Source organism: Marinobacter bohaiensis (assembly GCF_003258515.1).
GTDB classification, from domain to species: Bacteria; Pseudomonadota; Gammaproteobacteria; order Pseudomonadales; family Oleiphilaceae; genus Marinobacter_A; species Marinobacter_A bohaiensis.
Genome location: NZ_QGEH01000001.1, coordinates 455,443 through 678,838 on the forward strand (window position 1 = coordinate 455,443; position 223,396 = coordinate 678,838).

Annotated in this window: 216 protein-coding genes and 1 other RNA gene (1 of these 217 cut by a window edge); 78 read left to right on the forward strand and 139 right to left on the reverse strand. The window is 62.9% G+C overall.

All coding sequences use genetic code 11. The annotated features are described in order from the left end of the window. The first annotated feature begins 154 nt into the window (after nt 1–154). Together DKK67_RS01950 and DKK67_RS01955 are read left to right on the forward strand one after the other, a co-directional pair. Nucleotides 155–943 carry a sulfotransferase family 2 domain-containing protein gene (locus DKK67_RS01950; protein ID WP_162628719.1) on the forward strand — a complete coding sequence of 263 codons (789 nt, stop codon included), beginning with the start codon at nt 155–157 and terminating at the stop codon, nt 941–943. 71 nt (nt 944–1,014) lie between these two features. Then, nucleotides 1,015–1,788 (forward strand): substrate-binding periplasmic protein, encoded by a 774-nt coding sequence (locus DKK67_RS01955; RefSeq protein WP_111493877.1) that lies wholly within the window; start codon nt 1,015–1,017, stop codon nt 1,786–1,788. Between the two features lie 13 nt (nt 1,789–1,801). On the opposite strand, the gene DKK67_RS01960 is transcribed toward DKK67_RS01955, so the two are convergent. Further along, nucleotides 1,802–2,590, reverse strand: coding sequence for a PaaX family transcriptional regulator C-terminal domain-containing protein (locus tag DKK67_RS01960; protein ID WP_204355708.1), 789 nt, complete (start codon nt 2,588–2,590; stop codon nt 1,802–1,804). Nucleotides 2,591–2,973: 383 nt separating this feature from the next. Between DKK67_RS01960 and DKK67_RS01965 the strand changes: the two genes are divergently transcribed. From DKK67_RS01965 to DKK67_RS01975, 3 genes are all read left to right on the forward strand, one after another. After that, a complete protein-coding gene (locus tag DKK67_RS01965) occupies nt 2,974–4,698 on the forward strand; it encodes a hypothetical protein (protein WP_111493879.1) in 1,725 nt (574 codons plus the stop codon). An 80-nt stretch (nt 4,699–4,778) separates the two neighbouring features. After that, on the forward strand, nt 4,779–5,621 hold the full coding sequence (locus DKK67_RS01970) for a hypothetical protein (protein WP_111493881.1): 843 nt from the start codon (nt 4,779–4,781) through the stop codon (nt 5,619–5,621). Beyond that, complete coding sequence (locus DKK67_RS01975; RefSeq protein ID WP_111493883.1) at nt 5,618–7,036, forward strand: M48 family metalloprotease; 1,419 nt, start codon at nt 5,618–5,620, stop codon at nt 7,034–7,036. The genes DKK67_RS01970 and DKK67_RS01975 overlap by 4 nt, the downstream gene beginning before the upstream one ends. On the opposite strand, the gene DKK67_RS01980 is transcribed toward DKK67_RS01975, so the two are convergent. The 15 genes from DKK67_RS01980 to DKK67_RS02050 form a co-directional block, all read right to left on the reverse strand. Further along, nucleotides 7,023–8,072: a threonine aldolase family protein gene (locus DKK67_RS01980; protein WP_111493885.1), complete on the reverse strand. Its 1,050-nt coding sequence runs from the start codon at nt 8,070–8,072 to the stop codon at nt 7,023–7,025. The two genes, DKK67_RS01975 and DKK67_RS01980, sit on opposite strands and share 14 nt — an antisense overlap. A gap of 28 nt (nt 8,073–8,100) precedes the next feature. After that, a complete protein-coding gene (gene pepQ / locus DKK67_RS01985) occupies nt 8,101–9,396 on the reverse strand; it encodes a Xaa-Pro dipeptidase (RefSeq protein ID WP_111493887.1) in 1,296 nt (431 codons plus the stop codon). Then, nucleotides 9,389–10,303: a LysR family transcriptional regulator gene (locus tag DKK67_RS01990; protein WP_111493889.1), complete on the reverse strand. Its 915-nt coding sequence runs from the start codon at nt 10,301–10,303 to the stop codon at nt 9,389–9,391. The genes pepQ and DKK67_RS01990 overlap by 8 nt, the downstream gene beginning before the upstream one ends. Nucleotides 10,304–10,355: 52 nt before the next feature. Further along, nucleotides 10,356–11,375 (reverse strand): ABC transporter ATP-binding protein, encoded by a 1,020-nt coding sequence (locus tag DKK67_RS01995; RefSeq protein ID WP_111493891.1) that lies wholly within the window; start codon nt 11,373–11,375, stop codon nt 10,356–10,358. Beyond that, entirely contained in the window at nt 11,372–12,370 is a 999-nt protein-coding gene (locus DKK67_RS02000) for an ABC transporter ATP-binding protein (RefSeq protein WP_111493893.1), read from the reverse strand. The genes DKK67_RS01995 and DKK67_RS02000 overlap by 4 nt, the downstream gene beginning before the upstream one ends. 3 nt (nt 12,371–12,373) lie before the next feature. Next, nucleotides 12,374–13,312 carry an ABC transporter permease gene (locus tag DKK67_RS02005; protein WP_111493895.1) on the reverse strand — a complete coding sequence of 313 codons (939 nt, stop codon included), beginning with the start codon at nt 13,310–13,312 and terminating at the stop codon, nt 12,374–12,376. Next, nucleotides 13,309–14,358 carry an ABC transporter permease gene (locus DKK67_RS02010; protein WP_111493897.1) on the reverse strand — a complete coding sequence of 350 codons (1,050 nt, stop codon included), beginning with the start codon at nt 14,356–14,358 and terminating at the stop codon, nt 13,309–13,311. The genes DKK67_RS02005 and DKK67_RS02010 overlap by 4 nt, the downstream gene beginning before the upstream one ends. Nucleotides 14,359–14,507: 149 nt before the next feature. Further along, nucleotides 14,508–16,073 (reverse strand): ABC transporter substrate-binding protein, encoded by a 1,566-nt coding sequence (locus DKK67_RS02015; RefSeq protein WP_111493899.1) that lies wholly within the window; start codon nt 16,071–16,073, stop codon nt 14,508–14,510. Nucleotides 16,074–16,553: 480 nt separating this feature from the next. Further along, entirely contained in the window at nt 16,554–17,843 is a 1,290-nt protein-coding gene (locus tag DKK67_RS02020; protein ID WP_111493901.1) for a sensor histidine kinase, read from the reverse strand. Further along, complete coding sequence (locus DKK67_RS02025; protein WP_111493903.1) at nt 17,840–18,565, reverse strand: response regulator transcription factor; 726 nt, start codon at nt 18,563–18,565, stop codon at nt 17,840–17,842. Before DKK67_RS02025 ends, DKK67_RS02020 begins: the two co-directional genes overlap by 4 nt. Nucleotides 18,566–18,576: 11 nt before the next feature. Continuing rightward, complete coding sequence (locus tag DKK67_RS02030; RefSeq protein ID WP_111493905.1) at nt 18,577–20,046, reverse strand: ArnT family glycosyltransferase; 1,470 nt, start codon at nt 20,044–20,046, stop codon at nt 18,577–18,579. Next, on the reverse strand, nt 20,030–21,061 hold the full coding sequence (locus DKK67_RS02035; protein ID WP_111493907.1) for a glycosyltransferase family 2 protein: 1,032 nt from the start codon (nt 21,059–21,061) through the stop codon (nt 20,030–20,032). Before DKK67_RS02035 ends, DKK67_RS02030 begins: the two co-directional genes overlap by 17 nt. Further along, nucleotides 21,036–21,410: a GtrA family protein gene (locus DKK67_RS02040; RefSeq protein ID WP_228160489.1), complete on the reverse strand. Its 375-nt coding sequence runs from the start codon at nt 21,408–21,410 to the stop codon at nt 21,036–21,038. Before DKK67_RS02040 ends, DKK67_RS02035 begins: the two co-directional genes overlap by 26 nt. A 100-nt stretch (nt 21,411–21,510) precedes the next feature. Continuing rightward, nucleotides 21,511–23,511 carry an LTA synthase family protein gene (locus DKK67_RS02045; RefSeq protein WP_111493911.1) on the reverse strand — a complete coding sequence of 667 codons (2,001 nt, stop codon included), beginning with the start codon at nt 23,509–23,511 and terminating at the stop codon, nt 21,511–21,513. Nucleotides 23,512–23,661: 150 nt separating this feature from the next. Next, the gene (locus tag DKK67_RS02050) at nt 23,662–24,744 is read right to left on the reverse strand and encodes a PA0069 family radical SAM protein (protein WP_111493913.1); all 1,083 of its coding nucleotides are present in this window, start codon (nt 24,742–24,744) and stop codon (nt 23,662–23,664) included. 358 nt (nt 24,745–25,102) lie between these two features. On the opposite strand from DKK67_RS02050, the gene DKK67_RS02055 reads away from it, so the two are divergent. From DKK67_RS02055 to DKK67_RS21705, 5 genes are all read left to right on the forward strand, one after another. Next, entirely contained in the window at nt 25,103–26,698 is a 1,596-nt protein-coding gene (locus DKK67_RS02055) for an isocitrate lyase (protein WP_111493915.1), read from the forward strand. 434 nt (nt 26,699–27,132) lie between these two features. Continuing rightward, nucleotides 27,133–28,242, forward strand: coding sequence for a hypothetical protein (locus DKK67_RS02060; RefSeq protein ID WP_111493917.1), 1,110 nt, complete (start codon nt 27,133–27,135; stop codon nt 28,240–28,242). Between the two features lie 56 nt (nt 28,243–28,298). After that, nucleotides 28,299–28,649, forward strand: coding sequence for a hypothetical protein (locus DKK67_RS02065; protein WP_111493919.1), 351 nt, complete (start codon nt 28,299–28,301; stop codon nt 28,647–28,649). Between the two features lie 47 nt (nt 28,650–28,696). Then, a complete protein-coding gene (locus DKK67_RS02070; RefSeq protein ID WP_111493921.1) occupies nt 28,697–29,395 on the forward strand; it encodes a C39 family peptidase in 699 nt (232 codons plus the stop codon). Nucleotides 29,396–29,400: 5 nt separating this feature from the next. Then, entirely contained in the window at nt 29,401–30,057 is a 657-nt protein-coding gene (locus DKK67_RS21705) for a hypothetical protein (protein WP_204355709.1), read from the forward strand. A gap of 43 nt (nt 30,058–30,100) precedes the next feature. On the opposite strand, the gene DKK67_RS02080 is transcribed toward DKK67_RS21705, so the two are convergent. Both DKK67_RS02080 and DKK67_RS02085 read right to left on the reverse strand, forming a co-directional pair. Further along, nucleotides 30,101–31,189, reverse strand: a complete 1,089-nt coding sequence (locus DKK67_RS02080) for a transporter (protein ID WP_228160490.1) — start codon at nt 31,187–31,189, stop codon at nt 30,101–30,103. Beyond that, the gene (locus DKK67_RS02085) at nt 31,186–32,589 is read right to left on the reverse strand and encodes a sigma-54 dependent transcriptional regulator (protein ID WP_162628720.1); all 1,404 of its coding nucleotides are present in this window, start codon (nt 32,587–32,589) and stop codon (nt 31,186–31,188) included. The genes DKK67_RS02080 and DKK67_RS02085 overlap by 4 nt, the downstream gene beginning before the upstream one ends. Before the next feature lie 307 nt (nt 32,590–32,896). On the opposite strand from DKK67_RS02085, the gene DKK67_RS02090 reads away from it, so the two are divergent. The 3 genes from DKK67_RS02090 (at nt 32,897) to cadR (ending at nt 35,885) form a co-directional block, all read left to right on the forward strand. Then, nucleotides 32,897–34,861 carry a CASTOR/POLLUX-related putative ion channel gene (locus tag DKK67_RS02090; RefSeq protein ID WP_111493925.1) on the forward strand — a complete coding sequence of 655 codons (1,965 nt, stop codon included), beginning with the start codon at nt 32,897–32,899 and terminating at the stop codon, nt 34,859–34,861. Nucleotides 34,862–34,936: 75 nt separating this feature from the next. After that, entirely contained in the window at nt 34,937–35,407 is a 471-nt protein-coding gene (gene ybaK, locus DKK67_RS02095) for a Cys-tRNA(Pro) deacylase (RefSeq protein ID WP_111493927.1), read from the forward strand. A 22-nt stretch (nt 35,408–35,429) separates the two neighbouring features. Next, the gene (cadR, locus tag DKK67_RS02100) at nt 35,430–35,885 is read left to right on the forward strand and encodes a Cd(II)/Pb(II)-responsive transcriptional regulator (protein ID WP_111493929.1); all 456 of its coding nucleotides are present in this window, start codon (nt 35,430–35,432) and stop codon (nt 35,883–35,885) included. On the opposite strand, the gene DKK67_RS02105 is transcribed toward cadR, so the two are convergent. The 13 genes from DKK67_RS02105 to DKK67_RS02165 form a co-directional block, all read right to left on the reverse strand. Next, on the reverse strand, nt 35,870–36,517 hold the full coding sequence (locus tag DKK67_RS02105; RefSeq protein WP_111493931.1) for a cation transporter: 648 nt from the start codon (nt 36,515–36,517) through the stop codon (nt 35,870–35,872). The two genes, cadR and DKK67_RS02105, sit on opposite strands and share 16 nt — an antisense overlap. A 63-nt stretch (nt 36,518–36,580) precedes the next feature. Then, the gene (locus DKK67_RS02110) at nt 36,581–38,158 is read right to left on the reverse strand and encodes a cation:proton antiporter domain-containing protein (protein ID WP_111493933.1); all 1,578 of its coding nucleotides are present in this window, start codon (nt 38,156–38,158) and stop codon (nt 36,581–36,583) included. Between the two features lie 75 nt (nt 38,159–38,233). After that, nucleotides 38,234–39,013 carry a substrate-binding periplasmic protein gene (locus DKK67_RS02115; protein WP_162628721.1) on the reverse strand — a complete coding sequence of 260 codons (780 nt, stop codon included), beginning with the start codon at nt 39,011–39,013 and terminating at the stop codon, nt 38,234–38,236. 205 nt (nt 39,014–39,218) lie between these two features. Beyond that, nucleotides 39,219–40,511, reverse strand: a complete 1,293-nt coding sequence (purD, locus tag DKK67_RS02120; RefSeq protein ID WP_111493937.1) for a phosphoribosylamine--glycine ligase — start codon at nt 40,509–40,511, stop codon at nt 39,219–39,221. A gap of 31 nt (nt 40,512–40,542) precedes the next feature. After that, nucleotides 40,543–42,123: a bifunctional phosphoribosylaminoimidazolecarboxamide formyltransferase/IMP cyclohydrolase gene (purH, locus tag DKK67_RS02125; protein WP_111493939.1), complete on the reverse strand. Its 1,581-nt coding sequence runs from the start codon at nt 42,121–42,123 to the stop codon at nt 40,543–40,545. An 89-nt stretch (nt 42,124–42,212) separates the two neighbouring features. Next, a complete protein-coding gene (gene fis / locus DKK67_RS02130) occupies nt 42,213–42,530 on the reverse strand; it encodes a DNA-binding transcriptional regulator Fis (RefSeq protein WP_111493941.1) in 318 nt (105 codons plus the stop codon). Further along, on the reverse strand, nt 42,527–43,525 hold the full coding sequence (gene dusB / locus DKK67_RS02135) for a tRNA dihydrouridine synthase DusB (RefSeq protein ID WP_111493943.1): 999 nt from the start codon (nt 43,523–43,525) through the stop codon (nt 42,527–42,529). The genes fis and dusB overlap by 4 nt, the downstream gene beginning before the upstream one ends. A gap of 236 nt (nt 43,526–43,761) precedes the next feature. Further along, on the reverse strand, nt 43,762–45,063 hold the full coding sequence (locus DKK67_RS02140) for a DUF3426 domain-containing protein (protein WP_111493945.1): 1,302 nt from the start codon (nt 45,061–45,063) through the stop codon (nt 43,762–43,764). A 148-nt stretch (nt 45,064–45,211) separates the two neighbouring features. Next, nucleotides 45,212–46,108 carry a 50S ribosomal protein L11 methyltransferase gene (prmA, locus tag DKK67_RS02145; protein WP_111493948.1) on the reverse strand — a complete coding sequence of 299 codons (897 nt, stop codon included), beginning with the start codon at nt 46,106–46,108 and terminating at the stop codon, nt 45,212–45,214. A gap of 132 nt (nt 46,109–46,240) precedes the next feature. After that, entirely contained in the window at nt 46,241–47,581 is a 1,341-nt protein-coding gene (gene accC, locus DKK67_RS02150) for an acetyl-CoA carboxylase biotin carboxylase subunit (protein ID WP_204355790.1), read from the reverse strand. A gap of 23 nt (nt 47,582–47,604) precedes the next feature. Beyond that, nucleotides 47,605–48,066, reverse strand: coding sequence for an acetyl-CoA carboxylase biotin carboxyl carrier protein (gene accB / locus DKK67_RS02155; RefSeq protein ID WP_111493952.1), 462 nt, complete (start codon nt 48,064–48,066; stop codon nt 47,605–47,607). 41 nt (nt 48,067–48,107) lie between these two features. Next, complete coding sequence (aroQ, locus tag DKK67_RS02160; protein WP_111493954.1) at nt 48,108–48,548, reverse strand: type II 3-dehydroquinate dehydratase; 441 nt, start codon at nt 48,546–48,548, stop codon at nt 48,108–48,110. 262 nt (nt 48,549–48,810) lie between these two features. Beyond that, nucleotides 48,811–50,424: a diguanylate cyclase gene (locus DKK67_RS02165; RefSeq protein WP_111493956.1), complete on the reverse strand. Its 1,614-nt coding sequence runs from the start codon at nt 50,422–50,424 to the stop codon at nt 48,811–48,813. Nucleotides 50,425–50,695: 271 nt separating this feature from the next. Here DKK67_RS02165 and DKK67_RS02170 point away from each other — a divergent pair, with 271 nt between their 5' ends. Both DKK67_RS02170 and DKK67_RS02175 read left to right on the forward strand, forming a co-directional pair. Next, the gene (locus tag DKK67_RS02170) at nt 50,696–52,684 is read left to right on the forward strand and encodes a bifunctional diguanylate cyclase/phosphodiesterase (protein WP_111493958.1); all 1,989 of its coding nucleotides are present in this window, start codon (nt 50,696–50,698) and stop codon (nt 52,682–52,684) included. Nucleotides 52,685–52,901: 217 nt separating this feature from the next. Then, nucleotides 52,902–53,942 (forward strand): DUF2333 family protein, encoded by a 1,041-nt coding sequence (locus DKK67_RS02175; protein WP_111493960.1) that lies wholly within the window; start codon nt 52,902–52,904, stop codon nt 53,940–53,942. Between the two features lie 120 nt (nt 53,943–54,062). Here the strand turns inward: DKK67_RS02175 and ppa are convergent, their stop codons facing one another. After that, on the reverse strand, nt 54,063–54,593 hold the full coding sequence (gene ppa, locus DKK67_RS02180; RefSeq protein WP_111493962.1) for an inorganic diphosphatase: 531 nt from the start codon (nt 54,591–54,593) through the stop codon (nt 54,063–54,065). Between the two features lie 254 nt (nt 54,594–54,847). Here ppa and DKK67_RS02185 point away from each other — a divergent pair, with 254 nt between their 5' ends. Together DKK67_RS02185 and DKK67_RS02190 are read left to right on the forward strand one after the other, a co-directional pair. Next, entirely contained in the window at nt 54,848–55,171 is a 324-nt protein-coding gene (locus DKK67_RS02185; protein WP_111493964.1) for a DUF883 family protein, read from the forward strand. Between the two features lie 2 nt (nt 55,172–55,173). Next, nucleotides 55,174–55,674, forward strand: coding sequence for a hypothetical protein (locus DKK67_RS02190; RefSeq protein WP_111493966.1), 501 nt, complete (start codon nt 55,174–55,176; stop codon nt 55,672–55,674). 26 nt (nt 55,675–55,700) lie between these two features. Here DKK67_RS02190 and DKK67_RS02195 read toward each other — a convergent pair whose 3' ends face one another. Beyond that, nucleotides 55,701–56,843 (reverse strand): acyl-CoA dehydrogenase family protein, encoded by a 1,143-nt coding sequence (locus DKK67_RS02195; protein ID WP_111493968.1) that lies wholly within the window; start codon nt 56,841–56,843, stop codon nt 55,701–55,703. A gap of 298 nt (nt 56,844–57,141) precedes the next feature. Here DKK67_RS02195 and DKK67_RS02200 point away from each other — a divergent pair, with 298 nt between their 5' ends. Continuing rightward, entirely contained in the window at nt 57,142–58,563 is a 1,422-nt protein-coding gene (locus DKK67_RS02200; protein WP_111493970.1) for an acetyl-CoA carboxylase biotin carboxylase subunit, read from the forward strand. Nucleotides 58,564–58,577: 14 nt separating this feature from the next. Beyond that, nucleotides 58,578–60,380: a sodium-extruding oxaloacetate decarboxylase subunit alpha gene (gene oadA, locus DKK67_RS02205; protein ID WP_111493972.1), complete on the forward strand. Its 1,803-nt coding sequence runs from the start codon at nt 58,578–58,580 to the stop codon at nt 60,378–60,380. Nucleotides 60,381–60,565: 185 nt separating this feature from the next. On the opposite strand, the gene rpiA is transcribed toward oadA, so the two are convergent. Beyond that, nucleotides 60,566–61,237 carry a ribose-5-phosphate isomerase RpiA gene (gene rpiA / locus DKK67_RS02210; protein ID WP_111493974.1) on the reverse strand — a complete coding sequence of 224 codons (672 nt, stop codon included), beginning with the start codon at nt 61,235–61,237 and terminating at the stop codon, nt 60,566–60,568. Nucleotides 61,238–61,486: 249 nt separating this feature from the next. Here rpiA and ilvA point away from each other — a divergent pair, with 249 nt between their 5' ends. Continuing rightward, entirely contained in the window at nt 61,487–63,013 is a 1,527-nt protein-coding gene (ilvA, locus tag DKK67_RS02215) for a threonine ammonia-lyase, biosynthetic (RefSeq protein ID WP_111493976.1), read from the forward strand. A gap of 593 nt (nt 63,014–63,606) precedes the next feature. Here ilvA and DKK67_RS02220 read toward each other — a convergent pair. The 8 genes from DKK67_RS02220 to DKK67_RS02245 form a co-directional block, all read right to left on the reverse strand. Beyond that, on the reverse strand, nt 63,607–64,365 hold the full coding sequence (locus tag DKK67_RS02220; protein WP_111493978.1) for a 5-formyltetrahydrofolate cyclo-ligase: 759 nt from the start codon (nt 64,363–64,365) through the stop codon (nt 63,607–63,609). A gap of 208 nt (nt 64,366–64,573) precedes the next feature. Beyond that, entirely contained in the window at nt 64,574–65,359 is a 786-nt protein-coding gene (locus DKK67_RS21490) for a hypothetical protein (protein ID WP_162628722.1), read from the reverse strand. Between the two features lie 120 nt (nt 65,360–65,479). Continuing rightward, nucleotides 65,480–65,695: a DUF6538 domain-containing protein gene (locus DKK67_RS21980; protein ID WP_407657807.1), complete on the reverse strand. Its 216-nt coding sequence runs from the start codon at nt 65,693–65,695 to the stop codon at nt 65,480–65,482. A gap of 83 nt (nt 65,696–65,778) precedes the next feature. Then, nucleotides 65,779–65,960, reverse strand: a non-coding RNA gene (gene ssrS, locus DKK67_RS02225) — 6S RNA. Between the two features lie 80 nt (nt 65,961–66,040). Continuing rightward, on the reverse strand, nt 66,041–66,322 hold the full coding sequence (locus DKK67_RS02230) for a cell division protein ZapA (RefSeq protein ID WP_111493980.1): 282 nt from the start codon (nt 66,320–66,322) through the stop codon (nt 66,041–66,043). After that, nucleotides 66,322–66,528 (reverse strand): TIGR02449 family protein, encoded by a 207-nt coding sequence (locus DKK67_RS02235; RefSeq protein WP_111493982.1) that lies wholly within the window; start codon nt 66,526–66,528, stop codon nt 66,322–66,324. Before DKK67_RS02235 ends, DKK67_RS02230 begins: the two co-directional genes overlap by 1 nt. 143 nt (nt 66,529–66,671) lie before the next feature. Beyond that, a complete protein-coding gene (locus DKK67_RS02240) occupies nt 66,672–67,940 on the reverse strand; it encodes an ABC transporter permease (RefSeq protein ID WP_111493984.1) in 1,269 nt (422 codons plus the stop codon). Beyond that, nucleotides 67,937–68,635 (reverse strand): ATP-binding cassette domain-containing protein, encoded by a 699-nt coding sequence (locus DKK67_RS02245; RefSeq protein WP_111493986.1) that lies wholly within the window; start codon nt 68,633–68,635, stop codon nt 67,937–67,939. The genes DKK67_RS02240 and DKK67_RS02245 overlap by 4 nt, the downstream gene beginning before the upstream one ends. A gap of 72 nt (nt 68,636–68,707) precedes the next feature. On the opposite strand from DKK67_RS02245, the gene DKK67_RS02250 reads away from it, so the two are divergent. Then, the gene (locus DKK67_RS02250; RefSeq protein ID WP_111493988.1) at nt 68,708–69,211 is read left to right on the forward strand and encodes a DUF3299 domain-containing protein; all 504 of its coding nucleotides are present in this window, start codon (nt 68,708–68,710) and stop codon (nt 69,209–69,211) included. Between the two features lie 7 nt (nt 69,212–69,218). Here DKK67_RS02250 and DKK67_RS02255 read toward each other — a convergent pair whose 3' ends face one another. Beyond that, nucleotides 69,219–69,812, reverse strand: a complete 594-nt coding sequence (locus tag DKK67_RS02255) for a ZrgA family zinc uptake protein (protein WP_111493990.1) — start codon at nt 69,810–69,812, stop codon at nt 69,219–69,221. A 133-nt stretch (nt 69,813–69,945) separates the two neighbouring features. On the opposite strand from DKK67_RS02255, the gene DKK67_RS02260 reads away from it, so the two are divergent. The 4 genes from DKK67_RS02260 to DKK67_RS02275 are packed head-to-tail and all read left to right on the forward strand — an operon-like array spanning nt 69,946 to nt 74,363. After that, nucleotides 69,946–70,536 (forward strand): UPF0149 family protein, encoded by a 591-nt coding sequence (locus DKK67_RS02260; RefSeq protein ID WP_111493992.1) that lies wholly within the window; start codon nt 69,946–69,948, stop codon nt 70,534–70,536. Nucleotides 70,537–70,555: 19 nt separating this feature from the next. Continuing rightward, nucleotides 70,556–71,872: a Xaa-Pro aminopeptidase gene (gene pepP, locus DKK67_RS02265; RefSeq protein ID WP_111493994.1), complete on the forward strand. Its 1,317-nt coding sequence runs from the start codon at nt 70,556–70,558 to the stop codon at nt 71,870–71,872. A gap of 12 nt (nt 71,873–71,884) precedes the next feature. Continuing rightward, nucleotides 71,885–73,153 (forward strand): 2-octaprenyl-6-methoxyphenyl hydroxylase, encoded by a 1,269-nt coding sequence (gene ubiH / locus DKK67_RS02270; protein WP_111493996.1) that lies wholly within the window; start codon nt 71,885–71,887, stop codon nt 73,151–73,153. Further along, on the forward strand, nt 73,143–74,363 hold the full coding sequence (locus tag DKK67_RS02275; protein WP_111493998.1) for an FAD-dependent oxidoreductase: 1,221 nt from the start codon (nt 73,143–73,145) through the stop codon (nt 74,361–74,363). Before ubiH ends, DKK67_RS02275 begins: the two co-directional genes overlap by 11 nt. Nucleotides 74,364–74,631: 268 nt before the next feature. Here the strand turns inward: DKK67_RS02275 and DKK67_RS02280 are convergent, their stop codons facing one another. The 9 genes from DKK67_RS02280 to ubiE all read right to left on the reverse strand — a co-directional run bounded on the left by DKK67_RS02280 (nt 74,632) and on the right by ubiE (nt 80,906). Further along, nucleotides 74,632–75,354 carry a 16S rRNA (uracil(1498)-N(3))-methyltransferase gene (locus DKK67_RS02280; RefSeq protein WP_111494000.1) on the reverse strand — a complete coding sequence of 241 codons (723 nt, stop codon included), beginning with the start codon at nt 75,352–75,354 and terminating at the stop codon, nt 74,632–74,634. Beyond that, nucleotides 75,351–76,073, reverse strand: a complete 723-nt coding sequence (gene tatC / locus DKK67_RS02285; protein ID WP_228160598.1) for a twin-arginine translocase subunit TatC — start codon at nt 76,071–76,073, stop codon at nt 75,351–75,353. Before tatC ends, DKK67_RS02280 begins: the two co-directional genes overlap by 4 nt. A gap of 104 nt (nt 76,074–76,177) precedes the next feature. Continuing rightward, a complete protein-coding gene (gene tatB / locus DKK67_RS02290) occupies nt 76,178–76,618 on the reverse strand; it encodes a Sec-independent protein translocase protein TatB (RefSeq protein ID WP_111494004.1) in 441 nt (146 codons plus the stop codon). Nucleotides 76,619–76,629: 11 nt separating this feature from the next. Further along, nucleotides 76,630–76,857 carry a Sec-independent protein translocase subunit TatA gene (tatA, locus tag DKK67_RS02295; protein ID WP_111494006.1) on the reverse strand — a complete coding sequence of 76 codons (228 nt, stop codon included), beginning with the start codon at nt 76,855–76,857 and terminating at the stop codon, nt 76,630–76,632. Nucleotides 76,858–77,022: 165 nt separating this feature from the next. Further along, complete coding sequence (locus DKK67_RS02300) at nt 77,023–77,367, reverse strand: phosphoribosyl-ATP diphosphatase (RefSeq protein ID WP_111494008.1); 345 nt, start codon at nt 77,365–77,367, stop codon at nt 77,023–77,025. After that, nucleotides 77,364–77,795, reverse strand: coding sequence for a phosphoribosyl-AMP cyclohydrolase (gene hisI, locus DKK67_RS02305; protein ID WP_111494010.1), 432 nt, complete (start codon nt 77,793–77,795; stop codon nt 77,364–77,366). The genes DKK67_RS02300 and hisI overlap by 4 nt, the downstream gene beginning before the upstream one ends. Nucleotides 77,796–77,830: 35 nt before the next feature. Continuing rightward, entirely contained in the window at nt 77,831–79,471 is a 1,641-nt protein-coding gene (ubiB, locus tag DKK67_RS02310; RefSeq protein WP_111494012.1) for a ubiquinone biosynthesis regulatory protein kinase UbiB, read from the reverse strand. Beyond that, nucleotides 79,468–80,115, reverse strand: coding sequence for a ubiquinone biosynthesis accessory factor UbiJ (locus tag DKK67_RS02315; RefSeq protein WP_111494014.1), 648 nt, complete (start codon nt 80,113–80,115; stop codon nt 79,468–79,470). The genes ubiB and DKK67_RS02315 overlap by 4 nt, the downstream gene beginning before the upstream one ends. Then, on the reverse strand, nt 80,115–80,906 hold the full coding sequence (gene ubiE, locus DKK67_RS02320; protein WP_111494016.1) for a bifunctional demethylmenaquinone methyltransferase/2-methoxy-6-polyprenyl-1,4-benzoquinol methylase UbiE: 792 nt from the start codon (nt 80,904–80,906) through the stop codon (nt 80,115–80,117). Before ubiE ends, DKK67_RS02315 begins: the two co-directional genes overlap by 1 nt. Before the next feature lie 244 nt (nt 80,907–81,150). On the opposite strand from ubiE, the gene DKK67_RS02325 reads away from it, so the two are divergent. Further along, complete coding sequence (locus tag DKK67_RS02325; protein WP_111494018.1) at nt 81,151–81,432, forward strand: polyhydroxyalkanoic acid system family protein; 282 nt, start codon at nt 81,151–81,153, stop codon at nt 81,430–81,432. A 15-nt stretch (nt 81,433–81,447) separates the two neighbouring features. Here DKK67_RS02325 and DKK67_RS02330 read toward each other — a convergent pair whose 3' ends face one another. Then, nucleotides 81,448–82,377, reverse strand: a complete 930-nt coding sequence (locus DKK67_RS02330) for an alpha/beta hydrolase (protein ID WP_111494020.1) — start codon at nt 82,375–82,377, stop codon at nt 81,448–81,450. 585 nt (nt 82,378–82,962) lie between these two features. Here DKK67_RS02330 and DKK67_RS02335 point away from each other — a divergent pair. The 4 genes from DKK67_RS02335 to DKK67_RS02350 all read left to right on the forward strand — a co-directional run bounded on the left by DKK67_RS02335 (nt 82,963) and on the right by DKK67_RS02350 (nt 89,590). Next, nucleotides 82,963–84,279 carry a WS/DGAT domain-containing protein gene (locus tag DKK67_RS02335; RefSeq protein WP_322873900.1) on the forward strand — a complete coding sequence of 439 codons (1,317 nt, stop codon included), beginning with the start codon at nt 82,963–82,965 and terminating at the stop codon, nt 84,277–84,279. Nucleotides 84,280–84,524: 245 nt separating this feature from the next. After that, complete coding sequence (locus tag DKK67_RS02340; protein WP_111494024.1) at nt 84,525–85,616, forward strand: porin; 1,092 nt, start codon at nt 84,525–84,527, stop codon at nt 85,614–85,616. A 220-nt stretch (nt 85,617–85,836) separates the two neighbouring features. Next, nucleotides 85,837–87,000 carry a nitric oxide-sensing protein NosP gene (nosP, locus tag DKK67_RS02345; RefSeq protein WP_111494026.1) on the forward strand — a complete coding sequence of 388 codons (1,164 nt, stop codon included), beginning with the start codon at nt 85,837–85,839 and terminating at the stop codon, nt 86,998–87,000. Continuing rightward, nucleotides 86,972–89,590 (forward strand): hybrid sensor histidine kinase/response regulator, encoded by a 2,619-nt coding sequence (locus DKK67_RS02350; RefSeq protein ID WP_111494028.1) that lies wholly within the window; start codon nt 86,972–86,974, stop codon nt 89,588–89,590. Before nosP ends, DKK67_RS02350 begins: the two co-directional genes overlap by 29 nt. Nucleotides 89,591–89,609: 19 nt before the next feature. Here DKK67_RS02350 and DKK67_RS02355 read toward each other — a convergent pair whose 3' ends face one another. The 3 genes from DKK67_RS02355 to DKK67_RS02365 all read right to left on the reverse strand — a co-directional run bounded on the left by DKK67_RS02355 (nt 89,610) and on the right by DKK67_RS02365 (nt 91,472). Continuing rightward, a complete protein-coding gene (locus tag DKK67_RS02355) occupies nt 89,610–90,284 on the reverse strand; it encodes a response regulator transcription factor (RefSeq protein WP_111496730.1) in 675 nt (224 codons plus the stop codon). Nucleotides 90,285–90,405: 121 nt separating this feature from the next. After that, nucleotides 90,406–90,984, reverse strand: coding sequence for a rhodanese-like domain-containing protein (locus DKK67_RS02360; RefSeq protein WP_111494030.1), 579 nt, complete (start codon nt 90,982–90,984; stop codon nt 90,406–90,408). 221 nt (nt 90,985–91,205) lie between these two features. Further along, complete coding sequence (locus DKK67_RS02365; RefSeq protein WP_111494032.1) at nt 91,206–91,472, reverse strand: hypothetical protein; 267 nt, start codon at nt 91,470–91,472, stop codon at nt 91,206–91,208. A gap of 111 nt (nt 91,473–91,583) precedes the next feature. On the opposite strand from DKK67_RS02365, the gene DKK67_RS02370 reads away from it, so the two are divergent. Next, nucleotides 91,584–92,585, forward strand: a complete 1,002-nt coding sequence (locus DKK67_RS02370) for a Gfo/Idh/MocA family protein (protein ID WP_111494034.1) — start codon at nt 91,584–91,586, stop codon at nt 92,583–92,585. A gap of 31 nt (nt 92,586–92,616) precedes the next feature. On the opposite strand, the gene DKK67_RS02375 is transcribed toward DKK67_RS02370, so the two are convergent. Continuing rightward, a complete protein-coding gene (locus DKK67_RS02375) occupies nt 92,617–94,542 on the reverse strand; it encodes a methyl-accepting chemotaxis protein (protein WP_111494036.1) in 1,926 nt (641 codons plus the stop codon). Between the two features lie 132 nt (nt 94,543–94,674). Then, nucleotides 94,675–95,589 carry a choline sulfate utilization transcriptional regulator gene (locus DKK67_RS02380; protein ID WP_228160492.1) on the reverse strand — a complete coding sequence of 305 codons (915 nt, stop codon included), beginning with the start codon at nt 95,587–95,589 and terminating at the stop codon, nt 94,675–94,677. A gap of 145 nt (nt 95,590–95,734) precedes the next feature. Here DKK67_RS02380 and betC point away from each other — a divergent pair, with 145 nt between their 5' ends. After that, nucleotides 95,735–97,264 carry a choline-sulfatase gene (gene betC, locus DKK67_RS02385; RefSeq protein ID WP_111494038.1) on the forward strand — a complete coding sequence of 510 codons (1,530 nt, stop codon included), beginning with the start codon at nt 95,735–95,737 and terminating at the stop codon, nt 97,262–97,264. Nucleotides 97,265–97,389: 125 nt separating this feature from the next. Next, nucleotides 97,390–98,337, forward strand: a complete 948-nt coding sequence (gene choX, locus DKK67_RS02390) for a choline ABC transporter substrate-binding protein (RefSeq protein WP_111496732.1) — start codon at nt 97,390–97,392, stop codon at nt 98,335–98,337. Nucleotides 98,338–98,396: 59 nt separating this feature from the next. On the opposite strand, the gene DKK67_RS02395 is transcribed toward choX, so the two are convergent. The 6 genes from DKK67_RS02395 to DKK67_RS02420 all read right to left on the reverse strand — a co-directional run bounded on the left by DKK67_RS02395 (nt 98,397) and on the right by DKK67_RS02420 (nt 103,568). Further along, on the reverse strand, nt 98,397–98,909 hold the full coding sequence (locus DKK67_RS02395) for a porin family protein (RefSeq protein ID WP_111494040.1): 513 nt from the start codon (nt 98,907–98,909) through the stop codon (nt 98,397–98,399). 437 nt (nt 98,910–99,346) lie between these two features. After that, nucleotides 99,347–100,147 carry a hypothetical protein gene (locus DKK67_RS02400; RefSeq protein ID WP_111494042.1) on the reverse strand — a complete coding sequence of 267 codons (801 nt, stop codon included), beginning with the start codon at nt 100,145–100,147 and terminating at the stop codon, nt 99,347–99,349. A 67-nt stretch (nt 100,148–100,214) separates the two neighbouring features. Continuing rightward, a complete protein-coding gene (locus DKK67_RS02405; protein WP_111494044.1) occupies nt 100,215–100,913 on the reverse strand; it encodes a hypothetical protein in 699 nt (232 codons plus the stop codon). A gap of 49 nt (nt 100,914–100,962) precedes the next feature. Further along, the gene (locus DKK67_RS02410; protein ID WP_111494046.1) at nt 100,963–101,241 is read right to left on the reverse strand and encodes a hypothetical protein; all 279 of its coding nucleotides are present in this window, start codon (nt 101,239–101,241) and stop codon (nt 100,963–100,965) included. 58 nt (nt 101,242–101,299) lie between these two features. Beyond that, nucleotides 101,300–102,499 carry an AGE family epimerase/isomerase gene (locus tag DKK67_RS02415; RefSeq protein WP_111494048.1) on the reverse strand — a complete coding sequence of 400 codons (1,200 nt, stop codon included), beginning with the start codon at nt 102,497–102,499 and terminating at the stop codon, nt 101,300–101,302. Nucleotides 102,500–102,644: 145 nt separating this feature from the next. Further along, nucleotides 102,645–103,568, reverse strand: coding sequence for a LysR family transcriptional regulator (locus DKK67_RS02420; RefSeq protein WP_204355711.1), 924 nt, complete (start codon nt 103,566–103,568; stop codon nt 102,645–102,647). 106 nt (nt 103,569–103,674) lie between these two features. Here DKK67_RS02420 and DKK67_RS02425 point away from each other — a divergent pair, with 106 nt between their 5' ends. The 3 genes from DKK67_RS02425 to DKK67_RS02435 are packed head-to-tail and all read left to right on the forward strand — an operon-like array spanning nt 103,675 to nt 106,648. Continuing rightward, nucleotides 103,675–104,916, forward strand: a complete 1,242-nt coding sequence (locus DKK67_RS02425; RefSeq protein WP_111494050.1) for an argininosuccinate synthase-related protein — start codon at nt 103,675–103,677, stop codon at nt 104,914–104,916. 4 nt (nt 104,917–104,920) lie between these two features. Next, nucleotides 104,921–105,703, forward strand: a complete 783-nt coding sequence (locus DKK67_RS02430; RefSeq protein WP_111494052.1) for a 2OG-Fe dioxygenase family protein — start codon at nt 104,921–104,923, stop codon at nt 105,701–105,703. Between the two features lie 18 nt (nt 105,704–105,721). Beyond that, entirely contained in the window at nt 105,722–106,648 is a 927-nt protein-coding gene (locus tag DKK67_RS02435; RefSeq protein WP_111494054.1) for a DMT family transporter, read from the forward strand. 71 nt (nt 106,649–106,719) lie between these two features. Here the strand turns inward: DKK67_RS02435 and DKK67_RS02440 are convergent, their stop codons facing one another. Further along, nucleotides 106,720–107,673: a bile acid:sodium symporter family protein gene (locus DKK67_RS02440; protein WP_111494056.1), complete on the reverse strand. Its 954-nt coding sequence runs from the start codon at nt 107,671–107,673 to the stop codon at nt 106,720–106,722. A gap of 164 nt (nt 107,674–107,837) precedes the next feature. Further along, nucleotides 107,838–108,647, reverse strand: a complete 810-nt coding sequence (locus DKK67_RS02445; RefSeq protein WP_111494058.1) for a substrate-binding periplasmic protein — start codon at nt 108,645–108,647, stop codon at nt 107,838–107,840. A 184-nt stretch (nt 108,648–108,831) separates the two neighbouring features. Between DKK67_RS02445 and DKK67_RS02450 the strand changes: the two genes are divergently transcribed. Next, nucleotides 108,832–109,632, forward strand: a complete 801-nt coding sequence (locus DKK67_RS02450) for an SDR family oxidoreductase (protein ID WP_111496734.1) — start codon at nt 108,832–108,834, stop codon at nt 109,630–109,632. A gap of 13 nt (nt 109,633–109,645) precedes the next feature. Here the strand turns inward: DKK67_RS02450 and DKK67_RS02455 are convergent, their stop codons facing one another. The 3 genes from DKK67_RS02455 to DKK67_RS02465 are packed head-to-tail and all read right to left on the reverse strand — an operon-like array spanning nt 109,646 to nt 113,601. Beyond that, nucleotides 109,646–110,662, reverse strand: a complete 1,017-nt coding sequence (locus DKK67_RS02455; RefSeq protein WP_111494060.1) for a type I asparaginase — start codon at nt 110,660–110,662, stop codon at nt 109,646–109,648. Continuing rightward, nucleotides 110,659–112,074: an aspartate ammonia-lyase gene (locus DKK67_RS02460; protein WP_407657825.1), complete on the reverse strand. Its 1,416-nt coding sequence runs from the start codon at nt 112,072–112,074 to the stop codon at nt 110,659–110,661. Before DKK67_RS02460 ends, DKK67_RS02455 begins: the two co-directional genes overlap by 4 nt. Nucleotides 112,075–112,125: 51 nt before the next feature. Further along, nucleotides 112,126–113,601, reverse strand: a complete 1,476-nt coding sequence (locus DKK67_RS02465) for an alanine/glycine:cation symporter family protein (protein ID WP_111494064.1) — start codon at nt 113,599–113,601, stop codon at nt 112,126–112,128. A 194-nt stretch (nt 113,602–113,795) separates the two neighbouring features. Here DKK67_RS02465 and DKK67_RS02470 point away from each other — a divergent pair, with 194 nt between their 5' ends. Continuing rightward, complete coding sequence (locus DKK67_RS02470; protein WP_111494066.1) at nt 113,796–114,623, forward strand: helix-turn-helix domain-containing protein; 828 nt, start codon at nt 113,796–113,798, stop codon at nt 114,621–114,623. Between the two features lie 102 nt (nt 114,624–114,725). Further along, a complete protein-coding gene (locus DKK67_RS02475) occupies nt 114,726–115,577 on the forward strand; it encodes a hypothetical protein (protein ID WP_111494068.1) in 852 nt (283 codons plus the stop codon). 53 nt (nt 115,578–115,630) lie between these two features. Here the strand turns inward: DKK67_RS02475 and yghU are convergent, their stop codons facing one another. Further along, on the reverse strand, nt 115,631–116,515 hold the full coding sequence (gene yghU / locus DKK67_RS02480) for a glutathione-dependent disulfide-bond oxidoreductase (RefSeq protein WP_111494070.1): 885 nt from the start codon (nt 116,513–116,515) through the stop codon (nt 115,631–115,633). A gap of 105 nt (nt 116,516–116,620) precedes the next feature. Continuing rightward, on the reverse strand, nt 116,621–117,124 hold the full coding sequence (locus DKK67_RS02485) for a DUF1993 family protein (RefSeq protein WP_111494072.1): 504 nt from the start codon (nt 117,122–117,124) through the stop codon (nt 116,621–116,623). A 296-nt stretch (nt 117,125–117,420) separates the two neighbouring features. On the opposite strand from DKK67_RS02485, the gene DKK67_RS02490 reads away from it, so the two are divergent. Beyond that, nucleotides 117,421–118,869 (forward strand): helicase HerA-like domain-containing protein, encoded by a 1,449-nt coding sequence (locus DKK67_RS02490; RefSeq protein WP_111494074.1) that lies wholly within the window; start codon nt 117,421–117,423, stop codon nt 118,867–118,869. A 37-nt stretch (nt 118,870–118,906) separates the two neighbouring features. Here DKK67_RS02490 and gcvA read toward each other — a convergent pair whose 3' ends face one another. Further along, nucleotides 118,907–119,824 (reverse strand): transcriptional regulator GcvA, encoded by a 918-nt coding sequence (gene gcvA, locus DKK67_RS02495; RefSeq protein WP_111494076.1) that lies wholly within the window; start codon nt 119,822–119,824, stop codon nt 118,907–118,909. Nucleotides 119,825–119,953: 129 nt separating this feature from the next. On the opposite strand from gcvA, the gene DKK67_RS21495 reads away from it, so the two are divergent. From DKK67_RS21495 to DKK67_RS02505, 3 genes are all read left to right on the forward strand, one after another. Further along, nucleotides 119,954–120,127 carry an RSP_7527 family protein gene (locus tag DKK67_RS21495; RefSeq protein WP_162628723.1) on the forward strand — a complete coding sequence of 58 codons (174 nt, stop codon included), beginning with the start codon at nt 119,954–119,956 and terminating at the stop codon, nt 120,125–120,127. A 217-nt stretch (nt 120,128–120,344) separates the two neighbouring features. Next, nucleotides 120,345–120,521: a DUF2897 family protein gene (locus DKK67_RS02500; protein WP_111494078.1), complete on the forward strand. Its 177-nt coding sequence runs from the start codon at nt 120,345–120,347 to the stop codon at nt 120,519–120,521. Between the two features lie 346 nt (nt 120,522–120,867). Continuing rightward, nucleotides 120,868–121,407 (forward strand): hypothetical protein, encoded by a 540-nt coding sequence (locus DKK67_RS02505; RefSeq protein WP_111494080.1) that lies wholly within the window; start codon nt 120,868–120,870, stop codon nt 121,405–121,407. A gap of 105 nt (nt 121,408–121,512) precedes the next feature. Here the strand turns inward: DKK67_RS02505 and katG are convergent, their stop codons facing one another. Continuing rightward, nucleotides 121,513–123,735, reverse strand: coding sequence for a catalase/peroxidase HPI (gene katG / locus DKK67_RS02510; RefSeq protein ID WP_111494082.1), 2,223 nt, complete (start codon nt 123,733–123,735; stop codon nt 121,513–121,515). Nucleotides 123,736–124,294: 559 nt separating this feature from the next. On the opposite strand from katG, the gene DKK67_RS02515 reads away from it, so the two are divergent. After that, nucleotides 124,295–124,630, forward strand: a complete 336-nt coding sequence (locus DKK67_RS02515) for an ArsR/SmtB family transcription factor (protein WP_228160600.1) — start codon at nt 124,295–124,297, stop codon at nt 124,628–124,630. After that, complete coding sequence (locus DKK67_RS02520; protein ID WP_111494086.1) at nt 124,627–125,169, forward strand: SRPBCC family protein; 543 nt, start codon at nt 124,627–124,629, stop codon at nt 125,167–125,169. The genes DKK67_RS02515 and DKK67_RS02520 overlap by 4 nt, the downstream gene beginning before the upstream one ends. A 28-nt stretch (nt 125,170–125,197) precedes the next feature. Here the strand turns inward: DKK67_RS02520 and DKK67_RS02525 are convergent, their stop codons facing one another. The 3 genes from DKK67_RS02525 to DKK67_RS02535 all read right to left on the reverse strand — a co-directional run bounded on the left by DKK67_RS02525 (nt 125,198) and on the right by DKK67_RS02535 (nt 127,856). Continuing rightward, the gene (locus tag DKK67_RS02525; protein ID WP_111494088.1) at nt 125,198–126,061 is read right to left on the reverse strand and encodes an isocitrate lyase/PEP mutase family protein; all 864 of its coding nucleotides are present in this window, start codon (nt 126,059–126,061) and stop codon (nt 125,198–125,200) included. Nucleotides 126,062–126,499: 438 nt separating this feature from the next. After that, complete coding sequence (locus tag DKK67_RS02530) at nt 126,500–127,465, reverse strand: zinc-binding metallopeptidase family protein (protein ID WP_111494090.1); 966 nt, start codon at nt 127,463–127,465, stop codon at nt 126,500–126,502. Nucleotides 127,466–127,649: 184 nt separating this feature from the next. Continuing rightward, nucleotides 127,650–127,856 (reverse strand): cold-shock protein, encoded by a 207-nt coding sequence (locus tag DKK67_RS02535; protein ID WP_111494092.1) that lies wholly within the window; start codon nt 127,854–127,856, stop codon nt 127,650–127,652. A gap of 341 nt (nt 127,857–128,197) precedes the next feature. On the opposite strand from DKK67_RS02535, the gene DKK67_RS02540 reads away from it, so the two are divergent. After that, nucleotides 128,198–128,836, forward strand: a complete 639-nt coding sequence (locus DKK67_RS02540; protein WP_111494094.1) for a LysE family translocator — start codon at nt 128,198–128,200, stop codon at nt 128,834–128,836. A gap of 43 nt (nt 128,837–128,879) precedes the next feature. Here the strand turns inward: DKK67_RS02540 and DKK67_RS02545 are convergent, their stop codons facing one another. The 3 genes from DKK67_RS02545 to DKK67_RS02555 form a co-directional block, all read right to left on the reverse strand. Beyond that, entirely contained in the window at nt 128,880–130,184 is a 1,305-nt protein-coding gene (locus DKK67_RS02545; RefSeq protein ID WP_111494096.1) for a TRAP transporter large permease, read from the reverse strand. Then, on the reverse strand, nt 130,174–130,668 hold the full coding sequence (locus DKK67_RS02550; protein WP_111494098.1) for a TRAP transporter small permease: 495 nt from the start codon (nt 130,666–130,668) through the stop codon (nt 130,174–130,176). Before DKK67_RS02550 ends, DKK67_RS02545 begins: the two co-directional genes overlap by 11 nt. Nucleotides 130,669–130,735: 67 nt before the next feature. Further along, complete coding sequence (locus DKK67_RS02555; protein ID WP_111494100.1) at nt 130,736–131,746, reverse strand: DctP family TRAP transporter solute-binding subunit; 1,011 nt, start codon at nt 131,744–131,746, stop codon at nt 130,736–130,738. Between the two features lie 412 nt (nt 131,747–132,158). Here DKK67_RS02555 and DKK67_RS02560 point away from each other — a divergent pair, with 412 nt between their 5' ends. Together DKK67_RS02560 and DKK67_RS02565 are read left to right on the forward strand one after the other, a co-directional pair. Continuing rightward, nucleotides 132,159–133,445 (forward strand): MgtC/SapB family protein, encoded by a 1,287-nt coding sequence (locus tag DKK67_RS02560; protein ID WP_111494102.1) that lies wholly within the window; start codon nt 132,159–132,161, stop codon nt 133,443–133,445. Nucleotides 133,446–133,524: 79 nt separating this feature from the next. Next, complete coding sequence (locus tag DKK67_RS02565; protein WP_111494104.1) at nt 133,525–134,106, forward strand: MSMEG_1061 family FMN-dependent PPOX-type flavoprotein; 582 nt, start codon at nt 133,525–133,527, stop codon at nt 134,104–134,106. A 37-nt stretch (nt 134,107–134,143) separates the two neighbouring features. Here DKK67_RS02565 and DKK67_RS02570 read toward each other — a convergent pair whose 3' ends face one another. The 3 genes from DKK67_RS02570 to DKK67_RS02580 form a co-directional block, all read right to left on the reverse strand. Continuing rightward, nucleotides 134,144–134,932 (reverse strand): NPP1 family protein, encoded by a 789-nt coding sequence (locus DKK67_RS02570; protein ID WP_111494106.1) that lies wholly within the window; start codon nt 134,930–134,932, stop codon nt 134,144–134,146. A gap of 91 nt (nt 134,933–135,023) precedes the next feature. After that, complete coding sequence (locus DKK67_RS02575; RefSeq protein WP_111494108.1) at nt 135,024–135,374, reverse strand: hypothetical protein; 351 nt, start codon at nt 135,372–135,374, stop codon at nt 135,024–135,026. Nucleotides 135,375–135,416: 42 nt separating this feature from the next. Next, nucleotides 135,417–135,947 (reverse strand): GNAT family N-acetyltransferase, encoded by a 531-nt coding sequence (locus tag DKK67_RS02580; protein WP_162628724.1) that lies wholly within the window; start codon nt 135,945–135,947, stop codon nt 135,417–135,419. 303 nt (nt 135,948–136,250) lie between these two features. On the opposite strand from DKK67_RS02580, the gene DKK67_RS02585 reads away from it, so the two are divergent. Then, nucleotides 136,251–137,273 carry an alpha/beta fold hydrolase gene (locus DKK67_RS02585; protein WP_111494112.1) on the forward strand — a complete coding sequence of 341 codons (1,023 nt, stop codon included), beginning with the start codon at nt 136,251–136,253 and terminating at the stop codon, nt 137,271–137,273. 64 nt (nt 137,274–137,337) lie between these two features. Here DKK67_RS02585 and DKK67_RS02590 read toward each other — a convergent pair whose 3' ends face one another. From DKK67_RS02590 to DKK67_RS02600, 3 genes are all read right to left on the reverse strand, one after another. Continuing rightward, a complete protein-coding gene (locus DKK67_RS02590) occupies nt 137,338–137,967 on the reverse strand; it encodes a hypothetical protein (RefSeq protein WP_111494114.1) in 630 nt (209 codons plus the stop codon). Between the two features lie 137 nt (nt 137,968–138,104). After that, the gene (locus DKK67_RS02595) at nt 138,105–139,484 is read right to left on the reverse strand and encodes an aminotransferase family protein (protein WP_111494116.1); all 1,380 of its coding nucleotides are present in this window, start codon (nt 139,482–139,484) and stop codon (nt 138,105–138,107) included. 39 nt (nt 139,485–139,523) lie between these two features. Continuing rightward, a complete protein-coding gene (locus tag DKK67_RS02600) occupies nt 139,524–140,120 on the reverse strand; it encodes a hypothetical protein (RefSeq protein WP_111494118.1) in 597 nt (198 codons plus the stop codon). A 241-nt stretch (nt 140,121–140,361) separates the two neighbouring features. Here DKK67_RS02600 and DKK67_RS02605 point away from each other — a divergent pair, with 241 nt between their 5' ends. The 5 genes from DKK67_RS02605 to DKK67_RS02625 all read left to right on the forward strand — a co-directional run bounded on the left by DKK67_RS02605 (nt 140,362) and on the right by DKK67_RS02625 (nt 148,605). Beyond that, on the forward strand, nt 140,362–140,676 hold the full coding sequence (locus DKK67_RS02605; RefSeq protein ID WP_111494120.1) for a co-chaperone GroES: 315 nt from the start codon (nt 140,362–140,364) through the stop codon (nt 140,674–140,676). Then, a complete protein-coding gene (groL, locus tag DKK67_RS02610; RefSeq protein WP_111494122.1) occupies nt 140,673–142,307 on the forward strand; it encodes a chaperonin GroEL in 1,635 nt (544 codons plus the stop codon). The genes DKK67_RS02605 and groL overlap by 4 nt, the downstream gene beginning before the upstream one ends. Before the next feature lie 151 nt (nt 142,308–142,458). Further along, nucleotides 142,459–144,777 (forward strand): hypothetical protein, encoded by a 2,319-nt coding sequence (locus tag DKK67_RS02615; protein ID WP_111494124.1) that lies wholly within the window; start codon nt 142,459–142,461, stop codon nt 144,775–144,777. Nucleotides 144,778–144,805: 28 nt separating this feature from the next. After that, a complete protein-coding gene (locus tag DKK67_RS02620; protein ID WP_111494126.1) occupies nt 144,806–146,422 on the forward strand; it encodes a toxin-antitoxin system YwqK family antitoxin in 1,617 nt (538 codons plus the stop codon). A gap of 83 nt (nt 146,423–146,505) precedes the next feature. Then, nucleotides 146,506–148,605 (forward strand): WD40/YVTN/BNR-like repeat-containing protein, encoded by a 2,100-nt coding sequence (locus tag DKK67_RS02625; RefSeq protein ID WP_162628725.1) that lies wholly within the window; start codon nt 146,506–146,508, stop codon nt 148,603–148,605. A gap of 64 nt (nt 148,606–148,669) precedes the next feature. Here DKK67_RS02625 and DKK67_RS02630 read toward each other — a convergent pair whose 3' ends face one another. From DKK67_RS02630 to DKK67_RS02640, 3 genes are all read right to left on the reverse strand, one after another. Next, nucleotides 148,670–149,218, reverse strand: coding sequence for a TFIIB-type zinc ribbon-containing protein (locus tag DKK67_RS02630; RefSeq protein ID WP_111496735.1), 549 nt, complete (start codon nt 149,216–149,218; stop codon nt 148,670–148,672). A gap of 151 nt (nt 149,219–149,369) precedes the next feature. After that, nucleotides 149,370–149,750 (reverse strand): DUF2750 domain-containing protein, encoded by a 381-nt coding sequence (locus DKK67_RS02635; RefSeq protein WP_111494130.1) that lies wholly within the window; start codon nt 149,748–149,750, stop codon nt 149,370–149,372. A 72-nt stretch (nt 149,751–149,822) separates the two neighbouring features. Next, nucleotides 149,823–150,302, reverse strand: a complete 480-nt coding sequence (locus DKK67_RS02640; RefSeq protein WP_111494132.1) for a nucleoside deaminase — start codon at nt 150,300–150,302, stop codon at nt 149,823–149,825. Between the two features lie 407 nt (nt 150,303–150,709). Between DKK67_RS02640 and DKK67_RS02645 the strand changes: the two genes are divergently transcribed. The 3 genes from DKK67_RS02645 to DKK67_RS02655 all read left to right on the forward strand — a co-directional run bounded on the left by DKK67_RS02645 (nt 150,710) and on the right by DKK67_RS02655 (nt 153,899). Further along, complete coding sequence (locus tag DKK67_RS02645; protein WP_111494134.1) at nt 150,710–151,696, forward strand: ABC transporter substrate-binding protein; 987 nt, start codon at nt 150,710–150,712, stop codon at nt 151,694–151,696. A gap of 97 nt (nt 151,697–151,793) precedes the next feature. Then, the gene (locus DKK67_RS02650; protein WP_111494136.1) at nt 151,794–152,831 is read left to right on the forward strand and encodes an ABC transporter permease; all 1,038 of its coding nucleotides are present in this window, start codon (nt 151,794–151,796) and stop codon (nt 152,829–152,831) included. Nucleotides 152,832–152,843: 12 nt separating this feature from the next. After that, nucleotides 152,844–153,899 (forward strand): quaternary amine ABC transporter ATP-binding protein, encoded by a 1,056-nt coding sequence (locus DKK67_RS02655; protein ID WP_111494138.1) that lies wholly within the window; start codon nt 152,844–152,846, stop codon nt 153,897–153,899. Between the two features lie 48 nt (nt 153,900–153,947). On the opposite strand, the gene DKK67_RS02660 is transcribed toward DKK67_RS02655, so the two are convergent. The 5 genes from DKK67_RS02660 to DKK67_RS02680 all read right to left on the reverse strand — a co-directional run bounded on the left by DKK67_RS02660 (nt 153,948) and on the right by DKK67_RS02680 (nt 158,800). Next, nucleotides 153,948–154,733, reverse strand: coding sequence for a substrate-binding periplasmic protein (locus DKK67_RS02660; RefSeq protein WP_111494140.1), 786 nt, complete (start codon nt 154,731–154,733; stop codon nt 153,948–153,950). 118 nt (nt 154,734–154,851) lie between these two features. Next, on the reverse strand, nt 154,852–156,798 hold the full coding sequence (locus DKK67_RS02665) for a methyl-accepting chemotaxis protein (protein WP_111494142.1): 1,947 nt from the start codon (nt 156,796–156,798) through the stop codon (nt 154,852–154,854). A 244-nt stretch (nt 156,799–157,042) separates the two neighbouring features. Beyond that, nucleotides 157,043–157,951: a dienelactone hydrolase family protein gene (locus DKK67_RS02670; RefSeq protein WP_204355712.1), complete on the reverse strand. Its 909-nt coding sequence runs from the start codon at nt 157,949–157,951 to the stop codon at nt 157,043–157,045. 84 nt (nt 157,952–158,035) lie between these two features. Beyond that, complete coding sequence (locus DKK67_RS02675) at nt 158,036–158,389, reverse strand: VOC family protein (RefSeq protein WP_111494146.1); 354 nt, start codon at nt 158,387–158,389, stop codon at nt 158,036–158,038. 78 nt (nt 158,390–158,467) lie between these two features. Further along, a complete protein-coding gene (locus DKK67_RS02680) occupies nt 158,468–158,800 on the reverse strand; it encodes a YnfA family protein (protein WP_111494148.1) in 333 nt (110 codons plus the stop codon). Nucleotides 158,801–158,931: 131 nt separating this feature from the next. Between DKK67_RS02680 and DKK67_RS02685 the strand changes: the two genes are divergently transcribed. After that, nucleotides 158,932–159,327: a DUF1090 domain-containing protein gene (locus tag DKK67_RS02685; protein ID WP_162628726.1), complete on the forward strand. Its 396-nt coding sequence runs from the start codon at nt 158,932–158,934 to the stop codon at nt 159,325–159,327. 2 nt (nt 159,328–159,329) lie between these two features. Here the strand turns inward: DKK67_RS02685 and DKK67_RS02690 are convergent, their stop codons facing one another. The 5 genes from DKK67_RS02690 to DKK67_RS02710 all read right to left on the reverse strand — a co-directional run bounded on the left by DKK67_RS02690 (nt 159,330) and on the right by DKK67_RS02710 (nt 163,513). Continuing rightward, a complete protein-coding gene (locus DKK67_RS02690; protein ID WP_111494152.1) occupies nt 159,330–159,641 on the reverse strand; it encodes a hypothetical protein in 312 nt (103 codons plus the stop codon). 31 nt (nt 159,642–159,672) lie between these two features. Continuing rightward, on the reverse strand, nt 159,673–160,206 hold the full coding sequence (locus tag DKK67_RS02695; protein WP_111494154.1) for a response regulator transcription factor: 534 nt from the start codon (nt 160,204–160,206) through the stop codon (nt 159,673–159,675). Beyond that, nucleotides 160,207–161,454 (reverse strand): sensor histidine kinase, encoded by a 1,248-nt coding sequence (locus DKK67_RS02700; protein ID WP_111496736.1) that lies wholly within the window; start codon nt 161,452–161,454, stop codon nt 160,207–160,209. Between the two features lie 178 nt (nt 161,455–161,632). Continuing rightward, entirely contained in the window at nt 161,633–162,073 is a 441-nt protein-coding gene (locus DKK67_RS02705; RefSeq protein ID WP_111494156.1) for a copper chaperone PCu(A)C, read from the reverse strand. 141 nt (nt 162,074–162,214) lie between these two features. Next, nucleotides 162,215–163,513: an MFS transporter gene (locus DKK67_RS02710; protein WP_111494158.1), complete on the reverse strand. Its 1,299-nt coding sequence runs from the start codon at nt 163,511–163,513 to the stop codon at nt 162,215–162,217. Between the two features lie 424 nt (nt 163,514–163,937). On the opposite strand from DKK67_RS02710, the gene DKK67_RS02715 reads away from it, so the two are divergent. Further along, nucleotides 163,938–164,912 carry a porin gene (locus DKK67_RS02715; protein ID WP_228160493.1) on the forward strand — a complete coding sequence of 325 codons (975 nt, stop codon included), beginning with the start codon at nt 163,938–163,940 and terminating at the stop codon, nt 164,910–164,912. A 181-nt stretch (nt 164,913–165,093) separates the two neighbouring features. Continuing rightward, complete coding sequence (locus DKK67_RS02720) at nt 165,094–165,867, forward strand: oxidoreductase (RefSeq protein WP_204355713.1); 774 nt, start codon at nt 165,094–165,096, stop codon at nt 165,865–165,867. 84 nt (nt 165,868–165,951) lie between these two features. Here DKK67_RS02720 and DKK67_RS02725 read toward each other — a convergent pair whose 3' ends face one another. Then, a complete protein-coding gene (locus DKK67_RS02725) occupies nt 165,952–166,896 on the reverse strand; it encodes a homocysteine S-methyltransferase family protein (RefSeq protein ID WP_111494162.1) in 945 nt (314 codons plus the stop codon). A 662-nt stretch (nt 166,897–167,558) separates the two neighbouring features. On the opposite strand from DKK67_RS02725, the gene DKK67_RS02730 reads away from it, so the two are divergent. After that, a complete protein-coding gene (locus DKK67_RS02730) occupies nt 167,559–169,181 on the forward strand; it encodes an arylsulfatase (protein WP_111494164.1) in 1,623 nt (540 codons plus the stop codon). A 206-nt stretch (nt 169,182–169,387) separates the two neighbouring features. On the opposite strand, the gene DKK67_RS02735 is transcribed toward DKK67_RS02730, so the two are convergent. After that, nucleotides 169,388–170,221, reverse strand: a complete 834-nt coding sequence (locus DKK67_RS02735; protein WP_111494166.1) for an oxidoreductase — start codon at nt 170,219–170,221, stop codon at nt 169,388–169,390. Nucleotides 170,222–170,402: 181 nt separating this feature from the next. Between DKK67_RS02735 and DKK67_RS02740 the strand changes: the two genes are divergently transcribed. Further along, nucleotides 170,403–171,353, forward strand: coding sequence for an AraC family transcriptional regulator (locus DKK67_RS02740; RefSeq protein ID WP_111494168.1), 951 nt, complete (start codon nt 170,403–170,405; stop codon nt 171,351–171,353). Between the two features lie 37 nt (nt 171,354–171,390). Here DKK67_RS02740 and DKK67_RS02745 read toward each other — a convergent pair whose 3' ends face one another. The 5 genes from DKK67_RS02745 to DKK67_RS02765 form a co-directional block, all read right to left on the reverse strand. Further along, entirely contained in the window at nt 171,391–171,558 is a 168-nt protein-coding gene (locus tag DKK67_RS02745) for a DUF1289 domain-containing protein (RefSeq protein WP_111494170.1), read from the reverse strand. Then, the gene (locus tag DKK67_RS02750) at nt 171,559–171,924 is read right to left on the reverse strand and encodes a hypothetical protein (RefSeq protein ID WP_111494172.1); all 366 of its coding nucleotides are present in this window, start codon (nt 171,922–171,924) and stop codon (nt 171,559–171,561) included. Continuing rightward, nucleotides 171,921–172,628 carry an HAD-IA family hydrolase gene (locus DKK67_RS02755; protein WP_111494174.1) on the reverse strand — a complete coding sequence of 236 codons (708 nt, stop codon included), beginning with the start codon at nt 172,626–172,628 and terminating at the stop codon, nt 171,921–171,923. The genes DKK67_RS02750 and DKK67_RS02755 overlap by 4 nt, the downstream gene beginning before the upstream one ends. A 115-nt stretch (nt 172,629–172,743) precedes the next feature. Further along, nucleotides 172,744–173,433, reverse strand: a complete 690-nt coding sequence (locus DKK67_RS02760) for an aspartate/glutamate racemase family protein (RefSeq protein WP_111494176.1) — start codon at nt 173,431–173,433, stop codon at nt 172,744–172,746. Between the two features lie 169 nt (nt 173,434–173,602). After that, nucleotides 173,603–174,535 carry a LysR family transcriptional regulator gene (locus DKK67_RS02765; protein WP_111494178.1) on the reverse strand — a complete coding sequence of 311 codons (933 nt, stop codon included), beginning with the start codon at nt 174,533–174,535 and terminating at the stop codon, nt 173,603–173,605. Between the two features lie 119 nt (nt 174,536–174,654). Between DKK67_RS02765 and DKK67_RS02770 the strand changes: the two genes are divergently transcribed. After that, a complete protein-coding gene (locus DKK67_RS02770; RefSeq protein WP_111494180.1) occupies nt 174,655–175,692 on the forward strand; it encodes a zinc-binding alcohol dehydrogenase family protein in 1,038 nt (345 codons plus the stop codon). Nucleotides 175,693–175,744: 52 nt separating this feature from the next. Here DKK67_RS02770 and DKK67_RS02775 read toward each other — a convergent pair whose 3' ends face one another. Continuing rightward, nucleotides 175,745–176,830 (reverse strand): aldo/keto reductase, encoded by a 1,086-nt coding sequence (locus tag DKK67_RS02775; RefSeq protein ID WP_111496737.1) that lies wholly within the window; start codon nt 176,828–176,830, stop codon nt 175,745–175,747. Nucleotides 176,831–177,043: 213 nt separating this feature from the next. On the opposite strand from DKK67_RS02775, the gene DKK67_RS02780 reads away from it, so the two are divergent. After that, on the forward strand, nt 177,044–177,976 hold the full coding sequence (locus DKK67_RS02780; RefSeq protein WP_111494182.1) for an AraC family transcriptional regulator: 933 nt from the start codon (nt 177,044–177,046) through the stop codon (nt 177,974–177,976). A 47-nt stretch (nt 177,977–178,023) separates the two neighbouring features. Here DKK67_RS02780 and DKK67_RS02785 read toward each other — a convergent pair whose 3' ends face one another. The 10 genes from DKK67_RS02785 to DKK67_RS02830 are packed head-to-tail and all read right to left on the reverse strand — an operon-like array spanning nt 178,024 to nt 188,683. Next, on the reverse strand, nt 178,024–179,238 hold the full coding sequence (locus DKK67_RS02785; RefSeq protein ID WP_111494184.1) for a hypothetical protein: 1,215 nt from the start codon (nt 179,236–179,238) through the stop codon (nt 178,024–178,026). After that, nucleotides 179,235–180,524 carry an ATP-grasp domain-containing protein gene (locus DKK67_RS02790; RefSeq protein ID WP_111494186.1) on the reverse strand — a complete coding sequence of 430 codons (1,290 nt, stop codon included), beginning with the start codon at nt 180,522–180,524 and terminating at the stop codon, nt 179,235–179,237. Before DKK67_RS02790 ends, DKK67_RS02785 begins: the two co-directional genes overlap by 4 nt. After that, nucleotides 180,521–181,531 carry a KamA family radical SAM protein gene (locus DKK67_RS02795; protein ID WP_111494188.1) on the reverse strand — a complete coding sequence of 337 codons (1,011 nt, stop codon included), beginning with the start codon at nt 181,529–181,531 and terminating at the stop codon, nt 180,521–180,523. The genes DKK67_RS02790 and DKK67_RS02795 overlap by 4 nt, the downstream gene beginning before the upstream one ends. A gap of 1 nt (nt 181,532) precedes the next feature. Continuing rightward, entirely contained in the window at nt 181,533–182,552 is a 1,020-nt protein-coding gene (locus tag DKK67_RS02800; protein WP_111494190.1) for a C-terminal binding protein, read from the reverse strand. A 56-nt stretch (nt 182,553–182,608) separates the two neighbouring features. Further along, nucleotides 182,609–183,868 carry an ATP-grasp domain-containing protein gene (locus DKK67_RS02805; protein WP_111494192.1) on the reverse strand — a complete coding sequence of 420 codons (1,260 nt, stop codon included), beginning with the start codon at nt 183,866–183,868 and terminating at the stop codon, nt 182,609–182,611. After that, the gene (locus DKK67_RS02810; RefSeq protein ID WP_111494194.1) at nt 183,861–184,754 is read right to left on the reverse strand and encodes a TauD/TfdA dioxygenase family protein; all 894 of its coding nucleotides are present in this window, start codon (nt 184,752–184,754) and stop codon (nt 183,861–183,863) included. Before DKK67_RS02810 ends, DKK67_RS02805 begins: the two co-directional genes overlap by 8 nt. Continuing rightward, the gene (locus DKK67_RS02815; protein ID WP_111494196.1) at nt 184,751–185,776 is read right to left on the reverse strand and encodes an NAD(P)-binding domain-containing protein; all 1,026 of its coding nucleotides are present in this window, start codon (nt 185,774–185,776) and stop codon (nt 184,751–184,753) included. The genes DKK67_RS02810 and DKK67_RS02815 overlap by 4 nt, the downstream gene beginning before the upstream one ends. A gap of 19 nt (nt 185,777–185,795) precedes the next feature. Then, entirely contained in the window at nt 185,796–186,899 is a 1,104-nt protein-coding gene (locus tag DKK67_RS02820) for a pyridoxal phosphate-dependent aminotransferase (protein WP_111494198.1), read from the reverse strand. Between the two features lie 57 nt (nt 186,900–186,956). Further along, the gene (locus DKK67_RS02825) at nt 186,957–187,691 is read right to left on the reverse strand and encodes a TenA family transcriptional regulator (RefSeq protein WP_111494200.1); all 735 of its coding nucleotides are present in this window, start codon (nt 187,689–187,691) and stop codon (nt 186,957–186,959) included. After that, nucleotides 187,688–188,683 (reverse strand): DMT family transporter, encoded by a 996-nt coding sequence (locus tag DKK67_RS02830; protein WP_162628727.1) that lies wholly within the window; start codon nt 188,681–188,683, stop codon nt 187,688–187,690. The genes DKK67_RS02825 and DKK67_RS02830 overlap by 4 nt, the downstream gene beginning before the upstream one ends. A gap of 558 nt (nt 188,684–189,241) precedes the next feature. Between DKK67_RS02830 and DKK67_RS02835 the strand changes: the two genes are divergently transcribed. Further along, nucleotides 189,242–190,168: a glycerophosphodiester phosphodiesterase gene (locus DKK67_RS02835; protein WP_111494204.1), complete on the forward strand. Its 927-nt coding sequence runs from the start codon at nt 189,242–189,244 to the stop codon at nt 190,166–190,168. 67 nt (nt 190,169–190,235) lie between these two features. On the opposite strand, the gene oppF is transcribed toward DKK67_RS02835, so the two are convergent. From oppF to DKK67_RS02865, 6 genes are all read right to left on the reverse strand, one after another. Continuing rightward, nucleotides 190,236–191,213, reverse strand: a complete 978-nt coding sequence (gene oppF / locus DKK67_RS02840) for a murein tripeptide/oligopeptide ABC transporter ATP binding protein OppF (protein WP_111494206.1) — start codon at nt 191,211–191,213, stop codon at nt 190,236–190,238. After that, the gene (gene oppD / locus DKK67_RS02845) at nt 191,210–192,184 is read right to left on the reverse strand and encodes an oligopeptide ABC transporter ATP-binding protein OppD (protein WP_111494208.1); all 975 of its coding nucleotides are present in this window, start codon (nt 192,182–192,184) and stop codon (nt 191,210–191,212) included. Before oppD ends, oppF begins: the two co-directional genes overlap by 4 nt. Nucleotides 192,185–192,238: 54 nt before the next feature. After that, on the reverse strand, nt 192,239–193,159 hold the full coding sequence (gene oppC / locus DKK67_RS02850; protein ID WP_111494210.1) for an oligopeptide ABC transporter permease OppC: 921 nt from the start codon (nt 193,157–193,159) through the stop codon (nt 192,239–192,241). A 10-nt stretch (nt 193,160–193,169) separates the two neighbouring features. After that, entirely contained in the window at nt 193,170–194,090 is a 921-nt protein-coding gene (oppB, locus tag DKK67_RS02855; protein WP_111494212.1) for an oligopeptide ABC transporter permease OppB, read from the reverse strand. Between the two features lie 144 nt (nt 194,091–194,234). Next, on the reverse strand, nt 194,235–195,869 hold the full coding sequence (locus DKK67_RS02860; RefSeq protein WP_228160494.1) for a peptide ABC transporter substrate-binding protein: 1,635 nt from the start codon (nt 195,867–195,869) through the stop codon (nt 194,235–194,237). Between the two features lie 404 nt (nt 195,870–196,273). Further along, on the reverse strand, nt 196,274–197,722 hold the full coding sequence (locus DKK67_RS02865; protein WP_111494214.1) for an MFS transporter: 1,449 nt from the start codon (nt 197,720–197,722) through the stop codon (nt 196,274–196,276). A gap of 143 nt (nt 197,723–197,865) precedes the next feature. On the opposite strand from DKK67_RS02865, the gene DKK67_RS02870 reads away from it, so the two are divergent. Beyond that, the gene (locus DKK67_RS02870) at nt 197,866–198,804 is read left to right on the forward strand and encodes a LysR family transcriptional regulator (RefSeq protein ID WP_111494216.1); all 939 of its coding nucleotides are present in this window, start codon (nt 197,866–197,868) and stop codon (nt 198,802–198,804) included. 272 nt (nt 198,805–199,076) lie between these two features. Here DKK67_RS02870 and DKK67_RS02875 read toward each other — a convergent pair whose 3' ends face one another. Beyond that, entirely contained in the window at nt 199,077–200,033 is a 957-nt protein-coding gene (locus tag DKK67_RS02875; RefSeq protein WP_111494218.1) for an alpha/beta fold hydrolase, read from the reverse strand. A gap of 92 nt (nt 200,034–200,125) precedes the next feature. On the opposite strand from DKK67_RS02875, the gene DKK67_RS02880 reads away from it, so the two are divergent. Next, nucleotides 200,126–200,698, forward strand: a complete 573-nt coding sequence (locus DKK67_RS02880) for a CGNR zinc finger domain-containing protein (RefSeq protein ID WP_111494220.1) — start codon at nt 200,126–200,128, stop codon at nt 200,696–200,698. A gap of 67 nt (nt 200,699–200,765) precedes the next feature. Beyond that, nucleotides 200,766–201,662: a class A beta-lactamase gene (gene bla / locus DKK67_RS02885; RefSeq protein ID WP_111494222.1), complete on the forward strand. Its 897-nt coding sequence runs from the start codon at nt 200,766–200,768 to the stop codon at nt 201,660–201,662. Here bla and DKK67_RS02890 read toward each other — a convergent pair. The 7 genes from DKK67_RS02890 to DKK67_RS02920 all read right to left on the reverse strand — a co-directional run bounded on the left by DKK67_RS02890 (nt 201,647) and on the right by DKK67_RS02920 (nt 207,769). Further along, complete coding sequence (locus DKK67_RS02890; RefSeq protein ID WP_111494224.1) at nt 201,647–202,156, reverse strand: flavin reductase family protein; 510 nt, start codon at nt 202,154–202,156, stop codon at nt 201,647–201,649. The two genes, bla and DKK67_RS02890, sit on opposite strands and share 16 nt — an antisense overlap. A gap of 141 nt (nt 202,157–202,297) precedes the next feature. Next, nucleotides 202,298–203,332, reverse strand: coding sequence for a methionine synthase (locus DKK67_RS02895; RefSeq protein WP_111494226.1), 1,035 nt, complete (start codon nt 203,330–203,332; stop codon nt 202,298–202,300). A 28-nt stretch (nt 203,333–203,360) separates the two neighbouring features. Then, on the reverse strand, nt 203,361–204,338 hold the full coding sequence (locus DKK67_RS02900; RefSeq protein ID WP_111494228.1) for a DUF1852 domain-containing protein: 978 nt from the start codon (nt 204,336–204,338) through the stop codon (nt 203,361–203,363). 551 nt (nt 204,339–204,889) lie between these two features. Continuing rightward, nucleotides 204,890–205,246, reverse strand: a complete 357-nt coding sequence (locus tag DKK67_RS02905; protein WP_111494230.1) for a hypothetical protein — start codon at nt 205,244–205,246, stop codon at nt 204,890–204,892. Nucleotides 205,247–205,252: 6 nt separating this feature from the next. Next, entirely contained in the window at nt 205,253–205,648 is a 396-nt protein-coding gene (locus DKK67_RS02910; protein ID WP_111494232.1) for a tautomerase family protein, read from the reverse strand. Between the two features lie 82 nt (nt 205,649–205,730). Beyond that, a complete protein-coding gene (locus DKK67_RS02915) occupies nt 205,731–206,897 on the reverse strand; it encodes a YbfB/YjiJ family MFS transporter (RefSeq protein ID WP_228160495.1) in 1,167 nt (388 codons plus the stop codon). After that, the gene (locus DKK67_RS02920) at nt 206,894–207,769 is read right to left on the reverse strand and encodes a LysR family transcriptional regulator (RefSeq protein ID WP_111494234.1); all 876 of its coding nucleotides are present in this window, start codon (nt 207,767–207,769) and stop codon (nt 206,894–206,896) included. Before DKK67_RS02920 ends, DKK67_RS02915 begins: the two co-directional genes overlap by 4 nt. Before the next feature lie 90 nt (nt 207,770–207,859). Here DKK67_RS02920 and DKK67_RS02925 point away from each other — a divergent pair, with 90 nt between their 5' ends. From DKK67_RS02925 to DKK67_RS02935, 3 genes are all read left to right on the forward strand, one after another. Further along, nucleotides 207,860–208,924, forward strand: a complete 1,065-nt coding sequence (locus DKK67_RS02925) for an NAD(P)H-dependent flavin oxidoreductase (RefSeq protein WP_111494236.1) — start codon at nt 207,860–207,862, stop codon at nt 208,922–208,924. A gap of 186 nt (nt 208,925–209,110) precedes the next feature. Further along, nucleotides 209,111–209,668, forward strand: coding sequence for an NAD(P)H-dependent oxidoreductase (locus DKK67_RS02930; RefSeq protein ID WP_111494238.1), 558 nt, complete (start codon nt 209,111–209,113; stop codon nt 209,666–209,668). A 92-nt stretch (nt 209,669–209,760) separates the two neighbouring features. After that, a complete protein-coding gene (locus DKK67_RS02935; RefSeq protein WP_111496740.1) occupies nt 209,761–210,321 on the forward strand; it encodes a cysteine hydrolase family protein in 561 nt (186 codons plus the stop codon). A 110-nt stretch (nt 210,322–210,431) separates the two neighbouring features. On the opposite strand, the gene DKK67_RS02940 is transcribed toward DKK67_RS02935, so the two are convergent. Together DKK67_RS02940 and DKK67_RS02945 are read right to left on the reverse strand one after the other, a co-directional pair. Continuing rightward, a complete protein-coding gene (locus DKK67_RS02940; protein ID WP_111494240.1) occupies nt 210,432–211,361 on the reverse strand; it encodes a LysR family transcriptional regulator in 930 nt (309 codons plus the stop codon). 189 nt (nt 211,362–211,550) lie between these two features. Further along, nucleotides 211,551–211,907, reverse strand: a complete 357-nt coding sequence (locus DKK67_RS02945; RefSeq protein WP_111494242.1) for a winged helix-turn-helix transcriptional regulator — start codon at nt 211,905–211,907, stop codon at nt 211,551–211,553. A gap of 152 nt (nt 211,908–212,059) precedes the next feature. Here DKK67_RS02945 and DKK67_RS02950 point away from each other — a divergent pair, with 152 nt between their 5' ends. Beyond that, the gene (locus DKK67_RS02950) at nt 212,060–213,043 is read left to right on the forward strand and encodes an NADPH:quinone reductase (protein ID WP_111494244.1); all 984 of its coding nucleotides are present in this window, start codon (nt 212,060–212,062) and stop codon (nt 213,041–213,043) included. Between the two features lie 282 nt (nt 213,044–213,325). Further along, nucleotides 213,326–213,475 carry a hypothetical protein gene (locus DKK67_RS02955; RefSeq protein WP_204355714.1) on the forward strand — a complete coding sequence of 50 codons (150 nt, stop codon included), beginning with the start codon at nt 213,326–213,328 and terminating at the stop codon, nt 213,473–213,475. A gap of 144 nt (nt 213,476–213,619) precedes the next feature. On the opposite strand, the gene DKK67_RS02960 is transcribed toward DKK67_RS02955, so the two are convergent. After that, nucleotides 213,620–214,315 carry an SDR family NAD(P)-dependent oxidoreductase gene (locus DKK67_RS02960; RefSeq protein WP_111494246.1) on the reverse strand — a complete coding sequence of 232 codons (696 nt, stop codon included), beginning with the start codon at nt 214,313–214,315 and terminating at the stop codon, nt 213,620–213,622. A 152-nt stretch (nt 214,316–214,467) separates the two neighbouring features. Continuing rightward, complete coding sequence (locus tag DKK67_RS02965; RefSeq protein ID WP_204355715.1) at nt 214,468–214,905, reverse strand: hypothetical protein; 438 nt, start codon at nt 214,903–214,905, stop codon at nt 214,468–214,470. A 131-nt stretch (nt 214,906–215,036) separates the two neighbouring features. On the opposite strand from DKK67_RS02965, the gene DKK67_RS02970 reads away from it, so the two are divergent. Continuing rightward, nucleotides 215,037–215,957, forward strand: coding sequence for an AraC family transcriptional regulator (locus DKK67_RS02970; RefSeq protein ID WP_111494248.1), 921 nt, complete (start codon nt 215,037–215,039; stop codon nt 215,955–215,957). Nucleotides 215,958–216,057: 100 nt separating this feature from the next. Here the strand turns inward: DKK67_RS02970 and DKK67_RS02975 are convergent, their stop codons facing one another. Continuing rightward, on the reverse strand, nt 216,058–216,519 hold the full coding sequence (locus DKK67_RS02975) for a GFA family protein (protein WP_204355716.1): 462 nt from the start codon (nt 216,517–216,519) through the stop codon (nt 216,058–216,060). A gap of 136 nt (nt 216,520–216,655) precedes the next feature. Beyond that, on the reverse strand, nt 216,656–217,594 hold the full coding sequence (locus tag DKK67_RS02980) for a LysR family transcriptional regulator (protein ID WP_111494252.1): 939 nt from the start codon (nt 217,592–217,594) through the stop codon (nt 216,656–216,658). A 143-nt stretch (nt 217,595–217,737) separates the two neighbouring features. On the opposite strand from DKK67_RS02980, the gene DKK67_RS02985 reads away from it, so the two are divergent. Then, nucleotides 217,738–218,130 carry a RidA family protein gene (locus DKK67_RS02985; RefSeq protein ID WP_111494254.1) on the forward strand — a complete coding sequence of 131 codons (393 nt, stop codon included), beginning with the start codon at nt 217,738–217,740 and terminating at the stop codon, nt 218,128–218,130. 187 nt (nt 218,131–218,317) lie between these two features. On the opposite strand, the gene DKK67_RS02990 is transcribed toward DKK67_RS02985, so the two are convergent. Next, nucleotides 218,318–218,602: a hypothetical protein gene (locus DKK67_RS02990; protein WP_111494256.1), complete on the reverse strand. Its 285-nt coding sequence runs from the start codon at nt 218,600–218,602 to the stop codon at nt 218,318–218,320. 394 nt (nt 218,603–218,996) lie between these two features. On the opposite strand from DKK67_RS02990, the gene DKK67_RS02995 reads away from it, so the two are divergent. Together DKK67_RS02995 and DKK67_RS21985 are read left to right on the forward strand one after the other, a co-directional pair. After that, entirely contained in the window at nt 218,997–220,283 is a 1,287-nt protein-coding gene (locus DKK67_RS02995) for a PQQ-dependent sugar dehydrogenase (protein WP_111494258.1), read from the forward strand. Between the two features lie 83 nt (nt 220,284–220,366). Beyond that, nucleotides 220,367–220,654: a c-type cytochrome gene (locus tag DKK67_RS21985; protein ID WP_111494260.1), complete on the forward strand. Its 288-nt coding sequence runs from the start codon at nt 220,367–220,369 to the stop codon at nt 220,652–220,654. A gap of 261 nt (nt 220,655–220,915) precedes the next feature. On the opposite strand, the gene DKK67_RS03005 is transcribed toward DKK67_RS21985, so the two are convergent. Next, nucleotides 220,916–221,818: a LysR family transcriptional regulator gene (locus DKK67_RS03005; RefSeq protein WP_111494262.1), complete on the reverse strand. Its 903-nt coding sequence runs from the start codon at nt 221,816–221,818 to the stop codon at nt 220,916–220,918. A gap of 98 nt (nt 221,819–221,916) precedes the next feature. Between DKK67_RS03005 and DKK67_RS03010 the strand changes: the two genes are divergently transcribed. Further along, the gene (locus tag DKK67_RS03010; RefSeq protein WP_111494263.1) at nt 221,917–222,804 is read left to right on the forward strand and encodes an aldo/keto reductase family oxidoreductase; all 888 of its coding nucleotides are present in this window, start codon (nt 221,917–221,919) and stop codon (nt 222,802–222,804) included. Between the two features lie 581 nt (nt 222,805–223,385). On the opposite strand, the gene DKK67_RS03015 is transcribed toward DKK67_RS03010, so the two are convergent. Beyond that, nucleotides 223,386–223,396: the end of an ABC transporter permease gene (locus DKK67_RS03015; protein ID WP_111494264.1), read on the reverse strand. The gene runs 796 nt beyond the window's last position; 11 of the gene's 807 nt are visible here — the last part of the coding sequence; its start codon lies beyond the right edge, outside the window — the gene reads right to left on this strand; the stop codon is at nt 223,386–223,388.

Below are 223,396 nucleotides of genomic sequence, written 5' to 3' on the forward strand. Positions count from 1 at the left end.
GGCCGGCTGCTCACGTCGTCGCGACATGACGGCGGCGTCGCTCTGTCGCCAGTGGCCCCACTGTAAGTGCTCGCTCTCGGCGTTATCCTAATAACACCGGGACAGGAGGTCCTGGTCGTTACTTGAGGGACCCGCCGCATAGGGACATATGGCCATGAAGCACGACATCTGGGAAAAGCTGCCGCCGCAACTTTATCTTCAACTCAAACGCTGGGATTATCGGCTCAAGGAAAAGGGCGCGTTTGAAGCAGCACAGCGCCTGCGCCAGGACGAGTCGCCCCAGGGTTACTCGTTTCGGCCGTTCGACCGCCAGCGTGCGATTTTTGTGCAGGTTCCCCGTTGCGCCGGCATGGCGATCAGCCAGACCCTGTTCGGCAACCTGTCCGGCGGCCACACCACGCTGGAGCAGTACCTGAACATCTTCGAGCCGCGCTGCGTTGCGGAGTATTTCAAGTTCGCGTTCGTGCGCAATCCCTGGGACCGGCTGGTATCGATCTACGCGTCGTTGCGTGACGGCGGCGGCAGCGCGACGGACCGGCGCCTGTACGAGCAGGAACTGAAGCCGCATGGGGACTTCGAGACTTTCGTACGGCGCTGGCTGACGCGTCGCAACGTCCGCAAGTGGACGCCGTTCTGCCCGCAGTATCATTTCATGCTGGATCGGCGCGAAATGGTGAAGCTGGATTTCGTCGGCTTCGTGGAGAACATCGAGCAGGATTTCCGCCAGGTGGCGGCACGGCTCGGCGCAAGCGCTTCGCTGCCGATGCTCAACCGCGGAGAGACGGCGCATTACACGGAATTCTACACCCCCGAGACCCGGGATATCGTGGCGGAGGTGTATGCCGAGGACATTCGTCTGCTGGGGTACAGTTTCGACAATGAAAACCTGCCCCAGCAGATTGCCGGTCGTGACCAGGACCGGGTCTACACCCTGCGTTCCTAGATCACGGCTTGGGTCGTGCGATCGCAATTGCTGGTAAACTCGTGGCTTTTCGTCCCAGGGGTGAACGCCGTATGTTCAAGTTTTCGAGCGCCCGTTGCCTGATCCTCGCCCTTGTCGTGTGGGGGAGCGGTGGGACCGTGCGGGCCGAAGTGCTCGAACTGGTGACCGAACCCTGGCCGCCGCTGGTGGAGCAACGGGACGGCAAACCCGCCGGCCCCTTGTGGACGGTTGCCCGGGCCGTGCTGACACGGATGGGGTACGAGCCGCGCCTGCGTTTTGTTCCCTGGAAACGGGCGCTGGACCTGGTGGCCCGCAACGAGGCCGATGCCGTGCTGGGTGCGGGTATGACCGTCGAGCGCCGGCAGCTTTTCCTGTATCCCGCCGAACCCCTGGCCTACAGTGAGACCGTGCTGTTTTCCGATCGCCGCTCGTCACTGGTCTACGAGGATTTTGACAGTCTGGAGGGGCTGACCATCGGTCTGTCGGCCGGCTACTCCTACACCCGGGATGTCTGGTCTGCGCCCCAGTTCGAGCGTGAGGAAGTGCGGGATATCCGGGCCGGGCTGAACATGGTACTGCTGGGCCGGGTGGATGCCTTCATGGTCAATCGCGCCGTAGGCTGGCACGAAGCCCACCGTCTGGGCATTGCCGACCAGCTTTCGGCGTCGGTCAAGCCGATCAGCGAGGGGAGTGTCTACCTGATGTTCGCACCGACCACCGACCCGGAGCTGGTGCATGCCTTCGATCGCGCCATACGCAGGTTTCGCGGTTCAAAGGAATATGTGCGCCTGATGCGCGACTACGCGGCCCCTCATCCTGACGAGGCCAGCACACCCGATTCCTGAGGCGCGATCGCCGCTATTCGGAACTGACCCGGTAGAGTTGCCGCCAGATGGCATGACCGGTCCGGTCGAACTCGATCAGGGTGTCGACGAACCGCCGGCGGGCCCCAGTGTCGATCAACTCGTCCGGCAGCAGCGGGTCGAAGACGATGCGACGGATGGCCCGGTCGCCCAGCACGAAGGATTCCCGGGCCGCCGCTTCCGGCTCCAGCACGTCGGCCTGCTTGAGCCACTGATCCAGCTGCCGGGCGCCGTCGCGGTAGCCCTGCTCCAGGGCGTCCCGGTCCCAGAGGTTGCGGGCCTGACGGTCGCGCTCCTCGTCGAGATCGCAGAGTGCGAACACCGGCGCTTCCGACTCCAGCCCCAGGCGATACAGCCGTTCCCGGATCGCCGCGCCGCCGCCGGTCAGGTTGTCAGGGCGGACGAACAGGTCGCGGCTGAGTTCGCGGAAACCGTTGATTTCCAGGGCCCGTAACCGTCGGCGCGCGGCGGGTTTGTCGCTGCGGGGCAGGTTGCCGAGATGAACGCCGACCCAGTGCTGCGTCCAGGGCCGGATACGTTCCAGGGAGGCGCGCCAGCCCCGCACGTCGTCACTGAGCTTGTGGGCGCGATCGGTGAGCTGGTAGAGACCGCGTCCGCTGGACTCGATCAGTCCCTCTGAGCACAGGCGAGTAAGGGCGACCCGCGTGCTGTTGCTGGTCACACCGAACAGCTCGCAGATGTTGATGGCGATTCGAACCGGAAGGACATCGTCATCCATGGCCGTCATCAGGTTCATGATCAGACGCTGGGGCTTGGGTTTCACCGGATACTTCTCTCAATCCTTCCGCATGACAGGGCGCCGCCAACCGACGGTCTAGCCTGAAATGTTACCACGCTAACCAAAACACGGGCATTTCGCCGTTAGTGGAAGAGTGGCGGAATGAGACCCGGGTCGCGTCCTCCGCTTGGAATGAATCAAGTTGACAGGCTTGCGAGTGTCGCCTAACACTTCATGCAGTGCTGTTGCCTAATTGCTGTATCAGGTATCTCGTTTCCGGACTCTTGATTTTCACAGCAAGGATGCGGCGTCATGTACTCCTGCCTGTTTTCTTCATCAAAGTATCGATTCGTTGAACGCTCCGTGATGCCGTGCGAGGGCCCGTCCCGTACGACCGGATGCCGACCCGGATAGCGCCGGGAGTCTCTATGGCGAGACCATCAGCGTTCCGTTGGCTGACGCAGCGGGTTGGGGAGGTTTTTCCGGGCACACTCCTGGTGGCCTGCCTGGTGGTCATTGCCGCCCAGTTCCAGTTGCTCGACCGCATCCAGAATGTGACGCTGGGATTCGCCGCGGTGAGCCTTGAGCGCGCAGGTTGGCTGCCGGACGCCGAGTCGGGTTACGAAGACGCCGAAACGCCAAGACTGTACACGCTGGAAATTGATCAGCGGGCCTATGAGCGCGTTTTCAACCAGCAGTCGCCGCTCAGTCGCTATCATTTACGCGACTTGCTGCTTTCGCTGACCGATCCGGAAGGCGGGATCGGCGGGCAACTGGGCGTTCCCGGCGTCATCGCGATCGATCTCGACCTGTCGCCCAACCCCACTGATGATCCGTTTCGTCCCACGCCGGCCTGCGATCTGACCTGTACGCTCAAGGCCATTGCGCCGCGGGTGCCCACCGTGTTGTTGCTGCCCCAACCGGTCAGCACGGACATGGCTCTCGACCGAAAAATCGAGTGGGTGAACGAGCTGGCGGATGTCGACAACCTCTACTTCGGGCTGGCCAATCTCATTGTCGAAGATGGCGGCGTGTTGCACTACCTGGATACGCCGTCCAGCTTTGCCCACGCGATCTGTCAGGCGGTACACGATACCGGCGAGCCGGTGCGCTGCCGGTTTAGCGCGAGTGTCTGGCCCAGGCGCATTAATCAGGCCGCCGACACCGCTGGCGCGGCCTGTGCGTTTCTCGAGACGCAGCGTTCGCAGCTGGAGCAGCTGTTCGCCGTGCCTCGTTTCGGAACCTCCCATCCTCAGTGTTCGTCGCCAGACGCGTCGGTCGGCAAATTGCTGGACCGGATATTCCTCAATACCGCATCCGCTGTTTTCCTGTCCCGTGGCCGTCTGGAGCCGTACCTGGCGACGCTGAACTTCAGGCGCTTCGGCGAGCTGGATATGCCCACTCTCCGACTGGACGCCCGCGAGCCCGGAGGGGATTTCACCGTGACGCTCGATGGTCAGCCCGTCGATTCCGGCGTCACCGGCAAACCGATGGACGGCCAGCTACTCATGATCGGCAGCCGCTACGGCGTGACGGACGTGTTTCACATGATGGGGCGTGAAGTGCCCGGCAGCCGGGTTCACCTGGCGGCGTACCTGTCGATTCTGAAACCGGTGAGTGACCTGGCGCCACTCTGGGGCCTTTTGCTGGATCTGGTGCTGGGTGTCTTGATTGCCATCGGACTGGTTTTGATCAAGGAGCAGTATGTCCGGAGCCCCAATATTGTGTGGCTCGGTGCCAACCTGCTTGCCCCGTTGGTGGGCCTGGTTCTGTTTTGCCTGGTCGCCTACTGGATCCTGATATGTTGGAACGTTCTGGTTCATCCCGGGCCGATCGTTGCCGGCGTGATGCTGGACATCTATCTGGAACGTCTTGATCGCCCGCACCCCGCTTCGGTCGGGCCCGCCGGTAACCGGGGGCCGTCCCTATCGCCGAGGATGCAGTCGATGATGGCGAAAATCGGGGATGGCCGCATCGGCAAGCTCATGATTCGGGGCGACCAGGCGGCGATCAGGCCGTGGTGGCAGGACCGGGGCCGCGCTGTCTTGGACGCGGCATTGAACGCGAGAGCATCGGCACGACTGGATCGATGGGCGCGGCGCCTGTGTTACTGGCTGCTTGTCGGTTACGCCCTCTGGCTTATCGTTCAGTAGAGCTTCAGAAAATACCCATAATCCAAAACGACACGCACCGCTCGGCATGGAATGACTCACGATGACATGGAGATCACAGCATGAAATCGATAGTGACTCTGACGGGCCTGGTGCTCGCAGGTTTGGCCGCAGCGTCCTCGCAGGCGCTGGAGCTGGTGGTGATCGAAGGCTCTGTCGAGCTAACCGACCCGGATGCCGGCTGCGTTCGCAGCGCCGTTTTCGGTGACCGGATCGATACGGAGGACCCGCTCGCCGGTGCCAAGGGAGCACAGTGCGCGTCGGGTGCTTCAGACCCGCAGGTACGGGCCGTGGATACGCTGGCCATCCTGTGCGAACCGGGGGCGTCGGATGCGGAGAACTGCGTTGACCTTGCGGCCGGGGACAGCAAATCCCTGAGCGAATTGATGGCGGGTGAGGGCGATGTGCGCGGCTGGCTGTCCTATCTGGTGGCCTCGGTACGCGCCACGGCCTTTGGCGGCAAGCGTCTGGACAGCGGCGACAGGCTGGAATTCTTCCCGTCCGGCAGCGTGCTCAAACCCAAGCGGGAACTGGTGATCCGGCCCGACTACGAGCAGCACCGGCAATACAGCGATTTCACCCTGATATCCGAGAGCGGCGACACCCTCTACGAACAGCCGGTGATTGATGGCGCGGTTCGCGTGCCCGCCGAGCACTTCGAGTTCGAAACCGATTACGCCTGGACAGTCCGGGCCGACGGCCGCACCTACCAGGGCGAATTTGCCATCGCCTATGCGGAGGACCAGGCGCTGTTTCAGGAGGAGCTGCAGGCGGTGGAGGGCTACGAGACGCTGTCACCGCGGATGAAGGCCCTGCTGCAGGCCGCCAAGGCCCGGGAGTGGCAGTACAATTTCGACATGGAGCAGGCCGCGCGTCGCTACCTCGCTGACGGAGGCGCACGATGAAACGGACGATGCCATACCGCAGCCTTGGGCTGGCCGGTCTGTTGACCCTGGCCGGGCCTTTGCAGGCCGGGTTGTTCGACGATATCGGCAAGGCGCTGAAGGATGCGGGCGACACCATCACCGGCCAGTCGGGCGATAACGCCAACGCTGCCGATAACGCCGTAACGGCAAGGTCGGCGCCGGCGCAACCGCAGCCAGAGACCCCGTCACCCACGGATCGTCCGGAAGCGGTGGATACCGCCAGTCTGACCCGCCAGGCGCAGCAACTCCTGAATGCCCGCGGCTACAGCGCGGGCAGCGCGGATGGTATTTCCGGCGAGAACACGCGCCACGCCATCTGCCACTTCCAGGCGGTCAACGACATGACCCTGGACCCGCGAGCCACGCCGGCGCTGATCCAGGCCCTGCAGGCCTCGCCGCGATCCGGGCGGCCGCCGGAGTATGTCACGTTGTGGGAGCGGCAGTGCCAGATAGCCCACCTGAACAACCTCAACCAACTCACCGCGTCGGAATACAACAGCTATGAGGGGATGCTGACGGCGGACGACCGGCTTTGCCGCCACCTGGTGGCGCCGTTCGAGCTGCAAAGCAACTTCGATTTTGTGCGCCAGAGCGTTGGGGGTTATGTGTCGGGGTTGAGCGATGCCCTGCTGGCCGGGGATTCGGTGGACCCGGCCAACGCGATCGACCTCGACGAGGCCAGGGAGAGCGCCAAGAAAGCCAACTGGCTGCCGCTGGATGTGGAGCTGGCCTATGGCGAACGTCTGCATGAGGAACGCCTGGCGCAATCCGGTCTGATCCTCAGTCGCGACAACAAGCGGCGCCGGGTGCGGTCACTCTACGAGCAGGCCGACGCCGTGCTGGAGCAGGTGCTGGCGGGCATCGACCAGGAGCAGCCCTATACCTTCCAGCTGTTCCTGGTGGATGACGAAAGCGTCAACGCCGAAGCGCTGCCGGGGGGCTACCTGTACGTTAACAGTGGGGTTTTCGACACCAACCACGCGGACCTGATCATCGGCCATGAGGTGGCCCACGTGGTGCAGCGCCATACCACCCGGGAATTGCAGGCGCGACTGGTGGACGTGGTGGAGACCACGGACGATCTCCAGAGCCTGCTATCGGCCGAAGGGAAACCCTCCGAGGCGGTCGTGGAGAAACTGCTGATCCTGCGCGGTGCCATCGCCGGTTACTCGCAGAACCAGGAGCTACAGGCGGATGCCTGCTCGGTGCGCATGGCGGTATCCGGCCATGCGGTTGGCGAAGCGGCGATCGACGCCTACGTCGACGAACTGTCGTCCGGCAAAAGCAGCCTGCGCCGGCCCATGTCCACCCATCCGGCCTATCCGGACCGGCGTGAGCGAATGCTGGACGTGGTGCAGGATGCCGGGCAGGGGGCGAGCATCAGTCAGAACTGACGCCGGCCGCGATGGCCAGGCCAATGTCCCTTACCAGGGCATCGACGCGGTCCAGGGTGCTGGACCAGGAGCAGACGAAGCGCGCCGCGCCGCCGATGAAGGTGTAGAAGTGCCAGCCCTTGTCGCGCAGGGCCGTCTGCACCGATTGCGGCAGGTCCACGAATACGGCGTTGGCCTGGCGCGGGAAGCACAGTTCGATGCCTTCCAGTTGCTGTAGGCCGGCCTCCAATCGGGCGGCGCAGGCGTTGGCGTGGGCGGCGTTCTTCAGCCAGGCGTCGTTCTCCAGTAGCCCGCACCAGGGCGCGGAGATGAAGCGCATCTTGGAGGCCAACTGCCCGGCCTGCTTGCAGCGCCACTCGAAGTCCTCCGCCAGCTGGCGGTTGAAGAAGAGAATGGCTTCACCGACGGCCAGGCCGTTCTTGGTGCCCGAGAAACACAGCACGTCGACGCCGGACTTCCAGGTGATCTCGGCCGGTGTGGCGTCGAGCGCGGCGACGGCGTTGGCGAAGCGGGCGCCGTCCATGTGGATGCGCAGGCCGTAGCGGTCCGCCACTTCGCGGATCGCTTTCAGTTCCTCGATGCTGTAGAGCGTGCCCACCTCGGTGGACTGGGTGAGGGTAATGACCCGCGGCTTGGGGTAGTGAATGTCCGTACGCCGAGTCACCATCCGCTCTATGCTCTCGGGCGTCAGCTTGCCGTTGGGGCCGTCGCCCACCAGCAGTTTGGAGCCGTTGGAGGCGTACTCCGGGCCGCCGCACTCGTCGGTTTCCACGTGCGCCAGTTCGTGGCAGATCACACTGTGGAACGACTGGCACATGGCCGCCAGGCTCAGGGAATTGGCCGCCGTGCCGTTGAATACGAAGAACACCTCGCAGTCCGACTCGAACGTCTCGCGCAGGCGGTCCGCCGCCATCTGCGTCCACGGGTCCTCGCCGTAGGCGCTGGCGTCGCGCTCGTTGGCGCGGGCCATGTAGTCCATGGCTTCGGGGCAGATACCGGCGTAGTTATCACTGGCGAACTGTTCGTGGTGCGGCATGGTGGCTCCTTGTCGATCCTCGTTCGAATCAGACGGGCAGGTGGGTTCGGGTCAGGTTGCGCGCGCCGGCTTCCGTGACCAGCACGTTGTCCTCGATGCGGATACCGCCGCAGCCCTTGAGCTCGTCAATCAGGGTGCGGTTGAGGTACTGGCCGTCGGGGCCGTCGAGTACCGGTTCCAGCAACGAGGGAATGAAGTACAGGCCCGGCTCGATGGTGACCACCATGCCCGGCTTGAGGCAGTGAGTCAGACGCAGGGCGGGGTGGTCTTCGGGGGACGGACGCGGCTTGCCGGCGACGTCGTGCACCTGGATGCCCAGGAAATGCCCCAGCCCGTGCGGGAAGAAGGCGCGGGTAATGCCGCGCTCAACGATGGCGTTGTCGTCCAGGGTGTGGACCAGCTCGCTGGCCTTGAGCAGGGCGGCGATCCCCTGGTGGCAGCGCCGGTGCAGTTCCATGTAGTCCACGCCGGGCGCCACCGCCTCACACAGCCGTTTCTGCAGGGATTCCAGCCCGCCGATCAGCGCCTGGAAGCGGTTTTCCCCGGGGGCGGCGGTGGTGCGGGTGATGTCCGAGCAGTAGCCGCGATAGCGCACGCCGGCGTCGATCAGCAGGCTACGTGGGCGCGCCGGCGAGCGGGTGTCGTAATACTGGTAGTGCAGGATGCCGGCGTGATCGTTCAGACCGATGATGCTGTGGTACGGCGCCAGGGCTTCGCGCTGGCCGGTGGCCCGCTGGTAGGCCAGGTTGATCTCGAACTCGCTGGCGCCGGCGAGGAAAGCCTCGCGGGCGGCCTCGTGCCCCTTTGCCGCGATGGCGTTAGCGTGATCGATGCACGCGACTTCGTAGGGCGTCTTGGCGACGCGCAGGTTGTCCAGCGCAGACAGCAGGGTGGCCGGGTTGAGGTCGCCTTTTACATCGCTCACCTGGGCTGGGTCACCGATGACGGCCAGACGTTCGGGGTAGTCGATGTCCGGCGCCTCCGGGCCCGGCTGGCCGGTCACGTCGATGCGCTGGGTCCAGGGCGCGTCGGGGATGCTGGCGGTGGCGTGCCAGAAATCCACCGGCGTGTGCAGGAACAGCCGGGCTCCGCCGTCCTTGTCCACCAGCAGCCAGCTGTGCTCGGTGCCGGCCAGGCCGGTCCAGTGCAGGAAATGGCCGTAACCGTGGTGATGGTGGGCCTGGTCGTCGGCATAACGCATCGGTGCAGCGCCCGAGCCGATCAGGATTGCGTCGTAACCGTGCTGGTTGAGGATGTCGGCGTAGGCGGCCTGCAGGTGCTCGATGTGTTCGAGTTGCAGGGCGTCGATGCGGGAGTCAGACATATTGGTTGACCAGTTCATTCCAGAGAGTGAGTGTGTCTTCCGAGCGCGGCTGGCGCAGTCGGATCAGCCGGATATCCACAAACACGTCCCAGCGCTCGTCACCGGCGCGGACCAGTTGGCCAAAGTGTTCGCTTTTCTCGCCCATCCGGTAGGGCAGCCAGCCCATTCCAAAGCCCTGCTTGAGCAGCGCCTTGACGCTGGCGGAATGGCTGTTTTCGTTCAGTGGCAGCAGATGTGCCTGGGGCTGGGTGCGCGCCAGGTGCGCCAGGATGGCGGATTTCAGGAAGCCGCGTGCGTGGTAGGCGATCACGGGCACCGGTTGTTCCTGGGTGCCGGGCAGTGAAAACCGCGGTTCGCCGTTGTCCTGGCTGATCGTGAACGGCGTGACCCGTTCCTGTTCCAGGGTCAGCCATTCGTAACGGTCGGCGTTCAGCCGCGAACGCCAGGGCAGGTCCTCATGCCAGTAGCAGAGCACCATGTCCACGTCGCCGTTGTCCAGCGCGTCGAGGAAGTCCTCGCCCACCCAGTTGGTGGATTTGAGGTTGATCTCGATGCGGTCGCGCATGCCGGTGCGTTCCACCCACCCGGAGAAAAAGTGGGAGAACAGCCCCTGGGTCGAACCCACACTGATCCGCGTGGCGGCGTCGGCCTCCAGCGACGTGATCCGCTCGCGGGTGTCGCGCACATCCCGGGTGATGCGTTCGCACATCTCCAGGAACACCTGACCCGCCGGCGTCAGCGACAGCGGCAGGGTCTGGCGGTTGATCAGCGTGGAGCCCATCGCTTCTTCAAGCAGCTTGATGCGCCGGCTGAACGTGGGCTGGCTGACGTGCTGCATTTCCGCCGCGCGGGAAAAATGCTGCGTCCGGGCCAGCGCCATAAAGTCTTCTAACCAGCGTACTTCCATGCCAGGGTTACCTGCGTCTAAGTGTTCGCGTCGCGATTTCGGCTAATCCACACTATAGACGGCCTTCCTCGACGGCATGGCAAGCCACCTGACTGCCGGCGTCTGAGACGATCAGCTTGGGCACCTCGGTCTTGCAGCGGTCGTTGGCGTACGGACAGCGACCGTGGAACACACAGCCCGACGGCAGGTTGACCGGCGTCGACACCTCGCCGTGCAGGCGGATGTGATTCGGACGATCGTCCTCTAGCCGCGGTATCGCCGACAGCAACGCCTGGGTATACGGATGGCGCGGGCTGTCGAACAGCGTCTTGGTATCGGCCAGTTCGCACACCGTGCCCAGGTACATCACGGCCACCCGGGTACCGAAGTGTTCCACCACCGACAGGTCGTGGGTGATGAACAGGTACGTCAGGCCGCGGTCTTCCTGGGCGTCCATCAGCAGGTTCAGTACCTGCGCCTGGATGGACACGTCCAGCGCCGAAATCGGCTCATCGGCGACGATGAACTCCGGATCCACCGCCAGGGCCCGGGCGATGGCGATGCGCTGGCGCTGGCCGCCGGAAAACTCGTGGCCGAAGCGCTTGCCCCAGTCCGGGTCGATGCCCACCGAGTGCATGACCTCATGCACCTTGTCGCGAATCGTGTCTTTCGACCAGTCCGGATGGTGGAACCGGATCGGCTCCTCCAGGGTCTGCTGGATCGTCATGCGCGGATTCAGCGACGCGTAAGGATTCTGGAAGATCATCTGCATCTTGCGGCGATAGGGCAATACGTCCTTACCGTCGAGATCGTCGATGCGCTGGCCGTCGTAGTGGATCTCGCCGCCGCTCGGCGACAGCAGACCCATCACGGTGCGGGCCACGGTGGACTTGCCGCAGCCGGATTCGCCCACCACGCACAGGGCTTCGCCCTTCTGCACGTCGAGGTTGACGCCGTTGATGGCGTGGACGAATTCCTGGTGCCGCTCGAAGCGGCCGTTGCGGAAGCGCAACTGCTCCAGGAAGTTGCCGGACAGGTCGAAGCGTTTCTCCAGATCCCGGATTTCGACGAGGGGCTTGGCCTCGGCATTCATGAGCTCATCTCCCGCTGTTGTTTCTCTTCTTCGATCAGCTTGCGCACTTCATGGCAGGCCACATCGACGTTGCCGGAGGTGACATAGTCCGGCATTTCCTGCTTGCACAGATCGGTGGCGAACTGGCAGCGCGGATGGAACGGACACCCGGTGGGTATCCGGTTCAGCGAGGGCATGGCGCCCGGGATCTGGTACAGGCGACGCCCCGGTTCGCCCATTTGCGGCAGGGCGTTGATCAGCCCCTGGGTGTAGGGGTGCTGGGCGTCGTTGATGATTTCCTTGGTCGGTCCCTGTTCGATGATGCGACCGGCGTACATGACCAGCATGCGCTGGGTCACCTGGGACACCACGCCCAGGTCGTGGGTGATCAGCATCAGGGCCACGTTGCGCTGCTCGCACAGCTCCAGCAGCAGGGCCATGATTTCCGCCTGGATGGTCACGTCCAGCGCCGTGGTGGGCTCGTCGGCAATGATGATCTCCGGGTCCAGCAGCAGGGCGATGGCGATGATCACCCGTTGGCGCATGCCGCCGGACAGCTCGTGCGGATACTGGTCCAGGCGCTTGTCCGGGGACGGGATCTGAACCTGCTTGAGGCGGTCCAGGGCGATCTGGCGCGCTTCCCGGGTGCTGATGCGGCGGTGCGCCTTGAGCGCCTCCACCATCTGGGTGCCGATGCTGAGCACCGGGTTCAGGGTCATCATCGGGTCCTGGAAAATCATGGCGATGCGATGGCCGCGGATCTTGCGCAGTTCGCGCTCGCTCATGGTCGCCAGGTTCCGGCCTTCGAACAGGATCTCGCCGCCGGCGATGTAGCCGGGGCGGGCAATCAGGTTGAGGATGGAGAAGGCCGCGACGGATTTACCGGCGCCGGATTCCCCCACCAGGCCCAGCCGCTCGCCCTTGTCCAGGGAGAAGCTGATCTTGCGCAGGGCCTTGAGGTCGCCGCCACGCACCGCGAAGCGGACATCGAGATTCTTAACTTCCAGCAGTGCCATGGTTTACCCCTTGTACAGTCTCGGGTTCATCACATCACGCAGCCAGTCACCCAACAGGTTGATGACCAGCACGAGGACCACCAGCACCAGGCCGGGAATCAGCGTGATCCACCAGGAACCGCTCTGGATGTAATCGAAGCCGGATTTGATCAGCGAACCCAGCGACGGCTGGGTTTCCGGCATGCCCAGGCCGAGGAACGACAGCGCCGCCTCGGAGATGATCGCGTTGGCGATCTGCACCGTCGAGATGACGAAGATCGGCGACAGGGTGTTGGGCAGGATGTGCCGGAACATGATGCGGTTGGTGCGGAAACCCATCACCTTGGCCGCGTCCACGTATTCCTTTTTCTTCTCGGCCAGCACCGAGGCGCGCACGGTGCGGGCGATCTGCGGCCATTCCGCCAGACCGATGATCAGGATCAGCATGTAGATGGCGATCTCGCCGAACATCAGGTTGCCGAAGCTGGCCTTGAACACGGCACCAACGATGATGGCGACCATCAGGGTGGAGAACGATAGCTGCACGTCGGCGATGCGCATCAGGATGGAGTCGACCTTGCCGCCCAGGTAGCCGGCCAGCAGGCCGAACAGGATGCCCAGGGCTGCCTGCAGGATCACGGCGCCGAAGCCGATCAGCAGGGACACGCGGGTGCCGTACAGGATCGTTGAGAGCAGGTCGCGGCCCTGGGAGTCGGTGCCCACCGGGAACGCCGGGTCGCTGCCGTCGAGCCAGGCGGGCGGCAGCTCCGAGTTCATGATGTTGATGGTGGCCAGATCGTAGGGATCGTGCGGGGCCAGCAGCGGCGCCAGGAACGCGGCGGCGGCGATCAGCACGAACACGATGAAACTGACGATAGCGATCTTGTCGCGCTTGAAGCTGTACCAGAGGAAGGATTCCCGGAACCGGCTCCAGCGGGATGCGTTTGCGGTTGCTGTGGTCATGCCTTCTTACCTGTCAGTTTTACGGTCGGGTTCACCAGGCCGTAGACCAGGTCAACCACGGTGTTGGTGATGACGAAGACCAGGCCCACCACCATCAGGTAAGCGACGATCAGCGGGATGTCGCTGCGGGTGATGGCCTCCAGGAACATCAGGCCCACGCCCGGCCACTGGAACACGGTCTCGGTGAGGATGGTGTAGGCCACCATGATGCCGATCTGCACCCCGCCGACGGTAATGACCGGCAGCATGGTGTTCTTAAGGGCGTGCAGGAAATTGATTCGGCGCGGCGAAACGCCCTTGGCCTGGGCGTAGCGGATGTAGTCGCTCTGCAGCACTTCCATCATCTCGGCGCGGATCAGGCGGATGAACAGCGGCAGCATGATCGACGCCAGCGACACCGCCGGCAGCAGCAGGTGCAGCAGCCCCGTGCCGGAGAAGAAGTTGGATTCCCAGGTGCCGAACAGGTGCGTCAGTTCGTCACCGCGGCCGTAGGACGGCATGCCGCCGTCGGTGGAGAAGAAGTCGTTGAGCCATTGCCCCCAGCCGGTGTCCGACGGAAACCAGGTCACCGTCACGCCGATGGAGAACAGCTGGATCAGCACGATGGCCGTGAGGAAGACCGGGATGGAAATCCCGACGGTACTCACGCCCATAAAGAATTTCGACAGCCAGGCCCGTGGGCGTATGGCGGCGTAGACCCCGATGGGGACCGACAGGAAGGCGATCATCAGGCTGGCGGCGATGACCAGCTCCAGCGTCGCCGGCAGGTGCTCCAGGATCACGTCGAGGGTGGGTTTCCCGTAGAAATAGGACGTGCCCAGGTCGCCCTGGACCGCGTTGGTCGCGAAACGGACGTACTGCACCAGGAAAGGATCGTTCAGGCCCAGATCCTCGCGGAGCTGTTCCCGCTCGGCGTCGGATACGGACTGCCCGACCATCTGTCGGAGCGGATCGCCGAGGCCATCCTGGATGGCGAAGCTGATCACGCTGATCACGAACATGACCAGGAGGGCCTGGCCAATTCGTTGCACCAAAAAAGCTAACATGGGGTCACACCGAAAGCTGGCTTGGATCGCGTCGGGCTTGTGGCCCTTGGCGTTCCGGGTTACTTGGGGGTATTTCTTGTTTACGAATACAAAAACCGGGCCCTGGAGGCATCTGCCGCCAAAGGCCCGGCTTCCGTGTCAGGCCCCGCTTATTCGACGACCAGGTCGCCGATGTAGGGGAAGTTCATCACGTTGAGGATCGGCTCGATCTTCACGTTGGACTTCGAGGCCCAGGCCAGATCCTGCCAGTGCAGCGGGACGAAAGCGGCGTCGTCGTACAGCCCCTGCTCGACCTTCTGCAGCAGCGCGGCGCGCTTGTCCAGATCGGTCTCGACGTTGGCCTGGTCAACCAGCTTGTCCAGCTCCGGGTTGCAGTAGTTGCCGGCGTTGTACTGGCCGTTGCCGCTGTCGGCGTCCGGACACATGGTCAGGAACTCGTAGAAGTTGGCGGAGTCCTCGGTGTCCGCGTGCCAACCGATCATCATCATGTCGGCGGCGCGGTTGTCGAACTCGGGCCAGTACTGTGCTTTGGGCAGCGTCTTGAGATCCACCTTGATGTTGATGCGCGCCAGCATGGCCGCAACCGCCTGGGCGATCTTGTCGTCGTTCACGTAGCGGTTGTTCGGCGCCATCATGGTGATGGTGAAGCCGTCTTCGTAACCGGCTTCCTTCATCAGCTCCTTGGCCTTGGCCACGTCGAAGCGCGGCTTGAGGCTGTCCACGTGGCCCTGGTAGCCGGTCGGAGACAGCTGGGCGGCCGGGGTGGCGAAGCCTTTCATGATCTTGGCGGCGATGCCTTCCTGGTTGACGGCGTAAGCGATGGCCTGACGCACGCGCTTGTCCTTGAAGGCTTCAACGCGCTCCTGGTTCATCTGGAACGTGATGATGCGGGTGCCGCTCATGGTGACCAGATCGGTCTTCGGATCACGCTTGATGCGCTCCAGATCGGTCGGCGGCACCGGTGCGATGAAGTCCACACCGCCGGACAGCAGGGCGGAAACGCGGGTGTTGTTTTCCTTGATCGGGGTCAGGGTGATGTGACCCACGTTACCCGGGGACTCGGTATCCCAGTAGTCGTCGAAACGGTCAAACTCGACCTTCACGCCCTGCTGGCGGGAGGTGACGACGTAGGGGCCGGTGCCGGACTGGTTGCGCGAGGCGAAAGTGCTGCCCTGCTTGGAAATCGCGCTCTTGTCGTTGCCGTTATCGTCTTCGCCGGTGTAGAACGCCTTGTCCATCGGGAAGATGTAGGTGGCGGCGTTGAGCAGCAGCGGGTAAGGCTTGTTGGTGACCAGATCGAAGGTGGTGTCATCAACGATCTTCAGCTCGCTGAACGGCTTGAAGATGGCCTTGAAGTCCTGGCTCTTCTTGAGACGGTCGAAGGTGAACTTCACGTCTTCACTGGTGAGGGTGTTGCCGGAATGGAACTTGACGCCTTCGCGCAGGTGGAAGCGCATGGTGCGGTCGTCGATGCGTTCCCAGCTCTTGGCCAGGCGAGGTTCGAATTCCAGGTCCTTGGTCCAGCGGATCAGCGGGTCGAAGGTCATATGCGACAGCTGCAGAATGCCGCCGGAAAGCTGCTCGTGGATGTCCAGCGTCACCGGGTCGGCGTCATAGGCCAGCTTCAGTTCCTTGTCGGCCTCCGCGGCGGAGCCCGCCATCGGTGCGCCGGCCAGAGCAAGGCAGCTCACACAGGCTGTGAGGAGTCGTTTCATAGCGTAGCGTTTCCTGTCGGTCTTTTTTCTGGGAGTTTATTGGTTTTTTCTTGGGAGCTTTTGGGAGCTCCTTGATGCTATCTGCGCCGTACCATCTGCGGTTAATACGGATGGCAGTGGCTGTAGAAAGTAGTGACTGGTCGGGCAGTGAGCAATCGAAAAAACGACATGCGCTTATTCGCGGGGTGAATGAACCGAATGGAGTCAATCCGGGGATTGTCGGACAGAATTATTAAATTTATTTAAAAACAGAGGATTAGGGATGTTTCTGGCAGGCTGAAACCAGCGCGGTGCGCTATGGCGAGGCGAGGGTGCACCAGGTCGATTCGCAGCAAATGGTAATGTTTTCGTGATTTTTACCGTCCTGATCGCGCTTCTTTTGTGAGAATGAATCGCATTTGGGGTGATGTGGCGGTCAGTCCAGGGGCTGCACCGGTATCGGATCAAGCGTCTCGCCGCCGTGCAGGTCCTGGACGCGGTTCATTTGCGAGCGGGAGTGAGTTGATCCGCGCCGAAGTGGACGTCCATGGTGGTGCCGCCCGGGCCGGATCCGACGATGTCGAGCTGCCAGTCCTGGCGTTCACAGATGAGTTGGACCAGCAACAGGCCAAAGTTACTCTCCTGCATGCGTCGCTCTCGTCTGGAAATATTGTTTTCCAGACGTTCGCTGACGTCTCTGGGCAGGCCCCGGCCGTAGTCCGTGATGCGCAGTCCATCGGCGAGCAGCTCGATATCCACCGGGCCGCGTGTGTGCTTGAGGGCATTTTGCAGGAGGTTACGGATAAGCATGCGCAACAGCGGAGGGTCGGTCATCAGCGTCTGATCGCCGGCGGCATCGAAACGCAGGCGGTCCGGTTGGTCCGACTGGCTGTTTTCCAGGTCCGCCATGGTGTCCCGGGTGATCCGGGCGAGACTGACCGGTTCCGGCTCATCGCTGTCGACGTGACCGCGCGCCAGCTTGAGCAGGACGTTGACGTCGGCCTGCATGTCGTTGGCCGCCCGTCGGATACGGGCCAGCGTGCGCTGGTCCGCTTCGGACAGGGCGTTGCGCTTCTCGATGATTTCCAGCGCGCCGCTCATCACGGCCAGGGGCGTACGCAATTCGTGACTGGCCAGCTTGACGAACGACTTCTCCCGGTCGACGAAGGCCTCCAGGGCATCGAGGAAGCGGTTGAAAGCCCCGGCGATATCGGCGAACTCCGTGTCCTGGTATTCGGTTTCCAGCCGCCGCATGGTCTTGGCCGGTTCCGTGGCCTGGATCTGTTGCGTCAGCTTGCGCAGTGGATGGACCAGCCGGCGGGCACTGAGACGGGACAGCACGAATCCGATCAGCGCCATACCCAGCAGCACGCCCAGGACGGTGAGCTGCGACAGCAACTCCTGGCCTTCCATGATGGAAATGTCCTGTGACAGGTAGAGGTGGCCCGGCGGGTTATCGACCGGCTCCACCAGAACCAGGTAGGTGGCCTCGGTCAGCTCCAGCTCACCGGAATAGGGTGCCGGCTTTCCTTTGAGATAGTCCGGCAGCGCGTCTTCCGGGGCGCCGGCCGGCAGGAAAATCGCCTTCAGGCGCGCTGTGTCCCATTGCTGCACCGAATTGCCCTGGATATGTTTGCGGAAATAGGCCTGCTCCTCGGTCAGTTCCAGACTGAGGATGGTGTCTTCCATGTCTTCATAGAAGACTTCGATGGCACCGATGGACAGCAGGGCCGTGACCAGACTAACGGCAAACAGGTTTCGGAAGAGGCGTGTCGCCAGCGAACGTCTCACGGCGCGGACGGCTCCTCGGCGTCGGGTGGCACGATCCGGTAACCTCGGCCGTAGACCGTCTTGACCAGGGCGTGGCCCAGTGTGCCCTGGAGGGTACGGCGCAGGGAATAGATATGGGTACGCAGGGTGTGACCGTCGCTCTCAGCGGCCGCCTCGCCCCAGATGGCATCGCTCAGGGCGTCATGGCTGAGGAAGTTGGGATAGGCCCGGATCAGCAACTCGAACAGGCGCGCGGGGATACCGGTCAGCTCGGCCCGCTGCCCATGTAACTCCACCGTCAGGGTGCCTGGATCAAAGCGCACCGGTCCGGCGCCAAGCCCGGGCTTGCGAGCGGTGAAACGCCGATGCAGGGCGTCGATGCGCAGCTGCAGTTCGCGCAGCTCGAACGGTTTGACCAGATAGTCATCGGCACCATCCTCGAACCCCTGTTCCTTGTCGGCCAGCGCCCCCCGGGCGGTCATCATGATGATCGGGGTGGCGCACTGCAGGTCACGGCGGATGCGGCGGCAGATCTCGAAGCCGGAGACGCCCGGTAGCATCAGGTCGAGCACCACCACGTCGTACTCGTTGGTCGACAGCAGGTGGAGGGCGGTGAGACCGTCGGCGGCGAAGTCCAGGTCGTAGCGCTCGTCGCCGAGAAACTCGAACAGATTCTCGGCGAGATCGATCTGATCCTCGACGATCAGCAATCGCAGGCTGGGCGTGGCAGTGGGTGATGACATGGTGCTTCCGATCAGCTCTTACGGGCCGTTGCGTTGCCGGGCAAGGACAACAGAACGTAGCGTTGACTGGCGCCCCGGACCGGACGGGCGGTCGGGAACCTGGCGGTGAATAACGCTTGTTCATCCCTGGGCACCGCGACCAGGTAGCGCGCGTAGCCCCGATTCTGTCGCATTCGCGTCAGCCCTGCCAGTGTGGTTTCCCGAGCCAGACCGCGGCTGTAGTAGCGCGCGGAGAAGGGCACCTCGTCCAGATAGAGCAGCGCGCTGTCCCCGGGCCGCTTGATCTCTGTATAGACGCGTACCAGCGGTCTCTCGGTTTTCAGATGCTCTACCAACGCGGGGCTGGCCAGGGCCACGACCGCGATGAGCGCCGGCACGGTAGCGGTCAGTGCCCGGGCCCCGGGTCGCCAGCGGCTTTTGCGGTCGGCCAGCCTGGGGGCAAGCTCCCGAGCCAGCAGGATGGCCGAAAACGGCAGCGCGGGCAGAACATAGGTCCACAGGGTGTTACCGGCCAGCGTGAAGAAAACCATCGGCGCCAGGGTGGCCAGCCACAGGAACCGGACCGGTGGCTGGGCCCGTTTGCGCGTGCGGCCGCCGTCACGCCAGAGGCGGAAGCCGTAACTGGCCATCAGGCCCAGTGTCAGCAATCCCCAGGGAAACGACGCCCAGAGCCAGAACACCCAGATCATGCCCTTGGGCTGGTCGTGGGCGGAGCCGTAGAGATCGCCGGTCCAGCCCGGATCGATAAAGCGACGGAAGTGCTCGCCGACGATGAAGTAGTCCAGGAACCCCGGGGTTTTCAGCTCCGCCAGGATATACCAGGGCAGCGTCAGCGCGGCGGTGAGTAAGGTGCCGGTGAACCAGGGGAAAGCGCGAAGCCGAGCGCGCCACTGGCCCTGCAGCAACAGCCAGCCGCCGATCGGCAGTCCGGTCAGCACCAGTGCCAGTGGGCCCTTCGCCAACAGGCCGATAGCCAAGCCCAGAAAGAAAAACCAGCGCCAGATCCGCTCCTGTCCCTGGTTGACCAGGGCGAAGCTGACCAGGCTCAGCGTGGTGCCCAGGGTCAGGAACGGGTCGGTCATGACGGCGCCGGCGCTGACATAGCTCAGCGCCATGGATGCGAGGATCAGGACCGACCAGCGGGCGGTCGCCCGGTCCGTGAGGGCGAGGGCCAGGCGACCGGTCAGATAAAGCACTCCCAGCATGGCAAGCCAGGACGGCACACGAATGGCGAACGGGCTGACGCCGAACAGCTTGATCGAAGCCGCCTGGGCCCAGAACGAGAGAGGCGGTTTCCCCCAGAAGGGCTCGCCCGACTCGAACCAGGGCGTGATCCAGTCGCCGGTCTCCGCCATCAGTCGGGCGATCTCGGCGTAGCGGGGCTCTGTGGTGTCCACCAGGGGAAACAGGGCCATGCCCAGCAGGCGGCTGAACAGGATGGCCGCGAGGGCCCACAGCCAGGGACTAACTGACCTGAACATGACGCGGTGTCTCTCTGAATGGACGGATGGCGTCGGGAGCGGACCCACCTTGGCCGATCACGTCCCGGGTTATGTAGATCGGTCGCTGCTTGCTTTCAATGTAGGTCTTGCCCACGTATTCACCGACGATGCCGATGCCGACCAGTTGAATGCCGCCAAGGAAGGTGATGATGGCGACCAGTGAGGGATAACCGGCGATGACATCGCCCAGCAGGGCCGCCTTGACCACGATCCAGAGTCCGAACACGGCGCCCAGGGTCGCCGCGATCAGGCCGATCCCGGTGGCCCAGCGTAGCGGGGCGACGGAGAAGGAGGTGAGCCCCTCCAGCGCCAGACCGAACAGACCCAGGAAATTCCACTTGGAGGTGCCGGCGGAGCGCGGATTGCGATCGTAGGTCATCACTTCGGTGGGCAGGCCGACCCAGGCGAACAGACCCTTCATGTAGCGGTTGCGTTCGTTCAGGGACAGCAGGGCGTCCACGGCGCGGCGGCTCATCAACCGGAAATCGCCGGTGTCGACGGGAATCGGCGACTGACAGGTCCGGTTCAGCAGACGGTAGTAGCCGTAGGCGCAGAGTCGCTTGAACCAGGATTCTCCGTGTCGCGAACGCCGCTGCATCAACACCACATCGGTTCCCGCCAGCCAGCGCGACACCATCTCCGGGATCAGCTCGGGCGGGTCCTGCAGGTCGGCGTCGAGAATGATCACCGCGTCGCCCCGCGCGTGCTCAATACCTGCCGTCAGAGCGGCTTCCTTGCCAAAGTTGCGACTCAGCCGGACCAGTCGAAGTGCGGGCCGCTTGCGGATTGCGTCGATCAGGAACTCGGCGCTGCCGTCCTGGCTGCCGTCGTCGACAAAGACGATCTCGGCGGCCAGCGGCAGCCGGGCCAGCACCGGCTGGAGGTGATCCAGCAAGGCCGGCAGGCCCGGGCGCTCGTTGAACACCGGGATCACGATGGAAACCAGGGACGCATGCGCTTGTCCCGTCTTAACGGACGGAGGGAAACGACTCATGGAAGACAAACCTCTGGTAGAGACAGTAATTCAGCCCGGTGACCAGGGCCGTTGTTGCCACCTGCGCCAGCGCGACCGGGCAAGCCGCGACGCTGTGCAGGAAGGCGAACAACAGCACGTTACTCAACCAGGCCAGTGAGCAGGAAAGCAGGTAGCGGGGTAGGGCGCGGCGGTGAGGGCTCGCCACGCCGAAGGCCAGCCGGCGCTGCAGGCCGTAATTGACACCGGCGCCGGCGGCACTGCCGGTGGCGGTGGCCAGCGCAGGAGCCACGCCCAGCCCCCACAGGCCAGCCATGACCGACCAATGGAGGGCGGTGGCCAGGCCGCCGGAGGCCAGGAATCCGGTCACTTGTCTCAGGCGCGGAGGCCGGTCTGCGGTGTCTGCTCTCACGGGGCTTACTCTAGCGATACGGTGGTCATGGACGTGTTCAGGAAATGTCAGGCTCGCATCAAAGCCCGGCCTTTTCCGGTAGGCCGTATTTCTGCTGGCGATACAGCCACAGGGGCAACTGGGCATGAGCCCGTGCCCGCGTGACATCCGCTGGCGCCGGCGGTGCATCGGTGTATCGGGTCTCGCCGGACGCTGGATCGTAATGACCGGCCAGGGGCGCCTGATCCGGCCTCAGGATGGTGACGTTGTGGTCACTGTCCATCCAGGCGAAGTAGTCGTAGAACTGCATCATGGCTCGGCCCGGCACGTCGGTATTCCGGGTCAGGTCACGCCCGATCATCGGGTGTGTACTGTCCAGCCCGATCAGGGAGAGCAGGGTGGGCGCCATGTCGATCTGACTGGCGAGGGTCTGGATCCGCCTGGGTTTGATGTCCGCGCCCAGGATCAGGCCGGGAATGTGGAAGTTCTTTATGGGAACCAGTTCGTTGCCCCAGACCCGGTCGTCGTGATCGGCCACGATCAGGAACACCGTGTCGTCCCAGTAGTCGCTCTCGCGGGCTTGCTCAATGAATTGGCCGAGCGCGTAATCCGCGTAGCGAACGGCGTTGGCCGGGGTGTTCTTGGGTGTGCCGTGGAGCTGGATGCGGCCATCCGGGTACTGGAACGGGCTGTGGTTGGACGATGAGAACACCAGGCGGAAGAAAGGTTTGTCCTGTTTGTTGAGGGCCTTGAGTTCACGATGGGTCCGGTTGAACAGATCCTCGTCACTGACGCCCCAACTGCCGGTGAACACCGGATCGTCGTAGTCGGCCTGATCGACGATGTGTTCGAAGCCGTTACCCGTGAAGAAGCTGCGCATGTTGTCGAAGTGGGCTTCGCCGCCATAGATGAAGCCCGTGTCGTAATCGTGTGCCTGCAGCAGCCCGGCCAGGGTGAAGAAGTGGTTTTGCGCCAGCGACAGTTTGACTACGCTGCGCGCCGGTGTGGGCAGGTAGCCTGAGATGACCGCTTCGATACCCCGCACCGAGCGGGTTCCCGTCGCGTACAGATTCTCGAACCACCAGCCGCCCTGTTTGAGGCGCTCCAGTTGCGGCGTGTCCGCCTGGCCGCCGAGGGATTTGACGTAGGTAGCGCCCAGGCTTTCTTCGAGCACGATCACCAGGTTGAGCGGTTTTTTACGCTGCCGGGTGGCCTCCTGGGTATGAAGAGTCGGGCGATCTGTCGAGGAGAAGTGGTGGTTAGCCAGCCACGGGGCGCTACGAACTTCGTCGAGCATAGCTTCTGGTGAGTCTAGCGCCACGTAGCGTTCATCCGCCTGGATCTCGTTTCTCAGATTGTAAACGGCGTAGGCCACCGACCAGGTGGAGTTGAGGATCAGCGAATTCACCAGGGCATCGGACGTCAGTGCGAACATGGCCGGATTGGCCGGCCGGTGATCGGTGGTCGAGCGAATCCCCATAAAGACCGCCAGGACAACGAACGGCCAGGCCAGCAAGGTCCGCCCGTAACGCGGCGCTCGGCTTTCCGCCAGCCAGGGCCGGAACAGGCTGCCGCATAGGGCGGCCAGCCCGGTGCACAGCACCAAGCCGACGATCAACGGTATGCGGAAGCCATGCCAGAGCGTTGCAAACACCTCGTTTGGGTATTTGAGGTACTCGACAAACAGGCGGTTGGGGCGTACGTCGTACTGGGCGATGAATGTGGGTGTAGCCAGTTCCATGAACAGGATGACCAGAAGCATGGCGAGCGCCCAGACCATGGTAAACCGCTTCCACAGAGTCCAGGTGTGCCGGTGCCCTAAAAGCGGCAGGAGCAGCAGCGGAACGGCCACGGCCAGGCTGGCAACGATGGTGTCGACGCGTAGCCCATGCAGGAGGATCGTCGCGCCGATGGGAGTGTCCATGACCCGGTCGGCCTGCCACAGCGTCAGCCCCATCCGGGACAGGCCTTCGATAAACAGTATGAGAACAAACAGACCCAGCAGAGGCGCGTAGGCGCCGGACCAGCGGATCAAACCATAAAAACGGCGCGGCAGACCGCTACGTTCCGATACGGGCATGAGCTTTCCTGTCAGTGGTGTTCAGAGTGAGTGCGGTCTGTTGCGAGGGCTCGGACCGACAATGGCCAGACAGGATAGGGAAGGGGGAATCAGGCGGGTGTCAGGCAAACATCAAGAAAAGGTCAATCCGCCGCCGGCCGGCGGCGGGCGTCAGTGATTGAGATTCGTCACCGGAATCAGATCCAGCTGTTCGCCGCCCGGCCGGCGAAACAGATCGGTGCGCAGGGGCTCCGCTTCGTGCAGATTGAGTGCCAGTTTCCGGGCCTTGCGGTTGAAGCGTTGACGGATCAGGTCGGCGTAGATGCCCTGGCCCCGCATGCGATGGCCGAAGCGGCTGTCGTAGGCCTTGCCACCGCGTAGGTCGCGGATGCGGTTCATCACGTGGCGGGCGCGGTCCGGGAAGTGACGCAATAGCCAGTCCTCGAACAGCTCATGAATCTCCAGCGGCAGTCGCAGCATGATCCAGCTGGCTCGGCTGGCGCCGCTGTGGGCGGCGGCCTCGAGAATGGATTCGATTTCCGCATCATTAATGAAGGGAATCACCGGCCCCAGGATGATGCCGGTGGGAATGCCGGCGCCGGACAGCTCGCGAATCATTTTCAGGCGCGTGGCCGGCGCGGCGGTGCGGGGCTCCATTTTCCGCTTCAGATCGTTGTCCAGCGTGGTCAGGCTGACACGCACCGAGCACAGGCCGTCGGCCGCCATCTCCGCGAGAATGTCCAGGTCACGCAGGATCAGCGCGCCCTTGGTGATGATCGAAACCGGGTGCCGGTAGTCGCGCAGTACCTTGAGCAGCTCCCGGGTCAGGCGGCGCTGTTTTTCGAGCGGCTGGTAGGCGTCGGTGTTCACGCCCAGGGCGATGGGGCTCGGAACATGGCCCGGTTTGTCCAGGGCCTCGCGCAACCGTTGCGCGCCGTTGGGTTTGGCGATCAGCTGGGTCTCGAAATCCAGCCCTGGTGACAGGTCCCAGTAAGCGTGGGTGGGGCGCGCGAAGCAATACACGCAGCCGTGCTCGCAGCCGCGATAGGGGTTAATGGACTGGTCGAAGGGTACATCCGGAGACTGGTTGTGGCTGATGATCGAGCGCACCTGCTCGTCGACCACCCGGGTGGCGACGCTGTCCGGGCAGAGCATGTCGTCCGGATCGTGGTACCAGCCGTCGTCCTGGTCCCGGTCGGAGGTGAGGGGCTGGAAGCGATTGTGGGGGTTGTAGCCGGTGCCGCGGGTTCGCATGGGCTTTCTCCTGTGACCGGTTTTCCTGGAAGTGGAGCGCACTGGAACCGGTGAACGCGTGATTCGTCGTTACTGTTTAAATATACAGTATTTGACTAAACCTTAACCACCGTTGGCGAGCACTGCAAGTATTTTGTCATTGCGGTGAAATGTGTCGTGTTTCTCACTAACTGCCGAATAATCATGAGTTTGTAATGTCGTATTCTGTATTCATGAAAGAAATATCGAAAATACACAATATAAATTTCAATGATATTTTAGACGTTCGTAGAATGGCCAACATCGTCACCCGCCATGCAGTTCGGTTCCGGTCGGCGGGTGACGCTCAGGCTCATCAACAGATAAAACAGGAACGACCATGTCACAGTACAATCAAGACATTGAGGCCATTAAAGCCCTCAAGGAAAAGATGAAGGGCTGGGAAGGTATCAACCCGGAGCACGCCGCTCGCATGCGTGCCCAGAACAAGTTCAAGACCGGTCTGGATATCGCCAGGTACACCGCCAAGATCATGCGCGAAGACATGGCGAACTACGACAGGGATCCGGCCCAGTACACCCAGTCCCTGGGTTGCTGGCACGGTTTCATCGGTCAGCAGAAGCTGATCTCCATCAAGAAGCACTTTGGTTCCACCAAGCGTCGCTACCTGTACCTGTCCGGCTGGATGGTGGCCGCCCTGCGCTCCGAGTTCGGTCCGCTGCCGGATCAGTCCATGCATGAGAAGACCGCGGTTTCCAGCCTGATCGAGGAACTGTACACCTTCCTGCGTCAGGCGGACTCCTGGGAGCTGAACCACCTGTTCCGCGGCCTGGAAGACGCCAAGGCCGCCGGTGACACCGCCAAGGCGGCTGATATCCAGGAGCAGATCGACAACCACGAAACCCACGTGGTGCCGATCATCGCCGACATCGACGCCGGTTTCGGTAACGCCGAAGCGACCTACCTGCTGGCCAAGCAGATGATCGAAGCCGGTGCCTGCTGCATCCAGTTGGAGAATCAGGTCTCCGACGAGAAGCAGTGTGGCCACCAGGACGGTAAGGTGACCGTGCCCCACGCCGACTTCATCTCCAAGATCAACGCCGTACGTCTGGCGTTCCTGGAGCTGGGCATCGACGACGGCGTCATCGTGGCCCGTACCGACTCCCTGGGCGCTGGCCTGACCCAGAAGATCGCCGTGACCGAAGAGCCGGGCGATCTGGGTGACCAGTACAACAGCTTCATCGATGGCGACGTCATCGAGAAGGCCGAGGACATCAACAACGGCGACGTGGTGATCAAGCAGAACGGTCAGCTGGTCAAGCCCAAGCGTCTGGCGTCCGGTCTGTTCCAGTTCAAGCCGGGCACCGGCGAAGACCGTGTGGTTCTCGACTGCATCACCAGCCTGCAGCACGGTGCCGACCTGCTGTGGATCGAAACCGAGAAGCCGCACGTGGGCCAGATCGCCAGCATGGTGAACCGCATCCGCGAAGTGGTGCCCGACGCCAAGCTGGTCTACAACAACAGCCCGTCCTTCAACTGGACCCTGAACTTCCGTCAGCAGGTGTTCGACGCCTGGCAGGAAGAAGGCAAGGATGTGTCCGCCTACGACCGCGCCGGCCTGATGAGCGCCGAGTACGACGACACCGAGCTGGGCAAACTGGCCGACGAGTGGACCCGCGACTTCCAGCGCAAGTCGTCTGCTGAAGCGGGTATCTTCCACCACCTGATCACGCTGCCGACCTACCACACCGCGGCCCTGTCCACCGACAACCTGGCCAAGGGCTACTTCGGTGACGAAGGCATGCTGGCCTACGTGGGTGGTGTTCAGCGCAAGGAGATCCGCCAGGGCATCGCCACCGTCAAGCACCAGGACATGGCGGGTTCCAACATCGGTGACGACCATAAAGAGTTCTTCGCCGGTGACGCCGCCCTGAAGGCCGGTGGTAAGGACAACACCATGAACCAGTTCGGTTAATCGAACGGTTCGGTCATCCCGGTCGCGGCGCTGCCCGGCCGGGTGATCCCTCAGAGCCCCGCTTTCGAGCGGGGCTTTTTTGTGTCCGGTTGTTGTATGCCGGCGAGACAGGACACCGTCAGCGTCAGGCTGGGATACAAACGGCGCTTCCTCTAACTCCCTGAATTCCCGTCGGTTCACGAAAACACCGTTCGGCGTCGTCGGCGACCTGTTCCATCCACGGAACAACTGACGCCGCTGCCGTCCGGCCCTGTCTTTGGGGTTCCCGTTTTATATCTTTAAATTCAGATGCTTGTAACTTCTTGGGCAGGTTGGCACGCGAATCGCTCGGATGCTTTTCGCGGGTCATGCGTCCTGGTCTGCCGCAACTCTTGGATGGAGGTGGCGACGACGTAGATCCAGTGATTCAGCAATCAGACATAAGGAAAGACATCATGAATACACAGAAAAGTTTGCTGGCGTTGGCGATCGCAATGAGTCTGGGCCTTTCCGGTGCGGCTCTGGCCGATCAGGGTGGCGATGGTGACCCGAACACCAATGCGGACGATACTTCCATTGCCAACAACGACCATTCCGGCAACGTTGACTCAGGTAATGACAACAGCTCCCATACCGCCGACAGCGGTAACGACAATTCCACCAACGATGCCAGTATCGATGTGGCGGACAGCGCGAACAACAGCTCCACCAACGATTCGGGCAACGACAACAGTACCAATGTTGCTGATAGCGGTAACGACAATTCCGCCAGTGATGCCAGCACCAATGACAGTGGCAATAACAGTTCCACCAATGCCTCCGGTAATGACAACAGCACCAACGTTGCGGACAGCGGGAACGACAATTCTGCCAACGATGCCAGCACCAATGACAGCGGCAATAACAGTTCCACCAACAACTCGGGGAACGACGCCAGCACCAACGACAGTGCCAATGACAGTTCGGATAACAGTACCAACGTGGCTGACAGTGGCAACGACAACTCCGCTAACGATGCGAGCACCAACGACAGCGGCAACAACAGCTCCACTAACGACTCTGGCAACGACAACAGCGCCAATACCAATGCCAGTACCAACGATAGTGGCAACGACAACTCCACCAACGACAGCGGTAACGACAACAGTACCGCCGACAGTGGCAACGACAATTCCACCAACGACAGCGGTAACGACAACAGCACCGCCGACAGTGGAAACGACAATTCGACGAACGATTCGGGGAACGACAATTCGACCAACGACTCGTTCAACGTATCCGATAGCGGTAACGATATGTCGGACAACTCGGATAACAGCATGGCCGAGCTGAACCTGCATGTGTTTCTCAATAATGCGGATCTGGACGGCAGCGTATCCGGTGTGACCACCACCTACGGCGATGCCAACGGCAAGCATTCCTACACCACAGCGACCCACCACAATGAAATCTCCGGTGGTTCCGCCAACTTCACCGGTGTGGGCGCCTTCTCGCAGAATGCCGGCAACGGCAGCGTGACTCAGTCCAACGTGAGCGTCATGTCCAACCTGACTACCGGTCAGTAAGCGGCTCGGGTCACGCCCCGGTATGGGCGTGACCCCGCTTTCCAGGAGGTGCAGCCATGGTGGAAAGACTGCGTTATACCCGGCACGCACTCTGGATGGTTCTGCCGCTGTTGAGTTCGCTGGCCAGTGCCGAGGACGCCCTGTTTGGCGGCCAGGCACTGTCGACCGATCAGCTCCAGGAATCGAACGGCCGACAGGGCGTTCCTTTCCAGTGGCAGGTGAACGACACCGACCAGAGCGCCGTGGTGGCCGATAACGTCCTGAACGGACCGGTCAACACCGGCGACAACTCAATCTCGGACAACGCGTTCCAGAACATGAGCGGTGTCGCGACGGTGATCCAGAACACCGGTAACCATGTGGTGATCCAGGACAGCATGCAGATCAACGTGCTGATCAATCAGTAGTCCACAATACGCAAGACCCAATCCAACGTCCGGCAGGAGTGAGTGCCATGGGGATCAAGACTGCCACAGCGCTTTGGGCCGGGCTGGTCGTCGCGGTCCCCATGGTCGATGCCGGCACCGTCCGGTTGCCCGGACTGGGCGGTGATATGCCGGTCAAGGTGATGAGTTTCCAGGAACGCCGCTACCTGACCGTGATTCGCCAGCAGTACGACTTCAGCTGCGGTTCCGCCGCGCTGGCGTCGCTGCTGACCTACCACTACGACCACCCGGTCAGCGAGCAGACGGTGTTTCGCTCGATGCTGGAACTGGCCGATGAGGAAAAGGTTCGGCAGCAGGGATTCTCCATGCTGGACATGAAACGCTATCTCGAACACCAGGGATTCCAGGCGGACGGCTTCCGCATGGGACTGGCGGACATCCGGGAGAAGGTGCGGATTCCGCTGATCGTCCTGCTGGATATGGACGGCTTCCGGCACTTTGTCATCGTCAAGGGCATTTCGGATCGTGAGGTCCTGGTGGGGGATCCCGCCAGGGGGCTGAAAGTGCTCACACTTGATGCGTTCAACGAGCGCTGGGACGGCATCGCATTCGTCATCCGAAGCCACCTCAGCGAGGGACGGGCCCGGTTCAACCGGGAGCAGGAATGGCACAAGGTCGCCCGGGCCCCTATTCGACAACACAATGCACCGGGAGAAACGGCCCGAAGCGGGCCGGTGATGTTTGCTCCGCTGGGTGTGGAATGGTGATCGACATGGCAAGACAGGATCACGACAGGAACAGGCCTGGTGCGGGCCCGGCACTGGCGCTGCTGTTGCTGGGGCTTGCCGGCACCGCGCCGGTACTGGCCGCAACGCAATGGAGCCAGGGGCTGTCGCCGCTGGACAACCCGGAACTGGACCAGCAGCGCGGCGGTTTCCAACTGGGTAACCTGGAGATCTCGATCGGGCTGGAGCAGATTGTCGCCATCGACGGTCAGATCGAAGTGGTCAACCGGCTGATGATCAATAACCTGAACCAGCGGCTCAACCAGGGGCCGGTGGTGCCGAGCATCGAGCAGGTGCGGGTGAACGTGCCGGAGGTGAACGTGCCTTCCGTCGCGGGCGGCGGAAGTGGCTCTTCCGGCGGCTCATCGGGGAGTTCCGGTTCGCCGTCCGGGAGCACCGGCAGCCCGGTGTCGTCCGGTTCCGGATCGACCGTGATCGCCGGGCCGGTGATCAATGCCAGTCCGGCATCGATCGCGGCGAGCGACCTGCGCAGCGGCGCCTGGATGACGCGCATCCAGAACGACGTCAACGATCGCGTTATCCAGAACCTCCAGTCCCTCAACATCGAGCTGAAGAACGTGGGGCTTCCGAGCTATCTGCCCGAAGTCCTCGGCGATCAGTTCCTGCAGACCCCGGCGCGCTAGCCGGGGTTGTTTTTCCGCCCGGATGCAACCGTGTTAAGGGGCCCTAGAACGCGATCGGCAACTTGAGGGTCAGCTCCGTGGTGGGGGCTTCCTCCGTCACTCCCACACTGACGGACACGCTCAGGCTGGTGTCGCGCGTCAGCTGCTGCGACAGCCCGAACGACAGCGAGCCCACCTGAATGCGGTCGAACACCGCGTTGTTCAGGTCATTGTCGAACTCCACGTCGGTCTTGGGAATCACCGAGTGATCGTAGCCCAGGCTGAACGAGGTGCGCTCATTGAAAGCGAAGCCCATGCCGAAACCGAAGCGCACGATGTTGCCCGGATCGATGGTGCCGCCGTTCTCTAAACCTTCGTCCTCCTCCTGGGTCCAGGTGTAGCTGAGGTTGCCGAACAGCACCGCCGGATCCGACGGGTAGATGAACGACAGACCCGGCTCGAACGCCCAGAAACCGGAGCCCGTGGGGCGCTCCGCAAAGGCGATGCCGATGGGGTTGCCCTGGCTGTCCTCCAGCACCCGGCGGTCCACGTCGTAGGGGCCTTCGCCGGTGGGCGCTCGTACCCGGAACGTCCCAATCAGGTAAGGCCAGCCTTCGAGGCCGTCGTTGAACTGGTAGCGGATGGTGGCCTCCACATCGCCCAGTCCTTCGCCGGACGACTCGGTCAGGGTGTCGACGGGCGTTCCCTGGAACGCGGCCCGCTCGCGCAGGTCCTCGTCGATCTGCAGATAGGGAACGCGCAGCGTGGTTTCCAGGCGGCTGGTGATGCCGTACTTCATGGTCACCGCGCCGACGAAGATGTCGCGTTGCACTTCGGTGACGTTGATCAGGCCCACCAGCAAGGCCGGGATCACGGTGTAGCCCTCGATGGCCACCACCGTGGAGTTGCTGTTGGCGTAGGAAAAGGCTGGCTCGATGACGAACTTGCCCGCCCGGGTGACGATCCCCCGGTCGGTGGTGATGGACGCGATCTCGCTGGCCCTCTCGTTGACCCTTTCGGCTTCCTCTTTCTCTTCCTGCGTTGTCTGGGCCATAACGGCGGATGCGAGCAGGCTGCTGCAGGCGATGACCGAAACCAGAGCCGATGCCGGTCTTGGCTGATAGCGCGCGCGAGCCGGGGCATAATGCTTCATGGATGACCTCCTTTGCGATGAACCGGCTCGCGCCGCGTCGACGACGACTCGTGGGCGGTTCCGTGCTTGGCCATGAGTCGGTAGAGCGAGAGTCGGGAAATCCGCAGCAGGCGCGCCGCGGCAGAGACATTGTGGTTGGCGATGTTGAGGCAGTAAGTGATCGCTTCGCGCTCCGCCCTTGCCCGGAAGCGTTCCAGGGAAAGCTGGGTGCGCGGCTGCTCGGGATTGTCCCGGGAGCACAGACCCAGGTCCTCCGGTGTAATCGTGTCGGACTCACTCAGCAGTACCGCCCGCTGCAGCCGGTTGTGCAGTTCGCGCAGGTTGCCGGGCCAGTTGTGGGTCAGCAGGCAAGCCATGGCGTCCTCGCACAGGCGACGCGTCTTGTGCGGGCTCAGCCGGTGGGCGTGGCGCAGGATGGTGTTGCACAGGAACGGCAGATCCTCAAGCCGGTCGCGCAGGGGCGGTAGCTGGACCTGCAGGTTGCCCAGGCGGTAGAAGATGTCGGCGCGGAACTGCTCCTCCCGGACCCGTTGCTCCAGCGGGTGGGTGGTGGTGGCGATGACGCGCACCCGAACCCGGCGCGGATTGTGGCTGCCCAGGCGTTCCACCACGCTCTCCTGCAGGAAACGCAGCAGGGTGGACTGCTGTTCCAGCTGCAACTCGTCAATATCGCTCAACACCAGGGTGCCGCCGTCCGCCTGTTCGATGCGTCCGGCCCGGGCGCTCAGGGCATGGGTGAAGGCGCCTTTCTCGTGGCCAAACAGCTCGCTCTGGGTCAGCGTCGGCGGCAGGGCCGCGCAGTTGACCAGCACGAAAGGCCCCTGACGGGCGTCGGAATGATCGTGGATGAAGTGCGCTGCGGTATTGCGGCCGGTGCCGCTCTCGCCCAGGATCAGCACCGGTTCGGTGGTCTGGGCGATGCGCCGCAGCAGAGCCCGCGTCTCGACAATGGCGGGCGACTCCCCGTCCAGTGCCTGTTCCTCGAAATTGCCTCGCACACGGCTGTGCTGGCGCAGCGCCATCAGTCGCGCCATGCCCCACAGGTGGCCCAGGGTGACGTCGAGCCGGCGCAGGTCGTAGGGGCGCGTGTGGTAGTCGGTGCAATAGCCGGCGACAATGTCGCTGAGCAGGCTGTTCTGGTCCGGCGGAGAAGGAAGCAGGCTGATCCAGTGCGCGGGGCTGAGCGTCTCGATCCAGTCTTCCAGATCCAGGGCGGATGGATCGCCCACGTCACCCAGGTCGATCACGCCCACCCGGACCCGTGGCAGCGCACTGGGCCGGCGTCGCGGTGGCTGGCCCAGGTCAACCGGATGAATGATCCAGTGCCGGGCCAGTTCGGTGAATGTCGTTGGCAGCCGGCCCCCTGGTGAGAGCCAGATCAGCTCGCGTTCTACGGTCATGCCCTGGATTCCCTGATCCTGCATGAATGCCGGTGGTCCGGCCTTGTTGTTGACGACGTTTCGCTGCGGCTGGCGGCGCAGTCAGGATGCCTTACAGCCCGTGGCTTCCCGGGACGTCGTTCAGGGGATTGAGCATTTTCGGTGCCAACCGGAAAAAACGCGTTGAATCGGTAGCTTGCCGGGGTGGGTGAGCGTCTGGCCAGGCGGGCCCGTAAATATTGTCGACAGACCTGTCACAGATTCGGAGCGGCTTGACCGCTTCTCCATTTGCCAACATCATGATTTTTATTGCTGAAAGGGATCTCGCATGCTGCCGTTACCGTTTCTCGACCGGGTGAAGTACATCGTCGAGCGCCAGTTCGTGAAAGGCGCGCTGTTCCAGTTGCTGGTGGTAGGTATCGGAATCGGGTTGATTTCCCTGATCGGCGGCCTCCTGGTCTGGCCCGGATCGGCGTCGTTCGACAACCTGGGAGATGCCATCTGGTGGGCCTTTCTGCGCCTGACCGATCCCGGTTACCTGGGGGACGACGAGGGCGGCTGGCGGCGGCTGGTGTCGACGGTTCTCACCGTCACCGGCTACGTGGTGTTCATGGGTACGCTGGTGGCCATCCTGACCCGCTCACTGATTGCCCGCATGACGGACCTGGAGCGGGGGCTGACGCCGGTGACCCTGCGCCATCACGTGGTGGTGCTGGGGTGGAACAGCCGCACCGTACCGCTGATCCAGGAGTTACTCGCCTCGACCGGCCGTGTCCGCCGTTTCCTCGCCAAGCACGCGGCGCGGCGCCTGCGGCTGGTGATCCTGTCCGAGGAAGTGTCCGCCGAGCAGGTGCTGAGCCTGCGCAATGAACGCGAGATCGGACGCAAGGCACGGGACATCGTGCTGCGCTCGGGCTCGCCGTTGCAGCCGGAAGCCCTGCACCGGGTGGCCTGCCTCAGCGCGGCGGCGGTGATCGTGCCCAGCGAGGGGACCTACAATCCCGACAGCGTCGTGTCCTCCGACGTGGAGACCGTCAAGGCCCTGTTGTCGATGGCGTCCCAGGCCCAGTACCTGCACCAGCCGTTGCCATACGTGGTGGCGGAGATCGAGGACCTGCGCAAGCAGGCTGTGGCGGAACGCGCCTATCCCGGTCCGCTGGAAGTCATCTCCAGCGACGCCATCATCAGCCGCCTGCTGGTGCAGACACTGCTGCACCCGGGGCTGTCGGAAGTCTGCAACGAGCTGCTTACCGCGCGCCACGGTAACGACATCTACGTGCGCTCCGGCGATATTGCCGAGGGCGACACCCTGGCGGAGCTGGCGCGCAGCTGCCCCGACGCCATTATCCTGGGGCTGCTGCAGCCGCGGGGTGACGGTTGGGATGTGCGGCTCAACGCGCCGTCGTCCACGTGTATCCGCGACGAGGACCGCCTGATCATCCTGGCCCGGGACTACAGCGATACCGAGCCGCAGCGGGACAAGCAGGGCCAGCGCGTGGTCTCGCTGGCGCCGATCGAGCGCTCGGCGGCCAGCGACCTGCCGGCACTCCAGTCCGGTCCGGAGCACCGTCTGCTGGTGTTGGGCTGGAACCAGCGGGTACCGGCCTTGCTGGCCGAACTGGCGCGTTATCCGGAACACCGGTTCCACGCCGACCTGGTGTCGATCGTCGCGCCGGCCACACGGGAAACCGCGATCCGCCAGTACCTGGGGGAGGACGGCGTCGTCACCCACCGTCAGATCGAGGCCGACTTTGCCGTTGAGGAAGTGCTGCGCCGCCTGTCCCCGGCCGATTACGACAGCATCCTGCTGTTGAGCAGCGACCGCCTGGGGTCGGGCGAGGAGGCGGACGCCCGCACCATGATGGGCTATCTGCAGTTGCAGGAAGTGCTGGCCGACGCCGCCAACCCACCGCAGGTGATCCTGGAACTCAGCGATCCGGACAACGAAACGCTGCTGGTGACCAACCAGAGCGAAACCCTGGTCAGCCCCATGATCCTCAGCCACGTGCTGGCCCAGGTCGCCCTGCGGCGCGAGGTGCGTGTGGTCCTCGACGAGTTGTTCACGCCGGGCGGGGCTGAGATCATGTTCCGGCCGCCGTCGGATTACGCGTTGCCGCCACGCCCGGATTTTACCGTCGTCGAACGGCTGGCCGGAGCCCACGGCGAAACCGCGCTGGGTGTCCTGCGCGCCCGCCCCGATGCGGATGGCGCCATGCTTGAGCTCAATCCCGAGCGGGGCGCGGCACTGGCGCTGCAGCCGGGCGACTTGATCGTTGTGCTCGGGCGCACCTGAGTTGCCATGGATCCCGTGGTCTCTAATGACGCGGTCTTATCAAACGCTTGTTGACCGAGAACTGGAGCTGTCCCGATGACCCCCGCCATCGACCAGGCCCGCAAGGCCGAGATCCCGTTTCAGATACACGAATACGAACACGACGCCCAGGCGGACAGCTACGGTGAGGAAGCAGCTGAGAAGCTCTCCCAGGACCCGGCCCGGGTGTTCAAGACCCTGGTGGTCCAGCTCGACGGCAAGACCCTGGCGGTGGGCATCGTGCCGGTCACCGGGCGCCTCAACCTGAAGCAGCTGGCGAAGGCGGCCGGAGCCAAGCGCGCGGTGATGGCCGACGCGCGGGACGTGGAGCGGGCAACCGGCTACGTGCTGGGCGGGGTGAGCCCGCTGGGACAGAAGAAACGACTGCCCACCGTGCTCGACAGCAGCGCCGGGGATTTCGACACCATCTACGTCAGTGCCGGCCGGCGCGGGCTGGAAATCGAACTCACGCCGGCGGACCTGCTGCAACTGACCGGTGGCCGCCTGGCGCCAATCGGCCAGGACTGAGTGAACCGGGAGGAAACGAATCATGCGTATCGGCGTGCTGGCCGGCAAGACCGGCTTTTCCCAGGAGACTATCCGCTACTACGAGAAGATCGGGCTGATACCGTCACCCGGTCGCAGCGACGCCAACTACCGGGATTACGGCGTGGCGTTCGTCGACCGGCTGCGCTTCATCGCCAACTGCCGCTCGCTGGACATGACCCTGGACGAGGTTCGCCACCTGCTGGAGCTGCGGGAAAATCCCGAGGCCCGCTGCGGTGAAGCCAATGCGCTGCTGGCGGATCACCTGCAGCACGTGCGTGAACGCATTGCCGAGCTGAACCAACTGGCCCGGCAGTTGGAAGTGATCCAGCAGCAGTGCGGGGAAGACGTGGCGGCCCGGGATTGCGGGATACTCAATGAGCTGGACCGCATGGAGCCGCCCGCCGAGGACAGCCGCGACAGCCATGTCCCCGGCAGCCACGGTCATCGGCCGGGCTGATGACCCGTGCTGCAGCCGCCGCCGCGCCGCTGGTGCTGTTCCGCCCGGGCGCTGATCAGGATGCGCACCCCGGCGGAAACTGACAGCCCCGACATGATGCCCGCCACCAGCAGGTCCGGCCAGGGCGTGCCGGTCCCGAACACCCCGAGAGCCGCGAACAGCACCGCCAGATTGCCAACCGCGTCGTTGCGCGAGCAGACCCACACCGACTGCATGTTGGCGTCGCCGTCCCGGAAACGATAGAGCATCAGGGCCACGCCCAGGTTGGCGATGCAGGCCGCTACCGCGACCACGCCCATGGTGATTGGCTCGGGCATGCGGCCGTGCTGTATCTGCCAGGCGGTGTAGATGAACACGCCCAGCCCCAGCAGCAGGAGCGTGGCACCCTTGAGCATTGCCGCCCGGGTGTGCCAGAGCGGCGCCAGCCCCAGCACCGCCAGTGAAATGATGTAGTTGGCGCTGTCGCCGAAGAAATCCAGGGCGTCAGCCAGCAGCGCCGTGGAACCGGAGGTGGCACCGGCCACCAGTTCCACCACGAGCATGGTCAGGTTCACCGCCAGCGCAATTTTCAGCGCCCGGCGAAAGATCGGGTTGTTGCCCGGAGAGGTGGGGGCACAGCAATCGGCCATCATCGCTTCCTGTTGGTGAACGGAAGCGGTATTAAAATCCCTGTAACGACTACAGGGTCAAGTGTCTCAGCCGAGGCTCTCGGGAAGTGGCGTACGGCTGCCGGAATTGAGGTGGTGATTGACGTGCCCGGCCAGCGCCACGCCGGTTTCGCTCATGGTCAGGTAGGCATCGTCGGCGCCGGCGTCGCGGATCTGCGCCACCTCGTCCTCGTGCAGGGTATGGGCGGCGATGAAACCGTCGAAACCACGCTCGCGCAGCCGTCTGGCGGCGATTTTCTTGCCCTCGATGTCGTGCAGGCAGAGGATCACCGCTTCCAGCCCGGGCATGTCCAGGTGCTGCCAGAAGTTGTAGTCCTCGGCATCGGCGAAGAATACATTGCGCCCGGCTTCGCGGTGGCCCTTGAGGCGGGCCGGGTCGGAATCCAGGCCCATCAGCCGGGACTCGGTCTGGCGCAGTTCCTCGTAGGCGGCGGTGCCGGTCCGGCCCATACCGATCACCAGCACGCGGGTGTCGCCCAGGGACACCGGTTGCTCGTCGGGATGACGTTTGCTGCTTTCCAGCGGATCGATGTAGCGGGCCAGACGGGCGTAGAGCGGGTGGGCCAGCCGGTTGATCGGCGCCGACAGCACGAACGACAGGGCCACCGTCACCGCCAGCGGCACCAGCCATTGAGGCAGGGCCACGCTGGCCAGGATCAGGCCGAATTCGCTGTAGTTGGCCAGCAGCAGGCTGGACAGGAAACTGCTGCGCGAGCGCAGCCGGAACACCAGCAGCAGGACGAAGAACAGGATGCCCTTGAGCGGCATCAGCAGCGCCGCGATCACCGCGAACAGCAGGGCGTGATCATCCGGTAGGCCGCTCATGCCGATCTGCAGGAAAAAGCCCACCAGGAACACTTCCTTCACGCTCCACAGGGAGTTGGACAGCTCCACCGCCCGTGGATGCTTGGCCAGCAGGGCGCCCATCAGCAGGGCTCCCAGTTCGGAGCTCAAACCCACCACCTCGAAGCCCATGCCACCAATGGCCAGGGCCAGCATCAGGCCCAGCAACACCAGCAGCTCGTCGTGGCCGGAGGCGTCCATCAGTCGGAACAGCAGGGGGCGCAGCAGGGGCAGGGCGAACACCAGCACGGCAAAGCCGGACGGCGTGTTGCCGGACGTCACGCTCATCACCACCAGCGCTATAAGGTCCTGCACGATCAGGATGCCGATGGCGACGCGGCCGTGGAAGGCGCGCAGTTCCTGCTTGGATTCCAGGACCTTGGCCGCCAGCACGGTGCTGGAGAAGGACAGGGCAATGGCCAGCAGCAGGGCTTCCTGACTCCCGATGTCCAGCAGCAGGTACAGCCCGGGCATGAAGATCAGGCAGGTAATGGCGAAGTGGATGAGGCCGCCGCCGATGACCTCCGGGCGCAGGATCGAGCGGAACTTCAGCTTGAGGCCGACGGTGAACAGCAACAGCAGCACCCCCAGGTGCGCCAGGTGCGCCAGGATCTCGCTGCTCTCGGTGTCCATGCCCAGCTCGTCGGAGACGCCGTGCAACGTGAATCCGGCCACCAGGTAGCCGACCAGCGGCGGCAGGCCGGCTCCCCGCGCCAGCAATCCGAGAGTGAATGCAAAAAAGATCCAGATGGCTTCGGTCATGCTCGGCCTTGCGATATCCCTGCGCAATGTTCACATCGGGCTGATTGTTACAGGATCACGCCAGCCCTGCCAGGGTTATTCCCCCATTTCCGGTGTGCCGGGGGTCACCCCATAGCGGCTGGCCAGGCGATCCAGGGCTCCGGACTGGCGCAGCGCCCGGACGCCGTTATCCAGAGCCCGGGCCAGCTCGCGGGAATGGTCGAGGGCCGGGGAGAAGGCGATGTAGATGGGCTCACGGTGGACGACCCCCGCGTCGCGCAGGTGTACCGGGGTCGGCATGCGCTCGGCGAAATAGTGCAGGACCGCTTCCTCCTCGACAAACGCATCGATGCGCCCCAGTTTCAGCATGTCGATGAAGCGGCCCAGAATGTTCTGGCCGTTGAGGATGAGCAGTCGGGTATCGTCGCGGCGGTTGGGGGTGATGTAACGGTCCATCAGTTCGCCGTAGGAATAGTCGTCGATCACGCCGAGTTTGATGTCGTGCAGGTCATCCTCGCCGGCGTAGGTCCAGTGGGCATCCGGCAGGGTATAGATGGTGTGGCGCGCGATGGCCAGCGGGGCGTCGGGGAACACGAAATCCGGAACGTCTTTTTCGCCGGCGCCGACCAGGGCGTCGAAGCGGCCCTGTCGGACATCGGCGATGGCCCGGCTCCAGGGGCGCGTCTGGTATTCCACTTGGTAACCGGACAGTGCCAGGGCCCGTTGTGCCACCTCCACCAGGAACCCCGGAGCGGAGCTGTTGGCGGAGCAGTTGAAAGGGCACCAGTTGTCGGCCACCAGATGAAGGGTCTCCGCCCGCAGCGGTGACAGGGCCATCAGCAGGACGGCGCCCAACAGCATGCGGGACCGTTGCACAGACCACCGGTTAAAGCGACGACTCCGGCCGCATCCTGAAACGACAACTCTGGCGATAATCCTCATCCCGAAACGGTCACTCCGGTGACAGTATATAAACCGAGAGAAAGTTTTCTAGTGCAGGTATCGAGTGTCCCGGGGCTCATCTTTCCGGACGGTACATCGAGGCAAAAAAAAGCCCGGTCACGGACCGGGCCTGTTGCGCTTACTGGCTCTGCTGCTCCCGGGCGATGGCTCGGTGGGCAATGTCCTTGCGGTAGAAGGCGCCGTCCCAGTCGATCGTCGCGGCCATGGCGTAGGCACGCTGCTGGGCCTCGGTCACGCTCTCGCCCAGCGCGGTGGCGCACAGCACGCGACCGCCACTGGTCACCACGTCGGTACCATCGAGTCGGGTTCCGGCGTGGAAGACTTTCTCGCCGTCCGTCTCGCCCTGGGGCAGGCCGGAGATGACCTTGCCCTTCTCGTAGCTGCCCGGGTAGCCGCCAGCGGCCAGCACGATGCCGACCGAGGCGCGCGGATCCCACTGGGAATCGCACTGGTCGAGCTGGCCGTCCACCGCAGCGCTGCACAGTTCCGCCAGATCCGACCGCATGCGCAGCATGATCGGCTGGGTTTCCGGGTCACCGAAGCGGCAGTTGAACTCGATCACCTTGGGAGCCCCATTCACGTCGATCATCAGCCCGGCGTACAGGAAACCGGTGTACGGGTGGCCTTCCTGGGCCATGCCGTCCACGGTCGGGCGGATGACCTCGTCCATGATGCGCTGGTAGACGTCGTCGGTGACCACTGGCGCGGGGGAGTAGGCGCCCATGCCGCCGGTGTTGGGGCCGGTGTCGCCGTCGCCGACGCGCTTGTGGTCCTGGCTGGTGGCCATCGGCAGGATGTTCTGGCCGTCCACCATGACGATGAAGCTGGCTTCCTCGCCGTCCAGGAATTCCTCGATCACCACGCGGCTGCCGGCGTCGCCGAAGGCATTGCCCGCCAGCATGTCGCGGATGGCGTCTTCGGCTTCGTCCAGGGTTATGGCGACGATCACGCCCTTGCCGGCGGCCAGACCGTCGGCCTTCACCACAATCGGCGCCCCCTGCTTGCGGACGTAGGCCAGGGCTTCATCCACATCGGTGAAGTTGGCGTAGGCGGCGGTGGGGATCGCGTGCCGGTCGAGGAAATCCTTGGTGAAGGCCTTGGAGCCTTCCAGCTGCGCGGCGCCCTGGTCCGGGCCGAAAATGCGCAGCCCGCGCTCGCGGAAGAGATCGACCACGCCCGCGACGAGCGGTGCTTCGGGGCCAACGATGGTCAGCCCGACGTCGTTGGCGGCGGCGAAGTCGGCCAGCTTGTCCAGTTCCATCACGTCGATGGCGACGTTTTCCAGGTTCGGCTCGCGGGCGGTGCCGGCGTTGCCCGGTGCGACGAACACCTTGTCCGCGTTGGGCGACTGCGCCGCTTTCCAGGCCAGGGCGTGCTCCCGGCCGCCGTTGCCGATAATCAGAATGTTCATGTTAACGGTCCTGTTCGCTCAATGATGGCGTTTAGTGGCGGAAGTGGCGCATGCCGGTAAAGACCATGGCGATGCCGTGCTCGTTGGCGGCGTCGATGACCTCCTGGTCACGCATGGAGCCACCCGGCTGGATCACCGCCTTGATGCCGGCCGCCGCGGCCGCATCGATGCCGTCCCGGAAAGGGAAGAAGGCGTCGGACGCCATCACCGAACCGGCGACTTCCAGGTCTTCGTCCGCGGCCTTGATGCCGGCGATCTTGGCGCTGTAGACGCGGCTCATCTGGCCGGCGCCGATGCCGATGGTGCGGCCGGCCCTGGCGTAGACGATGGCGTTGGATTTGACGTACTTGGCCACTTCCCAGGCGAACAGCAGGTCGTTCAGCTCTTCCTCACTGGGCTGACGATCGCTGACCACTTTGACATCGTCCATGGAGACCATGCCCAGGTCGCGATCCTGCACCAGCAGGCCGCCGGTGACGCGCTTGTAGTCCATGGCCTTCTCGCGCTCGGCGCCGAACTCACCGCAGGCCAGCAGGCGCACGTTCTTCTTGGCGGCGACGATGTCGACGGCTTCGGCGGCGATGCTCGGGGCGATGATCACTTCCACGAACTGACGGTCGATGATGGCTTTCGCGGTTTCGGCGTCCAGCTCGCGGTTGAAGGCGATGATGCCGCCGAAGGCGGACGTCGGGTCGGTGGCGAAGGCCAGGTCGTAGGCCTGGCGGATGTCGCTGCCGATGGCCACGCCACACGGGTTGGCGTGCTTGACGATGACGCAGGCGGGATCAGCGAACGGCTTGACGCATTCCAGCGCGGCGTCGGTGTCGGCCACGTTGTTGTAGGACAGCGCCTTGCCCTGCAGCTGCGTCGCGGTGGCGACCGAGGCCTCGACCGGGTTGCGCTCGGCGTAGAAGGCGGCGCGCTGGTGCGGGTTCTCGCCGTAGCGCATGTCCTGCACCTTGACGAACTGGCTGTTGACGGTGCGCGGGAAATCCGGGTTGTCGTTGTCGCGGGTGCGACCGCCCAGGTAGTTGGCAATGGCGCCGTCGTAGCCGGCGGTGTGTTCGAAGGCTTTGACCGCCAGGTCGAAGCGGGTGTCGTAGCCCAGGCTGCCGTTGCCGCTCTCCAGTTCCTCAAGCACGGTGTCGTAATCCGAGGCGTTGACCACGATGGCGACGTCGTCGTGGTTCTTGGCCGCGGCGCGGACCATGGTCGGGCCGCCGATGTCGATGTTCTCGATGGCCGTGGGCAGATCGCAGTCCGGCTTGGCGACGGCCTGTTCGAACGGATACAGGTTGACCACCACCATGTCGATGGGTTTGATGCCATGCTCGTCCATGACCGTGTCGTCGGTGCCGCGACGGCCGAGGATGCCGCCGTGGACTTTCGGATGCAGCGTCTTGACGCGACCGGCCATCATTTCGGGGAAGCCGGTGTAGTCGGACACTTCGGTCACGGCGATGCCGTTTTCCTGCAGCAGGCGGAAGGTGCCGCCGGTGGAGAGGAGTTCGACGTTGCGGGCGCTCAGGGCGCGGGCGAATTCGACGATGCCGGTTTTATCGGAAACGCTGATCAGAGCGCGACGGATCGGGGTGGGAGCCTGTTTTGCCATGGTGGTTTCAGAAACTTTTTCCGGGGGGCTGAACGAAATGAGGGCCGCGCGGTGTTTACCGGAGGCCCTCGTCGAATCGGGTTAAGCGATTATAGCAGACCGTACTGCTTGAGCTTCTTGCGCAGGGTGCCGCGATTGAGCCCCAGCATGGTCGAAGCCTTGGTCTGGTTGTTACGGGTGTAACGCATGACCTGCTCCAGCAGCGGCGCCTCCACCTCGCTCAGCACCAGCTGGTACACGTCGGTGACGGGAGCGCCGTCGAGTTGTTCGAAGTAGTTCTTGAGGGCTACCTCGACGCTGTCACGCAGGGTGACGGTGCTGCCGTTCTGTCCCAGGGTTTGCAGGGTCTGGTTGCCCTCGCCCTTGGGGGCCGCGGTCTGTTCATTGGCCAAAGTCTCAGCGGTCATGCTGCGAATACCTCTCCATTTCGTAAGCCTGAAAAGTACTGTTCGATACTGTCGAGTTGCGCCTGGGCGTCTTCAAGCTGATTGAAGTGCCGGCGGAACTGCTTGTCCTCGTCGTGAGACTGGAGGTACCAGCCCACGTGTTTGCGGGCAATCCTTACGCCCATCGGGTCGCCATAGAACCCGTGCAGTGCGATCAGGTGCTCCCGGAGCAGGGCTTCCACTTCTTCCATGGCCGGCGGCGCCATGTGCTGGCCGGTGCTCAGGAAGTGCCCGATTTCCCGGAAGATCCAGGGACTGCCCTGGGCCGCGCGTCCGATCAGCAGGCCATCGGCCCCGGTGTGTTGAAGCACGTCGCGTGCCTTTTCCGGGGAATCGATGTCGCCGTTGGCAAAGACCGGGATGTCGACGTCCGCCTTGACCGCCGCGATCGTGTCGTACTCCGCCTCGCCCTTGTAGGCGTCGGCCCGGGTGCGACCGTGAATGGCCAGGGCCTGAATGCCCGCGTCCTGTGCCATGCGAGCAATCACCGGAGCGTTGCGGTGATCCCGGTCCCAGCCGGTGCGCATCTTCAGGGTGACCGGGACGTCGACCGCCGCCACTACGGCCTCCAGGATGTCGCGGACCAGCGCCTCGTCTTTCATCAGGGCCGATCCGGCTGCCTTGTTGCAGACTTTCTTGGCGGGGCAGCCCATGTTGATGTCGATGATCTGGGCGCCGTTTTCGACGTTGAGACGGGCGGCATTGGCCAGCATCTCGGCGTCGCCGCCGGCAATCTGCACGGAGCGTGGTTCCGGCTCGCCGGCATGGTCCAGGCGCAGCCGGGACTTGCGGGTATGCCACAGCCGACTGTCGGCAATCACCATCTCGGACACGGCCAGGCCGGCTCCCAGCCGGCGGCATAGCAAGCGGAAGGGCCGGTCGGTCACACCCGCCATTGGCGCAACGATCAGCGAGTTGGGGAGTGTGTAGGGACCGATCTTCGCTTCAGGTAACATCTGCTCGCACCTCTTTGATCTGGTTAAAAGTCAACCAGCTCTCAAGGGGCGACAATGATACCCCCGACCCTGCCGTGATTGAAGGGGTAATTCCCCCAAAAAAGTGATTATTTTTCGTGCTATCTGGTTGACTTTTCAGCGATGAGGTGCGTTCGCTGACCGGCCCGGGACGTGTGCCCCAGGCCGGTGCGCGACGCAAGCCGTGGCTTGCAAGCGTCCGTTGTAAAACGGTGACGTTACTTTGCGGGGGCGATGAAGGTCAGGTTGTAGTTGACGGCGTCACGGCCCGGATCGCGGATCTGGATGGAAATCCGGATGGGGGTGCGGCTGGGCATCATGCTCATCTGCCCGGCCTCGCCCGAGAGGTACTCGTCGGGCTCGAACAGGCTCTGGGCGACCACGTCGCCGTTGAGGTTGGAGAAGGTCAGGCCGATGTTGGGGAAGGGCTGTTCGAAACCGGCCTGGTTAACCAGTACGGCGTCCACCACCAGCGTGTCGCGCTGGTTGGGGTCAGTGCGCACCACCAGCTTCTGGCTCTGGATGCGATCGATGGCGACCAGCGGCGGCAGTTCGCAGCCCAGCAGATCGCACCCGGTTTCGTAATAGGGGCGCAGCTCGGGGATGCTCGACAGGCGATCCAGCTGGAAGTAGGTGATCTGGGACACCAGGCCGCCCACCAGCAGCAGGACAACCAGTGTCCATACGGTCTTGCGTTTCCAGGAACCGCCGCCCTGGGCGATGGCGATGGGTTCGGAACGCAGGTCGCCATAGGGGGAAGCGCTTTCTCCCAGGCGACGGGTGGCGGCGAGCGGTTCGTCGTCCGCCGCGTCGTCGGTGTCGGGATGCGGTTTGGCGGCTGGCGGCGGTGTCGGTTGTTCGGGCTCGGCGGGTGCCGGCCGTTTGAAGTCAGGCGCCGACGGTTCGAAAGCGATGGCGTCGCCCGGGCCGTCGGCAGGCTGGTCCGGGGCTGGCGTATCGAAACGGGTGCGGCGGGAGAAGGGCTCTTCCTCGTTGGCGCCCGGCAGGTCCGTCAGGCCTGATTTCAGCTCGGCTTCGGGGTCCGGCTCGGGTTGCGGCTGGGTTTTGCCCGGTGCACGGAAGGATTCGTTCTCGTTGAGGATGGCTTCCGCCCAGCTTTCGTCGACGTCCGACTTGAGTGCTTCCTCATCGTCGTCAAAACCATGATCGCGGGTTTCGTCGAAGTTCAGGAAGCTGTCGCTGAGCTCGTCTTCGTCGAAGGCGGTCTTGGTGCCGGCGTAATTACCCTCGGCGGCGTCCTCTTCCGGGTCGTCCTCGAAAATCAGCTCCTCTTCCTCCTGGAAGCGGCTGCCGGAGGCGGTCGACGTGGACGTGTCCTGTTTGGGAGGTGACGAGGGGGTGCCGCCCTCGAGGCCGGATTCGCTGTGTTCGAGGGCGTTGAACACTTCCATGCAGTTACCGCAGCGGACTTTGCCGCGGGCAATGCCGAGCTGTTCTTCAGTAACCCGGAACCGGGTATCGCAATGGGGGCAACGTGTCAGCGTACTGCTCTGGCTCATCCTCTGTTCCTGTCGCAGGTAGCGGCTCGGCATCCCTGTCCAGGGCGGCCCGAGACCGATCCAGGCCCCGGTCCTGTCGGCGCCTCACTGCGGGGTTAACCCCGCAGAAACCATGAGGGCCACAGTGTAGTCGGTCAGCCTTTCGGCGTCACCTGTCGCGACGCCGTCCTGTGAGGCGTACCCAGTCTTCCCGTTCGACCGGCTCGTCCATCACGAACCAGGGCTCGTAGGCCTCCATGACCTCCCGCGCCTGGTCCGACAGGATGCCGGAGAGCACGATATCGCCGCCATCCCGCACCAGCTGGGCAAGACGCCCGGCCAGGCCGATCAGCGGCTGCGCCAGGATGTTGGCCAGCAGGACGTCGGCCTGGGTGTCCGGGTCCTGACCGGGCAGGTACAGGTCGAGTTTGCTGTCCTCGACACTGTTGCGCCGGGCATTGTCGCGGCTGGCTTCCAGGGCCTGCGGGTCGGTGTCGACGCCGATGACGTGCTTGGCGCCCAGCAGCAGCGCGGCCAGGCCGAGAATGCCGGAGCCGCAGCCGTAGTCGGTCACCTGGGTGCCTTCCATGGCCTGTCCGTCCAGCCATTCCAGACACAGGGCGGTGGTGGGATGGGTGCCGGTGCCGAACGCCAGGCCCGGGTCGAGCATCAGGTTGGCGGCTTCCACATCGGGGACGTCGTGCCAGCTGGGTACGATCCACAGGCGCTTGCCGAAGCGCAGGGGCTGGAAATCGTCCATCCAGGCGCGCTCCCAGTCCTTGTCCTCCAGCAGCGAGACTTCGATCTCGCCCAGCTCCTGCTGGGTCTGCTGGTGGTAGGCGTTGGCAATGAGCGAGCGGATGGCGTCGATGCCGATGTCGGCGTTGAACAGGCCGGTGACCCGAGTGCTGCCCCACAGGGGCGTGCTGCCCGGGTCCGGCTCGTAGAGAGGCTGGTCGGCAGCGTCCTCCATGGTGACGGCGTCAGCCCCCGCCTCCATGAGGATGTCCTCCAACAGATCGGCGTGTTCCGGGTCGGAAGGGACACGCACCTGGATCCAGCGCATACTAGGGCTCCGTCAAATGAGATGATCGATGTCAGTGGGTCTGTCCGCGCCCCGTTGCCTTGTAGCAAAGCGCCGGGGCGCTGCAACCGTATACATCCCGCTGACGGAGCACAACTCTTACTTGCCCGGTCGTTATTCCTTGATCAGCTTTTCAAGGTAGTGGATGGTGAATTCCACGTTCTTGAAACCGCCATCAAGGATCAGGCGCCGATGCAGCGGCTGGTTGGTCTTGATGCCTTCCACCACGAGTTCGTCCAGGGCGTTGCGCATGCGCAGCCGGGCTACTTCGCGATCGTCGCCGAAGGAGATCAGCTTGCCCACCAGGGAATCGTAGTAGGGCGGGACCGAATAGCCGTTATACATGTGCGAGTCGACCCGCACGCCGTTGCCGCCGGGGGCGTGGAAGTGCTTCACCTGGCCGGGGCTGGGAACGAAGGTGTTCGGGTCCTCGGCGTTGATGCGGCATTCCATGGCGTGGCCGGTCACCTTGATGTCGTCCTGGGTGTAGCTGAGCGGCAGGCCGCTGGCCACCCGCAGCTGCTCCTTGACGATGTCCACGCCGGTGACCATCTCCGAGACCGGGTGCTCGACCTGGACACGGGTGTTCATCTCGATGAAGTAGAACTGGCCGTCCTGGTACAGGAACTCGAAGGTGCCCGCGCCGACGTAACCGATCTCCTTACAGGCCTGGACGCAGGCCTCCAGGGTCTTCTCCCGGGCTTCGGGATCGATGTTGGGGGCCGGGGCTTCTTCGATCACCTTCTGGTGGCGGCGCTGCATGGAGCAGTCACGGTCACCCAGATGGATGCAGTTACCGTGGGTGTCCGCCAGTACCTGGACTTCCACGTGGCGCGGACGCTCCAGGTATTTTTCCAGATAACAGGTCGGGTCGCCGAAGGCGTTGCGGGCCTCGGACTGGGTGATCTGGATGCTCTTGAGCAGCGACGCCTCGGAGTGCACCACCTGCATACCGCGACCACCGCCGCCGGAAGCGGCCTTGATGATCACCGGGTAGCCGATGCGGCGTGCGGTTTTCAGGGTGTGCTCGTCGTCCTCGGTGATGGGGCCGTCGGAGCCCGGCACCGTGGGCACGCCGGCCTTGACCATCGCGTTGATGGCGGAGACCTTGTTGCCCATCAGGCGAATGGTTTCCGCCCGGGGACCGATGAAGTGGAACCCGCTCTTTTCCACCTGCTCGGCGAAGTCGGCGTTCTCCGCCAAAAAGCCGTAGCCGGGGTGGATGCCGACCGAGTCGGTGACTTCGGCGGCGCTGATGATGGCGGGAATGTTCAGGTAGCTTTCGCTAGCGCTGTTCGGGCCAATGCAGACGGATTCGTCCGCCAGGCGGACGTGCATCAGATCCCGGTCGACCTGGGAGTGCACGGCAACGGTACGGATGCCGAGTTCCTTACAGGCGCGCAGGATACGAAGCGCAATCTCGCCCCGGTTGGCAATCAGGACTTTTTCAATCATGGCCATGGGTCAGTCGTCTTTGATCAGGCGATAATGAAAAGGGGCTGGTCAAACTCAACCGGCTGCCCATTCTCAACGAGGATGTCGACAATCTTGCCGCTCTTGTCGGCTTCGATCTGGTTCATCATTTTCATGGCTTCGACGATGCAGATCACGTCGCCGGCGGAGACGGTCTGTCCCACTTCGACGAAGGCCTTGGCGGTCGGGGACGGCGAGCGGTAGAAGGTGCCGACCATCGGCGAACGCACGCGGTGCCCGGACGGGGCGTCGTCGGCCGGAGCCTCGGCCGGCGCTTCGGCTGCGGCCTGCGGCGCCGGGGCGGGAGCCGGTGCCGCGGAATAGGTGGCCGGCATCATCGGTGCGGCTTCGGCGTGCGCACGGCGGCGGGTGATCCGGACGGCGTCGTCGCCTTCCTGGATCTCCAGCTCTTCAACGTCGGATTCCTCGATCAGTTCGATCAGCTTCTTTACTTTGCGAATGTCCATAATCTGTTCTCGTCGAAATGAAATGACAGCGTTCGTCGAAATTAACCGTTCAGTCGTGCCAGGGCGGCCTGGAGCGCCAGGTCATAGCCCTGGCTGCCGAGGCCGCAAATCACACCCGTCGCCACGTCCGAGAAGTAGGAGTGATGACGGAAGGGTTCCCGCGCGTGCACGTTGGACAGGTGCACCTCGATGAATGGGATATCCGAGGCCAGCAGAGCATCGCGCAGCGCCACGCTGGTGTGCGTGAAGGCCGCGGGATTGATCAGAATGTAGTCCACCCCTTCCTGGCGGGCCTCATGGATCCGGTCGATCAATTCGTACTCGGCATTGGATTGCAGGTGCAGCAGGTGGTGGCCGGCCGCACTGGCCTGGCGGTGCAGGCGCTCGTTGATGTCATTAAGCGTTTCGTGGCCGTAGACGTCCGGTTCGCGGACACCCAGCATGTTCAGGTTTGGGCCGTGCAGCACGAGAATCGTGGCCATGGAAAGAAACCTTGCATTTGGCTTGTTTTCGGACAGGATCGCCGCATATAGCAGCAACTTGCCGTGATCATGACCAGTATAGCCAATGACATCAACAATTTTTGACAATTCGCCGGGACGCTCCGGGCGAGTCTGACGACATTGTTGTCAAGGCTGGCGGCATCGTCCATAAGACGTTGGTTTCATAGCGGGTCGTTGTAAGGGATGCGCGCCGGATGGAAGGCGTTCGGGCCACCGGCTGTGCGGTGGCCCTGGAGAGAGACTAGTCGGTGGCTGAAACCACGCTGTTGCGACCCAGGCGCTTGGCCTCGTAGAGCGCCTGGTCGGCGCGTTCGCACAGGGCCTGGGCGGTTTCCCCCTGCCAGGTGGCAACGCCGCAACTGAAGGTAACGTTGAATTCCTGGCTGCCGGCGGGCTGGCGCAGCTCGGCGAAACGCTCACGGATTTCGTTGATCACGTTCTTGGCGTCGCTTTCCCGCGTGTCCGGCAGGATCAGGGCGAATTCCTCGCCACCGTAGCGGCCGATGTGATCGGTCTTGCGCAGGCGTTGCTTGAGGAACATCGACAGGCTGCGCAGCACCCGGTCACCAATGGGGTGGCCGTAGCTGTCGTTGATCTTCTTGAAGTAGTCGATGTCCAGCATGGCGAAGCACAGCGGCTGGTCCTTCTGTTTGGCGCGGACGATCTCCTGGTCCAGCAGGTGCAGGGTGTGGGTATGGTTGAACAGGCCGGTCAGGCTGTCGCGGATCATCAGCGCCAGCAGCGAACGGGCCCGCCGTCCACGGTTGTGGATGGTGGCGATCAGATGCTTGGGATCGATCGGCTTGGTGAGGAAGTCGTCGCCGCCCAGGCTCATGGCGTGGAGCTGTTTGGAGACATCGTCCTCGGCCGACAGGTAGATGATGGGCACGCTGTGCAGGCGGTCCTGCTGGCGGATGACCCGCGCGATCTCCATGCCGGTGCAGCCGGGCATGTACATGTCCAGCACGATGATCTCGGGGGAGAACTCTTCCAGCGCGTGGATGATCTGCAGCGGGTCGGTAATGATGTGGGCCGTCATGCCGGCGCGGGTCAGCACGTTCTCCATGAACTTGGCCTGGGCCCGGGAGTCGTCCAGGACCAGCACCCGGTAAGGCTCGACCGTGTTGCCGTGGGTATAGGTTTCGATCTTCTCGATCAACTGCCCCGGATCCACCGACGGGTGAAAGAATTCCTCGCCGCCGCAGCGGGAGGCCCGCAGCCGGGTCTCGATACTGCCGTCCGCCTCGCTCATGAAGATGACCGGGATCGGGGTGTCGTGACGCTCCTGCAGGTTCTCCACGGTGGCGATGCCGGCCAGGGGCGCGTCGCCGAAATTGACGTCCATCAGGATGGTTTCCGGCTTGTGGCGGCTGCAGGCGTCCATCAGGCTGTCGGCGTCCTCGAACGCCTCGGCGCGGAAACCGAAGAATTCCAGTTGCTTGATCAGTCGCTGGGCCATTTCCGTTTCGCACAGGGCGACGTAGATCGGCGTGCGCAGATAGGTGCGAGGCGCCTCGGTCAAACCCTGGTCGGAGCGGCGCTGGGTGCACTGGCTGAGCTCGTCCGTGGCGCCCTGCAATGCCTCGCGGACCTCATCGGAAAGCGGGCTGTCGGGCGCCCAGCGCTGCAGGATGCCGAGCAGGGTTTCGCCGGCATTGGCGTGCTTGTCCATGTCGAAACGCTGGGCGTAGCGAACCAGCTTGTCGGTAGCGGCGGACAGGTCCCGGTGGAAGGTCGCGGCGACGTCGTCCGATTCCCGGACTTTCTGCCAGGTGTCGAGGACGACTCTTGCCTGAGTGGTAACGCGGCGGGCGAAGTGCTGTTTGAGCTTTTCCTTTTGATTATCGTCTGTCATTGAATCTCTGGCCTGTCACTTTTCCGGAAGTGGGCTCAAGGTCCGGAAGTGGGCACAAGCCCGCGGCGTCTTCCTGGACAATCTGGTTCCCAATGTTGCGATGCGTTCCTATCGCAATGACATCGTTGTGATTGTAGAGCCATCAAAGGCTCCCGGAAGAGTCTATAGTGTTTTATGTTGTCGGCGTAGGTGACGCTGTGTAAATGTTTGTGATAGCCCGGTACGCCGGGGGTCAATTCCGGATGATCCACGCCAGGGGGCTGGCTAGGGAATGCGTAGAACACGCCGTGGAATCATTTCTCTGCAACTGCTGCTGTTGCTGTTTACCAGCGGGCTGATCCTGCTGTTGATGGTGGCCAGCCTGGTCGCCGGTACGGCCGGTTTTCGCGGCTATATCGCCGACCAGCTCGAAGGCCACGCCCACGACGGCGCGGTGGCGGTGGGCCTGTCTCTGTCCAACGCCATCGACGGGCGTGACGAAGTGGCCTCGTCGTCCCTGATCGATGCCACCTTCGACAGCGGCCGCTACCTGTCCATCCGTTACGTCAACACGGCGTCGGGTTTTGAGATTTCCCGCCGCGACCGTCTGCGGGTGCCGGGGGCGCCGGACTGGTTCATCAGCCTGACCGATCTGCCCGAGGAGCGCTTCCTCAAACGCGCCGAGGTGGTGCGGGGCTGGCAGCGGCTGGGCTACGTCGAAGTGGTGAGCCACCCGGGGCTGGGGTACGGCGATCTGTGGCGTATGACGCGGCGGCTGGCGCTGGGGGCCCTGGTCATCGGCGGTATTGCCCTGGTGGCGCTCTTCTATCTTTTGCGTCGCGCGCTGCGTCCGCTGGCGGGGCTGGAAGAACAGGCCCAGGCTATTCGCAACCGCGATTTCCGCTACCGGGCGCCGGAGGCCAACACCCGGGAACTGGCGCGGGTGACCTCCGCCATGAATCAGATGACCAACGACCTGGGCGCCCTGTTCGAGGGGCAGGGCAAGCTGATCCAGCACCTGCGCCGAATGAGCAACGAGGATCGCCTTACCGGGCTGGCCAGCCGCTCGGCTTTCGAGCAACGCTTGCGGGTGGTGGTGGAAAGCCACGAATCCCGCCGTCTCGGCGTGCTGGTATTGGTCCAGCTGGCGGCCTTCGACCAGGTGAACCGCTTCCACGGGCGCAAGGCGGCCGACGCGCTGCTCAAGGAAATGGCCGAAGCCCTGCTGTCGTTTCTGCGCCAGCATCCGGGCAGCTTTGCCGGGCGCCGGGCCGGGGCCGAGTTTGCCCTGTTCCTGCCGGGGGCGGCGCTGGTGGATGCGGAGTTCTGGGTCGATGAGCTGCTGGAAACCCTGGACGGCATCTACGCCGACCGCAGCGAGGGCCGGGAAGTGGCGGTGCACGCCGGGCTGGCGGTGGCCGACGTCAATGTCGCCTCCGCGCGGGATCTGCTGTCCGCCAGCGATGAGGCCTTGCGCCAGGCGCAGATGTCCCACGAGACCAATCGCAAGGTGTTCGATACCGCCCAGTCGGTGCAGTTGGGCATTGACCAGTGGCGGCTGCAGCTGGAAGCGGCCCTGGACGCGGAGCAGGTCAAGCTGCTGTTCCAGTCGATCCAGTACACCGGAAACGACCGGGTGCATCATTACCACGTCCTGTCCCGCCTGCAGGTGGACGGCCAGTGGGTCGCTGCCGGGGTCTTCCTGCCCATGGCCGAACGCTTCCGTCTGATGGCCCAGCTCGACGACCTGGTTCTGCGCCGGGTGCTGGCCCTGCTCAAGCAGCACCCGCTGCTGGCCTTTGGGGTGACCCTGGGGACGTCGTCCATCGCCGAACGCAGCTTCCGCGAGCGCCTGGGCGACCTGTTGCAGGCGGAGGGGCAGGCGCTGCTGTCGCGTTTGTGGATCTATCTGCCGGAAGACGCCGTACATCATCACCGGGCGGACGTGGGGGCCTGCGTCAAACTGCTGCGGCGACACGATGTGAAAGTGCTGGTGGATCACTTCGGGGTCGGCGGTATCCCGTTCAGTTACCTGCGGAACCTGCCGTTCCAGGCCATGCGGATTGATCCGAGTTTTATCCACAACATCGACAGCCACGCCGACAACCGTTTCTACCTCGAATCCATCGTGCCGATCGCCCACAGTCGCGGCGTGGAAGTGTTCGTGGCCGGCGTGGAGACGGCATCGGAGTGGCAACTGGTGACCCAGATCGGTGTGGACGGCGGCAGCGGCTATCATTTGGCCCGTCCGGACGAGAACCTGCCGCCAGCGACGCTGTGACGCGTTGTGCATAGCTCTGCTCGAGGTCGCCGTTAGCCAGCGCCAATTGCGGAGGGCATGACAATCCGGCAAGGTAAGGGCACCTTTGTCGATGGCCCTGGCGATGCCATCCAATACAACGTTTATCAGGGGCGCCGGCTGTCGAAGGTCGTGCCCCGAGCGCACCCGGGGTGCGGTATTTAGGAGGAAAGACACGAATGAAACGGGGTGGACAACTATGCTGAGCGGCACCAGACGTTTTTTCAGGGAGCGGACCGAGGATCTTCAGGACTATCTGGGCGGCGGCAAGGTGGCCAAGTTCCTGCTGATCCTGGTGGTGCTCTATCTGCTGGTGGCCATTGTCCTGGGCATGTACTGGAGCAGTGAGCCGGATCCCTACTCGGTACGCGACGAGGCGCGTCAGCGGGCAGAGGCCATGAATCGGGAACTGGTGACCGGTTTTACCACCACCTCCACCCTGATCCACATGACCGAGACCCTGCTCGACAAGCCGGGCGGTTACATCACCAACGACGTTGCGCCCCCGGGCCTGTGGATGGATAACATGCCGCACTGGGAATACGGTGTGCTGGTGCAGCTGCGTGACATGTCGCGGGCGCTGCGCAAGGATATCAGCCGTTCCCAGAGTCAGTCTGCGGAGGACCCGGATCTGACCGTGGCCGAACCGCAACTGCACTTCGACAACAACAGCTGGGCGATCCCGTCCACCGAGTCGGAGTACCGTCGTGGTATCGCGGCGCTCAAGCGTTACCTCAATCGCCTGTCCGACCCCAGCGGGCCCAAGGCGCAGTTCTACGCCCGTGCCGATAACCTCAACAACTGGCTGGCGGATCTGGAGACCCGTCTGGGCAGCCTGTCCCGCCGCCTGAGCGAGAGCGTCGGCAAGCAGAGCGTCAACGAAAACATGGAAGAACTGCCGGAGGCGGCTACGTCCGATGAGGTGCCGTCGGTGTCGACGCCCTGGACTGAGATTGATGATGTCTTTTACGAGTCGCGCGGTACCGCCTGGGCCTTGCTGCACATCTTCCGCGCCATCGAAGTGGACTTCCGCGACGTGCTGCGGGACAAGAACGCACTGGTCAGTGTGCGCCAGATCATCGTCGAACTGGAAGGATCGCAGAAGGACATGTGGAGCCCGGTGGTCCTGAACGGCAGTGGCTTCGGCATCCTCGCCAACCACTCTCTGACCATGGCGTCCTACCTGGCGCGCGCCAACTCGGCGATCATCGACCTGCGTGAACTGCTGAGCCAGGGCTGACGGCGACCGCGTTCCCGTTTGTTGGCGCGAAACCGTTCGCGGACCTACAAAAAAGGCAGTGACCCATCGGGTGCGCTGCCTTTTTTATGCCCGGCCTCGGCGGCCGGTGTCAGCGACCGCTTACTTCTTGTAGGCGGCAACCGATGCGTCCACGGCGGCACGGGCCGCGGCGGCATTGTCCCAACCCTGGACCTTGACCCACTTGCCGGCTTCGAGGTCCTTGTAGTTCTCGAAGAAGTGCTGGATCTGGTCTTTCAGCAGCTGCGGGATGTCCTCGACGTCCTGCACATCGGCGTACTGCTTGGTCACCTTGTCGTGCGGAACGGCGACCAGCTTGGCGTCGCCGCCGGCTTCGTCTTCCATGTTCAGGACGCCCACCGGACGACAGCGAATGATGCAGCCCGGCATGACCGGGTACGGCGTGATCACCAGCACGTCCAGCGGATCGCCGTCGTCGGCCAGGGTGTTGGGGATAAAGCCGTAGTTGGCCGGGTAGAACATCGGCGTGGCCATGAAACGGTCAACCACGACCGCTCCCATGTCCTTGTCGACTTCGTATTTGATCGGGGACGACGCGTTGGCCGGGATCTCGATCAGCACGTTGATGTCTTCCGGCGGATTCTTCCCGGGCGGGATGTTGTCGAAGTTCATGAGGCGTCCTTCTTTCAGTCGTGAATGGAATGGCTCCAGTGAATGGTCACGGATTATACCTGTCGGTCCCGACGGGTGAAATATAGTTGGGCCCTGCCACCTTGCCGTATCGTCATGTTGGCGTGGGGCACTGTGCTACATTGAAATGATCTGTCTTCTCCCGGCGGCTGTGAGTCGCCCGGGTGGCGTGTCAGATCAACGGACCGGTCGCGTGACGGCCGGTACAGGACACATTCCGACAAGGAGATTCCTTCATGGAAGCTCAATCCCCCCAGGACGATTACCGTCGGGTCAAGGAGGACATCCAGCTCCTGCGCGAAGACCTGGCCAAGCTCACCAAGGCTTTTTCCGAGAATCAGAAAAGCAACATCAGCGGTCTGCGCGACGAGATCCGTCGGGAAAGCCGGGAAGCACTGCGCCATGCCCGCGAGCGAGGTGACGAGGTGTTCAACCGCGCGAAGGAGGCCGGCGACAAGGCCATTCATGACGTCGAACACAAGATTGAGGAACGGCCGTTCCTCAGCGTGCTGATCGTGTTCCTGGTAGGCCTGCTGGTCGGCAAGTTGATGGATCGCTAGGTTTGCTGGCCGGTCCGGAAGTTCAGGCGCTGCTGCGCAAGGCGGTTGCCGCGGTATTGGGAGCCCTGCTGGGGCTCATGCTGCTGGGCGCCCTGTTGATTGGCGGTCTGGTGATGGTGTGGCACGCCGCCATTCTGGGGCTGTCTCCCTGGGTGGGCGAGGCGGGTGCCTGGGGTATGACCGGCGGTGTCTGCTTCGCGCTGCTGGCGTTGTTCTTCTACCGCATGATTCGAGGCCCCCTGCGCGCCGCGGACGGCGAAACCGGCCGGGCAAGCGGCGGCTCGATGGTGGCGCGATTGCGTCGCCTGATCGCCGAGAACCCCTGGGAGTCGGTCGTGGCGGCCTTTGCCGTGGGCGTCGCCGGCCAGGCGGACCCGCGTCTGCGTCAGTTCCTGCTGCAGAGTGGGCTGGCGATGATTCGGGCCGCTAACGCCGTCGACGGCGGCGAGGCGGAGAACGACGCACCGGCGGACGACGACCTGTCGGCCAACGATCCCCAGTAAATCCCCCGAGCGGCCCGGGTGGCCGCTCAGAGTCCCATCTGCTTGCCGATCAGTTCCTTCATGATCTCCGTCGTGCCGCCGCCGATGGCCAGCAACCGGCCGTCGCGGTACAGACGCTCGACCCCCGTTTCGCGCATGTAGCCCATGCCGCCGTGCAACTGGACCGCCTCGCGGGTCACCGACTCGCACACCTCAGCGGCGAAGTTCTTGGCCATGGCCACCTGCCGGATGGGGTTCTTGCCCGCCTGCATCAGGGCGGCGCAGCGGTAGGTGTACTCGCGGGCGATGTCGACCTGTGTGGCCATCTCCACCAGTTTGTGGCGGGTGACCTGGAAGCCGCTCAGGGGCCGGCCGAAGGCCTCGCGCTGGCGGACGTATTCCTGGCTCGCCTCCAGCGCCAGCTGCGCGCCCATGTAGCCCATCACCGCCAGCATCAGGCGTTCGCTGAGGAAATTCGACATGACGGCCGGGAAGCCGGCGTTCTCGGCGCCGATCAGCCGGTCGGCGGGGACCCGGCAGTCCTCGAAGAACAGCTCCGCCGTGTCGCTGGCCCACCAACCCATTTTCTGCAGGTGGCGGCCGCGACTGAAGCCAGGGGTGTCCCGGTCGACCAGCAGCAGGCTGATGCCGCCGTGGCCGGCCTCGCCGGTGCGTACCGCCACCGTGTAGTGATCCGCCCGATGGCCGCTGGTGATAAAGGTCTTGCTGCCGTTGACGACGTAGTGGTCGCCGTCGCGCACGGCGCGCGTGCTCAGGTTGGCCACATCGGAGCCGCCGCCCGGTTCGGTAATCGCCAGGGCCATGATTTTCTCGCCGCGCAACACCGGCGGCACGATGGCGTCACGCAGTTCCGGTTGCCCCCAGCGCACCAGCGGCGGCAGGGCGATGTCCAGCGATCCCAGACTGGCAGCGAGGCCGCCGGAGGTGGAGCGCATCAGCTCTTCGCTGATCACGACCTTGAGAAAGACATCCCCCTCGCTGTGACCGCCCAGGGCTTCCGGGTAACCGGCCCCGAGCAGGCCCGCATCGCCTGCCAGGCGGAACACCTCCCGCGGGAACTCGCCTTGCTCTTCCCACTCGTCGATGTGTGGAAGGATGTGGGTGGCCACGAACCGGCGGGCGCTGTCGCGGACCTGTCTGTGGGTGTCGTTGAAATAGTCGGTGTCCATGGCGTATCCGTCCGTTTTTTGTTGTCCAAGTAGGGTCGGGATCGGCATTGATTTCGGAAACAGATGCAGTGTCGCTGATCAATCATAACCAAGCAAGCGCTTGGTAAGAAACCTGATGTGGGTCAAGTCTGGTCTGGTAGGGCCGTCGAGCGGCGGCTAGAGTGTTCCGCCGCTTTAGCGTGTGTACAATATTCGTGCGTTAAAGTACGTACACCCGCCCTTGGGGTGGCTCTTCGGGGCGGGATGGCCAAGGTGGCCTTTCATCCCACTTCCTGACGAATGACAGGGAGCACCACAGATGACTATAAAGAAAGTCCTCATCGCCAACCGCGGTGAGATTGCGGTCCGGATTGCCCGCGCCTGCCAGGAACTCGGCGTAAAGGCCGTGGCAATCTATTCGGAAGCCGACCGCTATTCCTTACACGTCAAAAAGGCGGACGAAGCGCACTGCATCAGTGCCGATCCCCTGACGGGTTACCTCAATCCCCATCACATCGTGAACCTCGCGGTGGAGACCGGCTGTGATGCCCTGCATCCCGGCTACGGTTTCCTGTCCGAGAACGCCACGCTGGCGGAAGTCTGCAAGGAGCGGGGCATCCGCTTCATCGGGCCGGCCGCCGACGTGATTGCGTCCATGGGCGACAAGACCCATGCGCGCCAGACCGCCATCAAGGCGGGCGTGCCGGTCACTCCGGGCTCGGAAGACAACCTCGAGGATGTCGAGGACGCGGTCAGACAGGCTGCGGACCTGGGCTATCCGGTGATGCTCAAGGCCACCTCCGGCGGTGGCGGCCGCGGCATCCGCCGCTGCGACGACGAGGCGAGCCTGCGCCAGAACTACGACCGGGTAATCTCCGAAGCCACCAAGGCCTTCGGCAGCGCCGACGTGTTCCTGGAGAAGTGCATCGTCAATCCGCGTCACATCGAGGTACAGGTCCTGGCCGACAGCTTCGGCAACGCCATCCACCTGTACGAGCGTGACTGCTCCATCCAGCGCCGCAACCAGAAGCTGATCGAACTGGCCCCGTCGCCGCAGCTGAACGACGAACAGCGAGAATACATCGGTGACCTGGCCGTGCGTGTGTCCAAGCAAACCGGCTATGAAAACGCCGGTACGGTGGAGTTCCTGCTGGCCGATAACGGCGATTTCTACTTCATGGAAATGAACACCCGGGTGCAGGTGGAACACACCATCAGCGAACAGATCACCGGGGTGGACATCGTCAAGGAGCAGATCCGCATTGCCGCCGGCGAAAAACTGCGTTTCAGGCAGGAAGACATCAGCTATCGCGGCTACGCCGCCCAGTTCCGGATCAACGCCGAGGATCCCAAGAACAACTTCCTGCCGAGTTTTGGCCAGATCACTCGCTACTATTCACCGGGCGGCCCCGGTGTGCGGACCGATGCGGCTATCTACACCGGCTACGAGATCCCGCCCTACTACGACTCCATGTGCGCCAAGCTGATCGTCAGCGCCATGGACTGGGAAGAGCTGCTGGACCGTTCCCAGCGCGCCCTGAAAGACATGGGCATCTACGGGATCAAGACCACCATTCCCTACTACCTGGAAATCCTGAACCACCCCGAGTTCAGGGCAGCTTCGTTCAACACCGGGTTCGTGGAAGCCCACCCGGAGCTGATCAACTACAGCATCAAGAAGCGACCGGAATCGCTGGCCGCCGCCGTGGCCGCCGCGATTGCCGCCCAGGCCGGAATCTGATGGGAGTCTGAACAATGACCAAGCGTAAAATCGAAATCACTGACGTCATCCTGCGGGACGCCCACCAGTCCCTGATTGCCACCCGCATGCGTACCGAGGACATGCTGCCGGCCTGCGACAAGCTGGACAAGGCCGGTTACTGGTCCCTGGAATGCTGGGGCGGCGCCACGTTCGACAGCTGTGTGCGCTTCCTCAAGGAAGATCCCTGGGAACGCCTGCGCCAGCTGCGCAAGGCCCTGCCCAACACCCGCCTGCAGATGCTGCTGCGCGGCCAGAACCTGCTGGGCTACCGCCACTACGCCGACGACGTGGTCGAGGCCTTCTGCCAGAAGGCGGCGGACAACGGCATCGACGTGTTCCGCATCTTCGACGCGCTCAACGACGTGCGTAACCTGGAAACCAGCATCAAGGCGGTCAAGAAAGCCGGCAAGCATGCCCAGGGCACCATCTGCTACACCGTCAGCCCGGTGCATGGCACGGAGAAGTTCCTCAAGCAGGCCAAGCAGATGGCCGACATGGGCGTGGACAGCATCGCCATCAAGGACATGGCCGGTCTATTAACCCCGTCCGCCACCGCCGACCTGGTCAGCGCCCTGAAGAAAGAGCTGAGCCTGCCGGTGTTCCTGCACTCCCACTACACGTCGGGCATGGCCTCCATGTGTCAGTGGGCAGCGATCGAAGCCGGTGTGGACCACATCGATACCGCGCTGTCCGCCTTTGCCGGCGGTACCAGTCACCCGCCCACCGAGTCGCTGGTCGCCTCCCTGAAGGAGGCGGGTTATGAGGTGGATCTGGACCTGGAAACCCTGGACGAGCTGACCGGCCACTTCCGCGAAGTGCGCAAGAAGTACCATCAGTTCGAGAGCGAGTACAACGGGGTGGATACCGCGGTGCTGCTGTCCCAGGTGCCGGGAGGCATGATGTCCAACCTGGCCAACCAGCTCAAGGAGCAGGGCGCGCTGGACAAGATCCGCGACGTGTTCGCCGAGATCCCGCGCGTGCGCAAGGACCTGGGCTACCCGCCGCTGGTCACGCCGACATCCCAGATCGTGGGCACCCAGGCGGTGATCAACGTGTTGTCCGGCAAGCGCTACGACAACATCACCAACGAGGTGAAGAAGTACCTGCAGGGCTGGTACGGTGCCGCCCCGGGCGAGATCAACGCCGACCTGCAGAAGCGCGCCGTGGGTAACGAAGAGCTGATCGAAGAACGTCCGGCCAACCAGCTCAAGAACGAGTTCCACACGCTGAAGGACGACATTGGCGACCTGGCGGAGTCGGAAGAGGACATTCTCACCTACGCTATGTTCCCGGACCAGGCGCGCGAGTTCCTGCAGCAGCGTAAGGACGGCACCCTCAAGCCGGAACCGCTGGAGCCGAAGCCTTCAGCCGCCAGCGCCGGCTCGGTGTCCACCGAGTTCAAGATCACGGTTCACGGCGAGACGTTCGACGTCAATGTCACCGGTGTCAGCCCGTCCGGCGATGACGAGCGGCGCTTCTTCATGACCGTCGACGGCATTCCCGAAGAAATCCGTCTGGAATCCCTGGGTGGCTTCGAGCGTGAAGGCGGCGGTGGCTCCGGTCGCGGCAAGGCCTCCAAGGAAGGCCACGTGACCACGAGTATGCCGGGCAACATCGTCGACGTCCTGGTGGGCGAGGGTGACAGCGTCGAGGCCGGCAAGCCGGTGCTGATCATCGAAGCCATGAAGATGGAAACCGAGGTGAAAGCCCCGATCTCCGGCAAGGTGGTTGGCGTGTTCATCAAGAAGGGCGACCGGGTGACCCCGTCCGAAGTCCTGATGGAAATCGAGCCCTGAGTGGTTCGCTGACCCGACGTGAAAAAGCCCGGCTTCGGCCGGGCTTTTTTGTGGGGGTTGGGGCAGCCCGTGGGCTGCTCCGAAGCGTCGGCTACATTTTGCCGTAACTCGAGCATGTAGCAGAAGCTTTAGCTTCTGAGGCGCCAACGGCGCCCGGGTCGACTCATACCCGGAAGGCGGTCGCCTTACCGCTTCACCGTCTCCACCCCATTCTTGGTTCCCAGCAGCAGGATATCCGCCGGCCGGTGCGCGAACAGACCGTTGGTCACGGTGCCGACGATCTGGTTGAGCTTGGTTTCCAGTTCGATCGGGTTGGCGATGCTGAGGTTGTGCACGTCGATGATGATGTTGCCGTTGTCGGTGGTCACGCCCTCGCGGTAGACCGGGTCGCCGCCCAGTTTGACGATCTCGCGGCCGACATGGCTGCGGGCCATGGGAATCACTTCCACCGGCAGCGGAAACTCGCCCAGGATGTCCACTTTCTTGGAGTCGTCGGCGATGCAGATGAAGGTCTTGGCGACCGCCGCCACGATCTTCTCGCGGGTCAGGGCCGCGCCGCCGCCCTTGATCAGCTCCAGGTGCGGGTTGGTTTCGTCGGCGCCGTCGATGTAGAACTCCAGGCCGGACACCGCGTTGAGATCGTAGACCGGGATGCCGTGGCTCTTCAGACGCTCGGCGGTGGCTTCGGAGCTGGCGACAGCGCCGTCGAATTCGGTTTTCAGCTCGGCCAGCAGGTCGATGAAGAAGTTGGCGGTGCTGCCGGTGCCGACGCCGATCACGCTGTCCGGATCCAGCTTCGGGCGAATGGTGTCGATGGCCGCCTGGGCAACCGCCTTCTTGAGTTCGTCCTGGGTCATAGTGCTCTCGATGCTCTCGTTTCGGTGTCGGATTTGTCTTCGATGTCGCCATGGGCACTGACGATGAAATGGCCTCCAGTATAACGGTGTGACGGCAGGCCATACAGGGCCAGCTGACCCGCGTCGTGTCGGCCGGGCATTAACGCTGGACGCCAAACCGCCAAACTCCGTAGACTTGAGGGTTTTCACCCACCCGAAAGGTCTGTCAGGGACCGTTGTTTCATCGACCCAGAGAAGGGAATTGCCACCATGCCACAGCGCTACATCAAGAAAATACTCGATGCCCGAGTCTACGATGTGGCGATTGAATCGCCGCTGACTCATGCCCGTAACCTGTCCAAGCGGTTCAACAATCACATTATTCTGAAGCGCGAAGACCTGCAGCCGGTGTTCTCGTTCAAGTGCCGTGGCGCCTACAACGCAATTGCCCATCTCAGCGAGGAAGAGCGGGAGAAGGGCGTGATCTGCGCCTCCGCCGGCAACCATGCCCAGGGCGTGGCACTGGCGGCGCAGGAGCTGGGCATCAAGGCGGTGATCGTCATGCCCCAGACCACGCCGGAGATCAAGGTCAAATCCGTGCGCGACCGGGGTGCCAAGGTGGTGCTCAAGGGTGACGCGTTCGACGAGGCCGCCGCCCACGCCCAGGAACTGATGGACAAGCAGGGGCTGACCTACATCCCGCCCTACGACCATCCCGATGTGATCGCCGGCCAGGGTACGGTGGCCATGGAGCTGTTGTGGCAGTTCACAAAACCCCTGCACGCCGTGTTCATTCCGGTGGGCGGTGGTGGCCTGATGGCCGGTATGGCGGCCTATATCAAGTACCTGCGTCCGGAGACCCGGGTCATCGGCGTGGAGCCGGAAGATTCCAACTGCCTGCAGGCGGCGCTGGCCGCTGGCGAGCGGGTGGTTCTGGATGAGGTTGGCATCTTTGCCGACGGCGTGGCGGTCAAGCAGATCGGCAAGAACACCTGGGACATCTGCAAGGAGTGCGTGGACGAGGTGGTGACCGTCTCCACCGACGAAATCTGCGCCGCCATCAAGGATGTGTTCGACGACACCCGCTCCATCTGCGAGCCGGCCGGGGCCCTGGCGGTGGCGGGCATCAAGAAATACGTCCAGCGCGAGGAAGTCGTAGGGCAGAACCTGGCGGGTGTTCTCAGTGGCGCCAACATGAACTTCGACCGGCTGCGTTACATCTCCGAGCGCACGGAAATCGGCGAGCAGCGCGAAGCGATCCTGGCGGTGACCATTCCCGAGCGCCCGGGCAGCTTCAAATCGTTCATCAACGCCCTGCACAAGCGCAGCATCACCGAGTTCAACTACCGCTACTCGGACGGCGACGAGGCCCGCATCTTCGTCGGCATCCAGATCCAGTCCGGTGGCCTGGGTCGCGAGGAGCTTGTCGAGGACCTGCGGGACGGCGGTTACGGCGTCATCGATCTGACCGACAGCGACATCGCCAAGCAGCATATTCGCCACATGGTGGGCGGCCACGCGCCGCACATCAACAACGAGAAAGTGTTCCAGTTCGAGTTCCCGGAACGACCCGGGGCTTTGCTCAAGTTCCTGATGTCCCTGGGCACCCGCTGGAACATCTCCATGTTCCATTACCGCAACCACGGTGCGGCCTACAGCCGGGTGCTGATGGGCGCCCAGGTGGAGGACCACGAGATCGGGGCCTTTACCCAGATGCTGGACAAGGTGGGCTTCCGTTACGAGAACGTGACCGATAACGAGGCTTACCGGCTGTTCCTGGGGAACGGGAACCACTGAAGCCGGATTGGCAAGCGGGTATACCAGACGGCCGGGATCCTCGGATCCCGGCCGTTTTTATGGGCTGGAGTGGGCGCGAACCTCACCGGTCAGGAATTAAATATTCTGTAATCTGTAATAAATTGTATTCGGGAAGTTAGCTGATACTATTTACAACAATTCTTCGAATAAAAAATAACCAACTGATTGTCGTGAGGATTTACAATGGGTCCAAATGGCCCATCTGTCATCATCCGAGCGGCGACCGGTTGGGGCAGCAGCGCTGATCAGGAACGACCAAAACAGAATACGAAAGCGGTACCAAAGCCGCTGATATTGGGGGATGCAATACCATGGAACGAAAGCCTGACATGATCCGGGCGCTCGTTTTTATTTTCGTCATTGGCCTTGCGGTCACGGGGCTGACAACGCTGCACGCGTCTGAGCCCAAGTCGCGGGCGGCGGACGTCGTCAACCCGTCATTGCTGTCTTCAGCCGACGAATAAAGGCGAACGAGTGGCGAGGCGCACGTGCGGTGAGCGTGGCGGCGCCTCGATTCGACGTTTCCCTATCCTGCTTTTGCTTATCCCGTCCTTGCCGACCCCGGAGCACGTTTAACGCGGTATCCGGCCGAGACGCCGTCGACCCTGACGTCTGTCGGCCCATGGGTAGCGCCCAAAGCGCAGTCGGGGGTGGCGTTGAACTCCCGTTTTTCCGGCTACGTTTCCGGTTCCCGAAGCCTGCTTTTGACAGACAATCTGTCGCGTCGGGGTGATCACCCTGGACATGGGCACGTCCCACGTCTGCACCGGCAGGCTTTCCACTTCCTGTTCGTCGTGCGCCAGGCCAATCAGCGCCGGCGGTCGCGCGTACGCCTGCCGTTTGAAGGCAAAGGTCCGGTCGTAGAAGCCGCCCCCCATACCCAGCCGGCCGCCACAATCATCAAAGCCCACCAGCGGCATCAGCACCGCGTCCAATGCCCAAGGTGCGCGGCGGGGCGCGTTGCGCCTGGCGGGCTCGGGAATCCCGAAACGATTGCGCCGCAATCGCGTGCGCGGGTCCAGGCGATAGAACCAGAGCTGGTTGCCCAGCACCGGGTGCAGGACCGGCAAATAAACGCTCAGCCGGCGTCGGCGTGCCTGTTCGATAAACGCGCGTGGATCGACTTCACCATCGTTGGGCAGGTACAGGCCGATGTGGCGGGCCCGGGACAGGCCGAAATAGCGCATCAACTGAACGATCAGGCCCCGGGCGGCGGCCCGTTGCTGGCTGTCGGACAGGGCCCGTCGACGCTGGCGCAGGGTGCGGCGGAGCTGTCTGCGGTTGGCGCTTGCCGGGACGGGGGTGGGAAATCGGGTCACAGTGTCGGCCATTCGTAACGCGTGTGGTGGAAGCGATGGCGCATTCAGGCGAGAAAAAGAAAGCTTCCCGGGATGCCGTTATCGGATGTGGCCCTTGAACCCAAAAGTTCAAAGGACCCTTCGTAACCGAGGCTTAATACAGTAGCTTACGGTCATTCCAAGCTTGGTTTGTACCACCCTGTTGGACTTGATTGCAATTCGATTCAGCCAAGACTGCCATTCAAAACAACTTGCGTTTATGTGTCTCGGAGCTGGTTTCCTCCATAAATTTAAACCTAAATTTCTCTCCTGGCAGTTGAATCAGGTACTGATAATAAGATTCGGCTTTATTATTGAATGACGTTCGATGGGAACGGAATCGAGCCGTAAAGCTGTTCTCGGGAAGGATTGTCGTCTTTTGGAGGTACCCCTGAAGGGCGCTCAGGCCGTGAACAAGGTCTGCATTGATGTTTGCCATGCCTGATTGGGCATTTGCCTGAATCTGGGCCTGAGCTGCTGCCGAAGCGGCCGGGTCATAGGTTGTGCTATAGGAAGAGCCTGAGTAAGTAGCACTTCCACCAGTTCCATATACCGATCCTGAGCCATAGGTTGAAGTTGTAGTTGGCTGAGAGGCACTCAGACTCTGCGCCATGGCTCCTAAGGCTATTGCTGTTTTTCGTGACTGTGCTCTTGTGACGTGTTGCTGCTCAAGTTCGTGATATGTCCACAGGGCTATTGGTTGACTGTCTTGAGTAAGGGTGATGTTTTCAATGCCAATGTTGACCGGCCCACCGGATCGATTGAGCACTGTAATAAAGGCGGTTATTTCTTCCCAACGTTCTTTGCTTTCTCGAACGGCAAGCTCAACGTCAAATTGAGTGCCTTCCTGATGCAAGACTGTCCAGCCTTGGTTGTAATAGATTTGCTGATACGGTTTTTGAACCGGATGGAAGTCAGTATGGTACGTGGTCGTAGCGCAGCCAGATAAGAATAAGGCCAAGCTGCCGACAGCCAGCGGCAAACGCATAGTGGTGCTCCTTCGTGAAACAGTACCCGGAGCTTAGATTAACTTTTATCCACCTGTTTCTGCCAGTTTACGAACTCTCTAACTACCTCATCCGTAAAACCTTTGCTTTCAACTGCTCCACTAACGCTGATTTATACTCGCCGTAGTGAAGTTCTCGTTGGCAATTGGGGCACAGTGACGGATGCGGGCGACAACTGGGTCGGATGTACCTATGCTCTTCTTGATCTCGCTCTTCCCAAAATAGGGTCGCAAAGCTTTGAGGAGCTGCTTTCGATATTGGAAGTTTGTGGTCAAGGGACGTCGATGCAGGCTTGATCTGATGCGGAGAGCAGTCACTTAGTTTGTACCAGTCTTTTGTACCAGTGCGGTAATGGGTAAAGACTGTAAGCAACTGTTTTTAAGGTAACTAGTTGAAAATAAAGCTTCCCGGGATGCCGTTATCGGATGTGGCCCTTGAACCCAAAAGTTCAAGGTGGTGGCCGCTGTGACACATTAGGCTTTCCCCTGCGTGGGGGACATGCTCACAATGCCCTGAAGTAGCCACCTAGGTATTGCGCATCGGCTCGAGGACGTATCCGACCAGCGAACAACCCAGGAAGTGGACTCATTATAAGGGCTTTACCCGGTGTGGATGCAAACCCGACTTCGGATAATCCTGATGCCGGGTCTATCTCCGTCCGCTCACTCGCCCAGAGCGTCGTCCAGGCGATGGTCCATTTGTTCCAGGATACGGGCCGCTTTATCGGAGAGATTGTGCTGCAGCAGCTCGTGGGTGATGTTGAGTGCTGCCATGACGGCAATCCGCTCGGTGCCAAAGACCTTTCCGCTGGCGCGGATCTCGCGCATCTTACTGTCCAGGTGACGGGCGGCTTCCTTCAGTTCGTCCCGGGCGTCGTCCGGGCAGGCGACCAGGAAGGACTTGTCGAGGATGCTGACTTCGACCGTGGTGGGGGTGTCCGACATCAGTGTTGCTCCAGGGCCCTGAGGCGGCCGATCATCGCTTCAATCTTGTTGCGGGCCAGGTCGTTCTTCTGCATGAGCTGGGCGCGTTCGCGGTTCCAGTCATCCTGCGTCTGACGCATGGAAGCGTTTTCCTGCTCCAACTTCTCACAACGAGCAATCAGGCGGTCCACCTTGTCGGCAAGAGCCTGCAATTCAGACTGATCCATGGCGTTTCACTTCCCGGGCGAAGAATCAGGATTCTGGGGGGAATCCGTGAGTTACCTCACCAACTATAAATGGGGCCTTAAGGGGGGTCAATTTGCAGACCTTGCCGTCCCGTCATCTTTGCGGGCCATTTGTGACCGCCTGCTCAGGCGCTCTCCGACAGGCCTTCGCTGAGACTGCCGCGGTAGGCCTGCCAGGCCGGGGCCAGAGAGACCAGCAACGCCAGGACCGGGACCGCGCCGAGCAGCAACCATTCCTGCGAGTCGGGCCAGCGCAGGCTCAGGGCAATGCCCCACTGGGACAGCAGCCAGGGCGCCAGCGCCTGGAGCAGCACGGCACCAAACAGCAGCGCCAGGGCACAGGCGAGCAGCGCAAGCAGCACGCACTCCAGGGCGTATAGACCGGCAATCAGTAATGGCGACGCACCCACCGCCCGCAGGATGGCGATCTCCCGCTGGCGTTGGCGCTGGATCGCCAGCAACACGGCGATCAGGCCCACCAGACTGATGACGACGACAAAGCCGCTGAGCAGCACCAGGGCCTTCTCGAACTGGCCCATCAGGCGCCAGAGCTCGCTCAGGGCGACGCCGGGCAGGATAGCGCTGAGCGGCTCCAGGTCAGACTCGTTGATGGCGCGCTGGACCTGGAAGGTCAGCACCTTGCGCCCGATGCCGGCGTAGGCGGCGGTGATGGCGTCCGGCGTCAGGTCCCGCTCGCGCACGGCATCCGCGCTGGGGGTGCGCCCGGGAATCGGGACGCCCGCCTGCCAGCCCACGTGGATGGCCTCCATGCCCGCCAGGCTGATGTAGACCGCGCGGTCGACCGGGGTGCCGGTCGGGGCGAGGACGCCGGACACCGCGAACGGCATGGTGTCGTGCTTCATGAAGCTGACGCTGCCGGTACCGTGGGCCAGGGTGATGCGGTCGCCGAGTCCGTGGCCCGTTTCCCGGGCAACCGTGGCGCCCAGCACCACGTCGAACAGGTCGCTGAACCAGGCGCCCTGGTGCAGGGCCAAACGCTGGTCCCGGCCATAGCGGAAATGTTTCGGGAACGCCTCGCTGGTTCCTACCACGCGGTAGCCTTCGTAGCTGTCGCCGAGGGAAATGGGCACCAGCCAGTCGATGCGCTCGTCGTCGGCGAGCGTCTCGAAGGTGCTCCAGCGGATGTTGTTGGTGGCATCGCCCATGTGGAACACGGTGTACAACAACAGGTTCAGCTGGCCGGCGCGGGCGCCGATGATCAGGTCGGTGCCGCTGATGGTGCGGCTGAAGGTGTCTTTCACCTCGGTGCGCAGGTACTGGACGCCGAGCATCAGCGTCACGCTCAAGGTCAGCGTCAGCACCACCAGCCCGAGCAGGCCGCGCCGGTGCCAGAGGCTGGACAGCGCCAGGGACAGGAAATGCACGGGGCTCATGCGGCGGCCTCCGGGGTGCGGGCCAGATCCAGGCTCCGGTCGAACAGGCTCGCCAGGGCGCGATCGTGGCTGACAAACACCAGCGCGGTCTCGCTGGCCCGGCACTGTTGCATCAGTAGTTCGATGAAACGGTCGCGATTGTCGGCATCCAGCGCCGACGTGGGCTCGTCGGCCAGCACCAGGTCGGGCTGTCCGATCAGGGCCCGGGCGCAGGCGACCCGCTGCTGCTGCCCCACGCTGAGGCGGGTCACCGGGCGTGACCAGAGCGCCTCGTCCACGTCGAGCGCTGTCAGCAGTCGCCGCGCTTCCCGCTGCGGATCGGGCCGGGCGCGACCGGCGCGGGTTTTCGACAACCGGCAGGGCAGGGTGACGTTATCCACCACGCTCAGATAAGGCACCAGGTTGAACTGCTGGAAAATCACGCCCATGCGATCCGCCCGCAGTCGGTCCCGGGCGCGGCGGCTCAGTTCGGGGAGAGCGCGGTCGCCTAATCGGAGGACGCCGTCGTCCGGCAGGCTCAGACCGGCCAGCAACGCCAGCAGGGTGCTTTTGCCGCTGCCACTGGGGCCGCGCAGGAACAGGTGCTCGCCCGGTGCCAGTAGCAGGTCGGGAAAGGTCAGCGCGCGCTCGGTGCCGGGCCAGCGGTAACTCAGGTCCAGTGCCTCGATCAGCGGTGGCCGGGGGCGGGCGGTCATGGTGTTACATCCCTTGTGGTTGGATGGTGGCCGTGTATGATCGGCTTCAATCGATGCTTGAGGATTCTACCCATGTTGCGCGCGTTTTGTTCCCTGGTGGTGGCGCTCCTGCTGGCCGTTGGTCAGCCGGTGTCGGCGGAGGAGGCCTGGCCGGAAGTGGACTGGCTGGACCTGATGCCCGCCGAGGATCTCGCACTGCTGGAAAATCTGCCCGAAATCGAGCACCAGGGCAACGGCCCCGTGACTCTGCCGGACGAGATCATGACCGGTCGCACGGTGCCGGAATACGATCATCGCAGGGTCCGCATTCCCGGCTTCGTGGTGCCGCTCAAGGTCGACAACGATCAGCGCATCTACGAGTTCTTCCTGGTGCCCTACTACGGGGCCTGCATCCACGTGCCGCCACCCCCGCCCAACCAGATCATCCACGTCACCTACGAGGAAGGCTTCCAGGTCCAAGCGCTGTACGACCCCTTCTGGGTCAAGGGCGTGCTGCGCATTGAGGAGACCGAGACCGAAGTGGGGGATTCCTCCTACGCCATGGACGCCCTGGAAATCGTCCCCTACGAAGGCTGACGAAGCGCTACTCCATCGACAGCGCCCGGCGCTCGCGGGTCAGGACCTGAGCGCCCTGGCCCTGATCGCCCACCCATTGCACGTCCAGGCGCTGCAGGGCGTCGAACCGCTCGAACAGGGGCGTGGTCAGGCTGGCGGACGCCACTGAGCCGTCGCAGCTCAGACGCTGGATGACTTCAAACTCGCCATGGCTGTCATGCTCTCCTTCGTGCTCGTGCTCGTGCTCGTGCTCGTGCTCGTGCTCGTGCTCGTGGCCATGGGCTTCGGCGTGGTCGTGATGCGCTTCGTCAGCCTCTGCCAGCGTGTGACTGGCCGAGGCGGTCTCCAGTTGGCAGTCGGCACCGTCGAGAAGCGGCGTCCGCTCGAGCCAGTGGCGGGTGTCCGCCAGGGCGGCCTTCTCCGCGTCGTTTTGGGGTGCGTGTTCGAAGCCAACCAGGTTGTAGGCCGGTGAGTCCAGCAGCAGCTCCACCGACGATCCCTCGATGGCCAGTTGCAGCTGGGCCTGGCCGTGAACATGGGCACCCAGTCCCTCGGCGGCCTGGGTGGATAAGGACAGTGGAAGGCTGAACAGGGTGGCGGCAAGCCAGCGCGACGAGGGCATTCGGAATCTCCTTTGAATGGTTATGTTATAACGTATTTGTATCCGCGGATAACGTCAAGCCGCGCGGCGATGTGTTTACCGCCCCCGAGTGCTAGGATAGGGGCCTTCAAATGCATCCACCGATTGTTGATTGATGACTGAGCAAACGACCATGACACCGGCCCTCGGTGAGTTCGAGACCTGGGCCAACCTGTTCACCCAATTCAAGGCGTTCAGCCACCCGTCGGAGCTGCACGGGGTCCTGTGCGGACGCCTGGCCGCCGGTGGACGGCTGGATCGCAAACAGTGGCGCGAAGGCGCCAGCGAGCAGATGGGCATCGCCCCGGAAGCGGCGGAGTCCTCCGAAGAGCTGTCGACCTTCCTGGATACGGCCTACGAGGTGACCCTCGAAGCGCTGAAAGCGTCCGACCTCAGCTTCAAGCCGTTGCTGCCGGAAGACGACTACGCCCTGGAAGAGCGCCTGCAGGCGTTGTCGTCCTGGGTACGCGGCTTCCTGGAAGGTATGGCGATCGAGGCCAGCCAGGCGCTGGGCGAGGCCACCGGTGAAGTCCGCGAGCTGGTGGAAGACATGGTCGCCATCAGCCAGGTCGCCGACGGCGAGGAAGACAGCGAGGAAGGCGAGCAGCAGTTCAACGAGATCATGGAATACGTCCGCGTCGGGGTGCTGACCGTCTTTACCGAATTCAACGCCCCCGAACCCCCAGCGGACAAGACCCTGCACTGAGATTGCCGGAGTACCGATTATGCTGATGCCGATCAAAGAATTTGCCGCCCGTCGCCAGGCGCTCATGGAGCAGATGGCGGAGAACAGCATTGCCATCGTGCCGGCGGCCCCGGAGCGGGTCCGCAACCGCGACGTGCTGCACCCGTTCCGCCAGGACAGCGATTTCCAGTACCTCACCGGGTTCGGTGAACCGGAAGCGGTGCTGGTGTTGATCCCGGGGCGCGAGCACGGCGAATCGGTGCTCTTCTGTCGCGAGCGTGATCCCGCCAAGGAACTCTGGGACGGCTTCCTCGTGGGGCAGGAAGGGGCCATCGAGCGCTATGGCTTCGACGACGCCTTTCCCATCGCCGACATCGACGACATCCTGCCGGGCATGATCGAAGGCCGCAGCCGCGTCTATTACCCACTGGGCAAGGACAAGACCTTCGACAGCCAGGTGATGGACTGGGTCAAGACCATCCGCAGCAAGGTGCGCACCGGCGCCAATCCGCCGGGCGAACTGGTGGCCCTGGAACATACCCTGCACGACATGCGTCTGTTCAAGAGTCCGGCCGAGATCAAGGTTATGGCCAAAGCCGGCGAGATCAGCGCCGAGGCCCACTGTAATGCAATGAAGCGCGCCCGGCAGGGCGGCTACGAGTACAACCTTGAAGCGACCCTGAACCACACCTTCATGGAGCACGGCGCGCGTTCCACGGCCTATCCGTCCATCGTCGGCAGCGGCGCCAACGGCTGCATCCTGCACTACATCGAGAACAGCGCGCCGCTCAGGGACGGCGATCTGGTCCTGATCGACGCGGGCTGCGAGCTGGAGTGCTACGCCTCGGACATTACCCGGACCTTCCCGGTCAGCGGCCGCTTCAGCGATCCCCAGCGGGCGGTCTACGAGGTGGTGCTGGCGGCCCAGTACGCAGCCATCGATGCGGTGAAGCCGGGCAACCACTGGAACCATCCGCACGAGGCGGCGCTGAAAGTGCTGACCCAGGGTCTGATCGACCTGGGCATCCTCAAGGGGCTGAACCTGGAGGAAGCCCTGGAGCAGGAAGCCTTCCGGCCGTTCTTCATGCACCGCACCGGTCACTGGCTGGGGCTGGATGTCCACGACGTGGGCGATTACCGCATCGGCGACGCCTGGCGCGTGCTGGAGCCGGGCATGGCCCTGACCGTCGAACCCGGCCTCTACATTGCTCCGGATAACACCGAGGTGGACGAACAGTGGCGCGGGATTGGCATCCGCATCGAGGACGACGTGGTGGTCACCAAAGAGGGGTGCCGCGTGCTGACCGACGCCGTGCCCAAGCGCATCGACGAGATTGAAGCGCTGATGGCCGAATAAGGAGATACGCCCGTGAGCGAACCGGCCGCGTCCCCGTTCGATACCGATGTGCTGATCGCCGGCGGCGGCCTGGCGGGCGCTACCCTGGCGCTGGCCCTGTCCCGGCGATTGCCGCATCTCCAGGTCACTGTCGTGGAGGCCTATCCGCTGGCGGCCGACGCCACACCGGACGCCTACCAGCCCAGTTACGATGCCCGTTCCACGGCGTTGGCCTGGGGCTCACGGCTGATCTACGACGGCCTCGACCTGTGGCCGCAACTGGCCGGCGGGGCCATGCCCATCCGCCATATCCACGTCTCGGATCGCGGTCGCTTCGGTGCCACCCGCCTGGCGGCGGAAGAGCACGGCCAGGACGCCCTGGGCTACGTGGTGGATAACCGGCTGATGGGGCTGGCGCTGATGCAGGCGCTGGCCGAGCGGCCGCAGGTTCACTGGCGGGCACCGGCCAGGGTGATGGATGTCATCCCGCAGCCGTCCGGCGTCAGCGCTATCCTGGATATGGATGGGAGCCGCGCGGCGGTCACCGCCCAATGCGTGGTGGTCGCCGACGGTGGTCGTTCCGGCTTGCGCGAGCGTCTTGGCTTCCGCGCCGATACCCGCGACTACGGCCAGCACGCCCTGATTGCCAACGTCTCCACCCGTCAGCCCCACGCCGGCACCGCGTACGAGCGGTTCACCGACGCCGGTCCCATGGCGCTCCTGCCTCGGGGGCGTCCGGGCGCGGCCGCCTGCGACTCGGCGCTGGTCTGGACCCTGAACGACCACGACCTGGAGCAGGTGCTGGCCGGCTCCGACGCCGACCGCCTGGCCCTGCTGCAGGCCCGTTTTGGCTGGCGCCAGGGGCGCTTCACACGCATCGGTGAGTGTAGTCATTACCCGCTGAAGCTGACCACCGTGCCGGAAGCGGCACGCCCGGGCATGGTGCTGGTGGGCAATGCCGCCCACACCCTGCATCCGGTCGCCGGTCAGGGATTCAACCTGGCGCTGCGCGGGTTGATGGGGCTGGTGGAACAGTTTGAGAAGGCCGACACGGCCGGCACGCCGCTCGGGCACCTGGGCGTGCTGCAGGCGTATCAGGACGAGCACCGCCGCGACTGGCAGGAAACCGTTCGCTTTTCCGACAGCCTGATCCAGGTGTTCGGGGCACGTTCGCGAGCCCTGGCCGCGGCCCGCGACGCCGGTCTGGTGGGGCTCGACCTGGTCCCGGGCGCGCGCCGCTGGTTCGCCCGTCGTGCCATGGGGCTGGGGCGCTTTACGAGAGGGATTGGCGATGAGCGCTAGACAGCACTTCGACATCCTGGTGGTCGGCGGCGGCATGACCGGCGCAGCGGCTGCCCTGGGATTGGCCCGGCAGGGATGGCAGGTCGCGCTGGTGGAAAGCCAGCCCCGTTTGGTCTGGTCGGAGGCGTTGGCTCCGGCCGACGGCGTGGACGCTTTCGAACCCCGGGTCAGTGCCCTGGCGCTGGCCAGCCAGCGCCTGCTCAGCGAGCTGGGTGTCTGGCCGGCGGTAACCGCCCGGCGCCATTGCCCGTATGCGCATATGGACGTCTGGGACGGCGATGGCACTGGCCGAATCCGCTTTGAGGCGGCTGAGCTGGGCGTATCGGCGCTGGGCGCCATTGTCGAGAACCGTATCCTGGTGCAAGCCCTGATGGCCGCGGTGATGGACAGCGACATCGAGCTGATCGATGGCGTGACCGTTAGCGGCTGGTGGGAGCAAGGTCACGAACGCGGCATCCGCCTGGATGACGGCCGCCACCTGCAGGCGGCGCTGGTGGTTGCGGCGGACGGTCCCAATTCCCGTCTGCGCCAGTGGACCGGCCTGCCCACCCGTGAGTGGGACTACGACCAGCAGGGCATCGTCTGCACAGTGAGAACCACCCAGAGTCACGATCACACCGCCTGGCAGCGTTTCACGCCGACCGGCCCGCTGGCGTTTCTGCCGCTGGCAAACGAGGCGGAGGAGCGCTGTTACAGCTCCATCGTCTGGTCCCAGGATACCGCCGAGGCGCGTCGCCTGATGGCGCTCGACGACGCCGCCTTTGCCGCTGAGCTGGAGGTCGCCATCGAACGGCGTCTCGGTGCGGTGGAGCAGGTCTCCAGACGCCATGCTTTTCCGCTGCGCCAGCGTCACGCCAAGGACTACGTGCGCCCGGGCCTGGTACTGATTGGTGATGCCGCCCACACCATCCACCCGCTGGCGGGCCAGGGCGTGAACCTGGGCTACGGCGACGTGCGCGCCTTGCTGGACGAACTGGGACGGGCCCGCGATACGGGGTTGCCCGCCGATGAGCCCCTGGTGCTGTCACGCTACCAGCGCCGCCGCAAGGGTGAGAACCTGGCGATGATGGCGGCAATGGAAGGCTTCAAGCAGCTGTTCGCGAGGGATGAGTTGCCGCTGCGCTGGATGCGCAACGCCGGTATGCGCTGGCTGGATGAGGCCGGGCCGCTCAAGAACCGGTTGGCGGCCCAGGCGATGGGGTTGGAATAACGGCGTTGTCTGTCGCTTCGGTTGGGGGCGGCTGGCTTCAAGTCGATCGCTGCAAACAGGCAGCCCGCTGGGCTGCTCCGAAGCTAAAGCGTCGGCTACATGCTCGGGTTGTCTGGAAAATGCAGCCGACGCTTTAGCTTCGGAGGCGCCGTAAGGTGCCCGACTTTGACGTCTCGAAGACCGTAAGACTGCGAAAGCCGCGTATCCCGACAATGTCCTCTCATCGCAGGAAGTGCCCGCTCGAACCTCCTCGCCGCGTCAATTCGCCCTAATACAAACACCCATCATAAAGCCGACTCACCAACACCGGCACCGCGGTCTCCACGCGCAGGATGCGGGACCCCAGATGAACCGCTTCGGCACCCGCCTCGATGATTTTGTCCACTTCGTAGGGAATGAAACCGCCCTCGGGGCCGATGCACAGGGTGGCGGGTTCTGACAGATGCGTGGGGCAGGGCGTGTCGGTGCCAGGGTGCGCGATCAGCCCCGGACGCCGGGCCATCAGTTCCGGCAGCTCGTCTTCCACAAACGGTTTGAAGCGCTGGCGGATGTGGACTTCAGGCAGGCGCGTATCGCGGGCCTGCTCCAGGCCCAGCGTCAGGTTCTCCCGCAGGTGTTCCGCCTGCAGCCAGGGGGTCTGCCAGAAGCTCTTTTCCACCTTGTAGGCGTTGATCAGCCAGATGTCCTTGACGCCCAGACTGGCGCAGGTCTGCAGCACCCGGCGCAGCATCTTGGGTCGCGGCATGGCCAGTACCAGGCTCAGCGGCAGGGGCTCCGGCGGCGGCGTATCCAGGTGTACCGTGAGGTGGGCTTCGCGATCATCCAGGTGGGTGAGTTCGCCGTGGCCCATCAGGCCATCCACGCGCCCCACGGGGATGCGGTCGCCGACTTCGGCGTTAAGCACGCCGGCCAGATGATTGCGCCGGCGGTCGCGCAGCACCACGCGGTCTTCGGCGACGAAGTCGTCGTCAAACAGGAGCCCCAGGTTCATGACGCGTCGTCAGCCGTCTCCGGGCGACGGGCCAGTCGGCCAAACAGGATGCCCAGCTCGAACAGGATCCACATGGGCAGGGCCAGCAGGGTCTGGGAGATGATGTCCGGCGGGGTCAGCAGCATGCCGATGATGAAGCAGCCCACCACCACGTAGGGACGCTTGGCGGCCAGATCCTCGGGCGTGGTGATGCCGGCCAGGATCATCAGGATCACGGCAATGGGGATCTCGAACGCCACGCCGAAGGCGAAGAACATCTTCAGCACGAACGTGAGGTAGCTGCTGATGTCCGGCATCTCGGAAATGCCTTCCGGACCGATACTGGTGAAGAAGCCGAACACCAGCGGAAACACCACGAAATAGGCGAACACCGCGCCCAGGTAGAACAGCAGCACCGACGAGAACAGCAGCGGAAACGCCAGCCGCTTCTCATGGCGGTACAGGCCCGGCGCGATGAAGCTCCAGACCTGATACAGGATGTAGGGAATGGCCGCGAACACCGCCACCACCAGCGCCAGCTTGAGCGGTGCGAAGAACGGCGAGGTGACGTCGGTGGCGATCATCACCTGGCCTTCCGGCAGCAGGTCGCGTAGCGGCTGGGACAGCCACAGGTAGAGCTCGTTGGCGAACGGGTAGATCGCCGCGAAACAGACCAGAACCGCCAGGACCACCTTGAGCAGGCGATTGCGCAGCTCCAGCAGATGGTCGATCAGCGACATTTCCGCCTGATTGTCGTCTCCACCGGGGCCGTCGTTGGCGGGTGACGGCGAATCGAGTTTGTCCTGTTCAGCGGAGGACACGGCATCTCCTGATGGGCGGGACGTCATGTACGGTTTTCCGGTGCGGCCTGTGGGGTGTCGGCGTGGGGATCGCGGTTGTCCGATGCTTGGTCAGGGGCGGCTTCGGCCGTCGCAGTCTGGCTTTGTTGCAGCGCCTCTTCCCGCGAACGGGGGGCGGACTCGAGCGTGCGCTTTTCCTCGTCGGACAGGATCAGGTGCTCGTAGTCGCGGGCCTTGGCGATGCCATCGCGCACGTTCTTTTCCACGCCATCCAGGTCGATGCCGCCTTCCTTGCGCAGCTTTTCGCGCAGCTCGTCGGCTTTCACCTGGCGGTCCAGCTCGCTGGTGAACTGGCGCACCAGGCGACGCGTGCGGCCGACCCACTGTCCCGCCGTCCGGGCCGCGCCGGGCAGGCGCTCGGGCCCCAGGATCAGCAGGGCGATGACGCCGCAGATCAGCAGCTCAAGAAAGCCGATATCGAACATGGCGGTTCGGCTCAGCCCTGGGTTTTCTTGTCGGACGTTTCAGAGGTGCTGGTGGATTCGTAGACGTTGCTCTGTTTGTCGTGATCGAGCGTGTCTTTCTGATCCTCGTCGGCCATGGACTTCTTGAAGCCACGGACAGCGCCACCCAGGTCGGTCCCGATGTTACGCAGTTTCTTGGTTCCGAAGAGCAGGACGACAATGCCCAGAACGATTAGTAGTTGCCAGATGCTGATACCCATTTCCGAGCCCTCGTGTCTCGTTACTGTTAATCCGATTGTACGCTACCTGCGTGCGGGTTTGGGAAGTGTCCGGGGCGTGGTCGGATGCCCCGGTGGTCAACCCGCGCTGTGCATGGCGGTAAGCGTATCAGGCTGCTGAGACACTAATGCCTCTATGTTGCGGTTTTATTGCGAGTTTCGTGCCGCTTTCTCGTCCAGCCCGGAAAGGTCGAAGCGTCGAGCCAGCTCATCGAGCACCGCCTGTGGGCCAAGCCCCAGGTGGGACAGGGCCACCAGCGAGTGGAACCAGAGGTCGGCGGTCTCGTAGATCAGCTCGTCGGTCTCGCCCGATTGTTGGGCATCCTTGGCGGCGAGCAGCATTTCGGTGCACTCCTCGCCCACTTTTTCCAGGATCTTGTTCAGGCCCTTGTGGTGCAGGCTGGCCACGTAGGAGCTGTCCGGGCTGGCGGACTTGCGTGCTTCGAGGACCCGGGCCAGCTCGCCCAGTACATCGTTGGAGGTATTGCTCATGAGGAAGTGCCTCCGCTGTTGCCGTAAATGGCATCGGGATCTTTCAGGACCGGCTCCACGCTGACCCACTGGCCGTCTTCCAGGCGCCGGTAGAAGCAGCTGCGCCGGCCGGTGTGGCAGGCGATACCGCCCAACTGGTCGACCTTGAGCACGATTACGTCGGCGTCGCAGTCGAGACGGATTTCCGAGACCTGCTGCACGTGGCCGGAGGACTCGCCCTTGCGCCAGAGTTTGGCGCGCGAGCGGGACCAGTAGATGGCGCGTTGCTCGCGGGCGGTCAGGGCCAGGGCTTCACGGTTCATCCAGGCCATCATCAGGATATCGCCGCTGGCGGCGTCCTGGGCGATGGCGGGCACCAGGCCCTGGTCGTCCCACTTGATGGCATCGAGCCAGTCTTTGGGCAACGGGTTAGAAGCGGTGTCTTGCATGGGGTTCCAGTCCGGTTAAGTCAGTTGGGGCGCGATCAGCGCCGGCCGACGAGCAGCCAGCCGGCGGCGGCAATCAGGATCCAGCCCTGGGTCGGTATCGATTCCAGCGAGGCCCAGCCCAGCGGCTGGGTGGTCAGCCAGGCACCGCCCAGACAGGCCAGGGCCAGTACGGTACGGCGAAAACTGCGCCGGCGCGCGCTCTCGGCGTCCTGCAGGGCCTTCAGTGTAGCGTGATCGGTGGAGGCCGTGCGATCCAGGTCGCGCACCCGCAGCAGCGCATCGTGCACCAGTTGCGGCATTTCCGGCGACTGCTCCAGCCAGGACGGCAGGTGTTCGCGCAGGCTCTTGATCATGCCCGGTGGACCGATGCGCTGGCGCATCCAGGATTCCAGGAAGGGCTGCGCGGTGCTCCACAGATCCAGGTCGGGATAGAGCTGGCGCCCCAGGCCCTCGACGTTGAGCAGGGTCTTCTGCAGCAGCACCAGCTGCGGCTGGACTTCCATTTCGAAGCGCCGGGCGGTCTGGAACAGGCGCAGCAGGAAGTGGCCGAAGGAGATTTCCTTCAGCGGCCGCTCGAAAATGGGCTCGCACACCGTGCGGATGGCCGCCTCGAACTCGTTGACCCGGGTGTGGGCCGGCACCCAGCCCGACTGGATGTGCAGTTCCGCCACCTGGCGGTAGTTGCGGCGGAAGAAGGCCAGCAGGTTGCGCGCCAGGTAGCTCTGGTCCTCCGGCGCCAGCGTGCCGACGATGCCGAAGTCGATGGCGATGTAACGCGGGTCCTGCGGATTACTGGCGTCGACGAAGATGTTGCCCGGGTGCATGTCGGCGTGGAAGAAGCTGTCCCGGAACACCTGGGTGAAGAAGATTTCCACGCCTTTCTCGGCCAGCACTTTCATGTTGACGCCGGCGTTGTTGAGCGCTTCGGTGTCGGCCACCGGGATGCCGCCCACCCGTTCCAGCACCAGCACCTTGGCGGTGGTGTAGTCCCAGAACACTTCCGGGATGTAGATCAGGGTCGAGCCGTCGAAGTTGCGGCGCAGCTGGCTGGCGTTGGCCGCCTCGCGCTGCATGTCCAGCTCGTCGTAGATGGTCTGCTCGTAGTCGGCCACCACTTCCACCGGGCGCAGGCGCCGGCCGTCGGCCCAGGCCCGTTCGATCAGTCGGGCCAGCATGCGCATCAGGGCAATGTCCTGGTGGATCACCCGCTCGATGCCGGGCCGGATCACCTTGACCACCACCGACTGGCCACTGTGCAGGGTGGCGGCATGCACCTGGGCGACCGAAGCCGAGGCCATGGGGTTGCTGTCGAACGTCTGGAACAGCTGGCTCACCGACTGGCCCAGGGACTGCTCGACGATGGCCTGGGCCTCGCGGCCGGGGAAGGGTGGCACCCGGTCCTGCAGCTGCTGCAGCGCCAGGGCCATGTCATCCGGCAACAGGTCGCGCCGGGTGGACAGGATCTGGCCGAACTTGACGAAAATGGGGCCCAGTTCCTCCAGCGCCAGGCGCAGGCGCTCGCCGCGCGGCCGGTTGCCGACCGGGAACCAGTGCCAGGGCGCCAGTATCAGCAGCAGGCGCAGCGGTGCGGGCAGCTCGGCCACCGGCAGGAACTCATCGAGACGGTACTTGCTGAAAACCCAGGCAATACGGAAGAAGCGTTGAAGACGGGTCACGAGGGCTCCGACGGCGAGGTTGTATCGGCATCGAGCTGCGCTTGCAGGCGCTCGATCCGGGCGGCGAGCCGGTCCACCTGCAGGCGGGTGCGGTCGATGTCGTCGAAGGTGGCGGACAACTCGTTGCGACCGGGCAGGGTGCGGCTTTCTTCGTGGATGTATTCGTCCAGGTTGGCGTTGAGCGAGGCGAAGGCCTGCTTCTGCCAGTGCAGGGCGCCGCGCACGCGACGACCGATAAAGTGCGCGGGCACGTCGCCGGTGTAGCGGGCCAGGGCGGCTTCCCAGTCGGGATCGAGCCGGTCCAGGGCACGTTGCAGGGCGTGGGCCCGGCCCATGTCGCCGTCCACCCGCAGGCGCTGCTCACTGAATACCGCCGGGTCCCCCTGGGCCAGGGCGGCGAAGGCCAGCGGCGGACCGCTGACGATCATGGCGGCGTCTTCCGGGGCAGTGCTGCCGACCTGTACCCGGCCGGCCACGGCGCGCAGCGACAGGTGCAGGCCAATGCCCTCGAAACGAAACAGCACGGGGACGTCCAGGGCGCCGAGCAATGCCTGACGGCCCGCGGGATCCAGCGCCAGCGCTTGCTCCAGGGCCGCCTCCACGACCCGGGTCATCGCCGCCTGCAGGGTCGGGCCGGGAAACATCAGGGTTTGACTCCCACGTGGAGGGCGACGATGCCTCCGGTCATGTTGTGGTAGCGGGTCTGGACGAACCCGGCGTTATCCATCATGCCCTTGAGGGTCTCCTGGTCCGGGTGCATGCGGATCGACTCGGCCAGGTACTGGTAGCTGCTGCTGTCGCCGGCGATCAGCTGGCCCATCAGCGGCAGGGCGTTGAAGGAGTACATGTCGTACGCCTTGCTCAGCAACGGGTTGGACGGCTTGGAGAACTCCAGCACCATCAATTTGCCACCGGGTTTCAGCACCCGGCACATGTCGCGCAGGGCCTGGTCCTTATCGGTGACGTTGCGCAGGCCGAAGGCGATGCTGACGGCGTTGAAGGTGTTGTCCGGAAACGGCAGGTGCTCGGCGTCCGCCTGCACGCATTCGATGTTGCCGACGTAGCCGCGGTCGGTCAGGCGGTCGCGGCCCACCTGCAGCATGGAGGCGTTGATGTCCGCCAGCACGACTTTGCCCGACGGCCCCACCAGGTCGGCAAACTTCATGGTCAGGTCGCCGGTGCCGCCGGCGATGTCGAGCACCTGGTGGCCGGCGCGCACGCCGCTCAGTTCGATGGTAAAGCGTTTCCACAGGCGGTGGATGCCCATCGACATCAGGTCGTTCATCAGATCGTACTTGCCGGCCACTGAGTGAAAGACCTCGGCCACCTGGCCGGCCTTCTCGTTCCGCCGGACCTGGCGGTAGCCGAAGTCGGTGGTCTCGTCGCCGCTGCGGGTCGGTTCAGGGGCGGGTTGTGTGGTCTGCGGATCAGTCATGAGCGGTGTTCCCGTGCCGAAATGAGGGCGGTCCGGAGCGGCGGTTCAGGCCGGTTTGGGCGGACCAATCCTGTATTCTAACCGTCCGTTCGCTCGCTACAAGCGACGCGGGCCGATATTGGGCACAACGGGCCGATCCGGCTTGCTTGCGCGAGACGGGGAAAGCCTTAAACTGCCCAGTGGAATCCGGTCCGTGCGTGAGGCATGGCCGGCGTATTATCCATCACCAGACTCCGGGGTAGGCATGTCCAGCATTGATATCAACCGTCGCCACTCTCTTGACCACGATCATGCGCGCGAGGCCGCCGAAAAGCTGGCGCAGGATCTGTCTCAGCAGTTCGATGTGAACTACAGCTGGGAGGGCGATACCCTGCAATTCAAACGCAGTGGGGTAAAGGGGCATCTCAACGTGACGCCGGACGAACTGCAGGTGCACCTGGAACTGGGCATGATGCTGCGGCCGTTCAAGTCCCGCTTCGAACAGGAAATCAACGGCCAGCTGGACAAGCTGATTGCCCAGGCCTGATTCGCCGGCGTCGTCTCAGGCGGTTCCCGACGACGCCTGGGGTAGGCTCTCCAGCGACGGTATCCACTCCTTGCTGTCGAGCGTAATGAAGTGGCTGGGCGACTCCGTCTCGACAATGCGCATGGTGGTCGGGCTCTGCTGGGCGCTGCGCAGCATGGCGCCGCGGTCGAGGATGCGGTCCACCTGCGGGATCAGGAAGGTGCCGTGGCGCACCTGCTGGTAGATGTCGGTCGGCGTCTTCTCCATCCACGCCATGATGTTCTCGATGTTGCGCACGATGGTCAGGTGATCGCGGGTCGCGGAGAACAGGTGGCTGAGCAACTGCTTCTTGCGCGGATTCATCTTGCCGAAGAAGGTCTGGCCGTAGGCCGATGACGGCGCGGTGTTGATCAAGCGGATGATCCAGGGCCACATGCCGTGGCTGACCGGCTCCAGCAGGGTGGTCACCAGCGCATGCAGCTTGCCCTGGGGCAGGACGGGCGCCTCCAGCACCACTTCCACATTTTCATAGAGTTCCGGCCATTGGCGCACAGCTTCCAGCACGACGGCGCCGCCGCGGGAGTGGCCGTGTACGCGAATGCGGTCGGACGAGGGCAGGTTGGCCAGCGCCTGGTTGAGGATGCAGGCGTCGTATTCGATGGTACCTTCCAGGTACTTGATCGGCACTTCCCAGATCGGGGTTTCCGGCGTCACGCCGCTCACCGGGATGTGATAGTTGCTGCAGGTCAGCAGGATCAGTTCGGTGGTGGGGGCCTCGTACGCCTGGGTAAAATAACAGTGGTTCTCGAGGAAGCCGTGCACGCCGATCACTGTCTGTTCGGCCTCACCGCTGTGGTTGCGCACCGAAACGGCGCCCTTGCCGACCCGGTAGACCCGTCCGGAAAACATCTCCGAATAGGCGCTGTCGATCGGTTTGATCAGCTTGCGGACGTGACTGGCTTTCATGGTTGGCCTCCCCATTCGGGTGATGCGATGTGCCCTGCATAATCGCTGCCAGGCCACCGCTTTATTATCGTTCCGTGACGTATCCCGAATGTTTCTACGTCTATTATTCGTGATGTGTATTGGCGCGGATTACCCCCTTCGCTGCGCCATTTCAGTCATACGTCGTTATAGCATGAAGAATCAGCGTGTTAGTCATGTATTACGACTAAAGTCGATGCTCTGCGTTGGCCTGTAATGATAACGCCAGCGCATGGTCGACTGTCTCCCAGCATAATGAGACGGGCGTACCCGTGGGTAAAATTTTGTACGGTCTGCGCTCCAGGCTGTAAAGGGAATGGACAGCATGGGCCGAGCGCTGCGGCCCGGACGACGCCCGAGGCGCTCCTGCGGGTCAGTGGAGTGGGTTGTGCATGTCTGGCACAATGCGGCCTTTGTCATGGGAATGCCATCTCGCCGTTGGAGGCCCTGCCTGTTGGACCCGGGGCGTTGACTGATAAGGGAAGTTGGACATTGAGCCACGCGGAATCCAGTTTACTGTCTCCGGTTGATGCCGCCTGGCTTTCCATGGATGCTCCCGATAACCCCATGACCATCACCGTCCTGCTGCGGGTTGATGGCCTGACCGCCCCCGTCTTCAAGCATTTCCTGGAGAACCACTGGCTGCGCGTGGCCCGTTTTCGCTGCATGCCCGTTCGCAAGGGCGGCTTCTGGACCTGGGAAGAGGACGAGCTGTTCCGCCTGCGCCACCACCTGCGTGTGGAGCCCGAGGTGCTGGATGAGGCCCAGTTGCGCGACTGGGTGTCCGCCCGCCTCAATCAGCCGTTACCGGATTACCGCCCGCGCTGGTGCTTCTGGCTTCTGCCCCGTGCCCAGGGCGGTGCGGCGCTGCTGCTGCGGCTGCATCACTGCTACGCCGACGGCCTGTCCCTGATCGATCTGTTCGAAGCCCTGACCACCTCCGTTCCCGACGCCTTGCCCAGCCTGCCCGACAGCGCCAGCCGGGTGACCTCGTCGGCGCGCTGGTTCGGCGCCGGCTGGGAGTGGCTGCAGAACCAGGTGACGCTGGCCGAGTCAGGGTCGGTGGATGGTCTGGATGGTGAGGCTGAGGCAGGAAGCGGAGCCCGACGCCAGCAGCTGGAGCGCGCGGCTTGGAACGGCCTGAAGCTGGTCAACGAACTGAGCCAGTACATTCTGGAGGCCGAAGATACCGACACCCGACTCAAGCCCGGTCTGTTGGGGCGGCGCCAGTGCTGCTGGTCCGCGCCGGTGCCTCTGGCGGCTTTTCGCACGATTGCGGGGCAGACCAACTGCAAGATCAACGACGTCCTGCTGGCCTGTGTTGCCCGCGCGCTAAGGCAACAGCTGGAACACGACGCCCTCGACCTGGACGAGGTGATGCTGCATGCGGCGGTGCCGGTGGACATTCGCGGCCTGCTGCCGGACGCGGTGCAGCCGGAGCCCGGCGAGTTGGGGAATCTGTTCGGGACCGTCTTCGTGCCGTTGCCGGTGGACGCCGACAGCGCGCTGGAGCGGCTGTACCGGATCAAGCATGAAACCCGCCGCCTCAAGCGCTCCTGGCAGCCGGGCATCTCCTGGGGCCTGATGTGTTCGGCGGGGCTGTTGCCCAAACACTGGCAGGAATCGGTCGCCGACCTGTTCTGCCGCAAGGCCAGCGCCGTGGTGTCCAACGTGCCCGGCAGCGCCGAACCTCGCTACCTGGCCGGCTGCCGGGTGCGTGAGCAGATGTTCTGGGTGCCCCAGTCCGGCGATATCGGGCTGGGGGTGAGCGTCGTCAGCTACGCCGGCCAGGTGCAGTTCGGCGTGGTGGCCGACGAAGCGGTGCTGCCCGATCCCCGTCCGTTCCTGGACGATTGCGTCCAGGCCCTGCAGGACTGGCAATAGGTCCTTCGACCCCGGGGGCTTACTGCCAAAGTGGCGAGCCGGGGCGATCCTTCCAAAATACGCTCAAATCAGCGCTCATGGCGCATTCAGCCGGTGTCCTCCCTGGCTGACGATACCCTCTCGGCACGCCGGTTCGTGCCGGGGAGGAGCGACTGACGCAATCCATTCGGTGCTTCTCCCGATCCGCAGGGGGCGCCGGTTTCTCACCCGCCAGCGCCCCTGACAACAAAAGATCGGGGGCTCGTATGAACAACAAGAGACTGTTAGCGCTGGCGGTTGCCGGCAGCCTGTCGGGCGGCGCCCATGCCGCCATCGACCTGTATGACCAGGACGGCACCACCTTCTCCGTGGACGGCTACTTCAACGCCTTCTACGTTAACCGCGACGACGAGGTGTCGGACGTGCGCCAGTCGCGGGTCAAGATGGGCTTCCTGCCCAACACCATCGGTTTCAATTTCAGCAAGGCAATGGGCGACCTGACCCTGGGCGGCCGGTCGTCGTTCTGGACCACCATCAACGACAGCCTGGATTCGCCCACCGACACCGCCATCGACGTGCGGCAGTTCTACGCCACGGTGGACGGGGACTTTGGTCAGGTGCTGATCGGTAAGGACTTCGGCCTGTATTCCCGCAACAACATCTTCCTGGACGAGATCCTGATGGGCTTCGGCTCGCCGGGCGCGCCGGGCGGCGTGTCCTTTGGCAACATCCGCGCCGGCTACGCCTACCCCACGCCCACGGCGCAGATCACCTACCGTTCGCCGGACCTGGGCGGGCTCAGGATCGCCGCCGGTGTGCTCGACCCGGCGACCACCTCCGGTGCCGACGGCTACGAGGAAGCGCCGCGCTTCGAGTCGGAGATTACCTACACCATGGCGTTGGGCGGCGTCGATCTGACCGCCTGGGTCAATGGTCGCTACCAGACGTCCGAAAGCGACAGCACAGGTGATGAGGTCACGTCACAGGCGGTGGGCTACGGGCTGAAAGCGGCGGTGGCCGGGCTGACACTGGGGGCCTCCGGCTTCAATGCCGACGGCGACGCGCCGGTGCTGATCACCAACCAGCCAGCGGCGCTGGCCGAGGAGAGCGCGGACGGCTTCCTGTTGCAAGGCGCCTACACGCTGGGCGCGACCAAGCTGGTGCTGTCCTACGGCGAGACCGATTCGGACGTGGCGGATTTCGAGACCGAGAACACCTCGGTGGGCGTGTTCCACGACATCAACAGCAACTTCAAGCTGGTGGCTGAGTACAACCTGTTCGAGCAGACCACCCAGTCGACCGGGGATAAAACCATCGACGCGGACACCATCGCCGTGGGCGCGGTCGTGCTGTTCTGATCGGCCGGCACCGGCAGGGACGCCGGCGTCTGACTACGACCAAAGTGTTGCTTTGCCGCCGGTCTTCCGGGGCCGGTCTTCCCGACTTCCGGATGGGGTATGAAAATCAATGGCCTATGTGCGACTGAGCCGACAGCGTGAGAGCACTGAAGTCGAATTGGCCCAGTGGGTCAGACGCGTAGAATCGGGGACAACAATCTCTGATAGCGAGTCGTCCAGCATGCTGCCAGTCACTTCGGTCGCGCCGGTCCGCGTGGCCAGTTCCGATGCGCGCGATCCCCAGCTGGCGGCGACCAGCCTGGCGAGCCAGCTCTACCACGCCGATCTGGCCTGCGTGCTCTTCTTCTGCTCCGCCGAATACGATCTGGCCCGGCTGGGCATCGCGCTGGAGCATGTGTTTCCGCAGGTCCAGGTCACCGGCTGCACCTCCGCTGGCGAAATCACCCCGCAGGGCTACGGTCGGGGCTGCATCACCGCCATCGGGTTTGATCGCCGCTATTTTTCCGTGGACTGCGCCCTGATCGGCGAACTGGAGCCGTTCAGCCTGCAGGACGCCCAGGGACTGGTGGACAGCCTGCTGGCGACCTTCCGTGAAGCCTCCCTGGCGCCGGTCAAAGGCCACACTTTTGCCATCACCCTGCTGGATGGCTTGTCGAGCCGGGAGGAGCTGGTGCTGGCCACCCTCAACGCCGCACTGGGCAGCATTCCGCATTTCGGCGGATCCGCCGGGGACGACGAGCGCCTGGCCAACACCCACGTCTATTTCCGGGGCGCCTTCCATACCAGCGCGGCCATTGTCCTGATGATCAACACGCCGCTGGACTTCAAGGTGTTCTCCACCCACCACATGCGTGCGGGAGACGACAAGCTGGTGGTGACCCGTGCCGACACCGGTGCGCGCCGGGTCTACGAACTCAACGCCGAGCCCGCGGCGGAGGCCTATGCCCGTTCGGCCGGCGTGCGCGTCGACGAGCTGGATCGCCGCATCTTTGCCCTGCGCCCGCTGGCGGTGCGCATTGGCGATCAGTATTTCGTGCGCTCGGTGCAGCGGGTGCACGACGACGGCAGCCTGACTTTCTACTGCGCCGTGGAAACCGGCATCGTGCTGACGGCCATGCGCCCGGGGCCGCTGCTGGCCAACCTCGGCGAGCAGTTGGCCCAGGCCGAGCACGAGGTGGGGCCGCCGTTGCTGACCATCGGGTGCGACTGCTTTCTGCGCCGGGCGGAGGCGGAGTTCTCCGGTTTTGTGGATGAAGCCTCGGCGTTCCTGCGGGAGCACCGGGTGATCGGATTCAACACCTACGGCGAGCAGTTCGACGGTATGCACATCAACCAGACGTTCACAGGAGTGGTCATTGGCCAGCCCGCTCACGCTTCCCGCTGAAACCGACGCGCGCGACCGGCGCATCGCCGAACTGGAGGCCGAGAATGGTCGCCTCCGCACCATCCGTGACGCGCTGATCACCCGCGTGGAGTCCAATAGCGCCCACAAGCCGGCACCCTACGCCGCGTTCGAGCATTCGGTCACGCTCGCCGAGCAGGTGCGTGAACGCACCGAAGCCCTCAATCTGGCGATGGCCGAGCTCAAGGCCAGCAATCGCGCCCTGAATGCAGCGCGGGAAGAGGCGGAGACCGCCAGCCAGCGCCTCGGGGATGCCATCGAGAGCATCGGCGACGGGTTCGTGCTGTTCGATCAGCGGCACCGGCTCGTGCTCACCAACCGCCGCTTTCGCAGCTACTGGCAGGACCGGGGCGACGCCATCCGGCCGGGCATCTCCATCGCCGAGGTCAAGCGTCTGGCCCTGGAAACCGGGCTGGTGGTGGAGGAACACCGCGACAATCAGTCCGGCGGTTCGGTCTACCGGTTGGCCAACGGCCGTTGGGTGCAGGTCAGCGAGCATCCGACCCGGGAAGGCGGGCGGGTTATCCTCTATTCCGACATCACCGACGTCAAGAACAGCGAGGACGAACGGCGCGAGCGGGCCCTGGCCGAGAAGTCGCGCCTGTTGCAGTCGACGGTGGATAACCTGTCCCAGGGCGTGGTGCTGGTCAACGACGAGGGCTGCCCGGAGATCTGGAATCACCGCTTTGTCGAACTGACCGGACTGGACGCCGCGCAGGTCAGCCGTGAGACGTCATTCGAGCGCCTCCTGGCCCTGTCGGAAACACCGCTGCTGATGCCCGGCAGTGTCGACAGCCAGGGCCACCCGTGCCACGCCCTGGAGCATCACCAGCGCGACGGCCGGGTGCTGGAGATCCGCACCCACGCCATGACGGACGGACGCTACGTCAACACCTACACCGACATCACCGAACGCCACCGCTACGCCGAAACCCTGCGCGAGAGCGAGCGCTGGGTGCGGGTGGTGACCGACCACGTGCCGGCGCTGATTGCCTACGTCGGCGCCGACCTGACGGTGCAGTTCTGCAACAAGGTGTATGAGGCCTGGTACGGCCGTGGCGATCGCTCGCCGCTGGGGCTTTCCCTGCGCGACGTGCACGATGCCGCGCTCTACGCCCGCCTGCTGCCCCACGTGCGCGATGCGCTGGCCGGTCACAGCGTCACCTTCGAGTTTGAGGAAACCAACGCCCGGGGCGAGCAGCGCTACATGCTGCGCTCCTATGTGCCCAACCGTGACCCGTCGGGCGTGGTGAACGGGTTCTTCGTGCTGATCCGCGACATCACCGAGCGCCGGCGCACGGCCCTGGCCCTGCAGCAGGCCTATGACAACCTGGAACAGCGGGTGAAAGAGCGCACCGCGGCCCTGACGTCGCTCAACGACCAGCTGCGCCAGGAGATCAGTGAACGCTCGGAAATTGAGGCCCGGCTGCGCGACGCCAAGGCCGAGGCGGAACGCGCCAACCTGTCCAAGACCAAGTTTCTGGCGGCGGTCAGCCACGACCTGCTGCAGCCGCTCAATGCCGCGCGGCTGTTCACCAGCTCGCTGATGGAACAGGCTTTCGGCCCGCGAACGGAAGGCCTGGTGCGCTCGGTCAGCACATCGCTGGACGACGTGGAGAACCTGCTGGGTACGCTGGTGGATATCTCCAAGCTGGATGCCGGCGTGATCCAGCCGGACGTCAATGCCTTCGACCTGCGCGACCTGCTCAACAACCTGGCGCGGGAATTCCGGCAGATGGCCCTGGGCGAGGGCGTCGAGCTGCGTTTCGTGGCGTCTTCGGCCGTCGTGGCATCGGACTCCCAACTGCTGGCGCGCATCCTGCGCAACTTCCTCACCAACGCCATCCGCTACACCGGCAGCGGCTCGATCCTGCTGGGCTGCCGTCGGCATCCGCACTCGGTGGAGCTGCAGGTCTGGGACACCGGCCCGGGCATTCCCGCCGACAAGCTCTCCGAGATCTTCCAGGAATTCAAACGCATTCGCCCCGCCGGCGCGCCCCAGGACAAGGGGCTCGGCCTGGGGCTGGCGATCGTCGACAAGATCGCGCGCATGCTCGATCACCGCATCACCGTGCGCTCCGTGGAGGGGCGCGGGTCGCTGTTTGCCGTGGAAGTGCCGCTCGGTCAGTTACGGCCGGAGCAGCAGGGCCTGCCGGCCTCTCGGGTGCCGCAAGGGCAGTCGCTGGACGGCGGCCGTATCTGGGTCATCGACAACGACCGGGCGATCTGCGACGGCATGCGCACGCTGCTGGAAGGGTGGGGCTGTGAGGTCATGACGGCCGTGTCCCTCGCCGATCTGGCCGGGCAGTTGGACATCCCGTCGGCGCCGGTGGATGCGATCCTGGCGGATTACCACCTGGACAACGACGAGAACGGTGTGGAAGCGGTGTTGGCGATTCACCGGGAACGCGCCGACGACGTACCGGTGGTGATGATCACCGCCAACTACACCAACGAACTCAAGCATCATATCCGCGAGCTGGGCTACCAGTTGATCAACAAGCCGGTGAAGCCGCTCAAACTGCGCAGTGTGTTGCATCACGTATTGATGAACGAACCGGGCCGTCCGTGACGGCCCGGCCTTGGGTGCTTTATCGCTTCAGGTACTGATTGAAATCGATATCACTGGCCGACAGGATCGCCTGCACCCGGTTGTGTACGCCGAGCTTGCGCAGAATGGCGGACACGTGGGCTTTGACCGTGGTTTCGGCGATGTTCAGGTTGTAGGCGATCTGCTTGTTGGATTCCCCCTTGGACATGCGCTCCAGTACCAGCAGTTGGCGGCGGGTGAGGGAGTTGAGCAGTTCCGGCGAGAGGTTGTTCTCGTCGTGCCGGTGGCGGCGCGGGCTGTCCTTGCCGGTGCGGATGATGTCCGAGGGCAGGTAGACGTTGCCCGCCAGGATCTGCTCGATGGCCTGGGTCATCTGGGCGCGGGGCGAGGACTTGGTGATAAAGCCCACCGCACCGTAGGTGATGGCCTGCAGCACCACCTGTTTGTCTTCCTCGGCCGAGACGATGACCACCGGGATCGTGGGCGCCTCGTTGCGCAGGGTAATCAGGCCGTTGAGGCCATTCATGCCCGGCATGTTCAGGTCCAGCAGGATCAGGTCGAAGTCGTCCTGGTCCTGGATCATGGCCAGGGCGGTGTCCAGGTCATCGGTTTCCACCACGTCGCTACCCTGGAAGCCGGACTGGATCACGCTGGTGATCGCTTCCCGGAACAGGGGGTGGTCGTCGGCAATCAGGATCTTGTAGGCGGGTTCCATGCCGTCGGCAGCTCGCTCTTTTATTGTGTCGTGGTTGTCCGGATCGGACTCCGCCTTAGCATAACCCATAGCGGCGGTTTCCGGTGTGGCCAGATCGAGTGGGGACGTCATGATGCCCTCCTCATGATTGCGTGAGTGGGACGGGCGTGGCGGCACGCGTGGGCAGGCCGGCGCCTATCCAGCTGTCGATGCCGTCCTTGAACCAGTAGACGTTTCGGTAACCGGCTTCGGTCAGGCGTTTGACCGCGTTCCAGGACAGCCAGCAGTCGGACTTGCAGAAGACCGCCACCGGGTGGTCCGGACGCTCGCCGGTCAGGCGCGCCAGATTGTCCATCAGGTAACGCTGCCATCGGGGCTCGAGCTGGCCCTTGCCCGTGTTGGGCAGCCAATGGGCGTTGGGAATGCTCGGGTGGGGCTGGTCCTGCAGAAACCGCTGGTGGCGGTATTCCACGTTGATTACATCGATCAGCACCAGGTCGGTGTGGCGTTCCAGCAGTGCCTGCAGGGCGGCGGTATCCACCGTGGTGGCGCCGGGTGCCTTGGCCGGTGTGGGGCTGCGGTAGCGATCCTGGCGGAAGCCGTCTGCGGAGAACAGCCCGGTGTCGCGCGTTGGCGTGGTGTCCGCGTTGACCGGCAGCGCCAGGGCCATCAGCAGCGCCAGGTTGGATAGCAGCGTCAGGTTCCACGGAGACCTGAACATGGCAGGACCTCGTCTCGTTGGTCGTGCCGCTGATCGGCGGCCCCGGCATCCAGTGAGGGGCGGCTATCCATGGAAGACGGGCGGTCAGGTGCCGGATCAGGCGGCTTCTTGTTGTATTGACCAACATTACACGCCATGACGCCGCGTCATTGAATGCGACCATGGCACCAAAAAACAGGCACTAAAGTAGTAGGGGCGTGGATGGCCCGGAGGCCGGGCGCTCAGCGCACCAGGTGCTTGAGCCGTTGCTGCTCTTTCAGCAGGGGAAACAGTTTGCCCATGGCCATCAACTGTGCGATGCCGCCAACGATCAGCAGGCCGTAGCCGACCGCCGGATTGCTCATGAACGGGAACACGCTGCCCGGGTCGGACACGAACAGACTGAACAGCCCCAGGCCGAGGGCGATGTTGGCCGGCGCGGTGATCAGGTGCATTTTCAGGACTTTCTTGTTGATGGCGGCGAGTTGGGCCTTGGCGTCGGTGCTCATGGGGTTCCCGGATGATGGTGTGCTAATTTGGAAAGCCTCATTGTAACGCCTGAATCGGCCTGACGCCCGCATCGCGGACAGGCTGCGAACCCGGAAGGTAGACTGTCGTCCATGACCGCACCGCGACCATTCCGCTGGGGCGTGATCGCCCCGGGCCGCATTGCCCACAACTTCGCCCGCGCCCTGTCGGTGATCGACGACGCGGAACTGGCCGGCGTGGCCAGTCGCCAGCCCGAGCGGGCCGAATCCTTTGCCGGAGACTACCGCCGCGATCACCCCGGCGTTCAGGTCTACCCCGACTACGACGCCCTGATCCAGGCCCCGGACATCGACGCCGTCTACATCGCCAACCCGCACCGCTTCCACGCGGAATGGGTTCGCGCCTGCCTGCACGCGGGCAAACCGGTGCTGTGTGAGAAGCCGCTGGCCGTGACCGCCCGGGAGGCGGCGGAGCTGTTCCGGCTGGCCCAGGCGAACCGGGTGTTCCTGATGGAGGCCCTGTGGTCGCGCTTCCTGCCGGTGTGGCAGGACGTCCGCCACTGGCTGCGGGCGGGCGCGATCGGGCCGGTTCACACGGTGCAGTCGTCGTTCTGCTTCCGGGTGCCGTTCAATCCCGCCGACCGGCTGTGGGACATCCACCAGGCGGGCGGCGTGACCCTGGATATGGGCGTCTACCCGATAGCGCTGTCCAACTTCATTTTCGAGCGTGGACCGGATCGCGTGCAGGTGGCGGTGCTCAAGGGCGCGACCGATGTCGACGTGCGTACCTCCGCGCTGTTGCACTACGGCGAGGCGGTCAGCGCCTTTACCGCCAGCTTCCTGGCCGAGCGCGATAACAGTCTGCGTATCGAAGGCGAGGGCGGGGTGATCGATGTGGACGGGCCGTTCTGGGCCAGCACGCGTGCCACCCTGACGCCCCTCGACGGCGAGCCGGTGCGGGCCGACCATCCACACCGGATGAACGGTTTCGAGTACCAGATCGAGGCGGCAATGGCGGATATCCGCGCGGACCACCTGCAGAACGACGTCATCCCGTGGGCAGATACCCTCACCACCGCCCGGGTGATCGACCAGATTCTGGCGGAAGGGGGCGTGGTGTACTCGTTCCTGTAGGCGACGGTTCCAACACGCCCGGCCGCCCTGACTAGACCTTGTAGCTCGACAGTTCCTTCTGCAGTCGTTCGGCCAACGCGATCAGCTCCTGGCTGGCGGCGCGGGTCCGGTCCGCCTGGGAGGAGGTTTCCTGGGCGTGGTTGTGGATGCGCTCCAGGGTGTTGTTGATCTCGTCGGCCACCTGGCTCTGTTCCTCGGCGGCACTGGCGATGTCGGTGTTGCGCTCGGAAATGCGGGCGACCGCCTCGCGCATCTGGGTGATGGCGTCGCCGGATTCCTGCGCCTTGGAAGACAGAGTGCCGGCCAGTTCGCGGGTGGCGTCCATCTTCTGGGAGGCGCCTTTGGCGCCGGATTGCAGTCGCTCGATCTGGCCGCGGATGTCGTCGATGGAGTTCTGGGTCCGGGTAGCCAGCATGCGCACCTCGTCCGAGACCACCGCAAAACCACGTCCGTGTTCGCCGGCCCGGGCCGCTTCAATGGCCGCGTTCAGGGCCAGCAGGTTGGTCTGCTCGGCGATGGAGTGAATCACGTCCAGCACGCTGCTGATGGCTTCGCTGTGCTCATCCAGTTCCGCCACGGCTTCGGCGCACTCGGCGATGGTCTGGGTCTGCTGCTCGATGGTGCGGATGGTTTCCTGCACCAGCGTGTGGCCGGAACGGGCGTCGTCTTCGGCGCCCTTGGCGGCCTCCTCGGCGACCGACGCGCTCTCGGCCACGTTCTGGGCGGTCAGCGACATTTCGTGCATCGAGGACGCCACGTGCTGAGTGTCGCTGGTCTGCCGGGCGATGGACTGGCTGGAGTCCTCCGCCACCTGGACCAGCCCCTGGGAGGCTTCCAGCACTTCGCGGGACGAGTGGCCCACATCGCGAATGGTGTCCTGTACCCGGGCCAGGAGCTTGTCGAACCCGTTGGCCATCTGGCCGAATTCGTCCCGGCTGGTGGCGTTGAAGCGGATGGTCAGGTCGCCCTCGCCGTCGGCGATGTCGTTGACCGCGCCGATCATCTGGTTCAGCGGGCGTGTGATGACGGCGGTGATCAGCAGGTGGATGGCGAGAATCAGCAGGGCGCCGACACCGGCGATCACCAACGCAATGCTGATGGAGTCGGCGGTGATGGTGTCGGTCAGCTCCTCGGCGGAATAGGCCGAGACGACGGTGTAGCCCCAGGGCGTGAACGGCGTTTCCACCTTGACCCAGTCGCCGTTATTGCTGGCCAGTGCGGCCTGCACGGTTTCATCGGTCTGGTTGTCCGAGTGCATGCGCACGCGGCCCTTGTCGTCCACCAGCGCCACAAAGCCTTTCTCCAGCACCCGGGAGCCGGCGATGGCATCCGCCAGGATCGACATGTCGGCGGAGTAGCCCACGTACCAGATGCCCACCACCTGGCCGGCGCTGCTGCGCATCGGTGCGTAACCGGTCAGGTAGGGATTGCCCAGGATGTCCACCTGACCGTAGAAGGCCTGGCCGGATTCGATGGCCCGGAAGGCGCCGCCGTCCGGGTTGAGGATGGTGCCGGTGGCGCGCTGGCCGCCGTCCTTCTTCACGTTGGTGGAGACGCGCACGTAGTTCTGGCCGTCGTAGACGAACAGGGTGGCGGTGCCCTTCATGTCCTGCGTCAGGTCGTCCACCAGTTCGAAGTGGTTGGCCATACCCTGGTTGCCCAGTAACAGTTGCGGCACGGTGCGGTCACCCACCCGGGTGTCTTTGCCAAGGCCGGGGGAGCCGATGGCTTCGCCGCGCTTGATCAGTACCTGCATGCTGCTCTTGACCCGATCCATCATGATCGAGTCGGTGACCGAGAGCAGGCGAACGACCCGCTGGCGGGCATCCGATGCCTGGCTCTCTGCGGTGTTGGTCAGTTCATGGTCGCGGGACACGATGGTGAAAATGGCCCCGGCGATCACCACGACGGAGATCAGCAAGGTAATGGCGAGGAAAAATTTCTTCTTTACAGACATGGACACGGCTCCGGCGCAATACGGCTCAATCCTTGCGGACAGGGGGGCTTACTGACTGAATTCTTTACAGCATGCTTAACGACCTGGCGCCGGAAAACTTTACACGTTGTTGTGTGATTTTTGCTCGCCGGCTCAGGCCATGGAATCGCCCTCCGTGCGTCGCCCCTCGGCTTCGAGCCAGTCCACGAACTCCAGCACCAGCGGATCCATGGCCTGACTGCCGGGAAAGACGATCTGGTAGCCGTTGTCCGAGCGGATCGGGGTGTCTACCAGGGCCGTCAGGGCGCCGTTCTCCAGCAGAGGCTCCACAAACGGTGACCAGCCGATGGCCACGCCCTGGCCCGTCAGTGCGGCCTGCAGCAACAGGGTGTAGTTGTTGAAAATCAGTGCTGGCTCCGGCGGCGGTCCCGGCAATCCCAGGTGCTCGAACAGCGTCGGCCAGTCGAACCACGGGGCGCTGTCTGCCTCCAGTTGCAGCAGTGGCAGGTCGGCCAGGGATGCGGTCGCGTCGCCGCCTTGCAGCAGCCCCGGTGCACACACCGGCACCACCGACTCGCCGAACAGCAGGCGGGTCGGGGCGCTCATCTCGTAGCCGTTGCCGAACATCAGGGCAATGTCCACGTCCGCCTGGTCTGGCGTGACGGGCCGCTGCCCGGTGACCAGGCGCACGTCCACGGAGGGATGGGCGCGCCGGAAGCCGGCGAGGCGGGGCAGTAGCCAGTAGGTGCCCAGGGCGTAGTCGGTGGCGACGTTGATGACGTCGTTACGGGCGAGCTGGCGCGAGCGCTCGTAGGCTTCGGCCAGGGTGGTCAGTCCCTCGGCAATCCCCCGGTGCAGGCTGCTGCCGGTGCGGGTCAGTCGCACGCCCCGGTGAATACGCTGGAACAGCGGCGTGCCGATGTCCGCTTCGAGGCGTTTGATGTGCTGGCTGACCGCGGACTGGGTGGAGCCCAGCTCCCGGGCGGCGGCGGTGAACGAGCGCAGGCGGGCGGCGGCCTCGAAAGCCTGCAGCATCGCCAGGGGCGGCAGGTGTTGGGTATCTGGCATAAGCTGGTCTAATGTTTGTCATTAGTTTGGGATCAGTTTACAGCCCGGCAGGTGGGGCGCAACATGGGTCAATTCCTTTTCTCCTATTAATCTGGTTGATAGCAACGCCTTCAACCGCGCAAGTCTCCAGCCCAGATAAGGTCGTATGTCCCAGAAAACCGCTTCCCAGCCCAACATCCTGTTTCTCATGGCCGACCAGATGGCGGCGCCGGTGCTGCCGATCTACGGCGATTCGCCGGTCAAGGTGCCGCACCTGCAGTCCCTCGCCGAGGGTGGCGTGGTGTTCGATTCCGCCTACTGCAACAGCCCGCTGTGCGCGCCGTCGCGCTTCGTGCTGATGACCGGTCAGCGGCCATCGCGGATCGGCGCTTTCGACAACGCCGCGGAGCTGCGCGCGGATATGCCCACCTATGCCCACTACCTGCGTGAGCTGGGCTACCGCACGGCCCTGTCCGGCAAGATGCACTTTTGCGGGCCGGACCAGTTGCACGGCTTCGAGGATCGCCTCACCAGCGATATCTACCCGGCGGATTTCGGCTGGGCGGTGAACTGGGACGGCGACGAGAGCCGTCCCACCTGGTACCACGACATGTCCTCGGTCCAGGAAGCGGGGCCCTGTGTGCGCAGCAACCAGCTGGATTTCGACGACGAAGTGGTGTTCCACGCCCAGCGTTACCTTTACAACCAGGCCCGCACCCGCGACGAGCGCCCATTCTGCCTGACCGTCTCCATGACCCATCCCCACGATCCCTATACCATCGGCGAGGAATACTGGAACCGTTATTCGGACGACGAGATTCCCATGCCGTCGGTGCGTCTGGGCGATGCCGAGCGCGATCCCCATTCCAAACGTCTGCGGGCGTTGTACCAGGCCGATACCGCCGAGTTTTCCGAGCAGGACATCCGCCGCGCCCGGCGCGCCTATTTCGGCGCCATCAGCTACGTGGACGACCAGATCGGCAAGCTGATCAACACCCTCAGGGAGACCGGTCTGGACGAGAACACCATCATCGTGTTCTCCGGCGATCACGGTGACATGCTTGGCGAGCGCGATCTCTGGTACAAGATGAGCTGGTTCGAGTGGTCGGCGCGGGTGCCTTTGATCGTGCACGCCCCAGAGCGTTTCAAACCCGGCCGGGTCAGCCAGAGCGTGTCCACCATGGATCTGCTGCCCACCTTCGTGGACATGGCGAGCGGCGGCGACTATGGGCAATATGCGGTGCCGTTGGACGGCCGCAGCCTCATGCCGCACCTGCAGCGTGAGGGCGGGCACGACGAGGTGACTGGCGAGTACATGGGCGAGGGTACCGTGGCGCCGTTGATGATGATCCGCCGCGGCGACTACAAATACGTGTGCTGCCCGAGCGATCCGGACCAGTTGTTCGACCTGGCCCGTGACCCGCAGGAGCGGACCAATCTGGCCGATGATCCGGCCTACGCTGAGACCCTGCAATCCCTGCGCGCGGAAGCGGCGGAACGCTGGGACATGGACGCCATCCACCAGGATGTGCTGGAAAGCCAGCGTCGGCGCCGGCTGGTGGCCAGTGCCCTGAGCAAGGGACGGATCACCCCCTGGGATCACCAGCCCTGGGTCGATGCCAGCGTCCAGTACATGCGCAACACCCTGGACCTGGGGGATCTGGAAGCCCGTTCGCGGTTTCCCCGGGTCAAATGAGGCAGGCCGGCCTCGCGCCGGATCGTGAGCGACACACGACCGGGAACGGCTCGGAATCGATAACGATACAGAACGGATAACGAGACAGACCTGATAACGACACAGATAAAGGAGTCATGGGCACGATGACCAATTCCCCGAAGCGACTGACCACATTCCTGCTGGCCGGCGTCTGCGCCGCAGCGACCTCCGCCCAGGCGGCGGTTCCCGAGCAATGCCGGACCGTGCAGTTCAGCGATCCCGGCTGGACCGACATCAACGTCACCAACGCCATTACCACCACGCTGCTGCAGGGGCTGGGCTACGACACCCAGGTGGACCTGCTGTCGGTGCCCATTGGCTTTAAATCCCTGAAGAGCGAGGACGTTGACGTGTTCCTGGGCAACTGGATGCCGGCCCAGGATAACTTCGCCAAGCAGTACGAGGGGGGCTACGAGAAAGTCCGGGCCAACCTGGAGGGGGCCAAGTTCACCCTGGCGGTACCGGCCTACGTCAAGGAACAGACCGGTGTCAGTAGCTTCGCCGACCTGGATGAACATGCCGAGGCCTTCGATCATCGCATCTACGGCATCGAACCCGGTGCGGCGGGCAACAACCTGATCCAGAAGATGATCGACGAGGACGCCTATGGGCTGGGTGACTGGAAGCTGGTGGAATCCAGCGAGCAGGGCATGCTCAGCCAGGTCAGCCGCGCCGAGCGCCGCGACAAGCCGGTGGTGTTCCTGGCCTGGGAACCACACCCCATGAACCTGGGGCGCGATCTGGTGTATCTGTCCGGCGCCGATGATTACTTCGGCCCCAACTACGGCGGCGCCACCGTCTATACCCTGACCCGCAACGGTTACAGTGACGAGTGCGCCAACGTGGGCCAGTTGCTGGGCAACCTGCAGTTCACCCTGGACATGGAGAGCGGCATCATGGGTGCCGTGCTCAATGACGGTGAGGACGCGGGCGACGCGGCCAGCGCCTACCTGAAATCCAACCCCGGGGTACTGACCGAATGGCTGGACGGTGTGACCACCGTCGATGGCCAGCCGGGGCTTCCGGCGGTACGCGATTCGCTGGGGTTATAAACGCCCGGTTGGGAAAGCGGGCCCCGCTATCGGGGCCCGGCGTCGTGCAGGCGGATTGGCTAGAAATTAAAGCCGATACCGGCGCTGTAGGCCCAGGCGCCGTCGTCGAAGTTGTCGTCGGCGTCGCTGGCGCTATCGAAGAAGACCTGATACTCGGTCTGGAAGGTGATGAACGTCTTGGGTTTGACGTAGTACTTCACCCCCGCTTCCGGGCCGGCAAAGAACGTCTCGTCCACATCGTCCCCGTAGATCCCGCCGAAATTGGCGCCCACGAACGGCTGCCATTCATCAGCATCGAAATGGTAGTCGGCGAACAGCCGGGTGGCCCCGCTCCAGCTTGAGTTGTCCGACGTATCGGAGAAGCCGACGCTTTGACGCAGGCCCATGGCGGTGTTGTCGGTGAAGAATTGACCGAGGTCGAAGCTGAAGGCCGCGGTATTGTTGTCGAAGTCTGTATCGCTGGAACCGGAACCGGTCAGCGTAAACAGGCGGTCGCCGGTCTGCGGTTCGGCCAGCGCCAGGGTTGGCGCCAGACCCAGACACAAAACGACGATGGGAGTTTTCCACTGCATGGCGTTGTTCCTCCGGATGTTGGCGAGCGGCGATTCACCGCGTTGCGGCAACGTTTTCTCTCCCGGCGAACCGGGTACAACACCGTTGCTTTCCTACGCTGAGCGTAGGTCAGCCTGGCGGGAATATTAATGTAACCTCCACAGCTGTAATCCGCGCCGTTGCGCGTGTTGTGCCCTGGCGTGCGCGTGTCCGGATACGGTCGGGTCAACCTGTCACGTTTTACGGATACGGCCGTGCTGTCGGGCCTGGCGTGAGGCGAGAGCGCCAAGTACGGGGAGTCTTGGGAAAAGTCGGTATCCGCCCAGGCGACCGATCGTGAAGATCCGTTGCCTGAGTGGACAGGTTGGCTCGATATGGGGCTGACGGAGATAACCGACTGTCACGTTTGGGGTGAGGGGCCGTTGTCGTTCTCGACGGTCGACCGGGTTACGAAAATTTAATCCCCGCCCGTGCGGTCCCGGCGCTGTCCCGGTTGGGGCGCGCTTCGTCGCAGTCCCAGTTCGCAGGCGTACAGGATGTTGCCCAATCCCATCACCACGTTGGCGGTGTTGATCCGGGGTGGCGGCGCGTCCGGTTCGGGCTCGCTGTCCGCGCCCTGCAGGCGGCGCAACAGATCGCACAGGCTGATCAGCAGATCCAGGGCGCCGGTGGCCTGGGGCGGCTGGGCCATGGCGTCGCGCACGTAGTGCAGGGCACCCTCGACGATGGCCGCCTGGTGGCGCGTCAGGCCGTCGGTGGTCAGTGCCCGTAGCCCCTCGAAGCGCCGCTGCCGGTCCAGGCGGATGGCTTCCAGGCAGGTGTCCTCGGCGCTGGCCCCGGCGCGTGACAGCCCGGCCAGCCGTAGATCGACCGAGCCGCCCGGGTGGTCGGCCGCGGAGCGCACCTGCTGGCGCGCCTCGGGCAGGAAACGGTTGATGGCCTGGCGTCTGGTGCGGGCCAGCTCCTCGCGGGCGGTCTCGTTGACCAGCAGGGTCAGCAACTGGGCGCACTGGACCAGGTCGGGCCAGAGTTCGGAATCCACCGCCTCGGGCCGCTCTGGCAGCAGGCGGGCGATGGAGCGGGCTTCGAAGTAGAGGCTGGTGACGTCGTGTTGGTCGAGACTGGCGTGGGCGATGACGTTGCGCAGACCGAGCCGCTCGATGTCCTGGATCAGGCTGGGAAGCAGTAGCAGCAGGTAATGCCGGGCGCCGTGGGAGAGAACGCTATCGGAGCCGGATTCGCTGGAAAGGACCGCCATGGCAACTCCATGAGTGATGGGCCTGCCTTTAACCATAGCAGGCAGGCCCTGGGGTTGCCGGGTCACCTCAGATGTCGTCTTCCAGTGTCGTCGCCGGAGCCTGGGCCTGGCGGGCGAAATCGTAGATGCGGAAAGCGAAGATGGTGTACAGCGAGCTGAGTACCGAGAAGGCCATGCTCAGGACGGTGCTGACCAGGGTATAGAGCGGCTCGTGTCCGATCACCAGTGAGCCGATGATGTAGTAGGGCGTGTAGATGGCCAGGGAGATGAGGGCGAAGCCGCCCAGCAGGATCCAGAAATAGCCGGCGGTTTGCCCCCAGCTGTTCTTCAGGGCGTCCAGGGGCTTGTCGCCATCGAGCAGCAGGTCGAACTCGGCGAAGGCGTACTTGATCGCCACAATGATGGCCGGAATGACCATCAGGATCAGGCCGGCCACCACGGCGGCACCCAGGATTGCGCTGAGGACGGCGAAAGGCACCCAGTACTTCAGACCCAGTTGCCAGAGTGTCCGGGTGTCTTTCGGTTCGCCGTGGATAACGCCGTGGATGTAGAACACCACCGCCACCGCATAGACCGGGTAGGCCGCAAACGCGACGATCAGCGGCAGCGCCTGCTCCGACAGCACGAAGGTGTCGCTGGCCAGCATGCTGTTGTACAGGGCGTGGAACAGGTCGATGGGAATAACGATGGGCAGGATGATCAGCGCCAGCGCCACATAGTGACGCTTGAAGAACACCCAGGTGTCGTGCAGTGCGGTTTTCAGCATGTCGTGCGGGTCCGTTGCGGTTGTCCGGTGTGCGCTATGGGTCTGTTCACTACTTGTTGCCCCAGATGCGGGCCACCGCGGCATCGCTGCCGACCCAGCCCACCACCGCACAGACCAGGCTGACGCCGAAGAAGAACAGGATCGGGATCAGTGCCGCTGGCGAGCCGGCGAGAACCGCAAAGAACACCGAGCCCGCCGACAGGATGAAGAACAGCAGGCCCATCACCAGCAGGATCTTGCGGTGGGACGGCCGATAGTTGTGCGGTTGCTGGCCGTTGTCCATGGCGTTCAGCAGCGGCGAGAACAGCGCTCTTACCCGATCTTTCATGACACCTTTTCCGGATTTCCTCGAATTTCCCTTAATGTCCCCTAATTGCCGTCATGGCTCAAGGCCGTTGTGCTCCACGCAGCGTCCGGATCACCTCGTAGCAGGCGCCCATGGTGTGGTAGTCGGTCTTGCCGGCGGGGCTCTTCTCGTCCGAGTAGGCGCGGTTGTCGCGTGTGAGGATCCGATACCAGGCGCCGTATTCATGGTCGATGAAGTGTGCCCAGGCGTAGGCCCAGATGCGCTCGTACCAGGCCCAGTAGGCGTCGTCACCGGTGGTTTCGGCCAGCAGCGCCGCCGCGGCGAAGGTTTCCGCCTGGACCCAGAAGTACTTGTCGCCGTCGCACACCGAACCGTCCGGCGCGAAGCCGTAGACGATGCCGCCGTGAGCCTCGTCCCAGGACACCGCCAGGGCGCGATCGAACAGCTCGCGGGCACGTTCCACCATCCACGCCTCGGGACGGTGGCGATGCAGAATCAGCAGCAGCTTGGACCACTCGGTCTGGTGGCCCGGCTGAAAGCCCCAGGGGCGGAACAGGTGGCGCGGGTCGTCGCGGTTGTAGTCCCAGTCGATGCGCCACTGGGCGTCGTAGTGCTCCCAGATCAGTCCGTCCCCCTGGGCGGCCTGGCGTTGGCAGATGTTGCGGGCCAGGGTATGGGCGCGGTCCAGGAAACGGGCCTCGCCGGTGGCCTCATAGGCGGCCAGCATGGCTTCGCAGGTGTGCATGTTGGCGTTCTGGCCGCGATAGGGTGAGAGGGTGGACCAGTCGGCGCTGGCTTCGTCGGCGTAGAGGCCGTCGTCCGGCAACCAGAAGCGCTTTTCCATCAGGTCATAGGCTTTGTCGATGCCGGCGCGGGCGTCCTCTATGCCGCACGCGTAGGCGGTGGCGTAGGCCAGCAGCACAAAGGCCATGCCGTAGCAGTGGCGGGTGCTGTCTTCCGGCCGATGGTGGTCGAGGGTCCACGCATAGCCCTGGTTTACCGGGTCCCAGTGTGCCTGCTCCAGATAAGCCAGACCGTGCCGCGCCCGCTCCAGGTAGGCCGGATTGTTAAAGAAGTGGCCGGCCATGGCGTAGTTGAAAACGAAGCGCGTCGAGCTGACCAGGTGGCGGTGGTGGCGGTTGTAGACCTGGCCGTCGTCGCGGAAATACTGGAAGAAGCCGCCGTCAGGATCCTGGCAGCGGTCTTCGTAGAAGGCGAGGGTGTCGCGGATGTGGTCGATGAGAAAGTCGGCAGAGCGGAAATCGGGTGTTGGGGGCATGCTGTGTGCTTCCTGGCGGTCTTTTTGTTGGTTTGCGTTGCGGACGGCGGAACGTCCACAGCCATGGTAACGGATGATGGCCGGGCACGGGGCCGGCCTTTGACTCAGGTCAGCTATCGTGCCGGCCCATCGGGCACCCGGTCGCTCAGACCAGGTGGTGCTCGGCGAAGTAGCGGCTGGCGAAATCGACGAACGCCCGCAGTTTCGGGGCGGTATGCCGGGACCGGGGGTATTGCAGGTTGACGCTGCCCTGGTAGCGGCCTTCCACGTTCCAGTCCTCCAGCACCGTCACCACTGTGCCCTTGCGCAGTTGGGTGTTGACCGTGAACTCCGGGAAGATGCCGATGCCGAAGCCGTTGAGCACGGCGTCCATGCGGATCTCCGTGTGGTTGACGATGTAGCGGCCGCGGGTTTCCACGGTCACGGTTTCGTCGCCCTGGCTGAACGTCCAGACGTTGTCGTTGACGGTTTCCCCCAGGGCCAGGCATTCGAAGCGCTCCAGGTCGGCGGGATGCTCCGGCACGCCGTGCTCGGCGAGGTACTCCGGTGTGGCGCACAGCAACGAACGCACGTAGCCCAGCCGCGCCGCCACCAACCCCTCAATGGGGGAGTCGGTGATGGTGACCACGGCGTCCACGTCATCGTAATGGGGGTCCAGGGTGCGGTCGGTCACGACCAGTTGCACCTCCACGTCCGGGTATTCGCGCAGGAACGGCGGCACGCAATGGCGCAGTACCTGGGCGCAGAAGGCCTTGGGCACGCCTATCTTGAGCCGGCCGTGGGGCACGCCGTGGGCCTGCTCGGCGATGTCCAGCACGTCGTGGGCGGAATCCAGCACCGCCTTGCAGTGATCGAACACCTTTTCGCCGGTGGCGTTCAGGCGCAGGCTGCGGGTGGAGCGCTCCAGCAGCTTGAGCTGCAGCGCATCCTCCAGCCGGGTGACCTGACGGCTGACCGCCGATGGCGTGGAGCCCAGCTTCTGGGCGGCGGAAGTGAAGGACCCGGTTTCCACCACCGTCACGAACACCACCACGTCCTGCATGATCGACATCACTCGATTTGCACTCACTGCGCACAACTCCTTTACCGCGATCCGGGCTAATCCGCGCCCACCCCGTTAGTTAGCATACAAGTATCCAATAACACCATGAAATTCATACGGGGATGTATCACCGATGAAAAACCTGCGTAGCGTAATGGATCTGGATTTTGTGTGTGAACGGGTCGACCACGTGGTCACCCTCTTCAGCGGCGGGCTGGACAGCACTTACCTGCTCAAGCTGCTGCGCGATCGCGGTGTGTCCGTCACCGCTGTGGCCATCGACCTGGGGGACGAGGTCGATATTGCCGCCCTGCACCATGTGGCCAAGACCTTCAACGCCAAACTGCGCATCGTCGACCTCAAGCGCACCTTTGCGCGGGACGCCCTGCTGCCGGCGATCCGGGCCCAGGCCCGCTACCTCAATACCTTCCCGGTCAGCTCGTCCCTGTCGAGGCCGTTCATCGCCCGGGCCGCGGTGGACATTGCCGAATCGGTGGGAGCGGGCGCCATCGTACACACCGCCACTCAGTCCCAGAACAGCCTGCGCCGGCTTAACGGAGCCATTGAGCAGCTCGGCTTCAACGGCTATTACGGTTCGCCCTATGAATACAGCGCCATCAGTCGCGCCGACAAGAGTCGGGTACTCAAGTCGGTGGGGCTGATGTCCTTCGAGCAGCGCATCGTCAGCGGCGATTCCAATCTCTGGTGCCGCGAATTCGAGTCCGGTGTGCTGGAAAACCCGGAAGACTTCTCCGTTCCCGAGCATCTCTATCACTGGACCCGCCGCGACCGTGAGCGCCAGCTTGAAAGCAGCGACCACCGCCTGTCGATCACCTTCGACGGTGGCGTGCCGGTCGCGGTCAATGACGGCAGCATGGACCCGGTGGCCTTGATCAGCCACCTCAACCAGGTGGTGGGCGCCTATGGCATCGGCCGGTTCTCGGGGCTGGAGCACCTGCGCGGCGGCGAGAAAGTGCTGGAAGTGCGCGAGGCGCCGGCGGCCCAGACCCTGATGGACGCCTATCGGCACCTGGAGTCGGCCGTACACGGCTATGAACTGCTGCGCGAGAAGACCTCGCTCGAGCAGCTCTGGGTACGCGAGGCGGTGGAAGGCCGCTGGTTCGGCACCCTGCGTGCGGCCATCGACCAGTTCATGCTGCGCAGTGCCCAGAACGTTTCCGGCAAGGTGCGCTACAACCTGAGCGCCGGCGCCCTGACTGTGGAATCCATCGAAGCGGTCTGCCCGCTTTACCTGACCGAGCGCGACAGCTGGGAACAGCAGACCGCCGCCACCCAGAGTGCCCGCTCGCTGCGCGACGCCGAGCCGGAGACCGAGGAACTGCCGGAAGCCACACGACTGGCAATGGGAGCGTGATCCTATGACCGCGCATCAGATTCAACCGCCCCTGGCGCAACCGACTATCGTTACCGAAGCCTCCGCCGCTGACCTGATCGCCCAGGACTACGCGGTGATTCCCGGCCGGGTCCTGGGCAGCGTGCTGGGCGTCTACGACACCGCCGCCGAGAACGATGCCGAATGGCAGAGCTTCGCCGCCTGCTGGGACCGGCTCACGCAGGATACCTATATGGGGGACAACGGCCGTTATCGCTACCGGCGATACGGCCGCTTCGAATACCGGGCGGAGGATGACAGCCTGCACCTGCTGCCGCACCAGCCGTACATGCAGCCGTTGAGCGTCAACAGCCTTAACGGCGGATTCCAGCGGTACTTCGATCCGCTTGAGCAGACGTTCGTCGCAAGCCCGATTCTGGAGCGCCTGCTGCTGACCATGGCGCGGATCTACGCCGCTGCCGACGGTTACGAGTCCAACTGGTGCATCCGCCTGCATCCCTACCGCATTACCGGGTCCAACGGTATTCCCGGCAAGCCGACACCGGAAGGGCTGCACCGGGACGGCGTTACCTACATCGCTTCGATGATGGTGGCCCGGCGCAACATCGCCGGGGGGACCACCCGGCTGACCACCAACGACGGCGAGACCCTGGCGTCGGTGATGCTGACTGACGCCATGGACATGGTGCTCTCCGATGACGAGCGCACCATGCACGAGGTCTCGGAAATATACGCACTGGATAACGAACGGCCGTCCTACCGCGACGTGCTCGTCATTGCATTCGAGCGCATGGAGGCGTTCGGCTAACAGGGGAAGGAACTCACCATGTCCACAACCAAGCGCGGTCTACCCGTCGCTGAGGGCCTGCTGTTGCTGGTCGCAGCGTTTTGGGGAACCAGTTACGGCCTGTCGAAACAGGCTCTGTTGTTCTACTCTGTGATGGGCTTTATCGCCATCCGCTTCCTCGCCACCTTCCTGACCCTGCTGCCGGTGTTCATCCGGGAATACCGCAGCGGTGGCGGGCGCGACTGGCGGGTGGGGCTGCCGACCGGGGCGATCCTGTTCCTCGTGTTCATCTGCGAAACCTACGGCGTGGCCCACACCTCGGCGGCCAACGCCGCGTTCCTGATCAGTCTGTGCGTGCTGTTCACGCCATTCACCGAGTGGCTCGTATTCGGTCGGCGACCGGCGGGGGACAATTTCCTGCTGGCGGGGCTGTCGTTCATCGGCGTGGCGATGCTCACCACCGGCAGCGACGTGGCTTTCAACCTGGGTGATCTGTTGATCCTGGGCGCCGCCATCCTGCGTGCCTTCATGGTGACGGTCACCAAGAAGGTCACCGCTGGCAAGCAGATCTCCACTCTCAGCCTGACCGGTATCCAGTCCGGCGTAGTGGGCTTCGGCGCCCTGGCCATCCTGCTGGCGTTCGACCCCGGCGAGGTAGGCGGGCTGCCCATGACCACGGATTTCTGGCTGATCGTCGGTTACCTGGTGCTGTTCTGCACCGTGTTCGCCTTCTTCGCCCAGAACTATGGCGCCCGCAATATCGCGCCCACGCGGGTGTCGTTGCTGATGGGGACTGAACCGGCATTCGGGGCGCTTTTCGCGGTCTGGTGGCTGGGGGAAAGCATCGCTGTGTCCGGCTGGATCGGTGGAGGCCTGATCATCTTCTCCGCCCTGTACTCGATCCTGCCGCGAACCCGCCGCTCCCCGCGTGCGGTTATGGCAGGGCTCAACTCGACGACCGGCTGACCGGCATCTGGCCTGCAATAAAAAACGGCGCCGCCGGGTAACCGGGGGCGCCGTTTTTCATGGAGTGATCGTCAGGCTGCGGGTTCTGATGCCGTATCGCCGGTCTCGTCGCGGATCGGTCGGCGTTTCCAGAAACCGGCCAGCACCGAGCCCGACACGTTGTGCCAGATCGAGAACAGGGCGCCCGGCAGCGCCGCGGTGGCGGTGAAGAACTGGTTGGCCAGGGCGACGGCCAGACCGGAGTTCTGCATGCCCACCTCGATGGCGATGGTCCGCGCCACCCGCTGATCGAAGCCCAGACCGCGGCCCACGGCGTAGCCGCCGGCCAGGCCGATGAAGTTGTGCAGCACCACCGCCACAATGACCAGGGGGCCCAGCGTGGACAGTTTGTCGGCGTTGAGGGCCACCACGATGGCAATGATAAACACGATGGCGGCCATGGCCAGTGTCGCCAGGGCCGGTTCCACCTGTTTGATCTGCCGCCCCAGGAAGTGGTGGATGATCACGCCCAGCGCGATCGGGGCGATCACCAACTGCGCGATGCTCATGAACATGCCGGCGACCGGCACGTCCACCGTATGCCCGACCAGCAGGGCCGTGAGCAGCGGCGTGGCGGCCACCGATATGAGCGTGGAGGTCAGGGTCATGGACACCGACAGCGCCACATGGCCGTTGGCCAGCCAGGTGATCACGTTGGACGCGGTGCCGCCGGCCGTGGCGCCCACCAGGACCATGCCGATGGTCAGCTCCGGCGACAGGCGTAGGAACCAGGACACGAACAGCGCGGCCAGGGGCATCACCGTAAACTGCAGGATCACGCCGATACCGATGGGTAGCGGAGCGCGCAAGACGCCGAGGAAGTCGTGTTTGGACAGCGTCAGCCCCATGGCAAACATGATGATGGCCAGCAGGGTCTTGATCAGGAAGGCAAAATCGGCGAACAAGCTGGGCTGCCAGGCGGCCAGAGCGGCCAGCAGAATGGCCCAGATGGGGAACAGTTGGTTGATGCGTTCGAATATTGGCATGACGAATCCTGGTTTGTCGCGGAAGATAGCGCCGCTTGAGAGCGGTTCTTCCCGCCCGGTAGCGGTTCTGATTGTGGGCGACAGGGTACGACAGATGCGGGGGCAAGGTCTGCCCCGATAGTTCATTTTCCTCATGATTGGTCGCTGAGCGCCGAAACGCGGTGTTATTCCGCCGACTCGGCCATCAGATCGAGCTGGAGTTGGCGAGCGGACAACAGGTCTTCCTTGGGCAGTGTGATGGTGTCCATATCGAGGCGCTCGCGAAAGGCCTGGTGCATTCGCTCGAGCGTGCCGTCCTCCTGCAACTCGGTCATGACCCGCGCCACCTGGGGCACCAGGGCTTCATGTCGCTGGTGGAGGAAATGGTAGACATCAATCCGTCGCAGCGGCGTGGTCACGATACGCAGGTTCGCCAGATGGTCCTCGCGAATGACATGTGCGCCGACCACGTCGACATCAAGGGCCAGATCCACGCGCGCCTTGTCGGCCATCGCCATTAACTGGCGACTGGTGTGTGCTTCAACCGGGTGGAGGTGCGCTGCGGTGTTCATGTGAGGCGGCAGGCCCAGGAGCAGGCCGACGCGCAGGGGCATGGTCGAGGCGGTCTGCAATCGAGCGAGACGGTCAGCCCGGGCAAAGCCTACCACCTGGACTTGGGACAGCCGTACCGGCACCGGGACGGCCACGTCCACCCGTGTTTCGAAGCCTTCCGGGCGCGCCAGCGAGCCATCGAGATGCCCCTGTCGCAAGAGGGTCAGGGCCCGTGCCGGCGGGATGTCCAGGATCTCCACTTCGATATCGAGCTGGTCGTAAATGGTGCGGATCAACAGGACGCCGACTTCGTCCAGCGGGTTGTCTGGAATCGAGGCAAAGCGAAGCGTTTTCACACCCTGGAGTGCGGCCGGGGCGAGGGTGGCCTGGAACAGCAGCGTGCCCAACAGCATCAGGAGTTGAAAGCAGCGGATCAGCGCCATGATGGACGACCTCCACAACGTAGGCTCTGGCGCTTCAGGATGATGTCCCGGCAGCGAGGCATTCTTACAGCATAGTACGCCAGGGGCGACCTGACAGGCTGTCGGTATGCCCGCCGGACTCGCGCTGTCGGACAGTCGCCGCTACCATTTGCAACCCGTACACAGAGGTCAGAGGGCAATGGCGATGGCAGAGCAGGCAACGGCGACAGGGCCGCGAACATTCAGCAGTGATAAACCGGTCGTTCTGGTCACCGGCGGTGCCCAGGGCATTGGCCAGGGCGTGGCGGGCGAGCTGCTGGCCCGTGGCTGGCGGGTGGTGATCTGTGACGTGGATGAAACCGCGGCAACCGCTTTCGCGTCGCAGTCAGAGTCGTCGGAGCTGCTGGCGCTCGAGGCCGACGTGGCCAGCGAGAGCGACGTCGCGCGAGTGATACGCGAAACCGTGGCCTGGGGTGGCCGGCTGGATGCGCTGGTCAATAACGCCGGCATCGCCGACCCGTTCAGCGGATCGATCGAGACGCTGGCGCTGGCGGACTGGCAGCGGCGCATCGACGTGAACCTGACCGGCGCCTTCCTGACCGCCAAGCACGCGGTGCCTCACTTGCGAAAAGCCGGGGGTGCCATCGTCAACATGGCCTCCACCCGGGCCCTGCAGTCGGAGCCTGATTGCGAAGCCTACGCCGCGAGCAAGGGTGGCCTGGTTGCCCTGACCCACGCCCTGGCGGTCAGCCTGGGGCCGGACGTGCGGGTCAATGCCGTCAGTCCGGGCTGGATCGACGTGCGTGGGCAGCAGACCGGCGCACCGGATGCGCTGGAGCCGCTGAGTGACGCCGATCACCGCCAGCATCCGGTCGGTCGAGTGGGGCATGCCGGCGACATTGCCGCGGCCGTGGCCTACCTCATTTCGTCGGAGGCCGGCTTCGTCACCGGCCAGAACCTGGTGATCGACGGCGGCATGACCCGCAGGATGATCTACGAGGAGTGACCCTGGCGCCTCGTCACGGCGCCAGGCTGCACTCCTGGCACAGGGGCAGCGGCAGCACCTCGCGGATCTCCTCGCTGGGCCAGTCCAGCGCCAGCAGGAAATGCAGCTTGGCGAAGGCGGCTTCCGGGGTGAGGTCGTGTCCGGGCACCACACCAAGCCGGTTGAGCGTTGCCCCGGTGGCGTAGGCGCCCTGGCACACCGGGCCCTGCTGGCACTGGGTCAGGTTGACCACGATCACGCCCCGCTCGATGGCGCGGCCCAGCGCCGCCATCAGCGCCTCGTCGCCGTCCGGCGGATTGCCCACCCCGTAACTCACCAGGATCAGACCCCGCACGCGCGGGTCGTCCAGGGCGGCTTCCACCAGCCGGGCCGGAATGCCCGGATAAAGACCCAGCATCACCACGGCGGCCGGATCGAACGTCGGCACGCGGAAATCCGGTTGTCCCGGCGCCAGCAGCAGGTCGTCACGCAGGGTCAGTTCGATGCCCAACTGCCCGAGTGGCGGCGCGTTGGGGGAGTCAAACGCCTCGAACGCGGTGCTGTTGACCTTGCGCGCCCGGTTGCCCCGCAGCAGTTTGCCGCGGAAATAGATGCAGACTTCGGCGATGGCGGGGTTGGCGGCCAGCATCAGGGCGGACGTCAGGTTGTCCAGGGCGTCGTTGCGCGGCTGACCGAGTGGAATTTGCGAGCCGGTCAGGATCACCGGTTTGTCCGCCCCCAGCAGCATGTAGGACAGCGCTGCTGCGGTGTAGGCCATGGTGTCGGTGCCGTGCAGCAGCACGAAACCGTCGTAGCCTGCCCAGTGTGCCAGCAACATGCCGGCAATGCCGGACCAGTCCTGGGGTGTCAGGTTGGCGCTGTCGATCAGCTGGTCCAGCTCGAACAGATCGTAGTCCGGCAGCTGGCCGGCGACGCCCGACAGCTCGGCCCGCACCCGATCGCCGAAGCCAGCCTGGGGCACATAGCCTTCCAGCGACGGCACCATACCGATGGTGCCCCCGCAGTAAAGCACCAGTACCCGGCGGCTCATGACGTCACCGCAGCCGGAGACAGCATGGCCTGGGGGCTGAGCAGCCGGTCCAGAGTGGTCTCGTCCAGCAACTCCTCGCCCAGCACCAGCTCGCGCACCGTGGTGCCCGTATGCAGCGCCTGGGAGGCGATGCGGGTGGCGTTGGCGTAGCCGATGTGCGGCACCAGCGCGGTGATGATGCCGATGCTGTTGTCCACGTGGCGGGCGCATTGATCGACGTTGGCCTCGATGCCCTGGATGCAGCGTTCGTCGAGCATGGTGCACGCGGCTTCCAGCATCTTCATGGCGTTGAGCAGGTTGTAGACGATCATCGGCTCCATGGCGTTGAGCTGGAGCTGGCCCGCCTCGGCCGCCAGGGTTACCGCCAGGTCGCTGGCGATCACCTGGTAGGCGGTCTGGTTGACCGCTTCCGGGATCACCGGGTTGACCTTGCCCGGCATGATCGACGAGCCGGGCTGGCGCGGCGGCAGGCGGATCTCGCCCAGGCCGGTGCGCGGGCCGCTGGAGAGCAGGCGCAGGTCGTTGCACATCTTGCCCAGCTTCACGGCGAAGCGCTTGAGGATGCCGGAGAAGAGCACGAAAGCGCCCATGTCCGAGGAAGCTTCCACCAGATTGCTGGCGGAGACGATGGGCTTGCCGGACACCTCGGCCAGATAGTTCACCGCCAGCGCCTGGTAGCGCGGGTGGGTGTTGATGCCGGTGCCGATGGCGGTGCCGCCCAGGTTCACCTCGCACAGCAGCTGGCAGACTTCGTGCAGCCGGTCCACATCCTCGCCCAGGTTGACGGCGAAGGCTTCGAACTCCTGGCCCAGGGTCATGGGCACTGCGTCCTGCAACTGGGTGCGGCCCATCTTGACGATGTCGGCGAACGCGCGGCCTTTCGCTTCCAGCGACGATTTCAGGCGCAGGATCGCCCGCTCCAGCGGTTCGGCGGAGAACTGCACCGCCAGGCACACGGCGGTGGGGTAGGCGTCGTTGGTGGACTGGGAGCGGTTGACGTCGTCGTTGGGATGCAGGTGATGGTACTCGCCCCGGGCGTGACCGAGCTTGGCCAGGGCCAGGTTGGCGATCACCTCGTTGGCGTTCATGTTGGTCGAGGTGCCGGCGCCGCCCTGGATCAGATCCACCACGAACTGGTCGTGCAGCTCGCCGGCGATGATGTCGTCGCAGGCGGCGACAATGGCGTCGGCTTTCACTTCGGCCAGGGCGCCCAGGTCCCGGTTGGCCAGGGCGGCGGCCTTTTTCACCATCGCCAGGGCGCGGATGAACGCCGGGAAATGGCTGATGGGCACGCCGGTGATGGCAAAGTTGTCGAGGGCGCGCTGGGTCTGGATGCCGTACCAGGCCTCGGCCGGGACGGCCAGGTCCCCCAGCAGGTCGTGTTCAATGCGCGTCGTCATGGCGGTTTGTATCCTTGCGGAATCACGGGGAGGGGAAAGGGCCCGCCGGGCGGGCCCGGACAATCAGCTGGACGCTTCGCTGGGCGCGGCGCTGCCGCCTCGCTGGCGAACCCGTTCCACGTCTTCGGGTTCCAGGTCCCAGGCGCGGGTGTCCACGTTCATGTCGGCAAATTTTGAGGCCTCGAACACCGGCTGTTCAATACCGTCGGCCAACTGTCGGTCGAAATCACGCAGGATGCGCAGCCCCGGCTTGAACAGGGCGATCAGGGCGATCAGGTTGACCAGCGCCAGCAGGCCCATGGTCACGTCGGCAAAGCCGAACACCGTGCCCAGGTCGGTGGTGGCGCCCCAGCAGACCAGGGCGATCACCGCCACCCGGAAGCCGTTGGCCAGCGCGCGATTGGCGGTGCTCAGGAAGTTCACGCTGTTTTCGCCCAGGTAGTAGTTGTAGAGGATGGTACTGAACCCGAACAGCAGCAGCGCGATGCTGACGAAGCTCCGGCCCCAGTCGCCCACGTGACTCGCCAGGGCGGCCTGGGTCAGCGGCACGCCCTCCACGTCGCCCATGCCGGCCGGATCGTAGATGCCGCTGAGCAGGATGATGAACGCGGTCGCCGAGCAGATGATCACGGTATCGATGAAGACGGAGAACGCCTGCACGATGCCCTGGTTGGCCGGGTGCGGCACATAGGCCACCGCCGCCACGTTGGGGGCGCTGCCCAGGCCGGCTTCGTTGGAGAACAGGCCGCGTTTGACGCCCATCATGATCGCTGCGCCAATGCCGCCGCCGACGGCCGGCTCCAGGCCGAAGGCGCTATTGACGATCAGCATCACCACGTCGGGAATGCGCTCGATGTTGAGGCCCAGCACGATCAGGGCGACGGCCAGGTAGCCCACCGCCATCACCGGCACCAGCACTTCCGACACCCGCGCGATGCGCTTGACGCCGCCGAAGATGATCAGCGCCACGATCGCCGCCAGGGCGAGGCCGGTGTAGAGCACCGGGATGCTGAAGGCGTCGTTGACCGAGGTGGCCACCGCGTAGGACTGCAGCGCGGTGAAGCCGAATCCGAAGGTGGCCAGCAGCAGGATCGAGTAGAGACCGGCCATCCAGCCCCATTTTTTGCCCAGGCCGCGGGCGATGTAGAACGCCGGGCCGCCGCGGTAGGTGCCGTCCGGCTCCGATTGCTTGTAGGTCTGGGCCAGGGTGCACTCGAGGAAGCTGGTGGCCATGCCCATCAGGCCCACCACCCACATCCAGAACACGGCACCCGGGCCGCCCAGGGTAATGGCCACCGCCACGCCGGCGATGTTGCCGCCACCGACGCGCCCGGCGACCGACAGCAGCAGCGCCTGGAACGAGCTCAGGTGGCCGTGGCGATCTTTCTGGAACGCCTGACTGGCGCCCAGGATACGGAACATGCGGCCGAAATAGCGGAACTGGACAAAGCGCGATGCGACGCTGAAGCCGATACCGACGGTAAGCAGCAGGGCGATGAGTACCTTGCCCCACAGCAGATCATTGAGGAATTCCAACATAGTGCCTCTCCGGAGATTGTTCTTGTAACAGCGGTTGCATTTAAACAACCCCGCCGGGCTGATAGAATTTTGCGATCTGGCGGCACTGTGGCGCACTTTGGCGCGATACTCGCACCGGATTGCGCCAGTGCGGTCTGGTGCGGTGCGCCGGTCAGCGGCGCCGACTCATTGACGGACAGGCAAGGGTGGCGGGTATGAACGAAGCGGGTCTTCACGAGGATTTCGCGCAGAACCTGCGCCTGTTGTGCAGCTACTACAAGTCGATTGCCGAAGTCTGTCGCCGTCTCAATCTCAACCGCCCCCAGTTCAATCGCTACCTGAGCGGCCAGCACATGCCCTCGGCGAACACCCTGCGCCGGCTGTGCGAGTTCTTCGGGGTGGACGTGGCAGACATCCAGTTGCCACACCACCAGTTCGAACGCCTCGTGCAGGTGCGGCCGCGCGCCGGGCAGCGCAAGGCCGAGGTGTCGACGGTCAGCGATCACCTGGAGCGGCTGGGGGAGGCCAATCGCGACGATCTGAGCCGCTACCTGGGCTACTACTTCGAGTACTACCTGTCCATGTCGGCGCCGGGCAAGCTACTGCGTAACCTGGTCTGCCTGGAGGCGAAGGACGGCCAGGTGGTGTTCCAGCGTACCGAGCGGATGCAGCCGAGGGCCGGGGAGCCGCCGTGCCACAACCGCTACCAGGGCGTGGCGCACCTGCTCACCGACCGGCTGTTCCTGGTGGACTACGAAACCCTCAATCGCCACGAGATCACCCAGACCATCCTCTTTCCCAGTTTCCGCAACCGGGTCACTCGCCTGACCGGGGTGAAGATCGGCGTGTCCGACAACAGCGAGCGCATGCCCTGTTGTGCGCGGGTGCTCTACGAGTACCTGGGCCCCAACGTGGCACTGCGCAGCGCCCTGCGCCTGTGCGGTCTGTACGACATCGCAAGCCCGGCCATCGACCAATCCATCCTGGACGCCGTCGACAATACCATGGCGCCGGGGGAGACCCTGTTCCGCGCCCGTCATTAGAGGCGCGCTCAATCGTATCCGCGATTAACGAACGGTAGTGTTGGCGTCACGGCGCAGCCGTTAAAATGGCGGCTTTCAATAACCCACAAGACTGTAGACACCATGCCTTTGAAACCTCTTTCCCTGGCGCTGGCCAGCGCCCTGGCCCTGACCGCGTGCGGCGGTCCGGAAACGCCACAGGAAGTCAGCGACGCGTTCTGGCAATCCGTCCAGGACGGCGATGCCGGCGACGTGGCCGAGTGGTCCACGCTGCAGGACGAGAGCGCCTTCGATGGCTTCGGCGAGGACTGGCAGGGCGTCGTCGTGACCCGGGGCCGTGTGGTGATCGACGGCGACGAAGCCCGCATCGTCACCCGTTTCGAGGGTCTGGAAACCGGCCGCGACGAGCCGCTGGAGAGCACCACCTTCCTCGTGCGCCGCGACGGCGACTGGCGCGTGGACTATGCCGAAACCGAAGAGTCTCTGACCGAGCGCCCGGTGTTCGACCAGATGATGCGCAGTCTCGAAGACATCGGCGAGCGCTTCCGCTCCAGTTTCTCGGAATCCTCGGACCAGGCGGCCGCCGATATCGAGCGGATGTCCAGGCAACTGGAACAGCGCATGGCCGACGCGGACGAGGCTTTTGACGACCAGATGGAAGCCTTCGCCGAGCAACTGGAAGAGGCGATGGACGCCCTGTCCGAGTCCCTCAACGACGCGCTGGAGGATAATCCGTCCGCCTCACCGCAGGACCGTCGCACCCTGAACGAAGCGGTGATCCGGCTGGAAGAGAACCGCGAGCGTCTCGACGACGAGCCGAATGCCCGGGCCGTGGCCGACGGCAGCAAGGCGCTGGCGGAAGTGCAGATGCAGTTGCACCGGCTGGGGCAGGCTTTTGAGCGCTACCAGAAAGAGTGGGGCGAGCAGGTCGAGGATGTGGAAAAGAAAATGTCCCGGCTGACCCGGGAAATCTGATCCGGTAAGCGGACGGCGCCTTAGGGGCGCCGTCCTGCGGTTCCGGTAGCCGCTTACGCCTTTTCCGCTTCTTCCGGGTTCAGCTTGTCCTGGGTGCGGGTCTGGAAGTCCTCCGCCGCATGCCGTTCGTGCAACTGCTGGCTGGGCTCGCCCCAGGTGCGGTTCACCATGCGCCCGCGCCGGACCGCCGGGCGCTGCGCGATCTGGTCCGCCCAGCGCACCACGTGGGTGTAGCTGCCGGCATCGAGGAACTCCGCCGCATCGTACACCTTGTTCTTCACCAGGGCGCCGTACCAGGGCCAGATCGCCATGTCCGCAATGGTGTACTCCTCGCCGGCAATGTAGGTGTGTTTGGCGAGCTGGCGGTCGAGCACGTCCAACTGGCGCTTCACCTCCATGGTGTAGCGGTTGATCGGGTATTCCAGCTTCTCCGGCGCGTAAGCGTAGAAGTGGCCGAAGCCGCCGCCCAGCAGGGGCGCGCTGCCCATCTGCCAGAACAGCCAGGACAGGCACTCGGTGCGCCCGGCCACGTCTTCAGGGATGAACGCGCCGAACTTGTCCGCCAGGTACAGCAGGATGCTGCCCGACTCGAAGACCCGCAGCGGCGGGGCCATGCTGTGGTCCACCAGGGCGGGGATCTTGGAGTTCGGGTTGGCGTCGACGAAGCCGCTGCCGAACTGGTCGCCCTCCATGATGCGGATCGGATAGGCGTCGTACTCCGCGCCGGCGATGCCCCGCTCCAGCAGCTCCTCCAGCATCACCGTCACCTTCACGCCGTTGGGCGTGGCCAGTGAATACAACTGCAACGGATGTTGGCCGACGGGCAGGTCTTTGTCGTGGGTCGGGCCGGCGATGGGGCGATTGATGCTGGTGAACTTGCCACCGCTCTGGTTTTCCCAGCTCCAGACTTTCGGGGGCGTGTAGGCGTTGTCGCTCATAGGTCGTCTCGCGTTCGTTAAAGGCCTCATGGTGCCCATGAAAGGGTGAAAGGCACAAGTTGCTGATTTGACGATGAAGGGATACGAACGATGGAGCCCGGTCGTTCACGATGTGGACGGCGGGACGAACCGGAATCCGGCGGGATAGCGATGCAGGCCGTCGAAGTCGCCCTTGCCCAGGGGCACGCCATGCAGCCGCGCGATGGCGTAGACCATACTCAGGTGAAAATAGACATTGGGAAGGATGTAGCTGTGGATAAAGGCCGGCTGGGGCAGGGTGATGTCCTCCAGGCCGGCGCGATCGGTCAACTGGATGGCACGGTCGAGGGTGGTGACATCCGGCTGGCTGGCGAGGTACTCGAGGGTGTCATGGAGTTGTTTGCGGATCTCCGCCTTGCTTTCGCCCGCGCTGCCAAAATCCGGTATCGCCTGGCCCACCAGCGGGCAGTAGCCTCGCAGGCTGAAGTTGGCGCTAATCCGGGCGTTCATCCCCAGCGAGAACATATCTTCCGCCAGGCGCTTGTGGAAAACCGGTTCCGGTACCCGTTCCAGTATCCCGTCCAGTCGCTCCAGAGAGTCCCGGAGCAGCTGTTTCAGATCGATATCCATGCTCGTTGGTGCTCCTTTTTCAGGCCATTGTGGCCCGGTGCGAGCGGTTTTGCACAGTTTCAGTGGATAACATTGTGAGCAAGGCGAGGAGATGTCGTGCCGGGCGGCCTGGCATCCGGCTTACTCAGGACTGGTTAAAAAATGATCAGACTTGTGGTGCGGTGAGGTGTCTCGCCTCAGTCGCACGCGACGTACGGCACGGCGTGGTTGCCTAATCCCGGGGGCTGGCCTTAAATCAAGAGACCCCCTTCTCAAAAGCCTGCAGCCGGTGACCGACACCGGCAGGGACACGGGTCATGAGCGATATCCTGATCGGCTCGGCGGACGGTCAGCAGCAGCGGCTGCTCGGCGCCATGGCCAACCGCCACGGTCTGGTGGCCGGAGCGACCGGTACCGGCAAGACCGTCACCCTGCAGGTGCTGGCCGAGGGCTTCTCGCGGCTTGGTGTGCCCGTATTCAGCGCTGATATCAAGGGCGACCTGAGCGGCATTTCCGCGCCCGGATCCCGTAACGTCCATGTGGACGATCGCCTCCAGCGCATCGGCATCGACGACTGGGCGCCGGACGGTGCGCCCACACGCCTCTGGGACATCTTCGGCGAGAGCGGCCAGCCGGTGCGCACCACGGTGGCGGACATGGGGCCGGCCCTGCTGGCGAACCTGCTGGAACTGAACGATACCCAGACTGGCCTGCTGCACCTGGCCTTCGATTACGCGGACAAGCAATCACTGCCGTTGCTGGACCTGCCGGATCTGGAAGCGGTGCTGAACTGGATGCTGGAACACCGGCGCTCCCTCAGCAGTGAATACGGCAGTCTGTCGCCCCAGAGCCTGGGGGCGATCGTGCGCCGTGTGCTGGTACTGAAAACGGATGGCGGTGAGGTGTTCTTCGGCGAGCCGGCGCTGGACATCCATGACCTGATGGCTCAGTCCGGCGGGTGGGGTGTGGTGAACCTGCTCGACGGTCGTCGGCTCATGATGCAGCCGCGGGTCTACACGACCTTCCTGCTGTGGCTGCTGGCGGAGTTGTTCGAGCAGCTTCCCGAGCGTGGCGACCAGCCCCTGCCGCTGCTGGTGTTTTTCTTCGACGAATCCCACCTGCTGTTCGATAACGCACCGCCGGCGTTACTGGAAAAGTTGGAGCAGACCGTGCGGCTGATCCGCTCCAAGGGCGTTGGCATCTATTTCGTCACCCAGTCGCCGGCGGATATTCCGGACAGCGTGCTGGGCCAGCTCGGCAACCGCATCCAGCACGCGCTGCGCGCCTACACGCCCCGGGATCAGAAAGCGGTCAAAGCCGCGGCCCAGACGTTCCGTGCCAACCCGGCGCTGGACACCGAGCGGGTGATCACGGAACTGGGCGTGGGGGAGGCCTTGGTGTCCATGCTCGACGAGCAGGGCGTGCCTGCGGTGGTGCAGAAAACGTTGATCGCCCCGCCGCGCAGCCGGATCGGCCCGGTGGACGATGCAGCCCTGGCGGCGTTGCGCGATGGGTCGCCACTGGCGTCGAAGTATGGCGAGGCTGTCGATCGCGACAGCGCTCACGAGCGCCTGAAAAAGCGCCGTGAGACCCTGGCCAAGGAGACCTCGGGCAAAGCGGAGCCGGAGAAAGAGGCCAGCCTGAAACGCAGTCGCCGGCAGAGTCCGGCCGAGGCCTTCACCAAGAGTTTCCTGCGCAGCTTCGCCACTCAGTTCAGCCGTTTCCTGGTGCAGTTCCTGAAGCAGATGCTGAAGACCCGGCGCTGATCAGTGTCGTTGGGTGTGTGGAGGCCGGCCCCGAGCCCTAGCTGGCTGGTGCGGATGCCTCATCCTCGGCGGCCCCCTGCATTTCGTTCATCAGCCATTCCTTGAAGGCCTTCATGCCGGTGGTGAGCGGGCGGTGTTTGCGGTAGACCAGATAGAACGCCTTGTGGGTGTCGAGCTTGATGTCGAATGGGACGACCAAGCGCCCCTGCTTGATTTCCCGCGAGGTGAGCGTGCTGTCCGCCAGGGCGACGCCAAGTCCCTCCTGGGCCGCGGCCGTGGCGAGTTGCCCGCTGGACATCTGCAGGCTGCCCTTGGGGGTAAGGAACTCCACGCCCGCCTGTTGCAGCCAGTCCTCCCATTCCCAGGTGCGCTTGCTGACCGAGATCAGCGTGTGGTGACGCAGGTCGCCCGGTGTCGCCAGGGGAAAGCGGCCGTTCGCCAGATTCGGGCTGCACACCGGCATCAGCATGACCTTGCGCAGGAAGTGCACCTCGATGTCGTTCCACTCGCCGTTGCCGAAGTAGACCGCCATATCCGTGCTGGTGCGGTTGAAGTCCAGCAGACCCATCGACGCGTTGATCTGCAGTTCGATATCCGGGTACAGCTCCTGGAAGCGGGTCATGCGCGGCATCAGCCAGCGGGTCAGGAAGTTGGGCGCCACGCTGATCCGCACCACGTTGGTCTCGTCGCTGGCGGTCACCCGTTGGGTGGCCATCTCGATTTCGTCCAGTGCGTGCTTGATGGAGGTCAGGTACTGCTCGCCGGCGGGAGTGAGCTCCACCTTGCGCTTGCTCCGGCTGAACAGTGAGACACCCAAATATTCTTCAAGCGTCTTGATCTGGTGGGAAACCGCTGATGCGGTTACGAACAATTCCTCCGCAGCCCCAGCAAAACTGCGGTTTCTAGCGGAAGCCTCGAACATTCTCAGAGCATTCAGTGGGGGCAGTCGGCGCATACGGGATACTACTAATCATGAGATATATTCAGCATTCTGCTTAGAAAGGATCGCTTTTGCAAGTGCGCCGGGATCCTTAACATACCCAGTATAGAGATTGACCCATTTCCCAAAGGAGGAAACAACACCATGTCCGAGCACGACGTTAAAATCGACGCCTATGGCAACATCGACGTAGACCACTACATCCGTCAGGCACACAAAGAGCGTAGCGAATACGTGGCCAAGCTGGGTTCTTCCCTGAAAGCCAAGATCAAGTCCGTATTCCGCGTCGAGCCCTCCAAGCTGTCTCCGAGCCACTGAGGGCTCCCGTATAGTTGCGCAGCGATTGGCGGGCCAGGCGTAAGCCTGGTCACCAAGCGCGCGGCGCAAGCGATTGATTTCCTACCGCTGTACCTCTTTTCTCCGACGTTTCCGTTTTTCTTCGTTTTCTTCTCTTCGTTTTCCGCCTCACGGCATTGTCCTGAAGTTACCGCCCGGTTCAGAATGGAAGGGTTTCAATGACCGGAGGGCAAGCGACATGCCATTGACTGGATGGTTTTTTCTGGTTCTCGCCATCGTCCTGGTGGTCGGTGGACTCCTGATCCTGCGCGACAACGCCCGTAATTCGTCGATCCCTGAGGACAAGCTTGAAGCCGTTCGCAAGCGCAAGGCGGAGATGGAAGCCAAGGACAAGGCGGAAGAGGACGACTGGTAACGCCTCAGTCATTCTCTTCGGTCAGCCGCTTTGGCCAGCGAGGTAAAGATCCGGCACCCGTCGAGGATCCCTGCCGGATTAAAGTGTCAGCCCGCTTTACAAACTCCTTGCGCCAGGCGCCGTAACCTTTTGAATGGTTGGGGGTGGCGCACGGATTGCTGCAGAAAGTGCGTTGTCTTCGTCGGAATAAGACATGGACGTGCTGAGAATCGTATTACCGGTTGGCGTTGAGTGACCTGCCGGATCCAGCCCGCTGTTTGTTCAGGTTCCGAAACACCAACCACCCGGCCTGTCCGCGCACCCAGGCCCGTCGCCCTGTCGCCAGAGAAGGTGACTGGAGAGCACCATGAAAACAATACTCATCCTGTTGGTCATGCTCGCGCCCGCAGCGGCTAGCGCCTCGCTCATCACCTACGCCTACACCAGCCGAATCGAAAACCCGACCGAGTCCCATGAGGCGGTCGGGTTGTTCACAGTTGACGACCAGCGGCGTGGGCTGGTGTCGGCCTCCTTCGTCAGTGAACCAGTCAATTTCGAGTGGGAAGGGTTTGTGCCGCTGATGTATGAGCAGCCGGTATCAAGCGTTGGCCAGCTGTACGAGAATGGCTTCCACCGCTTCGAGTCAGGCCGTGCCGCCTGTTTTCTCTACCTGGACCTGTTTTTCCTGGATGCCGGTGAAGACATTTTCCACAACCTGGACAGGACGGCGCCATTCGAGGGGGCCAATGTTGAGAATCTCGATACGGGTACGACCTACTGGTTTATTGCGGGATTGACCAAGGTGCGTACGGTTGATGTGCCAGAGCCTTCCCCGTTGCTGCTTTCGCTGTTGGGGGTGGTCGCGTTGGCCACGCGTAAGGTGCTTCTGCGTCGGCGTAAGGCCTAACGAAAAAGACCCGGAAGCGCTGCGTCAGACACAGCGGCTTCCGGGTCTCCTGTCACACGTTGTCCCGGCCGCTACGGTGTAGCGACCGGGTATCGCTTGACCCGATCAGGCGAGGTCGAAGCGGTCCGCGTTCATCACCTTGGTCCAGGCTGCGACGAAATCCTTCACGAACTTCTCCTTGGCATCGTCCTGGGCATAGACTTCGCTCAGGGCGCGCAGCTGGGAGTTCGATCCGAAGATCAGGTCCACCCGGGTACCGGTGTACTTCACGTCGCCGGTCTTGACGTCACGGCCTTCGAAGACGTCCTCGTCAGTGGGGGACACTTTCCATTCCAGGTTCATGTCCGTCACGTTGACGAAGAAGTCGTTGGTCAGCGAGCCGACCTTGTCGGTGAACACGCCGTGCTTGGAGTCGCCGTAGTTGGCACCCAGCACCCGCAGGCCACCGATCAGCACGGTCAGTTCCGGTGCGGTCAACTGAAGCAGCTGGGCGCGATCGACCAGCATGTCTTCATCGGACACCGAGAACTTGGTGCGACGGTAGTTGCGGAAGCCATCGGCCTGCGGCTCCAGCGGCTCGAAGGACTCGACGTCGGTCTGGTCCTGGCTGGCGTCGGTGCGACCCGGTGCGAACGGTACCTCGATGCTGAAGCCGGCATCCTTCGCGGCCTTCTCGACGGCGGCGCTCCCGCCCAGGACGATCAGGTCCGCCAGGGAGACCTTCTTGTTGCCGGACTGGGCATCGTTGAAGGACTTCTGGACGCCTTCCAGCTTGTTCAGCACGTCGGCCAGCTTGCTCGGCTCGTTGACCGCCCAGTCTTTCTGCGGGGCCAGACGAATGCGGGCACCGTTGGCACCGCCGCGCATGTCAGAGCCGCGGAAGGTGGACGCAGAGCCCCACGCGGTGGAGATCAGGTCGGCCGGCGCGATGCCGGAGTCCAGCAGCTTGCTCTTGAGGCTGGCGATGTCCTGATCGTTGATCAGCTCGTGATCCACAGCCGGTACCGGATCCTGCCAGATCAGATCTTCCGCCGGAACTTCCGGACCCAGGTAACGGGCTTTCGGGCCCATGTCACGGTGGGTCAGTTTGAACCAGGCGCGGGCGAAGGCGTCGGCGAACTGGTCCGGGTTTTCCATGAAGCGGCGTGAGATCTTCTCGTATTCCGGGTCGTAGCGCAGCGACAGGTCGGTGACCAGCATGGTCGGCGCGCGACGCGGAGAGCTGTCTTCCGGCCCCGGCATTTCGTCGCCCGTGGCGCCCTTGGCCACGAACTGCTTGGCGCCGGCCGGGCTGGTGGTCAGTTCCCACTCATAGCCGAACAGGTTCTCGAAGAAGTAGTTGCTCCACTGGGTCGGGGTCTGGGTCCAGATGACTTCCGGGCCACCGCCCATGGTGTCTTCACCTTTACCCTTGCCGTAGCTGCTTTTCCAGCCCATGCCCATCATTTCGATCGGCGCGGCTTCCGGGTCCGGGCCCATCTGCTCTTCGCTGCCGGCACCGTGGGTCTTGCCGAAGGTGTGACCACCGGCGATCAGGGCCACGGTTTCCTCGTCGTTCATCGCCATCCGCTTGAAGGTTTCACGGATGTCGTGAGCCGCCTTGACCGGATCCGGCTCGCCTTCCGGGCCTTCCGGGTTGACGTAGATCAGACCCATGTGGGTCGCGCCCAGCGGGTTTTCCAGCTCGCGCTTTTCCTTGTCGACGATCCGGTCGTCGCTGCCCAGCCACTCCTTCTCGGAGCCCCAGTAGACGTCTTCTTCCGGCTCCCAGGTGTCTTCACGGCCGCCGGCGAAACCGAAGGTCTTGAAGCCCATGGATTCCAGGGCCACGTTACCGGCCAGGACGAACAGATCCGCCCAGGACAGTTTGTTGCCGTACTTCTTCTTGATTGGCCACAACAGACGACGCGCCTTGTCCAGGTTGACGTTGTCGGGCCAGCTGTTCAGCGGTGCGAAACGCTGCTGACCGCCGCCGGCGCCGCCACGGCCGTCGCCCAGACGGTAGGTGCCGGCACTGTGCCAGGCCATACGGATCATCAGACCGCCGTAGTGACCAAAGTCAGCCGGCCACCAGTCCTGGGAGTCGGTCATCAGCATGGTCAGGTCCTGCTTGACCGCTTTCAGGTCGAGCTTTTTGAACTCTTCGGCGTAGTTGAAGTCCTCGCCCATGGGGTTGGACTTGTTGGAATGCTGGTGGAGGATGGCGAGGTTAAGCTGGTTGGGCCACCAGTCCTTGTTGTACATACCTTTGTCCTCCAGACGGGTATGCGCCCCATGCATCACGGGACAACCGCCGGCGGCCGCTTGAGCTTTTTTGTCTTCGCTCATTGCTGTCTCTCTCCTTTACTTGCTGCGTTAATCGAACGACTTTCCAGTTTTTGACAGCGGGCCCAGTCGCAAATTCAGACCGCTGTTTTTCCGATGCACTGAATACCTGCTGAAACCATCGTGCTTGGCGTTGCCAGGTCATCTACAAACGTAGCAACAGTCTTTGATAGGACAAATTTGCTTTTATTTAAGTTAGCGATAGTCTCAGACTGTCTACGGAGTCCCGCTTTCTTCGGATTCTTCTGGAGGCGGGTAGCGCGTGGTGGCAACCCCAACAGTGTAGACCAGTCGTTTTGACGGGGCGGCTTCATGGACGTCTTGTCACGCCGTGATGAACTGGTTCAAGTCGTGTCCGGGAGGTGGAGGGCAGGGTGCATTGACGGACGTTTGTGCCCTTCGTGGGCAGCAGGGATGCAGGCGTCTCCCGTCGCTAAAGCTTCGATTGCTATCTCTACCTTCGGATAAAGAACCAAATCGTTTAACCAAATGGTTGAGTTATCGGGTCGTCTGATTAATATTTAACCTCATGGTTGAATCAGAGCAAATTCCGTTGAACACCGTGTTCCATGCCCTGGGTGATGCGACGCGGCGCAGCATGCTGGCGGCGCTCACCGAACGGGAGCAAACCGTCAGCGAGCTGGCTGAGCCTTTTGCCATGTCGCTGGCGGCGGCGTCAAAACACATCAAGGTGCTGGAAAAAGCCGGCCTGATCCGGCGTGAGGTGCGTTGGCGGGAGCGTGTCTGCTACCTCAACCCCGGACCACTCGCGCGCGCTCACGAGTGGTTGGCGCAGTATGAGCGCTTCTGGAATCGGCGCCTGGATGCCCTTGAGAGTCTCCTGCGGGATGCAGATGAGGCGTCCGGGGCGCCACAACGGGAAGGAGACGACCCATGAGCGAAACGGCAACCCAGAGCGGGTACGACCCATACGGCACGCTGATCGATGGCAACACCCTGCGGATCCAGCGTCTGCTGCCCGGTCCGATCGAACGGATCTGGGACTACCTCACCGACAGCGAACTGCGCCGCCAGTGGCTGGCGGCAGGCGAAATGACACTGGCGGTCGGCGAGGCTTTCGAGTTTGTCTGGCGCAACGATGAACTGACCGATCCGCCGGGTCGGCGGCCGGACGGCTACGGCGAGGAACACCGGATGCTCAGCCGGATCACCGAACTGGAGCCGCCTCGCAGGCTGGCGATCGAGTGGGGCCGTACCGGCGGTGTGACCTTTGAACTGGAGCCCCGCGGAAGTGAGGTGCTGCTGACCCTGACTCATCACCGGGTGCCGGACCGATCCACGTTGCTCAGTGTCAGCAGCGGCTGGCATGCCCACCTCGATGTGCTGGTGGCGCGCGCCCAGGGCCGTCGACCGGAACCCTTCTGGGATTGTGTGGAGGCACTGAAAGAGGCCTACGAGCAGCGGCTTCCGGCCTGAGAGAGCGTTTGCCTGGTTGGCCGTACCATCACTCCTGCACGTTCATGAAACGGTGCGCCCACTCGCGGTTTTCGTCGAAGGTGGAGTAACGCTTGGAGAGTTCCGTGGCGTTGAGGGTGCCTTCGGCGATGCCGCGCTGTTCGCGCAGGCAGTCGTAGGTGGCCTTGATGGCGGCGAAGTAGGCGGCGTGGCCATTCACCACGATGCGTACGCCGTTGGCGGCCAGGCGTTCGCGGTCGTTCAGTTCCGGATTGTCGTAGGCTACCAGCATCAGCGGGACGGTAATGTGCCGACTGATCGCTTCCAGGTGGTCGAAGTCGGCGATGCCCACCATGCAGATGCCGTCCGCGCCTGCGGTCTGGTAAGCCTTGACCCGTTCAATGGTTTCTTCGGTGCTGAGCTGCCCGGCGTTGGTTCGGGCGATGATCGCCATGGCCGGGTCAATGCGGGCGTCCAGGGCCGCCTCGATCTTGCCGATGGCTTCCTCAACCGGAATCAGGTCCGTGGACTTATGCCCGTACTTGGGCGGCAACAGTGTGTCCTCGATGGTCAGTGCCGCCACACCGGCCCGTTCAAGCTCGGTAATGGTGCGGATCACGTTCAGGGCGTTGCCGTAGCCGTGGTCGGCGTCGGCAATGATGGGCAGGCGGGCGACCCGGCCGATGCGCGTGGCCTGCTCGACGAATTCGCTGAGGGTGATCAGGGCGAAATCGGGTGCGGCCAGCACCTGCAGCGAGGCTACCGAGCCGCCGAGGATGCCCACTTCAAAGCCCAGGTCTTCGGCGATGCGGGCCGACATGGGGTCGAAGGTGGATGCCGTGTAGTAGCAGCGATCGCTGTCGAGCAGGGCACGGAAGTCCTTGCGGAGATCGTGTTGGGACGGGGTTGCCATGGGCCTTTACTCCTTGAAAAAGGTCAGCAGCTTATCGGTGAGTGATGAAAGGAATATGTCTGTCCGGCCGGGCAGTAATGCACAGAGCGTGCCCGCGCAGCGCGTTGGCGAAACGGGGCGCGCGGACTCCGACCTTGCCGGCTCTGAGGCGCCGAGGCGTTTCCGGCACGGTCTGACAGAACCGCCAGGCGGAGAGAGCTCGGGGCGCCCGCGAGCGGCCGTTGGGTCATGATCGGCCTGAATGGATGCGCGCAGGTTACTGGATACGTCCGACGTGATCCAGATGGGCAGTTGAGCTGGAGCGGGTGGCAACCGGTATCCACAGAAACTGTGGATAACTGGGTGAGTAGTGCGGTGAAGAGCGGTTGGGAACGCCGCGCCCCAAGGCTTGCGCCGGTGTGCCCGCAAATTGATCAGCACGGGACGATCGTCTCCAGATCACAGGCCCTGGGCACCACGGCGCAGCCAGTTGTGGGCAAAGGCCAGTTTGCCTCGGGTGGCATCGGACAGCACGAAGGGATAGAGGTCCGACAGACCCATCGCGCGGTTGACGTGGTTGATCGCCATGGCCAGCGATGCGGCGACATGGATCAGCCGAGCGGGGTCGGGTTCGGCGTAGGGATCCCAGTTGGGACCGGGCACCTCCGGTGAGGACAGACCGGCGGCGATGACGCTGTCGGTGATGTCGGTCAGGTGCAGCAGGTGGGCAACGGTCTCGGCCCAGTCCTCGTGGGGGTGCGCCGAGGCGTAGCTGGTGATGAAATGCTGGCGCCAGTCGCCGGGTGGGCCGGTTTCGTAATGGCTTTGCAAGGCCGCGGTGTAATCCGAGCGTTCATCGCCGAACATGGCCCGGAAGGCTTCCAGAAAGTCTTCCCGTAAATGCAGCCGCCACCAGAGCATGTGCGCGATCTCGTGACGCATGTGCCCGATCATGGTCCGGTAGGGTTCCTGCAGGGCCTCGCGACGGCTGGTGCGCACCACGGGGTCGGCTTCGGCAACACTGATCGTGACCACGCCTTCCACGTGTCCCATGTACACCGGCGTCAGGCCCTCGGCCAGCAGGCGGAACATCGGTCGAACGCCGGGGTCTTCCGGCCGGAACCAGTGCCAGCGACCCAGGTTGTCCAGCACCCAGCGTTTGGCGGCTTCGGTCAGTGCCCAGTTGGCCATGGCCCCTTCGATCGACGGATCGGGCGCCAGCACGGTCATGGCGCAGGAACGACAGAAGGCGCCTTCTTCGGGGGCGATCCAGTTACAACCGATCACCTCGCGGTTGGCACAGAACGGCGGCATGGGCAAAAAGGCACGGGCCTGTGGATCGTAGGCGACGGGTGTGCCGTCGGCCGTGGCCAGATTGTCGAACCAGAGTGAGCCCGGACCGACCGGATTGGCGAAAACACGCATGGCGAAAGGCTTCCCGGAGAGATGTGAGTTCAGTATAGGAAGGGCTTTGGCTGTGTGTCCAAGGTATGTAAGAGAGAGGGCGGGACGCTTGTGGCTACAATCTATGGCTGAAATCTATGGCTGCAAAAATGGCCACAAAAAAAGGCAGCCGAAGCTGCCTTTTTCTTGAGCGAAGGTCGGCGGCTTACAGCGCGACGACGTTCTCCGCCTGCGGGCCTTTCTGGCCCTGGGTCACGGTGAACTCGACCTGCTGGCCTTCAGCCAGAGTCTTGAAACCGCCGCCCTGAATGGCGCTGTAGTGAACGAAAACGTCCGGGCCGCCTTCGCGAGTGATGAAGCCGAAGCCTTTGGTTTCGTTGAAGAACTTAACGGTACCGGTAGTGGTGGACATAATAATCTTTCCTGAAATCAATAAAAGTTTTGGTTGCTGGACATGGTCTCAATGACGATGCAGCGGGGTGCGGGAAATAATGAACACGCGGGATCAGAAACAGGACGACACACTACTACTAGGACACGTCTTATTCTTGAACGGCTTTGCTTACTCTTTCCTACGTCACGCACTGTAACCCGCTGTTTGCGAAATAGCCAACCTTTTCTTGCAACCCAGCGGCAAATCCCTATACCCGATCTGGCGTCGCTCCCGGCGGGCCCGTTCGCCGCGTAGCCTGCCGGGCGAGCGTGGGGGTGGGTTTCGCGTTAGACTCGGGGGTTTCCCGAATCGGAGGCCCCATGGAGCTGGTTACCTGGCTGACCTATGTCGGCGTGATCACCGCACTCATTGCGTTCCCGGGCCCGGTAGCCCTGCTGTGCGCCAGCCATGGCCTGCAACACGGGCACCGGCGGGCGTTTTCCACCGTGCTCGGCGGTGCGCTGGCGGCGTTGATTATGATGAGCGCGTCTGCCCTGGGGCTGGGGGCGATTCTGGCCACCTCGGAAACCGCCTTCCTGGCGCTGAAGTTCGTTGGCGGTGCCTACCTGATTTTCCTGGGCATCCAGAGCTGGCGAGCGCCCGCCGAGGCGCCGCAGTGGCAGGTGGGGGCCGAGTCCGCAACACCGCCTTCCCGTCAGTCCCATGGACAGCTTTTCCGCAGCGGCTTTACCGTGGGGATCAGTAACCCCAAGGATCTGCTGTTCTTCGGAGCTCTGTTTCCCGGCTTTATCGCCCTGGATCAGCCCCAGGGCTGGCAGTTCGCCATCCTGGCGCTGACCTGGCTAGTGATCGATACCACCCTGATGTCCGCCTACAGCACGCTCGGTTCGCGGATGGGGCGCTGGTTCAGTAAGGCCCGGCACGTGCGCTGGTTCAATCGCGTGACCGGCAGCCTGTTCATTGGTGCCGGAGGGGCGCTGTTGCGTCTGCCACGCTGAGCTGAGCGCTCTTCAGGCGGGAGTGCCGGAAAAGCGCTAGCCGCTACCACGGGCCCACCACATACCCGAGCTGCTCGGGCAGCCACAGGGCAATGCCCGGCACCAGCATCACCAGCAGCAGGCTGACGGCCATGGCGGCGATGAATACCAACGCCCAACCCAGGGTGTGCTCCAGGCGGATGTTGGCGACACGGGTGGTCACCATCAGGTTGACCGCCACCGGCGGGGTGAACTGGCCGATGGCGATGTTCATGGCGAGCAGGATGCCGAACCAGATGGGGTTCCAGCCAAAGTGGTTCATCAGCGGCAGCACGATGGGGATCAGGATCAGGTAGATGGACACCGCGTCCAGCAGCATCCCCGCGATCAGCACCAGTACCATGACCAGCCCCAGCAGTACCCAGCCATTGTCGGACAGTGACAGCAGCGCGTCGGCCAGATGCTGGAACGTACCCAGCGTCGTCCCGGCCCAGGCGAAGATGCCGGCCAGGGCGATGATGAACATCACCACGCCGGAGGTGACGGCCGCTTCGCTGATCAGCCCGAACAGGTTCTTCAGGCTCAGGTTGCGGTAGATCAGGGTGCCGACCAGCACGCCGTAGGCCACGGCAACCACCGCGGCCTCGGTGGGCGTGAACAGGCCGGAGCGCAGCCCGCCGAGGATGATGACCGGCGCAAACAGTGCCGGAATCGCCGCCTTGAAGCTGGGCCAGAAGGGCGGGCGCTCGACGGTTTCGGGATCTTCCCAGCGATGCCGGCGGGCAAAATACAGCGCCGGTGCCAGCAGCGACACCCCGGCCAGGATGCCGGGGAACAGGCCCGCCGCGAACAGGGCGCGCAGGTCCACGCCGGGCACCACGATGGAGTAGAGGATCAGGGCGATGGACGGCGGAATCAGGATCGCGGTGGACGACGACGCGGCGATCAGCGAGGCCGAGAACGGCTGTGGATAACCCGCCTTGCGCATGCTCGGAAGCATCACCATGGCCACGGCCGCCGCATCCGCCGGTCCGGAACCGCTCATGCCGCCCATGATCAGACACACCAGCACCGCGACGACCGTCAGGCCGCCGTGGCGCGGACCGATGATGGCCTGGGCGAAACGCACCAGGCTGGCGGCCACGCCGGCGCGCTCGAAGATCAGCCCGGTCAGGATGAACAGCGGGATGGCGATCAACGGGTATTTGGCGACGCTGTTGTAGGTGTTGGTGCCGAAGGTGCCCAGCATGTCCGCGGGCAGGCCGGCGAGGATGCCGACGGCGCCACCCAGACCCAGTGCAATCGCCACCGGCATGCCCAGCAGCAGGGCCAGCAGAAAGCTGCCGATCATCAGCCAGTCAGGACTCATGGATCACCTCCGGGTCTTCTTTGCCGCGCAGGCGATCGATCAGGTTCTGGGTGGTGCGGATCAGGATCGCCAGCGACAGTACGGGCAGCCAGACCACGTAGATCCAGTTGGGCAGCCCCAGCCCCGGCGAGAGGGATTCCCACTGGTATTCCTGCAGGGCAAAGGTGCTGCCGTACCAGGTCATCAGGCCCAGCACGACCACGCTGGCCAGCCACTGCAGCACAAACACCGGCTTGCGGGCCCAGGCGGGCAGGGCGTGCTCGATCAGCTCGATGCGAATGTGCTGGTTGTGTCGGGCGGCCACGGCAGCGCCGGCGAAGGTCAGCAGCACCAGGCAGAACACGGAAAATTCTTCGGTGAAGGCAAAGGACGCATCCGTGGCGTAGCGCACGATGACGTTGCCCAGGCTGATCACGCAGATGGCGGTCAGGGCGAGGGTGGCCAGCCAGGCTTCGGGCCGGAACTTGGGACGACGGGACGGCATGATGACTCCGGTTCAGGGAGGGCGCCCGCCACAACGACGGGCGCCGGACGAGCTTCCGACAGCGGCTTTACTGGGGGCGGTTGGCGACCGCGTCCTGAGCCTGTTGCACCAGGTCCTCGCCGATACGCGGCGTCCACTTTTCGTAGACCGACTGGGTCGCCTCCACGAAGGCGGCGTGTTGCTCCGGCGTCAGCTCGGTGACGGTTACACCACGCTCCTTGATCGCGGCCAGGGTATCGTCGATTTCAGAGCGGGATTTCTCGATTTCCCACTGACCGGCGTCAATGGCGGCCTGCTTCAGCAGTTGCTGGTCTTCCGGGCTGAACGTTCCCCAGACCCGGTTGCTGACGGCAAACACCAGTGGATCGGCCATGTAGTGCCACAAGGTCAGATGGGTCTGGCCCACCTGGTCGATGCGCGCCACATCGAACACCGACAGCGGGTTTTCCTGACCGTCCACAGCACCGGTGGTCAGCGCCGGCTTGGCATCGGCCCAGCTCATCTGGGTGGGGTTGGCGCCCAGCGCGGTGAAGGTGTCCTGGAACAGGGGCGAACCCACCACGCGGATTTTCAGTCCGTCCAGGTCCGCCGGCGCGTCGATCGCCAGCTTGGAGTTGGACAGCTCGCGGAAACCGTTCTCGCCCCAGGCCAACGGGGTGACGCCGCGCTTCTTGATGGCGGCGAAGACGGCCTCACCGGCCTCGCCCTGGGTAATGGCGTCGATGGCGGCGTGGTCCGGCATCAGGAACGGCAGGGAAAACAGGTTCAGTTGCGGGACCTGCGGCGACCAGTTGATGGTGGAGCCCACGGCCATGTCGATCAGCCCCGAGCGCATGGCGGAGAACTCCTTGGTCTGGTCGCCGGAGACCAGCTGCGAGTTACTGTAGACCTTCAAATTGATGCGACCGTCGGAACGCTCGCGAACCAGCTCGACCCACTTGTCGGCGGCCTGGCCCCAGGGAAAGGCGGAAGGCAGCACGGTGGACACCGTGTATTCGTCCTTGTACTGGGCCGCAGCCCCGGCACTGAACAGCAGGGAGGCGGCAGCGGCCGCCAGGAGGGAGCAACGCTTGAGCATGTTGTTTTCCTTTTTGTTGGTGTCGGAACAGCCGGCGTGCGGCGATCCGTTTTCAGCGACGACAGGCGATTATAGAAAGCGGGCCGGGGGGACGCAAAAGCGCGGGTTAGTGCATGAGTAAGTGAATTAAATGCATCGTTTCGGTGATTGGGCGTGGTCCCGACAGCTCGCGACATTCATCCACAAAAACTGTGGATAACTCCGTGGGTCAGTGCAGGAAGAACGTCTGAAAGCCTTGCGAGTCGCCGCGTGAGGGCGTTCGAGCGCATTATGACCAGGTCATGGCCGGGCGCTGGTCCGTCAATCTGTACCACTCTCTGTAGCCTGTACCGCTCTTTGTTGCCGGTACCACTCTCAGCAGCCTGTACCATACTCAGCAGCAAGACCCTTCCCGACTGGAGAGGTTTCGACCATGGAGCAGGTGGCCAGCCAGTTTCTCTCCGACAACATCACCGCCGTGCACCTGTTGGTGGCGCTAATGCTGGGCATGCTGGTGGGCCTGGAGCGGGGCTGGAGTGCGCGGGACAAGGACGCCGGCCAGCGTGTGGCCGGTATCCGCACCTTCGCGCTGACCGGCCTGCTCGGCGGCATCGCGGCGTTGCTGTCGGAGGCACTGTCATCGTGGATTTTCCCGGTGGTTTTCCTGAGCGTGTCCGGCTTGTGCGCGGTGGCTTACTGGCGGCGTAACCAGAGCCATCCGGATTACAGCATCACCGGCCTGGTGGGCCTGTTGCTCACCTTCTGTTTTGGCGGGATGGCGGTGGCGGTGGACGTGACCCTGGCGACGGCTTCGGCGGTAGTCACCGCGCTGGTGCTGGACAACAAGCGGGAGATCCACGACCTGCTGCTCAAGCTCCAGGCCAGCGAACTGGACGCGGCGCTCAAGCTCCTGCTGATCAGCGTGGTGATGCTGCCGCTGCTGCCCAACCGCTCCATGGGGCCGGGCGGGGCGCTCAACCCATACGAAATCTGGTGGATGGTGGTGCTGATCGCCTCCATCTCCTTCGTGGGGTACTTCGCGGTGCGGGTCGCCGGCACCGGCCGGGGAATCCTGTTCACCAGCCTGTTTGCGGGGCTGAGTTTGTCCACGGCACTGACCCTGCATTTTTCCCGCCAGTCGCGGGACAATGCCTCCCTCTCGCCGCAGCTGGCGTCGGGCATACTCATCGCCTGCGGCACCATGTTCCCCCGAATCCTGATCTACTGTCTGGTGATCAGTCCGGCACTGTTGGCCAGCCTGACGCTGCCGGTGGCGGTGATGGCGATCTCGCTGTATGTGCCGGCCGCGGTGATCTGGGTGCGCAACCGCCAGCGCCTGACCGTGGATCAGCCCGAATTGCACATGAACCCGCTTGATCTCAAGTCGGCGCTGTTCTTTGGCGCTCTGCTGACGGCGATCCTGCTGGTCGGCACCTGGCTGCAGGACTGGTTTGGCGATGCCGGTGTGTACCTGCTCGCGGCGACCTCGGGTGTGGCGGACGTGGACGCCATCACGCTGTCGCTGACGCGGATGTCGCAGTCGTCGATCACGGCGCAGACGGCGGTGATTGGCATTGTTCTGGCCTCGGCGGTGAACAATCTGGTGAAGTCCGCAATGGCCGCGCTGATCGGTACGCGGGCGCTGGCGCTCAGGGTGGGGCTGCCCATGTTGATGTCGTTGCTGCTGGGGCTGGTGGCGGCCCTGGTGTTTCGGGGGTGAGGCTCGTGAGGTCCGGCGCGCCCCTTGGGCGGCTCGATCTGGTATGCTCGCAACCGCATCCCGTGGTCCGGAGAACAGCATGTACATCGAGTCGGAACAGCAGCTCAGGGAGCTTTACGGCTTCCCCAAGGAAAAAGCGGTCCAGAAGCAGATTGGGACGCTGGAAAAGCACAGCATTCGCTTCATCGAGCGCGCGCCGTTCCTGGTCATTGCCTCCCGCGACCGTTCCGACGCCATGGATTGCTCGCCCCGGGGCGGCGAGCCGGGATTTGTCCGGGTGCTGGACAACAACACCATGCTGATCCCTGATGCGGCCGGTAACAAACGACTCGACAGCCTGGTGAACATTCTCGATACCGGCGACATCGGCTGCATCTTCATGATTCCCGGCATCAACGAAACCGTGCGGGTCAACGGAACCGCCCGCATCTCCGTGGCCGATGAGCATCTCCGCCACTTCCCTGCCGTGGACGGCGCCGGCAATCCGGCCAAGGCCTGCATCGAGGTGACCGTGAAGGAAGTGTTCCTGCACTGCGCCCGGGCCTTCCTCAAATCCGGACTGTGGGACCAAGCGACCCATGAAGACCGTTCGATGTTCCCGGGCATGCTGGAAATGATCAACGACCAGATCGCCGCCGATCGCGCCAACGAACCGGAATAGACGGGGAGACGGGAGCGGCCGCGCGCTCCCTCCCTGGTTACTGTGTTTGTTGGACGCTGGCTGCGGTAAACGCGGGATAACCGCCCGGTCTTGCCTCATTGAGGTTGCCCAGGAAATTGTCGTCCCGCATCGGCACGCTGGCTGAGCCGTAGTCGAAGCTGTTCAGGTTGTTGCGCAGGGTTGCGTTGGCAACGCCGTCGCCGGTCATGGTGTACCAACTGGTGATCACCGGAGTGACGAACGAACCGTAGGGATTCTCCGCCGCTTCGTCGGTCTTGGCGAAGCGCAGTGCGTGGGTGGCCACGCCGTCCTTGTGATAGACGATCTTCAGGTGCCCGTTCTGTTGCGGCAGGTTGGCAATGGCGTCGGTGGTCATGTCGCCGTGGGCGCTGTAGCTGCCGTGGGTGACGACGCCGTTGGTGGTCCAGACCGCGGCATGCTCCCAGTCGTGGCGATGGCCGCTCTGGATGCCGGCGAGGATCTGGTCCTTGAGGAAATACAGGCTGAAGAAATGCCCGCAGTACTCCGAGCCGCCACTGGTGATGCAAGCATAGCGGTGCAGGGTGTTCGAGGTATCCAGGAAGTTGTTGTCGCGGCAGCCGCCGGTCAGGCTGCCGGATGGATTCAGGCCACCGTTTTGCGCCCCACTGCGGCTGATGCCGGCGCTGGGCAGGCAGCCGTCGGTATCGAAATCGAACACCGGGGCGATGCGGGCGGCATCCGCCCCGCCGGGCAGCGCCTGGTCGAGGGCGATGAAGCTATCCGCCGATGCGAGCGGTGACAGAGCCAGGGCGGGTACCAGGAACCCAAAGCGAATCGATGACATGGTCAAGCCTCCTCCGTGATATGGCGATCAATCCCACGAAGAAGGGTAGCAATGGCGTGTAACGATCCGGTTTCAGGCGGATGGCATCCGATCAGTGGGTCGGACTGTCCGGCACGTCCTCGGAGAAATAGGTACGCATCCAGTCGAACAGGGTATCCACCGTCACGTCCGTGAACGGCATGTGCTCGAACTCGTTACCGGCTTCCTCCTCCAGGGTGGAGAACTGGTAGAGCAGCAGCCCCGGCTTTTCATCGTGGAGGATGAGGTTGATGCGCCGGCGGGTGCGCAGGCAGTCGATGGTCATGGCGTCGGCGGGAATGCCCATCTCGCGCATACCGCGACGCACGCCCACCACCGGGTTGATGGTCTGGTACGCCTGCTGGATGCGGGCGTGGGCCTCGCTGGCCATATCGGACAGGGATTTCAGGGCGGCTTCGGACATTGCACTCTCCTTTAACGGCAGCCGGCAGGGTAACAGAACCGCTCACCGATCGAGAGTGAGGTCACCATTGATCCGGTAGACGTAGCGGATGTCTTCCAGAGTGGTTCCGTCAATCTCGAAGGTGCCACGCGTTGCCGGTTCCGCCACGAAACCCGCCCGGGAATAGAACCGGATCGCCCGTTCATTGCCGGCAATCACCCACAGACTGACCGAGCGGTAGCCACTGCCCCGCAGCCGCTTGAGGGCCGCCAGCCACAGCCGTCGACCGGCGCCGGACGACCAGGCGCCGGGGTGGACATAGATCGACCAGATCTCGGCGCGGTCGCCGGGTGCGCCCTGATCCCGGCAGGGGCCATAGGCAATGAACCCCAGGATCCGCGCGTCTCGGCGGGCCACCAGCAGTTGCCCGGGAAAACGGGTCAGGAAATCCTGCCACTGGCCGGCCCGCTTCTCGACGGACAGGGACGCGAGGTAGGCGGCAGGTAGAAACGCCTGATAGGCCACCTGCCAGGTCTCGACATGGACGGCCGCGATGGCGTGGCAATCGTTCAGGGTGGCGGATTCGATACGCATGGGCGCTCGCGAAAGGGGTGAGGAAGTCATTCGTCCGCGACGACGATCATTCCCGAGGTGGCCGTAGGCTCCATTCGGGGCAGGACCGTCTCTTTCAACGTTATCGGGGCTGGCGCGGAAAGCCAAATGGAACAAGTCAAAAAGATGCGTGTCACAACGACTGCTTGCGTGGTCCGGCGGACGTGAGGTGAGCCTGAAATGGCTATCCCGGTGCCGGAACAACATATTTCTCAGCTGAAGGATAAGCCGATGAACGTTAACCGTAGCGCCTCCTCCTCGCATAAACGCCTTTCCGGATCCCTGATGTCACGAGTCAACGCCTCGCTGGGTGCGCTGGTGCTGGGAGCCGCCATGCCGGCGGCTGCCGAAACCACGGAAACGCCCGAATATGGCGGTGAGCTGGAAGGCTTTGAGTATCCCTATCCGGTGAAACGGTTCCAGTTCACCTCCCAGCGCCAGGATCTGCAGATGGCCTACCAGGATGTTGCGGCGGAGGACCCGAACGGCCGCACCGTGGTACTGCTGCATGGCAAGAACTTTTGCGCCGCCACCTGGGAAGACTCCATCGAGCGGCTGACGGATGCCGGCTATCGGGTGATCGCCCCCGACCAGATCGGCTTCTGCAAATCCACCAAACCCGAGGCCTACCAGTTCAGCTTCCACCAGCTGGCGTCCAACACCCACGCGCTGCTGGACAGCCTCGACATCGACAACGTCACCATCATGGGGCACTCCATGGGCGGTATGCTGGCCAGCCGTTACGCCCTGATGTATCCGGAGCAGACCGAACAGCTGGTGATGGTGAACCCCATTGGCCTGGAGGACTGGAAGGCCAAGGGCGTGCCCTACCAGCCCATCGACGAGGGCTATGCGGCGGAGAAGAAGAAAGACGCCGAGGGCATCCGCAACTATCAGCGTTCCACCTATTACGTCGGCCACTGGGAGCCGGGCTACGATCGCTGGGTCAATATGCTGGCGGGGATGTACGCCGGCGAGGACGGCGACCGCGTCGCCTGGAACCAGACCCTGACCTCCGACATGGTGTTTACCCAGCCGGTGGTGCACGAGTTCGACCGGATCCAGGTGCCGACGCTGTTGCTGATCGGCGAGAAAGACAACACCGCGATCGGTAAGGGGCGCGCGTCCGATGCGGTCCGCCAGACCCTGGGGCGCTATGAGGTACTGGGCGAGCGGGCGGCCGAACGCATTCCGGATGCGACCCTGGTGGAGTGGCCGGACCTGGGGCACTCGCCGCACATCCAGAAGCCGGACCTGTTCCACGAAGCGCTGCTGGAAGGCCTGGCCGAGGTGGATACGACGCATTAACGCCGCATGAATGCCCGGACGGTCTACCGGGGAAGCAGACCGTCCGGGCGCCCGAAAAATCGGCTTATTCCTGTTTTTCCACCGACAGGGCCACCGCCGCGGTCGTCCGGATCACCACTTCCCGACCCACCTGATCGTCGCTCAGCGCCACATCCGGGCGCACGGGAACCTCGGCCTCCGTGCCATCCGGAAACATCAGCGTGGCGGTGTGGTTGGCCAGGTCGACACCGGTGACCAGCGCGGTAATCTCGGTGGTCGCGCCGGCGAAGCCGGCTGGTGTCCCGCCTTCCTCGGCACGGGTGGCAAGGCCGGCGGCGCCGTCGTTGGCCATCTCGCCCAGCTCGCGCAGGAAGACCACGGTTTCCTCGGCATACTCCACGTTGACCTGGTCGCCTTTTTCCACCTGATTGAAGTTCACCGCTTCCGGGCCGATGGTGATGGTCTTTTCTCCCCCGTTGTCATCCACCAGGGTGACGCTGCGTTCGCTGTAATCGATGGCTTTCACGGTCGCGCTGATGCGGGCCGTTCGGCGTTGTATGCCGCCGGGTACGCCTGGCTCGGTGACGACCGATTCTTCCACGTCGGCGGTCATGGGTTTGGGCGGTTCGTCCGGCGTGCCGGCGCAGGCCGCGAGCAGTATGGCAGTGCAGGCGACCGTGGCGCCCCGCGTCGCTCGAAGGGTGTGGCTGGGCATGGTGAGTCTCCCGTTATAAGGATCCATTGGCGGTCTGGGGCGTCCATTCGCTGACAGGCAGAACGGCGACACGGCGGGAGTCATGAAGCGTCAGCAAATTCAGTATAGGTGCCCTGCGGGAGGGATGCCCGGGGAGCCTACAGACTCGATGTGACGTCGTGCAGGGCCCGGTCCAGGCGCTCGACGATGGTGTCGATCTCCTGCTCCGAAGCCGTCAGGGCCGGGCTGAAGTTCAGCACGTTGTTGAAGCCGGGCACGCAGCGGTTGGTGCGGCCGATCAGCAGGCCGTGCGCCTTGCAGCTGGCGACAATCGCCATGGGGATGGCTTCGTCCACCGGTTGCCTGGAGTGCCGGTCCGACACCAGCTCGATGCCCTGGAACAGCCCCTTGCCGCGCACGTCGCCAATCAACGGATAGCGGCCGGCCAGGTCCAGGAATCCGGCCATCAGCCGTTCGCCCCGGCGGGCGCTGTTCTCCACCAGCCCCTCGCGTTCGATGATCGACAGGTTGGCCAGGGCGGCGGCCTGGGAGGCGAGGCAGCCGCCAAAAGTGGAAATGTCGCGGAAGTAGCCCAGGTGATCGCCTTCGGCTTCCCGCAACAGCTCGTAGACGCGCTCGGTGGTGACCGTGCAGGAAATCGCCGCGTAGCCGGACGCCACGCCCTTGGCCATGGTGACGATGTCTGGCGTGATGCCGTCGTGCTGGTAACCGAACCAGGCGCCGGTACGGCCCATGCCGCAGACCACCTCGTCCAGGATCAGCAGGACGCCGTGGCGGTCGCAGATATCACGCACGGCCTGCAGGTAGCCGGCCGGCGGGGGAATGACGCCGCCGCCGGCGGTGATGGGCTCGATGATCACCGCGCCCACTGTATCCGGCCCCTCCCGCAGGATGACGTCTTCCAGGGCCTGGGCGGCCCGCGCCCCAAAGTCCTCGACCTCGCCGTAGGGATTGCGGTACTCGCAGCAGTGGGGGAACTCCACGAAGCCCGGCACGAAGGGGCCGAAGTGTTCGCGGCGTTCCAGCTGACCGGTGGCGCTGAGAGCGGCCAGGGTGGTGCCGTGGTAATCGCGCTCGCGATAGAGGATCTTGTGCTTGCGACCGCCGTAGTGCTTGTGGGCGATCTGTCGCACCATCTTGAAGGCTTTCTCGTTGGCCTCCGAGCCGGAGCTGGAATAGTAGACGCGGCTCATGCCCGGCATCTTGTCCAGCAGCCGTCCGGCGAACGCCGACGCAGGTTTGCTGGCCATGGAGCCGGCGAAATAGTTGAGCTCCAGGAGTTGCTGGTGGACCGCGTCGGCGATCTCGCGCCGGCCGTAGCCGACGTTGGTTACCCACACGCCGCCGGATGTGGCGTCCAGGTAGGCCTTGCCGTCACTGTCCCAGAGCGTCAGCCCCTCGCCGCGGACAAACATCGTCAGCCCCGAGTCCGCGGCCTGCCCGGGCGTCATGTGGTGCCAGACGTGGGTCCTGTCCCAGGTTTTCAGAGCTTCGACATCCTGATCGAAGGTAGTCATGGTTCCATGCTCCGTTGGGCCGGTCGCGGGGCGGCCGGGTCAGTGCAGTTGGCGGCCGTCGTCCAGGCTGATTCCCAGCGCCCGCAGTTGCTTGGCCAGACGCTCGTCGCCGGAGGTCAGCCATTGCCGGTAAAGCGTCAGCACGTCCCGGGCACTGCGGCCCGGATGGCGGGTACAGGCGCGGGCGGCAAGATCGAGAAAGGCGGCGAAGCGTTCCGACAGTTCGGCGAATACATGGCGGCCGCTGGCGGCGTTGTCGGCCAGGTAGTCGTAGGCGCCACCGCCCATGCCTACGAAATAATCCTGCCGGAAGCCCTTGCGGGCGTAGCGTTCCGGGAACAGCGCGCCGATGAACAGGGCCTGGTCGCCCAGTTGGCGCAGGATCAGGCAGCGCTCGTGATCCGCGGCGGCTTCGTGAGCGTCCTTGTACAGCAGCGCCAGGGGACGCAAGCCCAGCTGGCCCTCCTCGTAGCTGAACAACTGGCGGCTATCGCCCAGGCGAGCCAGAACCGAGCCCACGTACCAGAGGGTGTCTTCCTCGGGACGAGGTTCCAGGGCGTCGGCGCAATCGGTCAGCCGTTCCCGGAAGTAGTCTCCCAGTGTGCGCTCGAAGGTTTGTTCGGCCGGTTCCCGCATATCGACACCTCCCGCCGGTTGGCCTCTCTTTGACTATAAAACAGCCAATGGCCAATTCAAGGCATAAACGACACGGCGGATAGAGAAAAACGGTTTAAACATCCCTGGTCGTCGCCTCTTGAAAGCGGCTCCGCTGCACCTATTTTGCGATTCGATGGGCGGCGATTGCGCCGATCCCGGCAACGCTGTTTTCAGGGGCTGGCCCGCCCTGGAACGGGCCACTGTTCAGGAGGAAGAGTCAATGCAGATCAGACCGCTCTATGACCGGGTGGTTGTTCGTCGACTGGAAGCCGAAACCCTCAGCCGAGGCGGGATACTGATCCCGGAAAGGTCGGCTGAGAAGCCCACCCAGGGCGAAGTGCTGGCCGTGGGAGAGGGCGCGTTGCTGGACAATGGCGAACGCCAGCCAATGACCGTCAAGGTGGGTGACCGCGTGCTGTTTGCGAAGTTCGCCGGAACCGGGATCACGTTGGACGACGACACCTGCCTGGTCGTTCGCGAATCCGACATTCTCGCTGTGATTGAAGACGCGCAGGCGCAGGAGCACGCGGCATGACCACGAAAACCATCAAATTTTCGCAAAGCGCCCGCGAGCGCATGCTGGCGGGTGTGAACACTCTGGCGGACGCGGTGAAGGTCACCATGGGGCCGAAAGGTCGCAATGTGATTCTCGACAAGGGATACGGCGCGCCCCGGGTGACCAAGGATGGCGTGTCGGTGGCCAGGGACATCCAGCTCAAGGACAAGTTCGAGAACATGGGCGCCCAGATGGTCAAGGAAGTGGCCTCGAAAACCGCCGAACTGGCGGGCGACGGCACGACCACCGCGACCCTGCTGGCCCAGGCCATCGTGCGCGAAGGGCATAAGGCGGTCGCCGCCGGCATGAACCCGATGGATCTGAAACGCGGTATCGACCTGGCCGCGGTTGCGGCCGTGGAGGAACTCAAGCAGCTCGCCCGGCCCTGCAGCGACAGCAAGGCCATCGGCCAGGTGGCCACGGTCTCCGCCAACTGGGACACCGCCATCGGCGACATCCTGGCGAAGGCCATGGATCAGGTCGGCCGCGGTGGCGTGATTACGGTGGAAGAGGGCAAATCCCTGGACAACGAGCTGGACGTGGTGGAGGGCATGCAGTTCGACCGTGGCTACCTGTCCCCCTACTTCATCACCAGCCAGGACCGTATGCAGGCGGAACTGGACAGCCCCTACGTGCTGCTGTTCGACAGGAAGATCGGCAACATCCGCGACCTCTTGCCGATCCTGGAAGCCGTCGCCAAGGCGGGCAAACCGCTGCTGCTGATCGCTGAAGACGTCGAGGGCGAAGCCCTGGCCACGCTGGTGGTGAACAACCTGCGTGGCATCCTCAAGACCGCCGCGGTGAAAGCGCCGGGCTTCGGCGACCGGCGCAAGGCAATGCTGCAGGATATAGCCACGCTCACCGGCGGTGAAGTGATCTCCGAGGACGTCGGCCTGTCGCTGGAACAGGTCCAGTTGGACCAGCTCGGCTCGGCCAAGCGCGTGGTGATCACCAAGGAGCACACCATCATCGTCGACGGCGCCGGCAGCAAGCCGGACATCGAGGCCCGCGTGACCCAGATCCGCAAGGAGATCGAGGCCTCCAAATCCGACTATGACCGGGAGAAGCTGCAGGAACGCGTGGCCAAGCTGTCCGGCGGGGTGGCGGTGATCAAGGTGGGGGCTGCCACGGAAATGGAAATGAAGGAGAAAAAGGATCTTGTGGACGACGCCCTGCACGCCACCCGAGCCGCCGTGGAGGAAGGCATCGTCCCGGGCGGAGGCACCGCGCTGATCCGGGCCGCGGATGCGGTGCGCAAGGCCGGACTCAACGCCGTCAACGAAGACCAGAGGGCCGGTATCCGCATCGCCCTGCGGGCCATGGAAGAGCCGTTCCGCCAGATCGTGGTGAACGCCGGCGTGGACGCCAGCGTGGTGCTGGACAAAGTGCGCGCCAACGACAGCGTGAGTTGGGGCTACAACGCCCAGACCGAAGACTACGGCGACATGCTCGCCATGGGCATCCTCGACCCGGCCAAGGTCACCCGCACCGCGCTGCAGAACGCCGCGTCCGTGGCTGGCATGATGCTGACCACCGAAGCGATGGTCAGCGACGCCCAGGAGGAGAAAAAGGCATCCCGTGCTCATGAGATGCCGGACTACGATTTCTAGTCGCAGCCGCAAAACAGTTTTCAAGGGGCTCTCTGAGCCCCTTTTTTTGTTGTTGCCGCCAGGTTTCGGTTTCCCCCGCCTGCCCCTTGGCAGGCAGCTTGTGTAGACTCGTCCCCGCCAAGGATCCAGAACCGATAAGGAAATCAGGAAGATGACAAGGAAGACGTCCGTTGGCGTCCTGCTGGCCGTTGTCGTAGCGGTTGGCGTGGGGGCGCTTGTGTATTGGCAAAGCCGCGAGAGACTGACCTTCAGCCCCGACATCGGGGAAGCCCACTCCTACAGCCTTCATTACCAGCTTGATCTGGCGCCGGAGCGCTCGGGTGCGCGTCTGCCTGTCGGTGACATGACGCTGGACGCCTCGTCCCGCAGTACCGTGACCGGGCGGAATGGGGAGACTTTCGTGGTCGAGACCGGACTGGAAACCCTGGTCTTCCGGAATGACGGGCGTGAGGTACTGAATACCAGTGATTTCGATCATGACTCGGGTCGTCGGGGAGCGTTCGTTCGCCTGCTGAAGAGCGGATTGCGGGAGACTGTTGATCAACGCGGTGTCGCGCGTGATACGGAGTTTGTCGACACCGAGGCCTTCGAGTCGATTAAGGGCGAGGTTCCGGCCGATGCGCTTGTTCAACTGAAACAGAGCATGGCGCAAATGGAGCTGGTTCATGGTGGACTGCCGGAACAGCCATTGAAGGCCGGTTTGCAATGGCAGGCGCCGGCGGTGACCGGCAACGCCGACAGCGTCGCCATACCCGCCATGACGTTCACCGTGGCTGACGTCGGAGAAGATGCCATTACCGTGAACGCCACCACTCAGGCCGAAGGCGGTAAGGCGGAGCCGGCTGGTTACATTGTCTTCGAGCGTCATTCCGGCTGGCCTTTGCAGGCCACGCTCGATTTCTCTGTACGGACGCATCTTATGGAGGAGCCGGTCAACGCACACACGCGAATCGAGCTCAACCGCGATGACCAGCCGTCTTCACGGGCCGACTTTGAATACGAACACTTCGTGCGCACGGGACTGCTGGGCTTCCCGATGGATCTGCGTGATGAGGGTGCCCGTCGCTATTTCCTGCCCCCCTACGATGTCAAATCGCCTGACGACGTGCTCGATCGGGTGAACCATGAACTGATGTGGTTCCCGCCGGAGGACGGCGAAGCGAGAGGTCTGGACGTGCCGTCGGAGTTACTTTTGCAGAACATGGTCGAGCCCCTGCGGGTAACGGCCCTGAGTCTGCTGGACAGCGATGGCGAGCCAGTCAGCGATCAGGCCACGCCGAACGAGCGCTTCGATCTGCGGAGCCATGTCTATTCAAGCTGGTCGTCCACCGGGGAGTCATCGGCGCCGTTATTGGCTCATCCGTTGGCCGACGATCAGCTCCAGGCCCTTGATCGCATCAGGATGGAGGTTGAGGTCGACGTGCCCGGGAAGGTCATCGAAGCGGTCCTCAAACCCAGCGATGCCGCCGTGTCACTGGGCGACGGCGTGACTGTGGCCGTGGAAAACTGGCAGCCCAACCAGGTGGTGCTGCGGGTATCGCGCCCAGACGGCTTCCCGGTACTGGACTGGGCGTTTCTGGCGGCGGTTCCCGTCGATGGCGCGGGTACGGATATCCCGAGCTTCCAGTATACGTCGTCCAATACCGTGCTCGAGCGACTGCGAGCCTCGCCGGCGTTTGTCGACCGCGAGGCGGACGAAGACCTGGTGGTGGACATGGTCGACGCGCTGCGGCTGAAAAGTCCGGTCGCCCGTCACGGTGACAAGCTGATTACCATCGACGCGCCGTCGCCGGTCGCCTCGGTTCGGCTGTTGCGATCCCCGCACGAAACCCGATCCCAGACCTGGATTGCCCGCAATGGCAGTTTCATCTCGAGTGGCGGCCCCGTGGTGGGGCAGCGCACGGTGCCCGAGGAACAGGTATCGGGTCATGCGTTCCCGGAGCTGGACATGCAGGATGCTGCGATCGATGGTGTCGCCCGCCATCAGCTCATGCTGAAGGTGCCTGGCGATGATCCCGCCCGCTGTGAGGCTCGGGTTGAAGCGCCCGATCGTTATCGCGGTCACACCCTGTCACTGGATCGGCGCGGCTATGGCCCGAACCTCCAACTGACCACGGACAACGGTCTGCTGTTCTTCTATGACCTGTCTGTGGAAGTCAGTCTTCGCTGCGTGACGCGGATCGAGATGGCGACACTCGACGTCGATGGAAGCGATCTGATCGAGCGTGTTGGTCCCAGCACCGTCAAGCTCACCAACGCGGCAAGCCGCCAGTTTGATCGCATTGCGAGGATGTCCGGGGTGCGGGTCGCGCCGGTGGGGCGCAATGCCAATGGCGAGGCGCTGCAGCCGTTGGAGCCGGTCGAAGCTGGGCAGCTGCGTTTCTGGGGGGAGGTTAAGACCCTGACCCTGCCGCAGGTCCGGGCCAGCGAAAGCCGTACCCTCCAGGCAACTTTCGAACCTCTGCCGTAACCCCGAACATGATGGAAAGGACGCAATCATGCGATTACTGCTTCTGCTTCTGACATTGGCCTTTGCGCTGCCGGCCTTGGCCGGCCAGCGGGTCTGGCTCAATGCATCCGAAGACTTCTACGACCCGGCCGATCCCAATGACCGGCAGGTCTACTACATCACGCTGCCGCTGGAAAAAGCGGCGGACGGTGAGAAATACACCGTGGCGATGTATCACGCCAACGGCGCACTGGCCATGGAGGGCTTTGCGCCCGATCCCGAGTGGACCAACCGGGCGCTGATCGGTGCATTCCAGACCTACTACGACGATGGCTCACCGGGGGCGTCCGGTCGCTACAAGCCGCAGCAGCAGGACTGCGGCTGCGGGCATCGTCACTCCGTCCAGGACGGACGCTTCGCCGCCTACTACCAGAACGGTCAGGTCCAGTACGACAGAACCTACGTGGATGGCGTCCTGCAGGACGGTGACTACCAGGAGTTTGACGAGCAGGGCCGGGTCACCCGGGAGTACACCTACCGCAATGGCGGCTATGACGGCGTGGTCAAGGAGTATGAGCAGGGTCGGCTTGTCCAGGAAACCCATTACCAGGATGGCCAGCGTGAAGGGCTGCTGGTTCGTTACGAGGCGGGTGAGCCGGTGTTCCGCAAGATGTATCGGAACAACAAGGCCAATGGCGAAGAGGTCAGCTTGAAGGATGGCCGTAAGCGCCGGGTGTATCAGTACGTCGACGGCCTCAAGCGGGGCGTCCAGAAGGAGTATCACGCCAACGGCGTGCTCAAGGAAATCTGGGTCGCCGGTGAGCGGTCGCTGCCGGTGGGGGAGCATGCCTTCTACAACGAGCAGGGCGTGCGCACTCGCCTGATCGACACCAAACGCAATGAGCGCGGAGACGAACTGGCCGAAACGGATCTGCAGTACGACGACCAGGGCCGTCTTACCTATCGACGGGTGGAGCGGGACGATTATCGCCTGACGGAAAAGTACGACGAGGCGGGCGAGCTCGTCGAACGTTCCGAGCGGGATGAGAACGGGCGCCAGGGGCTATACCTGCGCGACGGTTACGGCCATATCCGCGCTCATTACGTCGACAGCGAGTTGCATGGAGCGTATCGGGAAATGTCCAGTAATGGCGCGACCACGGAGGGTCACTACGTCCATGACAGGAAAAATGGCCTCTGGGTGGATGAGCGGGCTGACGGCTCCCGAGTCGAGACCCACTACCGCATGGGCGTGAAGCACGGTGCTTACGCGGTCTATGACGCCGACGGCAAGCGGGTCCAGCACGCGAATTACGTCGACGGCGAGCTGGATGGGAACGTGGATATCGTCAGCGGTTACGGTCGTCGCGTGGTGGCGGGATTCAGGCAAGGCGAGCGGCATGGTGACTTCCGGGCCTACACCGACGATGGCCGCCTGATCGAGAAAGGCCATTACGTCAACGGCGAGCCGGACGGAGCCCTTTACTCCTTCAGCCGCGATGGCCGGATGGAAAAGAAAGAGTCCTACAGCAACGGGACGCCGGACGGTGAGTGGCTGCAGACCAGCTACGACGGCGCCATCGCCAGCCGCAAGGTCTACCGTCAGGGCGACCTCGTCACCGAGATGACGCGCGAAGACAGGGGCCGGTCGTCGAGCCTCTTCTGAGGCCCACGGCATCACTGCAAACAGGGACTGGCCGTGCAGCCCGGGCGGGCGCATGGCTCATGCATCAGGAAGACGTGCTTTTCATGAAATCAAGAATCTGGATGACCGCATTACTGGCCCTGCTCGTCGCCGCGCTGATCGGCGGACTGGGCTACCGGGCCTACGTTGACGCCAACCGGCCCCAATTGACGTTTCAGGAGCGCCTGCGTGCCGGCGTCGACGGGGCGCAGGCGTACATGTTCTTCGACATCGATGATGCCGGCGGCGTGGTGGTGGCCGTGGGCGAGGCCGGACAGGTCCGGCGCTCCACCGATCAGGGCAAGACCTGGCAGGCTGTGGCCACCCCGACCGAGTCGACGCTCGCCGCGGTTACCTTCGCTGACCCGCAAACGGTCTGGGCTGCGGGCCATCAGGGAACCATTCTGCGGTCCAGCGACGCCGGCCTGAACTGGAAACCGGTCACCGTATCGGCTGAGCTGCCCGAGGGCTTCGTGGCGTTCGACGTGCTGTTTACGTCGCCCGACACGGGGTACATCGCCGGGTCCGAAGGCACCCTGCTGACAACCACCGATGGAGGCGATCAGTGGGCGGAGGTCCCGTTGACGTACCGCCAGTCCGATGGCCACTTCTACAGACTGCATCAACTCAGCTCGGGCGACATTGTCATTACCACGGCAGGCGGCTCCCTGCTCCGTCGCTCGGCGGATACGGGAGAGTGGGCTCTTGAGAGCGTGGGCTGGTCCCGAGAACCCCTGTATGGGGTGCTTGAGCTGGGCGACGGCTCATTGATGGCCTACGGCACCGGGGGCGTTGTCTTCCAGCGGCTGGCCGACAGCGATGACTGGGAGAAGCTCGAAGTGACCAGCGAAGCCGATTTCTACAGCGGCTTTGTCACCGGGGATGGCACCGTCGCACTGGCGGGAAATCGCGGCGTCATCATGCGCCGGATGGCCGGTGCCAAGGCCTTTTATGCGGATCCGGACCTGCCCCGGGGGGCCATTCTGGCAACGGACCGGCTGGCTGACGGGACGCTCTTGCTGGCCGGCCGCGCCGGGCTGGGGCGCCGCACGACCGAGGGCTATGAGTTCGTTGGCCAGGAGGCCGGCAGTGTCGGCCAGTTCCGCAAGCGGCAGCTCCGGGCCATGCCGCTGACCGGTCATCTGCTGAGCCTGGAGGCGCATCGACCGAGCTACTGGGGGCGGCCCCGGGAACAGGCATCCGAGGTGCGCTGGTTTCAGTGGCAACTGGCCATGCGGTCCTCCGATGAGGACAGGACGTCGGCGTCGGATCTGCTGACGCCGGGGATCTACCAGCAGGTGGCGTCGTTCCAGGAAGACCTGGCACAACGACTGGATATCCGTCCCTCCAGGGCTCAGTCGGTCTGGTCGGGGAGCCTGGAGATGCGCCTCATGGCTGGGCGCTATCGCCGAGGCATCCTGCACGTGACGGCGGATACCGCCCGCTACGATGAACTCGGCGAGCCTGAGCGCCTGGCGCTGGTGCGTCGCATCGAGGAGGGCGGTTACCAGGGGATTTACACCAGCCTGGACTACACGACCGCGTCGTTTGTGGTGGACGAAACCGATATCCGGGATCGGGTGACACCGGAAAACGCCGTCGAGCTGGCCGGCCAGGTGAACGCCCTGGCCTCCAGCGACGCGCCCTTCGAGGTAACCGGCGCGCAGCGTTTCCGTTTGCGAGTCGTTGACGCGGAACCGCAGCCCGAGAGTGCGGACGCTGCCTCAGCAAACGACGGGCCGGCTATTCAGGCGTACAGCGTGACTCTGGATCCTGAAATACGGCGCTGTGAGAGTGGACCGGTCGTGTCCGCCGCCATGGCGTTGCAGGCGCCGGTATCGGCGCTTGAAGGCACGGGGACGACATTGTCTGTTGCCGATCAGGCGAGCTGGATCCGCGCCAGTGAGGAAGAGGGCAGCTGGAAGTGGTTCGCGCCGGGCGCCACGCCGCGTTACAGCTCGGCATCCTACGGCCACTGGGGGGACGATGAATGCCCCAGTGTGGTGATGCTGGTCTACCCGAAACCCGGCTCCAGGGACCTGCGCCCGGCGCTTGCTGATGCCATCGACAAGACGCTGGCGAGTGCGGATTCCGGCCTGACGCCGAAGGATCTGGTGATCAAGGCGTACGCCCTGGAGCGCACGGCTTTCCCCGCCCAGCCGTGAGCGGACGGGCCCGCCTTTCGGGCGGGCCATTGGCTACTTTGTGGGGGCGTGCTGAAGCCGGGCTTCAGCGCACCGCCGAGTAGGGATCCTGGGCCAGGATGTAAGCACGCAGGTCGGCCCTGTTAGCGTTATTGCGCAGCCACTCACGGACGTCGCGGGCCTTGCGGTAGTCGTCTTCGCCAAACCGCTCCTGATAGATGTCCTCAAAGGTTTCCCGGGCGCTTTGCGTGCGAATGGCCTGCTGCCACTGGTCGGTGAAAATCCGGTTCAGGGAGCCGGCCAGGTTGGCCAGTTTGAGGTAGGTCCACTCGCCCTTGTCCATCCAGATACCACCAACCCTGGGGCTGTAGTCCAGCTTGTGGTCGCTGTCGTTGGCGATGTGGTACTTGTGCATGATGGCGCCGGTGGCCGGGCACAGCAGCGCGTGCTGGGTATCTTCAATCTCGAAGTCGGCGTGCTCAGCGACCGTGAACTCCGGATTGTTTTCCTTCCAGGCCACGTAATCCTCGACCAGCAGCCAGTCGCCGCCGCAGTGATTGCAGGCGCGGGCTCTCAGTTGGGGCTCCAGAAAGTTCGGGATCAGTTTGCCCTGTTTGCAGCTTGTGCAGTTCATGGCGGGTTCCTTGTTGTTGCGGCTCATCGTCCTTGGCAGGTTCGGTGGCGGCGTCGCGCGCCGCCGGTATTCATGCTATCCAAAGGCTGCGCTGCCCGCCCGGCCGACCCTGTAAACATTTGTTATGGATCGGTCCCGGACAGGGGGCGAGTCAAAAGCTCATCTCATCCTGCAGGTCTTTCTTCACATCCTCCGGCTCGGCAATCCACAGGGTGCCGTCGTTGCCCGGAAACACGCCGATCTCCAGGCCGTCCCGGGTCAGACCGGGGACCCATTTCCTGAAAAATTCAGGCAGGGACAGGCTTTTCGGGACAAGTCCGTCGGAACCCGCGGCATAGTCGGCGGCAAAGGCTTCGCTCGGCCAGACCGGCAGGTAGGCGACGCCGTCCTCGTCGGACACGATTTTCAGGAACTGGTTGTCGCCGTTGACGAGGATCCAGATTTCCCGCTCTTCCATGACGGTGTCGAGGAAGTAGTCGAAACGTTCCTCGCCGTCGAGTTCGAGGATGGTCTGTCGGGGTTCTTGATTCATGGGGAGACTCTCTCGTCGGTCGGGTCGGTGCGTGACGTAATATACCACGGCACGGGGGCGCCGGGCCCGGGATCAGTGGGCGCTGTGCAGGCGTCGATGCAGATCGCGGACGGCCTCGGCCAGTGCCGGCTCCGGCCCATCCGTCGTCACGCCCGGCACGATGTCGCCGATCGGCAGGGGGCGCACCGGCGCGGTGGCCACGCCGAGTTCGGTCAGCCACTCGGTCAGCTGGGCGGAGGAACTGGCGTAGACAATCCGGCCCAGGCCGACCCAGCCGTGGGCTGCCGCGCACATGGGGCAGTGTTCGCCGGAAGTGTAGACCGTGGCTCGCGCCCGCTCCGCCGGCGCCAGATGCGCCGCCGCCCAGCGGGCGATCTCGAATTCCGGGTGGCGCGTGTGATCGCCCGAGGCCACGTGGTTGTGGTCCTCGAACAGAACTTCACCATCGCCGGAGACCAGCACCGAGCCGAAGGGCTCGTCGCCGGCTTCCAGGGCCTGGGTGGCCAGTTCCACGCAACGGCGCAGATGTGCTTTGTCGGTGTCGTCGATCATGCGTTCTCCTGTTGAAGGGGCTCCGGCATGAGTAGTGCTCTGTGCAGAATGCATGGATGTAAGCGAATGCTTACGGACCACCGGAGATTTTTTGAGTTCTAAATAATTCTGGCATGCCAAGGGTGCTATAAGCACGCTTTTCGCGATAGTGATCACTTGCTTTTTTGTGGTTTTTGGCGTCTAAATGTTGCCATCCGCTTGCATCTTGATGAGAAATGCTTAACCTTGGTCGCGAACTTTTGCGAAAGGCATTTGCTTTGAGGCTTAAAAAACCTCCAACACTTCCCTCCCTGTTTCCGATCGTTTAACGATCAGGGTCCGTCTGTCGGGCCTGTCATCCTGTGTTATCCCGAAGCACCTGAAAACCGATTAAAAAGTCCCTAAAACTTCCAAATAAGGATCAAGCTATGCGTAAGCTGACTCAAGCGGCTTTGCTGTGCGCGGCTGCTCTTCCCACGATTGCACTTCCGTCCCTGGCGCAAGCCGATGAGTGCGGTGAAGTTTCCATCACCCAGATGAACTGGGCCTCCAACGAGGTGGTCACCAACGTGGCCAAGTTCCTCATGGAGCAGGGCTACGGTTGCGATGTGTCGGTGGTTCCGTCCGACACCGTGCCGGCCATCACCTCCGTCGCCGAGAACGGCGAGCCGGACATCGTCACCGAACTGTGGGTCAACTCCACGGGCAAGGTCTTCGACCGTCTGGAATCCGAAGGCAAGATCGAGCGTCTGGGCAAGGTCCTGCGCCCGGGTGGTGTTGAAGGCTGGTGGATCCCGACCTACCTGGCCGAAGAGCATCCCGAGCTGAAAACCATCGAAGGCGTGATGGCGAACCCGGAGCTGGTGGGTAACCGTTTCAACAACTGCCCGGACGGCTGGGGCTGCCGTGTGGTCAGCGACAACCTGATCCGCGCCCTGGACCTCGAGTCCTCCGGCATCGAAGTGTTCAACCACGGTTCCGGTGAAACCCTGGCGTCCTCCATGGGCTCCGCCTACGAGAACCAGGAACCCTGGTTCGGCTACTACTGGGGCCCGACCGTGCCGCTGGGCAAGTACGACATGACCAAAGTGGACATGGGCGAGTACAAGCCGGACGTGCACGAAGCCAACCAGACGCCGGATGCCGAGAATCCGGGTGTCTCCGCGTTCCCGGCGGCGCCGGTCCTGACCGCCGTCACCACCGACTTCAAGGAGCGTGAGCCGGCCGTTGCCGATATGCTGAGCAAGCTGCACTTCAAGACCAGTGAGATGAGTGCCCTGCTGGCCTGGAAGGATGCCAACAGCGCGTCTGGCGAGGAAGCGGCTGTGTACTTCCTGCAGAACAACCCGGACACCTGGTCCAAGTGGCTGAACGATTCCGCACGCGAGAATCTGTCGGCCCTGCTGAACAACTGATCAGGCTGGTTCGACCGGGTGGGAGCCTTTGCTCCCGCCCGATCTCCTCTCTTTCCCCTATCCATCATCTGGCGGCTTCGTCCGCGGACATAACACCATGGCAACCTACGATTTTCTCTTCTCGTCTCTCGGGCTCAGCGAGTGGTGTTCCGAGAGTGAGAGCAGCGCGCCGACCTCCATGGCGGACCTGCTCTCCAAAACCCAGGGCAAGGAAGCCGCGACCGACACCAGCATCTGGGACCTGCCGTTCCCGTCCATGGATGCGCTCAACAAATCCTGTTCCGCCTTTCCCCAGTCCCGGGATCTGACCCAGGGCCTGGAGCAGGGCTTCCTGAATATCAAGGACGGTCTCAGCGTCGTGCTGGACCCCATCACCCAGCCGTTGAGCTGGGCCCTGGACGGCGCCCTCTACGGCATGCTGCACACTCCCTGGTGGATCGTCATTCCGGTGCTGATGGCCATCGTTTTCGTGGTCACCCGTTCCTGGAAACTGGTGTCGCTGGTGGCCGGGAGCATCATGCTGCTGTCGTTCATCGACTACTACGACTACGCCATGCAGACGCTCTCCATTATCTTCGTCTGCGCGTTCATCTGTGTGCTCATCGGTATTCCCATCGGCATCGCCATGTCCCGCAGCAACATGATGCAGCGGCTGACGATCCCGGTACTGGACATGCTCCAGACCCTGCCGCCGTTCGTGTACCTGATTCCGCTGATCTTCCTGTTCAGCGTGACCGAGTCCAAGCTCTACGGCATCGCCATCATTCTTTATGCCATCGTCCCGGTGGTGCGCCTGACCAACCTGGGCATCCGCCTGGTGGACACCGATGTGATCGAGGCTGCCGATGCCTTCGGCATGACCCCGCGGCAGAAGCTGTTCAAGGTGCAGATCCCGCTGGCGCTGCCCAACATCATGGCCGGCGTGAACCAGACCATCATGATGAGCCTGGCGATGGTGGTCATCGCTTCGCTGGTGTCCGCACCGGGCCTGGGCGTGCTGGTCCTGCGCGGTATCCGCAACCTGGAACTGGGTGTGGGGCTGGTGTCCGGCCTGGGCATCGTGATCCTGGCGGTGATCCTGGACCGGGTGACCAAGGCATCTCTGGCGCGCATCAACGCCGCCCAGTCGCAGTAGGGAGGAATCATCGTGTCAGAGAACATCAAGATCTCGATCAAGAACCTGTACAAGATCTTCGGCGCCGAGCCGGAGCTGGCCCTGGAGCACGTCAAGAAGGGCATGGGCAAGGCCGAACTGCAGGAACGCTTCAATCACGTGCTGGGTCTGCGCGACATCAACATCGATATGCGCGAAGGCGAGATCACCGTGATCATGGGGCTGTCCGGGTCCGGTAAATCGACCCTGATCCGCCACGTCAACCGGCTGATCGAGCCCACCGCCGGCCAGATCGTCGCGGACGGCCAGGACGTGCTGCAGAAAAGCCAGGACGAGCTGCGCCAGATGCGCCGCGAACACATGTCGATGGTGTTCCAGAAGTTCGGTCTGCTGCCGCACCGGACCGTGCTGGAGAACGCCGGCATGGCGATGGATGTGCGCGGCGTGACCACCCGCGACTTCGAGGCGGATGCCCGCCACTGGCTGGCCCGGGTGGGGCTGGAAGGCAACGAGGAGCAGTACCCGCACCAGCTTTCGGGTGGCATGCAGCAGCGTGTCGGCATTGCCCGGGCGCTGGTCTCCAACGCGCCCATCATGCTGATGGACGAGGCTTTCTCGGCGCTGGACCCGCTGATCCGGTCGGACATGCAGGACCTGCTGCTGGAACTGCAGGAAGAGCTGCACAAGACCATCGTGTTCATCACCCACGATCTGGACGAGGCGCTCAAGCTGGCGGACCACCTGGTGATCCTCAAGGACGGCGAGGTGGTGCAGCAGGGCGATCCGCAGCACATCCTGATGAACCCGAACGATCCCTACATCGTCGACTTCATCTCCGACATCAATCGCGCCCGCGTGCTGCGCGTGCGTTCGGTGATGACACCGGGGCTGCCTGCCGGCGATGGCTTTGCCGGCGACCTGGTCGAGACCGACAACCTGGAGTCCGTGCTGGGCCGTTCCGGCGGTGACACCAGCCTGAGCTTCCGGGTGGTGCGGGACGGCGAGCCGGTCGGCACCCTCGATATGAAGGACCTCACCCGGGCGCTGGTGCCCACCTCCGCTTCGGAGGAACGCACCCAGGCCCGATAGGGGCGAGCGACGGCCGGTTCGTCCGATCGCGGCCGTGTGGCGCGGCCATCAAAGCCCGTAGCGTGCCTCGATCGCCTGGACGGTGCCGTCCTGGCGAGCGTCGTCCAGGGCTTCCTGCAGGCGGGCGACCCGGGCTGGGTCCGTCTGCTTGCTGATGGCGAGATAGAAAGGCGTCTCGCCGAACGACAGCACTGGCCGGAGCCCGGTGATGCCCGCTTCCTGTTCGGCAATCAGCGGGCCGGTCAAACCATCGGTGGCCCAGAGGTCGATCTGGCCCTGGGCCAGCCGCAACGGGTTCTGGCGGTCGATACCCGAGGTGATCACGTCCAGGCCCTGCTCCGACAGGTACTTGCTGATAATCCCGCCCTTGTAGCCTCCGATCTTCAGCCCGCGGGCGTTGTCCAGCGTGGCCAGGGTCCGCGTCGAATCGGGCGCGGCAAACAGCGTCCAGCGCATTTGCGCCAGCGGGCCGACCCACTGGAAGCTGTCCTCGCGCTCGGCGTTGCGGGCGGTGCAGAACAGGGCGTGGTCGGCGTGTTCCTGGACCCACTTGTAGCCGAAGTTCCACTCGCGGATCTTCATGGCGTAGCTGTAACCGGCTCGCGCCATGATGACTTTGACGATATCCGTACACAGCCCGCCGATGTCCTCCGCCTTGTGGGCGTAACTCTGACCGGACTGGGAAATGCTGTAGGGCGGGTAGTTGTCGGTGAAGATGTGGAAATCCACGGCCGCCCGGGTGGGCGAGGCCGCCAACAGGGCCAGCAGCAGGGAAGCCGGCCGCAGCCAGCGGGACAGACGTGTCGCGGCGGGGCGGTACGTCGCTTTGGGCATGGGTGTGTTCCTCCGGGTCGGGCTTGTCGAATCCGTTTCGACCGACCGCCGGCGCCGCCGACGATCGGATGACCGTATCGTTTCCTGGTTGCTCAGGGAGCGGATGAAAGGGGCCTCCTCAGGTCCTGAAGCGCTGCACCAGGCCGTTGAGCTCGTCGGACAGCGTGGTCAGGCTTCTGGCATCGCCGCTGGTGGCCTGGGCCAGTTCGGCCACCTGCTGGGCATCGCCGTGGATGTGGCTGATGTGCTGGTTGATGTCTTCCGCCACCTGATGCTGCTCCTCCGCCGCCGTGGCGATCTGGGTGTTCATGTCCCGGATCACGTCCACCGATTCGCGGATGCGCTCGAAGCTCTCGCGGGTGAGGTTGATCTGGCTGACCGTTTCCCGGGACACATCCAGGCTGGCGTCCATTTGTTGGGCCATGTCGTGGGTGCGCGCGAGCAGGTTGCCCAGCAGGGTGTCGATTTCGGTGGTGGAGTCCGAGGTGCGTGCTGCCAAAGAGCGAACCTCCTCGGCCACCACGGCAAAGCCGCGCCCCTGCTCGCCGGCCCGGGCGGCCTCGATGGCCGCGTTCAGGGCCAGCAGATTGGTCTGTTCGGCGATGCCGCGAATGGTGTCGAGGATGGACTGGATCGCGCTGCTCTCATTGGCCAGTTGGCGCATGGACTCCGCGGAGCTCTCGATTTCGCCGCTGAGCCGGTCGACGCTGCTGACCGCCGCGTCGATCTGGCGCTGGCCGTCGTGGGCCTGACTCTGGCCGGTTTCGGCCGAGGTGGCGGCCTGGGTGCAGGACTTGGCCACTTCGTTGGAGGTGGCGACCATCTCGTGGAAAGCCGTGGACACCATCTCCACCGCTTCGCGCTGACGTGAGGCGGCTTCGGCCATCTTCACCGAGACGCCGGTGGAGTGATCCGAGGTGCTGTTGATCTGCGCGGCCGCGTGGCCGATGCGTTGCACCAGATCCCGGATGGAGCCCAGGAACTGGTTGAACCAGCCCGCCAGATTGGCGGTTTCGTCGCGTCCACGCACGGGCAGGTCGGTGGTCAGGTCGCCTTCGCCCTGGGCAATGCCCTCCAGTCCCTGGGTCACCGCGCGGATCGGCCGCACGATCATATTGGCGAAGAAGGCGCCGACCACCGCAAACAGCAACGCCAGACCCGCCGCCATGCCGACGATCAGCCAGGTCAGGTGGGTCGCGCTGCTCATCACCTCATCCTGCTGGATCAGTCCGATAAAACGCCAGCCGAGGGCGTCCGACGACCAGACGTTGGCCATGTAACGCTCGCCGTCGATCTCCAGCGACACCAGGCCCGGTTTGGCGTCCACCAGGGGCGCGTAATCGTCGCCGATGGCTCCGAGCTGCTTGAAGTTGTGGTCCGGCTCGCGCGGATCCACCAGTACGTTGCCGTTGCCCTCCACCAGCATCAGGTAGCCGCTCTCGCCCAGCCTGATCTGCTTGACGATGTCGGTGAGCTGTTTGAGGGAGACATCGATGTTGACCACGCCCCCGTTGTGCCCGAGATCGTTGCCGAAGGTGCGTACCGTGCTGATCAGCGACACGTCATCCGCCGCCCAGTAGTAAGCGTTGGTGCGGAAGGTTTCACCGGGTTTGGCCATGGCGCTCTGGTACCAGGGGCGTGAGCGCGGATCGTAGTCGCTGAGCTCGCCACCCGGCCAGAACAGGTAGCCACCATCCCTGACGCCCAGCTGGATGTAGGCGTACGCCGGATGGCTCTGCGCCAGCTCGTCGAACAGTTGGAAGATGTCGGCGTCCTGTTCGCCTGGAGGCCGCTGCGCGGCGTCCTTGTCGAGGTAACGCTTGAGGCCGCCTTCATGGATGTTTTCCAGCAACGGATGCTGGGCGAGGTAGTTCACATTCTGTTCGATAGCCTGGAAGAACAACGTCATGGCGTTGTCCACTTGCCGGATCTCCCGGCTGCTGCTATCGAGGAAACCCTGCCGCGCCTCGTCGCGCAGGCTCATCACAATCAATACGGCCACCAGGATCAACGGCACACAGGCGATCACCGAGAAGGCCAGGGTCAGTTTCTGCTTGATATTCATTATTCACGCTTCTCCAGCACGACAACACAACGCTCAAGAGAGACTACAGCTATTACGGTAATATGGTATACCAAAAATGTTGACAATATGTATCGAAATTAGCGGGGCTGTTGAAGTCAGGCTGTGATGGGCGTTCTGAACATGGCGGCGGGCGTCCCGGACGGGTCAGTCCCGGGACAGTACCGGTAGGCTTGGGGAATAGCCCGAGGCCGCGTCCTGGCGGCTCCGGGGTTCGAAAGCTGTCTTAGCTCAGGTGTTCGGCGAAGAAGTCCAGCGTCCGCGACCAGGCCAGCTCCGCTTCCTCTTGCGAATAGCGGGCGGTGGAGTCGTTGTGGAAGCCGTGGTTGACGCCGTCGTAGGTGTGCGCGGTGTAGTCCACGCCATGAGTCTTCAGGTTGGCTTCGTAATCCGGCCAGGTGGCGTTGACCCGATTGTCGAGGCCGGCGAAGTGCAGCATCAGCGGGGCGCGGATTCCGCTTTGCAGGGAGGCGTCGGCGGGGGTGCCGTAGAAGGGAACGGCGGCGTCCAGGTCGTCGCCCAGGGTGGCGGCGAGCATGTTGGAGATGTAACCGCCGAAACAGAAGCCGACAGCGCCCAGCTTGCCGTTGCTGAGTTCATGGGCCCTGAGGAAGCGGGCTGCGGCGATGAAGTCTTCCTCGATCCTGGCCCGGTCGAGGCTTGCCTGCAGGGCGCGCCCTTCGTCGTCGTTTCCCGGGTAGCCGCCGACCGGATACAGCGCATCCGGCGCGAAAGCCACATAGCCCTTGATGGCCAGGCGCCGCGCCACGTCCTCGATGTATGGATTCAGGCCCCGGTTCTCGTGGGCCACCAGCACCACCGGCGCCGTTCCCGCGAGAGCCTCGGGCACTACGAGGTAGCCGCGCCCCTCACCATGGCCCAGCGGCGACGGGAACAGGGTGTAGGTCGCGGTGATCCGGTCGTCGTTGAACGACACCTGTTCCGCCTCAGCGTAGTTGGGCATCAGCGCCGAGGTCAGCGCGCTCATGCTGAAGCCCAGCGCCGTCAGGGTACCGAGCTTGTTGATGAAGGTCCGGCGATCCATCAGCCCGTGGGCATAGGCGTCGTACCAATCGAAGGCTTCCTGCGGAATAGGGCGGGGGCCTTTGGCGGAAGGCGAATGCCGGGTTGTCATGATTCCTTTCTCCATGCGGACCGGGGGGAATGCCGTCAAGCGCGGCTTCTTCAGTGTAGGTGCAAACCGGGTGGTTATGGGGCGCTAGTCGCCGTGCACCAGAATATTAACCAGCCGCCCGAACGGATCGCGGACAAAGAACCGGCGCACGCCCCAGGGTTCGCTAACCGGGCCGTATTCGATGGGCACATCGGCGGCCTGGAATCGGGCCCGGGCGGTGTCGAGGTCGTCCACTTCGATGGACAGGTCCGGCACCGGCGTGCCCGAACCGCCTTCACGGCCGAAGCTGAGCTGAACCATCATCTTTTCCTGTGATCCATAGGTCTGGAACCAGCCGTGATCCATCAGCCGTTCCAGCCCCAGGATGTCGCCGTAGAAGGCCTGGGCGGCGTCGAAGTCCGCTGTGGTGATGTTGGCCATGATGCGTCGGACTTTCATTCGTTCCTCCCTGAGCGATCGTTCTGTTGATGGATCTCCCCGGCAGTGTAGACGAGCAACACTCGTTGCCAATGGCCATCAGCTACCGCGGGGAGCAAACATGATGATGGCCATCCCGAGTAGCGCGACGGCGGAACCCACCAGATCCCAGACCGTCGGGCGAATGCCGTCCACCGCCCACAGCCACAGGATAGCCATGAAAATGTAGACGCCGCCGTAGGCCGCGTAGACCCGTCCCGCCGCGGTCGGATGCAGTGACAGCAGCCAGGCGAAGGCCGCCAGGCTGAGGGCGCCCGGTACCAGCAGCCAGATGCTCCGGCCTTCGCGCAGCCAGAGGTAGGGCAGGTAGCAGCCAACAATTTCGGCCAGGGCGGTGACCAGGAACAGGGCGAGGGTTTTCAGTTCAGGCAACGGCGGATCTCCGGGTTCGGGCGAGCGTCATGCGGTTGAGCATACACGATGGTGCCGGCTCTATGATTTTCCCCGTGATGCTGCTAGTAATGGCTGACGCCCAAATCCGAAGACAGAATAAGGACGTTAGAATGCGACGAGTTCCGGGAAAATGGATTGCCACACTCCTGTTGTTGGGCACGACCACCGCGATCCAGGCGGGCCCTCTGTGCGACGCCAGGGAGGCCAACGTACAGAGCCAGCTGGACGCCGCCCGGCAGCAGGGCAACGCTCACCGCATCGACGGCCTGGAGCAGGCGCTGGCGAGCATCCAGACGCATTGCCGCGACCAGGATCTCCTGGAAGATGCCGAGGACGAACTCCGCGAGAGCATGGACGAAGTGGACGAGCGTCAGCGGGAGCTGGAAGAGGCCCTGGAAGAGGGCGACCGCGACAAGATCGAAAAACGCCGCGACAAACTGCAGGAAGCGACCGCGGAGCTTGAGGCGCATACGCGGGAACTGGAGGCGCTGCGGGGCAAACTGTAATGTCAGTCGGGCGTTGAGCGTTGTTCAGCGCCGCGGTCCAGCCGCTGTCGATTCCCCGCCAGAAATCCCAGCCCTTCCCCGTCGGGTGCCGGGCACGACTGCGCATCCGGCCGGCCGAGATGCGCCTGAAACGCCGCCGTCAGGTACACCGTCAACTCACATTGGACACCGCCGGATTGGTGCCGGTAGCCGGCCGCCATGTCCGGCGGCTGACCGGCCTGCCGGTAGACAGCGGACAGCGTCTCCTCCAGCTCGCTCAAACGCGGCTGGGCCAGCAGGGCGTCCCCCAGGGGGATGGCGTACCAGTCGGTCACGGGCCTCTCCTTCGGTCGGTGTTGCTTCTGTCTACTCACGCCACAGCGAATGCTTGTTCAGTTTGCGCTGCAGGGTGCGGCGATGCATGTTCAGCGCGCGGGCGGTGGCCGAGACGTTGCCCTGGTTGGCGTTCAGCACGCGCTGGATGTGCTCCCACTCCATCTCCTGGATCGATGGCGGCAGGTCGCGCAGGGGGCGCGGTGCCTTGAGTTCGTCGAAGCCGGCGATCAGTTGCGTGGCGGTTACCGGCTTGCACAGGTAGTTGACGGCGCCGCGCCGGATGGCCTCGACCGCCGTGGCAATACTCCCGTAACCGGTCAGCACCAGCACTTTCATGCGCGGATTGCGCGACAGCAGTTCCGGCAACAGGCGCAGGCCACTCTCGCCGGCCAGGTTCAGGTCCAGGACGCACCGGGTGAAGGCGTGCTCCGCCGTTTTCACGATGGCAGCGTCCGGCGTGTGCGCGATGGCGCTGTTCACGCCGTGGCGTTTCAGTGAGCGCTGCAGCACCTGCAGGAAAGCGTCGTCGTCATCGACGAGCAGCCAGTTGGGGGATTCGTCCATTCAGTCTCCGTGCGGCGCGTGGGGCAGTTCGATGATCATGGTTGTACCCCGGGGTGTCGATATGGCCTTGAGGGTTCCCCCCAGACGCTGGATGGTGGCGTTGGAGAGGAGCAGCCCCACCCCCAGGCCCTGCTCGGACCGGACGACATCGTTGCCCAGGCCGGCCTCATCCAGCCGGTCCGATCCGCTGCCCCGGTCCTCCACCACGATCGCCACCGCCGATTCCCCGGTTTCCCGAACACTGACCGCGACCCAGTCGGGGCTGGCGGAAAGCGCATTGTCCACCAGGTTGAGTATGGCCTGATCGAGCGTCGCGTCCACGGCAATCGCCGTCGTCGGGAAGGGGCGACGCCACTCAATGGTGCCGGAGGGCCACAGCAGGGTGGCGGATTCCATCAGCCGGGCCATCCAGCGATCAGCGCCGATGCGTTCCGTGCGGGCCGAGCGGACCTGCACGGCGGCGTCGGAAAGCTGTTGGAGGTGATCGCAGCACAGGTTGATCTGCTGTTCCATGAGGTCCAGGTCTTCGCGGTCGCTGTGCGGGGGCCGGTTGGCACGCATTTCCTCAATCAGCAGCGCGACGGTGTTCAACGGAGTGCCCAGACGATGGGCCACGCCGGCGGCGGAAAGCCCCAGCGCGATGACCTGCTCGTCTCGAAGCCGCGCTTCACGGGTGCGGGACAGCTGAGTCTGCTGCTCCCGGATCTGCCGGACCAGGGCGCCCACCACCAGCAGCAGGATCACGGCGGTCAGCGCGAACGCCACGCCCATACCCAACAGGTGCAACTGCGCCAGATCGCCGCTGTGATGGTGCCCGGCCATTGATGACGGCCAGCGCATCTGCACCGCGTAGGCGAGGATGCCGATCAGGGTCAGACCGATACCCTGGCGCAGGGGCAGCAGCACGATGCCCACGGCGATGGGGAGCAGCAGCAGGGACGTCAGGGGATTGGCGTAGCCACCGGTGAGCAACAGCCAGCCGGCGATCAGCGCCAGATCGGTCACCAGGGATGCGCCGACAACCCAGGCGGTGGTGGGCGGGCGCCGCACGAACCAGGTGTAGCTCAGCGCCGAGAACGCCGCGTAGAGCGCACACAGCATCAGCGCCGACAGGGTGAAGTAGCGCGGCACGACGGTGTGCGTCACGACCAGGGTGACCAGTTGCATCCCCACCACCGACAGACGCATGGCCAGGAGGTAACGGGAGGCGCGCCGGTAGCCGCTTTGCGATTGAGTGAGCCATTCCATGGCCGGCATTCTAGCCGGTTTGCGCGGTCAGGGGCGCGTCCGGTGTTGGCCCCGCGCGCGACATGATGTCGCAGGCGCGCTGGAGCGGTTGTGCCCGGGAGATCCGGATATTCATCCGCCGACAGCGCTGCCTTAGCCGTGGAGGGCGGACCCGGGCCCTGTGGTCCGGCCATTGGCCTCACATGTCGGCGGGGGAGACGGCTTCGAAGGTGACCGGCATGGCCGGGTGCTGCTCGAACTCGAGCGTGATGGTGACCTGTTCGCCGATGGCCAGCGGCGCCGAGCGTTTCATGAGCATCAGGTGGTAGCCGGACGGGGCAAAGTCGATGTCTTCGCCGGCCGCGACCTCGAGGCTGGGCACGGCGTGCATGTGCGCCATGCCGTCCTTCTCCATGCTCTTGTGCATCATCACCTGTCCGAAGGCGTCGCTGGACGCGCCCACCAGGGTGACGGTGCGGTCCGAGCCATTATGCAGACTGAAATACCCCGCGCTTGGCACGTCCCCTGGCAGCAGTCGCACCCGGGCGTCGGATACGTCGATGTCGCCGGCGTGGGCGAGCGGCGAGAGCAGGGCAAAGGCGGTGGCGCCTGCCAGCAGGGTTCTGGAGAGACGGTGCATTGCGGGCTCCTTGATTCGGGCTTTGGGGCGCCGGGCCCCGGACATTCAACGCCCAATCTAATGCCTTGCCCCGGCGACGCCCATGCGGTGCGACATTATGTCCCAGGCGCCGTTCGCTTCTCACCGTCAGCCACCGGGGCGTCAATCTCGCGTGGGGTCCGTATCCGCTGGTTCCGGAGCTTGCGGTTCCTCATCCGCCGGATGCTCCTCAAAATCGGGATTGCGCGGGTCCAGGTCGGCCATGGCGATGGCCACCTCCGGCGTGGTCATGTAGTAGTGCTCCTGCTCATCGACGCTTGGATGCCTGCGGCGACCCGGGCCGACGACCATGAACAGCATCAACAGCCCCAGGATCGTCGCGTTGCTGATGAACAGGCCCGCCGGCCCCAGCCACTCCATGGCCATGGAGCTGACCACCGGCCCGATGCAGCTGCCGATGCCGTAGCTGAGCAGCAGGGCTGTGCTGGCGGCGGTGATCTGGTGGCTGTCCATCAGGTCGTTGCTGATGGCGACAGCGATGGGGTAGAGCGTGGCGCTGATGCCCATGTACAGCCCCACGATGATCACCAGCAGCCAGGCGTTCAGCCCGCCGATCAGCGCCACGGCAAGGCTGCAACCGGCGGCCACCAACGCCGTCACCAGCATCACCCGGTAGCGGTCGAAGTGATCGCACAGCCGCCCCACGGGCCAGGCCAGGATCATGGCCGCGACAATGGCCGAGGCCATGAAGTCGGAGACCTGGCTCACATTGAGCCCGATTCGGTTGGCATATACCGGTCCCATGGCGTAGAAAGCGCTGATCAGCAACCCCGCTACCAGCGATCCCAGGGTGCCCACCGGCGATTTGCCGTAAAGTCGCCGGAGTGACATGCGATCGCCCCGGACCACCGTCGGTGACTCCCGACGCGTAAGTGACAGCGGAACCACCGCCAGGGCCACCAGGATGGCCGCCAGGGAAAACGGAATATAGCCGGCCGGATCGCCGACCCGGATCAGCACCTGGCCGCCGGCGGTCGAGAGAAAAAAGACGATCTGGTACACGGCAAACAGGCTGGCCCGGTTGCGGTTGTCCGCCTTGCTGCTGAACCAGCTTTCCATGACGATCATCAGCCCGGCCATGACAAAGCCGCCGACCGCCCGCAGTCCGCCCCACAGGCCGGCCTGCACCGCCATCGGATAGATCAGCACGGACGCCGCCAGGATTGCCGCGAACACCGCGAACGCGCGAACGTGCCCGACGCGTTCGATGATGCGCCCGGCAAACAGCGTCCCGGCGACGAAACCGAACGAATAGAACACCAGAATCCAGCCGATCACCCCGGGGCTGATGCCCTCGATACTCAGTCGCAGGCCGAGCAGCGTCATCAGGAAGGCGTTGCCGCCGATCAGCAGGATGATGCTGAAAATAAGCGAAGACAGGGTCTTTGCCGTTCGGGTCATCGAGACTCCCCTGGCCGGTCTGGTGAATGAAATCGGTCGCTACCCCAGTATGGTAAAGGCCGCCAGGCCTGCCACGGCAATCCGTGATAACGGGTATGTCGCCCGCGCATTCACGGAAACAGGCGCGCGTTCCGAGTGCGGCGATTTCCCACCTGTCTCTCATGTGCGTTTTTAATTCATTGAATATGCGAATAAATCCAGGTCAAGCCTCGCTTCAAACTGACGCGTAACTGCAACCTGCCCGTCATCATTCGCCGCCTAGGATAGCGCCTCCTGCCCCGAACCCTGCGTGTCGTGTCTGACGCCAAATCGCCAAGAAACGGTCATGAAACTGTCATTGATGTCCTCAATATTAGACCGGTCTGTTATAGACGCCAATCAAGCGATTATGGAGTACACGACAATGCAAAAGAAGCTGCTAGCCTTGGCTGTAGGTTCATTCATCACCTTTCCCGCGGTCGCGCTGGCTGACAACGGTCCGATTGTCTACGGCAAAGTGAACGTCAGCTACGAGAACATCGACGACGGCACTGCCGACGACTGGGAGCTGCGTAGCAACGCCTCGCGCCTGGGCGTAAAGGGCGATCTCGACCTGGACGTAAATGACCTGAAGGCGGTGTACAAGGCGGAATTCGAGATTTCCGTCGATGACGGTGACAAGGACGGAGAAACCTTCAGCCAGCGCAACATCTACGGCGGTTTTGCCCATGCCAGGCTGGGTACGCTGATTGCCGGTAAGTTTGATTCCCCGCTCAAGGCGGCCCAGGGCGACGTCGATCAGTTCGGCGACCTGGAAGGCGACCTGAAAAACATCATGGGTGGTGACGAGCGCCTGAGTAACATCGTGCAGTACTCCACACCAGAATTCGCGGATGCGATCACGGTCAACGTGGCGGTCATTCCTGGCGAGGAAGCCGGCACCGAAGACGAGGACGGCCCGGCCGATTCGGTCTCCAGCTCCATCGTGTTCGACAACGACATGCTGTACGCCGCCCTGGCATACGACTCCGAAGTCGAGACCACGCTGTACGACTACGGCGACGACGTGAAAGCCGATACCCTGCGCGCCGCCGCCGGCCTGAAGATGGACGCATTCGAACTGGGTGCCCTGTTCCAGCAGTCCGAAAGCTCCGACGACATCGGTGGCGTGTCCTATGAGGACACCGCGTACCTGGTCAGCGGTGCCTACAAGATCAACCGCCTCAAGCTCAAGGCCCAGTACGGTATGAACGACCTGGACCAGACCGACGACGAGCTGACCCTGATGGCTTTGGGTGCCGACTACAAGGTCGGTGATGGCAGCAAGGTCTTCGCTTACTACTCCAAGGTGGAAGCCGACGACAGTGATCTGGAAGACACCGCCTTCGGTGTGGGCTTCCAGCACAAGTTCTCGATGTAACCATCGGTTCCGTATCTTGAGTTAACTCTTTGCCGGGGCTCTTGTCCCGGCTTTTTGTTATGTGATCAATCATCCACAGACCGGGTGGTGGTCCGGCAACGCCGGGGCATGCGCCATCGCCGGACCTACAGTAACCGTGCGGGCAGCCGATAACCGATTAAACTCCACGGGAGCATCAAGGATGAGCATCGACGCCCTCACTTCGATCCTGGGAACGCAGAAGCTGTTCGACAACGGCCAGGCGCGTGTCGCCGAGACGGGAAATATCGACACGGAGCAGGTGGCGGAGCAGGTTGCTGCGGCGATCTATCACAAACAGGATCCGGAGATGCCGGATACCTACGACAAGCCTCAGATGAAGGTGTACATATCTGAATCGCCCGAGGCCATGAATGCGCGCTACAACCGACTGATGGAACTCTATGGGCATGGCATCGCGGCCGTTTCGGTGGATCTGGAAGCCGGCTACCTGGACGCGATGGAGCGTATGCCGGAAGCCGTCAGGGACCTGGATTGGGGATTCTCGTTGCGTGACGGCAGGCTGGAAATCATGGAAGGCTCGGATTCATTGACGACGGGAGAGCGCATCCAGATCCACGCCGCGTTGAGGGACGCCGGCGTCGAGTATGCGGCGCAGCCCGTTGCCGATGCGGTCATCGAAATGATCGAGGTTGAGCGCGGCCTGTCCGGGCTGAGTAAGGGCATTGGCCAGTACGATGTGAACCCCTCCAATTTTTCCGAGATCGTGGATCTGCGTCGCTACGTGGAGGAACACCTGCCGGGCGGCAAGTACGGGAAGGGGCGGGTCAATCCCTTTGACGTCGAAGGGCGCTATTTCCTGGGCGGGCATGCCATGATGGATCAGATCGTTGTGAAGGCTGACAGTACGTATTTCGGCGACCAGAGTGTCCTCATCAGGGATTACGGCGAGGAAGCTGGCGATTCTCCGCCCTGACCGATATCGCCCAGGCGGCTGGGAGAGCCGGAACGGCTGGCGAGCCGGCCGCTTGTTGGCTGGGTTGATGGTGTGATCACTGGCTCAAGCCGCCAGCACTGCCCTGCAAATCGCCTCCACATGCCGCTGGTCGGTACCGCAGCAGCCGCCGAACACATTGAGATTGGGCAGCAGGCGGCGCACGTCACTGTATTGCCGGGCCAGTTCTTCCGGATGGCCTTCGTCCAGTGCCGTTGCCTCGTCGAGTTCGGCGTGGCTCTTGGCCGACGCGTTGGCGCGCAGGCCGCGAAGGCGGGACCGCCAGCCGCCTCCGGTTTCCAGAGTGGTCATGAAATGCGTGGGATGGGCGCAGTTGATCATGTAGTAGATGGGCCCGTTCCCGGTGGCCTCGTCCACTTCTTCGATGGCTTCACCCAGGGGTTTGCCGCTGGGCAGTTTCCCGTCCGTTTCCACAGTGAATGACAACACCACCGGCATACCCACGGCCATTGCGCCTCGGGCGATGCCGATGGCTTCGCCGGTGTGGGTCATGGTGATGCCGGTCACCAGGTCGGCGCCGGCATCCCGGAAGACGGTGATCTGGGGCAGGTGGTAGGTCTTCGCCTCGCTGTCGGTCATGAACGCATCGGGGCTGTAACCGTCGCCCCGAGGGCCAACGCAGCCACTGATCACGATCGGCGTCTGTCGGGTCTCATACGTTTGCCGCACCTCATACAGCAGGGCAATGGCCTGGCTGTTGGCCTCAGCGAGTTGTTCGGCGGAGTAACCGAGCCTGTCGCCCCAGTCCGAGCTGGCCCGCCAGGTGGCGCTCTCGAGGATGCAGCCGACGTCGTACTTGCGGGCCAGCGCGGCGTAGGTCTCGAAATAGCGGCGCAGGGCGGCTTTGCCCTGGGGCGATTGCAGCAGGTCGAAGGCGGCGAAGCAGGGCAGTTCCAGCCCGTCGTGGAAAATGAGCGTGGTCTCGATGCCGCCGTCGGTCAGGAACACGTCGCCGGAAAGCTGGGGCAGGGCGTTGAGGTATTTGGCCATGGTCACCTCCGTTCCCGGTAACCGGTGACTCTGAATCGTTTGCCCGTCCCTGTGCGTGAGTGCCTGCAATCCCGCGCCTTCCTGGCAGTATCAGCACTCGTGATCCGCAGGGGAAATAACTTGGAGGCGTAAGTCGCAGCTTTGTTATAGGAATACGCTTCCAAATGGCGGAGGAGCGCACGCTGACGTTCTTCGTGACGATCCAGGCGTCGCGGCGCGTCGATTGCAGCGTCGCTCCTGATGGCGCCTCCAGCATTGCGCATCGACCAGATTGCACTACTCTGGAATGCGAGACCTGCAAGTGTTTCTTGAGGAACCGTTTCACCCCGGTTTCGATCCGGCAGTTGTAGTTGTAGTTGTAGTTGTTGCCAGTGACTGGCTCGAGCCGTTGCCTGTCGAACGTCTTCGAGGAAAGGCCTTTCGGTGGGCACAACGGTTTGGGCGCTCGCTGTTCCTGCCCGTCTGGGCGTCCAGCCCAACCGTGTTTCACCCGCGTATTTTCCGGTCGTTGCCCAGGGCGCATGATTCCCGTCAGCGCCCCGGCGACGGTCGGGACGGATGCGAGGGCCTGTCTTGCAGCACGACCTGGCTGAGCCAGGTGCCATGATATAGCGGCCGAGGGAGCAGTTCGCGCCGTCTTCACAACGAAAGTTGGAGGCGTTATGAATCTGTACTTAGGGAAGGGCCGGGAACGCGTGTGGACGATGATCGCCGCGTTGCTGATCCTGGGAAGCGGGACAGCCTTCGCGGCGCAGCAGGAGAAACCGAATATCCTTGTGCTGTGGGGCGACGACATTGGCTACTGGAACATCAGCCATAACAGCCACGGCATGATGGGCTATCCGACGCCCAACATCGACCGCATTGCCGACGAAGGCATTGCTTTTACGGACTACTACGGCCAGCAGAGCTGCACCGCTGGCCGCGCCGCGTTCATTGGCGGTAACGTGCCGGTACGGACCGGCATGACCAAGGTTGGTCTGCCGGGCGCGAAAGAGGGCTGGCAGAAGACCGACGTGACGATGGCCACGGTGCTCAAGAGCCAGGGCTACGCCACCGGCCAGTTCGGCAAGAACCACCAGGGTGACCGCAACGAGCACCTGCCCACCGTGCACGGGTTCGATGAGTTCTTCGGCAACCTCTATCACCTGAACGCCGAGGAGGAGCCGGAACACGAGGACTATCCCGGCGACATGAAACTCGCCAACGGCAAAACCTTCCGTGAACAGTTTGGTCCGCGCGGTGTGCTGCACTGCTACGCCACCGAGGAAACCAACAACACCGAAGATCCCCGTTTTGGTGTTTGGGGCAAACAGACCTGCGAGGATACCGGGCCGCTGACCCGCAAGCGCATGGAAACCGTCGACGACGAGACCTCCGAGCGCGCCATGGAGTTCATCAAGGAAAAGACCAGCGCCGGCGAACCCTGGTTCGTGTGGTGGAACGGTACGCGTATGCACTTCCGCACCCACGTCCGGGAGGAGCACCGCCACAAAGGGAACGACGAGTACACTGACGGCATGATCGAGCACGACGCCACCGTCGGCCAGTTCCTGACCCTGCTGGACGAGCTGGACATCGCCGACAACACCATCGTGTTCTACTCCACCGACAACGGCCCGCACTTCAACACCTGGCCGGACGCCGGCAACACGCCGTTCCGGGGTGAGAAGAACTCCAACTGGGAGGGCGCCTACCGGGTGCCGGCCTTCGTACGCTGGCCCGCCGAGTTTCAGGAGGGCGTCACCCTTAACGGCCTGGTCTCCCACGAAGACTGGTTGCCCACCTTTGCCGCTGCGGCCGGCGCCGCGGACATCAAGGAACAGCTGCGTGACGGCGTCACCCTGGACGGGCGCGACTACAAGAACTACATCGACGGCTACAACATGCTCGACTACTTTAGCGGCAACGCCGAGGCATCGCCGCGCTCGGAGTTCTGGTACGTCAATGACGACGGCAACGTGGTGGCGGCCCGCTACGACGACTGGAAAGTCGTTTTCCTGGAAAACCGGGGTGAGGCCTTCGGCGTCTGGCAGGAGCCGTTTGTCGAGCTCCGCGTACCGCAGATCTTCAACCTTCGTCGGGACCCGTTCGAAAAGGCCCAGCACAACGCCAACGTCTATTACGACTGGCTGCTGGACCACGCGTTCGTCATCGTGCCGATCCAGGGCCTGGCGGCGGAGTTCCTGAAAACCATGCAGGAATTCCCGCCCAGCCAGTCGCCGGGCTCGTTCAACCTGAGCTCGATCGAGGAGAAACTGAGCAGCATGCAGGGCTCGCACTAGATCGGCGGTCGATGCGGACGGGCTTGTGGCCGCAGTCGCCCAGGCCCGTCCTGCACGCCGTGTATCAGCGGGTGAGGGGCGTGCTATCCCGGCGCTATCCAAGCGTTTCCGAAAGCCCCCCATCACGGGATCCGGGCACGGTCGAACGCGTGGGGTCAGACGGCTGTGTGTAAACACAAACGGTAACGGCCGGGATCGTCATGGAGTCAACCATCCGTCGAGACCGTCAGATCTTCCCAGGCGTCGATTTCCTGTGCCATGCCGGCCAGTCGATCCCGTACCAGTTTGAGCGCGTCACTTCCCAGCAGCAGGTGAGTGGGAGGGGCGTCGGATTCAATGATATCCAGCATGGCTTTTGCGGCTTTGTTTGGATTGCCGAGCTGCTGGCCGCTTTTCTCCAGGCGGGCCTGGCGGACGGGATCAAACAGCTCATCGTAATCGGCAATCAGCCGCGGAGAGCGGCGCATGGAACGGCCTGCCCAATCGGTCCGGAAGGAGCCGGGCGCCACGGCGGTGACGTGGATGTTGAACGGTGCCAGCTCCTTGCTCAGGGTGTCTGAAATACCCTCAAGCGCGAACTTGCTCCCGCAGTAGTAGGCGATGCCGGGCATGGTGATGTACCCGCCCATCGAAGTGATGTTTATGACGTGCCCGGCCCGGCGCTGACGGAAGAAGGGAAGCAGTGCCTGGGTCAGCTCGACTGCGCCGAACACGTTTACCTCGAACTGTCGGCGCATCTCGTCGGTCGGCGATTCTTCCAGGATGCCTTCGTGACCATAGCCCGCGTTGTTGACCAGAACGTCAACGGGCCCGAGGGTGGTTTCGATGTCTTCCGCGACCCGGGCGATGGCCGGAGTGTCGGTCAGGTCAAGCTGACGGGCATAGGCGTTGCCCGATTCGTGGGCCTCGAAGGCCGCAACGGCGCTGGCCTGGCGCGCGGTGCCAATGACCCGGTGTCCGGCGGCCAATGCCGCCTCGGCCAGGGCCTGGCCGAACCCACTGCTGATACCGGTGATGAGAATCGTCTTGCTCTGTTGCATCGCTCTGTTCTCTGTTTGGATGGTCCGTTTCTCCCTTCCGGGAACTGGGGGCATCCTAGAGCGGCGGGTACCGCTATCGAACGCGAGATCTTCTGAGTTTGTTGCCTATTCCTATGAGCGGATTGCCTCCCGGCCCGAAAGGCCCAGAATGAGGGCACAGAACAATCAGGAGGCAATGTGCATGAACATCGAGCCGGCTGTTGGCGACTCGCGTGCGCGACGTATGGCGTCGCTGCTCGAGTCTATGGCCCCTCGGGAAGGTTACAATCTGACGGCATTGCCCGACGTGCGGTTCCTGCGTTCGAACCGCCCTCTGAACAGAACGCCGGTGCTTTACGATCCGGGCATCGTCATCGTCTGCCAGGGGCGGAAGCGCGGCTATTGGGGAGACAAGACCTACGTCTACGATGCCCAGCACTATCTGGCCGTGTCGATTCCAGTCCCGTTCACGATGGAGACCGACGCCAGTGCCGAGAAGCCGTTGCTGGCCATCTACCTGCACCTCAACATACCGCTGGCCGCAGAGCTGCTGCTCGAGTTGGAGGAAGCCGGGATACCCGCTTCGACGGCGCCCTGCGGCATAGTGTCATCAGAGATGGAACCGGCGTTGGAAGCCACCGTGGAGCGCTTTCTGGAAATCATGACCACGCCCGACGACGGCCGGATTCTGGGTCCGGCGATGGTGCGTGAGATCTACTTCCGGGTGCTCACCGGCGCCCAGGGCGGGGCGATGCGGGCGGCGTTGGATATGGACGGCAACTTCGGGCGTATCTCCCGCGCTATCCGCCGTATCCACGCAGGCTATGCGACCACCCTGGACGTTCATCAGCTGGCCCAGGAAGCCCGTATGAGCGTGCCGAGCTTCCACGCGCACTTCAGGCAGGTGACGCAGACGTCGCCCATGCAGTATGTGAAGAGCGTCCGGCTGCATCAAGCCAGACTCCTGATGTTCCGGAACGGAATGACCGCAGCGGCGGCATCGGTGAGTGTGGGCTACGAGAGTTCGTCGCAGTTCAGCCGGGAGTTCAGGCGCCTTTTTGGACGGTCGCCGCGAGAAGAGGTGTCCTGGATGCGTTCATCCTTCGAGCTGCCGCCGCCGGAGTCGCCGTCCATCTACGTATCGTCTCACTGATCCGGCTGTCAGGGGCGACCCCATGGACCCTGGCTGCCTACAGCTTCTTCAACCGCTGCTCAGCCCGCTTCGACGCCTTCATCTTCTCGGGCCGCTTCATGGATTTCCAATGGCGAATCTCGTCCCTGGTGCGACCGCAGCCGGTACAGAGTCCGCCCTTCAGCTGGCACAGGGACTGGCAGGGGTTGTCGATCTTGCTGGCCATTCAGTGCTTCACCGGCCTGGCCTCTAGGCGGCGCTCCCAGTTGCCGCCGTGCACACGCTGACAGGCCTCTTCGCTGTCGAGATCGACGTGGCGCGCGATGTCGGTCACGTCCACGCCGGCTTCGTCCAGGGCGTCGGCGGTGAGCTGGTGTATGCGCTGTTCGGCGTCGCTCTTCAGTGCGCTGGCCAGGTTGGCATCGTTGTCGAACACCCAGGTCACCACCAGGCTGTCGGGAAAATGCTGGTAATCGACGCTGTGGGTCAGCCAGCAAAAGCCCGGGAGCAGCGGCTTGGCGTCTTCGCAGGCGTGGGTGAGCGATGCGATCAGGCGTCGCTCCATCCGGCCCTGTTCGCGCTTGCTGATCATGATTGCGCCGGTGCCGTCTGGCTGGATACGGAAGCCCGGCCCGGCACGCCCTGTACGCTCACCCCGCCATCGTCCGCGACCGCTTGCAGCCCCTCGTAGCTTGCGATGGCCGGGTGCTGGCCCGGCGTCGGGTGACTCTGGACGGCGGTGACCACCACGACGCTGGCCCCGGCCGCCACGCCGGCGTCGATGCCGGCCGGGGCGTCCTCGAACACCAGGCAATCGCCGGCGTCGACCCGCAGGCGCCCGGCGGCGATGTGGTAGGCGTCCGGCGCCGGTTTGCTGCGTTCCACATCCTCGGCGGTGATCAGCACCGAGGGCAGGGGCAGTCCGGCGGCGGCCAGGCGGCTTTCCGCCAGCGCCCGGGGCGCGGACGTGACGATGGCCCAGCGCTCGGCGGGCAGGTTGTCGAGGAAGGCGGCGGCTCCGGCGATGGCTTCGACGTCCTGCACGTTCTCGATTTCCGCCCGGGTGATGCGCGCGGCTTCGGCGACGGGGTCGACGCCCGGCAGGGCCAGGCGCCGGATCGTCTCAACGGCCTGGATACCGTGGATGGTCGGCAGGAAAGCGTCCACATCGAGGCCGTGTTCCCGCGCCCATTCAGCCCAGACGCGTTCGGCGGAGGCAATGGAGCTCAGTAGTGTGCCATCCATATCGAAGAGGAAGGCGGCATAGCGTTTTGCCGCCAGATCGGCGTGTGTCATTGGAGGTGCCTCGGCAGTTATGGCTGGATGGCGGTCATGCTACGCAGGATGGATTGCAATATCGATAACGTTCATGGGCCCCGAAAGCGATCGGGGCCCACCCGCAAAGGTCATGCTACAGGGCGTACTCCACCGCCTTGCGGGCATGGATCGCCGTGGTATCGAACAGCCGGACCCCGGTATCTTCCTGACTGACCAGCATGCCAATCTCGGTACAGCCAAGAATCACGGCCTCCGCGCCCCGGTCCGCAAGCCGGTCGATGATGCGCAGGTACTCGGCTTTCGACTCAGGCTTGATCGTTCCGAGACAGAGCTCTTCGTAAATGATCCTGTGGACAGTCCGACGGTCGTCTTCGTCCGGGATCTGAACGTTGAGTCCGTGGTTTTCGCTCAGCCGGCCCTTGTAGAAATCCTGTTCCATGGTGAATGCGGTGCCCAGGAGGCCCACCGTCTTGATGCCGTCCTGTACCAGCGCCTCTGCCGTCGCATCGGCGATATGGAGCAGCGGGATGTCGATGGCCTGTTCGATCTGCGGGGCAACCTTGTGCATCGTGTTCGTGCCGATGAGCAGGAAGTCGGCGCCGGCGGCCTGCACGCGCCGGGCCGCGTCTGCGAGGATCGTCGCTGTGCCGTCCCAGTCTCCCTCGTGCTGCAGCTTCTCGATGGGCTCGAAATCGACGCTGTACAGGGCGATCCGGGCGGAGTGCAGACCACCCAGAGCGTTTTTGACGCCCTCGTTGATGGCGCGGTAGTAGCCTTCCGTGCTCTCCCAGCTCATGCCGCCGAGCAGACCGATTGTTTTCATGTGACCTCCTTGTTTGGGTGGGTGCAAAACACCGGGGCGTCTGGATGCGGATGGTCTCAAGGTACCTTGGCTCCAACGGCATGGGAAGCCGGTGGATGCGCCATGACGACGTGCAGGTCGTGTGTTGCCTGCTGGCACCGCCAGGCTCTCGGAGCAACCTGCGGGTGCATTATCCCCGCGAGCGTCTGATGTGGCCGTGACGGGCCAGCTCGTCCAGAATGCCGGCGCACTTTTCCCTCAGCCGGTCCCTCAGCAAACGCACGGCCGGCGTGATGGACTGGCGACTGGGACAGATTAGCCAGAGTTCGGTCATGCGGGTCTGGTATTCCGGCATGATGCTGATGACGCGGCCTGCCAGCAGGTCGTCTGACATGTCGAGACAGGATTTGACCGCGATGCCCAATCCTGCCACACACCATCGACGCACCAGGTCGCCGTCATTGGACGAGCGGTTGCCGTGCATGCGCACCTTGAACCGCTGGCCCTCCCGGGTAAACGTCCAAGTATCGTGGGGGATGTCCTGCAACTGATAGAACAACCCGTTGTGGGGCGCCAGGTCGTGAGGGTGTCCGGGCCAGCCGTGCTGGTCGAGGTAGGCCTGCGTTGCGCACAACACGCCGTAGATGTCGCAGATCTTGAAGCCGAACAGGCTCGCGTCGTCCGGCGAGCCGTAACGCAGCGCCATGTCCACCGAATCCCGATAGAAATCGATGTTGCTGTCGCTGACATTCACCCGCAAGCTGAGATCGGGCTGCTCCGCCATTAGCTCGTCCAGCCAGGGAATGACCAGATTACGCCCCAGGTCTGATGATACGGCCAGCCGCAGTTCCCCCTCCACCGTCTCCCGATCATCCCGGATGTTGTGGCGTGCCAGCTCAAGCATGTGCAGCGCCTGTTCGCACTGTGGCAGATATTTCTCGCCGGCGCCTGAGAGGCGCAGTTGGCGCGTGGTGCGCACGAACAGCTCGGCCCCGAGAGCTTTTTCCACCCGTTTGACGGCCGCGCTGGCGGTGGCTGTTCGCATGTCCAGACTGATGGCTGCCGCGGTGATACTGCGGAATTCGGCGACTTTGAGTACGACCTGTAAGTCTTCGAGCGTCATATTGTCAAAAAATTTTAGAGAATGTTTCAGTGATTCGGCTGTTTTTGAAAGTCTAATCCAGCGCCACACTGACGACCATCGATTCCTCGAACACTCGCGACCAAACAGGAGGTCACCCGATGAAAGCGATTGGCTATACCCAGGCACTGCCGATTACCGAGGCGGAATCGCTGCTTGATATTGAGCTGCCCCAGCCCTTGGCCGAGGGCCGTGATTTACTGGTTCAGGTGAAGGCGATTGCCGTCAATCCGGTGGATTACAAGATCCGCCAGAGAGCGCCGGCCGAGGAGGGACAGTACAAGGTGATCGGTTGGGACGCGGTGGGTGAGGTGGTGGCCACCGGACCTGACGTCACCGGGTTCCAGCCGGGGGACACGGTGTACTACGCCGGCGACGTGACTCGTCCCGGCTGCAACGCCGAGTATCAGCTCGTTGACGAGCGCATCGTCGGCCACAAACCGAAGAGCCTGTCTGATGCCGATGCCGCGGCTCTGCCGCTGACCACCATTACCGCGTGGGAGTTGCTGTTCGAACACCTGGAACTGGCACGGCAGGCGCCCGGCGCCTCGGCGAGCTCGGACGACGTCCTTCTGGTCGTGGGCGCGGCCGGTGGCGTCGGCTCCATATTGATCCAACTGGCCAAGACGCTGACCGGAGCCACCGTCATTGCCACGGCCTCACGGGAAGCATCCCGCAACTGGGTCAAAGACCTGGGAGCGGATGTCGTCGTGGATCATGGCGAGCCGCTGAAACCGCAGATCGATGCCCTGATCGACGCCGGCAGGATCGAGGCCGTGACGCATGTGGCGAGTCTCAACGCCACCGATCGGTACTTTGAGAGCTACGTGGATGTGCTCGTACCGTTTGGGCGCATCGCCTTTATCGACGACCCGGCTGCGCTGGACGTCATGAAGATCAAACCCAAGAGCCTCTCGCTGCATATCGAGTTCATGTTTGCCCGCTCCATGCATCAGTCCCGCGACATGCAGGCCCAGCACGAGCTGCTTGAACAGGTCGCGGATCTGGTGGACCGGGGTTACATCCGGACCACGACCGGCAAGCACCTGGGCCGGATCAATGCTGAGAACCTCAAGGCCGCACACGCCGAACTGGAGTCCGGGCGTGCGGTGGGCAAGATCGTGTTGGAGGGATTCTAGACGTCGATCGTCGGGGCGCCCCCGGGGGAAGGGACCGGGGGCGCCTCGGACCTCACCCTTTCATGTGGGCGCGGTACTCTCCCTGACGTTCCAGCATCCAGCCCGGATATTCCGCTGGCAAGCGGCTGACCTCATCCAGGGCGGCCAGTTCGTCGTCGGAGAAGCGAATCTGCGCCGCGCGGATGTTGTCCTGCAGTTGATCCACCCGCTTGGCGCCGACGATGACGCTGCTCACCGCGTTCTGGTGGAGCAGCCAGGCGAGGGCGGTCTGCGCCACACTGACCGACTGCCCGCCCAGGGTTTTGCCGGCGGCGATCTCGCGCAGGACCGCGATGATCTCGCTACCGCGCTCCCGGTTCACCGGTGGGAAGTCGAACTTGGCGCGGCGGTTTTCCGCGGAGGCGTCTGGCCCCTCGTATTTGCCGGACAGGTAACCACCGGCCAGCGGGCTCCACACCATCAGGCCGATGTTCTCGGATTCCAGCATGGGAATCACTTCCCGCTCCAGGTCCCGACCCACCAGGGTGTAATAGGCCTGCAGCGACAGGATCGGACAAAGCTGGCGGGCCCGGGCGATGCCCACGGCTTTCATCACCTGCCAGGCGGCCCAGTTCGACAGGCCGATGTAGCGGATATGGCCGTGCCGGACCAGGGTGTCCAGCGCCTCCAGGGTTTCCTCGATGGGCGTGGCCGGGTCAAAACCGTGGATCTGGTACAGGTCAATGTAGTCGGTCTGCAGGCGCTGCAGGCTGGCCTTGCACTCGTTCATGATATGGCCGCGGGACGCGCCCCGGGCGTTGGGGCCGGCGCCCATCGGGCCCAGCACCTTGGTCGCCAGGACCACGTCCTCGCGACGCACCCCGAGGTTCTTCAGCGACTGGCCGACGATGCGCTCGCTGTTGCCGCCGCCGTAGACGTTGGCGGTGTCGATGAAGTTGATGCCCGCCTCCAGGGCGGTTTTCACCAGCTCGTCGGCGGGCTCCTGTTCCAGCTGACCGATCAGCCCCCACATGTCGTCGCCGCCGCCGAAGGTCATGGTGCCCAGGCACAGTTCCGAAACAAACAGGCCCGAGTGGCCCAGCGTGCGCAGGCGCAGGGGCGCGTCATCGGTGGATCCGGGAATATTGGGTGTCGTCATAACCATTCACCTCATCGTTGTGAAAGAGCCGGCTTTGCGGAATAACCTGCCGGAGCAGGGCAGTGGGTCCATGCTACGGTGAACCGGGCCGGGTCGGGCTGGCGGAAACTCGCAGGCGATTGCCCGATCCTATCAAGGTGGCCGCAAACAAGGGTGCCCATGCTGCAGCGACGTGCCGGAACGCCTATCATCGAACCAGCAAAGGAGACGCCCATGACCGCCCAGCCCAATGTCATTTCGATGCAACCGGACAATCCCGCCCTGACGCAGCTCCGTGATCTTGTGGAGCGGCAATGGCTGGCCCAGGGTCCGGAAACCGCGATCGACGGCTTGCGCCTGACCCGTGCCGAACAGCCCAGCGGTACCATTCGCGCCCTGTACCAGACCTCGTTCTGTATCGTGCTGCAGGGGGCCAAGGTGACGGCCATCGGGGAGACGGCGTATCACTATCGCCTGGGCGAGTGTCTGTTCGCCTCCGTCAACCTGCCGGTGAATTCCCGCATCGTGGAGGCCGCGCCCGACAAGCCGTATCTGGCGCTCAGCCTGTCCATCGATCCGGCCATGATGGCCGAGCTGTTGGTGGCCCACCCGGAAGTGGCTTACCGGGGGCCGAAACAGGCGGCACTGGTGACCGCCCCGGTGCCGGACGACCTGTACGATCCTGTCACCCGCCTGCTCCGTTTGCTGGATGAACCGGAGGATCGCGAGGTCATGGAGCCCCTGATCCGCCGGGAGATTGGCTGGCGTCTGCTGCGCTCACCGCTGGGGCCGGCCCTGCAGCAAGTCGGCATGAAAGACAGTGACACCGCCCGCATTGGACGGGTGACCGCCTGGATGCACGCTAACTACCAGCAGCCCTTCAAAGTGGCGGAGCTGGCGGCGATGGCGAGCATGAGTCCGGCGTCGTTCCACCGGCATTTCAAAGCCATGACCCAGCTCACGCCGGTGCAATTCCAGAAGCGGGTGCGCCTGCAGGAGGCCCGGCGCCTTCTGCTCAGCGCCCATGAGGTGGCCAGTGTCGGCTACCAGGTTGGCTACGAAAGCCCGTCCCAGTTCAGTCGCGACTACCGCAAGCTGTTTGGCGCACCGCCGGGACGGGACAAGGCGGTGATGCGGTCGAACGTGGCGATTGAGAGCGAGGGGTAAGGCGGGGCCCGGTCCCTGCCGGCGCGGCCTCTTGTTCGCCTGGCCGGTCAGGCCAACCGGCTGCTCCGGCTCTCCGAATTGAGAAGTTGCCAACTGATCAGATAAACAATTAGTTCGACAACAATGAAGCTCAGGAAGACCACGAGCAGGAAATCCAGGTTGGCGAATGCCACGTCGATGGACGAGTAGAACAGCGTGGTGAAAAACAGTGAGGTCGCGACCGCTACATTTATGGATTTTGATTGAGAGTGATGGATGAAGTAAGCCCGGAACGCCGCCCTGAAGATAATGAATACGGGAACCAGACAGACGCCGGCCAGGGTCGCATGCCTCGATAAGGCCGAATGGAATATTTCGTCCAGCGGCAGTGTCAGCAACAGAACCCTGGACAGGAGAAGGAACGACACCGGGAATACGACGATCAAGGCCAGTATGAACAGGCCGCAGACCCGGACGCTGATGCTTTCGTGAAAGGCTTTGATCAGAATGTTTTCAAGGTCAATCAGCCCGGCGTATGAGAACGTGATGATCGAGAAGATGGCTGGCCACCAAAACAGGGCGTCATCGCCCCGTCCCGAAAAGTGGACGCAAACCACCACCAGAAAGTTGGCCGTCAAGGTGGCTGCAAATATCAGAAAGGAAGCGTAGTAGGGCCTGAAAAGTTCACTCCATGACAAACGCCGGGGCTCGAAGAACGAAAGAGCGCTGAACCGGGTTGATAGGATCAGGACGAAGGCCTCAACGTAGGCTCCCAGCACCAGGGCATAGATTGCGGCCCACTCCTCCGTGATGCCATTGACGATAAACAGATAGCAGCCAATGGTTGAGAAAAGAATCCGAATCGCGGACGCGCCAAAGATAATCCGGGTGTTGTTCTCCAGGATGCAGACGCCCTGAAAATACCGTCTTGCGCCAACGGCCAGAAGCGATAATGAAAAGAAATGCATCAACTCCAGGAAGGCCGGAGACCTCGCGGCATAGAAGAGCTCAAGCGCCAGGTTGAAGATGGCAAAAACCAGGAGCGTTACGATGGCGGCCAGAGCAAAGGACTGGGCGGATTTGTTGGTTTTGATGACCACCGTGCAAAGCGGGAACACGAACGAATTGGCGAACATGAAGATCCCCAGGGCGACCGCGTAGTCGGCGGAGGACTCCGGGCGGAAATAGGAAAGTGTCGCCGCAATAATGGGAAGTTCGATGCTTAACAGCGCACTGCTGAGTGCGCTGGGAAGCCATAGGCGGAACAGGCCGAGGGTATTCAAGATTCTGTACCGTGAGCCAGGACCGGTTCGATCGAAACGGGGGCGACCGGCTCCTGGCGATAGGGCCGGTACTGATCACGAAGCCAGAAAAAATCCCGTCTGAGATGGGTCAGGTCGTCGTTCCATAAGAGAATGCCCCCCACTTTATCCCGTATGCTTGCGGGACGAGTTTGGGCCGATGCCTCACTCACGTCCCAGGCCACCTGGTAAGGGCTTTCTATCTCGAGCGGATGGCTCGCATCGAGCCTGACACCCTCAATTTTCGGGTACCACATCCAGGCGGCATACAGCCCGTCTATACAGTCCGGCGCTTCATACACGCCCATCTGGGCCCTGAAGTGCTGTTCTTCGATGTTGTTTCCCGTTCGCTTGTGGTGCATTTGAGGGATCCATCCCCCGGGGGCTCTCGCCGCAATTTCCAGGAAAACGAGTTCGTCATTCAGTGTGACGAAAACTTCCAGGTGAGTGGCGCCAGAAGGAGCGCCCCCCAGGGCTTCAACAACTCGGGCGTTGAACGCGACCAGCCGCGCATACATGTCCGAGTCTGAAGCGATGGGGATGCTGCCCATGGGCAGCCCTTCCAGGAAGCAGGCATTGGGGTAGGCGTTCTCGCTCACGAAGATTTCCCGGCTCTGGCCACCGACATTAACCGCGTCGATGTGGTACAGGGTGCCCTGGAGGAACTCGTCGAGTTCGTAGTTCTCCGTTGTTGCGTGCTCGCTCAGCCACGCCTCCAGCTCGGGCCTCGAGTCCAGCTTCCTGACCCCTTCGCTGCCTGCGGAATCGACGGGTTTTGCGAATACGGGATAACCCAGTTTCGCCTCGATGTGCCGCGTGTATGCAGCCGGCGATGCCTTGTACGTGACCGGATCAAAAGCCAGGTAGTGAGGCAGGCGAATCCCGGACGCGGCAAGCGACTTCTTCATGTCCAGCTTGTTGGTGTAGAGACGGATCGTGTCCGGTAACGCGCCGGTGATGCCGAAATGTTGCCGGAGGTGTGCAGCCGTGCCGAGGTGATACTCGTCGTTGCACAGAATCCGGACGTCATTCAGGTCGTTTACCGTTTTGATCGTCAGATAGCGGTGGATCTCTTCGGTGATAGACCGGAAGTCGAACGGGTCTGTGACGACGATATCGGCGAAGAACTTCTTCTGGTCATTGCCGAGATTCGACAGACCCAGCTCCCCGGTAATCAGGACTAGATCGTGCCGCGCCTCATTCGCAAGGTTCTTGAAGTCCGACCTGAACGTGACGATGTTCTGGAGAACAAAATAGAGTGGTTTCAATGTCCTTTCCCTTGAGCAATTTCATTCCAGTCGGATGTTGTAACGCGCTTGCCTTTGAAGTCGGACACGCTGCCCGAGTCGTAGGACCAGTGGTTACTCGGCACAACGACTTTGCCCGATGCGCCCGGTATGTCGATGACGTGTTGCGGAAAGGCGAGGCCTGACAGCTGATTTCTCAGGTCGGTCATGATGTTGACCTCATCGTCAAGGTCCATGACGAAACGTCGGGTCGATGTGACTTCCTGGCCGTGATAGATGTAATAGGGGCGAACGCCCAGTTCGAACAGTTTCAGGAACAGGTCTTTCAGTGTCTCCACCGAGTCATTGATGCCTTTGAGGAAAACTGTTTGGGTGATCATGATGTAACCCATGGCTTTGAGTTCCGCGATAAGCTTGATGGCTTTTGGCGTCAGCTCGTCAGGGTGGTCAATGTGTAGACTGAAATAGACCGCTTCCCGGAGCTGACTCAAATCTGCCATCAGCTTCAGGTCGACCTTGTCCGGATTCTGGAGCGGAAACCGTGTGTGGATGCGGAGCACCTTGACATGCTCGAGCTTGCTTAATTCCTCGAACAGATAACGAAGGCCTTTGGGGTTTGTGAGCGGATCGCCACCGCTTGCGATGACTTCATAAATCGTTTCGTCGCCGGCAACGTAATCGATGATGTTGTCGATTTTTTCCTTGGTCAGTCGGCCCGCAGAATCCAGACCAACCCCGACTCGATCCTGACGTTCGCAATACCGGCAGTTGGATACACAGGTGTAAGACAGCAGAGCCAGAAGTTGTCCCTCGTACTTCTTGACGGTTCCAAAGACCGGGGTCGATGTCTTTTCATTGAGAAGGTCAACGCTGGTATCGGCTTCCAGGTTCTCCAGCTCGGGATTGAGCTGGTACATCTCCCGAATGGCCTCACTGCTCTCCATCAAATCGCGTAAGTAAGGAGTTACTTTCTCGGCAAACCTGGATTCTGTGGAGTCCTGTTCTGCTGTTGTCGCTATAACGTCCATATCATAGTCTCTCTTCCGAAGTGTACAGGTGGATCGGTCGACTGCTGTTAACGAGGTTTCTGGTGGGTTTGTTGGAAAGCAGGGACAGAGCCATCTGGGCGGATTTCGTTCTCATCTCCAGAAAGGACTCTTCCGAATAGAAGGCGGAGTGGGGCGTCAGTAGAACCCGAGGATTCGATCGGAAACTGTCGGGAATGTCGGGCTCTGACTCGAGAACATCGAGGCCGGCGTAGGCAACCTTGTTCTGCCGGATGCCTTGCAACAGATCGTCGGAATTTATGATGGCCCCTCGGGCGGTGTTAATGAGGATGACGCCGTCGGGCATGACCTGAAAGGTGGCGTCATTGATCAGGTTCTGTGAGCTGGCGTTGAGCGAACTGTTCACCGACACGATGTCGGATACCCGGGCCAGGTCATCCAGGCTTTCAAACCGAAGGACGCCCTGGGATTTTTCAACGCCGCTGGGCAGGTACGGGTCATAGAAACCGACGTTCAAACCGAACGGTTGAGCGCGTCTCGCAACGGCCTGCCCGATCCGGCCAAAGCCAACGATGCCAAGGTTGCATCCTCTGAGCCGCTTGATGGGTTTACTGACGGCCCAGTCCCATCCACCTGCACGGACATGCTCGTTTAACTCGGCGATTTTTCTGGACAGTGAGAGGAGTATCGCCATCGTATGATCGGCGACTTCCTCGGTCCCGTAATCGGGCGTGTTGAAAACCGGAATGTTCAGTTGGCGCGCCGCCTCGATATCGATGTTGTCGAAGCCCACTGCGGCCTTGATGATGCCTTTGCAGTTCGTGAATTCTGACAGCACCGCTTTATCAAAGTAGAGGGTGTCGAAGGTTGCCCAGATGATGACCGCATCGGCGGCACGCATCAGCTCGTGACGGATGTCCCCGATGTGCGCTATCTGGATATGGACGATGTTGCAGCCCGCCAGGACGGAGCGCTCGACATCGGGTTCGGCAAAATGGTTTTCAGGAACTGAATCAATGATCAGAACGTTCGGAGTTTGCACATCAAATCCTTTTTAGTGCTCGTTTCAGAGGTTTGATTTCCTGCTGAGTGACGCGGTCAACTGCAGGTGACCGGCACATACTGCTGCAACTTTTCAAAGTCCGATCGCAGGATGTCGGGGTTGTCGTTGAAGGCCATCAGAACGCCGGCCGAGTCGACAAGCGAGCGCGATGTCACTTCCATGCCTTCCTTCACGTACCAGTCGATGGTGAAGCGGCTGGCGATGTCCGGGGAATTCAGGGCCCGGATGGTCCCATTGCCGACGGGCAGCAGCGCGGAGATGACGTTGTTCCTCATGTCGGGAACGATGGTGCGGGGGATATCCCGGCCAATGGCCAGCAGCAGGTTCGCGTCGATGAGGTTGATGCTGCTGTTGGCGGCGTGGTAGGGCACGCCCAGCCCGCCGGGAACCCGGGCCGCGATCTCAAGGAAAATCAGGCTGCCGTCGCTTTTCTGGAAGATTTCATGGTGCGTCGAGCCGTTCGCGAAACCCAGCGCGCTGATGATGTCCTGGTTGAACGCGAAGAGCCGATCGTAGAGCGCCTGGGAGGTGACGGGGTAGACCGACAGCGGCTTGCCCTGCACAAAATCAAAATTGGAGCAGCCGAGTTCAAGGATGCCCGAGAAATAAACCTTCCCATCAATCACGAGCGAATCGCACTGATACATTTTGCCGTCAATGAACTCGTTCACCTCGTACTCGAAGTCGTGCGATTCCTCATTGATCAGCGTCCAGGCGTGCAGGAAGTCGTCAAAGCTCTCGACAATGCTGACGTTGAAACTGCCCGCGGCAGAGGTCGGCTTGATGACGAACTTGTCGCCAAAATGCGTGTGGAGCAGCTCAAAGTAGCGTGCCGGGTCCGCGCGGCATAACTCCTGATTGAACGGTGCATAGGCCGGTAAGGCTTCCGGGCGGTGCTGAGAGACCCGATCCTTCATCACGAGCTTGTTCCTGAACGCCGATACGAGGCCGGGACGATCGCCGGGGATGCCAAGCTCCTCCCGGATGAGCGCAGCCAGTTCCACGTTGTCTTCCTGCTGGCAGAAAATCCGGATGCGATCCGGGCCGCCGTGTTTGTCGGCGTAGCCGGAGACCAGCGCTTTGACCTCGTTGTGGGACAGTGCGGGCCTGAGACTCAGGTTGAGACTGCCGGGGACATGATGGACGGCCTTGATAAAGGGCTTCAGGAAAGGATCGACGGTCTCGCTGTCATGGAGGATCAGCACGGTTTCCGTGAGATCGCTGATCATTTCCAGCGTCTGACGGGTGGCAAACTGCAGGTATGATTGAGAGATAAAAATGATGGCATCAGCCATGGCTCACTCCCGTATAGTCCAGGTTCATTCTCCAGAGGATTCTGGCTTGCTCTGGATCCGTCGTTAGGTTGGAGACGTTGCCTTTATGAATGAGGGAGGCGTTGTCCCAGATGACCAGATCGCCGGGCTCGTATCGGTGCTCGATGAAATTGGCGTTGTTGACGACGAGATCCTCGAGTTCGTCGAGGAGGTCCGCGCCAGCCTGACGGTCACCGTCGAGCAGGTGCATGGCGCTGCCGGCGATCGCGAACAGTGAATCGACTCCCGATACCGCATGACGTCTGACCAGTGGATGCACGGTGCCGCCGACGTCCCGTTTGCGATCGTCGGAGAGCGGTTGCTCGGCCTGGTTGGCCTGTCGGGCCTTGCGGCGATTTCCGAACGCGTGTACGACGGCGGTCTGCGCGATGCTGGACCCGGCTTCGCTCTCGATTCGGTCCAGCAGTGGCGGAGTGTTTTGCAGGATGTTCCAGCCGTCCTGCAGGTCAATGAAGTAGGTGCTGGAACTGGCCTCGCTGGCATTGACGGCGTACAGCGCGGTCAGGATGTTGGGCCTCGGGTAATACGCCATATCCGAGTGCCAGAACGAACCGCCATCGGTGATGCCGCCGGTGTTGCCCCGGGCGTCGATATGATCCGAGAGCGTCACGATGTTCCGGTGACCCGGAAGCGAGTATTCCTCCAGCACGTGAGGCACGGGGCTGCCCATGAGCCGCATCCGGGATTCATACCCGGCCGCGTCAAACTGCTGGTTTTTAACGATAACGACGCGTTTACGGAACACCAGATCCCTGATCTGCCGCTGCTGTGTCTCGCTGGCGGTTCTCAGATCGACGCCGTCCACGACGCACCCAAAGTCCCGCGCATGCAGGTTTCTGATCTTCATGCGCTGTACCTCGGGCTCACCATGGTGTTGACGGAACGGAAGTCGGCGGCACTGCCGACCCAGTAGATGCCCCGTTTTGTGGCTGGGTCACGGTCGTCCTCGTGGGCATCAATGGAAAAGGGGCGCGATGGTTCCGTGCCGATGGCCGTCACAAAAAGGGTATCCGCGCGGCTGAACGAACGCGTTAAACGGCGGGTGCCGCAAGCCGCCGTGTTGGCCATCGTCGCCTCCGCGATATGGACGTTGTTGTCGGTCCGGTCGATCTCGAACACGATGTCGTCGCCCGATCGCCACAGGTTGTTGTAGATGCTGAAGGAAATGCCCGGCGACGTTCGCTCGGTCTGTGACTTCCAGATCTTCTCGACGGTTGCCTGCGATTGGGCGCGCAGTGCGAACCGGTCCGTGGTTTCGATGGGGTAAATCCCCGGGTAGGTTCTCGCGAGAATGTGCGCGTTGTAGCCCGTAGACATTGCCAGCAGGGCAATCTGAAAGGCCGAGTTCCCACTCCCGATAATGACGACATCCGTTTCGGTCGGTGGGCGGGCCGACGGGTCGGAAAAGTGGTGGTAGGCGTCCAGGCAGGCCATCGTGCGGCAACCCGCCAGACAGGTGGTCCGGAAGGGTTTGGGTTTGATGCCGGTGGCAGCCACGATGTGCCGCGCTTTCAGCGCGTGCTTCCCGTGTCGCTGCAGGTCGCATGAATAGTGCGTGCCATCAAAGGACACGGCGGTCACGGTGTCGGTGATTTTGTCGACGGGCAGGCTATCGGCGTAGTGCCGAAGATACTGCATGTAATGGCTGGCACGCGGAGACAGCGTCTTCTCCGTCATGAAATGGGCGAGGGGAACCGGGCTCCCCGGGAGCTCAAGTTCGCTGCAATAGGATTGCAGGTAGTGATCGCCCATGCACTCCATCACGCCGCCCCACTGGGGTGAAATCAATGAGACGCGCTTTCCCATGGCGCTCAAGCGGTGTGCTTCCATCAAGCCGGCCGGGCCGGCTCCCGCAACAAGGTAGTCCATTTTGCCAAAGCTCCTTTTCTCAAATATCGCGCGGCATATCCTTTAGGCGATTCGTGGCGCAAGTCATGACGTCGTCGGAAACGGAGAAGGAAAACCGAAGCCATTTTTCGGCGTTATCCTGAAAGAATGGATCGAGAGGTAACGGTGTGACCCCGATTTTCCGGGTCAGGAAGATGCACTGCTCCTCGGCGCTCAGCCTGAGCAGTGCGTCGTGCCTTGCCATAATGAAGTGGCCGGCGCTGGGCAATACGGTGTCGTAGCCCGCATGCGTCAGGGCCTCGAAGAGCCTGTCCCGCCGGTCTTGATAGCGGCGCCGCAACGGCTGCTGTTCGTCCCGGATGCGTTGGCTGACCGTAACGACGGCGTTATCGATGATGGCCGGCGTGCAGTTGGACAGATGCATCCGAATGCTCCGGCATTCCTCGATGAGCGGCTCAGGCCCTATGAGCCAACCGGCCCGGACGCCGGCGGCAAGAAACGATTTCGACCACGAGGATGCGATGAGTATCCCCGCCCTGAATAGGCGGTCATAGTCCAGGATGGCCCCGTCGTAGTTGAAGTCTCTGTAGACCTCATCAATGACCGCATGGCATCCGGCCTGTGCGATCAAATCGCAGAGGTGGTGCTGGTCTGCAACCGACAAGGCGTGGCCGGACGGGTTGTGTGGGGTATTGATGATGAGCGCCGTATGCGAATCGGGGCGCAGCGCCAGGATGGATTCCCAATCGATGCGGCCGTTTCTGACGTCCATTCGAACCGGCTGGAATTCGAGTCCCGCGATGTCACAAAAGCCGGGGTAGTAGGCGTAGAACGGCTCCAGTGAAATGGCCCGGGTGACGCCTCTCGCCCTGAATGCCAGAAGCGCGCAGACGAGGGACTCCGTGCAGCCTGATGTGATGGCCACGGCGGTTTCACAGGACGTGTCATACTGTTGCCTGACGCTGGACTTGAGCGCCTCTGATCCGCCCGGGCTGGTGTACTGCCAGTTGACATCACACTGTGTTGTGACGGCCTTGAGCCAGTCAGAATCATAGTCGTTAACCGGTATACCCTGAGACAGATTGGCCGCACCCTCTCGATTGGCGAGGTCGGTCATCTCGTGAAAAATCAGCTGCTTTTTCATATCTCCCCCGGGAACCCGGATAACGACTATGAACGTGCTGTGAGTCCGCCTGTGGTGCTAGGCGATCTTCAGGGCTTCGTCTTTCTGAGTGGCACCGAGTGCGATGCGATTGAGGCCTTCCCAGAATTGCTGGAGCGATTGCAGTACCTGGTCCGCACCGGACAGAACCTGGGCCGCGGATTCGTCGTCGGTGACGGCGGCCTGGACGGCATCCTGGATCCAGTCGACGTGGTTGCTCTCAATCAGGATGTGGAGGTAGAAGTAGTTGTAGTCTTCATGTTCCCAGCCCTCGTAGCGCCGGAAGCCCTCGTACAGGTTCACGATCATGGGGAAGCCGAACTCCTCGATGACGTAGTGCGCGCCGATGGCGTAGTTGGGGTGTTCCGACAGGAACAGGCGTTCAAGGTCCTGCACCAGTTGGCGGGCTTCAGGGCAGTGTTCGACCGTGTCGATGTCTTCGAGCGTGACCCCGAGGCTGCTCAGGGAATCGGTGAACATCTTGAAATGAGGATCGCCGTGCCCGTCCCCCAGCTCGGAGACCACCGTGCGGCAGATTTTCAGTCGAATCACTTCGTCATCGACCCGTGGCGCCAGGCCGGACAGGATTTGCGGAAAGGTACGGATGTAGTAGTAATACTGCTGAAAGACGTCTTTCAGCGTCGGCTTGTCCAGGGTTGTGCTTCTGAACGTCTGGTAGAACGGATTGTGGTTGATTCCCGACTGCTCAACTTTCTGTTGGATCTGGTTTACAACCTTGTCGCCAAGTTCGACGGAATCGATTTGCTGCGTCATCTTGAACTCCCTTCTTCTCTTAGTTGAGTTTCGACCGGTCCTGGTCGATCACTGTGATTCAGCCAAACGTTTGAAATGATGACTGAAAGACAGACCATTAAGACGAGAATTGGCGTGGTGATATGGCCCCATGGGTTGATGACGAATTCCGCCGCCAACGCCAGGGCGGGGACCAGAGGGGTCATGACAGACACCCGGCTGGCCCCGAGATTCTTGATGGAGGTCTGGAGAAACAGTACCGGCAGAACGACGATCGACAGCGCCAGGAACATCAGCTTCCAGGCCAGCCCGTTTTCGTTGGATACCACCAGTGCGAATTGTTCATGCCCCAGGAAACCGGTCACGACCAGTAGCAGGACGAACCGGGTGGTCAGCACCTGGAGCAGGGTGGCGCCCCACTGGCGATGGGCCGCCCCCGTGACATGGACGTAGAGGCCGGCGGTGGCACCGGCGATGAGGGCGAGCGCGATCCCCTGGATGATTGTTGAGGTGTGGCTGCTCTCCATGCCGGCGAGGGAAAAGCGGGATTCCGCGAGCAAGGTCAGAAACAGCAGCGTCAAAGCGGGGCCCAGGGCGCGTTTGAGCGTGATCCCCTGGGCCCGGGCCGAGCAGACCAGCACCGTCATCGGGATGATTCCCTGATAGAGGGCCGACTCAACGGACGCCTCCACTTTCTGTAGGGCGAGAAACATGAAGTACCAACTGAACAGGGTCAGGACATTGGACTTCACGATCAGGGATTTATTGTCCAGCACGAAAAGGAGGATGTTTTCCTTCTTCAGGAACGCGCACGAGAGGAAAAAGAGCTGGGCAACGAGCAGCGTGGTAAACGTCAGCGTGGCGCCGTCGATCCTGGTGAAGCTTTCCGACACCCAGACCGCTGCGAAAGCAGTGAGCAGACAGTAGGCCGTGATGCAGAGCCATCCAAGGGTATTGGCCGACACAATGGCGTTGGGGAGCTCGTCCAGAGCGTGAGTCTGATTTTCGTCCATAAATAACCTGATCATACGTCCTTGTATGACGTGAATGAGTCGCTGACTGGTTAGATCGATTCTTGTTATGGGCCGCTTGCGGCAGAACGCGCGCAGCCGATTATCAAGGCCGTGAGGGAGGACCTGTCGCCTTCATCCCTGGCGAGATCCGTTTTTATTCTGGCCTTTGACCCAGGCTGTGATCCGTTCAGCCCGGGCTTTCTTCTGGGGTTGGCACTGCAGAGGTGTTGAGTAGCGAGCTGGCTGAGCGTTGCTCCACCTAAACGGCTCTTCGTACACGCGGAACGATGTGCCGTCGAATCGCTCTCAATCGGTTTTCATTCAGACTAGGGGGAGTCTCTGCCGAGATAAAGCGCATCCAAGAAAAGGACTTGTTCCCGTAAGACGGTAATCGAACAGGCGGCCCGCGACCTGTGTTCGGGAGGCCGCAAAGGGCCTGCCGACCCGGTACCGGGCAGGATGACGCACGCGGCAATCGCTTCGAATTCAAACGGTCGTTTGCCAATACGTTGCCTGACGCGTTAGGTTATTGAACACACGTTCAATACAAGGAAGCTTATGACACACCTCATTCGACACGCCTCCGCCCTCGCTCTGGCAGTGGGTCTTGCCGCACCGGTGACGAGTCAGGCCGACGCCCTCGAACGCCAGCTCGATGCCCTGCAGGACTTCCAGGTCATTGCTCATCGCGGCGCCAGCGGCTATGCCCCGGAGCATACCTGGCCGGCGTACGAGCAGGCGCTGGACATGGGCGCCGACTACCTGGAACTGGATCTGCACATGAGCGCCGACGGCGAGTTGGTGGTGATCCACGACGACACCCTGGACCGCACTACCGACGGCGAAGGCAAGGTCAAGGATCAGGATCTCGCGGCCCTGAAGGCCCTGGACGCCGGCAGCTGGTTCAACGCGGCGCACCCCGAGCACGCCGACGACGCCTATGCCGGCGCCCGGCTGCTGACCCTGGATGAGGTGATCGATCGCTACGGCGATGACGTGCGCTATTACATCGAGACCAAGTCGCCCGAGCGCTATCCGGACCTGCAACGGGCGCTGGTGGAGACGCTTGAAACTAACGGTCTGATCAAGTCCGGGTCAGTGGTGATCCAGTCATTCAGCCGGGACAGCCTGCAGCAGGTGCACGCACTGAACGCCGAGATCCCACTGGTGCAGCTCGTGTGGTATTCCCCAGCCGAGGATGGCAGCGGCCTGACCGAGTGGACGGGCGTTACCCCGGCACCGTCCGAAATCACCGACGCCGACTTCCAGGCCATTGCCGACTATGCGGTGGGCGTCGGACCCAACGTGACCTACGACGGCGACGACGTCATCGACGTCAGCTTCGTCGAACAGGCCCACGCCAACGGCTTGCTGGTGCACACCTACACCATCAACGAGCCCGACCAGATGCGCCGACTGCTGGACTGGGGCGTGGACGGCATGTTCACCAACTTTCCGGATCGGCTGGTCGAGATTGCCGATTAATCCCGCCGTTGCTTAACCCGCCCGCCGGAGGAAATCGCGGGCGACGGTTTTCTCCGGCGGGGCGCCGTCACACGTAAGGGCACGCCACCCGATGGCGGTGATCGCCCTCCAGTTGCGGAACCTGCTCGGCGCAGGCGTCCCGGGCGACCGGGCAGCGCGTGCGGAAGACGCAGCCCGAGGGTGGGTCGATCGGGGACGGCAGTTCCCCCTCCAGCAACTGGATGGCCTTGTTGCGCTCGATGTCCGGGTCGGGAATCGGCACCGCCGACATCAGGGCGCGGGTGTAGGGATGCCGAGGTGCGGCGTACAGGGCCGTACCGTCTCCCGCTTCGACCGGATGGCCCAGATACATCACCATGACCCGATCGCTGATGTGCTTGACCACCGACAGGTCGTGGGCGATGAAGATCAGCGATAGACCCATCTCCTTTTGCAGGGACTTGAGCAGGTTGACCACTTGGGCCTGGATGGAGACGTCCAGCGCCGAGACGGGCTCGTCGCAGATCACCAGCTTTGGCTCCACGATCAGCGCCCGGGCAATGCCGATGCGCTGACACTGGCCACCGGAAAACTCGTGGGGATAGCGGTTGATGACGTTCGGCAGCAGGCCCACCTTGAGCATGATCGCCCGGACCTTGTCCGAGATCGCCTGCCGGCTCATACCGGGATAGAAGCTCCTGAGCGGCTCGGCGATGATGTCGCCCACCGTCATGCGCGGGTCGAGGGACGCCAGCGGGTCCTGAAAGATCATCTGGATGTCCTGGCGCACGTTGCGCCAGCCCGTCTCATCCCGGCCCACCAGCTCCAGGCCCTGCCAGCGGATGCTGCCCGCCCGGGACGTCACCAGCCCGATCAGCGCCCGGGCCAGGGTGGATTTGCCGCAGCCGGATTCGCCCACCACACCCAGCGTCTCACCGGCGTGCAGGTCCAGGCTGATGCCGTCGACGGCCTTCAGGGTCTGGGGTTTCGACCAGGGCCAGCGTCGCTCGCCGCGCACGTTGAAATAGACCTTGAGGTCGCGGACCTGAAGAATCGGTTGGTTCATGCGGTCAGCTCCTTCTCCGGGTGCCAGTGGCAGGCCCGCTGGCGCCGGCCCTGCGTCATCAGGGGCGGTTCGTCACGCCGGCAGACGTCCATCACCTCGGGGCAGCGGTCCTGGAACGGGCAGCCTGGCGGCAGGTTGAGCAGGTTCGGCGGGTTGCCCGGAATGGTCGGCAGATCCCCGACCTGGTCGGTGTCCAGCCGTGGGATGGCGGACAGCAGGCCCCGGGTGTAAGGGTGGGTCGGCTCGTGGAATATCTGGCGGGCCGTGCCGTACTCCATGGTCCGGCCCGCGTACATCACCAGCACGTTGTCGCAGACGCCGGCCACGACGCCGAGATCGTGGGTGATCATGATGATGGCGGTGTTGAAATCCCGCTTGAGGTCACCGAGCAACGCCATGATCTGGGCCTGCACGGTGACGTCCAGGGCTGTTGTGGGCTCGTCGGCGATCAGCAGGCTGGGCCGGCACAGCAGCGCCATGGCGATCATCACCCGCTGGCGCATGCCGCCGGAGAATTCGTGGGGGTACATCGTCATGCGTTTGCGGGCTTCCGGCATTTTCACCGCATCCAGCATCCGCACCGACTCCTCGAAGGCCGCCTTGCGGCCCATGCCCTTGTGCAGCCGCAGTACCTCCGTCAACTGCTCGCCGACCCGCATGTAGGGATTGAGCGAGGTCATGGGGTCCTGGAAGATCATCGCGATTTTTTCGGCGCAGATCCGGTTCATGGCCTTCTGGTCCAGGCCCAGTATCGATTGGCCTTCGAACACGGCCTCGCCGTCCACCCGGCCGTTCCTGGCCAGCAGCCCCATCAGGGCGAACGCCGTCTGGCTCTTGCCGGACCCCGACTCACCCACGATCCCCAGGGTTTCGCCCGCCTCAAGGGCAAAGCTCAGCCGGTTGACGGCGGTTACGTCGCCCTCGGGAGTGGCGAAATGCACTTGCAGGTCATTAACGCTTAACAGACTCATAATGCTTGGACTCCTTTCCACATCGCGATGGCCGACCGGCCACGTCGCAAAGGATTACCGGTCTTTCGGATCCAGGGCGTCGCGCAGGCCATCGCCGAGAAAGTTGAAACAGAACAGCGTCGTCACCAGGAAGCCCGCCGGGAACAGCAGTTGCCAGATCGCCACATCCATGGTCTTGGAGCCTTCGTTGAGCAACGCGCCCCAGCTGGTCATGGGCTCCTGCACGCCGAGGCCGAGATAGCTCAGGAACGACTCGAACAGAATCATGCTGGGCACCAGCAGGGTGGCGTAGACCACCACGATGCCGAGGACGTTGGGCACGATGTGGCGCACGATGATCATCCGGGAACGGACGCCACTGACGTGGGCCGCCTCGATGAATTCCTTGCTCTTCAGGCTCAGGGTCTGGCCCCGGACGATCCGGGCCATGTCGAGCCAGGACACCGCGCCGATGGCGATGAAGATCAGCAGGATATTGCGCCCGAAAAAGGTCACCAGCAGGATCACGAAGAACATGAACGGGAACGAGTTGAGGATCTCCAGGGTGCGCATCATCACCGCGTCGACGCGACCGCCCAGGTAGCCCGCCGTGGCGCCGTAAAGCGTGCCGATCACGATGGCCACCAGGGCCCCGAGAACCCCCACCATCAGCGAGATCTGCCCGCCTACCAGGGTGCGGATGAAGAGGTCCCGGCCCAGGCTGTCGGTGCCGAAGTAATGCCCGTTGTCCAGCGCCGGGGGCATCTGCATGTTGTTCCAGTCGATGTCGGCGTAGGCATAGTCGGTCAGCAAGTGTCCCAGCAGGCAGAGCGCCGCCAGGGCGCAGAGGATGATCAGGCTGGCGATGGCGGCCCGGTTGCGCATGAAGCGGCGGCGGGCGTCCTGCCAGAGACTGCGGCCCTTGATGTCCTCCGCCGCGTGCAGCTGCTCGGCGAACCGGCCGACCGCCCGGCTGTTTTGATGGTTAGGATGCATAGGCGAACACTCAGTAGCGGATCTTGGGGTCGATGTAGGCGTAGAGGATGTCGACAATGGCGTTGAAGGCGATGGTCAGCGCCCCGATCAGCACCGTGATGCCCAGCACCATGGAGTAGTCGCGGTTGAGCGAGCCATTGACGAACAGCTGGCCAATGCCGGGCAGGCCGAAGATGGTTTCGATCACCACGGAGCCGGTGATGATGCCCACGAACGCGGGACCCAGGTAGGAAATGACGGGCAGCAGCGCCGGGCGCAGCGCATGGCGCCAGACGATGTAACGGGCCGGCAGCCCTTTGGCGCGCGCGGTGCGGATAAAGTTGGAGTGCATCACCTCGATCAGGCTGCCCCGCATGATGCGGGCGATCGAGGACACATAATGCGCCGCCATGGCCAGCACCGGCAGGACCAGGAACATCCACTGGCCGCCCTGCCATCCCCCGGCCGGCAGCCACTGGTAGTGCACCGCAAAGATCAGGATCAGCAGGGGCGCCAGCACGAAGCTTGGGATGACCACGCCCGTCATCGCCAGGGACATCACGCCATAGTCCATCCAGGTATTCTGGCGCAGGGCAGCGATCGTGCCGAACAGCACGCCCAGGAACAGGGCCGTCAGAAACGCCCAGAGACCGATCTCCGCCGAGACGGGGAACCCCTGTCCGACCAGCTCATTGACGGTGAAATCCTTGTACTTGAACGACGGCCCTAGGTCGCCCTGGAGCAGGTCGCCGAGGTAACTGAAATACTGGACGTAGAGCGGTTGATCCAGTCCGTACTTGGCCTCGATGTTGGCCATGATCTCCGGCGGGATATTCCGTTCTCCGGAGAACGGGCTGCCGGGCGCGGCGTGCATTAGCACGAATGAGACCGTGATCAGAATCAGCAGGGTCGGGATCGACTCGAGCAGGCGCTTGAAAACAAAACGTATCATCGATGGCCACCTCAAAGACCGGCCGGCTCACGCGAGGTGAGACCCGACCGGCCCTCTTGTCGTCATGGAAGACAATCAACTTCACGGAATACAACGAAACCCCGGCCGGATGCGGACCCGACCGGGCACAACGCGCGGAGGCGCCTAGTGTTTCGTGATGTACATATTCTTGAAGTAGAAGATGTCTTCCGGGTTGGCTTCGGGATAGCCGCCCACGTAGGGCTTCACCAGACGGGTGGTGGAATACTGGAAGATTGGCGCCACCGGCATGTCCCGGCTGAGCATGGCGTCGGCCCGGGCGTAGAGATTGTTGCGCTTGCCCTCGTCGACGATGGTCTTGGATCGCGCCATCAACTGGTCGTATTCGGGATTGTGATACTGCGGGTAGTTGTTGCCGTTGGCGGTGGTCAGCAGGTCAAGCATCGTCGAGGCTTCGTTGTAGTCGCCGACCCAGCCGGCGCGGGCCACATCGAAGTCGCCGGCGCGCTCGGTGGCCAGGTAGGTTTTCCACTCCTGGTTGATCAGGTCGACGTTCACGCCCAGCACCTGCTTCCACATGGCGGCAATCGCAATGGCGATCTTCTTGTGGTTGTCCGAGGTGTTGTACAGCAGTTCCACGTCGAGTGGGTGGTCGGGGCCGTAGCCGGCGGCTTTCATCAGCGCCCGGGCTTTCTCGTTGCGCTCGCCCTGGCTGAGCTTGGCCCACTCCGGTTCCTGCGGCGTGAAGCCGGCGGTGATGTCGGGCACGAACGAGTAGGCGGGGATTTCGCCCTGGCCGGTGATCTTGTCGGTGATCACTTCCCGGTTGATCGCGTAGCTCAACGCCTTGCGCAGGCGCACGTCGTCAAACGGCGCCTTCTGGTTGTTGAACGAGTAGTAATAGGTGCCCACCTGACCGGTGGTGTGGATCTGCTCGGGAATGTCCTTCTTGAGCTGGCGGTAGTGTTCGATGGCCAGTGGCGTACTGCCTCCGGTGAGATCGACTTCGCCGGCCTTGTAGCGGGACAGCTCCGCATTCTCCGAGGCGACCGGCAGGATGGTGACCTTGTCCAGCACCGTATCCTCGTTATCCCAGTAGGCGGTGTTGCGCTTGAGCACGATGCGCTCGTTGACCACCCAATCGGTCAGTCGGTAGGCGCCGTTGGACACCATATGATCCGGTCGGGTCCAGCCGTCGCCGTACTGTTCGACCACCTTGCGGGGCGCGGGCATCATCGTGGTGTGGCCCAGCATGCGGATGAAGTACGGGATGGGCTGATCCAGCTCGACCTTGAGCGTGTGGTCATCGACGGCCGTCACGCCCAACTCGCTGGGTGGCTTGTCGCCTTTGACGATGGCCGCCGCGTTTTTCATGGTGGACATCTCGATGTACCAGGAATAGGGCGATGCGGTTTCCGGGTCCACCGCACGCTGCCAGCCATATACGAAATCGCCGGCGGTCACCGGGTCCCCGTTGGACCACTGGGCATCGCGCAGGTGGAACGTGAACACCGTGTTGTCGTCGTTCACGTCCCAGCTCTTGGCCACGCCCGGCAGAATGTTGCCTTCGTCGTCCTGAATCACCAGGCCTTCAAACAATTGCCGCGCGACCCGGGAGCCCGGCACCCCCTCGATTTTCTGGGGATCCAGCGTGGCCGGCTCGGACTGGTTGTTGAACACCACGTCCTGCTCGGCCGCCAGGGCGGTGCCTTCCGGCACGTTGGCCGCTGAGACGGCGCCGCTGAAACCCGCGCCCAGGAGAATGGCCATGGCCAGGCCGTATCGGTTCAATCGCATCATATGCCCTCGCATCCTTTCCTTTGCTTATTGTCCTTCGTGCTAAGACGAAGTGTCGTATGACAGATCCGATCTGTCAGGGGAGAGACCCGGATGGAAATCATCTAAATCAACTCATCCCGGGCCCCGGTAATGCCGCAGCGAGAACGCAGGTTTTATGCCAATAGGTCGGCAGGGTGTTGATCTGAGTGTGGTTTGTCTGTCGTAAGGGCGCCGGCCGACGATGTGTCCGCTATCGGCGCCGGGCGGCTCGCCCCGTTCGTATCCACCCGCCACGCTTGCCGGCTTTTCAGGAAAGGGCGAGCGCCCCGTAACGAAACATCAGTCCTCGTGACCGGATGGGAGTGGCCCGTTTTTGGGCGCCCGGCAGGCCCCGGACTCCGTTCCGGGGTGGTGTTCGAAAGCGCTCAGGCCCGCTCCTGCGATGCCAGGCTGACACGCAGGCGCCCGGCGCTGAGCAGTATGGCCAGCATCGACGCCGCGACCGCAAACCAGAGGCCCAGATGCACCGCCTGGACCGGCATTAATGAGTGGTGGGAGGTCGGGGTGTCGGCGTCGGACAGGTGAGCCGCCAGGGACAGGGTGACACCGATGATCGCCGCGCCAAGGCTCTGCCCGAACGTTCGCGCGATCGCCAGCACGCCCGACGCGTAGCTGCTGTGTTCGCGTGAGGCGTTGCCCATGATCTCGCGGTTGTTGGGGCTCTGGAACAGCCCGAAACCGAGACCGCAGATCAGGCTGCGCAGCGCGATATCCCAGGTTGCCGGTGCATCCGGCAGGAACGCCAGCAGGATCAGGCCGACCGCAAACACCGCCAGCCCCAGGGTGGAAATCAGGGCCGGAGCGACCCTGTCGGCCAGGCGGCCGGCGTAGGGCGCCGCCAGGATGATGCCGATCGGCCAGGGCGTAAACAGCAGTGCCGACACGAACGCGCTGTACCCGTAAACGCTTTCGTACAGAAACGGCAAGGCAATGAAGGTCAGCCCCTGCGCGACAAAGGCGCTCATGGACGTGGCCGCCGCGAGGGAGAAGCGGCGATTGGCGAATATCTCCAGCGGAAGCAGCGGTTCGGGGGCCCGTTGCTGTCGCCGGACAAAGGCCCAGCCGCCGGTCAGCGCGACCAGACCGTAGAGCAGGGCAAAGGACGCGCTGCCCGCATCGCCCTGTTTCGAAAAGGTGTTGGCGCACATGATCATCGCACCCAGCATTACCGCTGAAAGCACGGCGCCGGATTTATCGAAGGCCGCTGCGGTGCGCCGTTCCGGCGTTGGCAGGCAGCGTATCGCCAGAACCACCGCCAGCACGCCCAGCGGCAGGTTGATGGCAAACAGCCAGGGCCAGCCCAGCACGGACAGCAGCGAGCCGCTCATGACCGGCGCAACACCGGTGCAGGTGGCAATCAGCACAGCGTTGATGCCCAGCACCCGTCCCAGCAACCGGTTGGGGAAGATGTGTCGCAGCAGGGCCGGGGCGATGCTCAGTGTCGCCGCGCCCCCGATTCCCTGGATCACCCGCATGCAGACCAGCATCGGCAGTGACGTCGATAACGCACAACCGGCGGACGCCAGCGTGAACACGATCAGCCCGCCGGCAAACTGGGTGCGGAAACCAATGCGCGTGGCCAGCGCCGAGAAAATGGCCAGCGACATGGCCACCGCCAGCAGGTAGCCATTGGCCACCCAGACCGCATTCGATGCCGACACTCCCAGGTTGGCGGCGATTCCCGGCAGGGCGATGTTGATCATCGAGCCGTCGAGCACGTTCATGGTGGTGGTGATCATGACCGCCAGCATGGCCGGCAAGCGGGCTTTCCCAGGCAATCCGTCATCGCCGGGCTGTTGCGAGAATAACGCCATCGATAACCTCCTGATTCGCAATGCGTGAAGGATAAAGCGCTAGAATGGATGGCGGAAGACGCACCGTTTGCACTTTATGGTTGCGGCAAACGCCTTATCTGAGTGAAAGCGTACCGGCGCGTCATTGGGGAATCGGAGAAGCCATGAACCAGCCGGATATGAACCTGTTGACCGCGCTCGATGTGCTGCTGGCGGAGCAGAGTGTTGCCGGGGCCGCGCGTCGCCTGGACCTGAGCACGTCCGCCATGAGCCGGACCCTGGCCCGTCTGCGCCAGGTGACCGGCGACCCCCTGCTGGTCCGGGCCGGACGCCGGATGGTGCTGACCCCTTACGCCGAGTCCATCCGCGAGCGCACGCGCGACACGGTTTTCGACGCCCTGGGTATTCTCCAGCCCGACACCCGCGTCCTGGATCCGGCCACCCTGCAACGCACCTTCACCCTGCGCGCCAACGACGGCTTCGTTGACGTCTTCGCCGCCAGCCTGATTGCCCGCGTCGCCGCGCTCGCGCCCAACGTGCGGCTGTGCTTTGTGCCCAAACCGGAAAAAAGCGCCGACGCGCTCCGGGACGGGCGGGTCGATCTGGACATCGGCGTCGTCGGCAACATGGGGCCGGAAATCCGCGTCAAGGCACTGTTCCGCGACCGGTTTGTCGGTGTGGTGAGAAAGGGCCACCCGCTGGCTCGGGGGCAGGGCGTTACGGTGGCGCAGTACGTGCAATGGGGCCACATCGTGGCGTCCCGCTCCGGTCGTCCGGCGGGGCCGGTGGATGAGGTGCTGCATGGGCTGGGCCTGGAGCGCCACGTCGCCGCGACGGTGCCGAGCTTTCCCGCCGCGCTCTCCGTCGCTCGCGCTTCGGACCTGATCGCCCTGGTGCCGGCGTCGTTCCTGATCCGCGAACGCGACGACGATGCCACCGCCGCCCTGTGGGTGTTTGAGTTGCCGGTCAAAACCGACGGGATCACCATTTCCCAGATGTGGCATCCGCGACAGCAGATGGACGCCGCCCACCGCTGGCTGAGAGGCCAGGTGGAAGACGTGTGCCGGAATGAGGTGATGGAGGGCGGTCTCAAAGACGGCTGAGACGGAACGCGGCTAGGCCAGTTCTTCGTACAACTGCCGGATCGAGGCCGCCGGCCTGATGGAAATAGTCCCCCAGACCCTTGTCGTTCAGGTACTCGTAATCTTCCATCCTAAAACGGCTATGACGCCCCTGCGCTGGACCGTCCGGAGGGGTTCATGAGTGTCCATAAAATAGATCGGTTCTGCTGTTTGCACACGAAGGCGAGCAGGGGCATCCGGTGTGGCCGGCGTCGATGTTTCGCTGGCCGTCGACCACACCGTCTGCCAGCCCGTCAGGCTTTCAGGTGTTTATCCAGGAATGCCCGAATCGCCGGGATGATCACATCACCATGGGTTTCCAGGGCGAAATGCCCGGTGTCGTAAAAGCGAATGTCGGCCTCCGGTATATCCCGCTTCCACGCCTCGGCACCGGGTGGCAGGAAGAACGGGTCGTGTTCCCCCCAGACCGCGAGCAAGGGCGGTTGGTGTTCCCGGAAGTAGGCCTGAAATTCCGGGTACTTCGCCACATTGGTTGCGTAATCCAGCAGCAAGTCGAGTTGAATGTCCGCCATGCCGGGGCGCGAAATATGCGCGCCTTCCAGCGTGTAGGCGTCCGGCGCCACGGCGCTGGTATCGCTGACTCCTTCCTCGTACTGCCATCGGATGGACGCCGGCGTCGGGAAGTCGCTGAGGGCTTCACGGTTCTCCGGCGTCGGGTTGTTCCAGTACGCCCGGATGGGGTCCCACCCTTCTGAAAGGCCTTCTTCATAGGCATTGCCGTTCTGCGAAACGATCGCCGTCACCTTGGACGGGTGGGCCAGGGCCAAACGCCATCCCACCGGCGCGCCGTAGTCATGAACCGCAATGGCGTAACGGTCGAGCTTTAGCTGGTCAGTAAACTGATCGATCGTCTTTGTAAGACCGGCGAAGGTGTATTCGTACAGGCCGCGTTCCGGCGCCTCCGTGTAGCCAAAGGCCGGCAAATCCGGGGCAACCACGTGATAGCTGTCGGCGAGGGCTTCGATCACATCGCGCCACATGTACGACGAGGCCGCGAACCCGTGCAACAGCAGAATCGTCGGTGCTGCCGGGTCTCCGGCTTCCCGGTAGAACACGTTGACATCGCCTACGCTCGCGTAGCGGTAGTGGGTCTGCGCTGTTGCCCGTGAGTGGGCATCGTCAGCCTGTTTGCGCCCGGTTGGCAGGGCTTCGGCGGAACGGGTGGACGTCGTCAGGTCGTCGTGGGTCATGAGCGCTCTCCTTGGTAACCGTTAATGAGTGTTTTTGCAGGTTATGAGGTTTCAGGGTAACCTGTCAAATATCAAATTAAAGGTTACTGGGTATGTCATCAGGAATTACGCCGCCGTTTGTCGCAAGCAACCTCGCTCTCGATTTCATCAACACGCAGTTCGGCGTAGGGGCCGAGCGGCGTGATTGCCTGGATGACGACGGCAGTGTCGTCGAGTGGTTACGGCAGGCCCATGCGTTAACCGACGAACTGGAAAGCCCGCCTGAGGGGCTGGTGCAACTCGCCCGGGCATTGCGTGACAACATGAAGGCGTTGATTGCTTCCGCCAAAGACGGTCAAGTGGCGGATCCCGGCACGGTCAACCGGGTGCTGGAACGGGGGCGCCCCATCGAGAGGATCGAATGGGAACCAACGGACGCCGTGTTTGAGAGAAAGGAGTACCCGCGCGACCAGCAGAGCGAAAGCCTGTTGCAACCTGTGGCGCGGGCTCTGGTCGAGTTACTGACGGAGGAAGACCTGCAGCTTGTGAAGGAGTGCGAAGCCTCCGACTGCGTCCTGCTGTTCCACGATCAAACCAAATCGCACCGTCGTCGCTGGTGCAGCATGGCCACCTGCGGCAACCGGATGAAGGCCGCCGCGCATCGGGCCAGAAAACACGCCAGGTAGCGCGTTCGACGGCTGCCGGAAGCCGTACACCTGGACAACCTGTATCCGCATCAATAAGGACTCATCGATGCATTCCCGCACTTCCATTCTGACTCGTACCGCGTTGGGGCTTGCCCTCGGGCTGTGCATGACGACCGCCGCTGTAGCAAAGACCTCTCTGGAACGCCTTTCCGATACCGTCGAGAAGGTTGAAAACCAACTCGACGCCCGGGTTGGCCTCTCGCTTGTGGACACGGGCTCGGATTTTTCCTGGTCACACCGCGCGGACGAGCGTTTCCTGATGAACAGCACGATCAAAGTGCTGATTTGCGGAGCCGTACTGGCGCGGGTGGATGAGGGCGCGATGTCACTTGCGGACCCGCTGCCGGTTCGCCAGGACGACATCCTGTCTTACGCGCCGGTCACCAAGGAGCAGGTGGGGCAGGACATGACCCTCGGCGAGCTGTGCTACGCCGCGCTGGACATGAGCGACAACACCGCCGCCAACCTGCTGCTCGAACACCTGGGCGGCCCGGCGTCGGTCACCCGGTTCCTGCGCCGCATCGGTGATTCGGTATCCCGCTCAGACCGCTACGAGCCTGCGCTGAACACCGGTGCACCGGGCGACCCCCAGGATACGACCCGGCCCGTTGCCATGTCCGACACCCTGAGCAAGCTGTTGCTGGGGGAGGCCTTGACCGCCGACTCCCGCGACCAACTGGTGGCGTGGATGAGTCACGGCGGCGTGACCGGTGCGCTGCTTCGCGACGACGCACCCGCAAGCTGGCACATCGCCGACAAGTCCGGCAGCGGCGACACCACCCGCAACATCGTGGCGCTGATCACCCCGGACGACGGCGCCCCGCGCATCGTCACCCTCTACATCTCGGATGCCGACGCCGACTTCAAGACCCGCAATGCCGCCCTGAAAGAACTGGGGGCCGCGGTGATCGGGGTGATCGAAAGTCATCAACCGGCGCCATGAGCGGCGAGGTCGCGATACTGCCCTTTGAAATACAGCAAGGGCTGCGTAGCGGCCGTTTCCTGCCGGTTCAACGCTTTCACTTCACCAATCACGATCAGGTGATCGCCGACCGCGTGTTCGGCGTGAATCTGGCAGTCGAGCCAGTGCAGGCTGCCGCCGATGATCGGATTACGCAGCGGCGATGCCTGCCATTCGACGCCGAGCCACTTGTCCGCGCCTTGCCGGGCGAACTGATTGGAAAGCCGGGCCTGTTCATCGGACAGGATATTGACGGCGAATCGACCCGCCCGGCGAATTTTGGGGTAGCTGTACGAACTCGACATCACGCTGAACGATACCAGCGGCGGGTTGGTCGACACGCTGTAGAACGACTGGCACGTGAAGCCAATCGGCTCGTCATCAACGAGTGAGGTGATCACCGTGACGCCGGACGCGAAGTGCCCGAGCGCCTCGCGGAAGCGCAGTGGATCGATAGCCGAATGAGGAGGTGACATAGTGGTTCCAGAAAATCAGTGATTCCAGAAAGTCGGTGATTCCAGGCAATCGTGTACCGCTCGGACGTCTTATCAGGTTCCGAGTGTTTTGCGGGCTTGAAAAGCCCAGCGGTCCTGGCCGTTGGCTGGCGTCAGCCTTGTTCAGCCCGGCTGGGTGAGCTCTTTCCGGACGATGGCGGCACCCGCACTCAAGGCGCTCAACTTGCCTCTCGCGAGCTGGCGGGGCAAGGGCGCCATACCGCAGTTGGTGCAGGGATAGAGCTTGTCGGCATCGACAAACTGGAGCGCTCGTCGCAGCGTATCGGCGACGTCCTCCGGTGTCTCAATGGCATGGGTGGCGACATCGATCGCCCCCACCATCACTTTCTTGCCGCGAATGAGCTCGATCAGATCCATCGGCACATGCGAGTTGTGGCATTCCAGTGAGACGATATCGATGGCGGAAGCCTGCAGCTTGGGGAAGGTCTCTTCATATTGCCGCCACTCCGCGCCCAGCGTCTTTTTCCAATCCGTATTGGCCTTGATGCCATAGCCGTAGCAAATATGGACGGCGGTTTCGCACTTGAGCCCTTCAATGGCTCTTTCCAGCGTGGCCACGCCCCAGTCGTTGACCTCGTCGAAGAAGACATTGAACGCGGGCTCGTCAAACTGAATGATGTCCACGCCGGCCGCTTCCAGCTCTTTGGCTTCCTGGTTGAGGATTCCGGCGAATTCCCAGGCCAGTTTTTCACGGCTTTTGTAATGGGCATCGTACAGCGTATCGATCATCGTCATCGGGCCTGGCAGGGCCCATTTGATGGGCTGCCGGGTTTGCTGGCGCAAGAAACGGGCATCGTCCACGAAAACCGGCTTCTGGCGGCTGACCGCGCCAACGACCGTCGGCACGCTCGCGTCATAGCGATCACGGATCTTAACGGTTTCGCGCTTCTCGAAATCAACGCCGTCGAGGTGCTCGATAAACGTGGTGACAAAGTGCTGCCGCGTCTGCTCGCCATCGCTGACAATATCGATGCCCGCCAACTGCTGTTCGAGCAGGGACACACGCAAGGCATCCTGTTTGCCCTCCGTCAAAGCCTCACCTTGCAGCTTCCAGGGGGACCAGAGTTTCTCGGGCTCTGCCAGCCAGGCGGGTTTGGGTAAGCTGCCCGCCGTCGAAGTCGGTAGTAATGTTTTCATAGTCAATACGGTCGCCTGCTGTGGTTCGTTAAAGAGCGTCATGGGCCGCCCACCGCTCAAGGACATCCCGGTAGGGTTCGATAAGGTATTCTTCAGTGAACTGGCCCTGCTTGACCGCGAGCTGACTGCGCTCCTCTCGATCATAGCTGATCCGTGTCCACGAATAGTCGGAGTGCTTCAGGCTCGGCGTAAAGCATTTGCCCGCCTCGGAGTTGGCGTTGTAAATCTCGGGCCGATAGATTCTCTGGAACGTCTCCATGGTGCTGATCGTGCTAATCAGCTCCAGATTCGTGTAATCGTTAAGCAGATCGCCAAAGAAGAAAAAGGCCAAAGGCGCCACGCTGTTCGGCGGCATGAAATAGCGGACATTCAGCCCCATTTTCCGGAAGTAGCGCTCGGTCAGCGACGATTCGTTCGGCCGGTACTCAAAGCCCAGGACAGGGTGCTGGTTGTCCGTGCGGAAATAGGTCTTGTTCTCCGACACGCTGATGCATATGACGGGCGGCTTGGAGAAGTTTTCTGTGTAAGCACTGGAGTTCACGAAGTGCTTGAAAAGCTTGCCATGCAAATCGCCAAAATTAGCTGGAACGCTGAACTCTGGCTGATCCTTGTTGTGGTTCCGCAGTGCGATGCTGAAATCGTAATCCCGCACATAGGATGAAAAGTTATTCCCGACAATGCCTTCAATGTGCTGGTTGGTTGTGCGATCAAACACCGTCGTTTGCAGTATCTCGATCGTCGGGAAGGTATCGCCATTGCCTTCAATGTCCAGGTCGACGGACACGATGTCATGCCGCACGGAATAACGGCCACCGTTTGGGTTGTCCCAGTGCGCGAGGGCATTAAACCGGTTGTCGATCATCGTCAACGTGTCGCGCAGGTTCTCCTGGCGCCTGTCTCCCCGGGCGAGGTTGGCAAAATTGGTGGTGATGCGCGTGCTGTCCGATGGGCGATAGTGCTCATCGAAACCAATACGCTTGATGGCGAACGTGAACTCGTGACTCATGGCGACCCGGTATCCTGATTCCTGAGATATAACCTGAACTCTTTTCCTGTCTTGCGGTGTTCCGCGTTTCCCGCTCAGTAGCCTTCGTGATGTCGGCTATTGAGAACAGTGGCTATCTTATGTCGGGCTACCGATGAGTAAAAATGAATTAACTTCAGTTATCCATTAGATCTGATCATGGACTGTTCGAGCGCGACGTCCTTTGCGGCTTGCCGCGCTTTGGGGCCGTTTAGGTCCTGGAGCGATGGAAACCATCGACATCATGCTGCCGGTGGGGAGTGGAGGGTGGGGTTGTGACGCGGCCCGGGTGAGGAAGACTGTGGCGGCGTCTCGTCACTGCGCGATACCGGCAGGGATCGAGGCCGCGTAGATCAAGATTGCATGTCGCACGCTAAATCGAATGAGATCTTTACCTGATTCGAGCCAACAAAAACGATGACCTTAACCCCGTGGCCCTTAAGTAGCTCAAGATTGTTTGGCTGGACGTTTTCGAGATCAATCAGTACGCAGTTGGTTTTCAATAATATTTCCTCGCGGCCTTGCTCTTCGCCTTAATGGGTTAAATTGTCGAACACAGTAGCTGCGGTGGCGTAGATAAAGAAAGTTGCGACCACGATCGCTCCGATTTCCTGTATGTGGACGAACCGTTTCGGCACTCGCTCAGAGGGTGAAGTCTTCTGGAAGGTCTTAAGAGCGCAAAAGTAGGCAATAAATAGATAAAGTAGCGCTGCGAATACACCACCGCCCATCGTGAAGAATAAATACTCGGGTTCTTTCGACGATCTGGCGACGTAGAGTTTGTAGACTTCAACCCCCGCACAGAGCCAAAACAGCCCCACCAAAGCTTGTGCCAGAATCGTGAGCGGGCGTTCAACCTGCTTGAGGCGAACAACGCTATTGCGCAACATTTGTATTCACGCCTGGAGTTCTCCAGTCAGGAACTGCGCACGCCCTTGCCCGAAAGACCAGTCGGCGTCGGTGTTCTCGACAACGGAGACAATGAGGTCATCAGGAGAAACGCCACAGCTTGCTTCCAGTTTTTGGGCCAACAGCTTATAGAACCTGATCTTCTGGGGTTGAGGGCGAGGTCGGGAAACGACGCTTAGCAACACGACAGCGTTTGTTCTCCTATAGCCCAGCCCAGTGTCTTCGAGAATGAGTTCGCCGGGGCGGTGCTGAGTAACGGACTGATAGCGATCACTCGAAGGCACCTCGAATGCCTGGACCATCGATTCGTGGGCAGCGTCCAGGAGTTGGCGCACTTCTTCTTCACTGCGCCCTTCGATGAGGTCGAACTTGAGTAGTGGCATGTACGTGTCTCCTTGTGTGCAGGTGAGTGTCTGGTGCCCGGGACGCGTTCGCTGGTAGATGAAATCGATCTTGCAGGACCGTTTATAGACGAAGACTTATGAGCGTTGCGATGACCAGGGCAACGGCGGCGGACAGCAAGGCGCTGGCGAAGGTGTGGCTCAGCGCATACAGACTGTCCGCCAGGAGCGGCCCGATGATCTGACCGAGGCCGTAAGCCAGTGTCATCGTCGCCAGCAGGTTGGCGCCGGACTGACGCGCCGCACGTTGCGCTGCAGGCATGGCGATGGTCACTGTGCCCATGAACGTGCCGCCAACTAACAGGGCGCTCAGGAGATAGCCGGCCCCCGAGTCCAAAACAACAGGCAGGGCGACACCACATGCCTGGACGATAAGGTTAAGGCGCAGGGTATGACGGGTTCCCAGCCGTTCGTGAGCGCGATGCCAGAGATAGCAGGACGGTGCCGCGCCCAGTCCGAATACGGCCCAGACGTGAGCCGGGTCCAGATCGGGGAATGCGGTTTTGACCAGTGTCGGGAGATAGGTGGCGGTGACGATATAGCCCAGGCCGGCGAGACCATAAATCAGGACGAGCGGCCAGGCTGCAACGACGGTTGTATCGGTGTTCGAAGGCGTCGTTTCACGTAAGCCCTGGCGTGTGTTGTTACCACGATCGCCTGTCAGGAAGGCCGGCGCAGCCGCCAGGCCCATGATCAGTGCCGCGAAGCCCAGTATCAGCCACATACCGGCGCTGGCCAGGCCGAACGATTCTGCCACTACCAGCAACTCCGCCGACAAGGCAATTCCGACGCCCACACCAGCATAGAGCAGCGGAGCACCCCATGAATGACCTCGGTGCTCAAGCAGCCACAGAGAGGCAGCGACCATGGACAGTGCACTGAACAGGCCAGCCACGCCACGTACCGCGACAATTGCTCCGGTCGAAGTCAGCAGCGCGAGCACTGCCAGGCAGAGGGCGGTGCCCAGGGTCGACAGTTGGCAAAACCAGTGGGCTTTGTGGGCACGAAGGCGAACGGCGAGCAGGGCGCCCAGCAGATAGCCAGCGTAATTGGCGGAGGCTGCCAAACTGCCACCGCGCAGGCTGAGTACCCCTTCGTCCACCATGTGTGGGTAAATCGCCGTAAAGGCAAAGCGGCCGAAGCCCATGCCAATGGTCAGAACCATGGACGCCTGGATGGCAGATTTCCAGTCGGAACGTTGGGCCGATTGCACGGTGGACGATGTGTTCACGGACGCACACCGTCCAGTTGCTGCATCAGATGCTGAAAAGCGGGAACGTTATAGCCCTCTCGCCAGACAAGCAGGGTGTCGGCATGGCCTGCTGGCAGCGTTTTGCAGTCGGACGGCGTACTTGTCAGCTTCAGCACACTCTCGGGTAGTAGCGCCACGCTAGCCCCTGCTGCAACGCAAGCCGTTATCGCATGATAGGAGGCCATTTCCTGGACTTTCCAGGACGTCGAACCGGCCATTCCGAGCAGATGCTCGGCTATGCTGCGGTAGGTGCAGCCTTGGGGAAAGGCGGCCAGTGAGCGCGTCTGAATGTCGGCGACCTGATCGCAACTGGATTCATGAGCGGGCAGCAGTAGTCGAAGATCTTCACACCACAGGGTTAGGGATGTCAGTCCCAGGTCGTCCAGCGCCGAAGCGTTCTCAAAGGATTGCGGAAGCGCGATAAAGGCGCAATCAAGCTGGCCGGCACGCACCTTCTCAAGCAGCGGGCGCGATGGACCGGTGGTCAGTTCCAGGCGTGTCTCCGGGAAACCGGCGTGGTAGCCGGCCAGCACCGAAGGCAACCGGCTCGCCGCCGTGCTCTCCATGCTGCCGATGCGCAGGGTACCGCCGTTCACGCCTCCAGAGACGACATGCCGGGCCTCATCTTCAAGGGCCATCATGCGTTTCGCATAGCCGAGAAAATCCTCGCCCGCGGCGGACAGCGACAATCGCTTTCCGATCCGCACGAACAGATCCGCGCCTAAATCCGCTTCCAGTTGCTGGATACGAGTGGTCACGTTGGACGGGGCCCGCCCCAGCCGGTTGGCGGCATGGGTGATGCTCAACTCGCTAGCCACAGTGCAGAAGATTCGGAGTGATTCGGAATCCATGCTTTTCCTCTTGAGAGAATCTTTTCTGTCAAATATTCTGTTTTAGGAAATATATCATCTAGTTTGTTCTCAAATCCAGAAGGAAAAGCCATGAACGTCGATCAGGAACTTGTCGCCAGACTCGGCATCCGCCTTCCGATTGTCCAGGCGCCGATGGCCGGGGTGTCAACGCCTCAGCTTGCCGCGGCCGTCTCCAACGCGGGCGGCCTGGGATCGATTGGGATCGGTGCCGTTTCAGCCGACCAGGGGCGTCAACAAATCGAAGTGACACGTGCTTTGACGGACCGCCCCTTCAACGTCAACGTGTTTTGCCACGCCCCCGCCCAACGCGACCCGGAACGCGAAGCCGCCTGGCTGGAGCATCTGGTTCCGCTGTTCGCAGAGGCCGACGCTGAACCCCCTGCGGCGCTCAGTGAGATCTACACGTCCTTCCTGGAAGACGAAGACGTATTCGACATGCTGCTTGAGCAGCGCCCACCGGTGGTCAGTTTTCACTTCGGATTGCCATCGCCCGAACGGGTCCAGGCCCTGGGGCAGGCTGGCATCTACACGATGGCGACCGCGACCCATTTGTACGAAGCCGATCTCATTGAGAAGGCCGGCATCGATGCCATAGTGGCGCAGGGGATAGAGGCTGGCGGACATCGTGGCATATTTGATCCGGACGCCAACGATGAGGGGCTGGCCACGTCCGTACTCGTCCGGATGCTGGTAAAAAGGGCCCGGCGGCCCGTGATCGCCGCAGGCGGGATCATGGATGGGCAGGGCATTCGATCCGTGCTCGACCTGGGCGCGTCTGCCGCGCAGTTGGGCACGGCGTTTATTATGTGCCCGGAGTCTTCCGCCAACGAGCACTATCGTCAGAATCTCAAGAGCACCCGGGCTGCGACAACCCGGCTGACCCGAGTGCTTTCCGGCCGTCCGGCCCGGGGCCTCGTCAACCGGTTGGTGCGATACGGCGAGGCGGCTGGCAGCCCGGAGCCGCCCGCCTACCCCGTTGCCTATGACGCGGCCAAACAATTGGCGGCCGCTGCAGCCAAGCTGGGTAATACCGAGTTTGCTGCGCAATGGGCGGGGCAGGGCGCTCCACTAGCCCGCGCACGGCCGGCCGCAGAGCTTGTTGAAACGCTGGCTCTCGAGCTGGTGGGGAACTGAGCCGTCGCATAGTTCCACGGTATCTTGAGTTGTGCTGGCGCCGCGAGCGATGAACACGCGGAGAGTGGGCCGTTTCTGTGTTTTTTTGATATTCACTGTATCAATGGTGAGGCATGCCGATTATCCATTAGACAGATTTTTATGGCATGGCAATGCTAAATGGGACCTTTTAACCGGAGTGATCCCATGTCTAAAACACTTGTTCTGGCTTTTCATCCTGATATCGCGCGTTCTCGTGCCAATGCTGGTCTCTTGTCTGCCATTCACGGCATCGACGGTGTTGAAATTGTCGATGTACAGCGCATCTATCCCGGTGGCGATATCGACACTGACGTCGAAGTAAATCGGTTGCTGGCCGCGGACCGGCTTGTTCTGCAATATCCGATGCAGTGGTACGCGACCCCGGCGATATTGCAGGCATGGCTGGATGCTGTGTTAACGCACATGTTCTACATCAGCTACGAGTCGGAGGGACGCAGGCTGCAAGGCCTGCCTGTAATGATCTCGGTAACAGCCGGCAACACGCCAGAGGCCTACCGTAAAAACGGACGTAATATGTTCACCATGCTCGAATTGCTGGCGCCACTTCGAGCCATGGCTCACCGGTGTGGCTTGGCTTGGAGTTCTCCCTTTATCGTATACCGGGCCAACGGGCTGTCTCCACGTGAGCTCAAACACGAGGGAAGCCGCTATGCGCAGCAGTTAAAAAACTGGATTGTGTCGTCTGAGCCCCAGTCGGTTTGAGCGATCGGGGGCGTTAAACGTCGTCTGTCCGGGGCGGTGAATTAAACCCGGTTTGCAGCTCTTCAGGCTGCAAACCAAGATTGGAGAAAAACGTGGATAGTCACCCAGATTCAAACACAGCGCTTCTCTTGATTGATGTCCAGGAAGGTTTTGACGACCCTTCCTGGGGGACAAGGAATAACCCAAATGCGGAAGCCAATATATCTCGCCTGCTTTGTCTCTGGCGGAAGCGCAAGCGTCCCGTGATTCACGTCCAGCACTGCTCTCTGGAAGCGAACTCTCCGTTACGCCCGGATCAGTCCGGAGTGGCCTTCAAGCGGCAGGTCGAGCCTTGCGAGGGCGAAGTGGTCTTTCAGAAGTCTGTGAACAGTGCTTTTATTGGGACGAATCTGGAATCACACCTCAGATCTGAACGCATTGAAAATCTGGTTATTGTTGGTTTGACGACCGATCACTGTGTATCAACAACCACCCGTATGGCCGGAAATCTTGGTTTTAAGGCGTTGCTGGTGTCCGACGCCACAGCAACGTTCAACAGGGTGGGACCGGATGGTCGTGAGTACAGCGCTGAAGAGATTGGCGCCATCCATTTAGCCAGCTTGCACAATGAGTTCTGTAAGGTGGTGACGACGGAGCAGCTGCTGGGTGAGTAACGGAGACCCAATGCGGTTTGCCGTTGTCTGTTGGGGGATCGCTTAACGATCTCCTTCGCTACCGGATCAAGTCCCCGGTGGCTCCTAGCCAGTAATTCATGTCCGCTTTTTCAAGCGTGTTTATAGCCAGGGGCCTGAAGTATTCCTTCAGCTCTAAAGAGACCTTGCAGCGTCTTGATCACATGCTGAACGACTGGATCGCCGTCTCGTCGCGTATGCCAGGCCAAGTGCAGGCTAAAGCCGGGAACCTTGATCGGTGGGTCAAAGATAGCCAGAGATTCAGGGGCGGAGAGGCAATTCACGGGGGCCGTGGCAATCATATCGGATGCTTTTATCAGAGGTTCGACCATCGTGAAGCTGGGGACAACGGCACCAACGTGGCGTGTTTGTCCCTGCTGAGCGAGAATTTCTTCCAGTGACCCACGAACACTGCCTTTTCCTGAAACAACAACGTGCGGCCAGGCCAACCACTTTTCCATGTTGAATGCCTGACTGGCAGGATGCTCGGCACGCATGGCGACCACATAGTCCTGTTGTCCAATAGTTATGCGATGAAACTTTGGCGGTAAGGCGGAGAACGTCGAAATAGCAATATCAGCCTCGCCACTTTCCAGGCGATGAAGGGCATCCTGACTGCCGTGCCAAGGGAGTAACGCGAGGTTTACCAACGGAGCACTGCTGTTCAGCCGGGATAGAAGGCTTGTTATGACAGTCAGGCCTGGCTGATCCGCCATGACCAGGCGCACTGTCTGACGAATCTGGGATAGTTTGATTTCGGGCGCTTCCACAACGGCCGATATCGCAGCTAATGCTTGGGATAGGGGCTCTTGCAGAGATCTGGCCTTGGCGGTCAGTCGCATCTCGCCGGCGACGCGTTCCAGCAATGGGTCATTGAAAATATGTCGGCACCTTTCCAGGGCATTACTGGTGGCAGGTTGCGACAGTGCCAGGCGTCGTGCTGCCCGTGTGACGTGTTGCTCATCGAGCAGAGCATGCAGGACGACCAACAGGTTAAGGTCCAGGGATCGTAGATTGGCCATGTTATTTCCCAGGCTTGTAGGGTGCAGGTCACGATTTACCTGTCAGGCACCGTTGGATTGAATGAATCCACGAAACAGTCATCGTGTCAGAGGTTAACCTGACTCATCGTTGGGCTGGAATGGAGGAGGCCGGACGATGAATGATCGCCAACGTCAGGTGGTGCCCGCGTGCCGGAGTGGAAAGGCCGGTTATTCAGACCCGCTTTCCCGTCCGCTGGCTTGCTGCCAGATGACGTAGCTGTCTCCCCACTCTTTCATTGCCTCAAGTACCGGGGCAAGCGTCAGTCCAATGTCCGTGAGCGAATATTCGACGCGAGGCGGTACTTCCGCAAACACCTCGCGGGAAACGATGCCATGAGTCTCAAGTTCTCGAAGCTGCAACGTCAGCGACCGCTGGCTCACTCCGCCAATGAGCTTGCGAAGCTCACCAAATCGTTTGGTTCCGCTTAACAAGTAGTAAATGATCAGCGGTTTCCATTTGCCACCCGCCACGGCAACCGTCGCTTCCACGGTGCATCGGTATCCTGCTGCTTCCTGTTTTTTCATGTTTGGCTAGCTTCATTAGTATATATATTATCCCTATATAACAGTAATGTGCCTACTTATCAATAAATATGCAGCAGCATAAAATGACTTATAAGCGCGGTTCGTGCCAGGGCCGTGCACATTCATCGCATTGGGAGTAGAAGGAGAATTTTATGAAAGCCGCCTATTATGAGGCTCAGGGCAACGCCCGTGACGTTCTGGTTGTCGGTGAATCATCCATGCCAGAACCAGGTCCGAATGAGGTGCGCATACGGGTTCACGTATCCGGAATAAATCCGACCGATGTTAAGGCGAGAACCGGCTTCTCTGCGGGAATGCCTTACCCGCGGATCATTCCCCATCAGGATGGCGCCGGCGTGATTGACGCGATCGGCGAAGGCGTCTCGTCCGATAGACTGGGTGAGCGGGTTTGGGTCTACGAGGCCCAGTTTGGCCGGTCGATGGGGACGGCGGCCGAGTTCGTCGTAGTGCCTTCCGATCAGGCCGTTCACTTGCCCCATACGACGACTTTTGAGGTTGGGGCCTCGTTGGGGATTCCCGCGCTTACAGCCCACCGTTGTCTGTTTGCCGATGGCAACCTTAAAGACCGCCACGTACTGGTTCACGGCGGTGCCGGGGTCGTCGGAACAGCTGCGATTCAGTTGGCGAAGTGGGCGGGGGCGTGGGTCGCAACAACGGTGATGAGCGATGAGCAGGCTGCTATCGCTGAGGCGAATGGCGCGGATGTGGTCCTCCGCAGACAGTCGGACGATGTTGCGAGCCGGATTATGGACGCAGCGGGAGGGCTGGGCGTTGACCGCATTGTCGATGTCGCTCTGAAGTCCAATCTCGACGTGAACCTCGCCTGCCTGTCCCAAGGTGGTGTTATTAGTGCCTATGCAACAGGGAGTGCGACGGATGAACTTCCTGTCCCATTGCTAAAGGCCATGATGCATGGTTGTGTTTTCCGTTTCGTCTACATCTATAACGTACCCAAGGAGGTTAAGCAGAGCGCGATAGTGGATATCAACGCATGCCTTGAGGCCGGAGCCTACTCGCCGCATATCGGCCTGAGCAATCCTCTGGATGACATTGTCGAGGCTCACGAGGCGTTGGAGTTCTCCAGGGTTATCGGGAAAGTCCTCGTGCGGCCTTGATTCGATGTAGTCGCCCGGACTTGTGTTGTCCGGCGTGATTGCGGTGATCACAGCGGTAAGTGATTCTTTGCCGAAGGCCCCAAGCTGAGGTGTCTCACTTTGCGAGCAGAGTCGGCCAGCCCGCACCTGTTTGGTTTTCGATGATGAGCGGGGGCTATGTCAGCGTCGTGCGTCGTTGAAAGGAAAACCGGGACAGAAATATTTTGCCGGGTTGGCAGTCCAAACCCGAGCACTAGAAGAAATCTGTCCGTTTTCGTGCGATGCCTTGACTCAGGCAGGCTAATGAGGCTCCGGTTTCCGGTCCGCGCGATCGCCGGCAAGCGCCTGGGCACCATCATCGCCGATAACCTCAAGGTGGCACACGCGGAGCCGGACCCCGGGCGCATGGTGGGCAAAGCCGTGCTTGAGGGATTCCAGGTGCTGGTGTTCTGAAATGTTCGAGGCAACCAGGGTAGGGGCGCATTCATTGGATATCGCCACGGTTGTCTCGTCGACTGTTAGAGATCAAGAGCGACCCGGCCGAAAAGGCCGAGACCGATTGGTATGTTTATTTACTCAGACCCCTTTAGATCCCTATCAGACCGTGCTTTCCACCTGCCAGTGAATGGGTACCTCCGCAATCGCGGCGCTGGGCGGTAGCTCAAGTACCAGCCTGACGACCTGCGCTACTTCATCGGGGCGAGTAATGTGGTCGCCATCCAGACCGCCTTCGATGGCCATATCGGTAGCGACCGGGCCCGGGCAGATGGCCGTGGCGCGCACTCGCGTGTCGGCGCTGCATTGGCGAAGACCATGAACAAAGGCCTGGGCGGCGAACTTGCTCATGGCGTAGAGTCCGGAAGCCGCCGATTTCACCCGCTTGCCAGACAACGACGTGATTGTGACCACTTTGCCCTGGGGCGCTTCGATTAAGTGGGGCCAGGCGTGCTGGGTCAGCAGCATCGGTGCCTTGGCGTTCACCGCCATGATGCGGTCGAATTCATCGCCGCTGGCTTCGAGCACGGACGAACGACTTAGAATGCCGGCGTTGTTGACCACTGCATCGATCCGGCCAAAGGCAGATATGGTCGAGTCGACCCAGGCGCGGCCGCTGTCGTCGTCCAGCGCGTCGTAGTGAAAAACACGGCACTGATCGTCATCAGGCGGCGAAGAGGGCGGCGTGCGGCAGCCGAGGCTGACCCGCCAACCGGCGGCGTGCAGAGTGTCGGCGATGACAGCGCCCATGCCGCGGTTGGCGCCACTGATCATGACGACAGGTGCATTCGTGTCCATGCGGGTCTCCAGGCAGGGAATGGACCTGCCATCGTGGACCAGCGATGGTTGCTCGGCAAGTGACCCAGGCAAACGACGGCACGCCCTTCGCGAAGGTGTATCGTTCTCCAGAATGGTGCCCGCCCCGGAGCTTTGCGCTGACCCAGAGTCGACTAAGCGAATACTTCCTTGCCCAATAGTACATCCACGCGATAAACCTGTGCCGGATAGGCGAGGATGACATTCATCCGCTCCACGTCCCGAAAGATATCGCCCCCACCACCATCCACATGGGCCTGACGGCCAGCCAGATCCGGAAAAACCTCAAAAATCCCGAAGGTCGACCGGGAATAACGCACGGCATACCAGGGACCGGTTGCGGGTTCATCCTGCACGCAGTGAAGAATGTCCTCTAACATCCGGACCACATCGGACTCCATGCCGGGGAGCGCTTCGATATGGATATAGAAGGCTTTACGGCCCTCATCGCCGTGGTCTCCGAGAACCTCGACGCCCCGGTGTGGGCGAGCCGGTTGAGCCGGAGACGGATGCGGGATTGGATCCGGGCGACGGGCATTTTTTTGTGTTTCTGAATCTCGGGTGTCTTTCATGGTCTTCCTCCTATGATGAGGTTCCCACTCTAGTGACAGCGACCGGACGCAGGGTGCCTGAAGCTCGTTCTGTTTTGCCTGATTGTCCACTTTCGGTTTACGCCGCTGTGGGTTTGCGGCAAGAATCGGACATGACAACTTCTCTGCTCCAGATCGTTCACAGCTATACCCGAAAGCATGCCGATGGCACTGGCATTGCCATGACATCTGTACCCGGTTTGCACCTGGTGGAGGGCACGTCGCCGACAGAGCTTGAACACGCCATCGTCAAGCCGCTGTTGTGCCTTGTGCTCCAGGGTGCCAAGCGCGTATCGATCGGCGGCCGGGACCATGCATTTACGGCCGGGGATTCGATGATCGTCACCACCAGCGCGCCGACTGTGAGCCGAATCAGCGAAGCGACCATTGCAAAACCTTACCTCGCGGTGGCCTTGGTGCTGGAACCCACGGTGATAGCCGACCTGAACAGGGTAATAGCCACAACCACAACGCGGTCGAAGAACAGCGGTGAATCTCCCGATGCCGATCTTGAGCAGGCCGTGTTTCGACTGGTTAAACTGCTGGATCGGCCTGACTCCCTGGCCGTGCTGCAACACCAATTGGTGCGTGAGATCCATTATTGGCTGCTGATGGGGAAGCATGGGCGGGCGATTGGCGAGTTGGGCCTACCGGACGGCCAGGTCCGACGGATTGGCCGCGCTATCGCTCTTCTGCACCGGGCATATGCCGATCACCTCTCGATTGATCAACTCGCCGCTGAGGCTGGTATGGGGCGATCCGCGTTCCACAGGCATTTCCGAGCCGTTACCTCTGTCACGCCATTGCAGTTCCAGAAACAGCTGCGACTGATCGAGGCGCGGCGACAGATGTTGGAAAAAGGCAAAACGGCAAGCCGGGCGGCCTTTGACGTAGGGTACCAGAGCGTCTCCCAATTCAGCCGGGAATACGCCCGAATGTTTGGACGTCCGCCGGTGAGTGATCGCAATGCCGCCAGCCGTGAGCGTGTAGGGAGTGCCGGGACCACTGACTATTTCGAGACTACTGATTACTGAGGGAGCCGGGACGTGAGCCCCGCTGCTCTCTTGATTTGTCTGGCAGCGTTCCGGGTACGTGTAGTCGCTGTTTGTCGCCGGCTGACCCGTCCTGCTCGCACTAATACCGCCGGATACTCTGCGCGTACTCCCCCGCGAGGCTTTCGAAGGATTCGGGCGGCGGAAATGCCTCAAAACTATGGGTAGCCGGAGTGCTCGTCCAGGGCAATTTCTCGGAGGTGTAGGTTTCGATAAACGGAACGAACCAACTGCAGTCATCCAGCAGGGTCGGGCGGACGTTCACGAAGGGCAGGGCGGCATCGAGCCGGGTGAACATCCAGGTCATGCAATCCGGGCAGAAGAAGTGCCGGGCATCCGGGCCGCGGAGGCCGCCGATGACGGGATCGCCGCGTGTCACGGAAAACGCATCGCGAGGAATGGCCGCCGTCAGCGAGTACGCGCTGGCACTCATCTTCTGGCACCCGGTGCAATGGCAGGCCATGGTCAGGATCGGCGGCGCATCGACACGGATGCCCACCTTGCCGCATCGGCATTCGCCTTCGAGAGGTAGTAAGTGCTCCATCAACGTTGAGCCCTCCTTGTGGGGTAGTGGTTGGGTGGTTATCTGGCCTCGAATCACTCGTGGCTGATCAAAGTTAATGCACTCTGAAAGTTAATGCACCCTGACCCCTTTAATCACCCCGGACGGGAACACCAGATTACTGGTGCCCCGTATCCCGCGCACGGTGTGTCGCAACAGGCGCATGCTCGGCCATCAGGTCGGCGACCCAGTCGATGAACACCCGCAGCTTCGTACTGATGTACCGGTTGGACGGAAACGCCACGTACAGCGTGATCGGGTCCATGTGCCAGCCATCGAATAACCGCACCAGTTCGCCCCGCGAGACGGGGTCCCGGGCCATGTAGTCCGGCAACCACAGTACCCCGAGGCCGGCCACACCGGCGGCCAGGTAGGCGTTGCCGTCGTCGACGGCGACAGCGTGATGCCCCTGGGTTTTGACCACTTCGCCGTCGCGACGCATCACCGAGGGAAAGAAGCCGGTGGAGGTCCAGGTGAACCCCACGGTGTAGTGATCGGGCGTCGCCAGATCCTGCGGGTGTTCAGGCGCCCCGGCGCTTTCCAGATAGCTCGGCGCCGCGTAAACGCCGATCGGCAATTCGCCCACCCGGCGGGCCACCAGCGAGGCCTCGGTGATCTCCCCGCCCCGGACGACGCAGTCCACCCCGTCCTCAATCAGATCCACCACCCGGTCACTGACGCCCAGTTCCAGCTGGATGTCCGGGTACTGCGCACGGAACCCGGGCAGTGCCGGAATCAGGATCAGGCGGGCCAGGGGGCTGGGCACGTCCACGCGCAGCCGGCCCCGGGGCAGCGCCGAGGCGTTGGACAGGCCGGTTTCGGCGTCGTCCAGGTCGGCCAGCAGCTTGACCACCCGGTCGTAATAGGTGGCACCGGCGGCCGTCACGTTCACCTTGCGCGTGGTGCGGTTGAGCAGCTTCACCCGCAGCCGTGCCTCCAGGTACTGCACGTGCTGCGTCACGCTGGTCTTGCTCATGTGGAGCGTGTCCGCGGCCCTGGTAAAGCTGCCCGTTTCCACAACCCGGACAAAGGCCCGCATGGCATTGAGCCGATCCATTGTTCTTCCTGCGTACCACGATTGTTTGTTTTCAGCAAACAGTGTGTGTCGGAAAACGCCGTTTATCCACCCATAGCGGATGGATAAAGTTTTCCCAGGATCTATTCAGGGTCGGGATCGACCCACCACAGGAGCATTTTGACATGACCCAACGTGAAACCATTTACCCGGCCGGTCGGCATGACCTTTACAACAAGCATGGTTATTCAGCCGCGATCAAATCCGGCGATCTGCTGTTCGTCTCCGGGCAGGTCGGCAGCCGCAGCGACGCCTCACCGGAGCCGGACTTCGAAGCCCAGGTCTGTCTCGCTTTCGACAATCTCAAGGCGACCCTGAAAGCGGCGGGATGCGGGTTGGAGGACATCGTCGACCTGACAACCTTCCACACCGATCCGGAAAACCAGTTCGACACAGTCATGGCCGTGAAAGGCGATATTTTTCCGGAAGCACCGTACCCAAACTGGACCGCGCTCGGCGTGAACTGGCTCGCGGGGTTCGACTTCGAGATCAAGGTGATTGCTCGTATTCCTGGGTGAAGCGTGGATCCTGAAGTTGCTTTGGCGGGGTGCCGCTGAGTGGGGAAGTCGGGGGCCGGTGAGGTGGTGTCTGGCTCCGGTTTTTTAAGGGAGCTTTTATCCCTCAGCGGGGTCAGGTCTTGTCTATTGCTACCTGCATTGCCGGGGCAAAACACAAGACCTGCCCGTGAGCCTCATGGACTGTCTGTTAGTGAAGGATGGAAACGCCTTCCTGTTCTGCCACGGTTTGGGCATCCGCTCGCTCAATGATTTTCACAAGAGCCGACAGAATCGCCTCGTCCTCCCGGACATCCTTGCCGCTCACGAAGGTCTGCTTCTGGGGTTCGGCGTTCTCTTCAGCGATAAATGAGATGACGACTTCCGATGCCCGATCCGGCGTTTCTCCAAAGTACTCCAGTGAAATCAACGGGTAGCCATGGAAGCCTTTCTTGACCTGCTTTGCGATACGCTTCTTAGCTTTATCCACATTCATGGTGAGCGCCCGGTGGTGAGGAGGTTGGAAAAGAGCGGACGGCTGCAACGCGTGAACTGAGATAACGGACGGCCGCTCAACCAGTGCCCCATGTGGGACAACGTATCCTATAACGAGAGCGGCGGCTACCGGACCCGCCTCCGTTCGTTTAGCGCCTTTCATTCAACCCATAGCCCGCGCGCGCCTAGCCGCCGGGAGGCTGGCTACACAAACTCTCTGCTGAGAAATTAATGCACTCTGACCCCTTTAATCCAGAAATCAATGCACTCTGCCCCTTTAACCGGAAAGGCCTCCGGGGGGATAAGGGACAGGGTTGACGAATTTTTAACCAGATCTAATCTGTTTATGTGGTGTTTTCCTAAAGCATAAAAACAGCACGGATGGTCCAACAATCATGAAAAAATCCTCCTCCATACGTTATGTGGGTGTCGTGGCAGCCTCGTCGGTGTTGTTCGGTTTGCCGATGAGCCTACAGGCCCAGGCGCCCCAAATCAGCCAGACTGTGTTCATGGAAGGCCTCGAAAACCCCTGGGATATGGCCTTCCTGTCCGATGGAACCATGTTTTTTACTGAAAAGTGTAAAGGCCTCTCGGTCCGACTCCCGGATGGCACGGTCAATAACCTGCTAGGCATGGGAGGCACCGAGGGCTATTCCGTGACCGCCGACGATCTGTTCTGTAACGGACAAGCGGGCATGAATGGTGTGGCTCTCGACCCCAACTTCGACAGCAACAGAACTGTCTTTGTTTATTCCGCCTCCCGTATGGGCGACGATCCTGCAACGAACCGTGTGGTACGACTGTCTGTCAGCGATGATTTTTCCAGTGTCTCTAACCGTACAGACATCGTTGAGAACATTCCGTATAAGCAGGCTCCCACCGATCACCCCTTCGGTGACGCCGGAGCCCATAATGGAGGGCGCATCCGCTTTAATCCGGGTGATGGTTTCCTCTACGTGACCACAGGTGACAACCACAACAGCAGCCTGCCGCAATTCGGAGACAATCTTGGCTCCAAGGTTCTGCGCATTGACCGTGATGGCAAGGCAGCTCCGATGAATGTTGACGCGTTACCTGATGGGTTCGACGCTCGCACTTTCACCTACGGCCACCGCAACGTTCAGGGCATTGCATTTCATCCGCAAACTCATCAGCCAATTATCACCGAGCATGGTCCATGGCATACCGATGAAGTAAATGCCCTGGTGCCCGGTGGAAATAGTGGGTGGGACCCCCGACCTAACATGGCGGGGCGTGATGATTGTCCTGACAACTACTGTGGCTATCAGCCAAACCAGAACGAAGGCATGGACCCTGAAGAAAGAAGGAAATACATGCCGATGACCGATTATGAAACCTACCCGGATGCCATGAGGCCACTGTGGACCAACGACAATTACTCTCAGGGCATCAGCAGTGCGGCTTTCCTGGAGGGTGAGCAGTGGGGTGACTGGAATGGTCGCCTGGTTGTCAGTTTCCTGGGCATTGGCTTTGGTGGTACGCCGGTGGGCCAGCGTATTAACGTCATCGACCTGATGCCATGGGGGCCAACCATCATGGATAACAAAGAGATGCCTCTTTCAGCCGGCCCGGCCCGTTTCCGTAGCTTGGTGATGGGGCCGGACGGTTCTCTCTATGCCGCGGTTGATGAAGGTCAGATTCATCGTTTTACCGCAGAGTAAACGGGCACCCGCACTGCCACGGGGCAGTGCGGGTGCCACAAAATATGTGAGGAAAAACCGTGGTACGTATTGTGACGTGTGCGATGACCATATCGTTGCTCTGCACACCTCTGCAGGCGGCGGACCAAGAGGCAGGCAAAACATTGTATTCGAATAATTGTGCCCAGTGTCACGGCCCCACGGCCAAAGGCATGGCCAGTTTTCCATCCCTTACAGGTCGTGACGCGAACTACCTTAAATCCCGTCTTGAAACCTACAGAGCCGGCGAGAGGGTGGGCGCAAACTCCGCGCTGATGATTCCGAATGCGCGAGATTTGAGTGATGAGGATATAGCTAACCTTTCAGAATTCATTTCCCAGAACTTTGAGTAGGCAACTGGAATGCCCAGGGTCAGGTCTTGCCTTTTGCTATCCGTATGGCAGGGGCAAAACGCAAGACCTGACCCCGAGTCTTGTGCAAGACCTGACCCCGAGTCTTGTGACCCCGAGTCTTGGGACTAGTTCAGTTGATCAAAGTTAATGCGCTCTGACCCTTCTTTTGATTCCAGGCTAAGTGACCGTTTCCTGGGCGACGACGTCGCCCGATTTCCCATTGCCATCCTGGTGCGACATATTTTGAGGCGCACTAGCCGATCAATCACCCTGCGCCTTCACGAAATCGATAAATGCGCGAAGGGGCGCTGGCACGAGACGGTGACCGGGATAGTAGAGGTAAGGCCCGGAAAAACGCTGCCACCAGGGTTCAAGGATCGGCTCGAGGGCGCCGCTCTCGAGGTGCGGTTGCAGCCACTGCTCGAATAACTGGATGACCCCCGTTCCGGCGATCGCTGCCTGTACCGAGAGTTCGACGGCGCTCCCGATGCTTACGGTCAGGGGGCCCCGGGGCTCGATCATCACGGTTTCGCCGTCTCGCTCGAACTCCCAGGGATGCGAGATGCCGGAGCTGAAGCGACCCGTCAGGCAGGGGAGGTCGAGCAAGTCCCGCGGGTGATCCGGTCGACCAACGCGATCCAGGAGTGCCGGGGCGGCGGCGGTTGCGAAGCGCTGGGTGCGCGGTCCTATGGGGACGGCGATCATGTCCTGCTCTAGGCGTTCGTCGTAGCGGATGCCGGCGTCGCACCCTGCGGCAATGACATCGACCACAGTGCTCTCGGCAACGATTTCCAGTTGGATACCCGGATATGCCGCCAGGAAAGACGGTACGATGGCCGGCAATACCAGTCGCGCGGCGCTGACGGGAACGTTTAGCCGCAGTGTTCCGCTGGGTTTGTCCCGGAATTGGTTCAGCGTATCCAGCGCCGTCTCGATCTCGCTCATTGCCGGCCCGAGCCGGGATAGCAGCATTGCACCTGCCTCTGTCGGCACCACACTGCGCGTCGACCGGTTAAAGAGTCGAATACCCAGGGACGACTCCATCCGCCGCACCGCATCGCTCAATCGGGAAGGGCTGCTACCCGTTACCCGCGCTGCCTGCCGAAAGCCGCCCGCCCTTGCCACGGCCACCACAACGCCCAGATCACTCAAGTCGGTCTTCATTGTTCGTATATCCGTACAGCCCGTACTGATTTCGCCCGATTGTCGCACACCTCGCCCCTTTTTAGACTTGTAACAGGTTTATCGGCAGGAGAGTCCTAATGCGTTCTATTCATCGTGAAGCGTCCAATTTGAGTTACAGCAGCGAGTTCAGGCTGGGCGAGCGCCCTGTTAAACGGTTGGGGTACGGCGCCATGCAATTGGCTGGGCCTGGCGTATTCGGTCCGCCGGAAGATCCAGAGGCAGCAAAAGCTGTGCTCCGCGAAGTGACTGCCAATGGCGTGAACCACATCGATACGTCCGACTTCTACGGACCGCACGTCACCAACCGGCTCATTCGCGAGGCACTGCATCCTTACACAGACGATCTGACAATCGTCACCAAGGTGGGCGCGCGCCGCGACGCCGAAGGCCAGTGGCTGCCGGCTTTTTCCCGGGAGGAACTGGTCCAGGCGGTGCACGACAACCTGGAGAACCTTGGCGTCGACACCCTGGACGTGGTCAACCTGCGTGCGATGTTTTCCGCACAAGGGCCGGCCGAGGGATCGCTGGAGGCGCCGTTCACCGTGCTGGCGGAATTGCAGCAGCAGGGATTGATCCGCCACTTGGGACTGAGCAACGTCACGCCGGGGCAGGTGGAAGAAGCGCGCCGCATTGCACCCATCGTCTGTGTGCAGAACCACTACAACCTAGCGCACCGGGATGACGATGGGCTGATCGATACCCTCGCGAGCGAGCAGATCGCCTACGTGCCCTTTTTCCCCTTAGGCGGCTTCTCGCCCCTGCAGTCATCCATTCTCGATGACGTCGCAACAAGCCTGGATGCCAAGCCCATGCAGGTTGCGCTAGCCTGGCTGCTGCGCCGTTCGCCAAACATCCTGCTGATTCCCGGGACCTCATCGGTCGCCCACCTGCGGGAGAACCTGGCGGCTGCAGAACTGACGTTGCCGGAATCAGCCATGGCTGAGCTGGAGCTGGTGGTAATGTGAGCCCAGCCAAACGGATCGGATTCCTGCGGAACGGCTGAGTCACTTTGCGGAGCCGGTCAGGAGAACCCGCGCAACGCGGTCCCTGTCTGCCTTCCTAGGAATGCCCAGGGTTACAGGAATGCCCAGGGTCACAGGAATGCCCAGGGTCAGGTCTTGCCTTTTGCTATCTGTATGGCAGGGGCAAAACGCAAGACCTGACTCCGAGTCTAGACTTTGACTCCGAGTCTAGACTTTCGGATCGCTTCCTTAATGTCCATATCTTCACGCATAACAGTTGTATATGCATCACCATGATCAATGTCCCAGTGACACATATTCCATAACTGATGGTCGGTCCAAAATTAGTCCGCACCCCTTGGTACGTCAACGTTCCCGACAGATAGCTGTGACTGCGCGCCCGAACAAAACGCTCAGGGCGATTGATATTTCCAAAATCACCGGCTCACGTAATCAGCTGTTTCAGAGAGGAAAATCAGAGGAGATGAGCGGCAGGCCAAGATAACGGTCACAGTGATCATTCTTCCAGAAGGGGAGGGCTGACGATTGTCGTTCGAGAAAATGGGTGCGCGGAGTCTGCTCTGTTAACCCGCCG

What these genes read in the sequence shown, in the direction of transcription:
- DKK67_RS01950 (WP_162628719.1), top strand. Translation starts at nt 155, where the DNA reads ATGAAGCACGACATCTGGGAAAAGCTGCCGCCGCAACTTTATCTTCAA.
- DKK67_RS01955 (WP_111493877.1), top strand. Translation starts at nt 1,015, where the DNA reads ATGTTCAAGTTTTCGAGCGCCCGTTGCCTGATCCTCGCCCTTGTCGTG.
- DKK67_RS01965 (WP_111493879.1), top strand. Translation starts at nt 2,974, where the DNA reads ATGGCGAGACCATCAGCGTTCCGTTGGCTGACGCAGCGGGTTGGGGAG.
- DKK67_RS01970 (WP_111493881.1), top strand. Translation starts at nt 4,779, where the DNA reads ATGAAATCGATAGTGACTCTGACGGGCCTGGTGCTCGCAGGTTTGGCC.
- DKK67_RS01975 (WP_111493883.1), top strand. Translation starts at nt 5,618, where the DNA reads ATGAAACGGACGATGCCATACCGCAGCCTTGGGCTGGCCGGTCTGTTG.
- DKK67_RS01980 (WP_111493885.1), bottom strand. Translation starts at nt 8,072, where the DNA reads ATGCCGCACCACGAACAGTTCGCCAGTGATAACTACGCCGGTATCTGC.
- pepQ (WP_111493887.1), bottom strand. Translation starts at nt 9,396, where the DNA reads ATGTCTGACTCCCGCATCGACGCCCTGCAACTCGAACACATCGAGCAC.
- DKK67_RS01990 (WP_111493889.1), bottom strand. Translation starts at nt 10,303, where the DNA reads ATGGAAGTACGCTGGTTAGAAGACTTTATGGCGCTGGCCCGGACGCAG.
- DKK67_RS01995 (WP_111493891.1), bottom strand. Translation starts at nt 11,375, where the DNA reads ATGAATGCCGAGGCCAAGCCCCTCGTCGAAATCCGGGATCTGGAGAAA.
- DKK67_RS02000 (WP_111493893.1), bottom strand. Translation starts at nt 12,370, where the DNA reads ATGGCACTGCTGGAAGTTAAGAATCTCGATGTCCGCTTCGCGGTGCGT.
- DKK67_RS02005 (WP_111493895.1), bottom strand. Translation starts at nt 13,312, where the DNA reads ATGACCACAGCAACCGCAAACGCATCCCGCTGGAGCCGGTTCCGGGAA.
- DKK67_RS02010 (WP_111493897.1), bottom strand. Translation starts at nt 14,358, where the DNA reads ATGTTAGCTTTTTTGGTGCAACGAATTGGCCAGGCCCTCCTGGTCATG.
- DKK67_RS02015 (WP_111493899.1), bottom strand. Translation starts at nt 16,073, where the DNA reads ATGAAACGACTCCTCACAGCCTGTGTGAGCTGCCTTGCTCTGGCCGGC.
- DKK67_RS02025 (WP_111493903.1), bottom strand. Translation starts at nt 18,565, where the DNA reads ATGTCATCACCCACTGCCACGCCCAGCCTGCGATTGCTGATCGTCGAG.
- DKK67_RS02030 (WP_111493905.1), bottom strand. Translation starts at nt 20,046, where the DNA reads ATGTTCAGGTCAGTTAGTCCCTGGCTGTGGGCCCTCGCGGCCATCCTG.
- DKK67_RS02035 (WP_111493907.1), bottom strand. Translation starts at nt 21,061, where the DNA reads ATGAGTCGTTTCCCTCCGTCCGTTAAGACGGGACAAGCGCATGCGTCC.
- DKK67_RS02045 (WP_111493911.1), bottom strand. Translation starts at nt 23,511, where the DNA reads ATGCCCGTATCGGAACGTAGCGGTCTGCCGCGCCGTTTTTATGGTTTG.
- DKK67_RS02050 (WP_111493913.1), bottom strand. Translation starts at nt 24,744, where the DNA reads ATGCGAACCCGCGGCACCGGCTACAACCCCCACAATCGCTTCCAGCCC.
- DKK67_RS02055 (WP_111493915.1), top strand. Translation starts at nt 25,103, where the DNA reads ATGTCACAGTACAATCAAGACATTGAGGCCATTAAAGCCCTCAAGGAA.
- DKK67_RS02060 (WP_111493917.1), top strand. Translation starts at nt 27,133, where the DNA reads ATGAATACACAGAAAAGTTTGCTGGCGTTGGCGATCGCAATGAGTCTG.
- DKK67_RS02065 (WP_111493919.1), top strand. Translation starts at nt 28,299, where the DNA reads ATGGTGGAAAGACTGCGTTATACCCGGCACGCACTCTGGATGGTTCTG.
- DKK67_RS02070 (WP_111493921.1), top strand. Translation starts at nt 28,697, where the DNA reads ATGGGGATCAAGACTGCCACAGCGCTTTGGGCCGGGCTGGTCGTCGCG.
- DKK67_RS21705 (WP_204355709.1), top strand. Translation starts at nt 29,401, where the DNA reads ATGGCAAGACAGGATCACGACAGGAACAGGCCTGGTGCGGGCCCGGCA.
- DKK67_RS02080 (WP_228160490.1), bottom strand. Translation starts at nt 31,189, where the DNA reads ATGAAGCATTATGCCCCGGCTCGCGCGCGCTATCAGCCAAGACCGGCA.
- DKK67_RS02085 (WP_162628720.1), bottom strand. Translation starts at nt 32,589, where the DNA reads ATGACCGTAGAACGCGAGCTGATCTGGCTCTCACCAGGGGGCCGGCTG.
- DKK67_RS02090 (WP_111493925.1), top strand. Translation starts at nt 32,897, where the DNA reads ATGCTGCCGTTACCGTTTCTCGACCGGGTGAAGTACATCGTCGAGCGC.
- ybaK (WP_111493927.1), top strand. Translation starts at nt 34,937, where the DNA reads ATGACCCCCGCCATCGACCAGGCCCGCAAGGCCGAGATCCCGTTTCAG.
- cadR (WP_111493929.1), top strand. Translation starts at nt 35,430, where the DNA reads ATGCGTATCGGCGTGCTGGCCGGCAAGACCGGCTTTTCCCAGGAGACT.
- DKK67_RS02105 (WP_111493931.1), bottom strand. Translation starts at nt 36,517, where the DNA reads ATGATGGCCGATTGCTGTGCCCCCACCTCTCCGGGCAACAACCCGATC.
- DKK67_RS02110 (WP_111493933.1), bottom strand. Translation starts at nt 38,158, where the DNA reads ATGACCGAAGCCATCTGGATCTTTTTTGCATTCACTCTCGGATTGCTG.
- purD (WP_111493937.1), bottom strand. Translation starts at nt 40,511, where the DNA reads ATGAACATTCTGATTATCGGCAACGGCGGCCGGGAGCACGCCCTGGCC.
- purH (WP_111493939.1), bottom strand. Translation starts at nt 42,123, where the DNA reads ATGGCAAAACAGGCTCCCACCCCGATCCGTCGCGCTCTGATCAGCGTT.
- fis (WP_111493941.1), bottom strand. Translation starts at nt 42,530, where the DNA reads ATGACCGCTGAGACTTTGGCCAATGAACAGACCGCGGCCCCCAAGGGC.
- dusB (WP_111493943.1), bottom strand. Translation starts at nt 43,525, where the DNA reads ATGTTACCTGAAGCGAAGATCGGTCCCTACACACTCCCCAACTCGCTG.
- DKK67_RS02140 (WP_111493945.1), bottom strand. Translation starts at nt 45,063, where the DNA reads ATGAGCCAGAGCAGTACGCTGACACGTTGCCCCCATTGCGATACCCGG.
- prmA (WP_111493948.1), bottom strand. Translation starts at nt 46,108, where the DNA reads ATGCGCTGGATCCAGGTGCGTGTCCCTTCCGACCCGGAACACGCCGAT.
- accC (WP_204355790.1), bottom strand. Translation starts at nt 47,581, where the DNA reads ATGATTGAAAAAGTCCTGATTGCCAACCGGGGCGAGATTGCGCTTCGT.
- accB (WP_111493952.1), bottom strand. Translation starts at nt 48,066, where the DNA reads ATGGACATTCGCAAAGTAAAGAAGCTGATCGAACTGATCGAGGAATCC.
- aroQ (WP_111493954.1), bottom strand. Translation starts at nt 48,548, where the DNA reads ATGGCCACGATTCTCGTGCTGCACGGCCCAAACCTGAACATGCTGGGT.
- DKK67_RS02165 (WP_111493956.1), bottom strand. Translation starts at nt 50,424, where the DNA reads ATGACAGACGATAATCAAAAGGAAAAGCTCAAACAGCACTTCGCCCGC.
- DKK67_RS02170 (WP_111493958.1), top strand. Translation starts at nt 50,696, where the DNA reads ATGCGTAGAACACGCCGTGGAATCATTTCTCTGCAACTGCTGCTGTTG.
- DKK67_RS02175 (WP_111493960.1), top strand. Translation starts at nt 52,902, where the DNA reads ATGCTGAGCGGCACCAGACGTTTTTTCAGGGAGCGGACCGAGGATCTT.
- ppa (WP_111493962.1), bottom strand. Translation starts at nt 54,593, where the DNA reads ATGAACTTCGACAACATCCCGCCCGGGAAGAATCCGCCGGAAGACATC.
- DKK67_RS02185 (WP_111493964.1), top strand. Translation starts at nt 54,848, where the DNA reads ATGGAAGCTCAATCCCCCCAGGACGATTACCGTCGGGTCAAGGAGGAC.
- DKK67_RS02195 (WP_111493968.1), bottom strand. Translation starts at nt 56,843, where the DNA reads ATGGACACCGACTATTTCAACGACACCCACAGACAGGTCCGCGACAGC.
- DKK67_RS02200 (WP_111493970.1), top strand. Translation starts at nt 57,142, where the DNA reads ATGACTATAAAGAAAGTCCTCATCGCCAACCGCGGTGAGATTGCGGTC.
- oadA (WP_111493972.1), top strand. Translation starts at nt 58,578, where the DNA reads ATGACCAAGCGTAAAATCGAAATCACTGACGTCATCCTGCGGGACGCC.
- rpiA (WP_111493974.1), bottom strand. Translation starts at nt 61,237, where the DNA reads ATGACCCAGGACGAACTCAAGAAGGCGGTTGCCCAGGCGGCCATCGAC.
- ilvA (WP_111493976.1), top strand. Translation starts at nt 61,487, where the DNA reads ATGCCACAGCGCTACATCAAGAAAATACTCGATGCCCGAGTCTACGAT.
- DKK67_RS02220 (WP_111493978.1), bottom strand. Translation starts at nt 64,365, where the DNA reads ATGGCCGACACTGTGACCCGATTTCCCACCCCCGTCCCGGCAAGCGCC.
- DKK67_RS21490 (WP_162628722.1), bottom strand. Translation starts at nt 65,359, where the DNA reads ATGCGTTTGCCGCTGGCTGTCGGCAGCTTGGCCTTATTCTTATCTGGC.
- DKK67_RS02230 (WP_111493980.1), bottom strand. Translation starts at nt 66,322, where the DNA reads ATGTCGGACACCCCCACCACGGTCGAAGTCAGCATCCTCGACAAGTCC.
- DKK67_RS02235 (WP_111493982.1), bottom strand. Translation starts at nt 66,528, where the DNA reads ATGGATCAGTCTGAATTGCAGGCTCTTGCCGACAAGGTGGACCGCCTG.
- DKK67_RS02240 (WP_111493984.1), bottom strand. Translation starts at nt 67,940, where the DNA reads ATGAGCCCCGTGCATTTCCTGTCCCTGGCGCTGTCCAGCCTCTGGCAC.
- DKK67_RS02245 (WP_111493986.1), bottom strand. Translation starts at nt 68,635, where the DNA reads ATGACCGCCCGCCCCCGGCCACCGCTGATCGAGGCACTGGACCTGAGT.
- DKK67_RS02250 (WP_111493988.1), top strand. Translation starts at nt 68,708, where the DNA reads ATGTTGCGCGCGTTTTGTTCCCTGGTGGTGGCGCTCCTGCTGGCCGTT.
- DKK67_RS02255 (WP_111493990.1), bottom strand. Translation starts at nt 69,812, where the DNA reads ATGCCCTCGTCGCGCTGGCTTGCCGCCACCCTGTTCAGCCTTCCACTG.
- DKK67_RS02260 (WP_111493992.1), top strand. Translation starts at nt 69,946, where the DNA reads ATGACTGAGCAAACGACCATGACACCGGCCCTCGGTGAGTTCGAGACC.
- pepP (WP_111493994.1), top strand. Translation starts at nt 70,556, where the DNA reads ATGCTGATGCCGATCAAAGAATTTGCCGCCCGTCGCCAGGCGCTCATG.
- DKK67_RS02275 (WP_111493998.1), top strand. Translation starts at nt 73,143, where the DNA reads ATGAGCGCTAGACAGCACTTCGACATCCTGGTGGTCGGCGGCGGCATG.
- DKK67_RS02280 (WP_111494000.1), bottom strand. Translation starts at nt 75,354, where the DNA reads ATGAACCTGGGGCTCCTGTTTGACGACGACTTCGTCGCCGAAGACCGC.
- tatC (WP_228160598.1), bottom strand. Translation starts at nt 76,073, where the DNA reads ATGTCGCTGATCGACCATCTGCTGGAGCTGCGCAATCGCCTGCTCAAG.
- tatB (WP_111494004.1), bottom strand. Translation starts at nt 76,618, where the DNA reads ATGTTCGATATCGGCTTTCTTGAGCTGCTGATCTGCGGCGTCATCGCC.
- tatA (WP_111494006.1), bottom strand. Translation starts at nt 76,857, where the DNA reads ATGGGTATCAGCATCTGGCAACTACTAATCGTTCTGGGCATTGTCGTC.
- DKK67_RS02300 (WP_111494008.1), bottom strand. Translation starts at nt 77,367, where the DNA reads ATGAGCAATACCTCCAACGATGTACTGGGCGAGCTGGCCCGGGTCCTC.
- hisI (WP_111494010.1), bottom strand. Translation starts at nt 77,795, where the DNA reads ATGCAAGACACCGCTTCTAACCCGTTGCCCAAAGACTGGCTCGATGCC.
- DKK67_RS02315 (WP_111494014.1), bottom strand. Translation starts at nt 80,115, where the DNA reads ATGTTTCCCGGCCCGACCCTGCAGGCGGCGATGACCCGGGTCGTGGAG.
- ubiE (WP_111494016.1), bottom strand. Translation starts at nt 80,906, where the DNA reads ATGACTGATCCGCAGACCACACAACCCGCCCCTGAACCGACCCGCAGC.
- DKK67_RS02325 (WP_111494018.1), top strand. Translation starts at nt 81,151, where the DNA reads ATGTCCAGCATTGATATCAACCGTCGCCACTCTCTTGACCACGATCAT.
- DKK67_RS02330 (WP_111494020.1), bottom strand. Translation starts at nt 82,377, where the DNA reads ATGAAAGCCAGTCACGTCCGCAAGCTGATCAAACCGATCGACAGCGCC.
- DKK67_RS02335 (WP_322873900.1), top strand. Translation starts at nt 82,963, where the DNA reads ATGACCATCACCGTCCTGCTGCGGGTTGATGGCCTGACCGCCCCCGTC.
- DKK67_RS02340 (WP_111494024.1), top strand. Translation starts at nt 84,525, where the DNA reads ATGAACAACAAGAGACTGTTAGCGCTGGCGGTTGCCGGCAGCCTGTCG.
- nosP (WP_111494026.1), top strand. Translation starts at nt 85,837, where the DNA reads ATGCTGCCAGTCACTTCGGTCGCGCCGGTCCGCGTGGCCAGTTCCGAT.
- DKK67_RS02355 (WP_111496730.1), bottom strand. Translation starts at nt 90,284, where the DNA reads ATGGAACCCGCCTACAAGATCCTGATTGCCGACGACCACCCCCTGTTC.
- DKK67_RS02360 (WP_111494030.1), bottom strand. Translation starts at nt 90,984, where the DNA reads ATGTTCAGGTCTCCGTGGAACCTGACGCTGCTATCCAACCTGGCGCTG.
- DKK67_RS02365 (WP_111494032.1), bottom strand. Translation starts at nt 91,472, where the DNA reads ATGAGCACCGACGCCAAGGCCCAACTCGCCGCCATCAACAAGAAAGTC.
- DKK67_RS02370 (WP_111494034.1), top strand. Translation starts at nt 91,584, where the DNA reads ATGACCGCACCGCGACCATTCCGCTGGGGCGTGATCGCCCCGGGCCGC.
- DKK67_RS02375 (WP_111494036.1), bottom strand. Translation starts at nt 94,542, where the DNA reads ATGTCTGTAAAGAAGAAATTTTTCCTCGCCATTACCTTGCTGATCTCC.
- DKK67_RS02380 (WP_228160492.1), bottom strand. Translation starts at nt 95,589, where the DNA reads ATGCCAGATACCCAACACCTGCCGCCCCTGGCGATGCTGCAGGCTTTC.
- betC (WP_111494038.1), top strand. Translation starts at nt 95,735, where the DNA reads ATGTCCCAGAAAACCGCTTCCCAGCCCAACATCCTGTTTCTCATGGCC.
- choX (WP_111496732.1), top strand. Translation starts at nt 97,390, where the DNA reads ATGACCAATTCCCCGAAGCGACTGACCACATTCCTGCTGGCCGGCGTC.
- DKK67_RS02395 (WP_111494040.1), bottom strand. Translation starts at nt 98,909, where the DNA reads ATGCAGTGGAAAACTCCCATCGTCGTTTTGTGTCTGGGTCTGGCGCCA.
- DKK67_RS02400 (WP_111494042.1), bottom strand. Translation starts at nt 100,147, where the DNA reads ATGGCGGTCCTTTCCAGCGAATCCGGCTCCGATAGCGTTCTCTCCCAC.
- DKK67_RS02405 (WP_111494044.1), bottom strand. Translation starts at nt 100,913, where the DNA reads ATGCTGAAAACCGCACTGCACGACACCTGGGTGTTCTTCAAGCGTCAC.
- DKK67_RS02410 (WP_111494046.1), bottom strand. Translation starts at nt 101,241, where the DNA reads ATGAAAGATCGGGTAAGAGCGCTGTTCTCGCCGCTGCTGAACGCCATG.
- DKK67_RS02415 (WP_111494048.1), bottom strand. Translation starts at nt 102,499, where the DNA reads ATGCCCCCAACACCCGATTTCCGCTCTGCCGACTTTCTCATCGACCAC.
- DKK67_RS02425 (WP_111494050.1), top strand. Translation starts at nt 103,675, where the DNA reads ATGAAAAACCTGCGTAGCGTAATGGATCTGGATTTTGTGTGTGAACGG.
- DKK67_RS02430 (WP_111494052.1), top strand. Translation starts at nt 104,921, where the DNA reads ATGACCGCGCATCAGATTCAACCGCCCCTGGCGCAACCGACTATCGTT.
- DKK67_RS02435 (WP_111494054.1), top strand. Translation starts at nt 105,722, where the DNA reads ATGTCCACAACCAAGCGCGGTCTACCCGTCGCTGAGGGCCTGCTGTTG.
- DKK67_RS02440 (WP_111494056.1), bottom strand. Translation starts at nt 107,673, where the DNA reads ATGCCAATATTCGAACGCATCAACCAACTGTTCCCCATCTGGGCCATT.
- DKK67_RS02445 (WP_111494058.1), bottom strand. Translation starts at nt 108,647, where the DNA reads ATGGCGCTGATCCGCTGCTTTCAACTCCTGATGCTGTTGGGCACGCTG.
- DKK67_RS02450 (WP_111496734.1), top strand. Translation starts at nt 108,832, where the DNA reads ATGGCAGAGCAGGCAACGGCGACAGGGCCGCGAACATTCAGCAGTGAT.
- DKK67_RS02455 (WP_111494060.1), bottom strand. Translation starts at nt 110,662, where the DNA reads ATGAGCCGCCGGGTACTGGTGCTTTACTGCGGGGGCACCATCGGTATG.
- DKK67_RS02465 (WP_111494064.1), bottom strand. Translation starts at nt 113,601, where the DNA reads ATGTTGGAATTCCTCAATGATCTGCTGTGGGGCAAGGTACTCATCGCC.
- DKK67_RS02470 (WP_111494066.1), top strand. Translation starts at nt 113,796, where the DNA reads ATGAACGAAGCGGGTCTTCACGAGGATTTCGCGCAGAACCTGCGCCTG.
- DKK67_RS02475 (WP_111494068.1), top strand. Translation starts at nt 114,726, where the DNA reads ATGCCTTTGAAACCTCTTTCCCTGGCGCTGGCCAGCGCCCTGGCCCTG.
- yghU (WP_111494070.1), bottom strand. Translation starts at nt 116,515, where the DNA reads ATGAGCGACAACGCCTACACGCCCCCGAAAGTCTGGAGCTGGGAAAAC.
- DKK67_RS02485 (WP_111494072.1), bottom strand. Translation starts at nt 117,124, where the DNA reads ATGGATATCGATCTGAAACAGCTGCTCCGGGACTCTCTGGAGCGACTG.
- DKK67_RS02490 (WP_111494074.1), top strand. Translation starts at nt 117,421, where the DNA reads ATGAGCGATATCCTGATCGGCTCGGCGGACGGTCAGCAGCAGCGGCTG.
- gcvA (WP_111494076.1), bottom strand. Translation starts at nt 119,824, where the DNA reads ATGCGCCGACTGCCCCCACTGAATGCTCTGAGAATGTTCGAGGCTTCC.
- DKK67_RS21495 (WP_162628723.1), top strand. Translation starts at nt 119,954, where the DNA reads ATGTCCGAGCACGACGTTAAAATCGACGCCTATGGCAACATCGACGTA.
- DKK67_RS02500 (WP_111494078.1), top strand. Translation starts at nt 120,345, where the DNA reads ATGCCATTGACTGGATGGTTTTTTCTGGTTCTCGCCATCGTCCTGGTG.
- DKK67_RS02505 (WP_111494080.1), top strand. Translation starts at nt 120,868, where the DNA reads ATGAAAACAATACTCATCCTGTTGGTCATGCTCGCGCCCGCAGCGGCT.
- katG (WP_111494082.1), bottom strand. Translation starts at nt 123,735, where the DNA reads ATGAGCGAAGACAAAAAAGCTCAAGCGGCCGCCGGCGGTTGTCCCGTG.
- DKK67_RS02520 (WP_111494086.1), top strand. Translation starts at nt 124,627, where the DNA reads ATGAGCGAAACGGCAACCCAGAGCGGGTACGACCCATACGGCACGCTG.
- DKK67_RS02525 (WP_111494088.1), bottom strand. Translation starts at nt 126,061, where the DNA reads ATGGCAACCCCGTCCCAACACGATCTCCGCAAGGACTTCCGTGCCCTG.
- DKK67_RS02530 (WP_111494090.1), bottom strand. Translation starts at nt 127,465, where the DNA reads ATGCGTGTTTTCGCCAATCCGGTCGGTCCGGGCTCACTCTGGTTCGAC.
- DKK67_RS02535 (WP_111494092.1), bottom strand. Translation starts at nt 127,856, where the DNA reads ATGTCCACCACTACCGGTACCGTTAAGTTCTTCAACGAAACCAAAGGC.
- DKK67_RS02540 (WP_111494094.1), top strand. Translation starts at nt 128,198, where the DNA reads ATGGAGCTGGTTACCTGGCTGACCTATGTCGGCGTGATCACCGCACTC.
- DKK67_RS02545 (WP_111494096.1), bottom strand. Translation starts at nt 130,184, where the DNA reads ATGAGTCCTGACTGGCTGATGATCGGCAGCTTTCTGCTGGCCCTGCTG.
- DKK67_RS02550 (WP_111494098.1), bottom strand. Translation starts at nt 130,668, where the DNA reads ATGCCGTCCCGTCGTCCCAAGTTCCGGCCCGAAGCCTGGCTGGCCACC.
- DKK67_RS02555 (WP_111494100.1), bottom strand. Translation starts at nt 131,746, where the DNA reads ATGCTCAAGCGTTGCTCCCTCCTGGCGGCCGCTGCCGCCTCCCTGCTG.
- DKK67_RS02560 (WP_111494102.1), top strand. Translation starts at nt 132,159, where the DNA reads ATGGAGCAGGTGGCCAGCCAGTTTCTCTCCGACAACATCACCGCCGTG.
- DKK67_RS02565 (WP_111494104.1), top strand. Translation starts at nt 133,525, where the DNA reads ATGTACATCGAGTCGGAACAGCAGCTCAGGGAGCTTTACGGCTTCCCC.
- DKK67_RS02570 (WP_111494106.1), bottom strand. Translation starts at nt 134,932, where the DNA reads ATGTCATCGATTCGCTTTGGGTTCCTGGTACCCGCCCTGGCTCTGTCA.
- DKK67_RS02575 (WP_111494108.1), bottom strand. Translation starts at nt 135,374, where the DNA reads ATGTCCGAAGCCGCCCTGAAATCCCTGTCCGATATGGCCAGCGAGGCC.
- DKK67_RS02580 (WP_162628724.1), bottom strand. Translation starts at nt 135,947, where the DNA reads ATGCGTATCGAATCCGCCACCCTGAACGATTGCCACGCCATCGCGGCC.
- DKK67_RS02585 (WP_111494112.1), top strand. Translation starts at nt 136,251, where the DNA reads ATGTCACGAGTCAACGCCTCGCTGGGTGCGCTGGTGCTGGGAGCCGCC.
- DKK67_RS02590 (WP_111494114.1), bottom strand. Translation starts at nt 137,967, where the DNA reads ATGCCCAGCCACACCCTTCGAGCGACGCGGGGCGCCACGGTCGCCTGC.
- DKK67_RS02595 (WP_111494116.1), bottom strand. Translation starts at nt 139,484, where the DNA reads ATGACTACCTTCGATCAGGATGTCGAAGCTCTGAAAACCTGGGACAGG.
- DKK67_RS02600 (WP_111494118.1), bottom strand. Translation starts at nt 140,120, where the DNA reads ATGCGGGAACCGGCCGAACAAACCTTCGAGCGCACACTGGGAGACTAC.
- DKK67_RS02605 (WP_111494120.1), top strand. Translation starts at nt 140,362, where the DNA reads ATGCAGATCAGACCGCTCTATGACCGGGTGGTTGTTCGTCGACTGGAA.
- groL (WP_111494122.1), top strand. Translation starts at nt 140,673, where the DNA reads ATGACCACGAAAACCATCAAATTTTCGCAAAGCGCCCGCGAGCGCATG.
- DKK67_RS02615 (WP_111494124.1), top strand. Translation starts at nt 142,459, where the DNA reads ATGACAAGGAAGACGTCCGTTGGCGTCCTGCTGGCCGTTGTCGTAGCG.
- DKK67_RS02620 (WP_111494126.1), top strand. Translation starts at nt 144,806, where the DNA reads ATGCGATTACTGCTTCTGCTTCTGACATTGGCCTTTGCGCTGCCGGCC.
- DKK67_RS02625 (WP_162628725.1), top strand. Translation starts at nt 146,506, where the DNA reads ATGAAATCAAGAATCTGGATGACCGCATTACTGGCCCTGCTCGTCGCC.
- DKK67_RS02630 (WP_111496735.1), bottom strand. Translation starts at nt 149,218, where the DNA reads ATGAACTGCACAAGCTGCAAACAGGGCAAACTGATCCCGAACTTTCTG.
- DKK67_RS02635 (WP_111494130.1), bottom strand. Translation starts at nt 149,750, where the DNA reads ATGAATCAAGAACCCCGACAGACCATCCTCGAACTCGACGGCGAGGAA.
- DKK67_RS02640 (WP_111494132.1), bottom strand. Translation starts at nt 150,302, where the DNA reads ATGATCGACGACACCGACAAAGCACATCTGCGCCGTTGCGTGGAACTG.
- DKK67_RS02645 (WP_111494134.1), top strand. Translation starts at nt 150,710, where the DNA reads ATGCGTAAGCTGACTCAAGCGGCTTTGCTGTGCGCGGCTGCTCTTCCC.
- DKK67_RS02650 (WP_111494136.1), top strand. Translation starts at nt 151,794, where the DNA reads ATGGCAACCTACGATTTTCTCTTCTCGTCTCTCGGGCTCAGCGAGTGG.
- DKK67_RS02660 (WP_111494140.1), bottom strand. Translation starts at nt 154,733, where the DNA reads ATGCCCAAAGCGACGTACCGCCCCGCCGCGACACGTCTGTCCCGCTGG.
- DKK67_RS02665 (WP_111494142.1), bottom strand. Translation starts at nt 156,798, where the DNA reads ATGAATATCAAGCAGAAACTGACCCTGGCCTTCTCGGTGATCGCCTGT.
- DKK67_RS02670 (WP_204355712.1), bottom strand. Translation starts at nt 157,951, where the DNA reads ATGACAACCCGGCATTCGCCTTCCGCCAAAGGCCCCCGCCCTATTCCG.
- DKK67_RS02675 (WP_111494146.1), bottom strand. Translation starts at nt 158,389, where the DNA reads ATGAAAGTCCGACGCATCATGGCCAACATCACCACAGCGGACTTCGAC.
- DKK67_RS02685 (WP_162628726.1), top strand. Translation starts at nt 158,932, where the DNA reads ATGCGACGAGTTCCGGGAAAATGGATTGCCACACTCCTGTTGTTGGGC.
- DKK67_RS02695 (WP_111494154.1), bottom strand. Translation starts at nt 160,206, where the DNA reads ATGGACGAATCCCCCAACTGGCTGCTCGTCGATGACGACGACGCTTTC.
- DKK67_RS02700 (WP_111496736.1), bottom strand. Translation starts at nt 161,454, where the DNA reads ATGGAATGGCTCACTCAATCGCAAAGCGGCTACCGGCGCGCCTCCCGT.
- DKK67_RS02705 (WP_111494156.1), bottom strand. Translation starts at nt 162,073, where the DNA reads ATGCACCGTCTCTCCAGAACCCTGCTGGCAGGCGCCACCGCCTTTGCC.
- DKK67_RS02710 (WP_111494158.1), bottom strand. Translation starts at nt 163,513, where the DNA reads ATGACCCGAACGGCAAAGACCCTGTCTTCGCTTATTTTCAGCATCATC.
- DKK67_RS02720 (WP_204355713.1), top strand. Translation starts at nt 165,094, where the DNA reads ATGAGCATCGACGCCCTCACTTCGATCCTGGGAACGCAGAAGCTGTTC.
- DKK67_RS02725 (WP_111494162.1), bottom strand. Translation starts at nt 166,896, where the DNA reads ATGGCCAAATACCTCAACGCCCTGCCCCAGCTTTCCGGCGACGTGTTC.
- DKK67_RS02730 (WP_111494164.1), top strand. Translation starts at nt 167,559, where the DNA reads ATGAATCTGTACTTAGGGAAGGGCCGGGAACGCGTGTGGACGATGATC.
- DKK67_RS02735 (WP_111494166.1), bottom strand. Translation starts at nt 170,221, where the DNA reads ATGCAACAGAGCAAGACGATTCTCATCACCGGTATCAGCAGTGGGTTC.
- DKK67_RS02740 (WP_111494168.1), top strand. Translation starts at nt 170,403, where the DNA reads ATGAACATCGAGCCGGCTGTTGGCGACTCGCGTGCGCGACGTATGGCG.
- DKK67_RS02745 (WP_111494170.1), bottom strand. Translation starts at nt 171,558, where the DNA reads ATGGCCAGCAAGATCGACAACCCCTGCCAGTCCCTGTGCCAGCTGAAG.
- DKK67_RS02750 (WP_111494172.1), bottom strand. Translation starts at nt 171,924, where the DNA reads ATGATCAGCAAGCGCGAACAGGGCCGGATGGAGCGACGCCTGATCGCA.
- DKK67_RS02755 (WP_111494174.1), bottom strand. Translation starts at nt 172,628, where the DNA reads ATGACACACGCCGATCTGGCGGCAAAACGCTATGCCGCCTTCCTCTTC.
- DKK67_RS02760 (WP_111494176.1), bottom strand. Translation starts at nt 173,433, where the DNA reads ATGAAAACAATCGGTCTGCTCGGCGGCATGAGCTGGGAGAGCACGGAA.
- DKK67_RS02765 (WP_111494178.1), bottom strand. Translation starts at nt 174,535, where the DNA reads ATGACGCTCGAAGACTTACAGGTCGTACTCAAAGTCGCCGAATTCCGC.
- DKK67_RS02770 (WP_111494180.1), top strand. Translation starts at nt 174,655, where the DNA reads ATGAAAGCGATTGGCTATACCCAGGCACTGCCGATTACCGAGGCGGAA.
- DKK67_RS02775 (WP_111496737.1), bottom strand. Translation starts at nt 176,830, where the DNA reads ATGACGACACCCAATATTCCCGGATCCACCGATGACGCGCCCCTGCGC.
- DKK67_RS02780 (WP_111494182.1), top strand. Translation starts at nt 177,044, where the DNA reads ATGACCGCCCAGCCCAATGTCATTTCGATGCAACCGGACAATCCCGCC.
- DKK67_RS02795 (WP_111494188.1), bottom strand. Translation starts at nt 181,531, where the DNA reads ATGGACGTTATAGCGACAACAGCAGAACAGGACTCCACAGAATCCAGG.
- DKK67_RS02805 (WP_111494192.1), bottom strand. Translation starts at nt 183,868, where the DNA reads ATGGCTGATGCCATCATTTTTATCTCTCAATCATACCTGCAGTTTGCC.
- DKK67_RS02810 (WP_111494194.1), bottom strand. Translation starts at nt 184,754, where the DNA reads ATGAAGATCAGAAACCTGCATGCGCGGGACTTTGGGTGCGTCGTGGAC.
- DKK67_RS02815 (WP_111494196.1), bottom strand. Translation starts at nt 185,776, where the DNA reads ATGGACTACCTTGTTGCGGGAGCCGGCCCGGCCGGCTTGATGGAAGCA.
- DKK67_RS02820 (WP_111494198.1), bottom strand. Translation starts at nt 186,899, where the DNA reads ATGAAAAAGCAGCTGATTTTTCACGAGATGACCGACCTCGCCAATCGA.
- DKK67_RS02825 (WP_111494200.1), bottom strand. Translation starts at nt 187,691, where the DNA reads ATGACGCAGCAAATCGATTCCGTCGAACTTGGCGACAAGGTTGTAAAC.
- DKK67_RS02830 (WP_162628727.1), bottom strand. Translation starts at nt 188,683, where the DNA reads ATGGACGAAAATCAGACTCACGCTCTGGACGAGCTCCCCAACGCCATT.
- DKK67_RS02835 (WP_111494204.1), top strand. Translation starts at nt 189,242, where the DNA reads ATGACACACCTCATTCGACACGCCTCCGCCCTCGCTCTGGCAGTGGGT.
- oppF (WP_111494206.1), bottom strand. Translation starts at nt 191,213, where the DNA reads ATGAACCAACCGATTCTTCAGGTCCGCGACCTCAAGGTCTATTTCAAC.
- oppD (WP_111494208.1), bottom strand. Translation starts at nt 192,184, where the DNA reads ATGAGTCTGTTAAGCGTTAATGACCTGCAAGTGCATTTCGCCACTCCC.
- oppC (WP_111494210.1), bottom strand. Translation starts at nt 193,159, where the DNA reads ATGCATCCTAACCATCAAAACAGCCGGGCGGTCGGCCGGTTCGCCGAG.
- oppB (WP_111494212.1), bottom strand. Translation starts at nt 194,090, where the DNA reads ATGATACGTTTTGTTTTCAAGCGCCTGCTCGAGTCGATCCCGACCCTG.
- DKK67_RS02860 (WP_228160494.1), bottom strand. Translation starts at nt 195,869, where the DNA reads ATGATGCGATTGAACCGATACGGCCTGGCCATGGCCATTCTCCTGGGC.
- DKK67_RS02865 (WP_111494214.1), bottom strand. Translation starts at nt 197,722, where the DNA reads ATGGCGTTATTCTCGCAACAGCCCGGCGATGACGGATTGCCTGGGAAA.
- DKK67_RS02870 (WP_111494216.1), top strand. Translation starts at nt 197,866, where the DNA reads ATGAACCAGCCGGATATGAACCTGTTGACCGCGCTCGATGTGCTGCTG.
- DKK67_RS02875 (WP_111494218.1), bottom strand. Translation starts at nt 200,033, where the DNA reads ATGACCCACGACGACCTGACGACGTCCACCCGTTCCGCCGAAGCCCTG.
- DKK67_RS02880 (WP_111494220.1), top strand. Translation starts at nt 200,126, where the DNA reads ATGTCATCAGGAATTACGCCGCCGTTTGTCGCAAGCAACCTCGCTCTC.
- bla (WP_111494222.1), top strand. Translation starts at nt 200,766, where the DNA reads ATGCATTCCCGCACTTCCATTCTGACTCGTACCGCGTTGGGGCTTGCC.
- DKK67_RS02890 (WP_111494224.1), bottom strand. Translation starts at nt 202,156, where the DNA reads ATGTCACCTCCTCATTCGGCTATCGATCCACTGCGCTTCCGCGAGGCG.
- DKK67_RS02895 (WP_111494226.1), bottom strand. Translation starts at nt 203,332, where the DNA reads ATGAAAACATTACTACCGACTTCGACGGCGGGCAGCTTACCCAAACCC.
- DKK67_RS02900 (WP_111494228.1), bottom strand. Translation starts at nt 204,338, where the DNA reads ATGAGTCACGAGTTCACGTTCGCCATCAAGCGTATTGGTTTCGATGAG.
- DKK67_RS02905 (WP_111494230.1), bottom strand. Translation starts at nt 205,246, where the DNA reads ATGTTGCGCAATAGCGTTGTTCGCCTCAAGCAGGTTGAACGCCCGCTC.
- DKK67_RS02910 (WP_111494232.1), bottom strand. Translation starts at nt 205,648, where the DNA reads ATGCCACTACTCAAGTTCGACCTCATCGAAGGGCGCAGTGAAGAAGAA.
- DKK67_RS02920 (WP_111494234.1), bottom strand. Translation starts at nt 207,769, where the DNA reads ATGGATTCCGAATCACTCCGAATCTTCTGCACTGTGGCTAGCGAGTTG.
- DKK67_RS02925 (WP_111494236.1), top strand. Translation starts at nt 207,860, where the DNA reads ATGAACGTCGATCAGGAACTTGTCGCCAGACTCGGCATCCGCCTTCCG.
- DKK67_RS02930 (WP_111494238.1), top strand. Translation starts at nt 209,111, where the DNA reads ATGTCTAAAACACTTGTTCTGGCTTTTCATCCTGATATCGCGCGTTCT.
- DKK67_RS02940 (WP_111494240.1), bottom strand. Translation starts at nt 211,361, where the DNA reads ATGGCCAATCTACGATCCCTGGACCTTAACCTGTTGGTCGTCCTGCAT.
- DKK67_RS02945 (WP_111494242.1), bottom strand. Translation starts at nt 211,907, where the DNA reads ATGAAAAAACAGGAAGCAGCAGGATACCGATGCACCGTGGAAGCGACG.
- DKK67_RS02950 (WP_111494244.1), top strand. Translation starts at nt 212,060, where the DNA reads ATGAAAGCCGCCTATTATGAGGCTCAGGGCAACGCCCGTGACGTTCTG.
- DKK67_RS02955 (WP_204355714.1), top strand. Translation starts at nt 213,326, where the DNA reads ATGAGGCTCCGGTTTCCGGTCCGCGCGATCGCCGGCAAGCGCCTGGGC.
- DKK67_RS02960 (WP_111494246.1), bottom strand. Translation starts at nt 214,315, where the DNA reads ATGGACACGAATGCACCTGTCGTCATGATCAGTGGCGCCAACCGCGGC.
- DKK67_RS02965 (WP_204355715.1), bottom strand. Translation starts at nt 214,905, where the DNA reads ATGAAAGACACCCGAGATTCAGAAACACAAAAAAATGCCCGTCGCCCG.
- DKK67_RS02970 (WP_111494248.1), top strand. Translation starts at nt 215,037, where the DNA reads ATGACAACTTCTCTGCTCCAGATCGTTCACAGCTATACCCGAAAGCAT.
- DKK67_RS02975 (WP_204355716.1), bottom strand. Translation starts at nt 216,519, where the DNA reads ATGGAGCACTTACTACCTCTCGAAGGCGAATGCCGATGCGGCAAGGTG.
- DKK67_RS02980 (WP_111494252.1), bottom strand. Translation starts at nt 217,594, where the DNA reads ATGGATCGGCTCAATGCCATGCGGGCCTTTGTCCGGGTTGTGGAAACG.
- DKK67_RS02985 (WP_111494254.1), top strand. Translation starts at nt 217,738, where the DNA reads ATGACCCAACGTGAAACCATTTACCCGGCCGGTCGGCATGACCTTTAC.
- DKK67_RS02990 (WP_111494256.1), bottom strand. Translation starts at nt 218,602, where the DNA reads ATGAATGTGGATAAAGCTAAGAAGCGTATCGCAAAGCAGGTCAAGAAA.
- DKK67_RS02995 (WP_111494258.1), top strand. Translation starts at nt 218,997, where the DNA reads ATGAAAAAATCCTCCTCCATACGTTATGTGGGTGTCGTGGCAGCCTCG.
- DKK67_RS21985 (WP_111494260.1), top strand. Translation starts at nt 220,367, where the DNA reads ATGACCATATCGTTGCTCTGCACACCTCTGCAGGCGGCGGACCAAGAG.
- DKK67_RS03005 (WP_111494262.1), bottom strand. Translation starts at nt 221,818, where the DNA reads ATGAAGACCGACTTGAGTGATCTGGGCGTTGTGGTGGCCGTGGCAAGG.
- DKK67_RS03010 (WP_111494263.1), top strand. Translation starts at nt 221,917, where the DNA reads ATGCGTTCTATTCATCGTGAAGCGTCCAATTTGAGTTACAGCAGCGAG.